Origin of the sequence: Wolbachia endosymbiont of Spodoptera picta, assembly GCF_018141665.1 — a bacterium.
Taxonomy (GTDB): domain Bacteria; phylum Pseudomonadota; class Alphaproteobacteria; order Rickettsiales; family Anaplasmataceae; genus Wolbachia.
This window is the reverse complement of record NZ_CP067976.1, coordinates 865074-1095759: the sequence shown is the minus strand read 5'-3', so window position 1 is coordinate 1095759 and position 230686 is coordinate 865074. Positions and strand designations below refer to the sequence as shown.

204 protein-coding genes, 9 tRNA genes, 1 rRNA gene, 2 other RNA genes and 9 pseudogenes (1 of these 225 running past the window's edge) are annotated in these 230686 nt (G+C 33.9%); 95 read left to right on the top strand and 130 right to left on the bottom strand.

The window, feature by feature from the left end; genetic code table 11:
* Positions 1-14: 14 nt before the first annotated feature.
* Positions 15-1340, bottom strand: coding sequence for a phosphomannomutase/phosphoglucomutase (locus JKF54_RS04935; RefSeq protein WP_211907803.1), 1326 nt, complete (start codon positions 1338-1340; stop codon positions 15-17).
* Between the two features lie 129 nt (positions 1341-1469).
* On the opposite strand from JKF54_RS04935, the gene JKF54_RS06515 reads away from it, so the two are divergent.
* The 5 genes from JKF54_RS06515 (at position 1470) to JKF54_RS04915 (ending at position 6890) form a co-directional block, all read left to right on the top strand.
* Positions 1470-2633, top strand: a complete 1164-nt coding sequence (locus JKF54_RS06515; RefSeq protein WP_246433135.1) for a hypothetical protein — start codon at positions 1470-1472, stop codon at positions 2631-2633.
* Between the two features lie 26 nt (positions 2634-2659).
* Positions 2660-3484, top strand: coding sequence for a coiled-coil domain-containing protein (locus JKF54_RS06510; RefSeq protein ID WP_246433134.1), 825 nt, complete (start codon positions 2660-2662; stop codon positions 3482-3484).
* A gap of 193 nt (positions 3485-3677) precedes the next feature.
* Positions 3678-5174, top strand: a complete 1497-nt coding sequence (locus JKF54_RS04925) for an actin-bundling T4SS effector WalE1 family protein (RefSeq protein ID WP_246433133.1) — start codon at positions 3678-3680, stop codon at positions 5172-5174.
* A gap of 226 nt (positions 5175-5400) precedes the next feature.
* The gene (locus JKF54_RS04920; protein ID WP_211907801.1) at positions 5401-6108 is read left to right on the top strand and encodes a uroporphyrinogen-III synthase; all 708 of its coding nucleotides are present in this window, start codon (positions 5401-5403) and stop codon (positions 6106-6108) included.
* Positions 6108-6890: an exodeoxyribonuclease III gene (locus tag JKF54_RS04915; protein WP_211907800.1), complete on the top strand. Its 783-nt coding sequence runs from the start codon at positions 6108-6110 to the stop codon at positions 6888-6890. The genes JKF54_RS04920 and JKF54_RS04915 overlap by 1 nt, the downstream gene beginning before the upstream one ends.
* A gap of 37 nt (positions 6891-6927) precedes the next feature.
* Here the strand turns inward: JKF54_RS04915 and JKF54_RS04910 are convergent, their stop codons facing one another.
* The 7 genes from JKF54_RS04910 to JKF54_RS04885 form a co-directional block, all read right to left on the bottom strand.
* Complete coding sequence (locus tag JKF54_RS04910; RefSeq protein WP_211907799.1) at positions 6928-7887, bottom strand: hypothetical protein; 960 nt, start codon at positions 7885-7887, stop codon at positions 6928-6930.
* Between the two features lie 658 nt (positions 7888-8545).
* The gene (gene polA / locus JKF54_RS04905) at positions 8546-11062 is read right to left on the bottom strand and encodes a DNA polymerase I (RefSeq protein WP_211907798.1); all 2517 of its coding nucleotides are present in this window, start codon (positions 11060-11062) and stop codon (positions 8546-8548) included.
* A gap of 111 nt (positions 11063-11173) precedes the next feature.
* A complete protein-coding gene (gatA, locus tag JKF54_RS04900; protein WP_211907797.1) occupies positions 11174-12640 on the bottom strand; it encodes an Asp-tRNA(Asn)/Glu-tRNA(Gln) amidotransferase subunit GatA in 1467 nt (488 codons plus the stop codon).
* 200 nt (positions 12641-12840) lie between these two features.
* Positions 12841-15213, bottom strand: a complete 2373-nt coding sequence (gene gyrB, locus JKF54_RS04895; RefSeq protein WP_211907796.1) for a DNA topoisomerase (ATP-hydrolyzing) subunit B — start codon at positions 15211-15213, stop codon at positions 12841-12843.
* A gap of 222 nt (positions 15214-15435) precedes the next feature.
* Entirely contained in the window at positions 15436-15579 is a 144-nt protein-coding gene (locus tag JKF54_RS06505) for a hypothetical protein (RefSeq protein WP_246433132.1), read from the bottom strand.
* A gap of 54 nt (positions 15580-15633) precedes the next feature.
* Positions 15634-16668: a hypothetical protein gene (locus JKF54_RS04890; protein ID WP_246433131.1), complete on the bottom strand. Its 1035-nt coding sequence runs from the start codon at positions 16666-16668 to the stop codon at positions 15634-15636.
* 77 nt (positions 16669-16745) lie between these two features.
* Positions 16746-17612 (bottom strand): ankyrin repeat domain-containing protein, encoded by an 867-nt coding sequence (locus JKF54_RS04885; RefSeq protein WP_211907795.1) that lies wholly within the window; start codon positions 17610-17612, stop codon positions 16746-16748.
* 234 nt (positions 17613-17846) lie between these two features.
* Here JKF54_RS04885 and JKF54_RS04880 point away from each other — a divergent pair, with 234 nt between their 5' ends.
* The 5 genes from JKF54_RS04880 to plsY all read left to right on the top strand — a co-directional run bounded on the left by JKF54_RS04880 (position 17847) and on the right by plsY (position 22937).
* A complete protein-coding gene (locus JKF54_RS04880; RefSeq protein WP_211907793.1) occupies positions 17847-18530 on the top strand; it encodes a phosphatidylserine decarboxylase in 684 nt (227 codons plus the stop codon).
* On the top strand, positions 18527-19312 hold the full coding sequence (locus JKF54_RS04875; protein ID WP_211907791.1) for a CDP-alcohol phosphatidyltransferase family protein: 786 nt from the start codon (positions 18527-18529) through the stop codon (positions 19310-19312). Before JKF54_RS04880 ends, JKF54_RS04875 begins: the two co-directional genes overlap by 4 nt.
* Positions 19313-19320: 8 nt before the next feature.
* Positions 19321-20655 carry an alanine/glycine:cation symporter family protein gene (locus JKF54_RS04870; RefSeq protein ID WP_211907789.1) on the top strand — a complete coding sequence of 445 codons (1335 nt, stop codon included), beginning with the start codon at positions 19321-19323 and terminating at the stop codon, positions 20653-20655.
* Between the two features lie 2 nt (positions 20656-20657).
* On the top strand, positions 20658-22124 hold the full coding sequence (locus JKF54_RS04865) for an alanine/glycine:cation symporter family protein (protein ID WP_211907787.1): 1467 nt from the start codon (positions 20658-20660) through the stop codon (positions 22122-22124).
* A 237-nt stretch (positions 22125-22361) separates the two neighbouring features.
* Entirely contained in the window at positions 22362-22937 is a 576-nt protein-coding gene (plsY, locus tag JKF54_RS04860; protein WP_211907784.1) for a glycerol-3-phosphate 1-O-acyltransferase PlsY, read from the top strand.
* On the opposite strand, the gene JKF54_RS04855 is transcribed toward plsY, so the two are convergent.
* The 3 genes from JKF54_RS04855 to JKF54_RS04845 form a co-directional block, all read right to left on the bottom strand.
* Complete coding sequence (locus tag JKF54_RS04855) at positions 22932-24812, bottom strand: hypothetical protein (RefSeq protein ID WP_211907777.1); 1881 nt, start codon at positions 24810-24812, stop codon at positions 22932-22934. The two genes, plsY and JKF54_RS04855, sit on opposite strands and share 6 nt — an antisense overlap.
* A gap of 55 nt (positions 24813-24867) precedes the next feature.
* A complete protein-coding gene (locus JKF54_RS04850) occupies positions 24868-25764 on the bottom strand; it encodes a cation diffusion facilitator family transporter (protein ID WP_211907775.1) in 897 nt (298 codons plus the stop codon).
* A gap of 28 nt (positions 25765-25792) precedes the next feature.
* A tRNA-Val gene (locus JKF54_RS04845) sits at positions 25793-25865 on the bottom strand.
* Positions 25866-26394: 529 nt separating this feature from the next.
* Here JKF54_RS04845 and JKF54_RS04840 point away from each other — a divergent pair.
* A pseudogene (locus tag JKF54_RS04840) lies at positions 26395-29748 on the top strand (peptidase M2).
* Positions 29749-30086: 338 nt separating this feature from the next.
* Positions 30087-30692: a hypothetical protein gene (locus JKF54_RS04835; protein WP_211907773.1), complete on the top strand. Its 606-nt coding sequence runs from the start codon at positions 30087-30089 to the stop codon at positions 30690-30692.
* A 101-nt stretch (positions 30693-30793) separates the two neighbouring features.
* Here the strand turns inward: JKF54_RS04835 and ltrA are convergent, their stop codons facing one another.
* Both ltrA and rlmB read right to left on the bottom strand, forming a co-directional pair.
* Positions 30794-32107 (bottom strand): group II intron reverse transcriptase/maturase, encoded by a 1314-nt coding sequence (ltrA, locus tag JKF54_RS04830; RefSeq protein WP_211907771.1) that lies wholly within the window; start codon positions 32105-32107, stop codon positions 30794-30796.
* A gap of 859 nt (positions 32108-32966) precedes the next feature.
* The gene (gene rlmB / locus JKF54_RS04825; protein WP_211907770.1) at positions 32967-33734 is read right to left on the bottom strand and encodes a 23S rRNA (guanosine(2251)-2'-O)-methyltransferase RlmB; all 768 of its coding nucleotides are present in this window, start codon (positions 33732-33734) and stop codon (positions 32967-32969) included.
* Positions 33735-33826: 92 nt separating this feature from the next.
* On the opposite strand from rlmB, the gene JKF54_RS04820 reads away from it, so the two are divergent.
* Positions 33827-34318, top strand: coding sequence for a Smr/MutS family protein (locus JKF54_RS04820; RefSeq protein WP_211907769.1), 492 nt, complete (start codon positions 33827-33829; stop codon positions 34316-34318).
* 11 nt (positions 34319-34329) lie between these two features.
* On the opposite strand, the gene uvrC is transcribed toward JKF54_RS04820, so the two are convergent.
* From uvrC to secB, 14 genes are all read right to left on the bottom strand, one after another.
* Positions 34330-36147 carry an excinuclease ABC subunit UvrC gene (gene uvrC / locus JKF54_RS04815; protein WP_211907768.1) on the bottom strand — a complete coding sequence of 606 codons (1818 nt, stop codon included), beginning with the start codon at positions 36145-36147 and terminating at the stop codon, positions 34330-34332.
* Positions 36131-38239, bottom strand: a complete 2109-nt coding sequence (gene glyS / locus JKF54_RS04810) for a glycine--tRNA ligase subunit beta (RefSeq protein WP_211907767.1) — start codon at positions 38237-38239, stop codon at positions 36131-36133. Before glyS ends, uvrC begins: the two co-directional genes overlap by 17 nt.
* Before the next feature lie 3 nt (positions 38240-38242).
* Entirely contained in the window at positions 38243-39082 is an 840-nt protein-coding gene (locus JKF54_RS04805) for a glycine--tRNA ligase subunit alpha (protein ID WP_211907766.1), read from the bottom strand.
* 44 nt (positions 39083-39126) lie between these two features.
* Positions 39127-39885, bottom strand: a complete 759-nt coding sequence (locus JKF54_RS04800) for a phosphatidylglycerophosphatase (RefSeq protein ID WP_211907765.1) — start codon at positions 39883-39885, stop codon at positions 39127-39129.
* 657 nt (positions 39886-40542) lie between these two features.
* The gene (gene hemB / locus JKF54_RS04795) at positions 40543-41541 is read right to left on the bottom strand and encodes a porphobilinogen synthase (RefSeq protein WP_211907761.1); all 999 of its coding nucleotides are present in this window, start codon (positions 41539-41541) and stop codon (positions 40543-40545) included.
* Positions 41534-42559, bottom strand: coding sequence for an NADH-quinone oxidoreductase subunit NuoH (nuoH, locus tag JKF54_RS04790; RefSeq protein WP_211907759.1), 1026 nt, complete (start codon positions 42557-42559; stop codon positions 41534-41536). The genes hemB and nuoH overlap by 8 nt, the downstream gene beginning before the upstream one ends.
* Positions 42543-42992: a hypothetical protein gene (locus JKF54_RS04785; protein ID WP_211907757.1), complete on the bottom strand. Its 450-nt coding sequence runs from the start codon at positions 42990-42992 to the stop codon at positions 42543-42545. Before JKF54_RS04785 ends, nuoH begins: the two co-directional genes overlap by 17 nt.
* On the bottom strand, positions 42976-45024 hold the full coding sequence (nuoG, locus tag JKF54_RS04780) for an NADH-quinone oxidoreductase subunit NuoG (protein WP_246433127.1): 2049 nt from the start codon (positions 45022-45024) through the stop codon (positions 42976-42978). Before nuoG ends, JKF54_RS04785 begins: the two co-directional genes overlap by 17 nt.
* Before the next feature lie 5 nt (positions 45025-45029).
* Entirely contained in the window at positions 45030-45242 is a 213-nt protein-coding gene (locus JKF54_RS04775; RefSeq protein WP_211907752.1) for a hypothetical protein, read from the bottom strand.
* Between the two features lie 257 nt (positions 45243-45499).
* Positions 45500-46996 (bottom strand): leucyl aminopeptidase, encoded by a 1497-nt coding sequence (locus tag JKF54_RS04770; protein ID WP_211907751.1) that lies wholly within the window; start codon positions 46994-46996, stop codon positions 45500-45502.
* A gap of 96 nt (positions 46997-47092) precedes the next feature.
* Positions 47093-47734: a protocatechuate 3,4-dioxygenase gene (locus tag JKF54_RS04765; RefSeq protein WP_211908757.1), complete on the bottom strand. Its 642-nt coding sequence runs from the start codon at positions 47732-47734 to the stop codon at positions 47093-47095.
* A gap of 166 nt (positions 47735-47900) precedes the next feature.
* Positions 47901-51041, bottom strand: coding sequence for a bifunctional proline dehydrogenase/L-glutamate gamma-semialdehyde dehydrogenase PutA (putA, locus tag JKF54_RS04760; RefSeq protein WP_211907750.1), 3141 nt, complete (start codon positions 51039-51041; stop codon positions 47901-47903).
* Positions 51042-51168: 127 nt separating this feature from the next.
* On the bottom strand, positions 51169-53772 hold the full coding sequence (gene acnA / locus JKF54_RS04755) for an aconitate hydratase AcnA (RefSeq protein ID WP_211907748.1): 2604 nt from the start codon (positions 53770-53772) through the stop codon (positions 51169-51171).
* A gap of 6 nt (positions 53773-53778) precedes the next feature.
* Positions 53779-54282: a protein-export chaperone SecB gene (gene secB, locus JKF54_RS04750; protein ID WP_007302467.1), complete on the bottom strand. Its 504-nt coding sequence runs from the start codon at positions 54280-54282 to the stop codon at positions 53779-53781.
* A 163-nt stretch (positions 54283-54445) separates the two neighbouring features.
* Between secB and JKF54_RS04745 the strand changes: the two genes are divergently transcribed.
* The 3 genes from JKF54_RS04745 to JKF54_RS04735 are packed head-to-tail and all read left to right on the top strand — an operon-like array spanning position 54446 to position 56444.
* On the top strand, positions 54446-55105 hold the full coding sequence (locus JKF54_RS04745) for a Tim44/TimA family putative adaptor protein (RefSeq protein WP_211907746.1): 660 nt from the start codon (positions 54446-54448) through the stop codon (positions 55103-55105).
* A complete protein-coding gene (gene dnaQ, locus JKF54_RS04740; RefSeq protein WP_211907745.1) occupies positions 55105-55809 on the top strand; it encodes a DNA polymerase III subunit epsilon in 705 nt (234 codons plus the stop codon). Before JKF54_RS04745 ends, dnaQ begins: the two co-directional genes overlap by 1 nt.
* Before the next feature lie 35 nt (positions 55810-55844).
* Complete coding sequence (locus JKF54_RS04735; protein ID WP_211907744.1) at positions 55845-56444, top strand: SCO family protein; 600 nt, start codon at positions 55845-55847, stop codon at positions 56442-56444.
* A 52-nt stretch (positions 56445-56496) separates the two neighbouring features.
* Here JKF54_RS04735 and rnc read toward each other — a convergent pair whose 3' ends face one another.
* The 18 genes and pseudogenes from rnc to JKF54_RS04645 form a co-directional block, all read right to left on the bottom strand.
* Positions 56497-57189 carry a ribonuclease III gene (rnc, locus tag JKF54_RS04730; RefSeq protein ID WP_211907743.1) on the bottom strand — a complete coding sequence of 231 codons (693 nt, stop codon included), beginning with the start codon at positions 57187-57189 and terminating at the stop codon, positions 56497-56499.
* A 92-nt stretch (positions 57190-57281) separates the two neighbouring features.
* Positions 57282-58358 carry a quinone-dependent dihydroorotate dehydrogenase gene (locus JKF54_RS04725; protein WP_211907742.1) on the bottom strand — a complete coding sequence of 359 codons (1077 nt, stop codon included), beginning with the start codon at positions 58356-58358 and terminating at the stop codon, positions 57282-57284.
* 214 nt (positions 58359-58572) lie between these two features.
* Positions 58573-58644, bottom strand: a tRNA-Cys gene (locus tag JKF54_RS04720).
* A 6-nt stretch (positions 58645-58650) separates the two neighbouring features.
* Positions 58651-59541, bottom strand: a complete 891-nt coding sequence (locus tag JKF54_RS04715; protein WP_211907741.1) for a class I fructose-bisphosphate aldolase — start codon at positions 59539-59541, stop codon at positions 58651-58653.
* A gap of 58 nt (positions 59542-59599) precedes the next feature.
* Entirely contained in the window at positions 59600-60607 is a 1008-nt protein-coding gene (locus JKF54_RS04710; protein ID WP_211907740.1) for a molecular chaperone DnaJ, read from the bottom strand.
* Between the two features lie 56 nt (positions 60608-60663).
* Positions 60664-62943, bottom strand: a complete 2280-nt coding sequence (locus JKF54_RS04705) for an AAA family ATPase (protein WP_211907739.1) — start codon at positions 62941-62943, stop codon at positions 60664-60666.
* Positions 62944-63240: 297 nt separating this feature from the next.
* Positions 63241-64467, bottom strand: coding sequence for a DEAD/DEAH box helicase (locus tag JKF54_RS04700; protein ID WP_211907738.1), 1227 nt, complete (start codon positions 64465-64467; stop codon positions 63241-63243).
* A gap of 34 nt (positions 64468-64501) precedes the next feature.
* Positions 64502-64753 (bottom strand): cold-shock protein, encoded by a 252-nt coding sequence (locus JKF54_RS04695; protein WP_006015726.1) that lies wholly within the window; start codon positions 64751-64753, stop codon positions 64502-64504.
* A 174-nt stretch (positions 64754-64927) separates the two neighbouring features.
* Positions 64928-66262 carry a TldD/PmbA family protein gene (locus tag JKF54_RS04690; protein ID WP_211907737.1) on the bottom strand — a complete coding sequence of 445 codons (1335 nt, stop codon included), beginning with the start codon at positions 66260-66262 and terminating at the stop codon, positions 64928-64930.
* Between the two features lie 18 nt (positions 66263-66280).
* Positions 66281-67153 (bottom strand): ATP synthase F1 subunit gamma, encoded by an 873-nt coding sequence (gene atpG, locus JKF54_RS04685; RefSeq protein WP_211907736.1) that lies wholly within the window; start codon positions 67151-67153, stop codon positions 66281-66283.
* 166 nt (positions 67154-67319) lie between these two features.
* Positions 67320-68540 carry a tetratricopeptide repeat protein gene (locus JKF54_RS04680; RefSeq protein WP_211907735.1) on the bottom strand — a complete coding sequence of 407 codons (1221 nt, stop codon included), beginning with the start codon at positions 68538-68540 and terminating at the stop codon, positions 67320-67322.
* Complete coding sequence (locus JKF54_RS04675) at positions 68537-69268, bottom strand: hypothetical protein (RefSeq protein ID WP_211907734.1); 732 nt, start codon at positions 69266-69268, stop codon at positions 68537-68539. Before JKF54_RS04675 ends, JKF54_RS04680 begins: the two co-directional genes overlap by 4 nt.
* A complete protein-coding gene (locus JKF54_RS04670; protein WP_211907733.1) occupies positions 69261-70490 on the bottom strand; it encodes a lipoprotein-releasing ABC transporter permease subunit in 1230 nt (409 codons plus the stop codon). The genes JKF54_RS04675 and JKF54_RS04670 overlap by 8 nt, the downstream gene beginning before the upstream one ends.
* A 116-nt stretch (positions 70491-70606) precedes the next feature.
* Positions 70607-71906, bottom strand: a pseudogene (locus JKF54_RS06900) (sugar phosphate nucleotidyltransferase).
* A gap of 118 nt (positions 71907-72024) precedes the next feature.
* A complete protein-coding gene (locus JKF54_RS04660) occupies positions 72025-73269 on the bottom strand; it encodes a hypothetical protein (RefSeq protein ID WP_211907732.1) in 1245 nt (414 codons plus the stop codon).
* A gap of 76 nt (positions 73270-73345) precedes the next feature.
* Complete coding sequence (gene sdhD, locus JKF54_RS04655; protein ID WP_211907731.1) at positions 73346-73711, bottom strand: succinate dehydrogenase, hydrophobic membrane anchor protein; 366 nt, start codon at positions 73709-73711, stop codon at positions 73346-73348.
* A complete protein-coding gene (sdhC, locus tag JKF54_RS04650) occupies positions 73708-74085 on the bottom strand; it encodes a succinate dehydrogenase, cytochrome b556 subunit (RefSeq protein WP_211907730.1) in 378 nt (125 codons plus the stop codon). The genes sdhD and sdhC overlap by 4 nt, the downstream gene beginning before the upstream one ends.
* A gap of 102 nt (positions 74086-74187) precedes the next feature.
* Positions 74188-75691: ribosomal RNA gene (locus tag JKF54_RS04645) — 16S ribosomal RNA — on the bottom strand.
* 153 nt (positions 75692-75844) lie between these two features.
* On the opposite strand from JKF54_RS04645, the gene JKF54_RS04640 reads away from it, so the two are divergent.
* Positions 75845-76462: a hypothetical protein gene (locus JKF54_RS04640; protein WP_211907729.1), complete on the top strand. Its 618-nt coding sequence runs from the start codon at positions 75845-75847 to the stop codon at positions 76460-76462.
* Positions 76463-76995: 533 nt separating this feature from the next.
* On the opposite strand, the gene JKF54_RS04635 is transcribed toward JKF54_RS04640, so the two are convergent.
* From JKF54_RS04635 to JKF54_RS04590, 10 genes are all read right to left on the bottom strand, one after another.
* Positions 76996-77160: a GDSL family lipase gene (locus JKF54_RS04635; protein WP_246433122.1), complete on the bottom strand. Its 165-nt coding sequence runs from the start codon at positions 77158-77160 to the stop codon at positions 76996-76998.
* Positions 77161-77172: 12 nt separating this feature from the next.
* A complete protein-coding gene (locus JKF54_RS04630; protein ID WP_068651816.1) occupies positions 77173-77316 on the bottom strand; it encodes a GDSL family lipase in 144 nt (47 codons plus the stop codon).
* 776 nt (positions 77317-78092) lie between these two features.
* Positions 78093-79988 carry an RNA polymerase sigma factor RpoD gene (rpoD, locus tag JKF54_RS04625; protein WP_211908756.1) on the bottom strand — a complete coding sequence of 632 codons (1896 nt, stop codon included), beginning with the start codon at positions 79986-79988 and terminating at the stop codon, positions 78093-78095.
* A gap of 140 nt (positions 79989-80128) precedes the next feature.
* Positions 80129-80431: a cation:proton antiporter subunit C gene (locus tag JKF54_RS04620; RefSeq protein ID WP_211907728.1), complete on the bottom strand. Its 303-nt coding sequence runs from the start codon at positions 80429-80431 to the stop codon at positions 80129-80131.
* Positions 80428-80847 carry a Na(+)/H(+) antiporter subunit B gene (locus tag JKF54_RS04615; RefSeq protein ID WP_010404274.1) on the bottom strand — a complete coding sequence of 140 codons (420 nt, stop codon included), beginning with the start codon at positions 80845-80847 and terminating at the stop codon, positions 80428-80430. The genes JKF54_RS04620 and JKF54_RS04615 overlap by 4 nt, the downstream gene beginning before the upstream one ends.
* Positions 80840-81364: a DUF4040 domain-containing protein gene (locus tag JKF54_RS04610; RefSeq protein WP_211907727.1), complete on the bottom strand. Its 525-nt coding sequence runs from the start codon at positions 81362-81364 to the stop codon at positions 80840-80842. The genes JKF54_RS04615 and JKF54_RS04610 overlap by 8 nt, the downstream gene beginning before the upstream one ends.
* 11 nt (positions 81365-81375) lie before the next feature.
* Positions 81376-81648: a monovalent cation/H(+) antiporter subunit G gene (gene mnhG / locus JKF54_RS04605; protein ID WP_012481981.1), complete on the bottom strand. Its 273-nt coding sequence runs from the start codon at positions 81646-81648 to the stop codon at positions 81376-81378.
* Between the two features lie 6 nt (positions 81649-81654).
* Entirely contained in the window at positions 81655-81900 is a 246-nt protein-coding gene (locus tag JKF54_RS04600) for a monovalent cation/H+ antiporter complex subunit F (RefSeq protein WP_012481980.1), read from the bottom strand.
* Positions 81901-81929: 29 nt separating this feature from the next.
* Positions 81930-82322, bottom strand: coding sequence for a DNA-directed RNA polymerase subunit omega (gene rpoZ / locus JKF54_RS04595; protein ID WP_007302435.1), 393 nt, complete (start codon positions 82320-82322; stop codon positions 81930-81932).
* 60 nt (positions 82323-82382) lie between these two features.
* The gene (locus JKF54_RS04590; RefSeq protein ID WP_211907726.1) at positions 82383-82679 is read right to left on the bottom strand and encodes a helix-turn-helix domain-containing protein; all 297 of its coding nucleotides are present in this window, start codon (positions 82677-82679) and stop codon (positions 82383-82385) included.
* A gap of 590 nt (positions 82680-83269) precedes the next feature.
* Here JKF54_RS04590 and JKF54_RS04585 point away from each other — a divergent pair.
* The 9 genes and pseudogenes from JKF54_RS04585 to JKF54_RS04545 all read left to right on the top strand — a co-directional run bounded on the left by JKF54_RS04585 (position 83270) and on the right by JKF54_RS04545 (position 98099).
* Positions 83270-84218: pseudogene (locus JKF54_RS04585) on the top strand (IS110 family RNA-guided transposase).
* A gap of 595 nt (positions 84219-84813) precedes the next feature.
* A complete protein-coding gene (purE, locus tag JKF54_RS04580) occupies positions 84814-85314 on the top strand; it encodes a 5-(carboxyamino)imidazole ribonucleotide mutase (RefSeq protein WP_211907725.1) in 501 nt (166 codons plus the stop codon).
* A complete protein-coding gene (mutL, locus tag JKF54_RS04575; protein WP_369800739.1) occupies positions 85266-87143 on the top strand; it encodes a DNA mismatch repair endonuclease MutL in 1878 nt (625 codons plus the stop codon). The genes purE and mutL overlap by 49 nt, the downstream gene beginning before the upstream one ends.
* Before the next feature lie 403 nt (positions 87144-87546).
* Positions 87547-88572, top strand: a complete 1026-nt coding sequence (gene hflK / locus JKF54_RS04570; RefSeq protein ID WP_211907723.1) for an FtsH protease activity modulator HflK — start codon at positions 87547-87549, stop codon at positions 88570-88572.
* 2 nt (positions 88573-88574) lie between these two features.
* Positions 88575-89447 (top strand): protease modulator HflC, encoded by an 873-nt coding sequence (gene hflC / locus JKF54_RS04565; RefSeq protein ID WP_211907722.1) that lies wholly within the window; start codon positions 88575-88577, stop codon positions 89445-89447.
* A gap of 3 nt (positions 89448-89450) precedes the next feature.
* Positions 89451-90914, top strand: a complete 1464-nt coding sequence (locus JKF54_RS04560; RefSeq protein WP_211907721.1) for a DegQ family serine endoprotease — start codon at positions 89451-89453, stop codon at positions 90912-90914.
* A gap of 372 nt (positions 90915-91286) precedes the next feature.
* Positions 91287-95537 (top strand): collagen-like protein, encoded by a 4251-nt coding sequence (locus JKF54_RS04555; protein WP_211907720.1) that lies wholly within the window; start codon positions 91287-91289, stop codon positions 95535-95537.
* A 4-nt stretch (positions 95538-95541) separates the two neighbouring features.
* A complete protein-coding gene (locus JKF54_RS04550) occupies positions 95542-96867 on the top strand; it encodes a hypothetical protein (RefSeq protein ID WP_211907719.1) in 1326 nt (441 codons plus the stop codon).
* Positions 96868-97001: 134 nt separating this feature from the next.
* On the top strand, positions 97002-98099 hold the full coding sequence (locus JKF54_RS04545; protein ID WP_211907718.1) for an AAA family ATPase: 1098 nt from the start codon (positions 97002-97004) through the stop codon (positions 98097-98099).
* Positions 98100-98721: 622 nt separating this feature from the next.
* On the opposite strand, the pseudogene JKF54_RS04540 reads toward JKF54_RS04545, so the two are convergent.
* Positions 98722-99865, bottom strand: a pseudogene (locus JKF54_RS04540) (alpha/beta hydrolase family protein).
* Between the two features lie 69 nt (positions 99866-99934).
* On the opposite strand from JKF54_RS04540, the gene terL reads away from it, so the two are divergent.
* Positions 99935-101332: a phage terminase large subunit gene (terL, locus tag JKF54_RS04535; protein ID WP_211907716.1), complete on the top strand. Its 1398-nt coding sequence runs from the start codon at positions 99935-99937 to the stop codon at positions 101330-101332.
* 130 nt (positions 101333-101462) lie between these two features.
* Positions 101463-101984 carry a pyrimidine dimer DNA glycosylase/endonuclease V gene (locus JKF54_RS04530; RefSeq protein ID WP_211907715.1) on the top strand — a complete coding sequence of 174 codons (522 nt, stop codon included), beginning with the start codon at positions 101463-101465 and terminating at the stop codon, positions 101982-101984.
* A 208-nt stretch (positions 101985-102192) separates the two neighbouring features.
* Here JKF54_RS04530 and trmB read toward each other — a convergent pair whose 3' ends face one another.
* Positions 102193-102837, bottom strand: a complete 645-nt coding sequence (gene trmB / locus JKF54_RS04525) for a tRNA (guanosine(46)-N7)-methyltransferase TrmB (RefSeq protein ID WP_211907714.1) — start codon at positions 102835-102837, stop codon at positions 102193-102195.
* Positions 102838-102940: 103 nt separating this feature from the next.
* On the opposite strand from trmB, the gene JKF54_RS04520 reads away from it, so the two are divergent.
* From JKF54_RS04520 to JKF54_RS04510, 3 genes are read left to right on the top strand one after another with little or no spacing between them, the layout of a single operon-like run.
* Complete coding sequence (locus JKF54_RS04520; protein WP_211907713.1) at positions 102941-104593, top strand: 30S ribosomal protein S1; 1653 nt, start codon at positions 102941-102943, stop codon at positions 104591-104593.
* 19 nt (positions 104594-104612) lie between these two features.
* Entirely contained in the window at positions 104613-104891 is a 279-nt protein-coding gene (locus JKF54_RS04515; protein WP_211907712.1) for an HU family DNA-binding protein, read from the top strand.
* A 43-nt stretch (positions 104892-104934) separates the two neighbouring features.
* Positions 104935-105252, top strand: a complete 318-nt coding sequence (locus JKF54_RS04510; RefSeq protein WP_211907711.1) for a cell division protein ZapA — start codon at positions 104935-104937, stop codon at positions 105250-105252.
* Here the strand turns inward: JKF54_RS04510 and JKF54_RS04505 are convergent.
* The gene (locus tag JKF54_RS04505; protein ID WP_211908755.1) at positions 105230-105496 is read right to left on the bottom strand and encodes an FAD assembly factor SdhE; all 267 of its coding nucleotides are present in this window, start codon (positions 105494-105496) and stop codon (positions 105230-105232) included. The two genes, JKF54_RS04510 and JKF54_RS04505, sit on opposite strands and share 23 nt — an antisense overlap.
* Positions 105497-105595: 99 nt before the next feature.
* On the opposite strand from JKF54_RS04505, the gene rseP reads away from it, so the two are divergent.
* The 8 genes from rseP to ffh all read left to right on the top strand — a co-directional run bounded on the left by rseP (position 105596) and on the right by ffh (position 117162).
* Complete coding sequence (gene rseP / locus JKF54_RS04500) at positions 105596-106711, top strand: RIP metalloprotease RseP (protein WP_211907710.1); 1116 nt, start codon at positions 105596-105598, stop codon at positions 106709-106711.
* Positions 106712-106718: 7 nt separating this feature from the next.
* A complete protein-coding gene (gene bamA, locus JKF54_RS04495; protein WP_211907709.1) occupies positions 106719-109055 on the top strand; it encodes an outer membrane protein assembly factor BamA in 2337 nt (778 codons plus the stop codon).
* A complete protein-coding gene (locus JKF54_RS04490) occupies positions 109056-109616 on the top strand; it encodes an OmpH family outer membrane protein (protein WP_211907708.1) in 561 nt (186 codons plus the stop codon).
* Between the two features lie 4 nt (positions 109617-109620).
* Positions 109621-110052, top strand: coding sequence for a 3-hydroxyacyl-ACP dehydratase FabZ (gene fabZ / locus JKF54_RS04485; RefSeq protein ID WP_211907707.1), 432 nt, complete (start codon positions 109621-109623; stop codon positions 110050-110052).
* 45 nt (positions 110053-110097) lie between these two features.
* A complete protein-coding gene (locus JKF54_RS04480) occupies positions 110098-113169 on the top strand; it encodes a WPE palindromic element domain-containing protein (RefSeq protein ID WP_211907706.1) in 3072 nt (1023 codons plus the stop codon).
* Between the two features lie 85 nt (positions 113170-113254).
* Complete coding sequence (locus JKF54_RS04475; protein WP_211907705.1) at positions 113255-113656, top strand: hypothetical protein; 402 nt, start codon at positions 113255-113257, stop codon at positions 113654-113656.
* Between the two features lie 618 nt (positions 113657-114274).
* A complete protein-coding gene (locus JKF54_RS04470) occupies positions 114275-115834 on the top strand; it encodes a proton-conducting transporter transmembrane domain-containing protein (RefSeq protein WP_211907704.1) in 1560 nt (519 codons plus the stop codon).
* On the top strand, positions 115819-117162 hold the full coding sequence (ffh, locus tag JKF54_RS04465; protein WP_211907703.1) for a signal recognition particle protein: 1344 nt from the start codon (positions 115819-115821) through the stop codon (positions 117160-117162). The genes JKF54_RS04470 and ffh overlap by 16 nt, the downstream gene beginning before the upstream one ends.
* 279 nt (positions 117163-117441) lie before the next feature.
* On the opposite strand, the gene JKF54_RS04460 is transcribed toward ffh, so the two are convergent.
* Positions 117442-118143 carry an ABC transporter ATP-binding protein gene (locus tag JKF54_RS04460; protein ID WP_211907702.1) on the bottom strand — a complete coding sequence of 234 codons (702 nt, stop codon included), beginning with the start codon at positions 118141-118143 and terminating at the stop codon, positions 117442-117444.
* A complete protein-coding gene (locus JKF54_RS04455) occupies positions 118136-118918 on the bottom strand; it encodes an MlaE family ABC transporter permease (RefSeq protein WP_211907701.1) in 783 nt (260 codons plus the stop codon). The genes JKF54_RS04460 and JKF54_RS04455 overlap by 8 nt, the downstream gene beginning before the upstream one ends.
* 231 nt (positions 118919-119149) lie before the next feature.
* Between JKF54_RS04455 and rpmF the strand changes: the two genes are divergently transcribed.
* The 4 genes from rpmF to JKF54_RS04435 all read left to right on the top strand — a co-directional run bounded on the left by rpmF (position 119150) and on the right by JKF54_RS04435 (position 121543).
* Positions 119150-119332 carry a 50S ribosomal protein L32 gene (gene rpmF, locus JKF54_RS04450; RefSeq protein ID WP_006014434.1) on the top strand — a complete coding sequence of 61 codons (183 nt, stop codon included), beginning with the start codon at positions 119150-119152 and terminating at the stop codon, positions 119330-119332.
* Positions 119333-119340: 8 nt separating this feature from the next.
* A complete protein-coding gene (plsX, locus tag JKF54_RS04445) occupies positions 119341-120378 on the top strand; it encodes a phosphate acyltransferase PlsX (protein ID WP_211907700.1) in 1038 nt (345 codons plus the stop codon).
* Positions 120368-121327 carry a beta-ketoacyl-ACP synthase III gene (locus tag JKF54_RS04440; RefSeq protein WP_211908754.1) on the top strand — a complete coding sequence of 320 codons (960 nt, stop codon included), beginning with the start codon at positions 120368-120370 and terminating at the stop codon, positions 121325-121327. Before plsX ends, JKF54_RS04440 begins: the two co-directional genes overlap by 11 nt.
* A gap of 142 nt (positions 121328-121469) precedes the next feature.
* A tRNA-Arg gene (locus tag JKF54_RS04435) sits at positions 121470-121543 on the top strand.
* A gap of 8 nt (positions 121544-121551) precedes the next feature.
* Here the strand turns inward: JKF54_RS04435 and JKF54_RS04430 are convergent.
* Both JKF54_RS04430 and JKF54_RS04425 read right to left on the bottom strand, forming a co-directional pair.
* On the bottom strand, positions 121552-122502 hold the full coding sequence (locus JKF54_RS04430; protein WP_211907699.1) for a complex I NDUFA9 subunit family protein: 951 nt from the start codon (positions 122500-122502) through the stop codon (positions 121552-121554).
* A 48-nt stretch (positions 122503-122550) separates the two neighbouring features.
* On the bottom strand, positions 122551-123927 hold the full coding sequence (locus JKF54_RS04425; protein ID WP_211907698.1) for a UDP-N-acetylmuramoyl-tripeptide--D-alanyl-D-alanine ligase: 1377 nt from the start codon (positions 123925-123927) through the stop codon (positions 122551-122553).
* 184 nt (positions 123928-124111) lie between these two features.
* Here JKF54_RS04425 and JKF54_RS04420 point away from each other — a divergent pair, with 184 nt between their 5' ends.
* Genes JKF54_RS04420 through mdh form a run of 7 tightly spaced genes read left to right on the top strand, consistent with a single transcriptional unit; the run spans position 124112 to position 127896 of the window.
* Positions 124112-124846: a hypothetical protein gene (locus JKF54_RS04420; protein ID WP_211907697.1), complete on the top strand. Its 735-nt coding sequence runs from the start codon at positions 124112-124114 to the stop codon at positions 124844-124846.
* 3 nt (positions 124847-124849) lie between these two features.
* Complete coding sequence (locus tag JKF54_RS04415) at positions 124850-125131, top strand: hypothetical protein (protein ID WP_211907696.1); 282 nt, start codon at positions 124850-124852, stop codon at positions 125129-125131.
* A gap of 6 nt (positions 125132-125137) precedes the next feature.
* Entirely contained in the window at positions 125138-125506 is a 369-nt protein-coding gene (locus tag JKF54_RS04410) for an HIT domain-containing protein (RefSeq protein ID WP_211907695.1), read from the top strand.
* A 17-nt stretch (positions 125507-125523) separates the two neighbouring features.
* Positions 125524-125877 carry an NADH-quinone oxidoreductase subunit A gene (ndhC, locus tag JKF54_RS04405; RefSeq protein WP_211907694.1) on the top strand — a complete coding sequence of 118 codons (354 nt, stop codon included), beginning with the start codon at positions 125524-125526 and terminating at the stop codon, positions 125875-125877.
* On the top strand, positions 125868-126371 hold the full coding sequence (locus JKF54_RS04400; protein WP_211907693.1) for a NuoB/complex I 20 kDa subunit family protein: 504 nt from the start codon (positions 125868-125870) through the stop codon (positions 126369-126371). Before ndhC ends, JKF54_RS04400 begins: the two co-directional genes overlap by 10 nt.
* A gap of 1 nt (position 126372) precedes the next feature.
* Positions 126373-126948 carry an NADH-quinone oxidoreductase subunit C gene (locus JKF54_RS04395; protein WP_211907692.1) on the top strand — a complete coding sequence of 192 codons (576 nt, stop codon included), beginning with the start codon at positions 126373-126375 and terminating at the stop codon, positions 126946-126948.
* A gap of 3 nt (positions 126949-126951) precedes the next feature.
* Entirely contained in the window at positions 126952-127896 is a 945-nt protein-coding gene (gene mdh, locus JKF54_RS04390) for a malate dehydrogenase (RefSeq protein WP_211907691.1), read from the top strand.
* A 5-nt stretch (positions 127897-127901) separates the two neighbouring features.
* Here mdh and JKF54_RS04385 read toward each other — a convergent pair whose 3' ends face one another.
* The 3 genes from JKF54_RS04385 to JKF54_RS04375 form a co-directional block, all read right to left on the bottom strand.
* Positions 127902-128690 carry a TatD family hydrolase gene (locus JKF54_RS04385; protein WP_211907690.1) on the bottom strand — a complete coding sequence of 263 codons (789 nt, stop codon included), beginning with the start codon at positions 128688-128690 and terminating at the stop codon, positions 127902-127904.
* Positions 128680-129168, bottom strand: a complete 489-nt coding sequence (locus JKF54_RS04380; protein ID WP_211907689.1) for an RNA pyrophosphohydrolase — start codon at positions 129166-129168, stop codon at positions 128680-128682. Before JKF54_RS04380 ends, JKF54_RS04385 begins: the two co-directional genes overlap by 11 nt.
* A 103-nt stretch (positions 129169-129271) precedes the next feature.
* Positions 129272-129760: an AAA family ATPase gene (locus tag JKF54_RS04375; RefSeq protein WP_211907688.1), complete on the bottom strand. Its 489-nt coding sequence runs from the start codon at positions 129758-129760 to the stop codon at positions 129272-129274.
* 128 nt (positions 129761-129888) lie between these two features.
* Between JKF54_RS04375 and rsfS the strand changes: the two genes are divergently transcribed.
* Together rsfS and tyrS are read left to right on the top strand one after the other, a co-directional pair.
* Positions 129889-130206, top strand: a complete 318-nt coding sequence (gene rsfS, locus JKF54_RS04370) for a ribosome silencing factor (RefSeq protein WP_007302263.1) — start codon at positions 129889-129891, stop codon at positions 130204-130206.
* Positions 130207-130436: 230 nt separating this feature from the next.
* Entirely contained in the window at positions 130437-131699 is a 1263-nt protein-coding gene (gene tyrS / locus JKF54_RS04365) for a tyrosine--tRNA ligase (RefSeq protein ID WP_211907687.1), read from the top strand.
* 102 nt (positions 131700-131801) lie between these two features.
* On the opposite strand, the gene JKF54_RS04360 is transcribed toward tyrS, so the two are convergent.
* The gene (locus tag JKF54_RS04360) at positions 131802-132554 is read right to left on the bottom strand and encodes an ankyrin repeat domain-containing protein (RefSeq protein WP_211907686.1); all 753 of its coding nucleotides are present in this window, start codon (positions 132552-132554) and stop codon (positions 131802-131804) included.
* Positions 132555-133053: 499 nt separating this feature from the next.
* On the opposite strand from JKF54_RS04360, the pseudogene JKF54_RS04355 reads away from it, so the two are divergent.
* Positions 133054-133436, top strand: a pseudogene (locus JKF54_RS04355) (IS4-like element ISWosp8 family transposase); the annotation flags it as partial.
* A gap of 202 nt (positions 133437-133638) precedes the next feature.
* Here the strand turns inward: JKF54_RS04355 and JKF54_RS04350 are convergent.
* On the bottom strand, positions 133639-134181 hold the full coding sequence (locus JKF54_RS04350) for a WD_0033/WD_0034 family tandem repeat-containing protein (protein ID WP_444875951.1): 543 nt from the start codon (positions 134179-134181) through the stop codon (positions 133639-133641).
* Between the two features lie 277 nt (positions 134182-134458).
* On the opposite strand from JKF54_RS04350, the gene JKF54_RS04345 reads away from it, so the two are divergent.
* Together JKF54_RS04345 and JKF54_RS06485 are read left to right on the top strand one after the other, a co-directional pair.
* Positions 134459-135478: an Mrp/NBP35 family ATP-binding protein gene (locus tag JKF54_RS04345; RefSeq protein WP_211907685.1), complete on the top strand. Its 1020-nt coding sequence runs from the start codon at positions 134459-134461 to the stop codon at positions 135476-135478.
* 149 nt (positions 135479-135627) lie between these two features.
* Positions 135628-135852 (top strand): annotated as a pseudogene (locus JKF54_RS06485) (helix-turn-helix domain-containing protein); the annotation flags it as partial.
* 215 nt (positions 135853-136067) lie between these two features.
* On the opposite strand, the gene JKF54_RS04335 reads toward JKF54_RS06485, so the two are convergent.
* Positions 136068-136619 (bottom strand): DNA-3-methyladenine glycosylase, encoded by a 552-nt coding sequence (locus JKF54_RS04335; RefSeq protein WP_012481934.1) that lies wholly within the window; start codon positions 136617-136619, stop codon positions 136068-136070.
* Between the two features lie 68 nt (positions 136620-136687).
* On the bottom strand, positions 136688-137665 hold the full coding sequence (locus JKF54_RS04330) for a hypothetical protein (RefSeq protein ID WP_211907684.1): 978 nt from the start codon (positions 137663-137665) through the stop codon (positions 136688-136690).
* A gap of 157 nt (positions 137666-137822) precedes the next feature.
* Here JKF54_RS04330 and mraY point away from each other — a divergent pair, with 157 nt between their 5' ends.
* Positions 137823-138803 carry a phospho-N-acetylmuramoyl-pentapeptide-transferase gene (gene mraY, locus JKF54_RS04325; protein WP_211907683.1) on the top strand — a complete coding sequence of 327 codons (981 nt, stop codon included), beginning with the start codon at positions 137823-137825 and terminating at the stop codon, positions 138801-138803.
* 5 nt (positions 138804-138808) lie between these two features.
* On the top strand, positions 138809-139402 hold the full coding sequence (locus tag JKF54_RS04320) for a ribonuclease HII (protein ID WP_211907682.1): 594 nt from the start codon (positions 138809-138811) through the stop codon (positions 139400-139402).
* A 7-nt stretch (positions 139403-139409) separates the two neighbouring features.
* Here the strand turns inward: JKF54_RS04320 and virB9 are convergent, their stop codons facing one another.
* The 3 genes from virB9 to JKF54_RS04305 all read right to left on the bottom strand — a co-directional run bounded on the left by virB9 (position 139410) and on the right by JKF54_RS04305 (position 141337).
* Positions 139410-140195 (bottom strand): P-type conjugative transfer protein VirB9, encoded by a 786-nt coding sequence (gene virB9, locus JKF54_RS04315; protein WP_211907681.1) that lies wholly within the window; start codon positions 140193-140195, stop codon positions 139410-139412.
* 516 nt (positions 140196-140711) lie between these two features.
* Positions 140712-141077 (bottom strand): histidine phosphotransferase family protein, encoded by a 366-nt coding sequence (locus JKF54_RS04310; RefSeq protein ID WP_125855783.1) that lies wholly within the window; start codon positions 141075-141077, stop codon positions 140712-140714.
* Complete coding sequence (locus tag JKF54_RS04305) at positions 141062-141337, bottom strand: hypothetical protein (protein ID WP_012481935.1); 276 nt, start codon at positions 141335-141337, stop codon at positions 141062-141064. Before JKF54_RS04305 ends, JKF54_RS04310 begins: the two co-directional genes overlap by 16 nt.
* Before the next feature lie 137 nt (positions 141338-141474).
* Between JKF54_RS04305 and purM the strand changes: the two genes are divergently transcribed.
* Positions 141475-142512: a phosphoribosylformylglycinamidine cyclo-ligase gene (gene purM, locus JKF54_RS04300; RefSeq protein WP_211907680.1), complete on the top strand. Its 1038-nt coding sequence runs from the start codon at positions 141475-141477 to the stop codon at positions 142510-142512.
* Here purM and purC read toward each other — a convergent pair.
* Positions 142509-143231, bottom strand: coding sequence for a phosphoribosylaminoimidazolesuccinocarboxamide synthase (purC, locus tag JKF54_RS04295; RefSeq protein ID WP_211907679.1), 723 nt, complete (start codon positions 143229-143231; stop codon positions 142509-142511). The two genes, purM and purC, sit on opposite strands and share 4 nt — an antisense overlap.
* Before the next feature lie 65 nt (positions 143232-143296).
* Between purC and trmD the strand changes: the two genes are divergently transcribed.
* From trmD to JKF54_RS04275, 4 genes are all read left to right on the top strand, one after another.
* Positions 143297-143995: a tRNA (guanosine(37)-N1)-methyltransferase TrmD gene (gene trmD / locus JKF54_RS04290; protein ID WP_211907678.1), complete on the top strand. Its 699-nt coding sequence runs from the start codon at positions 143297-143299 to the stop codon at positions 143993-143995.
* Entirely contained in the window at positions 143992-144369 is a 378-nt protein-coding gene (gene rplS / locus JKF54_RS04285) for a 50S ribosomal protein L19 (RefSeq protein WP_064085768.1), read from the top strand. The genes trmD and rplS overlap by 4 nt, the downstream gene beginning before the upstream one ends.
* 254 nt (positions 144370-144623) lie before the next feature.
* A complete protein-coding gene (pstA, locus tag JKF54_RS04280; protein ID WP_211907677.1) occupies positions 144624-145874 on the top strand; it encodes a phosphate ABC transporter permease PstA in 1251 nt (416 codons plus the stop codon).
* Positions 145871-146668 carry a phosphoribosylformylglycinamidine synthase subunit PurQ gene (locus JKF54_RS04275; RefSeq protein WP_211907676.1) on the top strand — a complete coding sequence of 266 codons (798 nt, stop codon included), beginning with the start codon at positions 145871-145873 and terminating at the stop codon, positions 146666-146668. The genes pstA and JKF54_RS04275 overlap by 4 nt, the downstream gene beginning before the upstream one ends.
* 113 nt (positions 146669-146781) lie before the next feature.
* Here JKF54_RS04275 and pdxH read toward each other — a convergent pair whose 3' ends face one another.
* The 3 genes from pdxH to JKF54_RS04260 are packed head-to-tail and all read right to left on the bottom strand — an operon-like array spanning position 146782 to position 148315.
* Complete coding sequence (pdxH, locus tag JKF54_RS04270; RefSeq protein WP_211907675.1) at positions 146782-147375, bottom strand: pyridoxamine 5'-phosphate oxidase; 594 nt, start codon at positions 147373-147375, stop codon at positions 146782-146784.
* 15 nt (positions 147376-147390) lie between these two features.
* Positions 147391-148206: a bifunctional DNA-formamidopyrimidine glycosylase/DNA-(apurinic or apyrimidinic site) lyase gene (gene mutM / locus JKF54_RS04265; protein ID WP_029237631.1), complete on the bottom strand. Its 816-nt coding sequence runs from the start codon at positions 148204-148206 to the stop codon at positions 147391-147393.
* Positions 148172-148315 carry a hypothetical protein gene (locus tag JKF54_RS04260; protein WP_164819321.1) on the bottom strand — a complete coding sequence of 48 codons (144 nt, stop codon included), beginning with the start codon at positions 148313-148315 and terminating at the stop codon, positions 148172-148174. Before JKF54_RS04260 ends, mutM begins: the two co-directional genes overlap by 35 nt.
* A gap of 19 nt (positions 148316-148334) precedes the next feature.
* Between JKF54_RS04260 and JKF54_RS04255 the strand changes: the two genes are divergently transcribed.
* Positions 148335-148407: transfer RNA gene (locus JKF54_RS04255), tRNA-Thr, on the top strand.
* A gap of 141 nt (positions 148408-148548) precedes the next feature.
* Here JKF54_RS04255 and JKF54_RS06480 read toward each other — a convergent pair.
* The 6 genes from JKF54_RS06480 to JKF54_RS04230 all read right to left on the bottom strand — a co-directional run bounded on the left by JKF54_RS06480 (position 148549) and on the right by JKF54_RS04230 (position 153648).
* Positions 148549-148722: a hypothetical protein gene (locus tag JKF54_RS06480; RefSeq protein ID WP_179943622.1), complete on the bottom strand. Its 174-nt coding sequence runs from the start codon at positions 148720-148722 to the stop codon at positions 148549-148551.
* A gap of 223 nt (positions 148723-148945) precedes the next feature.
* A complete protein-coding gene (locus JKF54_RS04245) occupies positions 148946-149200 on the bottom strand; it encodes a hypothetical protein (RefSeq protein ID WP_211907674.1) in 255 nt (84 codons plus the stop codon).
* A gap of 65 nt (positions 149201-149265) precedes the next feature.
* Entirely contained in the window at positions 149266-149790 is a 525-nt protein-coding gene (locus JKF54_RS04240) for a hypothetical protein (RefSeq protein ID WP_246433120.1), read from the bottom strand.
* A 67-nt stretch (positions 149791-149857) separates the two neighbouring features.
* The gene (locus tag JKF54_RS06475; RefSeq protein ID WP_246433119.1) at positions 149858-150493 is read right to left on the bottom strand and encodes a M61 family metallopeptidase; all 636 of its coding nucleotides are present in this window, start codon (positions 150491-150493) and stop codon (positions 149858-149860) included.
* A 679-nt stretch (positions 150494-151172) separates the two neighbouring features.
* Positions 151173-152699: an acyl-CoA carboxylase subunit beta gene (locus JKF54_RS04235; protein ID WP_211907673.1), complete on the bottom strand. Its 1527-nt coding sequence runs from the start codon at positions 152697-152699 to the stop codon at positions 151173-151175.
* A 124-nt stretch (positions 152700-152823) separates the two neighbouring features.
* Positions 152824-153648, bottom strand: a complete 825-nt coding sequence (locus JKF54_RS04230; RefSeq protein WP_211907672.1) for a hypothetical protein — start codon at positions 153646-153648, stop codon at positions 152824-152826.
* A gap of 135 nt (positions 153649-153783) precedes the next feature.
* On the opposite strand from JKF54_RS04230, the gene der reads away from it, so the two are divergent.
* From der to lpdA, 5 genes and pseudogenes are all read left to right on the top strand, one after another.
* Positions 153784-155109: a ribosome biogenesis GTPase Der gene (der, locus tag JKF54_RS04225; protein ID WP_211907671.1), complete on the top strand. Its 1326-nt coding sequence runs from the start codon at positions 153784-153786 to the stop codon at positions 155107-155109.
* A 108-nt stretch (positions 155110-155217) separates the two neighbouring features.
* A complete protein-coding gene (locus tag JKF54_RS06470; RefSeq protein WP_246433118.1) occupies positions 155218-156186 on the top strand; it encodes a hypothetical protein in 969 nt (322 codons plus the stop codon).
* A 206-nt stretch (positions 156187-156392) separates the two neighbouring features.
* Positions 156393-157341, top strand: a pseudogene (locus JKF54_RS04210) (IS110 family RNA-guided transposase).
* Positions 157342-157664: 323 nt separating this feature from the next.
* Positions 157665-158144: a disulfide bond formation protein B gene (locus JKF54_RS04205; RefSeq protein ID WP_211907670.1), complete on the top strand. Its 480-nt coding sequence runs from the start codon at positions 157665-157667 to the stop codon at positions 158142-158144.
* 679 nt (positions 158145-158823) lie between these two features.
* A complete protein-coding gene (lpdA, locus tag JKF54_RS04200) occupies positions 158824-160209 on the top strand; it encodes a dihydrolipoyl dehydrogenase (protein ID WP_211907669.1) in 1386 nt (461 codons plus the stop codon).
* Position 160210: 1 nt separating this feature from the next.
* Here lpdA and JKF54_RS04195 read toward each other — a convergent pair whose 3' ends face one another.
* Complete coding sequence (locus tag JKF54_RS04195; protein ID WP_211907668.1) at positions 160211-160576, bottom strand: hypothetical protein; 366 nt, start codon at positions 160574-160576, stop codon at positions 160211-160213.
* Positions 160577-160649: 73 nt separating this feature from the next.
* Between JKF54_RS04195 and JKF54_RS04190 the strand changes: the two genes are divergently transcribed.
* Positions 160650-161672, top strand: coding sequence for a UDP-N-acetylglucosamine--N-acetylmuramyl-(pentapeptide) pyrophosphoryl-undecaprenol N-acetylglucosamine transferase (locus JKF54_RS04190; protein WP_211908752.1), 1023 nt, complete (start codon positions 160650-160652; stop codon positions 161670-161672).
* Here JKF54_RS04190 and gshB read toward each other — a convergent pair.
* Positions 161657-162583, bottom strand: a complete 927-nt coding sequence (gene gshB, locus JKF54_RS04185; RefSeq protein ID WP_211907667.1) for a glutathione synthase — start codon at positions 162581-162583, stop codon at positions 161657-161659. The genes JKF54_RS04190 and gshB overlap by 16 nt on opposite strands.
* A 63-nt stretch (positions 162584-162646) precedes the next feature.
* Here gshB and bcp point away from each other — a divergent pair, with 63 nt between their 5' ends.
* Together bcp and recF are read left to right on the top strand one after the other, a co-directional pair.
* Entirely contained in the window at positions 162647-163114 is a 468-nt protein-coding gene (bcp, locus tag JKF54_RS04180) for a thioredoxin-dependent thiol peroxidase (protein ID WP_211907666.1), read from the top strand.
* Positions 163115-163122: 8 nt separating this feature from the next.
* A complete protein-coding gene (gene recF, locus JKF54_RS04175; protein WP_211907665.1) occupies positions 163123-164202 on the top strand; it encodes a DNA replication/repair protein RecF in 1080 nt (359 codons plus the stop codon).
* 15 nt (positions 164203-164217) lie between these two features.
* Here recF and JKF54_RS04170 read toward each other — a convergent pair whose 3' ends face one another.
* The 3 genes from JKF54_RS04170 to JKF54_RS04160 all read right to left on the bottom strand — a co-directional run bounded on the left by JKF54_RS04170 (position 164218) and on the right by JKF54_RS04160 (position 167764).
* Positions 164218-165378: an aspartate kinase gene (locus JKF54_RS04170; RefSeq protein ID WP_211907664.1), complete on the bottom strand. Its 1161-nt coding sequence runs from the start codon at positions 165376-165378 to the stop codon at positions 164218-164220.
* Positions 165379-165467: 89 nt separating this feature from the next.
* On the bottom strand, positions 165468-167186 hold the full coding sequence (locus tag JKF54_RS04165; protein ID WP_064085907.1) for a monovalent cation:proton antiporter-2 (CPA2) family protein: 1719 nt from the start codon (positions 167184-167186) through the stop codon (positions 165468-165470).
* A gap of 5 nt (positions 167187-167191) precedes the next feature.
* Complete coding sequence (locus JKF54_RS04160; RefSeq protein WP_211907663.1) at positions 167192-167764, bottom strand: thioredoxin family protein; 573 nt, start codon at positions 167762-167764, stop codon at positions 167192-167194.
* Between the two features lie 102 nt (positions 167765-167866).
* Here JKF54_RS04160 and tmk point away from each other — a divergent pair, with 102 nt between their 5' ends.
* Positions 167867-168484: a dTMP kinase gene (gene tmk / locus JKF54_RS04155; protein ID WP_211907662.1), complete on the top strand. Its 618-nt coding sequence runs from the start codon at positions 167867-167869 to the stop codon at positions 168482-168484.
* Between the two features lie 131 nt (positions 168485-168615).
* Here tmk and JKF54_RS04150 read toward each other — a convergent pair.
* Positions 168616-168692, bottom strand: a tRNA-Met gene (locus JKF54_RS04150).
* Between the two features lie 96 nt (positions 168693-168788).
* On the opposite strand from JKF54_RS04150, the gene JKF54_RS04145 reads away from it, so the two are divergent.
* From JKF54_RS04145 to JKF54_RS04135, 3 genes are read left to right on the top strand one after another with little or no spacing between them, the layout of a single operon-like run.
* On the top strand, positions 168789-170849 hold the full coding sequence (locus JKF54_RS04145; protein ID WP_444875947.1) for a ComEC/Rec2 family competence protein: 2061 nt from the start codon (positions 168789-168791) through the stop codon (positions 170847-170849).
* An 8-nt stretch (positions 170850-170857) separates the two neighbouring features.
* On the top strand, positions 170858-172666 hold the full coding sequence (locus JKF54_RS04140; RefSeq protein ID WP_211907661.1) for a coiled-coil domain-containing protein: 1809 nt from the start codon (positions 170858-170860) through the stop codon (positions 172664-172666).
* Positions 172666-173619, top strand: a complete 954-nt coding sequence (locus JKF54_RS04135; RefSeq protein WP_369800735.1) for an RluA family pseudouridine synthase — start codon at positions 172666-172668, stop codon at positions 173617-173619. The genes JKF54_RS04140 and JKF54_RS04135 overlap by 1 nt, the downstream gene beginning before the upstream one ends.
* A gap of 6 nt (positions 173620-173625) precedes the next feature.
* Here JKF54_RS04135 and JKF54_RS04130 read toward each other — a convergent pair whose 3' ends face one another.
* Positions 173626-173973 (bottom strand): diacylglycerol kinase, encoded by a 348-nt coding sequence (locus JKF54_RS04130; protein WP_211907660.1) that lies wholly within the window; start codon positions 173971-173973, stop codon positions 173626-173628.
* A gap of 271 nt (positions 173974-174244) precedes the next feature.
* Positions 174245-177472, bottom strand: coding sequence for a carbamoyl-phosphate synthase large subunit (gene carB / locus JKF54_RS04125; protein ID WP_211907659.1), 3228 nt, complete (start codon positions 177470-177472; stop codon positions 174245-174247).
* 138 nt (positions 177473-177610) lie between these two features.
* Here carB and JKF54_RS04120 point away from each other — a divergent pair, with 138 nt between their 5' ends.
* Positions 177611-177784 carry a hypothetical protein gene (locus JKF54_RS04120; protein ID WP_246433117.1) on the top strand — a complete coding sequence of 58 codons (174 nt, stop codon included), beginning with the start codon at positions 177611-177613 and terminating at the stop codon, positions 177782-177784.
* Between the two features lie 117 nt (positions 177785-177901).
* Here JKF54_RS04120 and JKF54_RS04115 read toward each other — a convergent pair whose 3' ends face one another.
* Positions 177902-178666 (bottom strand): SDR family NAD(P)-dependent oxidoreductase, encoded by a 765-nt coding sequence (locus JKF54_RS04115; protein ID WP_211907657.1) that lies wholly within the window; start codon positions 178664-178666, stop codon positions 177902-177904.
* A complete protein-coding gene (locus tag JKF54_RS04110; RefSeq protein WP_211907656.1) occupies positions 178653-179468 on the bottom strand; it encodes a YihY/virulence factor BrkB family protein in 816 nt (271 codons plus the stop codon). Before JKF54_RS04110 ends, JKF54_RS04115 begins: the two co-directional genes overlap by 14 nt.
* A 128-nt stretch (positions 179469-179596) precedes the next feature.
* Here JKF54_RS04110 and JKF54_RS04105 point away from each other — a divergent pair, with 128 nt between their 5' ends.
* Positions 179597-179950, top strand: a complete 354-nt coding sequence (locus JKF54_RS04105; RefSeq protein ID WP_211907655.1) for a TrbC/VirB2 family protein — start codon at positions 179597-179599, stop codon at positions 179948-179950.
* 749 nt (positions 179951-180699) lie between these two features.
* On the opposite strand, the gene purF is transcribed toward JKF54_RS04105, so the two are convergent.
* Positions 180700-182085, bottom strand: a complete 1386-nt coding sequence (gene purF, locus JKF54_RS04100) for an amidophosphoribosyltransferase (RefSeq protein WP_211907654.1) — start codon at positions 182083-182085, stop codon at positions 180700-180702.
* 249 nt (positions 182086-182334) lie between these two features.
* Between purF and JKF54_RS04095 the strand changes: the two genes are divergently transcribed.
* Positions 182335-183567, top strand: coding sequence for a hypothetical protein (locus tag JKF54_RS04095; RefSeq protein ID WP_211907653.1), 1233 nt, complete (start codon positions 182335-182337; stop codon positions 183565-183567).
* A gap of 131 nt (positions 183568-183698) precedes the next feature.
* Here JKF54_RS04095 and JKF54_RS04090 read toward each other — a convergent pair whose 3' ends face one another.
* From JKF54_RS04090 to def, 3 genes are all read right to left on the bottom strand, one after another.
* Positions 183699-184238: a demethoxyubiquinone hydroxylase family protein gene (locus JKF54_RS04090; protein ID WP_211907652.1), complete on the bottom strand. Its 540-nt coding sequence runs from the start codon at positions 184236-184238 to the stop codon at positions 183699-183701.
* 434 nt (positions 184239-184672) lie between these two features.
* Positions 184673-185455 (bottom strand): uracil-DNA glycosylase, encoded by a 783-nt coding sequence (locus tag JKF54_RS04085; RefSeq protein WP_211907651.1) that lies wholly within the window; start codon positions 185453-185455, stop codon positions 184673-184675.
* Positions 185448-185984 (bottom strand): peptide deformylase, encoded by a 537-nt coding sequence (gene def, locus JKF54_RS04080; protein ID WP_211907650.1) that lies wholly within the window; start codon positions 185982-185984, stop codon positions 185448-185450. The genes JKF54_RS04085 and def overlap by 8 nt, the downstream gene beginning before the upstream one ends.
* Positions 185985-186115: 131 nt before the next feature.
* Between def and ftsA the strand changes: the two genes are divergently transcribed.
* Complete coding sequence (ftsA, locus tag JKF54_RS04075; protein WP_211907649.1) at positions 186116-187354, top strand: cell division protein FtsA; 1239 nt, start codon at positions 186116-186118, stop codon at positions 187352-187354.
* Positions 187355-187466: 112 nt separating this feature from the next.
* A pseudogene (gene map, locus JKF54_RS04070) lies at positions 187467-188255 on the top strand (type I methionyl aminopeptidase); the annotation flags it as partial.
* A gap of 30 nt (positions 188256-188285) precedes the next feature.
* On the opposite strand, the gene JKF54_RS04065 reads toward map, so the two are convergent.
* Positions 188286-189497, bottom strand: a complete 1212-nt coding sequence (locus tag JKF54_RS04065; RefSeq protein ID WP_211907647.1) for an MFS transporter — start codon at positions 189495-189497, stop codon at positions 188286-188288.
* 205 nt (positions 189498-189702) lie between these two features.
* Here JKF54_RS04065 and rsmH point away from each other — a divergent pair, with 205 nt between their 5' ends.
* Positions 189703-190587 carry a 16S rRNA (cytosine(1402)-N(4))-methyltransferase RsmH gene (gene rsmH, locus JKF54_RS04060; protein WP_211907646.1) on the top strand — a complete coding sequence of 295 codons (885 nt, stop codon included), beginning with the start codon at positions 189703-189705 and terminating at the stop codon, positions 190585-190587.
* Positions 190588-191417: 830 nt separating this feature from the next.
* Here the strand turns inward: rsmH and JKF54_RS04055 are convergent.
* A complete protein-coding gene (locus tag JKF54_RS04055; RefSeq protein WP_211907645.1) occupies positions 191418-191717 on the bottom strand; it encodes an ETC complex I subunit in 300 nt (99 codons plus the stop codon).
* A gap of 142 nt (positions 191718-191859) precedes the next feature.
* On the opposite strand from JKF54_RS04055, the gene JKF54_RS04050 reads away from it, so the two are divergent.
* Together JKF54_RS04050 and pth are read left to right on the top strand one after the other, a co-directional pair.
* Positions 191860-192471 (top strand): 50S ribosomal protein L25/general stress protein Ctc, encoded by a 612-nt coding sequence (locus JKF54_RS04050; RefSeq protein ID WP_211907644.1) that lies wholly within the window; start codon positions 191860-191862, stop codon positions 192469-192471.
* On the top strand, positions 192471-193034 hold the full coding sequence (pth, locus tag JKF54_RS04045; RefSeq protein ID WP_211907643.1) for an aminoacyl-tRNA hydrolase: 564 nt from the start codon (positions 192471-192473) through the stop codon (positions 193032-193034). Before JKF54_RS04050 ends, pth begins: the two co-directional genes overlap by 1 nt.
* 34 nt (positions 193035-193068) lie before the next feature.
* On the opposite strand, the gene recA is transcribed toward pth, so the two are convergent.
* Entirely contained in the window at positions 193069-194136 is a 1068-nt protein-coding gene (gene recA, locus JKF54_RS04040; RefSeq protein WP_211907642.1) for a recombinase RecA, read from the bottom strand.
* A 114-nt stretch (positions 194137-194250) separates the two neighbouring features.
* On the opposite strand from recA, the gene truA reads away from it, so the two are divergent.
* Complete coding sequence (truA, locus tag JKF54_RS04035; protein ID WP_211907641.1) at positions 194251-194988, top strand: tRNA pseudouridine(38-40) synthase TruA; 738 nt, start codon at positions 194251-194253, stop codon at positions 194986-194988.
* A gap of 1 nt (position 194989) precedes the next feature.
* Here truA and dnaN read toward each other — a convergent pair whose 3' ends face one another.
* The 7 genes from dnaN to ffs all read right to left on the bottom strand — a co-directional run bounded on the left by dnaN (position 194990) and on the right by ffs (position 200974).
* On the bottom strand, positions 194990-196141 hold the full coding sequence (gene dnaN / locus JKF54_RS04030; RefSeq protein WP_211907640.1) for a DNA polymerase III subunit beta: 1152 nt from the start codon (positions 196139-196141) through the stop codon (positions 194990-194992).
* 111 nt (positions 196142-196252) lie between these two features.
* A complete protein-coding gene (locus JKF54_RS04025) occupies positions 196253-196750 on the bottom strand; it encodes an invasion associated locus B family protein (RefSeq protein WP_211907639.1) in 498 nt (165 codons plus the stop codon).
* Entirely contained in the window at positions 196743-197636 is an 894-nt protein-coding gene (locus JKF54_RS04020; RefSeq protein WP_211907638.1) for an RNA polymerase factor sigma-32, read from the bottom strand. Before JKF54_RS04020 ends, JKF54_RS04025 begins: the two co-directional genes overlap by 8 nt.
* A gap of 283 nt (positions 197637-197919) precedes the next feature.
* Positions 197920-198603 (bottom strand): P44/Msp2 family outer membrane protein, encoded by a 684-nt coding sequence (locus JKF54_RS04015; protein ID WP_211907637.1) that lies wholly within the window; start codon positions 198601-198603, stop codon positions 197920-197922.
* Between the two features lie 336 nt (positions 198604-198939).
* A complete protein-coding gene (locus tag JKF54_RS04010) occupies positions 198940-199254 on the bottom strand; it encodes a YbaB/EbfC family nucleoid-associated protein (RefSeq protein WP_211908748.1) in 315 nt (104 codons plus the stop codon).
* Positions 199255-199275: 21 nt separating this feature from the next.
* A complete protein-coding gene (dnaX, locus tag JKF54_RS04005; protein WP_211907636.1) occupies positions 199276-200859 on the bottom strand; it encodes a DNA polymerase III subunit gamma/tau in 1584 nt (527 codons plus the stop codon).
* A 16-nt stretch (positions 200860-200875) separates the two neighbouring features.
* An RNA gene (gene ffs / locus JKF54_RS04000) (signal recognition particle sRNA small type) lies at positions 200876-200974 on the bottom strand.
* Positions 200975-201083: 109 nt separating this feature from the next.
* Between ffs and JKF54_RS06780 the strand changes: the two are divergent.
* Together JKF54_RS06780 and JKF54_RS03990 are read left to right on the top strand one after the other, a co-directional pair.
* Positions 201084-201212: pseudogene (locus JKF54_RS06780) on the top strand (WPE palindromic element domain-containing protein); the annotation flags it as partial.
* Positions 201213-201409: 197 nt separating this feature from the next.
* Entirely contained in the window at positions 201410-202063 is a 654-nt protein-coding gene (locus JKF54_RS03990) for a glutathione S-transferase family protein (protein ID WP_211907634.1), read from the top strand.
* On the opposite strand, the gene JKF54_RS03985 is transcribed toward JKF54_RS03990, so the two are convergent.
* Complete coding sequence (locus JKF54_RS03985; protein ID WP_006013497.1) at positions 202035-202712, bottom strand: O-methyltransferase; 678 nt, start codon at positions 202710-202712, stop codon at positions 202035-202037. The genes JKF54_RS03990 and JKF54_RS03985 overlap by 29 nt on opposite strands.
* A gap of 250 nt (positions 202713-202962) precedes the next feature.
* Between JKF54_RS03985 and JKF54_RS03980 the strand changes: the two genes are divergently transcribed.
* Entirely contained in the window at positions 202963-203241 is a 279-nt protein-coding gene (locus tag JKF54_RS03980; protein WP_010403908.1) for a DUF2671 domain-containing protein, read from the top strand.
* A gap of 28 nt (positions 203242-203269) precedes the next feature.
* On the opposite strand, the gene JKF54_RS03975 is transcribed toward JKF54_RS03980, so the two are convergent.
* The 3 genes from JKF54_RS03975 to ssrS all read right to left on the bottom strand — a co-directional run bounded on the left by JKF54_RS03975 (position 203270) and on the right by ssrS (position 204656).
* Positions 203270-203962, bottom strand: coding sequence for a thioredoxin domain-containing protein (locus JKF54_RS03975; protein WP_211907633.1), 693 nt, complete (start codon positions 203960-203962; stop codon positions 203270-203272).
* A gap of 65 nt (positions 203963-204027) precedes the next feature.
* Positions 204028-204477: a type II toxin-antitoxin system RatA family toxin gene (locus tag JKF54_RS03970; RefSeq protein WP_211907632.1), complete on the bottom strand. Its 450-nt coding sequence runs from the start codon at positions 204475-204477 to the stop codon at positions 204028-204030.
* A gap of 17 nt (positions 204478-204494) precedes the next feature.
* Positions 204495-204656: non-coding RNA, 6S RNA (gene ssrS, locus JKF54_RS03965), on the bottom strand.
* Positions 204657-204771: 115 nt separating this feature from the next.
* Here ssrS and JKF54_RS03960 point away from each other — a divergent pair.
* A complete protein-coding gene (locus JKF54_RS03960; RefSeq protein ID WP_211907631.1) occupies positions 204772-205356 on the top strand; it encodes an MlaC/ttg2D family ABC transporter substrate-binding protein in 585 nt (194 codons plus the stop codon).
* On the top strand, positions 205353-206651 hold the full coding sequence (locus tag JKF54_RS03955; RefSeq protein ID WP_211907630.1) for a bifunctional folylpolyglutamate synthase/dihydrofolate synthase: 1299 nt from the start codon (positions 205353-205355) through the stop codon (positions 206649-206651). The genes JKF54_RS03960 and JKF54_RS03955 overlap by 4 nt, the downstream gene beginning before the upstream one ends.
* Here the strand turns inward: JKF54_RS03955 and JKF54_RS03950 are convergent.
* The 3 genes from JKF54_RS03950 to JKF54_RS03940 all read right to left on the bottom strand — a co-directional run bounded on the left by JKF54_RS03950 (position 206639) and on the right by JKF54_RS03940 (position 208942).
* On the bottom strand, positions 206639-207559 hold the full coding sequence (locus JKF54_RS03950) for a molecular chaperone DnaJ (protein ID WP_211907629.1): 921 nt from the start codon (positions 207557-207559) through the stop codon (positions 206639-206641). The two genes, JKF54_RS03955 and JKF54_RS03950, sit on opposite strands and share 13 nt — an antisense overlap.
* Before the next feature lie 729 nt (positions 207560-208288).
* A complete protein-coding gene (locus JKF54_RS03945) occupies positions 208289-208795 on the bottom strand; it encodes a hypothetical protein (protein ID WP_211908747.1) in 507 nt (168 codons plus the stop codon).
* Between the two features lie 62 nt (positions 208796-208857).
* Positions 208858-208942 (bottom strand) — tRNA-Leu (locus tag JKF54_RS03940).
* Positions 208943-209004: 62 nt separating this feature from the next.
* On the opposite strand from JKF54_RS03940, the gene tldD reads away from it, so the two are divergent.
* Positions 209005-210435: a metalloprotease TldD gene (gene tldD, locus JKF54_RS03935; RefSeq protein WP_211907628.1), complete on the top strand. Its 1431-nt coding sequence runs from the start codon at positions 209005-209007 to the stop codon at positions 210433-210435.
* A 288-nt stretch (positions 210436-210723) separates the two neighbouring features.
* Here tldD and JKF54_RS03930 read toward each other — a convergent pair whose 3' ends face one another.
* The 7 genes from JKF54_RS03930 to JKF54_RS03900 form a co-directional block, all read right to left on the bottom strand.
* Positions 210724-210927 (bottom strand): hypothetical protein, encoded by a 204-nt coding sequence (locus tag JKF54_RS03930; RefSeq protein WP_211907627.1) that lies wholly within the window; start codon positions 210925-210927, stop codon positions 210724-210726.
* Positions 210928-211408: 481 nt separating this feature from the next.
* Complete coding sequence (petA, locus tag JKF54_RS03925) at positions 211409-212008, bottom strand: ubiquinol-cytochrome c reductase iron-sulfur subunit (protein WP_211907626.1); 600 nt, start codon at positions 212006-212008, stop codon at positions 211409-211411.
* Between the two features lie 94 nt (positions 212009-212102).
* Positions 212103-214805, bottom strand: coding sequence for a DNA topoisomerase (ATP-hydrolyzing) subunit A (gene gyrA / locus JKF54_RS03920; protein WP_211907625.1), 2703 nt, complete (start codon positions 214803-214805; stop codon positions 212103-212105).
* 51 nt (positions 214806-214856) lie between these two features.
* Positions 214857-214929: transfer RNA gene (locus JKF54_RS03915), tRNA-Val, on the bottom strand.
* 64 nt (positions 214930-214993) lie between these two features.
* Positions 214994-215860, bottom strand: coding sequence for a tetratricopeptide repeat protein (locus tag JKF54_RS03910; protein ID WP_211907624.1), 867 nt, complete (start codon positions 215858-215860; stop codon positions 214994-214996).
* A gap of 68 nt (positions 215861-215928) precedes the next feature.
* Positions 215929-216327, bottom strand: coding sequence for a DUF1284 domain-containing protein (locus JKF54_RS03905; RefSeq protein WP_211907623.1), 399 nt, complete (start codon positions 216325-216327; stop codon positions 215929-215931).
* A complete protein-coding gene (locus tag JKF54_RS03900; RefSeq protein ID WP_211907622.1) occupies positions 216324-216851 on the bottom strand; it encodes a biotin transporter BioY in 528 nt (175 codons plus the stop codon). Before JKF54_RS03900 ends, JKF54_RS03905 begins: the two co-directional genes overlap by 4 nt.
* A gap of 96 nt (positions 216852-216947) precedes the next feature.
* Between JKF54_RS03900 and JKF54_RS03895 the strand changes: the two genes are divergently transcribed.
* The gene (locus JKF54_RS03895; protein ID WP_211907621.1) at positions 216948-217520 is read left to right on the top strand and encodes a nitroreductase family protein; all 573 of its coding nucleotides are present in this window, start codon (positions 216948-216950) and stop codon (positions 217518-217520) included.
* Here the strand turns inward: JKF54_RS03895 and JKF54_RS03890 are convergent.
* Positions 217496-218608: a glycoside hydrolase family 5 protein gene (locus JKF54_RS03890; RefSeq protein ID WP_211907620.1), complete on the bottom strand. Its 1113-nt coding sequence runs from the start codon at positions 218606-218608 to the stop codon at positions 217496-217498. The two genes, JKF54_RS03895 and JKF54_RS03890, sit on opposite strands and share 25 nt — an antisense overlap.
* Positions 218609-218713: 105 nt before the next feature.
* On the opposite strand from JKF54_RS03890, the gene dapF reads away from it, so the two are divergent.
* Positions 218714-219508 carry a diaminopimelate epimerase gene (dapF, locus tag JKF54_RS03885; RefSeq protein WP_010403976.1) on the top strand — a complete coding sequence of 265 codons (795 nt, stop codon included), beginning with the start codon at positions 218714-218716 and terminating at the stop codon, positions 219506-219508.
* A gap of 6 nt (positions 219509-219514) precedes the next feature.
* On the opposite strand, the gene sucD is transcribed toward dapF, so the two are convergent.
* The 8 genes from sucD to hemF all read right to left on the bottom strand — a co-directional run bounded on the left by sucD (position 219515) and on the right by hemF (position 225098).
* A complete protein-coding gene (sucD, locus tag JKF54_RS03880) occupies positions 219515-220396 on the bottom strand; it encodes a succinate--CoA ligase subunit alpha (protein WP_064085491.1) in 882 nt (293 codons plus the stop codon).
* A gap of 3 nt (positions 220397-220399) precedes the next feature.
* Positions 220400-221560: an ADP-forming succinate--CoA ligase subunit beta gene (gene sucC, locus JKF54_RS03875; RefSeq protein WP_211907619.1), complete on the bottom strand. Its 1161-nt coding sequence runs from the start codon at positions 221558-221560 to the stop codon at positions 220400-220402.
* A gap of 30 nt (positions 221561-221590) precedes the next feature.
* Positions 221591-221791, bottom strand: a complete 201-nt coding sequence (rpsU, locus tag JKF54_RS03870; RefSeq protein WP_211907618.1) for a 30S ribosomal protein S21 — start codon at positions 221789-221791, stop codon at positions 221591-221593.
* A 198-nt stretch (positions 221792-221989) separates the two neighbouring features.
* Positions 221990-222063 (bottom strand) — tRNA-Pro (locus JKF54_RS03865).
* Between the two features lie 120 nt (positions 222064-222183).
* Positions 222184-222879: a 16S rRNA (uracil(1498)-N(3))-methyltransferase gene (locus JKF54_RS03860; protein ID WP_211907617.1), complete on the bottom strand. Its 696-nt coding sequence runs from the start codon at positions 222877-222879 to the stop codon at positions 222184-222186.
* A gap of 32 nt (positions 222880-222911) precedes the next feature.
* Positions 222912-222983, bottom strand: a tRNA-Glu gene (locus JKF54_RS03855).
* 68 nt (positions 222984-223051) lie between these two features.
* Entirely contained in the window at positions 223052-224191 is a 1140-nt protein-coding gene (locus JKF54_RS03850) for a hypothetical protein (RefSeq protein ID WP_211907616.1), read from the bottom strand.
* A gap of 82 nt (positions 224192-224273) precedes the next feature.
* Positions 224274-225098, bottom strand: a complete 825-nt coding sequence (gene hemF / locus JKF54_RS03845; RefSeq protein WP_211907615.1) for an oxygen-dependent coproporphyrinogen oxidase — start codon at positions 225096-225098, stop codon at positions 224274-224276.
* A 159-nt stretch (positions 225099-225257) separates the two neighbouring features.
* Between hemF and JKF54_RS03840 the strand changes: the two genes are divergently transcribed.
* The 3 genes from JKF54_RS03840 to JKF54_RS03830 all read left to right on the top strand — a co-directional run bounded on the left by JKF54_RS03840 (position 225258) and on the right by JKF54_RS03830 (position 229530).
* Positions 225258-227738, top strand: coding sequence for a response regulator (locus tag JKF54_RS03840; RefSeq protein ID WP_211907614.1), 2481 nt, complete (start codon positions 225258-225260; stop codon positions 227736-227738).
* Positions 227739-227824: 86 nt separating this feature from the next.
* On the top strand, positions 227825-228667 hold the full coding sequence (locus JKF54_RS03835) for a ParA family protein (protein WP_211907613.1): 843 nt from the start codon (positions 227825-227827) through the stop codon (positions 228665-228667).
* On the top strand, positions 228664-229530 hold the full coding sequence (locus JKF54_RS03830; protein ID WP_211907612.1) for a ParB/RepB/Spo0J family partition protein: 867 nt from the start codon (positions 228664-228666) through the stop codon (positions 229528-229530). The genes JKF54_RS03835 and JKF54_RS03830 overlap by 4 nt, the downstream gene beginning before the upstream one ends.
* Before the next feature lie 84 nt (positions 229531-229614).
* Here the strand turns inward: JKF54_RS03830 and ispD are convergent, their stop codons facing one another.
* Positions 229615-230686, bottom strand: the 3' portion of a protein-coding gene (ispD, locus tag JKF54_RS03825; RefSeq protein WP_211907611.1) for a 2-C-methyl-D-erythritol 4-phosphate cytidylyltransferase. It continues 134 nt past the right edge of the window; the window shows 1072 of its 1206 coding nt (coding positions 135-1206); its start codon lies off the right edge, out of view; it ends in the stop codon at positions 229615-229617.

Sequence of the window (230686 nt, the reverse complement as noted above, 5' to 3'; positions counted from 1 at the left end):
ATCATCAAAAAAATTTAAATGTATAATTTTAGTTCATCAATGTAATACAACAAAACTTTTTTAGTGAATTCAAAATCTTCTAAGGTATTTCCTTCACATCTTGCTGTTATGCAGTTTTGCGTATTTGATACTCTAAGAAGCCACCAACCTTTATCATCAGTTACCTTAATTCCATCAAGCTCTGAAAATACAATGTTTTGCTGCTTTAGTGTCTCCTTTATTGATTCAATTATTTGAAATTTTTTCTCATCCTTCACTACAATTTTCACTTCATGAGTGATATATAACTTTGGTAAATCTTTAATCATCTCAGATAGGCTTTGGTTTTTCTTAAGTAAAATATCAATGGCTTTAATAGCAGAATATAGTCCATCATCAAAACCTAGCTCAGAAAAGAAAAAATGTCCACTCAGTTCACCGGCAAACTTTGCTCCTTCTTCTACCATCTTTTTCTTAACTAGTGAGTGTCCAGTTGCACAGATAATTATTTGCCCTCCTAATTTGCTAACGAAATCATGCACTTTCATACTCATTTTTACGTTGGCAATAACCTTGCTTTTTGGGTGTTCCGCCAATACTTCACGTGAAAAAATCATAAACAAGTGATCATTGGAAACAACATTACCTTTATTATCAATCAAGCGTACCCTATCACCATCACCATCAAGTGCAATACCAAGATCACATTTATCTTTCTTGACAATATCTATTAACTGAGCAAGATTTTTCTCTTCTATGGGATCTGGGTCATGCAGTGGAAACGTTCCATCTATAAAGCTATTGGTTACGATGTGTATATGATCTGGTAAAATCTTTTCAATATACCTTACAATTGTTGGGCTATTGCCAAAATCCCAGGCTATTTTTAGTTTTTGTGTAGTGTTATTCTTGAGCACATCTTTTAATATGTTAACGTACTCACTATATATATTCGTGTTAATTAAGCTTCCAATTTTCGTGCTGTTTTTAATTGTATTGCCTATAATTTCCTTCATTTCTTGATCTGAGTAAACTTTTTTACTACTGAAAAATTTAAAGCCGTTATATTCTCTGGGATTATGAGAAGCAGTGATCATAATCCCAAGATCTGCCTGCATTGTTGCAGCGTAGAGCATAGGTGAAGAACAGAGCCCAACGCGTATAACATTCGCACCGGATAAAATCAAGCCTCTGATTAATTCTTTTTCTATGCTTGGTGAATCTATCCTGCTGTCATAGCCTACACAAACGTTAGCTGCAGTTTGACCAAATTTTCTGCCTATTTCATACCCATCACTGATCTGCAGGTCTCTGCCTACCACACCTCTAATATCGTATTTTCTTATAATAGTATTGTCCATACTGCACTTCTTGGAGTGGTTAATATATAACATTCCCGCCAAATACTCAAGTTTATTTAACTATAAGATTAGTTGATTTTTTAAGAAAATATGCTAATATTATAATATAGTTCTCTAAAAATAGAAATTATGCTAAAAGAAAACTTATTTATAGCTGAAAATCAAGGTTTAGATGTAGATGAGCAAAAGAAAAATGATATTTTAAGTTTCATTAAATCTTGCAAAAATTTTCAGGATTTTATCAGAAAACTAGAAGAAGAAAATTTAATCTGGTACTTTATTGGTCCTTTACACAAAGATGAGAACATTAAAGAACAGGTAAGTTCAAAGTGGAAAGAGGAGTTTCAAAAGTTTGAGCAATCAATAAATGCAACACATAAAAAATTCGCAAAATCTCTACCAAGTGAAAATTTCTTAGTATATACAACACAAGATAATGAATTTAAAATTAGATTTGAAAATAAAGAAAAACCAATAGAGATTAGCACCCTTTTAAGAGCCAGTGACGAAGGCAAGGTTTATAACCTATCTTTAGGGAAAGATAGTCAAATAACTGCAACCAAAAAAGGCAGCGAAAGGCACTATGATTTTACTGGTTCAAGCTCATGTGAGATGACCATTAACTGGCAAGCTAAGGATTCTAAAGGCAATAGCATAGATTGTAGCATGACTGTAGAAGTAAGTTCTAAGGGCATAAAAAGAGTGATTGGTGAACCAAAATTTGGAGGAATAACGAGTTCAGAAGAAGCATTAAAATTAGTTGAGCAGAATAAAGAAGTTTTTATCAACAAAAAAACTCTGCATCAAGCTTTTACTGACATGGGCAAAAGTGTGAACGAGCAGCAAACGCTGGCAGAGGAAATATTTACAAAAGATCCACCACAGTCACCTATACCAAGTAGTAGTGGATATTCTTCTCCTGATTCGCGTAGAAGTTCTTTTTTCACTGAGAGCGAAATTGGTGATGAAGAGTCTGAAATCACTGATGAATACATTGACGACGGTTACGATCAACAAAAAATGCACAAAGATTATGACAGAAAGTATGAGCAAGAGGGATTAAAAGGTGTAGATGAGACTATAAATGAAATTAACAAACTTGCAAAGCAGCGTGATGATCTAATCTCGGAACGTGATTACCTGAGAAATGAAATTAACGAACAACAGGAAGCAATGCGTGAAAGAGATCAAAAAATCAAGGAACAAGATGCTTCTGTTAAGTCACTTATGGAGGAGCACAAAAAATTAAAAGAGCGTAACCAAAAGATAGAAAGGAAGGTGATACAGAAATAAGAACATTAAGTGAAGAAAAGCAAATTTTGGAAGGAGAAGTTAAAAGACTTAAAGCTGAATTGAAAAGAATAACGCAAGAAAAAGATCAAGGTATTGAACAACTAACACAAAAGATAAAGGCGTTAGAAAAAGAACTACAGGATAAAAATGATGTAATAAAGAGCTTAAATGATCAGTTGAAAGACAAAGAAGATGAAGTTCAATCAGTAAATGGGATAAACAAAGAACTACAGAAGAAATTGAAGCAAAGTGAAGCTAAGTTAAGTGCACTAGAAAAAAAGAATGCAAATTTGGAAAATAATCTAAAGAAAACATTGGAAGAAGGTTCACAAGATAATCATGAAAAGCAGTTTGTAGAACAATGGATGGAAGCAAAAAATGAAAACGAAAAATTGACTTATACAGCAAATCAATTAGCTGAAGAATTAAATCAACTGCAAAAAGAAAAAGAAGTTTTGGAGGAAAAAATTCGACAACTTGAACCCGGAAGATCACTTGCGGATGAGTTCAGTGAAGTAAATGCGAAAGTAGCTACTTCAACTCAAACTGAAGTTGAATATGAAAGTAGAGGAATCGAGGCAAGTGATCACGAAACTACAGTTCCTAAAACACAAGACCAAGGTACAAATGCAGGTATTGATGCATCATCTTCAACAGATCAAAAAAAGACCAAGGAAGAAGAAGCTCGAACAAACATACCACAAAACATTATGGATTGGCCTATTCCAATTCCGAATGATAAACCAGAAGAGCAGGAAACTCCATTAGAGCCAACTAAGGTAAATACAGAATTATCAGATCCAAAATCAACCCCTGCTGAGATTCCTAAAAAATCCACCCCTTCAAAATGATGAGTTTTTGCTTCAACTATAGCTAATCCAAACGAAACATCATACCGCAACAATCACTAATTTTCTGTGCTTTCAAAAAAACACATCAAGCAAAATCATTTGAGAGTAAGTGGACATTGTTAGATGAATTAACCCTAACTTAAGAATCAGATATATACAATATTAGTATGTTTAATTAATAGTGAGGTTTAAAATGTCACCTAGTGAAAAAAACTCTTCAAATTTTGTTGAAACTAAGCAAGATGATCTTAAAATGATTCAAGATTCTTCATTAAATTCAGATATCATTCACGATCCCAAGAAGCTAAAAGACAGAATTATGGATCTGTTAAAAGGAGATATAGCATTCTCTAAAATGAAGCAAGGAGATCAAGCTCTTGTAGTAGGTACAGCAAGTGGATTATTTTCAGCAGTGTTACCACTTTTGGCAGTTGGTGCAACACTTGCTATACCAAGTGCTATAGTTGGTCTTACTCTATTTTTCGCTGTGAAAGTTGCTGTAAAAGCAGTTCAATCTGGATATAAAGGACTCAAATGGTCAGCAGAAAAAACAGTTGAAGGGGCGAAGCATATTGGCGGAAAAATTAAGGATGGCTATGAGTATTCAGCAGATTCACTGAAGAGAGGTGCTAGTTTTGTAAGTGAAAAAACAAAGGAAAAGACAAGTAATGTGCTCACTGCAACAGCGAATAAATTATATCGTGCAGCTGGTAATGAGAATTATTCAGATAGAATAGATAATGAGCTTATTCCTGATTCACCACAAAAGAAGAGAGCTCAAGAAGTGAAAGAAGATCTTATAGCAATTTGTACTGATGGAAAAAATAATTCCACGTTAATAAAGAGCATACTTTCTGGAATATCAGAAAAAATAGAAGGAAAAATAGCAAAAGAAACATATCTTGATTGGAGAGATTATTTGCCAGACCAGCTAGTAGATAAATGGAGAGAGCAGAAAAAATTTATTGATAACTTGGACGCAGATGGTTTGCGTAACTTAGTTACAAAAAGACTATCAGATAAAGATAAATACTTTAAAGACAGTATTTTCTCTGAACATCATGATGAGATTAAGGAAGTTATTAAAGAATGCAAGGAAGAGCATACTCATTTTAATACTTTAGAAAGGCTTAATAAGTCAGCAAAAAGGCATAAAGCAAGTTCTATGAATTCACTGGAAAATAGCTTATCAGGTAGTAGTTCAACGAGTTCTATAAGTACTGTTAGCAGCAAAGCAGAATTATTAAATCCTAATGAGCATAAGGAAGTAAAAGCACCTACTTCACTTTGGAGCAAGTTGTCATCATCACTAAAAGGTGGCAAAAAGCCAGAGGAAGCTACTTATATAAGATATCAAGATTCTGAGTTGGATCAGATACAATCTGCGGAGATAGGAAATAGCCGTTTTTATGTTGCTCCGGAGAAACCGCCAAGAAGCAATTCAATGGGTTCTTTAAGCACTGACAGTACTGCTACAACTTCTAGCTTTGCCAGTTACCGTCGTAATTCTGATAGTGGGTTCAATTCACCAAGTTCTTCTACTCCACAAAGACACAGTCCTTCTCAAGAAACAAGATTTGGTCTAGGAGTTACGGAAGAGCTCACTGAGAAGTTGGCAAAACGACGTGCGATTGTAGATCAACCAAACGTAGAATCTGTTCAACAAAAAGCTGAGCCTAGTAAAGGATAAACAAAACCGCTTATCATTCTAAAAGGATGTTACTCATTGAGTAACATCCTTTTTCCATTTGATCAAAATGTTCGCTTATTTAAGATCAGTTTTCTAGCACTGGGCCAATTATTGAGTTTCTCTTGCCTTTTTTTCTAGGTTATGCAAGAAACTTAAAAAATAAAAGTTTTTATTCAATAATTTGTGTATAAGGGATATTATTTTACTGCTAGTGAAATAAACCAGAATGAAGTCTATTTTATTGACAAGGCCTTTATTAGATTCGTTGAGCACAAGAAGCACGCTAAAAAAATATGGATACAAAGTTTTTATAGAGCCAGTATTCACAATAAAGTACTTAAATCCTGATATATCTACGTATGAATTTGACGTTGTGATATCTACAAGTAAAAACAGTGTAAAGGCTTTCAGTCAAATATGCAAAGAGGATAACTTTTCGATTATTACAGTTGGTAATTCAACTATGCAGGCTGCAAAAAATTTGGGATTTTCCGATATAATCTCAGCAGACAGCAACGTTGATGGTCTGATATCATTCATAAAATCTCATTATTCAAATGCAATAAAGTTCTTATATATAAGGGGACAAGAAGTATCATGTGACCTAAAAAAAAGATTATCTGAAGAAGGTTTTAACATAAGAGAAGTTGTACTCTATAAAACAATTACTAAAAGGAGTCTAACTAATAGGTGTAAAAATTTACTATTGGACGGTAAAATTGATAGCGTTGCTTTTTTTTCCTCACAAACTGCAAGGGTATTTTGTTCATTAGTTCTAAAAAGTGGGCTATCTCCTGTGATGAATAATACAGTTGCATATACCATGAGTAAAAACATTGCTGATAGTTTAAAGTTAATCAAGTGGAAAAAAATTATAACATCGAGGTTTCCCACAGGGGAGAGTTTAATTGATATAATTAATAAGGATTGTTGATGCTAAAGATTGCAACTTGGAATGTAAACTCCATACGTAAAAGAATTAACCAACTTTGTAGTTTTATAGTTGATAGTCAGATAGATATAGTTTTGCTGCAAGAGATAAAATGTACAGAAGAGCAATTTCCTTATGCAGAGATAGAAAAGTTAGGATATGAATATGCTGTCTATGGACAGGTTGCAAGAAATGGTGTTTGTGTTTTATCTAAATATCCAATACTGGAAAAATTAAAAATTGATGTTGTAGAGAGTCATCAAGAAGCACGTTATATAGAGTGTGTGATAAAACACACCAATAATAAGGTAAGGGTAGGAAGTGTATACGTTCCAAACGGTCAAAGCCCAGACTCTCATACTTTTGAGTATAAACTCAAGTTTTTTGATAACCTATATGAAAGGATGGGCACTTTGTTGAAAAATGAAGAGTTAACTATTATAGCTGGCGATTATAATGTTGCACTGGATGAAATTGATGTTTTTGATTCAAATTTATTAAATGGCCAAGTGTGCTTTCATATAAAAGAGCGTGAGAAATCAAGAGCGATCTTGAATCTTGGTTTTAAAGATGCATTTAGAATATCTCACCTCAACTTACAACAATTCACTTGGTGGCATTATCAAGGTAATTCACTCAGAAACAATCAAGGAATGCGAATAGATCATATGCTGCTATCGCCACAAGCTGCAGATAAATTGGAAACATGTTACATAGATGATAGGTTGCGTAAACTAGAAAACCCATCTGATCATACTCCCGTTGTATGTGTTATAAAACAATAAAAGACCTATTACACAATTCACCTTTGGCAAATAGGTCTTACTTGACTGCTGTCTTTTCTGTGCTTTTGGCTGGCTGATCTATAGTAATTTTTCCATCAAGCATAGTAAGCTGCTCACCCCCTTTATTTCCTACCTGAGGAGCTTGTTCCGGAGTAGGTTGTTTTTTACTCCCGTCAGCAATTGTTTCAAGAGAGCTTTCAATTGGGGTTTTTAAAATATCATCAATACCCTTGTCAATTTTTTTATTCAATTTTGCTCTCTTTTCTGTATCATCTTTATCTTGTGAACTAGGATCATATAAAGTACCTTTTTTGTTATTTGAAAAAAGAACCTCAACTCCTCCCTTTACAGCAAATATTGTACCAATAACAGCAGCAACTATCGCAAGTGTAGTAGGACCAAAAATTAATATTGAAGCAATGGAAAAAAGAATAGGCAGAAAAACCTTACGTAAGCACTTTGTTACCATCTCTTGATCACTAAGTAGTGGTTCATCCTCTTCTTTTTTATCTCCACCTAAAAATGGTATTTTTTCTTTCACTCCATCCATAAAGGAGCCATAAATATTTTTCGGGTCTATTTTTATTCCCAATAGTAACCCAACAAGTTTTATTAGTGAATCCTTAGCTTCTATACCACGTATATCAGCTACACAATCATCTACTAATTTCTTTATTTCAACATTCTTGACATTCTCTTTGTTCGCTAATTTTTTCTCTCTAACTTCTTTAAATACAGAAAGTAAAAACTGACAAAAATTCTCCTCACTGAGTGATTTTATATCTTTTGGATTGACATTATTAAGTAGTATGTCCTTATAAGCTGATATAAAATAATCAGTTATTCCTTTGTCCTTCTTTAATTCGGCTTTAACTTCTAATACTTTTACAAAGTAATCGTAAATTTCCTTATGTTCCTTCTTGAAGAGTATCTCATTTTGCTCGGTCACCTGAGTAGATGACTCTAAAGGCTTATTTTTTGCTTTTGGAACCGTCATAATGACCTACTTGTACTAACCTATGTTTTAATTATAGCATATTTTTCACATTAGTTCAAATTTCTTAGAACCTATCTTGAAAGGGAAAAAAGAAAAGAATAAAGCAAAAAATAGAAGAGTAACAAATGATATAAGTGATAAGGGAATGTAAAAAATTGCTTCCATATATTTTAAATCTGATTATAATTACAGTTAGAGATATTTTAAGAGCTCAAAATCTATCTTTGTCTGCAGACTTTTCAGTCAAATTTTTAATCAAAAAGCGTAGCGTATCTTCTTTAGTGCATGTAAATATGCTTAATCTCTGTTGTATGTGCGCTGCACTTTTTTCTAACCTTTTTTTTACACAGGGGGATTTTATGTCCAGAATTCCAGATATTTGACCTTTACTTTAGCTAAAAACCAATAGGCGCCTATTGTTTAACGCTAATTAAAATAAAAATTTTTCTAGATCAGTAATATATAGAAAAATCACTGTTTACTGAAAACGGGATATGATTGCCAAGAAAGCTGCTAATGTCACAGAATTTTAGGTAAATGTTGTTTGCTTGACGTATGAGTGTACTCTCCTTACTTCAAGAAGTATTTAATATATGCTTAACCACTTAAGTCCTTTCAAGACAGGTTCTTAGGGTCTACGGTATAATTAAGAAAAGCCCTAGTTGTCGCTAATTTTTATTTCTACTTCAAGTGGTATAGAAATTTCTACTGCATTTTCCATTATATCTTTCATAAGTTTTGCTGTTTCTTGTACCTTGTCGTCCTCTACTTCAACTAGTAGCTCATCGTGGACTTGGAGGATTATTTTACCTGTTTTCAATTGATCAAAAAGCTGAATCATTGCACGTCTTATTATATCAGCGGCGGTTCCTTGCAGCGGTGCATTGATTGCTGCCCTTTCTGCAAATTGTCTTAGATAAGGAATTTTATTATTTATGTCTCTTACAAAACATCTTCTACCAAACAAAGTCTCTACATAACCATGATTTCTCGCGATAGATACTGCTTTTTCCATATAGACCTTTATTTCTGGGTAACAAGAAAAATAGTAATTAATGTATTCAGCAGCCTCTTGAAAGGTAATGCCAAGTCGCTTTGCAAGGCCAAATGGACTAATGCCATATATAATGCCAAAATTAATGGTTTTTGCTTTGCGTCTTAATTGCTCATCTATTTCTTGCACTCCAAAAACTTGTCTTGCGGTAATATCATGAATATCTTCCCTATTTGCAAAAGCTTCTTTAAATGCCGCAACATCTGCCACATGTGCCAGGAGTCTTAATTCTATTTGCGAATAGTCGGCAGAAATTATCTTGCACCCTTTTGGCACAATAAACGCTTGCCTGATAAGACTACCTTCTTCGCTTCTGATAGGAATATTTTGTAAATTAGGATTGCTAGAGCTCAGCCTTCCAGTTGCAGTCACAGTAATTGAAAAGCTTGTATGTATCCTACCATCAAGCGGATCAACCTGTTTTATTAACGCGTCAGTATAGGTACCCTTTAATTTACTTGAATGTCGCCAACTTAAAATTTTACCTGCGATTTCTGTCCCCTCCTCTTCAAGTGCCTCTAGAACTTCAGAGTTTGTGCTATAAGACCCAGATTTTGACTTTTTCTTTTTACTTAGCTCCATTTTATTAAACAAAACATCACTTAATTGTTTTGGCGATGCAATATTGAATTTTTCTCCTGCTAAATTATGTATATCGTTTTCAAGTACAGCAATTAGCTGCTCAAACTTATCAGACAATTCCTGTAGTTTTTCAATATTGAGCAGTATTCCATTTTGCTCCATATCAAATATTACTTTCATGAGAGGTCTATCAAAGCGCTCGTAAATCGTAAAAAGTTTTTCCTGAAATAATCTTTGTGTCAGTTTCTCATGGATCGCTATTAAAATTTTTGCCGAGAAAGTTTCTACATTTTTACTTAAATTGTGTGCAATTATGTTTGGAATGCTGTGATCATGCTTACCTGTGTCAAGGCTGTATGACATGATCATCAGGTCATCAATTGAGTCTAGCACTCTCTCTATTGTAGGAAATATTTCTCTGATCTTTCTAATATCATGTACTATTTTAAGCACCCCATTTGAAAATAAAGTTGAATTTATTATAGTAAGTGCATCTTGTAGGCAGCTTTGATCTATGTAGAAAATATTATCCTCACTACAAGATAAGGAAATTTTGTTCAATCTATTGTTTTCAAAGTGGCAATGAATTGCAATTTTACCTTCATATCTGCAATGCTCCAAAAATTTTTCTAATTCTTCACTACTATATTCTGTTTTCTCTTTTGTGCTAGATCCACTATAAGAAAAGAGCTTTTCTACTTTTCCTATCAATGAATTAAATTCATATTTCTTCAAAAAGGATAACAATTTTTCCATATTTGGAGGATGGACTTCATATTTTACAATATCATGTTGAAGATCTACTTTTTTGCATAGTGACAAAAGTTCTCTTGAAATTAGTGCTTTTTCCTTATGCTCAGTAAGAATATTACGAACTCTTGTTTGCTCAATGTTATTGATGTTTTCTATAATGTTATCCAATGAATCAAATTCATCTAGTAATTTAGCTGCAGTCTTTGGCCCTATTCCTGGAACGCCTGGAATGTTATCAGATGCATCTCCAGTTAGAGAAAATAAATCAAGAAGCTTATTTGAATTTACACCAAATTTTTCTATCACTTGTTTTTCATCTACGTATATATTTTTGATAGGATCAAATATTAGAATGTTGTAATTCAAAAGTTGAAATAAGTCTTTATCTGATGAGATTACTACTACTTTAAAGTCTTCGTGGTTGGCATATTTTGCAGCTAGTGTTGCAATTATGTCATCTGCTTCATAGCCTTCAATCTCTTCATAGCTAAAGTTAAAAGCTTCTACCGCTTCTCTCAGTATTGTAAATTGTGGAATTAGATCCTCAGGAGGTGTTACTCTGTTTGCTTTGTACTCAGAATATAAACTGTGCCTGAAATTTTTTTTGCCAGAATCAAGTGCTATAGTTAAGTAGTCCGAATGGGAAATATACTTCAGAACCATATTAAGAAAACCGTACACAGCACCTACTGGAATACCAGCTGTGGTAGTTAAATGATGTAAGACATAGTAAGCCCTGAAAAGAAAACCATAACCATCAATGATTGTGAAAGTTTTTTCTTTCATTGTAGATATTTATGTGTGCCTTTGATGGTCTGTTATTTAGCTATAAAAATCAAGCTCTTGTTTCCTATAGCCAAAATAATCATAATGCTATAGTTACTATAAGAAAACATATTACGTAAGGGAATTAACTATTCTGCCACAATTTTGCTCTATCACACTTGCCATATTTAATATTCCAGCTTCATCGTAATAATTTCCAATTACTTGCAAAGCAAGTGGTAAGCCTTCATTTGAGAGCCCAACAGGGACAGAAATAGCAGGTAACCCTGCTAAGCTTGCCGGCACGGTAAACACATCATTGATGCACATAATTAGCGGGTCTGGCTTTTCATTTAAGCCAAAAGCTTCTGTTGGAGCAGATGGTACAAGTATGTAATCTATTTTTTCAAACGCTTTTATAAAATCATTTCTAATTAATGCCCTAATGCACTGTGCTTTTTCATAATACTCATTGTAATGACCTGAAGAAAGCGCATAAGCACCAATTAAAATTCTCCTTTTCACTTCTTTACCAAAACCTTCTGCTCTTGTTAGCGAATACATTTCTTCAAGGGTATCAGCATCAACCCTGAATCCGTAACGTACACCATCATAGCGAGCAAGGTTAGATGAAGTTTCAGCAGAACAAATTAGATAGTAAACCGGTATCGCATATTTAGTATGAGGCAGAGTAATGTCAACAACTTCAGCACCATTTTCTTTTAAATTGGAAGAAACTTTTTCCCAATGATGAACGATTTCTTCTGAAATTCCATCCATTCTATATTCTTTTGGTATACCAATGCGCTTACCCTTGATATCACCATTTATAAGATTAGAGAATTTAGGAACTGGTCTTTCGCTCGATGTTGAATCTTTTTCATCATAGCCACAAATTGTTTCCAGCATTAACGCTGAATCAGAAACGGAACGAGTAATTACTCCTGCTTGATCAAGAGAGCTCGCAAATGCAATCATACCAAAACGCGAACACCTTCCATAAGTTGGCTTTATTCCCACTACTCCGCAATAAGCTGCTGGTTGACGTACAGACCCACCAGTATCGCTTCCTAATGCTCCAGCGCATAAAAACCCAGCAACTGATGCTGCAGATCCACCAGATGATCCACCAGGAACAACTTTTTCTCCGTCACTTTTTCTAATCCATACATTTTTAACAGGACCAAAATAGCTATTTGTGTTCGCAGAGCCCATAGCAAATTCATCCATGTTAAGTTTACCAAGCATGGCTGCTCCACTTTTTAAAAGCACATTAGATACCGTAGATTCATAAGTCGGGATGAAATTTTCCAGCATTTTTGAGCATGCTGTTGTTTTTATTCCTTGTGTACAGAATAAATCTTTAACACCAACTGGTATGCCCATAAGTGATGAAATATTATCTTTTTGTTTAAAAAAGTATTCATCTGCTATTTTAGCAGCTTTTATCGCGATTTCTGGGGTTTTTGTTACAAATGCATTCAGTTGCTCATTTTCGACTGCATTAACATGCGTCTCTACAAGCTCAACAGCAGAAAAATCCCCCCGCCTTAGTCCATCATGCATCTCTGTAATAGTGAGCCTTCTCAATTCATTCATTAATATTCAATTTTAGCGAGGTATTAATTATAACAATAGTAGGGCAGAAAATCTATATATTTATGATCGAAAATAGGAATACAATCGAGATCAATTCAGATTTCTGAAATAGACTGATTAGTAGTACGTTTTAAATGTTGTGTTGGCACACAATGCTGGAATCACAAGCCCTAAGGGCCTTCATATCTAGATTTCTAAAATCAAATATCAATATCATGCACGTTAAGTGCATTGTTATTTATAAAGTCACGACGTGGTTCAACTATATCACCCATTAGCACCGAGAATATGCTATCTGCTTCCTCACAATCTTTTATTTCAACTTTTAACAGAGTTCTAGTTTCTGGATTGAGTGTAGTTTCCCAAAGCTGATCAGCATTCATTTCACCAAGGCCTTTAAATCTCTGCAGAGTTAAACCTTTCTTACCATAATCCATCACTATTTTTGCGAGTGCACTTGGAGACTTTATTTTTATTTCAGTTTCTTGCGACTGTAAAAATGAATCACCATTAAATAAGTCAATTATGTTCTCAAGAGAACTCAATATATTCCGTATTTCTTTGCTTTCAAGCATACTAAGCGAGAATACATATTTGTCTGCTAACCCTTGAAACAATTTAGCAATGTGAATTTCCTCATCTTTTACTTCTACTTCCCAATTATATTCACTATACATCAATTTTAAATATTTTAATATCTCATCAGCAGACAATAGAGCATTCTTTTTGCTTAAAATTAGCAATGATTCTAAGAGATCTTTTGGTATTTCCCTATCATAATTTTTGCTAATGTTTGAAATACTGAGGCACTTATTCAAAACGAAACGCAAATCTTTGCCTACACCATTTAATGTTAATTTTTTAATCGCTGAATTTACTATATACTCTTCAAAAGTTTCATCATCTTTGATATAAGTATCTTTAGCATTTTTTGTAACTTTATAGAGCGGTGGCTGCGCTATGTATAAATATCCTTTTTCAATTACTTCACGCATATGTCTAAAAAAGAAAGTTAGAATCAAAGTTCTTATATGCGAGCCATCAACATCTGCGTCTGTCATAATGATAATTTTATGATACCTAGTTTTTTCAATATCGAAGTGCTCACTCCCTATTCCAGCTCCAATTGCCGTGATCAGAGAGCCAATTTCTGCAGATGAAAAAATACGATCCAGCCCTGCACGTTCTACGTTTAGAATTTTCCCTCTTAAAGCAAGTACCGCCTGTGTTTTACGATTACGTCCCTGCTTTGCAGTACCACCTGCGGAATTACCCTCTACTATAAACAATTCCGATAACTCAGGAACTTTTTCCTGACAATCAGCAAGCTTTCCAGGTAGAGTTGCAATATTAATATTGTTTTTATTTTTAACTAACTCTCGTGCTTTTCTTGCGGCTTCTCTTCCTTTTGCTGACCTAATCGCTCTTTCTACTATACTTGCTGCTAACTTGGGGTCAGTTTCAAGTATTGTACTCAACTTGTCAAAAACTATGCTCTCTACAACTGCCCGCGCTTCAGAACTGACCAATTTATCTTTTGTCTGTGAAGAAAATTTAGGATCAGGCATCTTGAGAGATAAAACACAAGTTAAGCCTTCTCTAACATCTTCTCCAGTCAAATTCACTTTTGCCTTCTTCAAAAAACCTTCATTGTTTGCATAGTTATTGATACATCTGGTTAGTGCAGATCTAAACCCCGCCAAATGCGTACCACCATCCCGTTGTCTTATATTATTTGTGAAGCATAGCATATTCTCATAGTAGGAATCATTCCACTCCATTGATATTTCTACACTGGTACCTAGATCTTTTACATTATCTCTAATGCTGGCAATTTTAGTAACATGTGTCTTATTCTTGTCTAAGTACCGTACAAAATTAGCTGTACCAAAATTATCTTCAGACTCTTTACTATCGTTAAAATGAGACTTTACATGTGGTTTATTACGGAGATCACACAAAATGATCTCAATATTTGAGTTTAAAAATGCCAATTCTCTGATGCGACTCTCAAGAGTGGAGTAACTAAAATCAATACTACTAAAAGTCCCCGTTGATGGCATAAACGTTACTCTAGTTCCTCTTTTATTTGTGTTTTCATTAATTACCTTTAAAGATTCAATAGACTCACCATCTTCAAAGCGCATAAAATGTTCTTTTTTATTGCGCCAGATGGTTAATTCCAGCCAACTAGATAACGCATTAACAACTGAAATTCCAACACCATGTAATCCTCCAGAAACCTTATAGGTATTGCTGTCAAATTTACCTCCTGCATGTAATTGGGTCATTATCACTTCTGCTGCTGATATCCCTTCCTCTGGGTGAATGTCTGTTGGAATGCCACGACCGTTGTCGGTTACAGAAACTGAACCATCTTCATTTATGCTAACTTCAATCTTACTGCAATACCCAGCCAAAGACTCATCTATCGCATTGTCAACAACCTCATACACCATATGGTGCAAGCCTGATCCATCATCAGTGTCACCAATATACATACCCGGACGCTTTCTCACAGCATCAAGACCTCTTAGGATTTTTATTGCGTCAGCGTTGTAGTTACTTTCCATGGAATTGCTTTATTTATAAATATTAATTAATATTACATTTGTATGTGCTGATTAGCAACATCTTTAAGTTGAGAGAAGGATCCTTGACATATAGATAAAACATAACATATCTACCTACACGAAGTGGTTTTACATGTTATTTCAATACATAAACTTAAGTTCAAATAATCATACAAAACTCTGCTTCATATTTCAAGATAAATGGCTACAATCAAATACAATTTACCTTCTCCTTTCAATTGGACTTTCTAGCTCAACACAGGATAAGTTGCTCATACACTCTTCTAATATTTCATTCTTTTCATCATTGTTTAATCTATTGCTGAACTCTTGACACCTTCTCTCAAGAGCTGAACGCGTAGTCATAATATACCTTACTGTTTCAGATGATAACTCTGGTAACTCGCTACGGATCCTTTCTTATTCTGTTCCAGAGAAATTGGTGAAATTGGCTCTGGCCATTTCAGGGAATTTTTGTGTGATCGTTTCTTTTATCATTACTCTAGCCTCTTCTCCATCGAGTGTAATAACCACTGATGGATGTAAGCCAGATAAAGACTCAAATAATTTATTGTATGTTCCACCTGCACAACTTTGACCTTGATTACCGTAAGTTGTTGCAGCGTCTACAAGACCTTTTAAAAACATACCTTTTCTGTTTTTTATGTCTTCATCATTCAAAGGAGTTCTTTGATTCTCTGTTCCTGTATTTCTATCATTGCAGGCTTTCCAACATAAAATAGCTGCTTGCTTTAGTGTTAACTTACTATGATTGTCTTTAAAATTATCTCCTGTTCTATTGATAAATCTTAAGCATTCAAGTGCATGAGATTTATCGCCTTCTGTAAATTCATTTGACTGTTTGATGTACTCTTCAATGTCGGTTGTGTTGCCTCTATTTAGCTGTACATAGAATTCATCTTTGCTTAAATTCTCTTTATACTTTTCTATGAGTCTATCAACACTCAAGTTTATACTAGCAACTGCACTTGGGTCATGAGTAGTTTGTGCCATAAAAGGAATGGCTGCTAAATCTTGAAAGAAAATAGGCCTTTCTTCCTCTGGAATTTGTTGTATTAAATCGTTAAACTGCTGTATTTCTTCAATGAGTGATTTGTTTAGCAACCATAAGCACAATATAGGCAGTACCAAAAGCACACAGGAATTAATAATGTGTATAATTAAAAAAATGCTTAATGTTATTCTAATAACATTTTTTGGCCACGCTGATAATCTTTTTTCATTTTCCCTTGGTTTGAAAAAATAATTTACTAATGATAAATACAAAGAGAGCTGTAAAAGAAGAAAAAATGAAGGAATCATACTTACTAATAAAACTATATTAATGAATCTTTTAATCTTATTAGTGTTGTTGTAAGCATTTTGCACTCTTTCTATTAAAGCCTGTACTCTATTTCTATTTTGCTGTTGATTATTATTTTGAACTGCAAACATAACACACACCCTATTTTAACATTAATATGTCATGCTATAGAAAGAATGTAAATAAAGCAAGGAATTTAGAGCTGCTTTTATTTTTGTTTGATTGGGGATACCACTTCTATACTTTCCGCTCCATCTAAGTTACTATTTGGTTTTTCTACAGTAATCTTGGGAGTTACTTTATTCTCGATATCTGCTCCATATGAGCTAAGTACTTCAATGGCCTTTTCATTTCTACTATTGAGTGCAATATCCAAGGCATCCATTCCAGCTTTATTTTTGTGGTTGATAAAATTCTTCAACCGATCTCTACCAAAGCTTTCTATATATTGTTTAATGATGAGTTCCACTACTTTTCCAGGACAATTATTAGCAGCAGGAAAAAGTATTGTGTTGTTATTATTATCTTTTTTCGTTATGTCTGCTTTGAGTTTATTTATCAAATACTCGATAACTTCTACTCTGCTATCATCCTTTGCTTCAGTGCATTGCCTAATAGCTAAAGATAAAGCTGTACGCCCATTATTATCAATATCTTCAATATTCTGTCCCTTGTCAACTAAGGCTTGTATTATACTTTTATTTCCATATAAAGTAGCAAGGTGAAAAGGTGTATGTCCTTCAGTGCTTTCTCTTTCATCAATTGACGCACCATTGCTAGCTAGCAATTCTATAAACTCTGGCGTGTTTGCAAAAATTGCAAGGTGCATTGGTGTTAAGTCATCTTTGCCATGATTTCCAGTTTTTGCGTTAAAGTTTGCTCCGTTATTTATCAGCAATTTCGCTATTTCAAACTGCTTATACCCGATAGCAATATGTAGTGGTGTACGATTACGTTCATAATTATCATTGACATTTGCACCAAACTTTATTAGCAGCTCTGTAGCTTCAATATCACCCATCCGAATTGCAGAGTATAAGGAAGGAGATTCATCTTTTTCTATTTCCCCTGTCATACGAAATTACGAACATAATAATTCATACATTATTAAGAATTATTATTAAGTTTCTATTAAAATAATATTAACAATAGCTAAAAATCTTTAATTTTTATTAAAAATTTAATACCCATCAATGATTATATAAGCATTTGCTTATATAATCATTCCAAAAGTGAAGCAGTGAAAAAAAGCTTTTCATGAGAAATTATAAATGATAAATTGTTAATAATGAATTATCGAGAATAAATTATGTGCTTTGGTTTACCTAACATAAACAGAGAAGGTTATTTATTTATAGTTGTTTCCTTTATCGTAACATGTATAGCATTCTCTATATCTTGGGGAGCTGGAATTACTTGCTTATTTCCAACGTTATTATGTACCTATTTTTTTCGTGATCCAGCAAGAGCTGTACCAAACAATAAGGACTTTATATTAAGTCCTGCTGATGGTGTAATTTCAAAGATAGAAGAAGTTAGTTACTCTTTATCAGAAGAGAATGAAGAAGAAAAGAAATTTACACTTGTCAGCATATTTCTAAGCGTTTTGAATGTCCATGTGAATCGTATACCAATATCTGGTACGATAAAGGAAATGAACTATAAAAAAGGCAAGTTTGTTTCTGCAATGAGTAATAGATCCAGTAATGAAAATGAAAAGCAGATTATTGTGATTGAATATGAAAAGGGAAAAGAAATCATTGTGGAACAAATAGCTGGATTTATTGCACGCCGCATTGTTTGTAATTTGAGGACATCTCAGAGCGTAAAAGCAGGTGAAAGATTTGGAATTATAAGATTTGGTAGCAGAGTAAATATTTATATTCCTATTGGTATAGAAGTAAGAGTTTCAGAAGGACAAACTGTTATTGGCGGTGAGACAGTTATAGCAGATTTTAATAAACAAGAGAAGCTTACTTTTGATGTTATATGAATAACGATGAAAGTAACAGTAAATTTTTACCTATTACCAAGTTATTCCCAAACTTTATAACTTTATTAGGTTTATGTGCTGGCCTTACTTCACTTAAATTCACATTTAATGAACAATGGGAATTTTCAGCAATTTTTATTATCATTGCAGCAATAATAGATGGAATGGACGGCAGGATAGCCAGAATTTTAAAATCAACTAGCGATTTTGGAGCACAACTCGATTCTTTTGCAGATTTTCTAAATTTTGGTTCAGCACCTGCTTTTCTTTTATATTTTTGGAAGTTAAATGAAATTAAAGTTGTAGGATGGATTTTAGTAATGATATATGTAATCTGCATATCAATAAGACTTGCAAGATTCAATGTTTCGCTACATTTAGAGCAATTATACTGGAAAAAATTTTTCTTTTCCGGTGTTCCAGCTCCTGTATGTGCTTTACTCGCTCTGTTACCAATAATTATTACCTTTCAATCTCATGAAAGTGAATATCTACTTCTTATAGAGCAATTTTTTAACGTAAAGAATACAGCTTGTTACTTTTTGACCATCTCATTTTTTTCGATAAGTCATATTCCAACTTTCTCTGCAAAATACATTTATGTCCCTAAAAGTTTATCCTATATATTTGTGTCATTTTTTGGAATATTGATCATATTTTTTATAAGTAAGCCCTGGATAACACTACCAATTTTAGGTGCAGTTTATATCTTGACTATTCCAATAAGTACCGGACTTTATATACATTACGCATATAAAACTAGCCAGCTATATAAAAAATAGTGAGCAGCATGATTATAAAAGTAACTGATCTATTAAACTCTTTTTTATATATAAAGATATTCAACATACCATTTATAATTATTTGGGTAATTGCAACTGGGGTTTTTTGTACGATTCGATTCAAATTCATTAACTTTAGGTTGTTCAAATATGGGATACAAACACTATTCAACCTAGAGAGCCATAATAATAACGGCATAATCACCCACATTCAGGCATTTGCAACGGTAATTTCAGGAACAGTTGGTCTTGGAACAATATCAGGAGTTGCAATAGCTATTACAATAGGGGAGCCAAGTGCAGTTTTTTGGATGATAATTACCGGGGTACTTGGCATGTCAATAAAATTTGCTGAAGTAGTGCTTGCATTTACTCATCGCTCTGAAAACACAACTGGTGGGGCTTTTTATTATATGGAACATGGATTTGCAAAGATTGGATTTATGAAGACTGGCAAATTCCTTGCATTTATCTACGCAGTTATGCTGCTTGTTGCAATGATTCTAGGCGGCATACCATTTCAGGCAAATCAAATTACAGCGTTGTCAAGTAACTTATTTGAATACAACACATCTGTTATTATCTCGCTATTTGTATTAATTGTAATACTGGGAGGAATAAAGCGAATTGCTTTAGTTGCAACAGGTTTAGGACCGATCATGATAATGTTATATATAGGCATGTGTATATATTTAATCTGTGTAAACGGAAATAATCTACTGAATGCTCTATCTATAATATTTCAAGATATCTTTAACAAATCAGCTATAGGAGGTGGAGTATTGAGTGGATTAATAGCAGGGGTAAGAAGGTCAGTGTTTGCTAATGAAGCAGGTACTGGAACAGCAGCTATAGCACATTCGATTGTAAAAGAGAAAGACCCAGTTAAAGTTGGAAGTGTTGCAATGATTGCACCATTTGTAGACACAATATTAGTCTCATTTTTGACTGGTATTGTGATAATTATTACCGATATGCATATCACTAATACCGTAGGTGATATTACGTTAGTTAGCTCAGCATTTTCAACAGCCTTACCTTTATTTAGCAAGCTAGCTCTTCCGCTGATAATGTTTTCCTTTGCATTTTCCACAATAATAGCTTACTATTACTACTGTGAAGTTGCCCTAGTGTACTTATTTGGTAACAAAAAAGTACTGATATTGTTTCAGTTTTTTATAGTGGGTTCAGTGTATATCAGCTGTATATCAAAAAATATAGAATTTATATCTTATTTAGGTGATAGCCTGTTTATGTGCCTTATGATTCCAAATGCTGTTGCGATATATCTACTGAGAAGGGAAGTCTTAAATACAATAGATTCTTATTACAAAAGGTATTAAACATGATTTATAGAATGCTTTATATAGTGTTATTTTGCCTACCATTTAATGATGTATACGCTGCTTCAGTTTTTCATAAAAGTTATGACACTGCATTAAATGGAGTAAGCAACTTCATGAATGAAGTGTTGTTTTTCAAGATCTTTCACGTACCATTTATAATTCTTTTATTGGCCTTTGGTTATATATTTCTAACACTACGTTTTAGATTTCTCAGCATAAGGATGTTTAAGCATGCGTTCGCTATTTTATGTGGAAAATATGACACAGATCATCATGATGGTCACATTACGCATTTTCAGGCATTTGTAACCGCGCTGTCAAGCACAGTAGGTCTTGGAACTGTTGCTGGTGTTGCAATCGCAATTTCAGTGGGAGGGCCAGGAGCGGTACCTTGGATGATGATTACAGGTTTTTTTGGTATGTCTGCAAAGTTTGCTGAAGTAACTTTAGCATTCAGACACAGAACAGAAGGCCAGGAGCAGTTATTCAGTGGTCCCTTTCAATATATAAGAAATGGACTAGAGAAATTTGGATTCAAGAAACTTGGTATTGTCCTAGCTGCAATATATGCAGTGTTTTTTGTATTATCAGGTCTTGGTGGAAGTGTGGCATTTCAGACTAACCAAATGGTTTCAATATTATCTGGCTATTCAAATTGGATAGATGGTCATCCTTGGTTTCTCTCTTCCATAATTTCTACATTACTTGCTCTAGTGATTATCGGTGGAATCAGGAGAATAGCTAAAGTCTCTTCTGCGCTGGTGCCTATTATGTCACTCATATATATTTTGAGTTGTTTCACGATTATTGCATTCAATATTCACAATTTTAGCAATACATTAAAAATATTGTTTTCAAGTATGATAGACTTCAATGCTGTTGGTGGAGGAGTAGTAGGAGCATTTGTTGCTGGAATTCAAAGAGCAATTTTTGCCAGTGAAGCAGGTGTTGGTTCTGCTGCAATCACTCACGCGGTAGCTAAAGATGAGGAGCCAGTTAGAACTGGGCTGGTTGCGATGATAGAACCATGCTTTGATACAATGTTAATTTGTTGCTTGACAGGAATAACAATAGTAATAACAGGTGCATACCAGACCGGCATTGGCGAGGGAATATTGATCACCCAAAAAGCATTTGAAACAGTTTCTTCTTGGTTTCCTATACTTTTAACCATCGCTGCTCCTTTGTTTGCCTTTTCCTCAGTAATTTCATTTGTATATTGTTGTGAAATGGGATGGCTGTATTTGTTTGGTGTAAAAAGTGTAGTAATATATCGTATAGCGGTGGTGGTAGTTGCATTTTTGTCAGGTTTGTCTAAAGATATAATGGCTATTGCTAATATTGGTGGGGCTTTATTCTCTTGTTTAGCACTCATCAATATGACAGCACTTATACTGTTTAGCAATCAGATTAACAATGAAGTCCAATGTTATCTAAAAAGGCTAAGGAATAATAAAATTAATTAAATTCTGGCATATGAAGGTACAACAACAGATGTCATTCCAGTACCATCTTCTTTTCATAGCAAAACTCCCTTTTGTCATCCCAGTGCGTGACACTGGGATCTATTTTGCATATAGTTCCACCGTAGTGTTATATTTTAATGTAAAATTTTATATTTATCTACTAAATTCGTTTGCGAATAAAGTTCGCTGGATCCCAGTGTCACGCACTGGGATGACAAGAGAGAGGATGCTAGAATAATGGAGAAATATATAATTCTTATATTATCCTACATACTAGGTTCAATACCGTTTAGCTTAATTATTGCAAAAATAAATGGTATAAATTTAAGAGAAGTAGGTTCAGGAAACATTGGTGCTACAAATGTTGCAAGAACAGGAAATAAGAGACTTGCTGTCCTCGCATTATTTTTAGACTCTTTGAAAGGATTTGTCGCGGTTTATACAGCACAACAATTTTGTGATAATAACGATTTTTATATATATGTATCTGCAATTTTAGCAGTTCTAGGGCATATGTTTCCTATTTGGCTAAGGTTCAATGGAGGAAAAGGGGTTGCAACAACTTTGGGAGCTTTGATAGCACTTAACATTTCTATAGCATTAGCATTTGTACTTGTATGGCTAATAGTATTTTTTATCTTTCGGTACTCCTCTCTTGCTTCCTTGGCTGCTACTGCAGCAGCTGTTATAGCATCTTTCTTTTTTCAAAAGGAGTTATTCCTTATACTACTCACTGTAGCGATATTAATTTTCTTGAAGCATTACAAAAATATTGCAAATCTTCTGCAAGGCAGAGAGCATAAGTTTTTATAAGCGATGAGATGTTAAATCACTGACACTTAAACTACGAGATAAACTGCTTGATGGTATTATTTTATCTTCTTTATTTAAGATTGTAATTTTTACTCTTGTTATACTCTCTAATTCTTGAGGTATTAAAAATTCATCTTCAATGAATCTTTGCTTCACTTCTTGTATTTGTTCATAAAGTGTGGTTACATTGCGCTTATTTTGATTATAAATATCTTCAATCTCTATCTCTAGCCTGTGTGAAGCTTCTTTTTTTAACATGTTATTTATCACTGCTTCTGTTATTGCTAGCTTTTCTTGTAGAATTTTCTTTATTTCTTCTTTATCGTCTCTGCTATTTTTACTCAGTTCTGTGTATACCCTATAACACCTTTTCTCTAGTGGTAACATTCTTAAACTATCTAACATTCTGTCCACTTGACCTTCAACCGTCTTCTCAGCTTTTAGCCTAAATTCCTTAATTTCTTTCTCTATTACCTTATCAGCTATTCTCTTAGCTTCATCCAAAGATGAATCCTGGAGAGAAAAATCTGTTTTAAGTAAATCACACTTTAAAAGCTTCAAAAAGACTTTTCCTTTGATATTTTCAATTTGATTATCTAAATCATGATCTTGTAATTTATTTCTTATGTATTGATTCAATTTAGAATGCTCTAATTTATTTAACTTTACAGAGTTAATATTTTTCATTAACGTCAGTACAATTTGTTCACTATATTGAGAAGTAAAACTCAGTAAATTTCTCATTAAGGGAATACTTACTTCTGCAATAAAATCATCAACTACTTTTTGACTTTTATCATCTTCATAATTATTTTGGGCGTTATGCCAAGCCCTAAGAATTTCTTTACTGTTTTTCTTATTTTTTAGCCTGTCTAACATAAACTTACGTGCTTGATTTTCTGCTTCTGTAAGGAGCATTTGTCTAGGTGGTGTAAACTTAATCTCTGGATCGGAATGAATACCCTCTAATGTACTTAACATTCTGTAGATAACACCAGTAAAACATGTGTTAGGAATTCGTTCTTTTCTAGAGAAAGTTTGGCTATCTAGTAAATTTGCAATCAACGCGTCTTTTTTATTTTTTACAGCTTCTCTATCTCCATCATTGCAGGCTCTAAGAACTAACAGAAGAATTTGTCCACCAGTGAAGCCAGAGCTATGTTTCTCATTACCTTTGCAAAAATCTTGCAAAAACATTACTAATTTTCCCTTATTCTCATTACTAAATGGTTGGCCATCAAGCATATGTAAGTGATTTATATATTCAATAAATTCTTTAAATCCCTCATTATTAATAGCGTCTTCTGGTACTGGATCATATTTGCGTATTAACTTACCAATATTATTACTAATATCGTCATTCAATTGATGGGGCAGTAAATGCTCATAAGTACCATCAAACTTATTTGTCATACTGCGAGTATTTTCTTTTATGCCTTCTAAAAAGAAACTTATAGCAGATTTGAGTAACGTAAATGGACTAAAATCCTTTGGCCTTAATTCACTTTGTAATAGAATTAAAACCATTGCAAGTGGTATTGTTGCAAGTAACGAAACAAGTAGAAAAGTAATCGTAAAAGTTAGATATGTTACAGAAGCAAAAAATAAAAGGAAAGATGCTATCTTAATTTTATTTTTCTCAAAAAATATTTCCCAATATTCCTTTTTACTTATTTTTTCCTGCTTTGCAGCTTTTATGTCTTTATAAACGTAAAAAGTTTTTATTTCAGATCTAAAAAACAATGTGGCAAAAGATAAAAAGACATTGGCAGGATTAACTAAAATGCTTAAAGAAACAAAAGCTGCGAAGTAACTTGCTGTCTTTAATCTGTAAGAATCCTTTCCAGGAAATTGTATTTGGGAAATACCTATCATAGCCTACTCTCTATAATATTATGATATTGTAGTAATAACAAATAGCCTATAGATGTCAATGCTTAAGTATTTTACTGTCTACGCACTCATCGTATTCAATTTCAACTGTAGAGTGCGCAATTTCGAACCTATTTAATAGTATTTTTTTTATCTCATACAAAATATTAGTGTGTTGTCCATTTTGCTTTATCTTGGCATGCATAGTAAGTATAAAATAATTATCAGATAGTGACCATGCATGTATATGATGCACATCTATCACTTCAGGTAACTTAGATACAATCTCACTTTTTATCTCCTCAGCAGATACACTCTCAGGTGTACCTTCAAGGAGTATATGGCAAGAATTCTTGAGAATTTTATAGCCACTGTTTAAGATTATTAAACTGACAAATACTGACAAAATAGGGTCCACTATTTGCCATCCGGTAAACATGATAATTATGGATGCAAGTATAGCAGCTACAGAACCTAAAATATCTCCGATAACATGCAATACAGCACTTTTTATGTTTATATTACTTTCGCATTTACTATGTAATATAAAAAAGACTATAATGTTAGAGATCAGGCCAAGTGTGGCAATTATTAGCATTACTTTCCATTCAACATTGACCGGACAAATGAATCTCTTTATTGATTCAATTATAATGACCGCTGCAATGAAAAATAGAGTTAAACCATTAACAAATGCTGCAATTATCTGCAATCTGTGATACCCATATGACCTCTGTAAATCAGATTTCTTAGCTGAAAATTTGTGCGCTACCCAGCTTAAAATCAAGGCAAAAAGATCAGTGAGCATATGCCCTGCATCTGATAACAGAGCAAGCGAGTGTGAAATTACTCCACCTACTATCTCCATAAGCATTGTTATTGCAACTATTATTATGGAATAAATTAAGCGCTTGGACTCTGCTATTGAGTGTTTGCCATTGTGCACTGCTGTCATATAAAATCTTTTTATGAGCAAAAAAACGTGGGTAACACTGGGCTCGAACCAGCGACCCCTTGCACGTCAAGCAAGTGCTCTACCAACTGAGCTAATTACCCATCTTAACCTTAGTATAGTGCTTCAGTGAAATGAAAGTCAATTTGCTTTTAGACTTCTTGCTGAATGAAACTCCTTGACAAACCTTCCCACTTTCCTTATCATATCAATAAGAGTATTTATCCTTGTTTTTAATCTCTGCAGATTTAACAACAAAAATTCAGTAAAAAACTCAGATATTTATTGGCAAATTACATAAAATTATAGCGGCTTTTTTTATTTTTCTACATTCAGCCAAATCGCGCTTGTTAGCACATTATCAATTTACATTATTAAAACTCACTACATAGGGATTTTTTTGCCTTTTTTAAAATTGATAAATTTCTTAATATTTATAATTCCGTTACTTGTTAGCAGCCACCTAAGGTTAGCTATAGAATTTTAGCCACATTCTAAATGTTACATATTAAGTTAACTATCTATACTTTTTTATTAAGATATAAATTATACCAATATGAGAATTTACGTTTTTTTCAGATGAGTCACTTTATGCTTGATATTGTAAAGGCTAATAAATTAGAGGTTAGAATTATGACAATCAATCAACAAATAAATAAAAATATAACTAAAGAAGAATACTTTAACAATAAGCATATCATAGAAGTTAAAGATTTAAATATTAAAGTAGAAGTTTATTCTCATAATTTAAGAGCAAGTAAAGTTGCTCACATTGAAAGTTAGATAAGAGAAACAGCTACTAATTTTAAAGATGCATTTAAGCTGGAGCCTGGTAGCTCAGAACAAACGTTCAAAATTTATGTGTTTGATGATAAGGCTGATTACACTCACCTTGGTGGAAGCGAACGTTTTGGTTCTTACCTTGGAGATGAAGGTGGTAAATGTTACTACAAAGGAGAAGCTGATATTTTTGCTGAGATGTATGTCTATCAGCAAGGTGGCGTTCATAACCTTCAGCATGAATTTGCACATGGTTTAACTTACTTGGCTACAGGAGGAAAATCTCTACCTACAGTATTAATGGAGGGAATTGCAGATTACTTTGAACATCATTCAGATCACAAGTTCAATGCTCAAGGGTCAAGCATTGATAAAACTGAAGCCGCAAATTTGGATCTAGGTGGAATTTTAAATTTACAATACTCAGCCAATGGTGAAGAAAACAGTTTAGTGTATAAAACTGGTCATGCGTTGATAATGTACTTACAGGAAAAAGATCCTAGTTTATTAAGAGACTACCTAGATGCTTTACGTCAAGGTAACTCAGATGAATCAAAAAGTTTCTTGAAAGACATAAAAGGACATGATGCTGACTTCAAAAGTTGGCTTGCTGAAAATGATACAGAAACTGCAATGGAACATCTCAACGCTTTGCAAGTTACAAAAGGAGATTTTATAGCAACTGGTCAAGAAATCGTGGGTGGAGAAATTAAAGATGTATCGTATTATAAAGCAAATATAGAAAAAATAGATGGAGAAAACGTTGGAAGTTTTTCTCCTGTAGAACATGTTGCATTTTATGATGTTGCTCGTGCTATTAATAGGGCAACAAATGATAACCTCGATATATCAAAGGAATATCATTTTTTAAAGGTAGTAAAAACTCCTGATGGACAGGATAAACTAACTTACTCTGACCAACAAGGTAATGAATATAAAAACAGTCAAGAGTATAAAAATCAGGCTTTTAGAATATTATCAAAATATGATACAAAAATTAAGAGTGAGGCAGATAAATTCGATAATTTGAATAAAGAACGTGGTGAAATGTATCAAAAATATCATAAAGGAGAGATTACTATTGAAGAGTTACGTAATGAGGAAAATACAAAATACAGACCAGCATTCTTAAAGTTTGATCAACTAAAAAACAAAACAGTTGATGAGATTGAAAATAATCCTCAGGCAGCAAAAATATTAGGAGAGCTGGTCAATATCGATCCAAACTTGATAAGAGGTACAAATCATATTGATCTACAAGAAGGCAAGATTTTTTCTATGCAAGCTCTTGGTCACGGAGATATGGGTGCACTATCTATATATGATGGGAATACAAAGCTTGGAGAGTTGTCGAGCGAATCGGGCTTTTTTAAGCAAGTTGAAGGTCAAACTAAAGAAACTTTTGTTTTTGAGGACATATTGCATAACTTGAATACTCAATATGATGGAGGTGCTTATATGGCAATTACAAAAGAAAACGGTCATTATAAAGCTTCTCTGATAGATGGCAGAACAGTTGAACGTGATGAATACTTTGATGAAGCACATTTACATGAAAATGAATTGTTGCATCCTAGCACTGGACACATTCAAAAAGATTTAGATTCTCTGCTTCTTAGAGGGACCAAAATTCTAAATCATCAGGATTCAAAGCATGCTCAATATTCTGATGAGCAAAGAGAAAGCGGCGTAATCGTAGAAAAAGGAACATTATTGGATGATAAAGGGACTGATAGAACAGACGACGATGTATACGAAGCGGTTGTAAAGCAAGGAGGCGAAAATCTACATGCATTCAAAAATATGGGCTTCTATATCACTGAAGAGATGAAAAATGAAAGAGGTGAAGTTATAAATGAAAGTAACTTGTTCATTCATGATCATGGAAAAAACGTAAGGTTTCAATTGCCAGGCAATGTTACTCACCTAAAATTGGTGGAAAAAGATGGACAATATAAATTAGCACCATCTGATTCTGAAGGAAGAGAATACAGTAGCATACCAGACGAATACAAATATATTGACCCAGTATTTGCACATGAATATGAAAAGAGAGATTATTCTCATAAACATATAAATGTGGGCCTTATAAACTTAGAAAAATATGCCCCTGGTAAACTTTTTACCATTAAACATGATCCAAATGATTATCAGATACAAAGAAACTCGAGTGGTGAAATAGTGAGAATCAACAATCAAAGATATTTCACTAAAGTAAAACTATTTGATGGTGATACTGATGAAGAAATTGGAATGTTATCTAATAATTTCCATAACTTCAAAGGAAAAATATTCTTTTCTGCTGATTATAACTACAGTTATAACGATTTCCTAGCATCTGTTTCTCCTCAAGTTGAAATTGAGGATATGGGAAGTGGAAGTAAAAAAATAACTTTTGATCAAGGCAGTGGCGATATCGGCGATACTAACAGAGACTACACGGACTATCAGAGAATATTCACAAAAGAGAAACAAACCGAAAGTCCAAAAGGGCAAGTAAGTGAAACTAAGACAGAGGTTAACATGAGCCATAGTACTACTAATGTTGTTGCTGAAGAGAGAACTGTATCAAACGACAATAGTGAAATACAGTCTGATCAACCACAAATTCCAACAAGGGCAAAAAGGTCAGCTTCAGTGAAGGAGAAAGAGCAGGTAGTGTTGAAAGACACAATCTTGAAAATAGAAAAGAGCTATGATAGAGATGTAGAAGAAAAGCATAAGGCAAATGTAATCATAGATTATAATGATGTGAAAGCCTTGTATAATAGAGCAGAAGGAGCAGATAAGCAATCTGTGTTAGATTTTTGGAACAAACTGCACACATCAGATTATAAGGTTGGCGCTTTGCCGGAAGACAAGTATTACTTTAAAGATGGCAAATTTCTAATTCACGATAGTGATACGAAAAAGCTTATAGTGTTACCTGAAGATAAGGTATCCATCAAAATAATGAAGGATGGTGATAGTTATAGTTTGGCTATATCAAATGGTAATGGCAAAATAATAAGCAGCATTAGTAAAATAGATAATCCAAATTACGAATTGCTATCAGATTCAAGTCACTTCAGCTTAGAAACACAAGATAACTTTGAGTTATTAGATCAACATCATGAATATAATCTCTATCTAGAGAATGGTTTTGTGAAAATGTTCGACTGCGCAAGCGATCACGTTTATCACGATCATAACTCAGCCTATATCTAATATACAAGGAGGGCCCTGCCCTCTTCTTGTCATTCAAGTAGCTGACACTGGTTCACCTTATGATGGTGTCATACCAGTGCTCAGACACTGGCATCCAGTTAAATTTGCAAGTATAAAAGTAATCAACGTTTCTTATGATGGAAAAATGGATTCCAGTGTCACGCACTGTAATGACACTAAAGGGGCTACTAGGATAACATCGTCTGCTACATACTTAGATCACAAGAGAAGAATTCTGAAGCGAAAAGCCTAAAGGGAATTTTATGCAAAATCTAGTATTTACGGAATTTATATTATTTTCATGCACATTATGGTTTTTATAATTAACAGAGGGTGATATGACTACTACAATAAAAGATGCAGCAGACGATGCTGGTTTTATAACAGCCCTAATGGCATTACAAGGATTTAATGACAAGGTATATATTAAAGCTGCTCCAGCTGATGAAGTTTACACTAAAATAGCTGCTGATACTGCATTTGTTAAAACTACAGATCTTGCAACAAAAGTTGCAGAACAAGCTGTTGTGGATATTCTAGTTCCTGCTCTTGCAACAGTTGGTACTGATGATACTAAGAAGGTTTACACTAAAGGCACAGTAGATACTAGTTTTGCTAAAATTGATGCTTCCAACCTTACAGAAGCAAATCAAAAAGCTTTTGCAAAAGCTATTCTTCCTGCTAAAGATGGCCAAAAATCAATCTTAATAAATGAACTTGGTGAAGCTTTGGATAGGGTTGCAGATGATAAAGCTACCGATAAAGTATATGGTGCTAAAGGTAGTGAAAAGATAGCAAAAGATTTCTTAGCTGATAAAGGATTAAAACCAACGCCTGAAGATGTAGCCACCGAGCTAGCAAAAAACGCAGTTTTTCAAGCTAATAACAAAATTCAAGTAAGTTCTCAAGACCCAGAATTTCAAGCAGCTGTAAAGGTCTGGTAGAGACTTATGACCTTGAAATCAGCGATTTGGTCTCATAACCATAGTCTCCCCAAAAGAACCGTGCTTGCGGATTTCCCGCACACGGCTCCACAATACAGCGTTCACACTAGTGCTCCTGTGTATAAAGAAACATATACCTTTGGTTTTGGTAATGGATTTACTTTTAAATAGTGTATAAATTGTTCCCAATCGATACTTTTCTTTTGACTACGTCGGTTTATCCACTTAAATGCTAACTTTGTTGCCAGTCGATTGAATTGAATCAAACACCGATAATTTCCGCTAACTCCGAAGTAGCTATAGTGTCCTGTTAGTTTGGCTTTAAGTTTCTGCCACCAATCTTTGAGGCAGATACGACTTCGTACCATCTTCAACCACTCTTTGATTTCTTTAATCTTTCTAGCTAGGCTTATTTTTGAAGTTTTCTGCTTCATCATAAGTTTACCATTACGACTTTTTCCACAATAATGTGTAAATCCTAGAAAGTTGAAGCTAGCCGTCCTACGTTTCTCTCTTTCTGCTTGATACCATTCTTTCTTACCAAACTTTACTATTTTTGTTTTATTTTCAGCTATTTCCAATCCAAATTTACTTAGTCTTTGTTTCAGTAATTCTAGAAATTCTTTTGCGTCTTCTTCCCTCTCGCAGCCAACTACAAAATCGTCGCAAAACCTTATTAGCTGTATATATCCTCTGGCTTTTGGCTTAAATTTCTTTTCAAACCATAAGTCCAGCACATAGTGTAAGTATATATTAGCTAATACAGGGCTTACTATACCACCTTGTGGTGTGCCTTGATCGGTTGCTTTATAACATCCAACTTCGACTATTCCTGCCTTTAGAAATCGTTTTATTAACCACAATAAATTTGGGTCAGCTATTCGTTCCCTTAGACAATTCATTAGCCATTTATGTTGAACATTATCAAAGAACTTCTTGATATCCACTTCTACAATATAGTTAATTGGTTTGTGCATAACTGCTTTATCTAGAACGTTTATCGCCTGATGACAATTTCTTCCTGGTCGAAATCCATACGAGCTGTCCATAAAGTTTGCTTCATAAATATTTTCTAATATCTTCTTTAGCATTACCTGTACCAACTTTTCTTCTGTTGATGGTATTCCGAGACCGCGTTTTTCCTTGCTTCCAATTTTGGGTATGTATACCCTTTTCACTGGTTGCGGTCGGTATTGCTTTCTCTTCATACTATCCACTAGCATTCTAAGTTTCTCTTCTAGATTTTCTCCATAAGCTTCCACTGTCACACGATCTATACCGCAAGCCTTGTTGCGTTTTAGTTCCTTGTAACACTCTGCAAGATTCTCTTCATTAATCAAATGAACTAGCGATGTAAATTTTACTCGCTTATCTTGCTTAGCCCTTACTGCTATCTGGTTTAGTTTTCCTTGCATACTCCTCCAATCTCTGTTGTATTGGTATAGCAATCCCTATACCAGTCACTATATTGCTAACCGCTTCCCCTTGTATGTGGCTTTCCCACACTCCGAGTACTATCAGTTAGTCCGACTTCCTTTGCATCTTCCTCCAGTCCTTGCCTTTATTGACTTGTTCCAGAGTACCCTTACAGGAATACAAAGGATCTCCCAAGTTCACGTAAGGTCCATCTCAACACATGACGCGGCCTTCGATCCCGATGGGGTGAGTAATATCTTTCCTTAGCGTTATTACCCATGTTGCCTTCCACCAAATGTAAAGTGTCGGCCCCCATGACGCGTGAATTACGGGACTCAATACCTTCACTTTCGTTGCACCCTATGTTGTCCATTCCATTAGCTTTACTACGCTCGTTACCTTACGCAGCATAATGGTTTGTTCCAGGTTGCTGGCTAAGCTTTACCCGTGTTGGATTTTCACCAACTGTTCCTTACGCACTTCTTGGCGCACACAGTAATGTCACAGCCATCCTTCGAGATTCCAATAGATCCAAGTGCACCATTTTCTTGGGATTGGTAATGTAAGTGCCAGTAGATGATATCTCGCTATGTCATTCACTGTTGTCATTCCAGCATGTGATACACAGCTGTACGAACATTATTCTGTAGGAAGATGTCATGCCAGTGCCCAGACACTGGAATCCATTTTTCCATCATAAGAAACGTTGATTACTTTTATACTCGTAAATTTAACTGGATCCCAGTGTCATGCACTGGGATGACATCTTCCAGCTGTGCATGTGAAGCTAAAATGGCATTCTTTTTTCTAGATTCCAACGGTCTTGATAGCAGGCAAGAAGTATATTTTTCATTGCAACTAATTTGCAGTGATTTTTATTTTAATGTAGATGGAATATAGTCCTATTGCTGCTGCATTTGAAACATTTAGGCTATCAATTACGTTTGACATTGGGATTTTTAAAAGATAATCACAACTTTCTTTCACTAATCTCCGCATTCCTTTCTCTTCAGAACCAAAAACAATTACTCTTTTTTGCCCAAAATTCTTTATTTTATCTATATTTTCCTTTGCATTGCAATCAAACCCATAACACCAGTAGCCTATCTTTTTTAAAGACTCCATCGTCTTTACTATGTTTGTAACGTATATTAGAGGAACAATGTCTAATGCGCCACTTGCTGTTTTTGCGATAGATGCATTTTCGCTTGGTGAATGGTGATACGGTAAAACCAATGCATCAATGTTGAAACAAGCTGAGGTTCTTAAAATCGACCCTATATTGTGTGTATCAGTAATTTGATCTAAAATGACTATAGTAGAGTTTTCACCTGATCTTTCAGCTATTTCTTCAATATTTAAGCTGTGAAAAATAGGAGTAACTTTTAAAGCAATTCCTTGGTGATTTACACCTTTGGGTAAAACATCATTGAACATTTTGTTCTCTACCAGTCGAGCTTTAATGCCCTTACTATCTGCACATTGTTTAATTTCTTTCTCAAATTCTCTGTAGAAATTTTCTGTTACTAACAGTTCTATACACCGCCTATTTTTGTTTCTTAATGCTGAAATACAAGTGTGCTTTCCATATATCCAACAGTTTTCATTAGCTTTTGATGATTTCATCTCATTATTAAAAATCAGATTTTTATAGAGTAAGCAATATTTTACTGTGTTTATATATTGTTGTAAAATTATGCAGTTCAATTAATGAATTTATGTCAGATGATGAGTTAGATTGGCAAAAAAATGTTAAGCCAATAGAATGTGGAAAAGTTACTTTGAAAGTTGATCACAAAGTAAATATAAAATCTATGATTGATAAAGGTGCCTCTAGTTTACAAGAAAATTTTCTTAATACTGATAATGGTGATTCATCATTTTGTCTTGACTACAATACAAAATTAAAGATCGATAGGGGCAAATATTTTATAAGCGATAAACTCGATTTGCACGGCTATAGTATAGATAATGCTTATTGTAAATTGATAGATTTTATTATCAAAAATTATCAAGCAGGGAATAGGTGCTTATTGGTAATTACGGGGCATGGTAATAGTACAGATAAAATAGACACTATAAAGAATAGCTTAAATAAGTGGTTGAATGACACAAAAGTTCGGAATATGATCTTATACTATCAGCAAGCAATAAAAAAACATGGTGGCAAAGGAGCTTTTTATGTCTTATTAAGAAGAAATAAAGGTTAATTTTAGAGTACCTATTTAGGAGTACCTTTCTTAGAATTCACGTTTTGAAGAATGATTTCTGCTAAACCTTTACTAATTCCAGGTACGTTTTGAATTTCAGCTAGAGAAGCTTTGCTTATATTTTCTACCGAACCAAAATGAGACATGAGTGCCTTTTTTCTTTTACTGCCAACACCGGATATTTTACTTAATTGTGAAGCAAAAAACTGTTTATCGCGTTTTTTTCTATGCGAAGTTATCGCAAAACGGTGAGCTTCATTACGCAGCAATTGTAAATAAAGCATGACCTTGCTGTCACTTGCTAGAGTAAATTCTTCTCTGTCCGGCACATAAAATCTTTCATTTCCTGCATTACGATCATGACCTTTCGCCATACAAGCAAAAGGAACTTTTATATTCAATATTTCCAATACATTCTGCACTATGGAAACATGTCCTGGACCGCCATCAATCAGTAAAAAATCAGGGATTATATCTTTTATATTGCCAGAGAAACGTCTAGTCAGCACTTCTCTCATCATTTTATAGTCATCACCTGAACTTTCTTCTTTTATAGTAAATTTTTTGTATTCACTTTTTAAAAAACCTTCCTGCCCTGCAACAATCATCACACCAACTTGTTGATTTCCAGATATATGGCTATTATCATAAACCTCGATACGCTTTGGAATATTTGGTAACAAGAAAATCTTCCTAAGCTCTTCGAGCTTTTCTAGGTTATTTCTATAATCAGTAAGCTTCTGCTCTAGGCTATGCTTAGAATTATTGTAAATAAAATTCAACAAATCACGCTCTTTACTATTTTTCGCATACAAAACTTTTATTGATTTTTGAGTAAGAGCATAAAGTGCTTGTTCTATAATTTCCTTATCCTTAATAAAATCGGGAACGTAAATTTGCGCTGGTGGTGTATTAACTGGATTATACAAATTGACCAAAAAGGTGGATAAAATTTCATCATTTGGATGATCACTACAATTCTCAATGAAGTAAGGAATGCTTCCATAGTTACCTTTATCTCTGAAAGATAGTACACCAATGCATGCTAAGTCTGCCTCACGTACAATGCTGAAGAAATCTGCATCTTCTTCAAAAGAAAAATCCATTGGCTGCATTTGAATTTGCTGAAGAAATTTCAATCGATCTCTATAGACAGCAGCAAGCTCGTAGTTCATCTCCCTACTGCACTTTTCCATTGTAGAAAATAGCTGTCTTTGCACTTCTTTATTCCTTCCTAGCAGAGTATCTTGTGCTTGTTTTACTGATTTGCAGTAATCATCTTTTGTAATTTTATCTACGCATGGTGCTGAACAGCGCTTAACTTGATACTCAAGACATGGTCTTTTTGTTGAAGAGAAATATTGATCTGAACATACTCTTAAGAGAAAAGCTTTTTGCAATGATAATATAGTGTTCTTAACAGCAGCGGCAGATGGAAAAGGGCCGTAGTAATGAAACTCATTCTTCTTAAACTTACCTCTATATTTCGCTATTCTTGGATAATCATGCTTAGAAATTGTTATATAAGGATAAGATTTTCCATCCCTAAGCAAAATATTATAAGATGGTTTTAACGATTTTATTAACTGTGCTTCAAGAAGCAATGCTTCGATTTCATTCTCAGTGATGAATATTTCAACCTTAATAACCTGTGAGATCATTACTCTGATTCGTTCAGAAAGGTTTTCGAATTGAAGGTAGTCGGATAATCTCGACTTCAAGTTTTTTGCTTTACCAATGTATAAAACCTTATTCTTATCTCCAACCATCTTATAAACGCCACAGGATTGTGGAGATGATTTGATTTGTTCCTTATATTGCCTGAGCATTTATCAATTGTTTAACCTGTATAAGGTTAAACTCTGCTACTAAATGAAAGGTAGAAACAACATTTGCAAGCAAAGACAACCTGTTTATTCTAAGCTCATTAGAATCACAGTTAATCTTTACACTGTCCATAAATTGATTGATAAATGGAGCAAAACGAGCAAGTTCATCAAGCGCTGTATTAAAGTCGTTATTTTCTATCGCTTGTTTGATGTTTTTACAAGCAGCTATAGCACAATTTGATAGCGCAATCTCCTCATCTTCAATCAAAAACTTCTTACTGTAAGATGCATTATAAGTAGTGCCATCACTTTTTCTCACTTTGCTCATCATGTTACTGGCTCTTTTATAAGTGCTTAGAACCTGTTCACCTTCTTTTGTACTAAGATAACGATCCAATATCACAGTTTGCTTTTCCGCTTTCAGCAGATCATTAATATCGACTTTATATAGTATTGAATCTACAACATCTTGCCTTATATTTCTATTTTTTAAAATAATCTTGAACCTTTCTAAGCAGAATTTAAATACTAGTTCTGAAATTTGTTTTTCACTTGGCTTATCAACTGGAGTTATATTTTTATTCAATAGAAGCCTTGAACATAAAGATACTGACTTATCTATCAGCAATCTAATTGGAATATGCAAATTATTTTCAAGTATTGTTCTAATTATACCAATTGTCATTCTCCGCAAACCAAACTGATCATACGAACCAGAGATTTTCTCACCTGCTGCAATTAAGCCAACCAAACTATCCATTTTGTCTGCAATAGCTACAGCAATCGCAGTAGGAGATTTAGGGCATTCTTGGTCCGATCCAATTGGCTTATAGTGCTCAGTTATAGCTTCCACTACTTCTTTATCCTCTTCAAAATAAGAAGCGTAGTATCCACTCATTACTCCTTGCAATCCCGGAAATTCTTTCACTATCAACGTTGCAAGATCTGCCTTTGCTAAATATGCAGCACGTTCAACTTTAATTAATGAAGCATGTGGAATAAATATCGCTATATAATTTGAAAGAGCGATAATACGCTTCACTTTTTCTTCTACGCTACCGAGCGAAGCATGAAATGAAATAGAGCTCAATTTTTTGACATAGTAATCTAGGTTTTCCTTCTTGTCTTGAGATATCAAAAACTGGGCATCAGCAAGACGTGCTTCTAATATTCTTTCATGGCCTTTAACAACTTCATTGTTGTTAACATTTACAACAGTAACAAAATGTGATATTTTCTGTCCATCACTTAAAGCAAGATACTTTTGCTGCGTATTAATTATACTAAGTATTACTTCCTTCGGTAATTCTGATGATTTTACTTTACCAAATAATACTATTGGCCACTCTATAAGCCCTGCCAATTCATTCAGTAAATAATCATTTTTTTCAAGTTGTAAGTTCTCCTCTTTTGTAAACTTATTAATCTGATCTAGTATAAATTGCTTTCTTTTGTCCAACTGGAGAATGACATTATTTTTTTCTAACAATTCCAAATAGTCTTTGGGTGTTTTAACAGTAAGTACTGCATCACCTGAAAGAAACCTATGACCATACGTCACGTTGCATGCTGTAACCCCTGCAAAAGATATAGGTATTATTTCGTCATTTAAAATACATAGAATATTTTTAATTGGCCTAACCCATCTCTCTTTTCTTTCACTCCATCTCATACTCTTTGGCCAAGAAAAGTTTTTTAGCATTTCCTCCAGTTGATTTTTGAGAAACCCGTTGATGTTAAATAAGCAGCTTTCTCTCTTAATGAAGTAAAAATCTTCATCGTTTACTTTGCGAATGAGTAAATCTTCTTCACCTTTCCGATTTTTTCTCAAAAAACCTTCGATAGCACTTTTCGGTGCATTAACTCTTGGTCCTTTAATCTCATTGTTAGAATCTTTTAGCTCCAAAGCACTTATGCCATCAATAAAAAGAGCAATGCGACGTGCAGTCACATAAACTTCTATAGATGCAAATTTCACATTATTTTTACTAAAAGCATTAGTGATATAGCTCTTAACCTGAGCTGCAGATGAATTCTGCATTCTTGATGGAATTTCTTCTGAAAGACATTCAAACAATAATTGTGACAACATATTCTACTTTGCTCTATATAATTCACAGCATTTTTTTGTTAACTCTCTCACTCTACCAATATAGGCTGTACGTTCATTCACACCAAGCACACCTCTTGCATCAAGTAGATTAAGTAGATGGCTCGTTTTAATACATTGGTCATAAGCTGCTATCGGCAATTCTTTTTCAACAAGGAATTTACACAGTTTTTCTGTATCCTCAAACTGCTGTTGTACTACTTTAGTATCATAATAATCAAGTGCCAGGTAAGAAAACTCTCGCTCTCTTTGTTTAAAAATATCTCCATAAGTTGCACCGCTACCGTTCCACATTATGTCGTAAACATTATCTACACCCTGTATGCACATTGCTAAACGCTCTAACCCATATGCTACTTCACCAGGAATTATTCTGCAGTCAATACCTCCCACTTGCTGTATATAAGTAAGTTGTGTTACTTCCATTCCGTTGCATGTAACCTCCCAACCAAGACCGGATGCACCAACACTTGGGTTTTCCCAATCATCTTCAATAAACTTAATATCATATTCTTTTGTCGATACACCAAGAGCTTTTAAGCTATTTAAGTAAATATCTTGCAAATTGCTGCCAGATGGTTTTATTATAACTTGGTATTGATGATGCTGATATAAACGATTAGGGTTGTCGCCATAGCGTCCATCTGCAGGTCTGATTACTGGTTGTAGATACGCAATTTTTGTTGATTTTTCGTCAATCGCTGACATGATTGTTGCGGGATGTAGTGTTCCAGCTCCAACTTCAGACGTATATGGATGAAGTATAGTACACCCTTCATCTACCCAAAAATCTTGTAATCCCTTTATTATATCTTGTAGATTCACGCAAACTGTATATCTTTTAAACTGAATACATAAGCAAATAAGTACTATTCTATACTTATTTTTTTAATAGTGCCATGAAAATAGTCACTCAAGGCTATTGAACTTTCTTTTACATACTCAAATATGCTTTTGTTTAAAACAATCGCATCATGCATAGTCAGATCGCAGAATATAAATGCAGTCAAGTACAATAAAATCACTGCATAAAACACATGAAAAATCCCTTCAAATGTGATTGATATTGCATTGTTATAACTAAGCTGTATCGTACTTATCGGCCATGGTTTTATTACTTCTACAATATTAAAAAATAAATAAGGTATTATAAAGAAAAAGAACAAATGCATAAGATCATTAAACCAAAATGGACATTGAAGTATTGCTTTACATATACTTAGATAGAATTTACTTACAGTATAATAAATTGACATTATTGCCGGCATCGAAAGCGCAACAGTCAGCACCTGTCCTGATGCTATTTGTATTACTATATTCTCATCACTGCTGGCTGAAGGATCTTGAATGTGAAAAATGGATATTGCAACTAATTGCAGCACTAACATAACTATTGCTAGCTTGGTAAAAATGGCAGCTACAACTATGCCTGTATTCGGCATTTTATATAGTATAAAATCACCTCCGTATGTAAGCATTAATATAATGTCGGTAATAAATAATATTAGAAAAGAAGACCAATAATGCTGCCAACCCGGTAAATACCCTACTCCTAAAAAAGAGCTTACTATTTTGGCAGGAAAAACCTTGCCTAGCACCTTACCCAAAAATTGAAAAAAAATCCCCATGTCCTAACTAACACTTGACTTATATTTTTCACAATACTGAATTGTAATGGACTTATCAATACACTTCTTGCATAGAAAAAAGGCAAATAGTTAAAAACGATCTAAGTTTAGCAATAACCGTTGCCCCTTCTATCGTCATCCCAGTGCCCAGGGATTGGCTCTTTTTTTCTAGATTCCAGTACTGGAATGAGATCTTCAATATTCTTACATCTGATCTCAAACTATGGAATAACACCGTTATACGCACTGGAATATGGGCATCATTCAAGCAGCTGATCTCTATGATGGCATCATCCCAGTACTGGGATCCAGAACAGGTAATAAGAACTGGTCACGCGCTGGCCTGAAGCTTTAACTATAAATATTAAAAAATTTACCAGGCGAAAAAAAAGGCAAAAAAATCCCTATGTAGTGAGTTTTAATAATGTAAATTGATAATGTGCTAACAAGCGCGATTTGGCTGAATGTAGAAAAATAAAAAAAGCCGCTATAATTTTATGTAATTTGCCAATAAATATCTGAGTTTTTTACTGAATTTTTGTTGTTAAATCTGCAGAGATTAAAAACAAGGATAAATACTCTTATTGATATGATAAGGAAAGTGGGAAGGTTTGTCAAGTCACTTCGGCTAGCTACCTACTTAGATGTTCCACACTGCTAAGTAGATACCAAATTTTTTGCAACATCAAGTGCAGCATAGGTAAATATTGCACTTGCACCTGCACGTTTAAAACCAATTAAGGACTCATAAATCACTCTGTTATAATCCAGCCAGCCATTATTTGCTGCAGCTTTTATCATTGCGTATTCACCGCTTACTTGGTAAGCAAAAATCGGAAAATTAAACTTTTCACTTGCTGTTTTTATTACATCTAAGTATGGCATACCCGGCTTTATCATAATAAAATCTGCACCTTCATCTATATCCATTTCGATTTCGCAGATTGCTTCACGTGCATTTCTATAATCCATTTGATAACCACTTTTGTCGATGAAATTTGATGATGCGCACGAACCGACAACTTGCCTGAACGGCGCATAGAAGCTAGAACAGTACTTTACTGCATAGGACAATATTGACACATTCTGAAAGTTATTATCATCCAATGTTTTTCTTATTTTTCCTATCCTGCCATCCATCATATCAGAAGGAGCAACTATATCGCATCCTGCTTTTGCTAAAACAAGTGCTTGCTTACATAATGCTGACACAGTCTCGTCATTTTCTACATCTATCCTACTGCTTTTTAAAATGCCATCATGACCGTGAGTAGTGTATGGGTCTAGTGCAATGTCTGCAATAATGCCAATATCCGGTACATTTGATTTTACAGCACAAATTGCTTTACAGATTAAATTGTCAGGATTGTACGCTTCCTCGGCGTTTTCAGATTTTAGTTTACTATCAACTACAGGAAAAATTGCAACAGCATTAATCCCCGAGTCCTTAGCTTTCTGAATTATAGAAATTAATCCATCTATTGAATAACATTTGATATCAGATAAGCCAGAAATTGGCTCAATTGTTTCTTCTCCGTCATGAACAAATAAGGGAAAAATCAAATCATTTACTGATAAAGTGCTTTCACTTGTTAAATTGCGAATCCACTTGCCTGAGCGCCTACGCCTTAACCTTGTATTTGGGAAATTAAACATTGGATCCAGGCAAATTCCCAGTAAAAAGCAACACTCCTGAAATGAGTATTACCCAAAGTACCGATATTGGCAAAAATACTTTCCAACCAAGACGCATTAATTGATCATAACGATAACGAGGTATTGTAGCTCTAATCCAAACAAATATAAACAAAAGTACAACTATCTTCAAAACAAACCAGATTAAACTAGGAATTTTATACAGCAAACTAAGCTCTAATGGAGGATACCACCCTCCTAGAAAGAATATTGTCATCATAGCGCTTGCTAAAATCATATTTGCATATTCTCCCAAGAAAAAGAGAGCAAAAGGCATTGATGAATACTCGACGTTATACCCAGAGACGAGCTCTGCTTCAGCTTCTGGTAAGTCAAATGGGTGACGATTAGTTTCGGCAAGCAAAGAAATAAAAAATATTATTCCTATAGGCATTAGTAATAAATCAATCCAAAATGGCATATTATGTTTCGCTACCACCATCTCTCCAAGATTTAATGTGCCAGTTGTAATAACAACTGTAGCAACTATTAGACCTATTGAAACTTCATATGAAATCATTTGAGCAGCTGACCTTATAGAGCCAAGAAATGCATAATTAGAATTACTAGACCAGCCTGCAATAATAATGCCATATATTCCCAAAGAGGATATAGCTAGCACATAAAGCACTCCAACATTAATATTTGCTATTACCTTAGGGATTATTACCTGCTGTCCATTTTCTGTAATTATTTCAGCTCCAAATGGTATAACTGCCCAGGAAATTAATGCTAAAATAAAGGTGAGCATTGGAGCCATAATAAACAGTATGGTGTTTGCTCTAAATGGTATTATCGGCTCTTTAATTATCAATTTGATAGCATCTGCAAATGGCTGTAGTAGCCCAAATGGCCCTACTACACTTGGACCATGCCTTAGTTGAATTGCACCAATAACTTTACGCTCAAAGTACACTAAATATGCTACTGAAAGCAAAAGTGGAATAAGAAGAAAAAGAATATCAAATATCAAGTACATGCAACCCTAAATCAAAAAAATAGTTCATAATTGTGGCAATAAAAAATACAGCAAATGCTCTAGACACAAAAGACAATGTCCCTATTGAAATCAATAGGACAACACTTTTCTGTACAGCATTTAGCTTAATAGAATAGTAAAATGATATGCATATGAATGACACTAGTGACATCATAATTAAGAGCATTGTGAGAGGCAAATAATTCCCTCTTCCCTCGCTAACTATAATAAATGTTATTGCCATCCATACATATCCTTCCGTAAATAATGCAATAATATCATTGATAAAATCAACTAGCTTATAAACGAACTGTTTTTCTAATGTATTTTGTTCTTTACACAAAAATATAGAGTTTAATTTTCGTTGAAAATATACCAGAGTTATTAGTAATAATGGTGTTAGAATAAATAAAATATTAAGTAGAGTGTTCATAAAAATCCTTAGTACAATCTGCCATTATTTTTGAAGCGCGACTTATTGAGTCTGTCATATAAAAATTACACTTTTTTAGAGTGAAAGAGATATTACTTAATTTTATTTCATCACAGGTAATTGGTACCCATTTGTTTTTCACCACTTGGTCAGCATCTCTAAACTGTGGACCAATAGTGTATAATTTCTTCCTCACATCAAATAAATTATCGTATAGTAAGGAAAGGCCCAAATATTGGGATAAATTTTTTATAATCAACCAATCTTCCTTTGCTTCACCAGGAGGAAAAACAGCTAAATTTGTTCTCTGTACTCGCCCTTCAGTATTTACATAAGTTGCATATTTCTCTGTGTAAGCAGCTCCAGGTAGAATAACATCTGCTATGTGTGCTCCACTATCACCATGATGGCCTTGATAAATTACAAATGTACTTTCTAACTTTGATATATCAATTTCATCTGCGCCAAGAAGATAAACTACTTCTATCTCACCACTTTCTGCCTGTTTTAGCATCTGATTAATGTCTTTTCCACCTTCGCTAGGAACAAATCCAATATCGAGTCCACCAACCCTTGCTGCAGCCTTATGCAGTACGTTAAAGCCATTCCAGTCATCTCTGATCATGTTAAATTTTTCTGCAATTTTGCCAGCTAGAGCTAAAACTGATTCAGAATCATCTCTTATTAATGCATCTTGACCGATAATTAGCATAGGGTTCTGAGCCGCACTCAGTAACTCGCAGAATTTGTGATTTCCCTCTTCTATTTCTTTTAGAACGTTTGGACCATCACCTAATCTTTCAACATTATATAGATATTCAAGATTAGGACCAATATTTGCAATAGTGAAATTACCTTGTAAATATCTCTTTCTCAATCTTGCGTTAATTATTGGTGCTTCTATTCTTGGATTTGTATTTATAAGCAGACATAAATCTGCATTTTCTATACCCTCAATAGTGGTGTTGAATACATATGACCCACGATTATTTGGTATAAGCTTTGCTCCATCTTGCCTACAATCTATATTCCCCGAGCCGAGCTTCTGCATCACTTCTTTGAGTAGAAGCATAGACTCACAATCTGCTAAATCACCTGCAATTGCAGCTATTTTATTTGATTTTGTATTCTTTAATTTCTTTGCAGCAACAGTTAGTGCTTCATTCCAATCAACTGGGGCTAATTTACCATCTTTTTTTACATAAGGTTGATCAAGACGCTGAACTTTTAGTCCATCATAGGCAAAACGCGTTTTATCTGATATCCATTCTTCATTTACCTCTTCGCTCAGCCTTGGTAATATTCGCATAACTTCCAGGCCACGATAATCAACTCTAATGCTACTTCCCACAGCATCTAGCACATCTATAGTCTCACAATGTGATAGCTCCCATGGACGCGCTGTAAAGGAGTAAGGCTTTGAAGTTAAAGCCCCTACCGGGCAGAGATCTATGATATTTCCAGATAATTCAGAACTAATATGCCTTTTTATGTAAGTGCTAATCTCTACATTTTCTCCCCTTCCGATTCCTCCAAGTTCATTTGTACCTGCAACATCAGACAAAAATCTAACACACCGAGTGCAATGAATGCATCGATTCATCGCAGTCTCAATCAGTGGTCCGAAGTGTTTTTTTGGCACAGCCCTCTTATGCCCATCAAGTCTGCTGGTTCCTTTCCCATAAGCCATCGTGATATCTTGCAAATCGCATTCACCACCTTGATCGCAAATTGGGCAATCAAGCGGGTGGTTAATTAGCAAAAACTCAAGCATACCTTCACGTGCTTTTTTAACCTTAGGGGTATCAGTGTGAATAACCATCCCTTCTGCAACTGGCATTGCACAAGAGGCTACTGGTTTTGGAGATCCACCCTCCACTTCAACCAAACACATTCTGCAGTTACCAGCAATTGCTAAACGCTCATGATAACAGAAACGTGGAATTTCAACGCCCACAACTTCACAAGCTTGAATTATAGTGAGCCCATGCTCTACTTCACATTCCTTAGAATTAATAGTAACTTTAACCACAACTATTATACAGCTTCCCACTTTATAGGATTGCAGCTTACCTCATCTTCAACCAGATTGCCGTTGTCATATTGAGCAGACATATAATTCATGCGCGAGTCACGATCTATATATCTAACAGGTTTTACCGGTTTATCTTTATACATTTTTTGCTCAGCTTTCTTACGCTGAGTAGGGTTATTTTTACTAGCTGTTTTCGCTTTCCCGCCTGCTGCCATATAAACTCCTAAAAACTTCTTATTTTATTTTAACACTTAAGTATACACCGTCAATGCTAAATAGCTTTAAAGTTTTAATAGTCCATTATTACAATCATCATTTGAACAAAATACTTTCTCTTGATGCTGCTCAAGTGTGTAACTTTAGAATCCCCAAAAAAGAAAATGTAAGTTACTTTGATGATATCATTTTCTACGTCTTATAAATAGACATTCATGTAGCCGTAAATTAAGCTATAAACTCAATACAAAGATCCTTAATTATCAATCTCATAATACTTCTCAACCAACTTATTTAGCAACCTTACACCGAAACCTACTGCCCCTCTTGGAGAAATATCAGTGCCTTTTTCGTGCCAAGCAGTGCCTGCAATGTCTAAATGTGCCCAACAAGTGTCGTTTACAAAACGCTGTAGAAACTGTGCAGCCATTATACTATCTCCACCAGAACCTGCAGGAGCTATATTTTGCACATCAGCAATCGGCGAATCAATAATTTTGTTATAAGTTTCATTCATAGGAAAGCGCCATAATTTTTCATTTACTTCATTTCCTGCATCAATCAGATGATTCGCTAATTCATCGTTATTTGAAAAAAGACCAGCATATTCATTATTTCCCAGTGCAACCACTATAGCACCAGTTAAAGTTGCAAGGTCGATCATAAATTTCGGTGCAAATCTATCTTGTGTATACCATAAAGCATCCGCAAGTATTAGTCTTCCCTCTGCATCGGTATTTAATATTTCTATTGTTTGTCCAGACATTGAAGTGACTACATCGCTCGGTCTTTGAGCATTACCATCCACTGCATTTTCTGCAAGTGCAACCACACCAATTGCATTTACTTTTGCTTTTCGCCCAGCTAGAGTACGCATCACTCCAACTACAGTAGCAGAACCTGCCATGTCATATTTCATTGACTCCATACCGCGTGAGGGTTTAAGTGACACTCCACCAGTGTCAAACGTTATACCCTTGCCTATAAAAGCTATTGGTTTTTGTTCTTGAGAAGCCCCATTCCATTTTATCACCACTAACTTTGGCTCTTTACTACTTCCTTGTGCTACTCCAAGCAGGGCTCCCATTTTTTTCTCTTCCATTTGCTTTTTATCAAGCACTTCAACCTCAAGACCAAGTTTAGTAAGTTCAGCTTTTATACGATTAGCGTAAGACTCTGGATATAAAATATTAGGTGGCTCAGTAGTAAAAGCACGTGCAAGAAAGATGCCTTCACCTTCGTGTTTTAAACGCTCAAATGATTTTTCAATGCTACTTAACTGTTCATCTTTTACTAATAATGTAATTTCCTCTACTTCTGTAATTTTTTCATCCTTTTTAGTTTTATACTTATTAAACTTGAAACTGCGCAGAAATGCTCCATATGCAACATTTGCTGTACTGCCCTCGATTGAAATAGCTGCTCGCTTGATTCTTAATCTGCTTAGCTCACAATATATTTTACCACCAATATTTAATCCTTTGCTTTCATCCCATTCATCTCTCATTCCAAGACCAGCAACTATAATATTTTTTCCCTCTGATGAAGTAACGGAGAAAAATTCACCAAAACCTCCATTAAAACCACTAAATTTCTTGATGTTATCTATAGCTTGCTTATCTTGTAGAACATTAGTTATGAGCTTATCACCCTCAAACAAACCTACCACTAGCGTCTCAAAATCGGGTAAAGCTTTAGAAATTGTTATCTTCATCGTTGACATCTCCGTTGCAAATAATTGTAAGCTGCACATAAAACATAGTAAAAACATTAGTAAGATATTTTTCATATACATTTTAAGTACAATAGCGCTTAAGACTACTATGAACTCCCCTGATATGCAAGGGCTTTATCTTTTATCAGAAAATTTGTTATGCCCACCTAGGGTTATATTAAATGTGTAGGTCTTCATGGCCTGATTGTTATAAGTAAATGGTGCTATCAGAAGGCTTGCAAGTCCACTCTCAATAAGATTACCAAAAAGAAGATCATCACAGTTATCGCAATTATGATCAGCAAAAAACATTTGTGTTGTGAATTCTGGAAAATCTGGATGTTGGACCAAAAAGTTGATGTGTGGAGCCCTATCACCAATTTTACCTGGTACTATTGTAATAAAATTATAATAGCCAAGGTTATTTACTACAAATCTTCCTGATCCAGCAAAATTTGGATCAAGCTCCACATTTTCATCATAATAGCTCATACCAAGTGAGTTTGCGTGCCATATAGAAACCACAGCATTTTGTATCGGTAAGCAATTTACATCAATAACTCTACCCACTACATTTATTAATTCTCCTGCTGCATTATTTGGAGAGCCAGGTTTTCTTCTTAAATTATTTGAAGAGTTAAAGCTTTTTGGCCTTGTTTCAAGATCATAAATCCCTGGAGTTTCAATACAATTAAGCAAAATAGGATCAGCTGCAAATAATGACAAATCGAATATAAATTGTACTAAAAACGCTAATAAGATATTTTTTAAATTCATTTTGTTTATAGTGCTTTTATCAGAATTATAGCAACCTTTTTCTTTTATTAAAGACAAGACTTCCTTTGAAGCCTCCTTAGAATCACAACTATCCTTTCAGTGTATGAGTTTTAGGTTTTAGTACTGCATACACAACTGCACGGACTTCCAATTTAGAAATTGCAAATCAATCCAAACACGCAAGTGTAATGTTACCTCCACATGCTGTAGTGTTGACACTTACAACCTTTTCTATAGAAAAACGTTGCAGATAATTAGGACCACCAGCTTTTGGTCCGGTACCTGACAGTCCTCTACCGCCAAATGGTTGTGTTCCAACTGCTGCACCTATTTGATTGCGATTGATGTATACATTTCCAACTGATATTTTCTTGCTTATTAAATCGATCTGACTTTGTACACGGCTTTGCAAAGAAAACGTAAGTCCATATCCTGTATTGTTTATATCACTTATAACTTCATTTAACTGCAACTTATTAAAACGTATGATATGTAAAATAGGCCCAAACACTTCTTGCTTTAATTGCGAAATTTTTTGTATCTCATAAATATACGGAGGAAAAAAATAACCATTATAAGAATTTGTATCCATGGGTACCTTGGACAAAAGGTTTGAATCTTCATCCCTTGATATTTTTTCCGTATGTTTAGTGAGCACATCAATAGATGCTTTGTCAATTATTGGACCAATATCTGTGCTCAGTTGTATTGGGTCACCTATCTTTAGTTCTTGAGCTGCATTGCATATCATTTTTATCTGTTTTTCTGCTATATCTTCTTGAATAAATAGCACTCTGAGAGCAGAACAACGTTGACCGCCACTGCGAAATGCAGAAATTAAAACATCCTTAGTTACCTGCTCTAAAAGAGCAGAACTATCAACAATCATAGCATTTAATCCACCAGTCTCAGCGATAAGTGGCACAATAGGACCATCTCTACTAGCAAGCATTCGATTAATTATTTGAGCAGTTTGTGTTGAACCAGTAAAAGCTACACCGGAAATTCTATTATCTGGTACTAATGTTTTACCTAAATACCAACCATCCCCTGGAATAAGGTGTAGCACATTTTTTGGTATTCCAGCTTCGTGTAGTATCTTAACGGCTTCATAGGCAATAATCGGCGTTTGCTCTGCCGGTTTTGCCAGCACTGCATTACCTGCTGCAAGTGCAGCTGAAACCTGTCCAATGAAGATAGCGAGTGGAAAATTCCACGGTGATATGCATAAGAAAACTCCTCTGCCTTCAAAAAAGATGAAGTTATCTTCACCTGTTGGACCTGGCAATTTTTTCCAGTCATTCAGTTCATTTTTTGCTATCATTGCATAATAGCGCAAAAAGTCGATTGCCTCTCTTACTTCTGCTATTGCATCGGATAAAATTTTTCCTGCTTCTACAATCAGAATATAAATTAACTCTTTCATCCTTTCCTCAAGCAAATCTGCAGCTTTTTCAAGGCATTTAGCGCGCTCTTCTGCTGAAACATTCTGCCACTTAGTAAAAGCACTATGTGCTATTTCAAGAGCATTTAAAGCCTGAGCACTTGTTGCACTTGACACTTCTCCAATTACATTTTCCAAATGTGCAGGATTCACTACTTCGGTAAATTTCGCACTGTCAAGAAACGACTCTCCATCAATTATTGGGCCAACTTGCCATTTCTTTTCACTAAATTCCCTTACATCATTTGCAAATTGTGAAACTGCAATTGAATCGCTAATATCCATTCCCAAGGAGTTTTTTCTTTCCTCTCCAAAAATATCTCGTGGCAACGGAATGCTTGGATGAGGCTCATACTCTAAGATTTTTACTTTTTCTAATGGATCTGAGACTAATTCTTCAATTTTAACGTCAGAATCATTTACTTGATTGACAAACGAGCTATTAGCTCCATTTTCAAGAAGGCGCCTAATAAGGTATGGCAATAAATCACTATGTTTACCAACTGGTGCATATATACGACAATTGATGCTTGTTGCAAGTTCTGAAATTGCATAATCATACAAACTTTTACCCATTCCATGTAAGCGCTGAAACTCAAAACCAGGATGATTTTTATCGGCAAGCTCTATTATAGTAGCAAAAGTATAAGCATTATGAGTTCCAAAACATGGATAAAAGTGATTCTCTTTGCTTAAAAGTTTCTGCGCACAGGCAAGATAGCATACATCTGTGTAGCTTTTTCTAGTAAACACCGGATAACCAATTAACCCTAATTCTTGTGTGCGCTTGATTTCTGAGTCCCAATATGCTCCTTTTACAAGCCTCACCATAATTTTATGCTTTGATCGAATGGCAACATCTTCAACAAAATCAAGAACAGATAAAGCACGTTTTTGATACGCTTGCACAGCCAAGCCAAGCCCCTCCCACTTAGAAAGTGAATCATCAAGACGCAATTGCTCAAATAAAACTAATGACATCTCAAGTCTTTCTGATTCTTCTGCATCTATACAAAGTGAAATGTTATATTTCTTCGCTTCATGACACAGTTCCAGCAACTTAGCTCTCAGCTCTTCAGCTATATTACCAAATTGGCTAAATTCATAACGTGAGTGCAGTGAAGACAATTTGATTGAAACCCCTTGAGATTTAAAGCAATCATTTATGTCAGCAGATTCACCTATGGCTTTTATTGCATGCATATATAAATTAAAATACTCTTCCGCATCCTCAACTGTGCAAGCAGATCCACCAAGCATATCAAAAGAGCATAAATACTTACTGTAGTCATCTGACTTCACACTTTCCAATGCTTTTTCTATAGTTTCTCCAACAATAAAATGCTTGCCAAGAATGGATATTGCTTGTTTCACCGCTTTGCGGATTATTGGCTCTCCTAAATTTTTCAATAACCTGGAAATTATGTGATAGAATTTTGAATCCTCTTCATTATTTCTCAATATACTGCTTCCTATAATTAAACTCCATGTAGAAGCATTAACAAACAATGAAGAGGAACGCCCCAGGTGTTTATTCCATTCTTGGTTGGCAATTTTATCTTTGATCAATTCATCTATTGTGTAATCGTCTGGTATTCTAAGTAATGATTCAGCAAGACACATTAGCGCTACTCCTTCGTCGTTAGAAAGTGAGTACTGTTGTATAAAAGAATCTATAATGCCTAATTTACTACCTCTAATCTTTTCGACAATTTGTTTTGCAATATTGTAAATTATGTTTTTTGAATCAGCCGAAAGTTCTGATTTTTCTACAAGATAGCGTACGTGACTTTTTTCATCAGCACGATAAAATGCCTGCAATCGTTTTCGTAATGCGTTAGGTTCTTGTATAGAACTGATCATAATTATCTACAAAACACCCTTTACCATATATAAGATAAGATTATATCATAACTTTACATCGAATAAATTATTATTTAAATAAAGAGCCAGAATCGATTCAAAAAACCTAGTTGATGAATGTGATAGCTCAAAAGGACTGCGCAAGTATATAGCTCAACACCCCACCACTCATCAAGTACTTAACCTCAGTTGCAGTTTGTACACAGCACTTGAGTTGAATGGATTGCTCTGAATCATCCTTTCTTTTAATGATACATTCTAGATTTCCATTTGGTACTACTTCACCTTTTATGCTCACTATCTCACTACCATCAAATATCTTTCTCGTTACTCCATCCTGAAATGCAAGTGGAAGAACACCCATACCGACCAAATTGGACCTATGTATGCGTTCAAAACTTTCTGCAATCAGAGCTTTAATTCCCAGCAATGCAGTACCCTTTGCTGCCCAATCCCTACTTGAACCCGTACCATATTCTTTTCCTGCAATGACAACTAATGGAACAGCTTCTCTTTTATATTGCATTGCTGCATCAAAAATTGACATAGTTTCTTGAGAAGGAATATGTTTTGTATAGCCACCCTCAGCACTCACCATTTTATTTCTTATTCTGATATTAGCAAAGGTTCCACGCATCATTACGTTGTGGTTACCGCGGCGAGATCCATATGAATTGAAATCTTGCGGTTCAACTCCAAGACCTTTTAAATATATGCCTGCAGGACTATTTGAGGCAATATTTCCAGCGGGAGAAATGTGGTCGGTAGTCACGCTATCGCCAAATATCGCGAGTATTCGTGCATCCTTTATATCAAAAATGTTGCTTTTATCATTGTCAGTCAATAAATTATCAAAATAAGGAGGGTTTTGTATATAAGTACTTTTCTCATTCCAGTTGTAGATTTCACTTTTCTCACACTTTATCTTTTGCCAATGCTCATCACCAGAGAAAACATCCTTATACTTTTGTATGAACATTTCACGTGTTACAACACTTTTAACACAGTTCTCAACTTCATCATTTTTTGGCCATATATCTTTGAGATAAACATCATTTCCATTCTTATCTCTGCATATAGGATCTTTTGTCAGGTCAATTTGTACAGTGCCTGCAAGTGCATAAACAACAACAAGTGGCGGAGAGGCCAAGTAATTAGCTTTGACTGAAGGATGGATTCTTCCTTCAAAGTTACGATTACCGGATAAAACTGCTGCAACAGTCAAGTTTTTATCCTTAATATCACTTTCTATATCTTCATTAAGCGGACCGGAGTTTCCAATACAAGTTGTACAGCCATACCCAACCAAATTAAAACCCAAAGCATTTAGATCTTCCTGTAACCCTGACTTTTCTAAATATTCTGTTACAACTTGTGACCCTGGAGCAAGAGAAGTTTTAACCCAAGGCTTTGATTTTAATCCAAGGTTGACTGCATTACGCGCTACAAGTCCAGCAGCAATCATTACGCTTGGGTTTGAAGTATTAGTGCAGCTTGTTATTGCTGCAATAACTACACTTCCATCTTGGAGTTTATCGCTTTCCTCTGACTCATTAACTGGAAATGATTTAGAAAAAGATTCTGCCACTTGCGAAAGAAAAACCTTATCTTGCGGTCTTTTTGGACCGGCCATTACTGGCTCTACGCTCGATAAATCAAGCTCCAGTGTGTCAAAGAACGCCAATTCGTCATTACTACGCCACAGCCCTTGTTCTTTTGCATAGACTTCAACCAATTTAACCAACTCTTTTGGCCTTCCGGTTAAGTTTAAATAATCTAGTGTCTTCTGATCAATTGGAAAGAATCCACAAGTTGCACCATATTCTGGAGCCATATTAGCTATGGTTGCTCTATCTGCCAAAGATAAATAATCTAATCCATCACCATAGAATTCCACAAATTTGCCAACAACGCCTTTTATTCTTAAAACATTGGTAATCGTCAGCACTAGATCGGTTGCAGTTACTCCTTCTGAAAGTTTTCCAATTAATTTAAATCCTACTACTTCTGGAATCACCATACTAATTGGCTGACCAAGCATCACAGATTCAGCTTCTATTCCACCAACACCCCAACCAAGAACCGATAAACCATTCACCATAGTAGTGTGGCTGTCCGTACCAACTAAGGTATCTGGATATAGAACTCCGCTATCGTTACATACAACTTGCGCTAAATATTCAAGATTCACTTGGTGGCAAATTCCAGTACCTGGTGGCACTACTCTAAAATTTGTGAAGGATGATTCTCCCCATTTTAAGAATTGATATCTCTCTAAATTTCTTTTCACTTCCAATTCAACGTTTTTACAAAATGCGGAAGTGCTTCCGTAACTGTCCACTTGAACAGAGTGGTCGATCACAAGATCAACAAGTACAGATGGATTTATTTTGCTTGGGTTGCCCCCGTTTTTCTTCACATAATTACGCATCGAAGCTAAGTCAACAATAGCAGGAACTCCCGTAAAATCTTGCATCAATACCCTTGCTGGTTTATAGCTAATTTCGTGATTGACATGTTTATTGACACAACTTGCTAGTGTTTTTATGTCACCCAATTTTACGCTCACTCCATCTTCGTTACGCAATAAATTTTCAAGCAATACCTTGAGTGAGCAAGGCAATTTTGTTAAATCTACTCCTAAGAATTTACCAGCGTTACTTAGGTTAAAGTAGTTATATAACCTTCCATCAATATTTAAAGTCGTCTTTGCATTTAAAGAATTGTTCATCCTGTATTAGTTAAAATTGGAATTACTAGCGCTACTTTTTTGTTGTTGACTTTGCTGCTGATACATAGTTTCAAAATCTATAGGATCTAGCATAAGTGGAGGAAACCCGCCACTACTTGTAGTTCTTGCAATTATTTCTCTTGCAAAAGGGAAAAGAAAAGTAGGTCCACCAATAAATAAAGCTTGTCTCACCTCTTCTTCACTTAGCTCTGTAAAGTTTTCTATTGAAAAAATACCGCAATACTTTACCTCGCAAATGAAAGCTATATCATCTTTTACATCTTCATCTTTTACCGTTGCTTTGGCTTCTATATGCAAAGTAATTTCATGAAAAGGCTTTTCTTCACTTATTCCTTTTTTATTTTCTGTTCCTTCTAATTTTGCTGAATTAATATTAACCATTACATTAATATCAGGAGCTTTACTAGAAGGAAGGAATGGCGAATTTGGATTCTCAAACGAAAAATCTTTGACATACTGACCATGAATTTTCATTTTGTGTTGTGACATTTCTTACGTCTCCTTTAATTAAGTTGAGATGTTTAATACTTTCTTATATAATATATCCATTTACAAATGAATAGTAAACCTAACTATAGGTTAATATGAAAAACATATTTTTATCAATAATTAATAATATTTAGATACTTTATATATCAAGGAGTAAGTTACCATGATAGAGCTTGTAATATATGCTTTACTAGCGGCGTTTATTTTTTCACGCTTATATAATTCTTTAGGAAGATCATCCAGTCTCAATCTAAAAAAGCTAACAGGTGTATTAGATGTAAGTCAAAGTAAAGAGGATGTGGTAGAAAATATCGAAGATTATACTTATAGCAATAACAAAAGTTCAATAGAAACTACTTATGAACAAATATTACAAAAAAACAGAGAGTTCTCTATTTCCAATTTTATAGAAGGTTCAAGCATAGCTTTTGAATTAATAATTAAATATTTCAACCAAGGAAATTTACCTCAATTAAAATCTCTTCTGGACAAAGATTTGTATAACAGCTTTGTGGATAAGATTAAACATCGTAAAGAGATACACGAGTCTATAATTGTTTCTATTGTTTCACAAAAAATCTTAGAAATAAAACTAGTAAAAAACGTAGTATTTATTGCAGTATACTTCCTTTCAGAGCAAATTAACTTCGTTAAGAATGGTGAAGGAGACATCATATCAGGTAGTATGTCTACTATTAACAAAGTCGAGGATGTATGGCAATTCAAAAAAAATATTAATTCATCAGACCCAACCTGGTTGCTTGTTTCTATTAACTATAAGAAGGCAAGTACTGATAAAAATTCAACAACAAATGACAACTGATGGAAAGCAAGCTACGAGAAATAGTACTTGATACTGAAACTACAGGTCTTGACACTGAGTCTGGCCATCGAATTATTGAGATAGGATGTGTAGAACTAATTAACCGTATTCCAACAGGTAAAACATTTCATCGATATCTTAATCCAGAGAGAGATATACCTTACCACTCATTTAAGATTCATGGTATTAGTGAGGAGTTTTTGGAAGATAAACCACTATTCTCAGATGTTGCACTTGAATTTTTTGACTTCATATCCAATGACATTTTGGTGATTCATAATGCTGAATTCGATGTTAAGTTCCTTAATATGGAGTTAGGCAAGTTAAATGCTGGGTTAATTTCCTCAGATAGAGTGCTAGATACATTACCACTTGCAAGAAAAAAGTTTGTAGGATCACCTGCTTCTTTAAATGCATTATGTAAACGTTTTGATATATCGTTGGAAGGTAGAGAATTGCATGGAGCATTAGTTGATGCTCAATTGCTTGCAAAGGTCTATGTTGAGCTTACAGGAGGATTGCAAACCTTTTTATTTAATAATGAATGTGCTCAGGACAATAACTCTACGTTTATTCAGCATAAAGTGCGTAATTTAGCTCGCAGAGAACACTCACCAAGTAGTGAAGAATTTGATGAGCATAAGAAACTGTTAGACAAAATTAACAATCCACTTTGGAAGGAATATGTTGAATCAGTCAACTAGTTAATATATGATTTAATTTTATTAGGAACGCTTTAATGGTAAAGTCTATAAGGTTATTGTCTAGTCTACTAATAGCATTAGCAGCTGTCTTCTTAGGTTATTGTTATTTTACTAAGAAAGGCATCTTTGTCCCATACAATACAGAAATTAAAATAGGTGGGGATTTTTCTTTAATTAACCAAGATGGACAAATAGTACGCAGTAGTGATTTTAAAGATAAGTATATGATGATTTTTTTCGGATTTTCCTCATGTAAAAGAATTTGCCCTATGAACCTCGGAATAATTTCAGAAACACTTGCAAAGTTAGATGAAAAAACTAACAACAAACTACAAACATTTTTTATTACAGTTGATCCCGAGCGTGATGACACAGAAAGTCTTAAAGAATTTCAGCAGCAATTTGACCATAGAATACAAATGCTAACTGGTGAAAGACAAAAAATAGATGAAGTAGTTGCAAAGTATAAAGTATATGCAAGCAAAGTAGGTGGAGAAGAGGAAATTAACCATTCTTCAATAATATACCTTATTGGCCCTGAAGGAAAATATGTCACACACTTTGTAGCTGATTTAAATTCAGATGAAAGTCAATCTGATAAGATTCTGGCTGAGATAAAAAAATATGTAAGCTGAACTAAAGAGCTTAGCTTACTTTAAATTTATGCTAACGGCTATTTTGATTAAACTAAGTCGTTTTTTCAATTTTTTCTAGGATCAGCTCAGCAGCTTTTTGTTCAGCAATTTTCTTACTAGGAGCACATGCAGAAACTTTGTCATAACTCTCTATGCAAACTGATATAGTAAATTCAGGATTGTGTGCTGGTCCAGTTTGTTTTACAAGCTCATACTTTGGTAAAGGTAATTTATTTCTCTGAGTCCATTCTTGCAGTGAAGTTTTAGGATCTTGAGGAGGATCGAGGATGTCCTTAGCTAGCTTTTCCCAATGTCGGATAATAAATTTCTCAACACTCTCAAGTCCGCCGTCAATATAAATTGCACCTATTAGTGCTTCAAGCGAATTTTCTAAATTTTTTAAGTTACATTTTCCTCCGTTACAACGTTCACTATTATTCATGATAATAAAGTTACCTAACTCTATTTCTTTAGCAACATTAGCAATGGTACTGCCACAAACTAAATCCGTTTTTCTTTTTGCCAATGCTCCTTCTTTTTCTTCAGGAAATAGTTTAAACAGTATGGCAGATACGACCATATTCAAAACACTATCGCCCAAAAACTCTAGTCTTTCGTAGCTTACAATCTGGTTTTTGCTATTCCTTTTATTTACGCTTGGGTGAGTTAGTGCCTCTTCTAATATTGCATAATTTGTAAATTTATAATCAATGATCTTAGATATTGCATCATTCAAACTCTTCATACCCATTATTTAAAAGAAAAGCACTTCCTACCACACCTTTATACTAAAAAATTAGTATTATTTTACTAAAATAATACCACCAACTTCCAAAATTAATGTATACAACCCACCACCTCACTAATGTTACTAAATCCATCTCTCCTTATTAGTTCTGCAAGTTCTAGATTAATTTTGTTTACAACTTGAGGTCCGTGGTATATGAGAGCAGTGTACAACTGTACCAAAGAGGCTCCTGCCTTTATTTTTTTATATGCATCAGCACCACTTGAGATTCCTCCGCATCCTATCAACAATATTTTGCCCTTAGTAAGTTTGTACATATCGCTCAATAACTCAGTTGAAAGTTTGAACAGTGGTTTACCACTCAATCCGCCACTTTCGTTGTGGTGGAAATGCAGATTATCTCTACTTACCGTAGTGTTGCTTACTGTTAATCCGTCAATCTTATATTCCAACACAAGCTCAGCGATATTTTCTTTCGTTTGCTGATCTATATCTGGAGAAATTTTTAATATTATCGGTATTGATTCAGAGCTATCAATTGATTTTTTGGTTAGAGTAATAGACTTCAACAACTTGGATAATTCTTGTTTGTTGTGTAAATCACGCAAGTTAGGTGTATTTGGGGATGAGATGTTCAGTACTATATAATTGCTCTTTCCATATACTATCTTTATTAAGTCAACATAATCGCTGATTTGGTCCTTTGATGTACTGTTTTTTCCTATATTGATGCCAAAAATGCAATTATCAAGCTTAGTTTCACTTATCTGCTTAAGAAAATAGTCCACCCCTTTATTATTGAATCCCAATCTATTAATTATTCCTTCATCTTTAATTAACCGAAAAATTCTCGGTTTTTTGTTTCCATATTGGGGATATTTAGTTACAGTACCAGCCTCAATAAATCCAAAACCAAATGAGAGCATGGGCCTTAGAACTTCCGCATTCTTATCAAAGCCTGCGGCAAGACCCACAGGACTTCTAAGTTTATTACCAAAAAAGTTTACATTTAAAGACTCTGGTAGCTCTATAGGTTTCTTAAAGGGCATTTTTTTTAACGCCATTATTAACAAGAAGTGAGCAATTTCAGGTGGTAGCAAAAATAGTAAATTACGCAATATCATTTTGTAAAACACTTTGCTCATTTTTAGTTTATTTTTTACCATGCAACAAGAATAACTTAGAAAGATTGAGGTTTATCGAAATAGTAAGTATATAGTTTCTATGCAGAGAAAAAACTAATTTTTCTGAAGGGAAACAACAACTTGATTAGTATTTTTATCTAGTAATTCTAGGTAGCCAAATTTGTTAATTTGAGATTTTATTAGTATAGGAATCTTATTTCGATTTAAATAAAATCAATGATCTAATTGGAGTAAGAGGCCGGGACCGGAATTGAACCGGTATAAAAGGATTTGCAGTCCTCCGCATAAGCCATTCTGCCACCCAGCCATTTTTTTATGCGTAGATATTAATTATATCTTTTAGCATAGATAAAGCTTCTTCTCTTTTGCGTTGAAAAGTATTACGCCCAATTATTGAGCCATTACCACCGCCTTGCTTAATTTCTTTTACCTCACTACTTATATCACCCACTGACTTTGACTCACCACCAGAGAAAACTACTATTCTTTTTCCTGCAAAGCAAGACTTTTTAATATATTCAATTCTTTTGAATAATGATTCAATATTTTCTATTTTTTCTCTTTCCATATGGTTGGTTGGAAGTTTTACTTTTATTATGTTGGCACCGAGCAAAGCCGCTATATGCGCAGCATAAGCAATGACATCAACTGCTGTTTCACCTTCTTTGGAAATCCCTTCACCACGTGGATAAGACCATAGCACTACAGCAAGGCCACAAGATTTAGCCTCAGCTATAATTTTGCGAGCTTCTTCCATCATATCAAAACACTTAGCAGAACCAGGATATATAGTAAACCCAACAGCCACGCAGCCCAAACGTAGAGCATCTTTTACAGAGGAAGTTATTGCTTGATCTGAAGTTAAGCTTTTTGAGTGCAAAGAGTTAGCGCTATTAAGCTTCAAAATAAGTGGTAGCATTCCAGCATAAGTTGAAGCACCAGCTTCGATCATACCAAGCGGAGCAGCGTATGCACTTACTCCTGAATCAACTGCAAGCTGAAAATGATAATGTGGATCGTAAGCATCAGGGTTAACTTCAAAACTTTTTATTGGTCCGTGCTCAAATCCCTGGTCTACAGGGAGAATTACTAACTTGCCAGTTCCACCAAGTTTCCCATGCATAAGAATGCGAGTAAGATTCGCTTTTACTCCAGGGTTTTCACTTTCGTAGTAACTTAGGATTTGTTTTACTTCTTCACTCATTAATATCTTCAAATTTACTCAAAGTGTAGCAAAAACTATAGTTGAAGCAAAGACCTTTTTATGCTCTTGTTCCTACGCCTATATTTAAAGGTGTAACTTTAGGATCAGTAGTATGCTGTTGTGGTTTTTCTTGAACTAAATCTTCAAAATACATTTTAACAATAGGAAGAACGAGCGGCATAAGTACTAATTTGTAGTCATACCATGCAAATTTTTCTTTATAACTAAATTCCGCATCTTCTTCATATAAACACTGGATACAGTATTCACCATATAGTTCAAAAGCTTTTATAAAAGTTCTAAGTAAAGCAATAAGTAATAAATCTAATAGTAAATTAGCCATAAGCACCATTCCATATTGAACAGGCCAGCCATTTTGTGCAATTTCCGATACTAAACTGCACACAGCAAACGCTGCTGCTATACATAGCACATAATTATCAGCAGCAATAAGTAGATTGTATCTTCTATTTAACCTATCTAGATTTTCTTCTTGTGAGCCTCTTTGTTTACTTGCTGCATAGATAATACTACAAAAGGATATAATAAATAACCATGGCCAAACTCCGATGCTGAATGCATAAAATTTATAAGCAATATTTTGCACTTTGCCACTGTTAGCAAGTTGTGATAAGCAATATTTGACTTGAGGCGACGGACCAAGTACCACATTTGCTAATATAAAAAATAAACATGCTCTATTCACAGCTTTCTCTCTACGCAATAGAATCTCATTGATTCTCCTTTGTTTTTCCTGCACTTCTCGCTGTAATGTTATAGATATGCCAGGAGTTCTTCCTGCTTTTAAGTCGTTAAGATATTTCTCTAGCTTATCTTTATCTGCACTAAGTTTTTTAAACTTTTCTTCAGCTATTTTTTTCTCTTTCTCTCCTACTACTTTATCAGGGTGACATTTTAATGAAGCTCTTCTAAAGCGCCGCTCAACTAACTTAAGTACATCATCAAACTCCTGGCTTATTACTTCTTCTGCTTTTATTCCCAGCCTTGAAAATAAGTTCTGTAAATCTTGATTACTGTAATATTGATTTCTGGTTAAACTTGCCACTATAGCCTCATTAAAAAATAGTGACTATACTACAAATTTAATACTCAAGCAAGAATTTAAACTATATCAAAAGCAATTCCGTGTTTACCAATATAAATCCTTAATTTCTTTCCTTTAATTAATCGACGATTCAGTATTTCTTCAGCCAAATGACTTTTTATCTCTTTTTCAATCAGCCTCTCTATTGGGCGTGCTCCCATTTCTTTGCTATAACCTGTTTGAGCAAGATAAGACTTTACTTCTTCTTCCACTGAGCAGCTTATACCCTTTTGCACAAGTTGTTTTTTTAATTCCTGAATAAATTTATCCACAATGTGCAAAATGACATCCGCATCCAAATCAGAAAAGGAAATGACTGCATCAAGACGATTACGAAATTCAGGGCTAAAAACCCGTTCCATTGCTTTTTCGCTGTCACTGATGTTAAAGTTTTTATACCCAAAGCCAATAGAACTTTTGTTACGTTCAAATGCCCCTGCATTGGTTGTCATAATTAAAATCGTATTGGAAAAATTAACCTTACGTCCGTAAGTGTCTGTAACACAACCATAATCCATGATTTGTAGTAATATATTATAAATATCACTATGAGCTTTCTCAATTTCATCAAGAAGTACTACGCTATATTGATTATTAGATACAGATTCTGTAAGCAATCCACCTTGATCGTAACCCACATATCCAGGAGGGGAACCAATCATTCTAGATATTGTGTGAGGTTCCATATACTCAGACATATCAAACCGAATAAGGTTCATACCCATATTTTGTGCTAGTTGCTTCGCAAGCTCAGTCTTACCTACACCAGTTGGCCCTGCAAAAAGATACTTTGCCAAGGGTTTATTGTAACTTCTCAGACCAGATTTAGCAATTTTAATAGAATTAACGAGAAACTCTATCGCTTGCTCTTGACCAAAAATGGCCCTATTGAGATTTTCTTTCAAAGATTTTACTCTTTGCATATCATCAAACCCGCAAGGTACGTTTGTAATCCTAGCGATAGTACTCTTAATGTCTCTACTGTTTATAATTTTTCGCCTGCTTTTTTGTAACTTACAATATGCCCCTGCTTCATCTATAACATCAACTGCTTTATCAGGTAATATTCGCCCAGTAATATACTTGTGTGAAAGTTCAGCTGCAGATTTAATGGCATGTTTCGTGTAATATACTCCATGATACCTTTCATAGTAATGCTTTATACCATCTAGTATCTTTACTGTATCATTAATAGAAGACTCTTTTACATTAATTTTTTGAAACCTCCTTGCTAATGCTTTATCCTTTTCAAAGCTATTGCTATATTCTCTATATGTAGTTGCACCTATACAACGCAACGCACCTCTTGCAAGTGCAGGTTTGAGCAGATTGCCAGCATCAAGAAAGCTGCCACTTGTTGAACCTGCTCCAATAATAGTGTGTATTTCATCAATGAAAAGAATAGCGCCAGGTTTTGCCTCAATTACTTTTATTATAGATTTTATTCTCTCTTCAAAGTCACCTCTATAGCGTGTTCCTGCAAGAAGTGATCCTAAATCCAAAGCATAAATTATGCTGGATCTCAGTGCACTCGGAACACTACCTTCAATAATTTTCAATACCAAGCCTTCAACTATTGTTGTTTTACCAACACCTGGTTCTCCGACATATAAAGGGTTATTTTTTCTGCGTCTTAGCAAGATTTCTATAGTGCGATTTAATTCATAATCACGACCAATGACATAATCTATTTTTTTGCTTCTTGCATAATCATTTAAATTTCTACAATAATTTTGTAGAACTTCTTCATCTTTTAATAATTCACCTTTATTTGCTACAGTAGAGATATCGTTATTCTTATCAAGTTTTATCTTGCGATTAGTTACATATTCTTCTATATCACCTGAATATTTTATATTGGATATGTTATAAATCAAATTAGAATCCTTTGCATTCTGTTTGCGTAATAGCTCTTCAATGTATAAATCTTGCTCAGACAGAATCTCTAATAGAATACTTGCTCCATTTATTTCTTTTCTTCCCAGACGATGAGCTCGTATCATGGCTTTATGTATTATGCGTTGAAATAGCACATCAGGCTCAACTTTATTGACAGTTAATTCGGAGTTGTCTTGTAAAAAACCTTTTGTATTATTACCATGATCATTCCTTAATATAATATTATCTATATTTATAATTTCACCAGCTTTGATGTTACATCTTGATAAAACATAATTTACATCCACATCTTTGGTTAATGCTAGCAACAAATGTTCCACTTTTGCATATTTAAGCTTACAATCAGAAGCAATCTGTAACGCTCTATTTAAACTTGCCTCTAAATTTTTAGAAATCATCTATTCTCTTCAAAAGTGTAAATTTATATATAATTAGTAGCACACAATTATTAAAAAAACTGAAATCTAGCAGCTCGTTGTAGCCAAATTGAATGAAGCTACAGATTATAGCCCACACAGCCTAACATTATACCGTTGTGATAATCTCAAAACATTATAAGCAGCAGAATTAAGATTATCAAATTGTAGGTAAATCTAATTTGGGCTAGCTATATATTCTTTCTACCATCCTCCAATCACTTCACTTTGCAGCAAGCTTACTGGAGCTTTTAAAGAATAGAAGAATAGTTAAGTACATTAATACGCTTTTTCTAGTACTCTGCTTTTCTTCTTAAATACATTGATCTTTTTTCTACCGTATTTAGCCTTTAACGTACTTGGCCTTTTAAAGATCTTTTTGCCGTTACGTTTTTGAGATTGCATACTACAATCAAAATTTGGCTCTCCTTCTTTATCTGCTAGTGCAGGCAGTCTTCTCTGATCTTGAGGTGTAACAAAAGATAATGCAAATCCTTCATCTCCCGCACGTGCAGTTCTACCTATACGATGAACATAATCAGCTTGCGATTGTGGTACATCATAATTGATAACATGTTGAATGTGCGGAATATCAAGGCCGCGAGAAGCAACATCTGTTGCAACCATGATTCGATTGCGGCCACGACGAAAAGAATTAATGACTCTTTCACGCTTGTGCTGCCTTAAATCACCATGAATTGCCAAAGCGCTATAGTCATCTTTGTGCAATTTGTCAGCTAGCTGATCCGCTCCTCGCTTTGTTTTGACAAAAATAATGATCGATCCTTTGCGCTGACATAATTGTGTAACAAGTTTTCCATATTTTTCTGATTCTGACGCATAAACAATTTCTTGCTTAATTTTTGCAGAAGTTGTAGCCTGACAATCAACAGAAACACGCTCTGGCTGATTAAGGTACTTCTCAGTAAGTTTAACTATATCACTAGGAAGAGTTGCAGAAAACATAAGAGTCTGACGTATTTTTGGCAGATATTTCATGATCCCTTCAATTTGAATTCCAAAGCCCATATCAAACATACGATCCGTTTCATCAAGCACAAGAGTGCTGACATTGCGAGTAATCAAAGCTTTACGCTCAATATGATCTATAATACGACCAGGAGTACCTATTATGATTTGTGGTTTTTTCTGAAGCTGATTTAGCTGCCTAAAAATAGGCTCACCTCCAATCAACAAAGCGACTCTTAGTACAGAATTTTGAGATAAGAGTTTTCTTATCTCATTTGTTACTTGATGAGCAAGCTCTCTGGTTGGCACGATGACTAAAGCTGAACCAATGCTTGGCTCATTCAGTAATTTAGCAACCAGTGGAATAGCAAATGCCAAAGTCTTTCCAGTTCCCGTTTGAGCAGATCCAAGGATATCTTTGCCCTGGAGAGCTAGAGGAATCGCTTGCATTTGAATCGGGGTTGGAATACAAAGATTATTTTTACTTAGAGCTTGCCTAAGCAAAGTTGGAAGCCCCATTTCATGAAAGTTACTCACAATACATTACCCTATTAAAAAGCTTCACGATAGACTAATCTTCTAATCTTAAATTTATTGCAGACTTTTTATCTTCCCCGTTCCTACCACGCTCCTCTTTAAGCTCATAACTTACTCTTTCCCCTTTCATTCCTTTCTTTTTATCCTCTCCTCGAAGTGCATCAGGTCTTATTCCTGAACGTTCTAATGTACTAACATGTACAAAAACGTCCTCACCTTTACCTTCTGGCTTGATGAAACCATAGCCTTTTTCAACATTAAACCATTTTATATTACCAAATTCCATATGGATAACTCCTAAACTACTAACTAATATTATTAATGTGATGAAAAACTTTGAAATTACGATTTAGAATGCTTTAAGCTTAGTTACTGCAACTAAACTTCTATACTCCATAGTCTATTCTTAACATTACATAGTAATAGTACACAATTATTGTACTTAATGCAACTAAAATTTTTAATCACTAAGTGAACCTGCTACTGTCATTTCGCTAACTTTAATCGTTGGTAAATTAAACTGCCCACAGAAAGTTAGGTCATTTGCAACAACTAAATTGCTAAACATATTTTTCAAATTGTCGGCAACAGTGATCTCGTGTATTGGATACGTTATTTTACCATTTTCTATAAAAAATCCGCATGCACCTTGACTATAATCGCCATTGATTAAATTAACACCAAAACCAAATAAATCAGTTACATATATTCCTTCTTTTACTTCCTCAATTAATTCCTTAAACGATCTATTACCATTTTTGAAATAGAAATTACTAGCTGAAGGAATAATTGCAGCATTACTTGCACGAGTTGCATTTGCGGTCGTTTCCAAGTTTAATTTCCTAGCCGAATATAGATCTAAAATCCAGTTTTGCAGTACTCCATTTTTTACAAATTCATTTCTTCTGCTCATTATTCCTTCCCCGTCAAACGGTCTTGATGTTATACCCCTTGGTAACAATGGGTCATCAATAATGCTAATCTCAGTATTAAAAATTTGAGTATTTAAACTATTTCTCAAAAAAGAGCTATTATTTACAATATTGCTACCATTTATGGCAGAAGCAAAGCTCTTTACTAGCTCTTTTGCTGCTCTTTTTTCAAAAACAACCGGAAATTTGCCTGTCCTGATTGTACATGAATCCAATTGATCTATTGCTCTTTTTGCTGCTTCTTTCCCTATTGACTCCGGTGTTTTTAAATCACTGAAGTTGCATGCTACATCGTAATCGTAGCCTATTTTCATTTCACTCTTTTCTCCAGCAACAACAGAAACCTGATTAACAAAAGTTGACTTACTAAATGAACCAACAAAACCAGAAACGGTTGATAATACTGTATTTACTGAAGTATGTGAAGATGAAGCTCCTTCGGAATTAATAATATTTTTATGTGCAAGAGCTGAATTTTCTGTAGCTTCAGTAATTTCTTTTAATTTATTAATTGTTACAACATTATTATCTGAGATATTTAAATCTGCAGAAGAGATATAATTACTGCCATCTACAGCAAAACTAATATAAGGATCTTCCTGGGCATTCTTTGCCATTTCCACCACTTGGCTCACTGCACTACTAAGATTATTCAAATCGTTTGTGGAAATATACGCAGCTTTGTTCTTACCTGCTATAGCTCTAATTCCGACAGTACAGTTTTTAGATTGTAATATTTGTTCAATTTTTGATAGACGCTGAGAAACCGAGGTCTTATTAGTTTCATATATTGTAACTTCTGCGTCTTGATTCTGCTTTTTTATTAGTTTAGTGATATCTGCTGCAATATTTAATATATTCATTTTTCATTCCTTGAGTTTCTATAAAGATTCTGCACCACCTATAACTTCAATCAAATCAGTTGTAATTGCTGCTTGACGAGAACGATTATAAAGTAATGCTAGTTTATTTAGCATTTCTTTTGTATTTCTGTTTGCTGATTCCATAGCAACCATCCTAGCACTATTTTCACTTGCTGCACTTTCAAGTAAAGCAGAATAAAGAGCAGCTGTAACATAATCTTGAGTCAAAGATTTTAAAATAAACTCAATATTTTGTGGTTCATACTCATAGCTGTAATCTGTTAGAGGACTAACTACAGAATTATCAATTAATAATGAGTCTTTACTCCATGGTTTTATTGTTTCTAATATTGGCTTTTGCATGAAGGTATTATAGAATTTATTGTAAAAAACCTTAACTTTATTGTATTTACTTAGATCTATATCACTAACCAAGGCTTCCACACGCTTTAGTGTGATTCCCTTACTATTTTCAACCTTCAAGATATTTTTAGAATTAAATCTATTTTTGCCTGTCTCAAAAGCTTTCTTACCAAAAAAAACAATGTCTACTTTCTTATCATTTGCAATTAATTTGTTTATATGCTCCTGACTGAATTTAACAACAGAGGAGTTGAAGCTGCCACATAAACCACGATCAGATGCAATAATAAATACTAGGAAAGAATCTTCATTATTGATATTTAGAATTCTTGCTAGTAACTCTTGATCCGCTGATAGCGCTAGTGAAGAAATAATGCTATGCAGCTTAGATATATGCAATTTTGAATTTGATAATTTCTTTTGGCTTTGTAATAATTTTGCTGCAGAAACCATTTGCATTATTTTCGTGATTTTCTGCACAGACTTAATATTTTTAATTCTTAAGGATAATTCCTTTAAGCTCTTCATTTTATATATAATTCTAATTTATTAAAATATATAACTGATAATGTCTAAAAACAAGTTTTTTTGACATTGGAGTCAAACCTAACTAAGAAACTCACAGATTTACTGTTTTGAGATAAAGATTATATTAAAGCAATCTCGATGTAAAAGTATCACACCTTATGGAGTCTTATAATATAAGGTAAATACAATTAAGACTATTGCAACTTGAGCACTTATAATCCCATTGCTTTAGCTCTTTATTACAATCAACACATTTCCAATCTGGATCAGGCACAGCTTCTGAGTCCATCTTATTTAGCCAGTAAATTGCTTGATCATACTCTTGTAGCATAATCTTGAGCTGTACCATCACAAGGTAGATTGATATGTAATTAGCTTTTTTCATAGCAATATCTAAATGCTGACTTGCAAGATCATATTTCCCTAAGCTAATTGAAGACAAAGCAAGCAAGCAATAACTAAAATAATAATCAGGGCGTAAGTTATATAGTCTTTCAGCGCCTTTATTATTTAACTTGATATACATTCTAGCTGATTGAGGAGTAGGATTTACTCTATACTCTTCCTCTAATACTGTAGAAGCTTTTCTGATTTTTTCAAGCTTGATATATAATTCTGCCTTTAAATAATTGATGGGCTGAAAAGTTGCATAATAACTTTGTGCTTTAGCTAAATAATCTATAGCTTTGTAAAAACTTCCTTTACTTTCGTATTGCTTTGCTAAAGCGCAATAAAAAACCGCTAACATCTTTTTACGATCAAAGGGAAGAAAAATATTGAATTTGATAGCTTCCTTTAACTTTGAAATTGCATTTATCCAATCTTCTTGCAATATACAATGCTCTATTTGAAAGGGAATAGACAAAATTTTATCATTAATTGAACTAGAGCAATATTCTATAAATTTTTGAAAGACTAACCTTTCTTGCTTTAGGTAAATAATCAGTTTATTGATCAGAAGTAGAGCTAAGTTGCGATTTTTACTTGCAATACTCGTTAAATTATGGCTGAAAAAGCTGTAATTTCCCGTTTTACCTGAATTAAAGAGCTTTACTAAAGATAATTTATCACTTTCTTCATTTAGATTTTTAATTAGCTTATTGGTGTTCTCTATATTACCTAAGTCTAAGCTAAAGAAAGCTTCAAAGAGAAGCAATTCTTCCCTACTTCTTCTTCTATTTTTTATGTTAGCAAATGTTGATGAAATAGAAGAACAAAAACGTGCAACTGCAATCAATAAAAATAATAAGACTACGCAAGCAAGAATAACGAAATATAGATCAATACTTATAGTGTAATTGCCTAATTCCAATTTTATTACTTCACCACTTACCTTGATCCATATGCCAAATAAAAAAGAAAAAGCAAAAATTATAAAATAAATCATGAGATGTATTGTAATAAGTGACGATATATTATTGAAGTATTCTTGAAAGCTACAATAAAATCATTCAATTTATTAAGCCATGGTTTGAATTCTGGGTATGTTAAGTCACTTATTGCGGTGGCTATGCTCTGCCAATCATTATCGCTTATTAATTCTTCAATTTCCGCAAGCTTTAACCTGAGTGGATCACTACGATCATCTATCTTTATCCAATTTGAAATGATTTTTTTAAACAAGTTACTTTTATTGTAGTTAATAACAGTCATGTTCTTCTCAAAAGACAATTTCAACCCGCGTAAAGTATCTACCTCTTTCAAATTTTCCAATTCATTTACTGCATTTTCTATTTCTGGATCGTCAAGCTCTGATATCAAAGGCTTTATTGAATTTATATGATTATCAAACTTGGCTCCTCGCAATAACGAATTCTTCATCTTAATCACAAGTAGCAGCAACTTTGCGAGGTTCTTATGCCTTAAACTACCATCACCCTGCTCACATTGAGTGTGAAGATTTCTCTTTAAGTCAAATATCCTTTTTTCTACCCTAGATTGATTAATTTCAAGCAACATTCTAAGTTCATCTATCTTTTCCGTTAAAACACTTATACTGTCTTCACTTTCTTGCTGATTTATTTTAAAAAATATTATGTTATTTATTGTAATATAGCTGGCAAATAACAATACAATTAAGAACCAACCTATGCATTTTTTTCGAGTATCATTCATAACGTAATATCTCCGCTGGGTCTTGTGCAGCTGCCTGCAATGCAGGAGGAATTGTTGCTAAAAATGACAAGAACAATGCAAGTGCAGAAATGTTCACTACATCTTGAGAAACTAATATCACTGGCAAACTTGAAAAAAAGTATATCATAGGATCAAATAGCTTGATGTTGGTAATGTTTTCTAAAAACACTCTAATATTTTCAATATTGAGAGAAAAAACAACCCCTATAATAGAGCCAAGACAAGTTCCTGTAAAACCAATGAGCAATCCACAAGCACAAAATATGCGCATAATGCTTCCGCTTGTTGCACCAAATGTACGCATAATTGCAATTGCAGATTTCTTTTCTTGCACTATCATCATCAAACTTGAAACAATATTGAATGCTGCTACAACTATAATTAAAGTGAGAATTAAAAACATCACATTTCTTTCAGTCTTTAAAGCATTAACATAATGGCTTTGCTGAGATTGCCAACTTTCAGCTCTCATTCCTGTTTCTTTTGCTATAACGTTTGCTAGCTTATTAGCCATAGCAATATCATCTACAAACACTTCTATACTTCTCACATTATCTTTATAATTAAAAAAAGCTTGAGCTGACTTTATGGGCATATACACCAAAGTATTATCATACTCAAACATACCCATATCAAATATTGCTACAACTTTATATTCTTTCATTTTTGGTATTTCACCAGACAATGCGTCAAATCCTTCAGGTGATATAAGCATAATGTTATCACCATAATCAATATTCAAAGCTTCTGCTAATCTTGCCCCTATTATGATACCTTCATCGAATTTTTCCACGTTACCCATAATTACATTATTCTTAACGGTAGTATTATTAAGTAAGTCTTTAGTTGACACACCACGGACTACGCTACCCACAATTCCACCATTTGCTGCAACGATCACTTGATCATTGGTCATAGAAGTAGCTTTTAATACACCTGGGATTTTCTCAATAGATTTTAACACTACGTGGTAATCTGAATTTATGCTTCTATCAAAGTAAACATTAATATGGCCATTAATGCCAAGTACAGAGTCGAGCAGCTTTGCTCTGAACCCATTCATTACAGACATTACTACTATTAGCGTTGCAACTCCAAGAGCAATACCAATAATAGAAAACAAGGCCATTATAGAGCAAAATCTAGAATTCTTTGCTCGCAAATAGCGAATAGCCATAGTAAATTCAAAGGCAATAGACATTATACTAAGATTTAAATATCATACTTTTTATGCTTCATATAACTGTAATTTTTCCTTTACCTCAAATTAGGTTGTCTAAATTTAGCAAGCTTATAGAATATATTCAATATTCTATATTAAGACCTTCCATATATATCGTCCAATCTTACTATATCATTATCAGATAAAAACTTTCCTACCTGAAACTCAACTATCTCAAGAGGAAATCTTGTACTTTTATTCTCAATTTTATGAAACACCTTCCTTGGAATCTCTATTACATGATTTTTCGTTATAGCATATGTTTTGTCATCTAAACTAACATATCCAACTCCTGATAGTATTATATGGTACTCATCTCTATAGTGGTGAAATTGCTTAGAAGTGCAGCTTAGTGGATTTATAAAAAGATATTTTATAAGAAAATCCTTGCCCATTAAAACTACACTATAAAATCCCCATGGCTTAATCTCTTTCCTTATTGGCTTTACTTCCTTAACTTTATTAATGAACAACATTAGGCTCTTACTTGGCTGTTTATAAACTCTACCTAGTAAATTTTTTGCATCATTTTCTGTCATCAAAACTGGCTCTCTTCCGTTGGTTACAGCTTGAAACGACTCAAAATTCTTATTAAATCTCTTACTTAACTCTAAAACTGAACCCCAAGTGCCAACATCCATCCAATCGAAATTGGCTTCTATCATTACAATATTTTCTGCTTTTTCTATCACTAGGTGATCAATAGATGTATCACCCATTCCTGCACAATTTTGCTGTTCTAAATACAGAAATCTCTCTCGTGGTACAAAATGCTTCATACTTTTACAACATAAATTATAGAGAGTCGGAGCAATTTTTTTTATCTCATATATAGCGTTTTGCTCTAAACACAAATATTCCAGAGTTCCAATAATGATCGTTACTTACCTTACGCTCGGGTTTTTCTGTAAAATCTTTTACTATATGACATTTTTCTTTCTGACCATATACTGCATTTATATAGCCGTATTCAGAATTGAATTCATGAGGCTTTACCCCAAAAGTGACTATAGAGTCAGTTTCAGAGGCTAGCTTAGACGCTTTCTCAATAGAAACATAAAAACTATTCAAATCACCTATAAAATGGTCTGAAGGAAGAACTAAGATTGTCTCGTTCCTATCGCAGAGAAGCACAGCAATTAGTATTGCTGCCGCTGTCCCAATTTTAACTGGTTCAAAAACTACTTTACATTCCTGTAATGCATGTAATTCCTGCATCAATAATGACTCATATTGTATATTTGTGGTAATGATGGGTGGCATATAATCGCTTTTTAGCCTCAACAAAGTGTTGTGAAACATAGTATTCTGACTAAATATTTTCTGAAATTGCTTTGGCTTAGATAGAAGCCAAAGTCTGCTGCCACTACCACCACACAGTATTACAGGGCGCATTTAATTAAGATATTAACTATTTGATTAATATCTTATACTAACGGCAAAATGCATGCAAGTTTTTATTGTGAGATGATTAAAGTAAAAAGTAATTTAAAGTGATGGTTGACTACGAGCATTATGGAATCCCTACATTTCGTGATGAGTCTTGTCTTCTTTCTATCTCTCTATCAATATGAGGAATGCTGCTTTTTTGATTAACGGCTGCAGCTATTTTTTTATCAGTTTTGTTTTGCGGCTTCTCCTTTAAGCTTTCTCCAACACCTGGTTCTCTGGATTTATCTATACTTTCACTACTTTTATTCAGCGCCTTTTCCAAGTCTCTTTCAATACCTGGACTTCTAGCATCAAGCTCATCCCATGTACCCACTATACTGAGTGGCTTATGATCCTTCTGCTCCGGCTTTAGCCCTTCTTCACCTTTAATAATATTAAAGTCACTTTTTGCCTCTTTCCAACATTCTTTCAATTGGTGTTTCAACATAGTAAGATAAGCATCACCATACTTTTTCTCATTTTCTACAAATAATAAAATTGGAACCTTAAGTATTGTAGCTCCCATATTTACTAAATTTTTTACTACCACTGCAGGAGTGAAAAAAAGATAACCAAAAGATTTTGCAACTCGATTTTTTCTAGCTATCAAATTCTCTCCTAATTTCATAGGAATAAAAGTCAGCATTCTAGCACAAATCTTAGCTAAACCCGCAACAAAAACAATAGGAACAGATATCAGACTTTTATCTAGCTCTAGACTACCATTTTGATCTCTAATTTCTGAAAAATTAGTGCTTAATTTTTTATAATTACTAGTGTATAGTAATTCTCCATTTCTTCCCTTTTCATCAACAAATCCCTGAACTTTACCCTCTCCATTTTTTACCTTTTTCATTAGCACAGAAGAGTGAGTTAATTTAAACGGATATTTAGGATCATTAGTTTTTTTAGCTTCAAAAATTGGAATATGTTTTTCAAGATCGATTTTTGAAAACTCAAATGGTTTATAGTAGCCATCATAATGCTTAACATCCTTGTTTTTTTCCCGATTAACTAAAAAGTCAATAGTAAAATAAGACCTATCGTCCGTTTCCTTGACAAAAGTTAATTCAAAACTTGACCGCTTTCGATCTCTCTCGCCATATGAAAGTTTATATATAGTCTCACCATCACTATTCTTACTTTCTATAACTTTCCCAGATTCTACAATCTGATCGTAATTCTTTGGATATTTGCATTTTCTTCCATCTGTATAGGTCATTACCTTTCTAAGATCCTTGACATAAACTTGAGATTCAGATGAAGCAAATAAACCTTTTGCTTTAAGTGTAAAATCTGTTACTGCTTTTTTTAACACTCCGAACATGTTGTCAAACCAAAATCGCTATAGTTCAATAATAAAATTAGTAAACTAATAATATATTAACACAAAACTAACAATTTTACAAGAAAATATGCCTATAAAAGAAAAAAGTCGTAAAAGCAAGGACTATATAAGTAATGCTTGATAAGTATTTTATGCATGTAATTGTAAAAATCCTTAGAGGTACGCTGTCTATATAATCTTCACACACTACCTGCATTCCAAGAACTGCATGCCAAAAAATGCAAAACACCAGTATAACAAAAAACAAAAGCTCTAGTGGATGATTAATAGCCTGAAATAATTTTTCATTAAAAGATAGAGGGCCATCAACATAAAATGTGCAAGAAAATGAGTAAATAAACCAAGGAAATAAAAATAACAAAATCACCGCAGAAACACGCTGGATCCACCAATGATGTACTGAATTTACAGATTGACTCATATAAATATAAATAAAAAAGCCATAGTAGAAAGAAATAGCATTATTGTTAGTAACATAGCACTTTTTAAAACACTAGCAATTTCTAAATTAAGCCCAGCATCCCACAATAAATGACGAATACCATTAAGAAAATGATACATAAAGCTTACAAAGCACAAGATATAAGCTAATTTAGCAACAGGAGTGAACAATAATGCATTTAAGCACCTTACTATAATTAACTTAGGGGAGTAAACATATAATATAAAATACCAAGAAAGTATGATTAATAAAAGAAATAGCAAGATACCAGTCAATCTATGCATAATAGAAAAAAAACTAGTAACTTGTACTTTATATATTTGTAAATGTGGGGAAAGAGGCCTATTACTCATAAAATTTCGTTATCGAGAAATTAAAAAATAAAGTAGAAGTAAAGACAGCAGTATAGTACATAATGACACTATTATTTGAAATGGTGAATTACGTACAAAGCCTAAGGAGGTAATCCAGCTGCAGATTCCCCTACTGCTACCTTGTTACGACTTCACCCCAGTCACTGATCCCACTTTAAATAACTCCTTCCTTGCGGTTAGGCCATTAGCTTCGAGTGAAACCAATTCCCATGGCGTGACGGGCAGTGTGTACAAGACCCGAGAACGTATTCACCGTGGCATGCTGATCCACGATTACTAGCGATTCCAACTTCATGTACTCGAGTTGCAGAGTACAATCCGAACTGAGATGTCTTTTAGGGATTAGCTTAGGCTTGCGCACCTTGCAACCCATTGTAGACACCATTGTAGCACGTGTGTAGCCCACTCCATAAAGGCCATGATGACTTGACATCATCCCCACCTTCCTCCAGCTTATCACTGGCAGTTTCCTTAAAGTACTCAGCATTACCTGATGGCAACTAAGGATGAGGGTTGCGCTCGTTGCGGGACTTAACCCAACATCTCACGACACGAGCTGACGACAGCCATGCAACACTTGTGTAAAATCCGGCCGAACCGACCCTATCCCTTCGAATAGGTATGATTTCCATGTCAAGAAGTGGTAAGGTTTTTCGCGTTGCATCGAATTAAACCACATGCTCCACCGCTTGTGCGGGTCCCCGTCAATTCCTTTGAGTTTTAATCTTGCGACCGTAGTCCCCAGGCGGAATGTTTAACGCGTTAGCTGTAATACAGAAAGTAAACTTCCCATATTTAACATTCATCGTTTACAGCGTGGACTACCAGGGTATCTAATCCTGTTTGCTCCCCACGCCTTCGCGCTTCAGCGTCAGATTTGAACCAGATAGACGCCTTCGCCACTGGTGTTCCTCCTAATATTTACGAATTTTACCTCTACATCAGGAATTCCTCTATCCTCTTTCAATCTCTAGGTTAATAGTTTTAAAAGCAATTCCAAGGTTAAGCCTCGGGATTTCACTTTTAACTTATTAACCAGCCTACGCGCCCTTTACGCCCAATAATTCCGAATAACGCTAGCCCTCTCCGTATTACCGCGGCTGCTGGCACGGAGTTAGCCAGGACTTCTTCTGTGAGTACCGTCATTATCTTCCTCACTAAAAGAGCTTTACAACCCAAAGGCCTTCTTCACTCATGCGGCATGGCTGGATCAGGCTTTCGCCCATTGTCCAATATTCCCCACTGCTGCCTCCCGTAGGAGTCTGGACCGTATCTCAGTTCCAGTGTGGCTGATCATCCTCTCAGATCAGCTATAGATCATTGCCTTGGTAGGCTATTACTCCACCAACTAGCTAATCTAATATAGGCTCATCTAATAGCAATAAATTTTTCCCCCGTAGGACGTATACGGTGTTAGTTGCCGTTTCCAACAATTATTCCGTACTACTAGGTAGATTCCTATACATTACTCACCCGTCTGCCACTAAGTTATACCATAGCAAGCTACAATATAACTCCGTTCGACTTGCATGTGTTAGGCCTGCCGCCAGCGTTCATTCTGAGCCAGGATCAAACTCTCAAATTTAGACTTCAACCTATAAAAGGTTGAGGGTACATCGGATAAATCCGACAAAAAATAATTTAGCTTAATACTGCTGTCTTTATTTCTACTTTAGAAATATTTTAATCTCCAACTATTCAAACAACTCTAAGAATATTATTATGTGATATAATCACTATGTCAATATGTTTTTGCAAATCAAAAGCATTAATGTATAAATATATAACTATTTGGAATATTACCATGAAAAAATACATCTTTCTGCTTGCACTCGCGCCAATGTTAGTTGGCATCACATTATACTTATTGCGTAACATTGATAACACAAAACAATCTATAACTGCAGGTGACAAGTTTTACGAAGTATTATTCTTAAAAAAAGATAATAAGTCACTGCTAGAAGAAATAGATTCAAATTGGGAATATTTAGCAAATTTTGAACGCGCATTCAATCATATCTCAGATTCAATGCCAACAGACACGGCATCTATTATTTATAATGATTTGGCAGACGATAAAGATGCTCCTGATGTTTTGCGTGAGTTAGCACAATACTTAGAAGTAATGAGCTTACTTCACTCCAGCGATGAAAAAACAAATAGAGATAAAATTAGTAATTTAGAATCAAATGCAGTGTACCCTTATTCAAGCCAAGAAGCTATCGCTATAGTAAAGATACACAGTAACGACATTAAAGGTGCAATTGAAATATTGCATTCATTATTAAATGATAGAGAATGTCCGACTCTAATCAAGGCCAATGCACAAGAATTACTTCGGATATACGAAAACTAAAAAACTTGCTTGCATAACAATTTGGCAGCGCATCTGATGAAATAAAGAACTTTACTTGACAAACCTACCTATTTTATTATGGCACTAAAAGTATTTATGACTCAAAATTTGTTTTTGACTGTAGGATCAATCACAAAATCCAGTAAAAACTTAGGTGTTTATTGGTAAATTACGTAAAATTATAGCGGTTTTTTAAATTTTTTCTATACTCAGCCAAGTCGCGCTTGTTAGAACATTATTACAGCACCACTTACAGTAATATAGAGTCAAAATTTCACTACTCAGAGGTTCCTTTTACCTTTTTATTTAGTAAGACTTCTCTATATTTATAGTTAATATATCAAAGAATAAACTTCACTAGCAGAATGTCATTCTAGCACTAAAATGACAAAAAGAGGATAAAATCGCAATAGCTATTGTATCAAGCACCGTTGTATTTTCTCTATATTTTAGATTACTTTGTTTACCCCCCTCCCTTTACCATTCAGCTACGCAGATAGTTACTATAAACCGTAAAGATGTTTAAAAGAAATCTAATTTTTTATCAACTCATACATTTCATTACCAACTTCACAATAAGGTTCTGCAGTTGGATAAAAATAATCAAAAAAGAAATAATCCTTTAGTATTTCTGTGCTGCATCCAGAATTATAGTAAGTATCAAGCCTTCCTTTAAATATCAACAAGAGTATCTTCATACTTTTTCCAAATCACCCTACCCCAAACTGGTCTACGATGTTTGATAGGTATGCATCTCGATCATTTAACCCTTTGCTCTTATATTTAACAAGCATACTTTTCATTTTAGAGTTAAGATCGAATGCTTTTATTTCAAGATCTGCACCTTTCTTCATATAATCTAAATCATTAGCTAATTTTGTATTGAAACTCTGTGTAAGCTTTGCAGCCAGCTCTCTTGCTTTTCGTCTTTATTAAAGCTAGTATCAAACCAACCTCAGTCACATTTGCAACAATCACATGCTTTACACCATATTAATTTAGAACCAAATGCATTACATATTTCACTAACCGCTTTATTTCAATACTTTTTCTGCTTTAACATTGTTATAAGCAGTGGCACCCATAATATTATTTCCTCGATTATAATGAAAAATAAAATCTCCTTTACCTACGTCTGGATGATGTTTAATTACTGCGTTTAGCTGATTAACTAAACGAAATTTATTGAGGAAATAAGAAAAAATAGGGTTAAGAATTTCAGATGCTGTTGCATATAAAATCGCATAGTTATGATCTTGCTGTTCATAGTATCGATCAAAAAATGAGCATCTCCATGATGACTCAAATTCTTCTAAACCTAAATACTTTGCTACATATTCAACAACAGTAAGGCCATTGCTAAAAATCCTCCTTAATAAAAAGGGGCATTAAGTTTCACGTTTCTTACAAAGGATAAGTTATTAAAATTTCAATAATTACACCATTATCAGATAAACTATCACCCAGAACACAAAAATTTTTACACTTTGAATTAGAGTTATTATTTTTATTTGCCATAACATTCAATATCTAATCATACTGCTCTATAAAGCCTATAAAAAAAGAAAAATAGGGTAAAATTATAGAACTTTGGCTGAATTTTACCTATTTTTTGAGCAGCCCTTCTGCCTTAAAAGAAACCTCTAAGTTTTTTAGCACGGCTTGGATGTTTCAACTTACGTAGTGCTTTTGCCTCTATTTGCCTAATTCTTTCACGTGTAACATTAAAAATTTTTCCTACTTCTTCTAAGGTATGCTCCTTTCCATCTTTACCAAGGCCAAAGCGCATCCTTAAAATTCTTTCTTCTTTTGGTGTTAAAGTTGCAAGAACATTGGTCGTAATGCCACGCAAGTCGGCAAGTATTGCAGCATCCTCTGGTTTAGAAACTCGCTTATCTTCTATACAATCACCGAAGGTACTACTATCATCCTTTCCTGTTGGAGCTTCAAGACTTACCGGATCTCTTGCTATCTTCATAACTTTGCGTATTCTTTCTAGCGGCATCGCCAATTCTATACTCAATTCCTCTAATGTAGGCTCTCTACCCATTTCATGAGTCATCTTTCTTAATGCTTTGTTGATTTTACTGATAATTTCCACCATATGTACTGGTATTCTAACTACTTTAGACTGTTCAGGTATTGCCCTAGTGATTGATTGTTTTACCCACCAAGTACCATAAGTCGAAAATTTATACCCACGTTTGTAATCAAACTTATCCACAGCCTTCATAAGACCAATATTACCTTCTTGTATCAAATCAAGCAGATCAAGTCCTCTTTTTGAATACTTTTTAGCAATCGAAACCACCAGCCTTAAATTAGCCTTAATCATTTCTTGCTTTGCTTGAGAGACTTCTTGTTCATGTTTCTGTATTCTCTTGATTACCTTCTTAAACTCCTGAACTTTATCTCCTTGTACATAACTCTTAATATTGCTTAAGGCACTAGCTATATACTCATAGCTATCGTTTATAAACCTTAAGAATTTATTTTTTAATTCACCTGTAAAAAGAGATTGATTTTCATTAATCTTGAGAAAACTTATTTCACTCAACTCGTGCTCTAAAAGCACATCATCATAAACATTATACAAACTTTCTCTATCAATACCGTACTTTCTAGCTTCAGTAATAAGATTAGCTTCTTCAAACGTGATTAGTCTACTTATTTCGTAAAGTTTTTGTGTAATTCTGGTAATAGCAGCATCACTAAACTGAATTTGTAATGCTACAGACCATATTTGATTATATAAATTTTCTAGCTCATTAGAGAAATCTTTAGAATTTTTTTTCAATACCAATGCTTCATTTGTTAAAGCAATGATCTCATCCAATGCCGTGATAACCTTTGGCAATAAATCACTTTCCATTTCAAGAACAGAAATATTTAAGTTAGCTGAACTTATGTCTTCACTCTCATTTCCCTTTTCATCATTACCTTTTTCCTCATCATTAACACAATCTCTAACATCTTCAACTTCACTTTCTTCTTTGTCTACCATATTAAAATCAGAGTTATAAATTGCATCCAGATTTATAATTTCTCTCAGTAAAAAAGTTCCACCACTTAAATCATCACGCCATGTTTTGATTATTTTGAATGCCACTGATGTTTCAATTATTGCACGTAACATGTTATGCTTTTCAGATTCAATTTTTTTTGCTATCTTAATTTCATCTGCTCGTGACAAAAGCTTTACAGAGCTCATATCCTGTAAATAAATCCTTACTGGATCATCATTTTGCACTAAAGTTGTAGTAGTATTCAACGATGTCTCATCATCAAGCTTATTACCATCATCATTAGAAGGAGCTTCTTCCTCATCTTCACTACTTTCGAGTATGTTAATTCCAGAGTCTTGCAATAAAGCTATAGTATCATCTATAAAATCAGTTGAAAAATTTTCATCTGATAACTTATCATTTATATCATCAAAAGTGATAAAACCGCCCTTTCTTATACTTTTGGTTACAAGATCTTTGATGATCTTTTTCCTATCTTCCGTACCATTAATAGTTGACATCATTACCTTTACAGTTTATAATTTTATTTCTTATTTATCAAATAAACTTACAATTAGCAAGCTTATAGTTTTATTCTTAATTTATAGTTACTTGCTACTTCATATAGTTTAAGATACTATCAATTTATTCACACTCTTTATTAATCAACTAATCTCTCTATTCTTACTACTATGGACAATCCAACTGAAAATGTTGCAATTCCAACCACTATAGCAGTAAGCATTAAGACGTGAGGTATAGGATTGGTATATAAGTGAAAATTTGAAGTCAATATAGGAGGTAAAGAACTTTTTACATACCCTAAAGATATGTAAAACAACAAAACAGATGCTTGTAAGACACTTAATCCCATCATTTTTTTGATTAAGTTTTTATCATTTACAATGATATAGAAACCTAGCACCATTAATATAGTAATGCCTACATAATTATATAGAGTCATTGTTTTTTCTTGCGAGCAAAATTTATATATATGATTAACATGGAAGAAGAAACGGTAAGCAATACACCCAGCTCCACTAAGAAAATACCCAATTTTTGACCTGTTCTACTATCAGCTGACAATATACTATAGGATAAAAAATTTTGGCCAAATAAAACTGTTATAATACCAGCTCCTCCATAGGTTAAAATACCTAGTACGTTAGTAAATTTGATAATAGAGTAAGGTATTGCTTTTAAAGTTGTAGGTATATCAAATAACATAGAATATAATATTATCCCAGAAGCAATAATTATTCCCGCCTGAAAACCTCCACCTGGAGTATAGTCACCATGAAACTGTATATATAAACCAAACAAAATGATAAAAGGTATCATCAAAAATGTTACTGCACTTAATACCGGATCTTTAATCACTTTCTTTCTCTTCTAATATTAACATTATACAAAGTGCAGCAGTAAAAACTACTATAGTTTCTCCAAATGTGTCATAGCCACGAAAGCTTGCTAAAACAGCTGTCACTATATTAGGAATACCAATAGCTTTTTCAGTACTTTCTACATAATAAGGAGCAACGTGCAAGTGAACTGGAGCATTATGACTGCCAAAATCTGGTAATTGAATCATAAAGTATGATAAACATGCAGTCAAAAATAACATAAAAAAAAGTGTTGTGGGGCTATGAGATAAATTTGCTTTGTAATTCTTTACCAAAGAGAGTGCTGCAAACGTAAAGACTGTGCTCAATCCTGCACCAACAGAAGCTTCAGTAATTGCAACATCTGGCGCATTCATAATCAAGTACATAAGTGCAATAAGTGCACTAAATACACACATTAGAACAGCACTTACAACCAAATGTTTCGAAAGAACTATAAAAACTGTAACCGTGAGTAACAGCAAAAGTAATATTAGATTCAGTGTTTCTAGCATCTTAACCTTCTTTAATAGTCTTTACTTTTATAATAAGTACGCGCTAAAATATAACTGTTAGTTGAATTGGCTATCCATATTATAAAAATTAATAATATAACTTTAATAGTATTGATTGAAAATTCATTTTGCCAAGCAAAACCAATCAACAACAACATTGCGCCACTAGAATCTGCAATACCTGCAGCATGTAGTCTAGTATAGAAATCAGGAAATACTACTACTCCTACGCTTGAAATGACTATTAAACAAACACCTAAAAATATGAGAATGGATGCTACCATAAATTATCAAAACAACATTAATCTCATTAGCGCTATAGTTGATATAAAGCTAATGCTAGCATATAGTAATGCTATATCAATTAAAAAAAAATCATTCAGAACAATCGATATTGCTGTTATGAGTAAAACTAATTGTGTTGATAAATTATTGAATGCTAAAATCTTATTGTAAACATCACTTGACCTAAATACTATACAACATAACATTACACTCATACAGAACAAAAGCACATAGATAGCAATACTAATCATTTATAAACTATTATAACCTCTGCAGATTTCTAAATCGGTACTTCTTCACCACTATCTTGATCATCTATTTCATCATCATGGCTTTCTTGACTTACATCCAGACTTGTGTTAAGTTGATGATCAGAAAAATTTAACAAATTTGCTAGCTTACTTGGACTATTAATATAAGTATTATCTGTGTTTCCTTTCATGTGCTCCTTGCACCTTTTGACCAAAAGGTTAAACAACTCATGAGTATTCACCTTCTTTTCCGCTATTTCATATAAAGAAACTATCGTATCCTTATGATCTTTAAACTTAACCATTTCAACGGGATCGCTTGCCCCTGTACTCAAATCATGCGTTCTTTGACTTGCTAGCAGAACCAATTTAAAACGGTTGTGTACCTGTTCTACACACTTTTCTACAATAGACTCAACCATAAAATACTACCTTGATAAGCTTTATACTATATCACAAAAAATAAGATGTCAACTTCAGATCTATTGAGATCCAATTCTACATTCTACTTTTTCTTCTTTAGCTTTTACTGATTGATTTTCTGTTATTGTAATTGTTATTTCATGATCAAGCTTTTTCAAAAAACCTAACAGTCTCTCTAAAGAAAAACCACTTATCTTACCACTTTTAATTTGTGACACCTTTGGTTGATCAATACCAAGTTTCTCAGCCGCACAAGCTTGAGTCCAAGTATTTTTTCCTATAATTTTACTTATTATGCCAAGCAATTTTTTTTTTATTGCTTCACTATCCAGATTGTTTAATGATATTGTTTCCATAATTTTTACTCTCACATACCAACTAGCTTTATTAAATATTATATCATAATATTTAATATACCAATATATTAATAGTATATAACTTGTCAATAATTATCTGATACTCAAAGTTTTAAATTGACTATAATTTTTATCAAAATACTAGTAATTTCAAACTATTATTTTGTAAAAAACTTACTATTAAAGAGAATAAGTTGAAATTGCAAAGTTTAAAATACAGAAATAATCATTTTACAAACTCGTTTTAGAGACTGTACATGATCTCAAGAAAGGAATAAAGCCGGAGATAGAGTATGTAAATTATGAAAACAGAGCAAGATGAGTAGGAGAAAAACTGAGTAGAGTTCTGTAGAAAGAAACAAAATCAAGAATATTGTAAGTTGAAAATGTGATATAAAAGAGGATAAGATAGCCCTACTCACTATAGGAATAGGACTATCATGGGCGTGTGCGACCGGAAGAATATTGGTACTACAACCGTTTAAATCAAGGTACACTAGCCCATCTCTCGATACGTTTGAATAGTTGCTTGGGACATATATATGCACCCGTTTACAATCTTAAATTAACTAAAACTATCGAGGTTTGTTATGGTTACATCTTATCAAAATTTTATTGGCATTGATATCGGAAAATTTAAAAATGTCGTTGCAATTCACAAACAGAAGAACGCTGTCAAATTTGACAATGATTCTGATGTTTGGCAACAATTATTTCAAAAGTTTTCAGATATTCTACCTAATTCTTTAGTAACTTTGGAAAACACAGGAAAATATGAGCTTGGTTTGTCACATTTTCTTATTGACAAGAATATTGCAGTACATCGAGCTAATACTCGTAAAGTAAAAAGCTTTATCTTGTCTCACGGAACTGTAGCAAAGTCTGATAAATCAGATGCGAGGGCTCTTGCTCAATATGGATTTGAACGCCATAGAACTCTCTCTCTATTTGTACCTACAATCAAAAGAACAATCAACCCTGGTTGCACTTTGTCAACGTCGTGATGACATTACGCAAATGAGAGCTCAGGAAAAGTGTAGACTGGAAGCTCCTGAAAATGACCATATAAAGGAAAGTTGCCAGAAGACCATTGAATTTTTCAATAATCAAATAAACGAACTCAATGACACTATACAAAAAATTATTGATGAAAGCCATGAGCTACAACAACGTCAAAAAATCCTTAAAACAGTTCCTGGAATAGGCAAAAAGTTATCACAAGATTTTTTGTGTTTAATGCCAGAGCTTGGCTACTTAAGTAGAAAAGAAGTAGCAAGTCTTGCCGGAGTAGCACCTCATCCTAGGGAAAGTGGTAAAACTGTTGGTTACCGAAGGATTATAGGAGGTAGAAGTAATGTTCGTTCAAAGCTCTTTACATCTGCCATGTCTGCTGCAAGGTCCAAATCTGCACTTGGCACCTTTTATTCTAAGCTTGTTGAAAGTGGTAAGAAGAAGATGGTAGCTATAACAGCTCTAATGCGTAAAATTATAGTAATTGCTAATGCAAGGCTTAAAGAGGCAATTAATTTGAATGTTTAAAATTTACATAGCAGTAATTGAAATGAATATTGTGCGTCCACACAAACTTAAAGTGCTTGTTCACATATTCATTGGCTTAAGCAGGCAATAGCTGTTTGATATAGAATTCTGTTTCTATGACAAACGGGTTTTTATTATCTATATGGTTGGGTAAAGTTGCAAAATTATACAAATGAAAAATTAAAAAAAACATAGTTGATTTAGGATGTATTTTACATAGTGTTACAGGTCCTAAAAAGTGGCTTCAGTGAATCAACAATGTTTTCAAAATGGCAAGATTATTTTAATAAATGAAGTAAAAAACATAGCGGAAGTAAAGAAAGTGTTTTGAAACATATATAAAAAAGTAGTTGCAAAGAAACAAATAAAAGGATTTAACTGTAGAGATCTTTGCCCTATTGTCAAAAGGTAAGTCTCTAATACTCTTATAGATATGAATAGACCCTTAATATCCGAAATTTATACCTCTATATTTTAATATAGGGATTCATTTCAATTTTTAAAGTTTCTATTTAATGAGAATGCTATATCATATTCGTAATTTAATTTAAATATCTGTTGCTTCTGAAATACTATTTGGTTAGTAAATAAAATCATGTCTAATACAGAAAAAATGAAAAAGGATATTGCTGTAATTATGGGAAGCGAGTCGGATTATGGCACTATGGTGCATGCTATTAACCTATTAAAAGAATTGGAAATTTCACATGATGTATTTATAATATCCGCACACAGAACACCAGAGAGACTCTTTAATTTTACTAAGTCTGCTCAAGAAAAAGGCTTTAAGGTTATTATAGCTGGTGCAGGAGGAGCGGCTCATTTACCTGGTATGACTGCATCGCTTACTTATTTACCTGTTATCGGTATTCCTGTGCATAGCAAACAATTAAATGGGCTAGATAGTCTATTATCTATAGTGCAGATGCCAAAAGGTGTTCCAGTTGCAACAATGTCTATAGGAGAGAGTGGAGCATGCAATGCCGCTATTACTGCTGCATCTATATTGTCGATTTCTAATAGTGAAATTGCAGATAGATTAAAAAAATGGAGAGAGGAGCAAACTCAAGCAGTAAAAGAAAAACCAACATTATAATGGCAATAGTTCTTTTAGATACAAAAACCATAAATCGTATAGCAGCAGGAGAAGTAATAGAAAGGCCTGCAAGTGTGGTAAAGGAATTAGTGGAAAATGCAATAGATGCCAGAAGCTCAGAGATAGAAATTAAGATAGAAAGTGGTGGGCGTAACCTCATTACTGTAATCGATGATGGTAGCGGAGTAAAAAAGGATGATTTAGAACTTGCGTTTATGCGCCATGCTACTTCAAAATTGAGTGACAGTGAATTGATAGAGATCAAGCATCTTGGCTTTAGAGGAGAAGCTTTGCCTTCAATTGCAGCAGTAAGCAGAATAAAATTATCATCTAAGGCAAGCAAAGCAGATCAAGCATGGTCTATAAGGTATGAGGGGGGAGAAAAAATAGGAGAGCTTGTTCCTTATCCTTTATCGATAGGAACATATATTGAAGTACGAGATTTATTTTTTGCCACACCAAATAGACTAAAATTTCTCAAAACCGAAAGGGCAGAAACACAAAGCATTGTTGATATTGTAAACAACTTAGCAATGATCAATTATGGAATTGAGTTTACTCTTATCTCCGATAATAAGAAGCTTCTTAAGTATGCTAAGCAGACCTCATTATTTAGCAGGCTATGCGAAGTAGAAGAAGAATTTCATGAAAACTCTTTGCAAATTAGTGAAGAAGAAGATGGCATTAGGCTTACAGGATACATCTGTAAACCTACTGTCAATCGTAGCAATTCAACTCAGATCTATACATTTGTTAATGGTAGACCAATTAAAGATAATCTACTTATTGGTGCAATTCGTTATGCGTATCACGACCTTATTCCAAACAATAGATATCCTTTTGCAGCGCTGCACTTAGAGATACCGTATGATCAAGTTGATGTAAATGTTCATCCAAATAAATCAGAGGTAAGGTTTCAGAACAAGAGGCTAATATATGAAATAGTGAGAAGGGGGCTAATAAAAGTGCTATCAAAGAGAATAGATCTTGTAGAAACTGTATTGGCCCAGACTGGAACAACAACGAATCATCTATCATCAGATCCTTTTAGTAGGTCTAGTCTTAAAAATGAATTTTATGGAAGAAGGTCGGATCCTTTTGAAAACCAGTTAATGAGAGAATTTACTTCTCCAAATATAGAGACAAAAAGCTTATCAGAACATTCAAAATCGTTTGATTATACTGGTATGCAAAAATCTCCTACACGAGCAGAAACTACAATTTTGGAAAGGAAACAAACCGATCTAATAAGGGACTATCCACTTGGGTTTGCACACTGTCAAATCTACAATACTTATATTATTGCTGAGGTAAGAGACAAACTAATTATAGTAGATCAGCATGCAGCCCATGAAAGACTAGTATACGAGTGCTTAAAGGAGAAATCAAGTATAAAAAGACAAAAACTTCTTTTGCCTGAAATGGTTGAAATCAAAAATCAAGCTGGAATGGAGATGATTAAAACTTATAAAGATAAACTTTTTGAGATGGGTTTTGAGATTGAAATTAAATCAGAAAATAAGATCATAGTAAAAGAAGTTCCTGCAATCTTAGGAGCAGTAGACACAAAGAGAATGCTCATTGATATAGTGGATAGACTAACAGAAATAGAAGATACATTACCTATAGAGGATAAGGTGAATAAAATACTAGCCACAATTGCTTGTTATGGATCAATAAGAGCAGGCAGAAAGATGAAATTGGAGGAGATGAATGAATTATTGAGGCAAATGGAAAAGACACCTTATTCTGGACAATGTAATCACGGAAGGCCAACCTATATAGAAATGAAATTAAGCGACATTGAAAAGTTATTTGAGCGAAGGTGAGAAGTTATCACAAATATGTATAGATTATACAACTCTAGTTTCGTCATCTCAAAACTCAGATACACAATTGTTTGAACATTGTAATTTGCATAGTAGATAATGTCATTCCATCACTTGACAATGATTTATTATGCAGCTACTTGATTAAAATTAAGTTTCCTAAATCCCAGGCATTGTCTTTTATGTTAATAATTAATATACAACTAACGATACTTATCAAAAACGACAATAAAGAATTCAAAAAAAGCTAGAAATTCTGTAGAATTGACCATAACATATAGAAAAAAAGGAAGTGTATGATCACATCCTTCAATCTGATCATTAATTTGTAAACAAAATAGTTTTGCATTTTTTGATAAGATTAAGTAATATCAGCGTATTAGTTATACAATTAATAATTTTTATGGATGAGCGTAATCCTTGGAATCTTGGAAAGAAACCGTCAGGTCCAGGTAATGAAGATATTTTAAGTAAAGCTGTGTCTGATATAAGATGCTTTTTTAATGGCTTAACCAGAAATAGAGGGAAAAAACTTTATTTCATCATTTTCATTGTTTTGTTGTTTTATTTTTGTACTGGTTTCTATATTGTCCATCCGAGTGAGGAAGGTATAGAACTTACTTTTGGCAAATATTCCAATACAGAAACATCTGGTTTGCGTTATCACTTCCCCTACCCTATTGGCAAGGTTTTTAAAGTGAACGTTAAAGAAGTAAATCGTGAAGAAATTGGGATAAGCAGCTCTTATGGGCGAGATACAGATCGTGGTGAAGGAGTGATGCTTACCGGAGATGAGAACATAGTCAACGTTAACTTTGAGGTCCAATGGAGAGTCAGGGATGCTAAAGATTATTTATTCAAAGTACGGGATTATAAACCTGGTTTTAGCGTTAAAAATGCTGCTGAAAGTGCTATGAGAGAAATAATAGGTAAGAATACGATCTCTTTTGCACTCGAAGGTCAAGGCAGGGCTGAAATTTCCAGAGATACTAGAATTTTATTGCAACAGATTCTTGATGGATATCAAATGGGTATAGAGATTTTATCCGTTCAAATGAAAAAAATTGATCCACCAGAAAAGGTGATTAGCTCATTTAGGGATGTACAAAGTGCTCGCGCAGATAAGGAGCGTACCATAAACGAAGCATACGCTTACAGTAATGATATTATACCTCGTGCAAAAGGTGAAGCAATAAAGATAAAATTAGATGCAGAAGCATACGAGAATGAAATAATAAATGAAGCAAAAGGTAATGCAAATCGCTTTTTATCTCTTCATGAAGAATATAGACAAAATCCTTCTCTTGTTAAGAACCGTATCTATCTTGAAACTATGGAAAATATTTTTAGCAAGGTAGATAAGTTTGTTATAACAGACGATCTGAAAGGTATGTTCTCTTATTTACCCCTTACAAATCTAGGAAAATAGTCATGAGTAGTAATATTAAAATTGTTTTTGCTTTTGTATTTGTTGTGTTATTGATTGCATTATCTAATTCAATCTTCGTTGTTCAAGAAACAAAACAAGCAATAGTTATACAACTCGGTAAAGTCGTAAAAGATGTTAGGGACAGTGGTTTATATTTTAAATTGCCATTTATAAATAACGTAGAATTTCTTGATAAGAGAATTTTAGATTTAAGTCCTGATAAAACTCCAAGGGAAGTGATAACTGCAGATCAAAAGCGTATTATAGTAGATGCTTATGCAAAATATAAAATAATAGATCCTATTACTTTTTATCAAACTGTGAAAAATGAATCAGGGCTAGTTAGAAGATTATATCCTGTCATAGAAGCTCACATAAGGGAGAATATAGGAAGATTTTCATTAATTAGTTTGTTGAATGAAAAGAGATCAGAAGTGATGCAATTAATTCAACGTGGAGTTTATTCTGAAGCTGGAAAATTTGGCATAGAGATAATAGATGTAAGAATTAAGAGAGCAGATCTACCAGAAGAAAATAGTTCTGCAATATTCCGCCGCATGCAAACTGAAAGAGAAAAGGAAGCAAAAGAAATTAGAGCAGAAGGAGAACAAGCTGGACAAGAAATTAGATCAAAAGCTGATAAATTAAAAAGGGGAATTGTCTCTAGTGCAGTAAAAGAATCACATGAAATAAGAGGCCGTGGTTATGCTGAAGCAACTAGAATCTATAATGAGGCATTCAAGGTTGATGAAGAGTTTTTTAACTTTTATCGCTCTATGAAAGCTTACAGTAAATCATTTGCTGAGGGTAATACTAAATTTGTGCTTTCACCAAATAATAATTTCTTAGATATTTTGAACAAGGGATGGAAATAGTTTATGAAAAGTAAAGCATTTATTTTATCTATATTTGCATATTTTTTAATTTCATTTTCTTCATATGCTAATCTGTTTGCAAAAACAGTTGCAGATCCTGTATGTAGTTGTAATAAAGGGCTTGCTGATATAGTGGAAGAACTTATTCCCGCAGTTGTAAATATTTCAAGTGAGCAAATAGTTAAGCAAGAAAATAACAGTAGAACTAAAATTCCCTTTACGCCAAGAAATAATTTCTTTGATGACTTTAGAGAATTTTTCGAGCATTTTGATCAATTTTTCGATAGAGCTCCTAGCATTAATAGAGAAGTGACGTTACTTGGGTCTGGATTTATTATAGATAAAAGTGGAACCATAGTAACCAACTATCACGTTATTAAAAATGCCCAAGATATTACAGTTACTATGAACGATAATACTTATTTCAAAGCAGAAGTTTTAGGCTATGATGCAAAAACTGATCTTGCTGTGCTTAAGATTAATTCTGATAAAGATCTTCCTTGTGTTGAATTTGGTAATTCTGACAAAGCAAGAGTTGGTGATACAGTTATTGCAATAGGCAACCCTTTTGGTTTGGGTGGCTCTGTAAGTACAGGGATTGTGTCTGCAAGATCTAGAGACATTAGTATTGGTACTATGAATGAATTTATTCAAACTGATGCTGCAATTAATAGAGGTAACTCAGGGGGACCACTATTTCATCTAAATGGAAAAGTTATAGGTATTAATACTGCTATTTATTCCCCATCTGAGTCTGGCGGTAACGTGGGTATAGGCTTTGCTATACCATCTAATCTAGCTATTTCAATTATTGACACATTAAAAAGTGGTAAAAAAATAAAACATGGTTGGCTTGGCGTGCAAGTTCAGCCTATAACAAAAGAATTTGCTGAATCCTTGAGTTTAAAAGATATCAAAGGTGCATTAGTTGCAAGCGTAGTAAAGGGCAGTCCTGCAGAGAAAGGAGGAATCAAAGTAGGTGATATACTATTAGAGTTTGACGGCAAAAAAATTGATAGAATGACGCAATTACCTCATATGGTTTCACGAACTGAGCCCGGAAAGAAAGTACAGGTTAAGTTACTTAGAAAAGGTAAAGAAGTCAATATCAAGGTTGCAATCGAGGAATCTGCAAACGATGATTCAGGTAATAATCAAGAAGAAAATAAATCAACATCTAGTTATATAAGTGGTTTAACCGTTTCAAATTTGCCAAAAGAACTAAAAAACAATGCACCCACAAAGGGTGTAGTAGTTACTAGTGTAGATAGTAGTAGTAATTCTACACTACGTGTTATTAAGAAAGGTGATATAATTATTCAACTAGATGGAATCGATATTGAAAATACTAATGATTTTCAAAAACAAATTGATTCAGCAGTAAAGAAAGACGGCAAAGATTCAGTAATGTTGCTTATTTACCGCAATGGAAACCAGTTTTTTACTTCAATCAAATTGAAGAAGTAGCTATTTATCTAGCTGGTCATGAAAAAATTGCTTGACAAATTTAACTAGCTTCTTTATCCTAAAGGTGAGGGCTTTTATGTAGATTAATAAAATTTATCCCTATACTGAAAACGTTTCCAACGAGATTATGGAAGAACTAGATTTCAGTATCAAGCACTGGAACAACATCATCTATAAGATGAAAGAGCTGGAGTGGTAAGAAATTCGATAATATAAAGCATTTTTACGCTCAGTTGTAAAAAAATAACTTTCTTTCACAAGTTAATTTATAATTAAATTAGTGTAAAATATAATTATATTTACTGATCATCATTATTAATCAATAATTAATATCCATAAATTAATTATATCTAATCGCAAAGGGAGGTGGAGATGCGTTTTAAACTAGAAAAGGAAGGTATCCTACAAAAAGATTGTAATAATAGAACTGGTCGTAGGATACCTGCACAAATAAGATTAAATAACAAAACAACATTTAGCCTGCCTAGTGTATCTTACATTATCATCGACACCAATATTGATCTGAGTTTTCACATTTGGGATTTGAAGCATGACGTGGCAAGTATACTAAACGACTTATCTGAATGGCCACAATTAAAGCTAGAAAGGGTAGGAAATGATTACAAATTCGCTTTAGTTACTACCTCTGATAAACCTTATTATTATTACTATGATGGCAAAGCTAATATCATCGCTACTATTGATCTTATACCTCAGAATTACACATATGGTTTCTATGTTAACACATATAATCGTGAAAGCTGTAGTATTTATTATGAACGGCTAGAAAACAGGAAAGTTTTAATAGATCCAAAAGACATAATTAGTAGCAAAAATGTCAGTTTTATTTTGGAAGATCTTAAAAGTTCACCTGATAAAAGACTCGAAATAAAAATAGGAGACTATTTGTTTAAAGAATCAAGAAATATATACAAATTATATAGGAGCGCTCAGGTATATGATTCAATTGGTAGAAAAGTTGGCATATTGAATGATATCAATTCAGCATTTACTCGTATAAGCAATACATTCGAGTTATTCCCTTTTCATGAAATGGAGAGCTTGAAAGCACAAGATACCTATTTCGCAGTAAAAAAGTTAGGCAATAATTATGTTGGTTGCATATCGTATGAAAATAGCACATGCAAAAATTTTTATAATTTTAACCCTAATTCTTTTGGGTATGAGCACGACAATAGACCAGGTCCATATCCTTATTATTATAACTTAGAAAATTTTGATAACTTTTTGGAGGTTGATGTGAATATTCAAGAACATATAAATTTAGAAACAGAAATTAAACTTTTAAAACGCAAAATTGAAAGATTAGAACGTACTGGTGTACAAGGTCCTAAAGGTGAGCCAGGTGAAAGGGGACAAAAAGGTGATAGAGGCTTCGATGGAGCGCCTGGTCCTCAAGGTAACAAGGGAGATACTGGATCGTCAGGTGCGCATGGATCAAAAGGCGATCAAGGACCTAAAGGAGAAAAAGGAAATCAAGGCACTAATGGAATAACTCCAAGTATTAATCAAGTTGTTACCGAATTTTCTTCTAACAGAGCCCATCTATATCCTTTAGCAGCAGCTATAATGGAAGAAGATAAGCTTAATTCCATGGGATTTTCAGAAAGAATAGCACATTTTTTTGGTGAGCGTGTAAAGCGAGAAGATTCTTTAAAAGCGTTAGTTAAAGGCGTACAAGGTCCTCCAGGCCAAAAGGGCGAACCAGGTCGTAACGGTGAACGGGGGTTAAAGGGCGAACAAGGTTCCAAAGGTAATGAGGGTGACCGAGGTTTTCCTGGTCCAGAAGGTTCTAAAGGAGATACTGGCTCAAAAGGTGAGAAGGGAGATGCCTCAAGTGCTATAGAAATTGCAACTGAATTAGTTACCAGTAAAAAAGCTGAGCTAGGAGAAGCAGTTCTTAACGCAAATGGTATCAAAGGTGAAAATCTTGCAACTCAGATTGCCGGTAAAATTAATCTTAATTCGCAGGAACTTGTGAATAAAATTGATGTAGCAAAACTTACTGAAGGAGTAGTAAGTAAACTTTCTTTAGAGGAAGCAAAAAACATTATAAAAGATACTGTGAGTAAGATAACAAGCGATGCCACAAAGAAAAATAATCCCGATCCTATAGCCTTCCAAAAATATGAAAAATTTGCAGAAAAGCTTGCTAAACTACTTGTTGATAGAAGCAGTATGAGCGAGATAGAAGCTCACAATCTTATAAAAGGTAAGGTGAGCGATTGGGCACTTGCTAAGTATCTTCTGCTTCATAGTGATTTAAATAAGCAGCCAAAGGCTCTAGAAATCGTGAAGCAAGAAATAGACAAGGAAAAATTAGTTGAGTATTTGCTTGAGTATGCCAAATTAAAAGGCGATGTGAATGCAGCAAAAACAATAGTTGAAAATATTGTTCATCAGTTCTTTGACACTCAAAAAGTAGGTGAATTAGGAAGAGCAGTACTAGAAGCAAAAGATGATCAAGATAAAAAAGTGCTGGTAAATGATCCAGTCTTACGTGAAGGAATAGCAGAAGAGTTGAGACAAAATCCAGGAAAGATAAAAGGTCCCAAAGGAGATACTGGTTCTAAAGGTGATAAAGGAGATACTGGAACAGATGGATTGCCAGGTGCACAAGGTCCTAAGGGAGAGCCAGGCATAAAAGGTGAGCCAGGTATAAATGGAACAAAGGGAGATATTGGTCCTAAAGGATTAGACGGAGCCATGGGAATAAAAGGTGATATGGGTGAGAAAGGAAAGATAGGTTCTAAAGGTGACAAAGGAGATACTGGGTCTAAAGGTGATAAAGGTAGAGATGCAAGTCCTGAAGAAGTTGCACAAAAATTAATTAATAATGGCACTATTGCTAATCAGGTGCTTGAATATCGTGACCAAGGCGGAGATTTAGTATTAGAGAAGCAAGTTGCAGGAAGAATTATTAGTAATCAAGATATTCAAACAGGAATAGCCATTGCATTAGCTGATAACAGAATGGAAGAGCTAGCAGATGTGTTACTAAGTGATGCTAATCATACATTAGTAGAAAACCTTGCAAATAATACCGAGCTAACACAAAGCATTGCAGAAGAACTAAGGAAAAATCCAGGAGAAGTCCAAGGTCCAAAGGGAGAAAAAGGAGATATTGGTCCTAAAGGCATAAAAGGTGAGCCAGGTATAAATGGAACAAAGGGAGATATTGGTCCTAAAGGATTAGACGGAGCCATGGGAATAAAAGGTGATATGGGTGAGAAAGAAGAGATCGGAGCTCCAGGTGCAAATGGATTGCAAGGTCCAGAAGGTCCTAAGGGAGAGCCAGGTCTGAGGGGCTTCAATGGTACGCAAGGTCTTACAGGTAACAAGGGTGAGCCCGGTATAGACGGATTAAAAGGAGATATTGGTCCTAAAGGATTAGACGGAGCTATGGGAATAAAAGGTGATATGGGTGAGAAAGGAGAGATAGGTTCTAAAGGTGAAAAAGGAGAACCAGGTGCGAATGGGTTGCAAGGTCCAGAAGGTCCTAAAGGATCAGATGGGTTGCCAGGTTCAAAAGGAGAGCCAGGTCTGAGGGGCTTCAATGGTACACAAGGTCTTACAGGCAACAAGGGTGAGCCAGGTATAAATGGAACAAAGGGAGATATTGGTCCTAAAGGATTAGACGGAGCCATGGGAATAAAAGGTGATATGGGTGAGAAAGGAGAGATAGGTTCTAAAGGTGAAAAAGGAGAACCAGGTGCGAATGGATTGCCAGGTTCCAAGGGAGAAGATGGAATAGGTGCTACATTAGCTGATCAGTTTTTACGTGAGATAAGAAAAGCAAAAAATGAAACTCTGGATGCTAAAAAAGCAGCAGAGGCAGCTAAAAATGCTTCAGAAGGTTTTGCCAAACAAGCTAAAGATACGGAAGATAAGGTTAAAATACTACACAATCAAACAGTGAATCTTACAGGAGAAGCTGAAGATTCTGCTGATCAAGCACTTCAATCCGCAGAAAATGCGGAAGCATTGCATAGTAGCGTAAGAGATATGTTTTGTACAACAAATCCTGCAGATCAAGTTTGTAGTGTACACAGAAGAAGGAGGGAAACTAAAAAATCATCAGTGACGAGCGGAGCAAGCAGACCAACTTCATTTATATCTCAAGTAATAAATTTCTTTTACCCTGCGGTAGGACAGGACGAATATAAAGTAAAAAATGAAATACAGGAAGTGGCAAAAATAATAGATGCAGCAGATGTTGTAACAAAATTTGAAGAAGTATTGGGAGCAACAGCTGTGAAATGTGGCATTTCAAAGAAAAGTCTAAATTTTGATCCAGTGGAACTGCAGTCAACCATTATCAATAAGTCATTACTTAATGATGAAAATCATAATGAGTTGTTGAAGTTCTTGTGTATAACTGCAAAAAAATCACTCCCTAATTACAAACAAACTAGTAAATGTTTGTTTACTTTTAAAGATCATATGGAAAAAAGATTAAAAGACAATGAGCAGCAAAGAGCTTTCGTTAATACTGAAAAAATAGTGGCAAATAATGAGCAGCCAAGGAGTTTTATGAGTTATGTCTCTCCTCCTAGTAGCCTCAGTGCTATTAATCAGCAAGTTGTCGGTTATTTAAGGTAATATCATGGAAAAACATATATTTAAAATAGAGGATAAAAACCCGCTCTATAAAAAATTGATTAAACTTCCTGCTGAATATTATATATTAAACAAAAATAGTAAGGTTATCCATTCACATATTGGTACAATTAAAGTAGAGGATATTAATGGTTTAAAGTTAAAGAAGCAGGGAGATAAAATATCTTTATATGAAGGAAACTTACCCCTGCAGGCAGAAAGATCTGATGAAAGTGGAAACTCTATTAAAGAGGATCTTATTGTAGAACAAGAAGCTATAATAAGTACAAATAGAAACAATATTATAGAAAAGCTTGAATCAAAACCTATCTTGATTTCGCTTTACAACATAAAAGATAGTCCTAACTTTGGCCTCAAATTGTCTGGTAGAGATATAACTGGAGTACTCAATTTTATCAATTTTAACGATGAAAATGACCCAGTACTACAAAAAATTCAAGAAGAAAAAGGTGGACTTTATTTTACAATAGAAGGTGATTATATCTATATATCAGATGAAGAAGGAAAATGTCTTCCAGTATGTGAAGATGGTAGTTGCTATAAGTATCAATACACAAAGAATGAACATGATATATTAGAAATTAGTGAGATATCAACAATAATAAAAAACTTAACTAAAACTGAGCAATGCAGTGCACCAGCTAAGGCAGAGCAGAATTTTACTTTGCAGCAAGGAGAGAAGTTATCGGATAATATCTATCAAGCAGATATCATGTTAAACGGTAAGCTCGTAGCTACTTTACCGAAAATAGGTTACTGCATGCTTGATGACCAATTGGTCATACATAATCACGTTACAGAAGAAGAGATAAAAATTCCTAGAGACTTTCATTACCTTAAAGTCGTTAAGTCTAGTAATAATGATGATTATAAATTAACGTTTTGTAATTTCTTAGGTAATAAGTTTTTTGAACATAAAAAGTACGATTCTCAATACTCAAATGTTCCAAATAAATATCAATATATAAGTTTAAACTGTATGAAAAAGGAATATAAGCCAGATTTCTGCAAGTTACTTAACGATAAACCATCGTTTTTTATTGTGAAAGGAACTACTAATCAAGATTCTTCAGGCCACTGCCCAGCTGATGTATTTGAATTAACAAAAAGTGGAAAAGGTAAGAAAATGGCTACATTAATTGATCAATTTGGCTCTTTCAATAAAGAGGGTAAGTTTCAATATTGTGATTACCATACAAAAGCAGATTACGATGTTTATGATTCTTATAAAATTAATAAAGAGTACACAGCAACAGATGAGTTTCTCTTCAATGATGACATAGTTCTTTATACTATTCCAGAGCTATCTTAACCACGCACAAAGTATATTATAATTGCTTTTTAAAAGTGAATTTAGTAGAATTCAAAGAAGTGTAAGGGTATATTTTTTTAGTATTTAATCTAAATAAAATTGTTCTCAGTTTAAAATCGATATAAGACAGTAAGATGAAAAAAATTGAAATCTCAGAATTACTCAAAAGAATTGCTATCTGTTTACTATGCATAGCAATTATGGTCTCTATTGCTCTTTTGTTTGCCTATATGCATACAATGTTTCTCAGTAAAGGATATGAGCTGGCTGCACATTATATTAGCGAAGCTATGCCTTTTGTGTTACTCACTGTTTTCTTTTTTATCGCTTGGTTTATATATGATCAAATATTTAGTAAAATGAAGGAAGTAGAGCTGCCTATAGAAATAGAATTAGCTAATTCAGATAATAAAACAACATTTGCTAATGTTATAATTGACGATTCCTTAAAACAACGATTGCAGATTATTTGCTGTAACCAAATGACAGAAGAAATGCGTGAGATGTTTGGAAGTGAAAGTATTAACTCACTAAAAGGTTATATACTGCACGGCCCTCCTGGAAATGGTAAAACACTTATCGCCCGCGCAATTGCAGGTGAATCCAATATGAATTTTATAAGTATCTCAGGTCCAGAACTTATTGGAGTATATATTGGTCATGGTGCACATGCTGTACGCGAGCTTTTTAAAGTAGCGAGAAAATATTCTCCTTGTATAGTATTCATAGATGAAATAGATGCAGTTGCCCAAAAAAGAAGTACCGCTAATAACTCAGCTTACAACTGTCGAGAGAGCTTAACACAGTTACTAACTGAAATAGATGGATTTAAGAGCAGAAAAGATATAATAGTAATTGGTGCAACTAACCTGGTCAATGAGATAGATCCAGCACTTATTAGGCCTGGACGCTTAGGTCAAAGGGTTCATATACCTAATCCAAATGTGGAAACGAGACAAAAGATATCGGAGCTTTATACCAAAAATACAAAAACTGATGGAAGGCTAAATATTCAAGATATTGCAAAAAAAACAGAAGGCTATTCTGGAGCTGAGTTAGAACAATTAGTTAATGAAGCAAAAATATACGCTGCTCTTGAAAGAAAGTCCAAGGTAGTGAGTAAGGAAGATTTCAACCACGCGTTTCACAAGCTAAATCCAGTACAAGGAAGAGGGAGAATAACATTAGCTTCATGTCAGACACAGACGACAGAAGCCCCTTTTGTACAATAAAAACTGGAAGTGTAGCAAGATGTGCCAAATTTCGTTATTGAAAATAAAATTTAAAACTTGCTATCATTTTGCCACTCGTTAGTACCACAGTGGTTTTGTAATAGAACACAAGCTGCAAAAACTTAAGGAAAAAATGGGTCAGTGCTTGACACTGGCATCTAGTTCTTTCCATCAAAAATGCTGTAAAGTGTTCACCAATTTAGTTGGATCCCAGTACTGGGATGACATTATGAAGACCTAGCAGTTTATGACGGTGTCATTCCAGCGCGTAGCGCTGGAATCTAGTTCTTATTACCTGAGTCTTCTGGGTCCCAGTACTCGTATGACAAGAAAAGGGAGTATTGGTTTCAGCATTAGCCATGCATCTGGATCCCAGTATCAAGTACTGGGATGAAATTATGAAGGCCGGGATAAACACTATGAGGACTGGAATGACATTATGAAGACCTCTAGCAGTTTATGACGGTGTCATTCCAGTGTGGAATCCAGCTTTTTTGTAATTTTATTGAAAATATCGTATAGCTATTTGTTCACAATTAATTCTTCTGGATCCCAGTACTCGGATGATAAGAAAAGAAACACTGGTTTCAATATTTGCATGCATCTGAACAGATACAGATGGCTAAAATATTGAAGAAAGCATACGCGTCAAGTTAAGAGCAACTAGCCTTCTTTGACTTGTTAAGAAAGGTCTTTTTTTCCTCAGATTATATTGTCACATGCTGAAATGATATCGAAGGATGCTCTTGCTTCTTCATGTAATTATGCAAAAAGTCCTTTGGATTTTTGCAGCTTGAAAAATCTTTATAAAATTTACTTTCTTTAAATGCTTTAATCTTCTCTTCATTATTTAATGAGCCATATTTAGAAAAATATTCATCTGTAATATAAATATATAAACTAATCAACTCAGGAAAAGTGTAATCAGTTTTGTTGGAAGACTTTAAACACGTAATTGGCAATTTATGTATATCTTTATCAGCTTTTTTCGAATCAATACACTCATCATTTTTTCTTAATATTATATGCTGCTTGAAAAATTCTTCATATTCCTCAAATCCTTCAAATACTTCTTTTTTTTGGTAATCTTTTCTTCTACCGCTTTGATCTATTTTTTCTATTTCTGTTGCAAGTTGCGCTGGCTGTTTTATCGCTTTATCTCCCTCTCGATTAAAGTACATTGTATAAGGAGTAATTGAATTTACGATTTTATATGTCTTCCAGTGGCAGCCAAAAATCTTTAGTACCAATTTGATTATCGGAGCAAGAAAAATTTTTAATTTTGCCATAAAACCAAAGTAATAAAGAGACGCTTGTTTAAGTGAACTAGCGGCATTGCTAACGATACATCTTAAATGTATATCCTTACCCTTAAAATTTTTATGAACCTCTGCAGCCACATGTCCACCTAGGCAGTCTCCAAACAATATGATATCATCTGGCTTTATACCTTTTTCCAATAAGTTAGTTACAACTGCTACACCAGATTTAACTCTATTGCTACGTATCAATGAGTTATTTTTACTTAAACCAAGTCCAGGATAATTAAAAAGATGTACAGTTATCCCTTGCTCTGTGGCCCAATTCCAATTTGGGGAATAATCTTTACCAGGGCTTAACGCTCTATTTCCACCAATAAAGTATATCAGATGTTTTTCACCTTGATTATTGTTTTGATTTTTACCAAGAAGCGTAATTGTCTCTATTTTCATCCCGTTTTGAGTTTTTATAAATTCTCTCTCAGTTTGCTCTCTTATTTCTTTCATATTTTAACTCTCACTATGCTGGTTTAATTATACAACAAAATCTTAAAAAAATCAACAAACCTTAATTTTATGAACAATATAAACCTTCTCAAATTCATTGAATTATGCTTTCAAACGGTAGTGCCGGGGTGTGAGTATAATGATTATCAATATATAAAAATCATAGCAGACAGGCTTGAAGCAGCAAGCGCTGGTGAAGCAAGAAGAAGAATATTCAATATGCCGCCGCGTTCAATGAAGTCCATTTGTGTAAGTGTTGCATGGCCCGCATGGATACTTGGAAATCAGCCAACTGCAAGAATAATAGTTGCAAGTTATTCTCGGTTGCTTAGCGAAAAGCACTCACTCGATACAAGGTGCATAATGCAATCTGATTGGTATAGAGAGCTATTTCCGAAAGTAGAATTATGCAAAGATCAAAACACTAAATATAAATTTCAAACAGTGCAAAGAGGATGTAGGATTGCAACATCAGTTGAGGGAACATTAACCGGTGAAGGTGGAGATTTCATTATCGTGGATGATCCACTAAGTCCCGCACAAGCTTTGAGCGAAACATTTAGAAAGCGTGCTGCAAACTGGTTTGATCAGGCTTTAGTAACCAGGCTCAACGACAGAAAAAAAGGAGTTATCGTTCTTGTGATGCACAGACTCCATTTAGAAGATTTAACTGGTCACCTCCTCTGTAAACCAAGAAACATATGGCATCATGTCTGTTTACCAATAATAGCTGAAGATAAGGAGATTATTTATTCAGTTAATAATCATATTCCAGAGCATGAACAGGAAATATACTCAAGAAAAGAAGGTCAATTGTTGTATTCCCTAACTGAAGGAAAAGAAGAAATTGAGATGATAAAAGCTGAACTTGGGAGTTATGGTTTTGCTGCTCAATACCAACAAAACCCTCTACCACTTTCAAGTGCTATAATTAAACGAGAGTGGTTGAAGCGCTATAAAAATTTTCCTGATAGCCTCTTGCATGTAACACAAAGTTGGGATACTGCAATTTCAACAAACAATACAAGTGACTTTAGTGTCTGCACTACCTGGACAAAAGTAGATAATACATTCTATTTACTCGATGTATATCGCGCAAAACTTGAATATCCAAAACTTAAAGAGAAAGTTCTGTCGCTGGCTGCAAGGTGGAAGCCACACGCAATTTTAATCGAAGCAAAAGCAAGCGGTCAGCAATTGGTTCAGGAGCTCAGGAAAAACAGTGATTTACCTATTATTCAAATAGTACCACATGATGACAAATTAACTCGATTTCACCGAATTGTCCCAATTATAGAATCTGAGCGGGTTTTTCTCCCTAACCAAGCAGTATGGCTTAGCGACTTTGAGTATGAGATTTTAATGTTTCCAGAAATCCGTCACGACGATCAAGTAGACAGTACCGTGCAATATCTTCAGTGGGTGAGAAATAATATTGCTAGAGTGGTAGCTATACGTTCATTGTAGCTTGAAAAGGTTCCTCGGAATTGTGTATAATTTTTTTAACTGAGCTTATTTAACTTATCCATTTTCTGAATGATATTTTAGGGTTTATTGAAATAAATACTACGCAAAAATTCTATCTCTGGGTGCTTAGATGAATATCTTTATATTAGACGAAAATCCTGTAACTGCAGCACAAATGTTATGCGATAAGCACATAGTAAAAATGCCGCTAGAAACTGCTCAATTGCTTAGCAGTGTTTTTTCAATAGCATTAAAAGAGCCAAATCCTTTAGTCAGCATTACAAACCAGAATATAGAAGTTCCATATAAACTTACTCACAAAAACCATCCTTGTTCTTTATGGGCTAGACAATCAAAAGGAAACTTTGATTGGTTAATAAAACATGGAAAAGAATTGTGTATAGAATATAGCTTGCGATACAAAAGAACGCATAAATCCGAAGAAGTTATAGATTGGTGCGATAATAACAAGGATTTGCTAATATTTCGATCAGCTGATATACAAGCTTTTACACAAGCGTTACCTAATCGATATAAATGTAGTAACCCAATAGAAGCATATAGAGAATATTACCTAAAAGAAAAGATGAGATTTGCTAAGTGGGAAAAAGGTAGAGAAGCACCAGATTGGTTGCTAGACAAAATGCTATAGGTTATAAAATTATCCAAACCGATCATAAAAAAGGTAGAATTGAAGTTGCAAAAGCAATGCTGGCTGATAATGTTGATGTTTATCAAGTTTATTGATCTTTCTATTTGTGAGATTAAAGAATTCAGTAAACTGTTATTCCCAGTATATGGTAGGCTACTTGCACTATAGAGTGTCATGTACACATCTGTACTAACAAGCAGAGGTAAATCTAAGTCAGTTTAGATATAACATTTACTTTAAAAAACTTTATTTTACGCTGATATTCTAGCGCTTTTCTGTGGTATTTTGTTGGGGTATAATTTGCAAAACTATCTTCCTTATAGGTTAAAAAATTACACTGCTTTATATGTAACTCTATCCACTCTGCATAATCCTGATGATCAGTTGCAATAAATATTTCACCTGTGACAAGTATTTTTTTTGCTAATAAATTTAAAAATTCCGTATTAATTAACCGTCTTTTGTTGTGACTTCTTTTTGGCCATGGATCTGGAAAGAGAATAAAGAATTTTTCAACACTGTGGTCAGGAAAATTGACAATTAATTCTCTTGCATCTTCTGTCCATATTAAAATATTTTTTATGCTGTGTGCTTCTATGCTTTTTAGCAAGGAAGAGACCCCCTTTAAATAAGGCTCACATCCTATAAATAATAGATCAGATTCATTGAATGCCTGATGGAGCATATTTTTACCATTACCGAAACCTATTTCTACTCGTATTCTTTTTTGTAAGTCTACGATCTTTTTTATAGATTCCTTGCTGTTTTTAATAGAATACTTCTCCAAAACATTCAACTTCAACCTAGATCTTCTGGAAAATGACCTAATCCAATTATTATTCCTAGATAACATATCTTACATAACTTAATCTTTTATAGCTTAAACAATTCTCGAAATGAATTAATGAGAATTTACTTGTCACTAATTATTAATATTATATAATATATGAGTTCTAATGAAGTTAAAATTAAAAGGTATGGAAAGTACAGTTGCTATCAAGAGGCTATCATCAAATAGATTCATAGAAGAGATATTTCAAGATCAATTTGATAATCAAGACAATGACTTTTGTGAAGATTCTTTTGCTAACAAAATCAAAGAAGGAGATGTGGTAGAAGGTATAATCACAAGAAGAAATTCTAATGATATTGTGGTTGATGTTGGTTTAAAGTCAGACGGAAGAATTCTGATTAAGGAGCTCAGTTGTAATGATGATATCACTGTTGGCTCGAAAATTAGAGTTTATGTTGAAAGAATTGAAGATTACCATGGTAATGTTGTTCTTAGTCGTGAGAAAGCAATCAGAGACGAAAAATGGAATAAATTGGAAGAAAGCGCAGTTACAAAAGATGAAGTAACAGGAATCATTAAACGCTCAATTAAATGCGGTTTTATTGTTGATCTTGGTGATGGAATAAGTGCGTTTTTACCGCTGAGTCATGTGGATTTGAAGCAAATAAAAGATGCTAATCACCTTATTGAAACTGAACAAAAATTCATCGTGCTTAAAATGGATAAGAAGCAGGGGAATATTGTAGTATCAAGAAAGCTGGTATTAGAGAACTTGCATGCTGGTGAAAAAATTAAGTTTTTAGAATCTTTTAATGAAGGTGATGTAGTAGAAGGCAAAATAAAAAGCATCACTCACTACGGTGCATTTGTTGGCATTCATGAATCAGATACAGTGGGAGTTATAGATGGACTGCTACATATTACAGATATCTCTTGGAGTAATGTAAGTCATCCATCTGCAATTTTTTCTTGTGGTCAGCATATAAAAACTAAAATTATAAAAATAGATAGAGAAAATGGAAAAATCTCCCTTGGTGTAAAACAATTAGGAGATAATCCTTGGCAAGATCTAGAGTCAAAATGTCCAATTAACAGCGTACACAAAGGATGTGTAACGGGTATAAAAGATTGTGGATTCATTGTTGAGATTAAACCTGGGATTGCGGGTTTGGTACACTCATCAGAAATAACTTGGAGCAAGAGTAATTTACCAATCAGTAGTTTTGTAACAATAGGACAAGAAGTGGATGTAAAAATTCTCGGTATTGACATTATTAAAAATAAGATGAGTTTAAGCACAAAAAGGTGCGTAGAGAATCCTTGGCAAGTATTTATTGATAAATATCCTCTTGGTTCTATTGTTTCTGGTAAAGTTAAAAGCAACAATGGTTCGCAAATATCTGTGACTTTTGATAATTCTGAGATATCTGAGGACGTAGAAGGAACAATTTATATGCAAAATCTAAGTTGGTCGAAAAACAATTCAGATGAGATAAAAAAGTATAATGTAGGTGATGAAATAGAAGCAAAAGTGATAAGGGCTAACGTAGATCGGACAAGAATTTATCTTGGAGTAAAGCAAATAGAGTATGATCCTCTTGAAGAACTGATAGAGAAAGTTAAAGTAGGGGATAAAATTCAGGTTACTGTAAGTAAGAGAGAGGAAAATGGTCTAATCGTTGAGGTTGAGAACAATGTAACCCTTTTAGTAGATCAAGAGCATTTACCAGAAAATAAAAAGTTTTCTATATCAGAAAAAATACAAGTTGAAGTAGTAGGTGTTGAAAAATATAATATAATATTATCTGCCAAATAACTTCTTGTGCTTCATATAAATGGCAACAAAATCTGATATAATAGCAAAAGTGGCAAAAAAACACCTTTTGTTAGATAAGGTCATTATAGCAGACATAGTTGATAGTTTCTTTCGAGTGTTTTCAAACACGTTGAAATATCATAATAGAATTGAAATCAGGGGGTTTGGTTCTTTTTCAATTAGAAGCTATAACTTGAAAGAAGCAAGTAATTTGACGTCACAGAAGGTTGCAAAACATCAATACTTTAAAACTTATTTTCGTAGCAGTAAAAAGTTATCCCTCTTGATAAATGAATGAAAATCTATATTGTAAATTTGAAAGTTGTACAATATAGCATCATATGCAAGTAGTAGAAATAGTTATATGTAATAACACATATAAAATATCTTGCGAAAGTAAAAAGAAGGACCATTTATTACAACTTGCTAATAGCTTCAACAAGCTAGTTAGCTCCATATCTCAAAGAACTGGAGGTAAGGGCTCAGATGCATTAAATTTCTTACTTGCAGCATTGACTCTCGAAGACAAAATTTTAGAATTAACAAAGCGATTAGACGAAATAAATCAAGAATGCAAAAAGTATAGGGAGGAAAAAAGAGTAGAATATGCTGAAGTATTAGATAGGGTAAACAAGATTATTGGGTGCATAAGTGATTAAAGCAAGCAATCAAATCGACTACCTCACTACTCAAATCAGGGGGGAGAAGTTTCTTACGAGTTATGTAACAATATAATTCGTAATCATCAAGATCAACTATTTTTTCGTATTCAATTAGTTCACTTAAGGAAAATTTATCAAGATATTTCAATGCAAAATGCCCTAAAAGTATATCAGTTTCTTTACAACCCCTATGCCAACTCCTATACATCAGTTTTCTTCTTAATAAGGAGATATCTATCATTGTCATTAAACTTTTTTTTAATTTAAAGACTAAACTAAATACTTGTCAAGCAAGGCGCATTTTAATATACTCAATGTTTGATTAAGATTTAAAACATAGGTGGAATTAATTTCTCATCAACTTAGCGCTGGAATATATTATTTTTTATCGTTTTCTTTAATAATTTCTATCATAGTATTCGTGCATGAATGTGGGCATTATATTGTCGCTAAAGCATGCAAGGTTAAAGTTGAATCTTTTTCTATAGGCTTTGGTCCTGAAATTTTTGGTTTTAACGACAAGTCTGGAACTAGATGGAAATTAAGTGCCTTTCCATTGGGTGGCTACGTTAAAATGTTAGGGGATACTAATGCAGCAAGCGTTCCTGTTGATCAACAAAAATTAACTGAAGAAGAAAAATTATACTCATTCCATACAAAACCTCGATATCAAAAAGCAGCAATAGTTTTTGCAGGGCCTTTTGCAAACATGATATTTACCGTTATAGCTTTCACAATATTTTTCAGCTTGGCAGGTTATTATCGTACTCCACCAGTAATTGGTAATGTAATTGAAGAAAGTGCAGCAAAGCAAGCTGGCCTATTACCAGGTGACACTATTACACAGATCAATGAGTACAAAATAAAATACTTTGAAGATATTTCACGCGTGATAATGTCCAACCCTGAAACAAGAATAGAAATTAAGTATAGCAGAAATAACAAAGAGTACAGAACTATTCTAACTCCGTTTACAGTTGAGGATAGAGATGTCTTTGGTAACATAATAGAAAGAAAAACTATAGGAATTACCTCAATTAATATGATAGGGTTAAAACAGTCATCTTTTCTTGGAGCTGCTAGCCTATCAGTGAATGAAACCTACCACACTATGTGTTTAACAATCAAAGCACTCTTTCAAATTGTTGTTGGTAAAAGGAGTATAAATGAAATAGGTGGGCCAATAAAAATTGCAAAATATTCAGGGCAATCAGCTAAAAAGGGACTTATGATGGTTCTATATTTTATGGCAATTATTTCAGCTAATTTAGCTGCAATTAACTTGCTGCCAATACCACTACTAGATGGTGGGCATTTATTTCATTATATTATAGAAGCAGTTATACGTAGAGATTTGAGTTTGAAATATCAAAAATATGCAGTCACTTTCGGTGCTACCATATTGTTTTTGTTGATGGCAGTTGCAATCACAAATGATATTAGGCATCTTTTTTAAGATACATATGAAAAAGTTATTTCACATACTAATAATAATACTTATTTCTTTTCCCACTCTACTTGTTGCTCTAGAAAATAAAGAAAAAGTACAGATAAAAAATATTAAGTATATTGGCAATGAGCGAGTAAGTGATCAAACAATAAGGTTTTATACAAAATTAGAACCAGGTAGTCATATAAATGATGATGATGATGTAGATTCAGTTATAAAAGATTTATACAAAACAAAGTTATTTGCTAGTATTAACGCCTATATCGATGATGAAAAAAACTTAGTAGTAAAAATTCATGAGAACCCATTGATTAACAAAGTAATATTGAAAGGCAATAAGTTATTTAACAGTAAAGAGTTGCTAAATAACGTTATCCAGTCAAAATCACTAACTATTTTCACTGAAACAAAATTACAAAACGATTTAATAAATCTAGCTACTCTTTATAGGAACAGTGGTAAAATTGGTGTTAAAATTGCATATGAGCTAGATAAACTTGGTAGCAATAGGATAAACCTAATTTTTAAGATAAAAGAAGGAAGAACGTCTAAAATTAAGGGTTTACGATTCATAGGTAATAAAAACTTTTCAGCAAATGAGCTAGAGCAAGTTATCAAAAGGCATAGCAATGATATATTTAGTAAGTTATTTAGAGCCATTTTTAAAAGCGGAACTCATTATTCACCTCAATATCTACTGATTAACACAGAACTGCTTGATCGCTTCTATTCATCTAAGGGGTATATTCAAAATAATATCCAACCAATTGTTGAGGTTGATAATAACAACCAAATAGAGTTAACTTTTTTGATTGATGAAAAGCAGCAATACTTATTTGGAAATAATGAAGTTGATATTGAAACTGAGATTCAGGATTTAAGTTTAAGGGAAGAAATATTAGAATTTATCAAAGAGGAAAATAATCAAATATTTAATAGAGTTAAAATTAACAATACAGCAGAAAAAATAAGTAAACATTTAAACGAAAAAGGATATATATTTGCAAAAGTTAATCCAGAATATACACAACATAACAATATTGTGGATGTAACTTACAAAGTGCTACCAGGTAAAAAGATTTATATAAACCAAATTACTATTGATGGTAATGACCGCACTTTAGATAAAGTAATTAGAAGAAAACTTAGCATAGCAGAAGGCGACGCATATAACACATCTGACATTCAAAAATCACGTAGAAAACTTATATATAGCGATTTTTTTGAAACAGTAAAAATAAATAGTTATATAGTGGATGAAAATGCAGTAAATCTTGATTTAAATGTCAAAGAAAAAAGAACTGCCTCGTTATCTTTAACAGGTGGCATGTCCCTTCCTGGTGGAGTATTTGTTAAAACCGATTTCACAGATCGTAATTTATTTGGTAGTGGTAAAGAGGTATCTTTTGCTCTTGAAAAAAGTCAATATGTTCTTTCTACTAGTATAGACGCTGTTGAAAATAATTTTAACGATTCTGATACTTCACTAGGCATGAGTATTTTTTATGAAAAACAAGACAAACCAAACACTACTTTCGATACCTGCAACTGGGGAGGAATAGCAAAAGTATCATATAAAATCTCAGAAAATCTAACCAATTCCTTTCAATATTCTTATAAGTATAATCACATACACATGGACAATAAGGGTGGAAAAGATGAGGATATCTCTGAGATAATAAGAGATCAAGAAGGTGAGTATCAGGTTTCATCAGTGGGATACACGTTAGCGTACAATAAACTGGATAACCTCTATACTCCTAAAGAGGGATATTTATTGCGTTTAAGTCAGGATATTTCAGGATTATGGGGAAATGTAAATTTCCTAAAATCTGAATTCTTATCTTTTTATACACACCCTATATTAAGCAAAATTGATGATGATATAACATTGCGCTTTAAAGTAGCAGCAGGTCATATTTTTTCCTATACTAATAAAGAGCTCAACATTGGCCAGCACTTCTTTAAAGGTGGCAATGAGATTAGAGGATTTGACCTTTCCGGCATTGGACCAAGAGCAGAAGACAAAAATAAAAGCTCATTGGGAGGCAAAACTTATTTTAATTTAACACAGCAAGTAGATTTTCCACTATCTAAATTATACGACTATGCTGGTATCAAAGGCTCACTATTTGTTGACTATGCAACACTTTTTGGTTTAGATGAAAAGAAGGGATATAGTGGGAAATATTACGATAGTAAGCTTATAAGAGTATCACCAGGTTTTGGCTTTTCAATGCCTTCTCCTTTTGGTAGGCTGAGATTAGATTTTGGATTTCCTTTAGTAAAGGAAGCTTATGACATAATACCATCGACAAACGTTAAAATTTCTATTGAAGCGGGGATTTAAATGAAATATATACAGTTATTTACATCAGTTATTGCCTTAATTATTTCCTTATTTGTGGGGTATAAGTTTGTAGGGTATCAACCTCAGAGCGCGATTAATACAAAGGCTGCCATTATTGATAGTGACAAAGTTATCAATGAATCTCTGGCTCTGCAAAATATACAACAACAAATAAAGGAGCAGAATTCTAGATTACAGCAAGAATTTGAAAATGAGTTGGAAAAATTTAAGCCATCGAAAGAAGAATTTGACCTTTTGTCAGAAGAAGCAAAAAAAGAAAAGACGGAACAATTTAGTAAGCATACTGTAAGCGTTAGGGATAATTACGCCAAGAAAATGTCACATTTAGAAGAAAATTATCGAGAAGCAGTAGAAAGTGTCTTTAACAAGATAAAAGAAGTTGCTAAAAGAACGGCAGAAAAAAACAATATAGATTTAGTACTATTTATTTCAAAAAAGAATCAAGTTTTATACTCCATGGATGAAGTCGATTTATCGGATGTGGTATTAAAAAATGTAAACAAGGAAATACCTGAATTTGCTTTGCAAAGCATTGAGTAGGCTTATGCAATGTAATATCAATAATATTATAAAAATACTACCACATTCTTATCCTTTTCTCTTAGTAGATAGGGTTATAGAATGCGAACCTGGTAAAAGTATAAAAGCAATCAAAAATGTTACTTTCAACGAGCAATTTTTTATTGGTCATTTTCCTGGCCATCCGATAATGCCAGGAGTTTTGATAATTGAGTCTTTAGCTCAGGCATCTGCTATATGTGTTCTCGGTAAAAAAATAGTAGAAAATAAAGTTGTATACTTTATGTCCATTGAAAACGCAAAATTCAGAAAGCCAGTCACTCCAGGAGATACCTTAATTCTTCAATCTAACTTTGAAGGTTTGCGTTTAGGTGTATACAAATTTAAGTGTGTTGCATCTGTTGGAAAAGAAGAGGTTGCAGGAGCAACAATCTTAGCAAAACTGCAAGATAAATAAAATCTTCATCTATAAGAAACAGTATGTACACTGTATAGTATAAAGATGCAACTGAATTTCAAAATCTCATTTTCAAACTTATACACTCGTAGTGAATTAATAAAGTTAGATAAGGCGTTTTTGGATTACATAAAATCGTGCGATGAAAGCTTGTTTTATTCATTAGTTGAAGCAAGAGAAAAAGCAGCTTCTTCTTCGATGTCATCCCAGTGTTCATCCCAGTGCTTGACACTGGGATCCAGAAAACAAAAAGGATGGATTCCAGCTTGGATGAAAGATGGTTGTAATAGCCAGTTAATAATGGATCTCTCACATTTACTTGATGAATTTATTGCAAAATTTTTCAATATTGAAAAAGAAGTAGAAGAGTTAAAGGAAAAACACAATGACTTTGCTGTAATATACAGATGCAAAAGATTATTTGTTCAGCGTTATGCATTGAAGAAATACACTGATGTAGCAAATATTGATTATGTCACTAACAAATTAAATAGTTTCATTACTTTACCGACAACAGAAAAAAACTTTTCTGAGCAGGTAATGAGTTGGCTTGAAAATAAAGAGGATCACAAAGAAGAAATAGAACTTGCGGCTCAATATGCAGTTTGGAGAGTGAAAAATAAACAGAGTATACTATTTAGCATACATAAGAAAATTGATTACGAAAATCTCGTATCATTCTTGAAAAAAGAAGTAGATGAGGTTGAGGTTCTGTATTCAAATGAGGTGAAAAGAAGATATGGTTTTGATCTAACAAGCAAAAAGGTGAGTTTGAATAAAGCACTAGATAATGCTCACTACTGCATATTTTGTCATAAGCAAAGTAAGGACAGCTGCTCAAAGGGGCTAATCAATGATGACAACACTTTCAAAAAGTCTCCACTTAGAGTTGAGCTGCACGGCTGCCCACTAGAGCAGAAAATATCAGAAATGAATCTGGTAAAAAGCGAAGGATATAGCATAGCAAGTCTTGCAATTGTGATGATAGATAACCCATTATGTGCGGCTACTGGACACAGAATATGCAATGACTGCATGAATTCGTGCATATATCAAAAACAAGAACCCGTAAATGTGCCAGCAATTGAAACAAGGATTCTAGATGATGTGCTTAGTTTACCGTATGGATTTGAAATATATTCTCTGCTTAGCCGTTGGAATCCTTTAAATTTTAAGCGTCCATTGCCAAAAGGAAACACTGGAAAAAACGTCCTAGTTGTAGGCCTTGGTCCTGCGGGTTTTAATTTAGCTCATCATTTATTAAACGATGGGCATAACGTTATCGCCATTGACGGACTAAAGATTGAAACTTTGATCGATAATTTACAGCTAATTAAAGGTTTTGAACACGAAAAATTGAGTGAACGCACGGCAGATGGGTTTGGTGGAGTGTCAGAATACGGCATTACTTCTAGGTGGGATAAAAATTACTTAAAGATTATTAGATTACTGCTGGAAAGACGTGAGAATTTTGCACTTTATGGAGGCATTCGTTTTGGCAGCACGATAACTGTTGATGACGCATTTAACTTGGGTTTTGATCACATTGCCTTGGCACTTGGCTCTGGTAAGCCACGAATGATCAAAATAAAAAACATACTAGCCCGTGGAGTGCGCATGGCATCTGACTTTCTTATGTCGTTACAACTGACTGGCGCTCTTAAATTTGATTCTATAGCAAATCTGCAAGTTCGTATGCCGATAGTTGTCATAGGTGCAGGACTCACTGCAATTGATACTGCTACTGAAGTTTTAGCTTACTATCCGATTCAAGTAGAAAAATTTCTTCTTCGTTATGAAATATTGGTTGATAAGTATGGAAAGAAATATGTCGAAAAAGATTGGAAAGAAGAGGAATATGAACTTGCAAATGAGCTGATATCGCATGCACAATTGATCCGAAAAGAGCAAGAATCAGCAAAAAAAGAGAATAGAGAAGCAAAAATATTGGAACTAATGCAAAGTCTAGGGGGAGTGAAAATTGTATATAGAAAAGAGCTAAAAGATTCACCAAGTTATCGATTAAATAGCGAAGAGGTGCAAAATGCACTATCAGAAGGGATTTACTTTATTGAAAACTTAGAGCCGATTGAAGTTGTAATAGATAAATATAACCACGCTGAATCAATAAAACTAATAGACACAAAATCTGATGAAATCAAGCATATAAAAGCACGTTCTATTTTTATAGCAGCAGGTACTGAACCAAATACAGTTATTGCAACAGAAGATAAAAAGCATTTTAAATTAAATAACGGATATTTTACTCATTTGAATTCATCGGGAAAAGAAATAGATCCTATCTTTTCTCCTAAGATGCGAGATAAAGATAGAATATTAGTATATAAGGAAGGCAATAAAACAATTAGCTTTTTTGGTGATCTTCATCCCTCGTATAGCGGCAGTGTAGTCAAAGCTATGGCAAGCGCTAAGAATGGTTACCCTATCATTTCTCAGCTTTTGAATAGAGTTAATAGCTTCATTTATGTCACTCCGGCTAGAATCTCGGAGTCACATGCACAATTGTATGAATGTTGTAATATAAGAGTAACTTTCACCAAAAAAGATGTCATTCCAGTGCCCAGACACTGGAATCCAGAAAACTTAATTTTGAATGAGTACACCAGATGGTTGTATAGTCAGAACTGGATTCCAGTGTCAGCTATTTGCACGACACCACCTGCTATGCGAATTACCTACAAATTGCAGCATTTGCACGCTAAAGCGTCACGCGCTGGAATAATATCAGAACACCTAGCTAACAAAGAATTTTTCAATAAAATCAAAGAGCAATTCACTGCAAAGGTTATAAAAGTTCAATATTTAACAAACAAAGTTGTGGAAATAGTGATCAAAGCACCACTTGCGGCAAAGAATTTTAAACCTGGACAATTCTTTAGGTTGCAAAATTTTGAAACCAATAGTAGAAAAGCCAATAATACAAACCTTGCTATGGAAGGTATAGCAGTAACCGGCACTGAAGTAGACAAAAAAAAAGGATTTATTTCCACTATTGTGCTTGAAACTGGCGGTTCCACTAATTTATGTAAATGTTTTAAAAAAGGTGAACAAATAATTCTTATGGGTCCAACTGGCAGTCCTACTGAGATTGGTTAAACCTATTTTGTACTAATTATACCATAATGTATATTATTTATTAATAAATCTATACTACAATAATGATTTTTATTAAGGTAGTATTATGACACATCAGTTAATATTCACACTTCCAAAAGAAAGCTACTCTATAGCTATAGGACCATGTTCTGCAAAAAGTAGAAAGTGTAAGGAGTTTATAGCAAAAAACGAAGACGTAGGTATGAAATTTCTTATTTCTACTAAAGATGATACTGGCAAAACAGGAAAAATGTCCCTTTGTAAAGATAATAACGGTCAAGATGAGTGTACAACATCCTACACAGTTCAATTTCCAGTAATTTATAATGATCTTTTTAATGATAGCTTGAGCTACGTAAGTGTTCTTTTGGATCATGATAAAGGACATTTAACTAGGATGCGCAATGAATTCGATAAATATAATATTGATTACACAGTTATGGACAATGATATAACACAGAATATGTTGTCAGAGGTTTTTATATAATCTAATTTTCATTATACAGCTACTCAGAGCTCTCTTGGTTCCATTATCTCTACTCGAATGCCGTCATTACAGTGCTTGATACAGGGATCTATAGATAAACAATTTAATATTCCACTACGTGTTAGCGGAACCTATCTATATCATTATCCAAAAAACATAAAAAACTAAATTAACGAAGAATTCTTTAATAGAATCAGATATTGCGAAGAGCATAAAAGTCGAATGAGTGCATTAAAAACTGGCAGATCCATTATATTTATGCAAATACTGAAGAGAAAGCGAGTAAATAACTCTCAACTGACAGACTTAATGAAGTTCTAGATATTAAAGTGATGCCAAACTTTATTTCAAAAAGTAAATAATTTACTAACGCTCGTGCACAAATTAAAAATAAATTATGCACGAGTGTAGCACTGTGAATTAGGAGTGCTATATTAAAGCTTACCTCACTATTAAAGCTATCGGTCAGATTAGATTAAAAACCTAATCTGACCGGTTTCTCTATAACCTTCTAAACCCTGATATAATTATATGGTAATTAGCTTAACTAGTGGTTAATATGCAAATTGATTTTATTTGTATGTTGAGGTAGCATAAACCATACTGTTTTACATCATTGTGCAACTTTATAAATTTTTATTGCTATTTCTATTGACTACATTAATAGTGATAGTCCTAATATTACCTGAAAATTTAGGTACTACACTGAATTGTTCTCATCCAGTTCTAAATTTTGATTTATCTTTTCGTATCGTACTAATATCTTTTTTATCAGTTGCATTTTTAGCTGTTCTACCAGTACAAAATTTGACTTTTTCAGAGATGCTATCTTTTGCTGCTTACACTATTAGTTCACTTTATGCAGTTTTATCTGAACATATGATATTGGTTATAATATTCTGTGAATTAATGACTGTCAGTGCATTTTTTACTATCGCATCTGGCTGTAGAGATAGTGGACCTGCAATAAGGTACGCTTGTGTACACTTTTTCGTTGGAGTTATATTAATAGTAGGATTGGCACTTCAAAGCACTAACCTGATAATTTTGGGTTTATTGATAAACTGCGCTTGTTTTCCTTTTTCGTTTTGGATTGTTGATGCATATCCTGCTGCATCGCTACATGGCACCACATATCTCTCTTTATTTACCACTAAAGTCTCTTTTTTAGTGATGCTTTTACACACTTATAACCTATGGCAAGATTGTACTGAAATATTAGCGCTTGTAGGCGCCATCACTGCAATTTACAGCATTATATTTGCTTCTCTTGAGCAAAATATTCGCAGATTTTTATGCTATAATGTTGTAGGACAAATGGGCTTGCTGATTATTGCAGGAAGTTTGCTCAGTCCTTCGGAAAAAGCAATACCAATTTTGATACTGCATATAATCTTCTCTCTTGTTTATCAATCATTATTGTTTGTGGTCAGTAATTCGATTATTTTACAAACAAAAACAATTAGTTTTAATGGAGTGGGTAAACTGATGTCAGTGGAAGGCATGTGTGCTATAATCGCAATACTTACAATGGCTGCATTTCCTGGAACCGTTGGATTTATCAGTAAATCATATATCACAGCTGAAATTGAAATGAACACTGTTGCCTTAAAAGGGTATAAAAATTTATATAAGCTTCTAAATTTGCTGCTTCATTTAAGCTTGGGGCTAAAGTTTCTTTATTACTTATTTATTGCAAAAAGTAAGTCAAAACCTTTAGCAGAGAGGGGAAGCAAAATGACTATGATTATTTTAGCATTTATATGCGTAATCGCTGGCAATCCTTACTTACCTATTTACAATAAACCTTCGATTTTCGATTTTGTGTACAACACAAAAAATGTTTTGTCGCAATTTAATTTATTACTATGTACCACTTTATTGTTTATTCCTTTACGCAAGTTATTTTACCCGAGAGTAAATTTTAAAATGGATGTTGATTGGATTTTTAGAATTTTCATATCCTATATTATCTTGTTGTTCAATCAATTGGTCTTTAAAGTGAGAGAAATGTCTGCCAACGTACTGCAAAACTTGACTAATTCACTTACTAATTTATACTTTAATAATATTACTAAACTTAAAGAAGTGCTAAGTTATAACTCAGTAAGTTTTGTTTCAGCTTCTTCTCTCTTTTTAATGAGTATTCTACTAATGCTATTATGTTTAAATCGTTAACTGAAAGTTTAAATTCTGTATTTAGTAAACTGAGAGGAAAGTCGATCATTTCTGAAGATGATTTTAATCTTGCCATGCGTGAAATACGTATAGCTTTAATTGAAGCTGACGTTTCACTTGAAGTTGCAAAAAAATTCATCAACGACATTAAAGATAAAGTGATTGGGGAAAAAGTCATAAAAAGTGTTTCTCCAGCACAAATGATAATTAAAATTGTGCAGGATAATTTAGTTGCAGTTCTCGGATCAGAGAAAAGTGACTTAAATCTAGCAGTTAAACCCCCTGCTGTGATTATGATGGTGGGCTTACAAGGTGCAGGTAAAACAACTACCTCAGGAAAGCTTGCTTTAAAGCTAAAAAAGCAAAAGAAAAAAGTGATGCTTGCCTCTTTAGACATTTATAGGCCGGCTGCCCAGAAACAACTTGAGGTGCTGGGTAAACAGATAGACGTACAAACTTTATCTATAGTAATAAATGAGGAGCCTATTGCAATTACAAAAAGGGCACTGGCAGCAGCAAAGAACGATAATTATGATGTATTAATACTAGACACCGCAGGCAGGCTTCATATTGACAATAATATGATGAATGAGTTGAAAGCCGTAAAGGAAATAGCTTCACCTGCAGAAGTTATTTTAGTAGCCGACGCAATGATAGGCCAGGATGCGGTCAACATTGCCAAATCATTCAATGAGGTAATAGGTGTAACCGGCATTATTCTCACCCGTGTTGATGGTGATGCACGTGGTGGTGCTGCTCTTTCTATGAAAATGATCACCGATTGTCCAATTAAATTTATTGCTTGTGGTGAAAAATTAAGTGACCTCGATGATTTTTATCCCGATAGAATTGCAAAAAGGATACTTAGCATGGGTGATGTTGTATCATTGGTTGAAAAAGCTGCTGAGATTGTTGGTCAGGAAGAAATTGATAAGTTACAAAAGAAAGTAAAAAAGGGTAAATTCGACCTAAACGACCTAGTGGGAATGTTAAAAACTCTGAGTAAAATGGATGGCATTAGCAACATAATGAAATTCATCCCTAGTTCATTCACAAAAAAGCTAAGTAGCAGTGTGCCAGACGACAATAAAGTGAAAAAATATATAGCCATCATAAACTCAATGACCGAAAAAGAAAGGCAAAATCCAGATATTTTAAATGGCAAAAGAAGACTTAGAATTTCTAAGGGGTCCGGAACAAGTGTAACTGACGTTAATCTTCTAATTAAGCAGTATAATCAAATGAGCTCTATGGTGAATAAGTTCAGTAAAGTTGACCATAGTAAACTCAAAGAATCTGATTTGATGGATATGCTAAGCAGAAAGTAAGTCAGCAGGTAGTGGAATGAAATAAAATCATCAGTTGTAATTGCTGTTGAATAGTAAAGTATATTATTTTAGCGTGAAGTAATAAATTCAATAAATTTCTTCAGTTGGAATTGGCATGATAATAAAAATTGATACAAGTTACTTTATCTATATTTAATGCGCTGTTTTATAGCTAACACACTATACCACCGTAGCACTACACTAGTAACAGACCGAAGGTTGTCGATATCTCAAGTTAGGCTAGTTACAGCATCCACAATATCGTTTGTAAACCTGTAGCTATATACAATAAATGAACTTTTTTATATATTCGTTGTTAGTATTTTGTATTTCCTGAACAGTTCCGTGAAAAATGATCTCCCCTTCATATAATACTGCTATTTTGTCAGCTATTTTAAATGCACTATGAATATCATGTGTAATCGTGATAATTGTAGGACGAAGATCTTGAGATAATTTTATTATTATCTCGTTTACTACATCTGACATGATTGGGTCTAATCCTGAAGTTGGCTCATCCAATACAATAATTTCTGGGTTGTGTGCAATTGCTCTTGCAAGTGCCACTCTTTTCTTCATTCCACCTGATAGTTCTACTGGAAACATTTCTGCTATGTTTTCTTCCAGTCCAACGTCATTTAACTTCTCGATTGCTAGGCGTTTTGCCTCCTTTATGCTGATATTAAAGCGTTTTTTATAATTAAAAGATATATTTTCCCACACTGTAACGTAGTCAAACAAAGCGGAATTTTGAAATAAGACTCCAAATTTATTTTTGCTTTTACTATTTATTTTAATAGACCCTGAGTCTGGTGTCAGTAATCCAATAATTATTTTTGTTAATACAGATTTACCACTTCCTGAGCCGCCAAGTATGACTAATGATTCTCCTTTCGATATATTGAAAGTTATGTTGTTTAATATCGTTCTATCATCAAAGGATAAGCTTAGATTCAATATTGATATTATGGGGCTATGCATGTATTAAAGTAATTAAGTAATTTGCTAAAATTATCAATATAGAGGATATAACAACAGTTGATGTTGTTGCAATACCTACTCCTCGTGCACCTTCCCTACAATGGTAACCGTAATAGCAACTTGAAACAGAAATTATGGCACCAAAAGCAGTCGCTTTCATTAGCCCAACAATAAAATCGTACATATTAAAGAATTGAGCTGTATATTTTATGTATATATTTAAATTGTGGTTAAATTCAAAGACTGCGGTGACATACCCTCCAAATATTCCTATTAGATCTGCACATACTGTAAGTATTGGAAATACTATAACTGACGCTAGAATTCTTGGTACAATTAAATATTTGAAAGGATTGATGTCCAAAGTTGTAAGTGCATCTATTTGTTCAGTGATGCGCATCGTGCCAATTTCTGCTGCAATTGAGGACCCAACCTTTCCTACCATTATTAAGCTGATCAAAACTGGCCCTAACTCTTTAATGATAGTAACCGTAACAAGTTTAGGTACTACTTGTTCTTGATTAATCAATATACCACTTAAGCTACTCTGTAAAACTATCACTGCTCCTATAAAAACTCCAGTGAGCCCAACAATTGGCAAAGAGAAAAAGCCTATCTCTATAATTTGTCTTGCCACATTGCTAAAATAATATGGAGGAATAAAGCAGTGGTATAGAGATTGAATAAAAAATACAAATGCGTTACCAATCCTCAACAGAAAGTTGATAAAGCATCTACCGATTATTCTAACACTGTCTATATTAAAGGAACTCACTTTACATTTATCTTAGCTAAAATTAGTTTTACTGATTTTATTAAAATTTTTATTAACTTCGCCAGAGTATAGTCAAGATATGTCTTAAGTTCAATATACTTTGATCAAAATGCTTGAGTTTAAGTTTATAAGAGTGAATTGTATAAGAAAACCTTACTTATTTCGCTATTTACTTCTTGTAAAAAACATGCTACTAATAAATTGTGTTATATAATTGAATTGGAGTAAGTTTTGGCAGTTCCGAAGAGAAAAAAGTCAAAATCAAGGCGTAATATGCATCGTTCTCATCATGCTATTAAGCCTAAGAATATTGTGGTATGTGCAACAACTGGAGAATTCATGTTGCCTCACAACATAGCAGTTGACAATAGTTACAAAGGAAAACGTGTTTTCATTAAACAAAAGGCGGAGTAACTCATGATATGTTACCCACGGTCAACAACAACATAGTTATCGCACTTGATGCTATGGGAGGGGATTTTGCACCTTTTTCCGTAATTCAGGGTGCTAGTTTTTTCTTGGATAATCTTGTTGACCCAGGTGTTGAAGTTTTTTTTCATATTTATGGAGATCAGAAAGAAATATCTCCTTTGCTTTCAAAATACAAAAAAGTAAGCGATAGCTCCGAATTTACCCATTGCTCTGATAATGTTCTTCCAAATGATAAACCCTCTTTTGCACTTAGACATCGCAAAGATTCAAGTATGAAGGCAGCTGTTGAAGCAGTGAAAAAAGGTAAAGCTTTTGGGATGGTGTCTTCAGGCAACACTGGAGCATTGATGGCTATCTCCAGATTTATTTTAGGAACATTACCCAATATCTATCGTCCTGCTATTGCATCTGTCTGTCCAACTAAGACAAAAAGCTTTGCATTGCTTGATCTTGGTGCAAATGTTGACTGTAATACTGACTCATTATTTCAATTTGCATTAATGGGGAGTATATTTGCAAAAATAGCATTAAAAGTTGAAAATCCTGAAGTCGCTTTGCTAAACATTGGTACAGAGGAAGTGAAAGGTACTGACTCAGTAAGAGGAGCTTTTGAGTTACTCAAAAATGCTCCAAGTATTAACTTCAAAGGATATATAGAGGCAAGTGAATTTTTAGATGGTAATATAGACGTAATTGTTGCTGATGGTTTTGTTGGTAATGTAATGCTCAAGACAGCTGAGGCAACTGCTGGTACTTTTATCAGTCTAATAAAACAGGAAGTATTTAATTCATGGATGACAAAAATGCTTGTCGGCATATTGTTGAAACCCAAGCTAAATAAAGCATTAGAGCGTTTTAATCCTAAAATTAGAAGTGGAGCTATGTTTTTAGGGCTAAATGGTATCATTATAAAGAGCCACGGAAATTCTGATGCTATTTCTTTTGCTCACGCTATAAAATTTGCAGTAAATGCAATCAGTGAAAATTTGAACCAGAAGATAATTAACGGGGTAAGTCATATTAAATAAAAGTTTCATATTGAGCACTGGTTCTTACCTACCAAAAAAAATTTTGAGTAATAACGAAATTGCATCGATAGTTGAAACAAACGATGAATGGATAAGGCAAAGAACAGGAATAGTTCAAAGACATATAGCAGATGAAGGAGAATTAACGTCAGATTTAGCTGTTAATGCAGCGAAAAATGCTATAGAAAAAGCGAAAATTTCAATAGATGAAATTGGTTTGATCATAGTTGCAACAACAACACCTGACAAAACTTTTCCTAGCTGTGCAACGATTATACAAAGTAAATTAAAGTGTAAAAACGCATTTGCTTTTGATGTACAGGCAGCATGCTCTGGTTTTATATATGCAGTTACAGTTGCTGATTCACTTATAAAGTCTAACGATAGAATTAAATACGCGCTTGTTATTGGTGCTGAAATAATGTCTAGGATTGTTGATTGGGAAGATAGGTCAACTTGTGTACTCTTTGGTGATGGTGCTGGTGCAGTGATAATGAAATCAGAAATGAGTAGCAGTAGCATTATATCAACAAACTTACACTCTGATGGCAATGTGGACTTATTATGTACAAACGGAGGAATATCCTCTACTCGTGATTCTGGAAAGATACTTATGAATGGAAGAGAAGTGTTTAAACATGCAGTAGAGAAATTAACAGCCTCAGTAGAGGAAACTCTAAAATGCAATAGTTTGAAGATTACTGATATTGACTGGTTAATTCCCCATCAAGCAAACATTCGCATTATTGAAGCAGTAGTAAAGAAATTAGATTTTCCTATAGAAAAAGTAATTAATACAGTTGATAAGCATGCAAACACCTCAGCAGCGTCAATTCCACTAGCCTTAGACTATGCAGTACAAGAATCAAAAATAAAGTCAGGAAATCTGATATTGCTGATTTCAATAGGTGCAGGCCTGACCTGGGGTTCTGTGTTACTGCGCTATTAGACTTCCTATTACCCACGCTTCTTTTTTCTCAGTTTTATCGTTACATGCTGTACTGACAAAGTTTTGAGATATTATCACAAACATTATATTCACAAGAAATACTTGACTTCACGTGTACTAAGAAGCATTTTATACATGATGTGTGCCCGTAGCTCAGTTGGATAGAGCAACAGCCTTCTAAGCTGTGGGTCGTAGGTTCGAATCCTACCGGGCACATTCTTCTATCAACGCTTTCTATAAATTTTCAAGTATTCTGGTACCACATTTTCAATTGCTAGTGGTCTAATTTTCATTGTTCCGAGATCATCTGACTTTTCGATTGAACTATTCATCATAACTTTCACCTGATCTCGAGTAAGTATAGGGCTTGCATCTCCGGTTATAGGTTTTAACAGCACAGAAACAACTTTACTTTCTAAGAAAAAGGCTATCAATCTTGCCATTGGAAAAGGTACATTGATCAGTAGACACTTTCTGTTAGTCACATTCAGAATAAACTTTAATAAGCTTTTAAAAGAGTAAACTTTTGGTCCACCTATATTATAAATTTTTTTATCTTGCTTATTAAAGCTGATAATACGATATACCACTTCAGCTAAGTTTGTTACACATATCGGCTGAAATTGCGTTATTCCACTACCGATTAACGGCAAAAAAGGAAGAATTGTTGCTAATCTTGCAAATTTATTGAAGAAACTATCTTCTTTACCGAATACAAGACTTGGCTTAATTATTATTGCTCCCTGAAATGCTGAAGTTACAGCTTTTTCACCTTCTAATTTACTTTGGGCGTATCTTGACAGCTTACTATTTTCTATTCCCATGGCAGAAAAATGTATCATCATGTATACACTTTTTATTTGCGCAGCTTTTGCTATTCTTTCAGCTACTCCAACATGAACGTCATAGAAATCGTGCTTTCTTGTCTCATATAGTATTCCTACTAAATTTATAACAACATCACATCCCTCCATACTTTCTAAAATTGATTTTTCATTAAAAAAATCTCCTTCAATTATTGATATTTGTCCTAAATTTCCACATAACTTCAGACAAGCAGCTTTTTCCTGATCACGAGTAAATATTCTTATTAAATACCCCGCCGCTGCCAAGCGTCTTACGATGTGTTTTCCTATAAATCCCGTTCCACCAAAAATAACTATACGTTTTATCACAGTTAAAACTTCCAATAACTTAACTTTAAATTAATACAATAGTTTTATTTAATATTCTATTGTGAATTCCTGCATTATAAGGTCCATTCTCATTCCATGAGAACCTTTAACTAAAATTACATCATTACCTTGAACAATATTAGCTAAATTACTTTTCAATTTGTTAGAATCATCGAAATGCATGCCTTTTATATTCTCCGGTAAAAGTTTATTCAATTCTAACATAAATTTACCAACCGTATGAACTTTATTCACATTTTGTTCTACTATAGAGTCAAGCAATTCTGTATGAAATACTATGCTTTCATTACCAAGTTCTAACATATCGCCAAGTAGTGCCACTTTTCTTAAATTAGAATATGTACCTAAAGTTCTTATTGCAGCCTTCATTGAAGTAGGGTTAGCATTATAGGAGTCGTTAATCAAATGTACTAATTTTCCATTGTATTTAGCTTGATGAACATTACCTCTACCTTCTGTTACAGTAAAATTCTCAAGTGCTAGTGGTAATTTAGATAAATCAAGTTCGAGACTTTGCAAAACTGCTGTAACAACTAATGCAGAGTATGCAAAATGTTCGCCTTTTACAGGTAAATTACAGTTCATAATTTGACCACTGTTCAGTTTGATTTTTAAATTTAGACCGTTATCGTCTCTTATTAGGTCTAACAAACAAACAGTAGCACTTTCATTCTTACCAAAGCTTACTACATTTCTGTTAGCATTTGATAAGAGATAATCATAATGTTCATTATCCTTATTCAAAACCAAAGTACCATTATTTTTCATACCATGTAGAATTTCTAATTTCGCTTGCGCAATATCAAGTAGAGATGAAAAATTTTCAACATGCGCAGGTTCAATGTTGGTAATAACTGCAATATCCGGATTGCTAATCTCCGATAACTCTTTTATTTCACCAGCTCTACTCATTCCTATTTCAAGGATTAAGTACTGGCAGTCTTCTGGCGCTTTTAGAATCGTAAAAGGCAATCCTATATTATTATTCAAGTTACCTTCATTTACATGAGATACTCCATAATGCAACAAAACAGTGTTAAGCATATCTTTTGTAGTGGTTTTCCCAACACTACCTGTAATTGTGATAACTTTAGCATTAACAAGAATATTTCTAATGTAATATGATGCCATATTATGCAAAGCTTTTAGAGTATCTTGCACAATAATTAGAGGAAAATTTCTATATTTATCTTCGCTTACTACCGCAGCAACAGCTCCTTTTAAAAATGCTTCATGTAGAAAATCATGCCCATCAAATTTCTTTCCCTTGAGAGCAATAAATAAATCACCTTTTTTTATGCTTCTTGTATCCGTTGAAATATTTGAGCTATATACCGAATTACAAACACCCTCCCCTCTTCCGCCAGTAGCATCGATAATATTATTTGCGTTCCATTTTAACATAATTTATCTTTAAAGGTAATTTGAACAAGAAAAGCAGCAAAAATACTACATACTTTGGTAATGTACAAATAATGATTGCTATTTCTATAATTTCATCTTATAATAGATATACAAGCTTAAATATTTTCGTCTATAATTGGGTGTATTTTACTATCTGATTGTAGAAAGTGACTTGGAGGTATGTATGGCAAAAGATGAGTCAAATAAAAAGTCTATTTTGGCTAAGATAAAAGGTGTGTTTTTTCTTGTGCCTAAAGCACTTATTTATCCTATAAAGAAACCGTTTGCTTCAATTGATGAAATGAAGCATGATGCTAAAGTTTCATTAAAAAACGCTGTGAGTGATGTACCTAAAGAAGAAGAGAAATATGACCCACCTATAAAAACCACAGAAGCTAGTAAGTACCTTGGCATACAAATAACAAAACAAGAAAAAGGTAAGGTAAGTTTTTTAGCGTCAAGAACTTTAACGGGGAATATACCTTACTTGAGTCCAGAGAAATTAGATGAAATAAGGGAAGATCTGCCCAATATAACTATTTTTAGAGAAGAAAACAAAATTGTAATTGAAGTTGATGTTGAAAAGATTATCCAAGAAATAAAAGATAAAAATCTAGGTATGGATGAAAAAGTAATGAAAAAGTACGCTCTTGAAGGAATTTATAATAAGATTGATTGTGATCTTAAAAATTTGGCAAAAATTACTGGTGGAGAGTTTAAAGTTCACACAGATCGGAAATTGCTGTATGGTATTGCAGAAAAGTTGTATAGTGGATATGATAGTAAAAAGCAGAAGTCACAGGAAGTTGTAAGGCTTATGGATAAAGAAAAGTCATCAGAGAAAATTTTAAATAATTGGCAAAAAGCTATTAAACAAGATTTTGAAAGTTGCGAAAGCATAAGAGGTAGGGGGAAATAAATTATGGAGAGTGTTACGAAAGAAGTTCAAATAGAGGAAAGGTATCATAGCCTAACTGTTCCTGGAGATATGTATCATTTACAACCAGAAGTTATTGCTGCAAGAAGGGCAAATAGAATAGAAACGTTTTCAAAAAGACACCAAATGGACTATGGGTCAGTTTTGCGTGGACAAGATATACAGCTAAAAGACGTTTCAAGTCTTGAAGATGCTTCTAGCGAAGCAGCAATAAGCCCACCTTCTACACCAAATCATAAGCAAAATAGAAGAGGACCAGGAATTTAATAAAGTATGGGTAGTACAGCTTATGATGACACTAATATCTTTGCTAAGATATTAAGAGGTGAGTTGTCTTATGAGGAAATACATAAAAATGAAAATGTGCTAGCTTTTCGTGATAAGTATCCTGATGCACCAGTTTATATTCTAGTTATACCAAAAGCTCAATACGTTTCATACGATGATTTTGTTCTGAAAGCTTCCGAAGAGGAAATAGTAAGTTTTTTTAAAACTGTTAGAGAAATAGCACATAAATATAACTTAGAAAAAACAGGATATAGATTAGTTACTAATCACGGTAAAGATGGAGAGCAAGTTATACCGCACTTTCACATACATATTTTAGGTGGTAAAAGATTAGGAAAGCATGTAAATTCATAGTGTTATATGTTTTTTAAATGAGTGAATATTTAACCATATTAATTTTTATCTGTGTATCAATTGTAGTATCCTTTACTTTAGGTGTATTACCTATGTTTCTTGCAGTCAGTAACCCAGATGGTGAAAAGCTTTCTACATATGAGTGTGGCTTTAATCCTTTATCAAGAGCCAGAAAAAGTTTCGACATAAAATTTTACTTAGTTGCAATATTGTTCATAATATTTGATTTAGAAATTGCTTTTCTTTTTCCTTGGGCCGTTTCTTTATCTAAAATAAGCTATTACGGATTTTGTTCTATGATGATATTCCTTGCAATACTTACTATAGGCTTTATTTATGAGTGGTGTAAAGGTGCGTTGGAATGGGAGTAAATTTATCTAATAGCGATTGGAATCGTTACAAAAAAGAAGGTTTTCTTATCACTAAATTTGGCGATTTAATAGATTATATAATGAACTGGGCAAGGTCTGGTTCATTGTGGCCAATGACATTTGGTCTTGCATGTTGCGCAGTAGAGATGATGCACACTGCATCCAGTCGTTATGATCTTGATAGATATGGCATAATCTTTCGTGCAAGCCCAAGGCAAGCAGATGTTATGATTGTTGCTGGCACGTTAACTAATAAAATGGCAGCAGCATTGCGTAAAGTTTATGATCAAATGGCGGACCCCAAATACGTCGTTTCTATGGGAAGTTGTGCAAATGGCGGTGGCTATTATCATTATTCTTACTCAGTAGTCCGTGGTTGCGATAGAATTGTGCCAGTTGATGTATATGTTCCTGGATGCCCTCCAACTGCTGAGGCGTTACTATATGGAATGCTATGTCTACAAAATAAAATAAAACGAACTAAGAATATATAGCATGGATAAAACTGCAAAATACATACAAAAAAAGACTAAATGTGAATGTATTCAGAAAAATGATGGCACTATTGTAATATATTCAGCTTTGAATGACATTGAAAATCACTTACTCTTTCTACGTAATGATGAAAAGTGTAGGCTTGAATTATTAGTTGACGTTTTTGGAGTTGATTACCCAGATAGAAAAAAACGTTTCGAGCTAATATACAATTTGCTCAGCCTTGTGCACAATATCAGAGTGCACATAAAGCTTCAGTTATGTGAAGATGATATACCTCTAAGTGCAGCAAAGATATTTAACGCAGCTTCGTGGTTTGAGCGTGAAGTATTTGATATGTATGGAATAGAGTTTTCTAATCACCCAGATTTACGTAGGATTTTAACGGATTATGGATTCAAAGGTCATCCAATGTTAAAAGATTTTCCTCTCACTGGCTACGAGGAAGTAAGATACGATATAGAGGCAAAAAAGGTTGTATATAATCCTATAGACTTACCGCAAGATTTTCGTATGTTTGACAGCTTATCCCCTTGGGAAGGTAGTAAAGCCACAAAAGTAAATATAAAGGAGTAGAAAATGACAGCACAAAGAAAAAAAATATCTTTGATTGGTGCAGGAAATATCGGTGGGACTCTTGCCCATATGATTGCACTAAGAGAACTAGGAGATGTTATTTTGCTTGATGTAAGCGATGGAATACCACAAGGTAAAGCACTTGACATTACAGAATCATCTCCTATTGATCGATCTAATGTCAATATTACTGGTACAAATAGGTATGAAGATATAAAAAACTCTGACGCAATTATAATAACTGCTGGCATTGCCAGAAAACCTGGAATGAGCAGAGATGACCTTCTGCAAACTAATGCTGCAGTAATGAAAGAGGTTGGGGAAAATATTAAAAAACATTCTCCAAACGCATTTGTAATAGTGGTTACCAATCCTTTAGATGCTATGGTTTCAGTAGTATACAAATCTTCAAGCCTGCCAACTAATATGATTGTTGGTATGGCAGGAGTGCTTGACTCTGCTCGTTTTCGTTATTTTCTTGCAAGTGAGTTAAATATTTCTGTCGAAGATGTATCTGCTTTTGTGCTTGGAGGACATGGTGACACTATGGTACCACTAATCAATTATGCTTCAATTGCTGGCATTCCACTTACCCAAATCATTGAGATGGGTTTGATTACGCGAGGAAAAGTTGATGAAATAGTTGAGCGCACTCGTAATGGTGGAAAAGAAATAGTTGATCTACTTAAATCTGGATCTGCATACTATGCTCCTGCATCTTCAGCCATAAGCATGCTAGAATCATACTTAAAAGATAAAAGGCGTATATTACCATGCGCTGCTTATCTTAATGGTGAATATGGTGTGAAAGACTTATTCATTGGTGTTCCTACTATTATTGGCAAAAATGGAGTTGAGAAAGTTCTAGAAGTTAAAATGAACGATAGTGAACAAGAGATGTTTTATAAATCTGTAAGTGCAGTAAAAGAGCTCTGTCAGCTAAATTAATTGCCCTATAGAATTTCTTTGAGCTCAAGCTTCGAAAACAGTCTAAAAAAATTATTTGTAGTTATTTTTGCTACTTGTTCCGACGATTCATTCCATAATTCTGCTAAACAATTCACAACATATTTCACCATTGCCGGTTCATTTTTTCTTCCTCTGTAAGGCTCAGGAGATAGATAAGGTGCATCAGTTTCAACTAAAACACGCTCACGTGGCACATTTTGTGCAATTTCTCTTAGTAAGTTCGCATTTTTAAAAGTAATAATTCCAGAAAATGAAATGTATAATCCCAAGTCCATAGCCTTATAAGCAAGCTCTTTAGAAGAAGCAAAGCAATGCATTACTCCACTAAAAGCGTCCTTCTTCATTTCTGAATTTAACATATCAATCATCTCACTATCAGCATTTCTAGTGTGAATAACTAAAGGTAATCCTGTTACTTTTGCCGCTTCTATATGTGATGCAAAACTTTTTTTTTGATTGCTTTTGTTATCAGATTTATAAAAATCTAATCCAGTTTCACCGATACTAATTACCTTTTTGCCCTTAGTAAATTCAATCAATTCATCAGCATTTATACACTCACCTTTTTCCACATTAGTATCAAGCGGATGTATACCAACGGAGCAGTAGACTTGATCATAGGATGAAGAGATTTTTAATAATTTAGGGATATCATTAATGCTTATACATATGTTATGCAAAATTCTCACACCATTTTGCTCTGCTCTTGAAATTACCTTTGGTATTTCATCATCAGAAAAATAAATTAGATGACAATGAGAATCAACTATCATAAATAGATCCTTTTATGATAGAAGAAAACTCTTCTATCACTTTTTTATAAACTTCTTTTTTGAACGGTATGGCACTGGCTACCAAATCATCCACATTTTGCCAACGCCACTCTTTGAACTCTGGATGATCAGTATAGTTAATATTAATATCCTTATCCTTCCCACAAAATTTCATTAAGAACCACCTTTGCTTTTGGCCAGAATATCTCCCATTCCAGCATATCGGTATAACTTCCTTGGGTAAGTTGTAATATATCCACTCTTTATTTTGAGCCACAACTTCTGCTTCATCAGTACCAACTTCCTCCAATAGCTCACGTAGCGCTGCCTGCTCTAGCTCTTCACCTTCATCAACTCCTCCTTGTGGCATCTGCCAATAAGAGTCACTATCAAAACGTTTTCCAATAAAAATATTTCCCTGTTTGTTAAATAACATTATGCCAACACAAGGGCGATACTCTTTCTCCTCACTAATCACAAATACTCTCTATTGCTAAATTATCTATCATAGAAGTTCCAACTACTTTTTTACTATTCATTTTTTCAACAATTTTTTTTGCAACTTCTTTTGCGCTTAAGTTTTAGTTATCAATTTCAAGTGAACCTTGAGGCATAAATAGTTTCTTTCCTTTAATTCTTCTCATAGCAAAATCTGAATCAGTAATTTTTCTCTCCTGCTCTCTTTCCTTTAATTGAACGCGCTTTACTAGTTCTCCACTATTACAATATAACACCACAGGGAGAATCTCCACGTTCATTTTTTTACTTAAATTCACCACTGAGTTATATACTTTTTGATCATAGGAATCACCTTTTATCAATTCGTTTGTAAATATATAATGCTTTGATTCTATATGGTATTTTTCCAATATTGCTAACATATTCTCTCTAATCACAAAAATTTCTTCCCATATTTCACTTGTAACCTCAGCGTTTCTGAAATCAATCATATCAAATATGATATTATTAAACAGGTTATTGTCTACTATCACCCCATCAATAATATTACACAGCTCTTTTGCAATCGTAAGTTTGCCACTACCCGGAAATCCGATTAAGTAAATGATCATACCATCAGAAAACTATCATATATTACAAATATATGTATTATAAACGTTACACTAGAAACATATCAAAAATAGTTCATATTCAGAAATTTTGAGTGTATCATTACAGATAAATTATATAATTTAGAATAATGAATGGTGATACAGAATCAATAAAAAATACAATTGTAGATGTAATAGATCAAAACAAAGGTCAAGATATAGTTACTTTTGATGTACAGAATAAAACTGTCATTGCAAAATATATGATCATTGCATCCGGTGATTCGAGCCGCCATGTAAAAGCATTAGCTGAGCACGTGATGAAAAATCTCAAGCAATATGATAAAATAGATGTAGAAGGTATGGATGAAGGTAACTGGGTGATTGTGAATTTTCAAGGTATAATGGTTCACCTATTCAGGCCAGAAGTAAGAGAATATTATAAGATAGAAGAGTTATGGAATTGATTATCCAGGTAGCTGGTATACACTTGCTCAAATGTTGTAATTTTGAAGGCAACCCTTATGAAGTTGGTGGTGTCATTCCAGTGCTTGACACTGGAATCTAGAAAACTTAATCATAAACGAGCACACTATACAACATTTTTGATGAAATTTCATAATAAACTGGATTCCAGTGTCAAGCACTGGAATGACGCCATCGTTAACAACACCGTTTACACACAAAATAACATATTATGAAACATAAATCCGAGTTTTTAAACTTCATTCAAGAAAGAGGATACCTATATCAATGTACAAACATTGATAGGTTAGACCAGCTATTATCACAAGATAATTATATAATTGCATACATTGGGTTTGATTGTACGGCACCAAGTTTGCATATTGGCAGTCTCATTCAAATCATGATGCTCCGTCACCTACAAAAATTCGGTTATAAGCCAATAGTTCTACTTGGAGGTGGCACAACAAAAATTGGTGACCCATCTGGTAAAGACAAAGCAAGAAGCGTCTTGCCGATAGAAGATATCAATCAAAATATACTTGGTATAAAGAAAACCCTCGAGAAGATGATATCTTTCGATTATGGAAAAACTGGTGCAATCATAGTAAACAACGCAGATTGGTTAGATAACATAAAATATATAGACTTTTTGCGTGATATAGGGACACATTTTTCTGTAAATCGCATGTTAGGCTTTGATAGTGTGAAAATTAGGCTAGATAGGGAGCAAAATCTAAGCTTTCTCGAGTTTAATTACATGTTGTTACAAGCCTATGATTTTGTCGAGTTGAATAAAAAGTATGGCTGTCGTCTCCAGATTGGAGGGTCAGACCAATGGGGAAATATAGTAAACGGAATTGAACTTAGCAAAAAGTTAAATTTACCTGAGCTGTTTGGTCTTACCACACCTCTTTTATTAAACGCACAAGGAAAAAAGATGGGCAAAACTGAAAGTGGGGCAGTATGGCTTGATGGCAGCATGCTAAATTCCTATGACTATTGGCAATATTTTCGCAATGTTGATGATCAAGATGTTGGTCGTTTCTTGAGACTTTTCACTGATTTACCAACTGATGAAATTAAAAAACTAGAGTTCTTGAAGGATCAAGAAATAAATGAAGCAAAAAAGGTCTTGGCAACAGAAGTGACAAAAATATGTCATGGTTGCAAAGAAGCTGAACTTGCACGATCTGCTGCAATCTCTGCTTTTGAAAATGAAGATAGTTCATTGCTTTCTGGTTACACTATCACAAGAGAACAAGTTGCAAATGGCATACTCCTGATAGACTTGCTTCATGACACCGGTTTTGAACCTTCAAAAGGTGCGGCAAAGCGTTTAATACAGGGAAATGGATGTAAAGTTAATGATAATACTATAAACGATGTTAACTATACAATAAACTCTGAAAGCTTTGAAGGTCAGCCATTTATCAAATTATCTGCAGGAAAGAAACGCCATATTAAAATTTTAGTGAGTGAAGTAAGAAAGTAAATTTGTCTCTGTTCAGAAGAATAGCAAAATAAGGTAGCCAAGAAAAGACAATTATAGGGACAAATGGATATCATTGAAGCAGCTGACACTGTGGCAGAATCGCTAGATAACCCTACTATCGCTAGCAGTTTCTTGCTGTCGATTTGCTGAGATTGGTTTATCAACTTGAGTGTCAGGCTTTGACAATTTATATATAGCATTGCCAACTATTAATGCTGTTGCTGTAATTGCAACTACTACTATAACTATAGGTATTAACTCAGCTGTAATTTCTCCGGCTGTAAAAAGTGCTATAGATATAGCAGTACCTAATAATGCAGTTACTCCACCGGCAATCCACCCTTTCTTAATTGCTGGACAATTAAGATAGTATAAAGGAGTCTCTCCCCACATATCTACTGCATTAACATTGACACCTCTTTCTACAAGAGCATCTATTATGGCCATACTGCGAAATAAAGCAGCATAGTGTAAAGGAGTCCTTCTCCATATATTTATTGCATTAACATTTGCACCTTGTTCTATGAGAGCGTTTGCTATGTTTATACTATCAAGATAAGTAGTATTATGTAAAGGAGTATCTCCTTTTACATCTTTTTCATTAACATTTGCCCTTTTTTCCATGAGAGCCTTCGCTATATTTTCTAGGTTAAAGGAAGCCACCAAGTGCAAAAGAGTCGCTTTTTCACCATCTTTAAACACATAATTTATATCAAAGCCAGACTTTTCCCACTCTTCATATTCCTTTGAATATCTTTTCAGCTCATTTTGTATTTTTTCAATTACGTTATCTTTGCTTAAATCTTTGTCAACATTAACTAAATTCAATAATTCGTGCCAATTTGAAATTTCCATTGCTATAACCTTACCTTTAATTTTCAATAATGTATTTAATTATATGATAAGAAGTCAATTTAAATAAATTACACATATATGGAACTTATCAGATAAATATATAATATGAACTAGATTCCGGCGGGCTTTGTTGCATCACTATCTATGAAAGGCTAACTATACAAGCAGCTTATTGAAAATCTTATTTTTTGCAATCAATCTGATTAAATTTAAGAATAGTAATTTATTGTTTGTACTAGTAAATTTAATTCTACTTAAAATAGCTAAAGCATTGAAATTCTTGAATTCTAGCTAGATTAGTGAATGATAGTAAAACTTCTTTTACTTAAATTTAGATATTTACTGACTGTCCTTACTATAAATGCTAGAATAATAAGCTATTGATATTCTACATTTTTATCTTTTATCCATCGTAGATAGAGCCCAATGGCGTCAACTTAAGGAAAGATGTTAAGGAGTAAAATACTGTAAAAAATAGGACCTTTGGTTTCTATTTTATTTCAATAAAGAAGATATCAGTAAAGCTTATCTGTTAAGGTGTCACATAGAGGAGTGCTATAAACGACTCAAAGTAGAAGGAGAATTAGAGAATTTTTCTGGGATAAATTTAGAAACAAGAATTTTGTGCAAACTTGGTCATGTGCAATACTTCATATGTGTGATGCACAAGAGCCTTGGAACCCAGATCAAATTGCTGAGTATCGTTTAAATTTTTCAGTTTTATTTGGTGTAATGAGACAGAAACTTTATCAGGTGCTTGTTGGAACCAAAAAATTTCCAAGCCCTTTTTAAGTATACGCACTAAAGTTAACGTGAAGATTGTATAGCTGCAATAAAGTAGATAAGCCTAAACGCCATCATGCCTTTAGGAGAGCTTGCTAATTTATTCTCTTAAGTTAACGCCATTGTCTGAACAGATACATAAAAAAGTAGTACTTGCAAGAAAGAGTTACTTAAGAAATTAACTAACTTTGCTATTTTCTCTAACATACCTAGAAGAAATAGATACATTATCTAATGCAGTTCTAATACTAGCATTGTTCTCATTAACAACTACAGCTAGCTTAAAAGCATTCAAAGTATATTAACCATATAGAAACAGTACAGTACTTACTGCAGTAAGTGTATCTTGTAGCATAGCACTATTTTGAACTCGTGTTAAAATAGAATCGACACATTTATTATTACCTTTATACATAGCAAAGGCAAGTGGTTTAATGACATACGTCACTCCTGTAAGCTGCACAATATCTTTAGAAGTAAGGATATTTCGCAGTGTATCACTATTTTGAGCTCGTATAAAAATAGAATTGATACACTTGTTATTGCCTTTATATATAGCAAAGTTAAGTGGCGTTAAAGTATACGCTATAATATTTAAATACTGTACAATATTTCTAGAAGCAAGGATATCTTGTAATATACCATTTTCCTGGGCTTTTGTTAAAATAACATCAACATATCTTTCCTTGTTGTAATGTATGGCAAAGCCAAGCGATGTTAAGTTGTACATCAAACCATCTTGATAATTTATAATATTTGGAGCAGTAAGAATATCTTGTAGTATACCACTGTTTTGAGCTTGTTCTAAAATAGAATTAACACATTCATTATTGTCTCTATGTATAGCTAGGCTAAGCAGTGTTAAAGTGCGTCCTCCACCTGTTGGAAATCGTGTAGTATATCAAGTGATAAGAACTTTTAGTAAATCATTTCCTGAAACTGCTTCCAAGATATCGCTGATGCTCCTTCCATTCCATATGGATCTTTTTAGCTGAAAATACAAATCTTTTTGTTTTCGTGTTAAATTTTGATGATTTAGCATATTCTTGTAACCTCGTTTTAAAGTCAGTGCAGTTTAATTATTCTATGTTAGTATACACCAATAGAAAAAATTTCATCATATGTTCTGGAAAAAATTTACACAGGTTAATGAGGAAACCGTAAGAGAGAGCCTAAAAAAGGTTATAGAGAAGAAAAGTGGTAAGAATGTTGGTGTAGTATCCTCAATTATTATTAAAGGTAAAGATGTTGCTTTTGCTCTTGAAGTTACTGAGCCAAATGAAGAATTAAGAAAAAATTGTGAGCAAGCTGTTAAGGCGATACCGGGAGTAGGAAAGGTTACTGTAGTTGCTACTGGTCAAAAACAAGCTAGGCAACAAAAAGCTAAACTTCATATCGAAGGAGTGAAAAATATAATTGTCGTTGCTTCTGGTAAGGGAGGTGTGGGTAAGTCGACAGTTGCACTAAATCTAGCTCTTTCGTTAGCAGAATCAAAACATAAAGTTGCGCTAGTTGATGCAGATATATATGGTCCTTCGATTCCTAAAATGTTGGGCACTGAGAAATTGAAACCAGAAATACAGAGTGGTAAAGCAATGCCTATAGAGAAACATGGTCTCTATACTATTTCAATTGGCTATTTTATTGATAAGGACCGCGCAGCAATATGGCGTGGACCTATGATCACAAAAGCACTTTACAATTTGCTAATGGGAACAAGGTGGTCTGATATAGAATATTTAATCATTGATACACCACCTGGCACTGGCGATGTACATTTAAGTCTGATGGAGAATTTTAGTTTAACTGGAGCAATAATAGTTTCAACTCCACAGGAGCTTGCTTTAGTCGATGCACAAAAAATTTATGATATGTTCACAAAGCTCAGCGTGCCAATTATCGGCATTGTGGAAAATATGAGCTATTTTGTTCAAGATAATTCAAAAATACACATATTTGGAAAAGGTGGTGCAAAAAAAATGTCTGAAGAGCTGGGAGTCAAACTCTTGAGCAGAGTTCCTCTAGATCCGCAAATATGTAGTGCTTCTGATTGTGGAAATCCTTCAATACTAAGTGAGGATTTAGTAAGGATTTATGAAGGCATTGCTAAAGATGTTAGGTCTTTTGTATGCAGTCTATAAAGTTTTTTTAAACTACTTTTAAAATAGGTAGAATGTAATTTTAGGTGAATAAAATATTTCAAATGGCAGCAGCTACCTCGTATCTGAGCAGACAATAGACTTCTTGGATAACTTAAGAAACAAGTAGTAGAAGCAATATTAGGGAAGGTATAAATTTTGAGCAGGTAAGTAAACTTGATGAAGAGAAGCTTCGAAGACTAAGAGGAGTAAAAAGAAAAACATTGGAAAAATAATAGAAATTTTAATAGAGGAAGAGGCCAAGAAAAAGGCAAGAGGAGGAAAAACAAATATATTTATTAATAGCACTCGAATATTTGTGTAAATACCGTACATATTTCCATATAGCGCAAAGCTATGGAATAAGTGAAAGTTCTTGCTAACGGCTGAATAGAAGATGCATTGATAAAACATTGAGATTTCAGGAAGATAAAGAGCTATTAAAGTTAAATAGGAGTATGCAAAAGTTTTATAAAAGGGAATGTTCAACTCCCCCATAGAAGATCAAAAAATATCCTTAGGTTATCCAAGAAGTCTATTGTTGGTAAACATAAAAGGCTATTTGCCTTTTTATCTAGTTTATGCAGGAGGTCTAATATTTATTGTTGAGTGTGATTTTAGGCATGTCTGCTAAAACGCAACTTTTAAATCGCCAAAATTTCTCCTTGCCTTTACTAATTCCGATTCTTGGAGTGCACACATAATCTGGTTTGAGGTGATATTCATAGAGACAAAATTCATGACTTATAGTAAGGTCTTGTTTATTATGTTCTTTTGTAATGTTTAATTTTTTGCACAGTATGCCTGGCCCGCCTAAATTTGCTTCAAGCGGTTCAGTGAGCTTTAATCCTCGTATTAACACTGCTGCTGGGAATCCTTCTGCTTCTGTTACAATATTTAGACAATAGTACATTCCATATATAAAATATACGTACGAAAACCCTGGCGTACCAAACATTACTGAGGTTCGATTAGTATAGCCTCTTGCTGCATGACAAGCTGGGTCATCCATTCCTATATACGCTTCAACTTCAGTTATTATTCCACTAAAATTAGAAAATTTCAGCATCTTCCCTAGCAGCTCCCCAGCTACGGTTAAAGTTGGCCGTTCATAGAAATTTCTTGGTAATATTGTGTTATTCATCATAGAAGTACAAGTTACTTACATTTGTAAGCAAGTTATACTATTTTTGCTTTTTCTTATTTATTTAGTCAAGAGCATCTCTGAGAAGTAGAAGTTGGTGTTGTTGTCACATTTGTTACATCTGTTGAAGGCTGCTGTAAAACCTTGACTGATTCAGAGCTCTTTTGTTGCAATTGCGGTACTAACTCTTCATATAAAGATTTTGGCTCACGTCTCTTACCTATTTTGACTTCTTTATTTGCACGCAACTGCTCTGCAGTAACACCGTCGCCTTCAAGGAGAGTTACACCATTCTTACCATCAATGTTAACTTTAATTTTGCATTCTCTTTCATCAACATACCACTTTAAAGTCATTTCATATAACCCACTAATTATTTCATAAACTCTTTCCTCATTATCACTATCATTATTAATATAGCAACATGCCCCTCTCTTTTTTTCTTGATTAGGATGACAAAATGTAATTGTTCTTACACCATACTCTTTACATATACTACCGCCTAGAAGTTTAGCTATATCTACTCCTTCTTTATTGGCATGTAGCACAACTCTCACGGTGGGGTAAACAATATTACCTTCCCTTTTGCCTTCTTTTATCATTATGGACTCTATGGTATATACCTTCGATATCTCTGCCTTAATTTGGTCAGCAATCTTGCCTACAATCTCTTTACCATGATAGTGAGATTCTCCTTTCTTCGGAGAAAAAGGTTCTTTGTTTGTAGTATTAGTGAAAGGATCATTCTGTAAATCAAAGAATTTATCCCATTCTTCATCACTGTCTAATTTGATATATCCACGCTTGTTCTTGCCTGATACTGCATTCTGAATACTAGACGATCCTTCTGTTACAGTTGTACCAGAGCTATTGCTTTTACCTTTTAGAAGAACAAGATGCTCTTCTGACCTTTCTTCCTTACTCAACTTTGAAGCTGCATCACCAAAAGAAGGTTTCTCTACTATATGCGTGTAAGAATTTTTAACTCTACTCTCATTATCAGGTACTGTAGTAGCCCACAAAAGCTTTTTAATATAATCTAACATATGCCACCTCTTACCATTAACTAAATGTCAGTATGCAAACTTTGCTATAACTAATCAATAACTAAATTTACTCCAAATAAAATGAGCTGATAAAAAGGTATAAATTGAGATTAGGTAAAGCTTTTGGTATAATATCTAGTTAATTTTGAATAGGCAGGTGACCTCAGCTACAAAGACGTTTTTTATCTCATTTATTTTTGGGTTTATTCTCTTTCCCTATTTTATAAAACTTCTAAAAAAGATAAGTAAAGATGGACAACCAATCAGATCATATGGACCAGAAAGTCATTTAATAACAAAAAAGAATATACCACCTATGGGTGGAGTAATAATACTAACTTCTGCTTTATTACCAATCCTGCTTTGGACTCAATTAACACCAGAAATTTCATTGCTGGTATTTATAACTCTATTTTTTGCTCTACTTGGATTTATTGATGACTATTTAAAATTGAAGACAAATCACCACCGAGGTTTAAGTGCAAAAACCAAAATACTTATTCAGTTTGTCGTTACTCTGGTCTGTATGTTTATACTTAAGCTACAATCTGCTGAAGGTTTTACAAAAATTTCTCTATTTAGAGAAGTAGCAATCGACCTTGGCTATCTATATCTTCCGTTTGCTGCATTTGTAATTGTCGGCTCTTCTAATGCTGTGAATCTTACAGATGGCCTAGATGGCCTTGCTGCAACTCAAGCCATTACTTCCTTTGCTTTTTTGGGGCTAATTGCATACATAACTCAGGCAGATGTAAACATTACTTTATTCTGCATTGCATTTATAGGAGCTATTTTAAGTTTCTTGTGGTTTAACACACATCCAGCAAAAATATTTATGGGTGATGTTGGAAGCCTATCAATCGGTGCAGCTTTAGGACTCACTAGTGTTCTAATTAAAAAAGAAATGCTTTTTGCCGTTATTGGAATAATCTTTGTAATAGAGACTTTATCTGTGATTATTCAGATATCATATTTTAAATATACAAAATTTAGATATGGAGCAGGAAGAAGAATTTTCCTTATGACACCAATACATCATCACTTTGAAAAGAAAGGGTGGTCAGAAAATACAATAGTTATAAAATTTTGGATAATTTCTATCGTTTGTTCGATTTTTGCTTTAACTTTCTTATTATAGGAACTATGAAATATCCAGATTTCACATTAGAAAATACATTATCAGGAATTATAGCAGGAGTAGATGAAGTTGGAAGAGGTCCGCTTGCCGGTCCAGTGATATCTGCAGCTGTAATATTTACTGATAGAGATACGGTTATTGATGGAATAAACGACTCAAAAAAGCTAACCCCTAAGTGTAGGCAAGTTCTATACGAAAAAATAACGTCTGTTGCAAAATTTGGTATAGGAATGGCAAGTGTAGAGGAAATAGACTCATACAATATCTTGCAAGCAACAAAGCTTTCAATGAAACGTGCGCTGGTAAATTTAGATTTAGAACTAGATTATGTGTTAGTTGATGGTAACCAACCACTTGAAGTGAAATGGCAAACAAAGTCTGTAGTGAATGGTGATAGTTTAAGTATATCAATTGCAGCCGCTTCAATCGTTGCAAAAGTTACAAGAGATCGACTTATGGAAGAATTGCATAATAAACATCCTCAATATAATTGGTATAAAAATAAAGGATATGGAACAAAAGAACACCTCAGCGCTATTGGCCTTCATGGAATTACGAAGCACCATAGAAAGAATTTTGCACCTATAAGAATACTATAGCCTTTAATCACTTACCTTTTTTGAAAGGTATGTTTTCATTAAACAGGCAGACTGTACTTGATCCGTTTCTTAAGGTAAATACCGAGTTTACTCTTTCAATTATCAGATAGTCATCAACTGTACGAAAATTTATCAAGGACTCATATCCTGCAGAATCAACCATAAAAACTGCCGGGAAATCAGAGTTTATTTTATTAAATTGTAGATATGTAAATTTTCCGTCATCAAAAACCTTAATTGGTATTATTGATTGACTGCCTTTAACGTGCGATATGGAATAGTTAAAATTCAAGCCTTTCTTTATAACCTCAATATCACTTATATCAGGGATAGTGGTATAACTAGCTTGCTCTAGAATATCACCGTTACTCGTTGAATAAATTTCATCACTGTTGAACAGTGGATAAAGAAACCTTACTTCATATGCTAACCTTGGATCATCTAGCCCGTTTGCTTCTTCAGCATGAAATTCGAAATAATAAACTCTTTTATTGGTAATTATAGTTGCATTAGTATCGGCAATATCATCTATAGGCTTAATAAATAATCTATTACCTTGAGGAAGGAGTTGCCAACCGGTTGCATCACCCATTGAAAGACTCTCTATTACCTCCCCTGGCTCAAACAATATGCTGGATTGATAACCATAAAAGCCCGTGTACTTATGTATAGCCTGTGGATTATAATTCATTACCTTTATGTGATTATCACCAGCTATTGGTCTTGGTTCCTGTTTTGCAAGTGCATAACCACTACAAAAAAATAATAGTGCAACAAAGAGTACCCTAATCATAGTATCAAAATAAACTGATCTTTATTTTATCATTGATAGACATGTACTGCAACTATCAAACTATCCCAGTAGTAAGCGACAGAAAATGCAAGCTTCATAATAATTCATTACTGCAGGAAAAAATTCTTTAAACATTATTTTCATATATGTTAAAATGAGTTGTGAGGTAAATTAGGGAGTGTTAAATAAACCATACGCGTCAAGTTAAGGAAAAGTGGTATAAGGAAGAAAGGAAACGAAAAAAAACTATTTTATATATTAAGTAATAAAGTTATTAATTTATAGATTATTCTAGATAAGAACTCCCTAAAAAAATAAATGTAACAAATAAAATGCCCATCTCAAATGTTGCTATATTTCACGATATTTCCTTAACTTGACGCGTATGGTTTATTTAACACTTCCTGCAAATTAACTACAGATTTTATGTCTAAGTTACTCCACAAAATTTTTCCTTTCCTTATCCAAGATTCAAATTTATAGTATCGATTCCTTTTTATGAAATATGAAGCCATCTCAAGTTATAGTTAAGCCTATATTCAGTGAATTACTTTCACAAGTGCAATTGATTTTAGTGTTATACTGTTCTAACAGTAAAGAAGTCATATAGATAATAATGTCTTTTGTATCCAAACGAATATCATTTTTTTTTGTTAATTTGCTCACTAATAATGTACTTATTGATTTATGTTCATTTACTACTTTTATAGTGAGTAGTGTTTTATCTTCTGTTTTAGTCAGTAAAATAGACACTAATTCAATTTGTGCCACTGCACTGATTATAGTTATCACCATATTGGAAATTATCTTATTTATTTTTTCAATTAAGTTTTCTGTAGGACATTCACTTACTCTCCACTGAAGCTTTACTTTTTTTTTAATAAATAATTTTCTATATTGGATTTAGTCTTAACAAAGCTGCAATTATCTGATGAATGAGAATACGCTTGCTTCATAACTTTGTATTTATATATTAAATCATCGGAGCTTTCTTTAAGCAATGACAATGCTTCGTTTTGCATATTAGGGTTGTTTTCTTCAAGCTCTTCCAATCCACCCACTATTCCTTGCATAGAACTAGCAAAATCATGAAGAATTCGTCCTGATAGGCATTCTGTTATTAACATTATGTTTTTATTCATTGGATAAAAGTATAAATGATTTAAGTTAACCCTATATTGGTAGGCACGTAGTAGTCAATTTAAGAGAAAGTTTCGTTGCGCTTTTTGTGTCACAGCATTAATGTAGTATTAATAATTATAAGATTTATGAAGGCGTTATGAATACTTATGCTAAATCTGGAATAGACCTTAAACTATATAACGAACTAATAAAAAAAGTTAAACCTATTATTGAAAAGACTAAAGGAGAAGAAGTAATTAGTGAAGTAGGATCATTTTCCGCATTGTTTGACTTTTCTTCGCTGAGTAAGAAATACGACCATCCAGTACTTGTTTCCTCAACTGATGGAGTGGGCACAAAACTATTAATAGCTCAAGAGGTGAATAAGCATGATACTATAGGTATAGACTTAGTTGCAATGTGTGTAAATGATTTACTTGCACAAGGAGCAACACCTTTATTTTTCCTTGATTACTTTGCAACAGGCGTTTTAAACAAAAACGTTTTATTGTCTGTAATCCAGGGCATTGCAGAAGGGTGCAAGGAATCTAAAATAGCATTAGTTGGTGGAGAAACTGCAGAAATGCCTGGAATGTATGGTAACAATCACTATGACCTTGCAGGGTTTGTGGTTGGTGTTGTTGATCGAAAGCAAATTCTTCCAAACTGTAGTATAATGAAAGCAGGTGACTGTGTAGTTGGTTTAGAATCAAATGGAATTCACTCAAATGGATTTTCTTTGGTGCGCCATATTTTTAAAAGCTTAGGTATAAATTATAATGATATATCTCCATGGAATAATAAATCTTGGGGTGAAATATTACTTAAGCCAACAAAGATATATGTTGATTCTTTGTTGCCTATTATGCTAAAGGTAAAAGGCATTGCGCATATAACAGGTGGCGGGTTAATAGACAATATTCCAAGAATTCTCTCAGGAAATTTATTTGTAGACATAAATATTAATTCTTGGAAATGGCCAGATATATTTTTATGGCTGAAAGAAGAAGGCAAAATAGAAAAGAGAGAAATGTTAAAAACATTTAATTGCGGCATAGGTATAGTACTGATTGTAGATCCCGAGAATATGAAGGATGTGGAAAGTCATTTCCAAAAGCGTGGAGAAAAAATTGAGATTATTGGAAAACTTGATGAGGCATGTAACCCTCCACTTGATAGAGTAGTATTTAGTTAGTCTAACTTTACTGACAGTCTTTTTGCAACTTCTGAGTATGCTTCCTTTAAGTTTCCTAGATTTAAACGGAAAACATCTTTGTCTAGCTTTTTATGCGTATTTTTATCCCATAGCCTACAATTATCAGGGCTGATTTCATCGGCTAAAATGATTTTAGTGCTGTTGTTTATCAATTTACCAAATTCTAACTTGAGATCAACTAAATATATATTTGCATTTGAAAATAGGTCGACTAAGATTTTGTTGATCTTTAAAGTTGTAGTTTTAACTTCTTCCATTTCTTTATGGGATAACCAACCAAAATATAGTATGTGATTTTCATTCACCATTGGGTCGGCTAGGTCATCATTTTTGTAAAAAAACTCGATTATAGGAGATGTAAGTGTCTCACCTTCTTTGATATTAAAACGTTTGCAAAAGCTGCCAGCTGCAATGTTTCTAACCACTATCTCAAGAGGTATTATCTTGAGTTTTTTGACTAGCTGTTCTCTTTCGTTTAGAGTGTTTATAAAGTGCGTGCTAATTCCTGCTTCTTCAAGCTTTTCCATGATAAAAGCACTAACATGATTATTAATTATTCCTTTGCCCTCAATAATTTCATATTTTTCCTTGTTGAACGCTGTAACATCATCTTTAAAGTGCTGTATGACATTTAACGAGTCTTCAGTTGCTATAATGGATTTTGCTTTACCTTCGTAAATGATTTTATTCGGTAACATGATTAATTTAGCTGTATACTATAAGATAATATCAAATTGCTGCTTAGTTTACTACAAATTTGCTAATGACGTTTAGTGTTACAGTGTTAACCATATTTCCAGAAATGTTCCCCGGGTTTTTGAACTATTCTCTTGCCGGAAAAGCGTTAGAAAAAAAAATATGGAACCTTGAAGTAATAAATATTCGTTCTTTTGCAAAAGATAAACATTCAACTGTGGATGATGTTCCATATGGAGGTGGAGCAGGGATGGTTATGCGCCCAGATGTGATTGGTAATGCAGTTGATAATGTGCTTTCTGCTCATAAAAATACTAGATTTATTTATATGACTCCATCTGGTACAAAATTTAATCAGAGCATTGCAAAGGAGCTAACAGAAATTCCTCATGTAACAATATTGTGTGGTCGATTTGAAGGTGTTGACCAAAGAGTAATTGATGTGTATACTCCTTATGAGTTAAGTATTGGAGATTATATACTTTCGGGAGGTGAGCCAGCTGCAATGGTGGTTCTTGATGCATGTATTAGGCTTCTTCCAGGTGTAGTAAATAATTTCGATAGCGTTGCTGAAGAAAGTTTTAGTTATAGTGGTGGTATGCTTGAATATCCTCAATATACTAGGCCTGAGCAGTGGAGTAGGTACAAAGTTCCTGAGGTTCTGTTGTCTGGCAATCACAGAAAAATAAGTGATTGGAGAAGGGAACAGTCATATGTTAGAACAAAGGAACGTCGACCTGAATTGTTGAATGGAGATGATAAATGACAAACTTACTTGAAAAATTTAACGAACAACAAATACAAAGATTAGCCAAAGAGATGCCAGCTTTTTGTCCTGGCGATGATTTGAAGGTCACTTTTAAGGTAGTTGATAGTACGGGTGAGCGTATACAGATATTTGAGGGCGTATGTATATCAAAAAGAAATCGTGGATTACACTCTTCTTTTTCAGTTAGAAAAGTAAGTCATGGAGAAAGTATAGTATCACAATTTTTTGTTTACTCTCCTGCATTAATTTCAGTACAAGTGATAAGAAAGGGAAAGGTCCGTAGAGCAAAATTATATTATCTGTGCAAGCTATTTGGAAAAGCTGCAAGGATCAAAGAACGTACTACTTATGTTAAAAAAAAATCTAAGTAGATACAATAGGGAGTGATGTCAATTGTATCATCTCAAAACTCTCTCTTATTATCCCAGTGTGTGACGCACAACTGTACGTTTGCCTCCCGCTGTGGTGTCATCCCAATGTTTGACACTGGGATCCAGATTCTCCTTTTGGTTTGTGCTTTCATGAGAAATATAAAAATTATTTGCAGGCAAAGCCTGCTAGATCTCAGTGTCAAGCACTGGAAAAAGGGGAAAGTTTTTTCAAATCCTCATATAAAGAAAAGTAAATGAGTATAAAGAAAAACTTCCTTAAGTTACTTCAATCTAAGCGCGTACATGCTCGTGTAAAAAGAAAAAATAAAAAGAACAGCATTTTATGCTTTTGCTCTTTTACATCACTGATTGTCTCAGTTGGGTGTCCTATATGTATATTACTAAGTATATTAGTTAACTCTTATAGTGCTTTAACAGTAACGAAAATTTTATTGCCAGTTGAAATAAATGCTGATCTTACTTTAACAAATAATCCTAGTGATTTGCGGTATAAGTCCATTGGCTTACTCAACGATTCTTTACGTAAGGTGTTTAAAGAAACTGATTTTAAAGACAGTGACGAAATTTTAAGTCGTAATTCTTACAAAGAACTAGAGAAATTTTTTCGTAAGAAAGTGAAAGATAGTGGTGAATATGAGATCTGGTTTACCGCATCGAGTGTGATCAATTCACTATATAAAAATAAATGTTTGAATGATCATTATGCTAAATTACTTGATTGGTTAAAAGAGAAGGGAAGAGTAAGAAAATTTTTTAATAAGTCTCTGTTTCTTAAGTCTGATTCTCGTGAGCCTGAGAATGCAGGGATTTTAGGGGCATTTATCGGTTCATTAATGACAATTATAGTATGTTTAGCGTTGGCATTGCCAATAGGAATTATGTCAGGTATCTGTCTTTATGAATTTATGCCTAGAAATAGGCTAATAACCAGTATTGTAGAAATTAGCATGAATAACCTTGCTGCAGTGCCTTCGATAATATTTGGTGTGGTAGGACTGACTCTCTACTTGGGCATATTTGGTTTACCCCGTTCTTCACCGCTTGTTGGCGGGATGACTCTTTCATTTATGATGCTGCCTAATATTATTATTGCAACAAAAAATGCCTTTACAAACGTTCCTATTACAATAAAAGATGCAGCGTTTGCGCTAGGTGCACCTCACATCAAGGTGATATTGGATCACTCTTTACCGATTGCGTTGCCACGGATAATACATGGTGCAGTGCTTGCAATTGCAAGGATTTTAGGCGAATCCTCCCCTTTACTTATGATAGGCATGGTAGCATTTATTGCTGATACACCTACATCCTTCTTCGATCCGGCAACTGTTTTACCTGTACAAATATACATATGGTCAAGTAGTCCTGAAATTGCATTTATTGAGCTTGCTGCCATTGCAATTATAGCTTTATTGTTAATGCTATTTGCTTTGAATTTAATAGCAAATTTTGTAAAAAGAAAGTTCGAGTTTTTTGATTCATGAAAATTACAATCCTATCTGGTTATGGCTTAAATTGCGAAAAAGAAACTGCATTTGCATTTATGGAATGCAGCAGAAAGCTTGGTATTAATAATATTGAAGTAAAAATCGTTCACATTAATGATATTATAGATAATCCAAGTGAACTGAAATTAAGTAATATACTTGCAATTCCAGGAGGTTTTTCCTATGGTGATGATACTGGCGCTGGTAATGCATTTGCTTTGCGTATAAAAAACAACTTGTTAGACGAATTTCAAAATTTCTTATCTCAGGATAAGCTTATTATAGGGATATGTAATGGTTGCCAGATATTAGTAAAATTAGTTCCAGAATTCTCTAATCTAGCTTTAACCTCTAATGATATAGGTAATTACCAATGTCGTTGGATTAGAGTGAGAGTTAATCCGCAGAGTAGTTCTGTTTGGCTACGGGGCCTGAGTGAGCTATATCTTCCTGTTGCTCATGGAGAAGGCAGGTTTTTTATGGATCAAGATATTTTAAATCAATTGATTGAAAATAATTCCGTTGCACTGCGTTACGTTGATGAAAATGGTGACTATGCAAATTTACAATTTCCTTACAATCCAAACGGATCTATATACGACCTGGCAGCTTTGTCAGACAAAAGTGGTAGAGTTTTAGCTTTAATGCCTCACCCAGAGAGAGGAATATTTTTTACTCAGCAGGATAACTGGCCTCTTGAAAAAGAAAAATGTAAACGTTCAGGAGTGGCTATGCCAAAATATGGTAATGGAATGCTCATATTTGAGAATGCACTAAAATATTTTGCGTAAGTATTACAATACGTTACATACAACAAGTTTTTAAGCCATAAAAAGTTACTTGATCAGGTCCTGTTATGACAATAAATCCTTATCTTTGATCTGCAGAGTAGCTTTCTCTAACGTTAGGGATATAATTGCTCCACTTTCCAAGTGCTTTTCTCAACAAGAGTATATCTAAATCTAGTGTGTCTCCTATATTCACCTTCTTGCCAAAATTCAATTACCTTTGGGATTACGCAAAATCCCACCCAAAAGTCAGGACGAGAAACTTGTGTATTGTGAAATTCTTTCTCTTTCAATTCTATAGCCTGCTCAAAATCTTGCCAATTTTTCAGAACTCTTGATTGTTTTGAGCACCACGCGCTAATTTGACTATCACGTGCTCGAGAAGAGAAATATTCGTCAGCCTTTTTGCCGCTTAGAAGCATAACTTCTCCTTCAATTCGTACTTGTCTAGAAAATTCTGTCCAATGAAATACGAGTGCAGCTTTGGGGTTCTCAGTCAATTCTTTTCCTTTTCTACTGTTTACGTTAGTAAAGAACACAAAACCTTCTTTACTATATTCCTTTAGTAATACCACTCTTGCAGATGGAATGCAGTCTTTGCTACACGTTGCTAGCGTCATTGCAGTTGGCTCTTTACACGGAGAATTAAGTACTTCTTGATACCACTTTGAAAACAAATCAAAAGGATCTTTTTCAGGTGAGAGTGTCATATGCAAAAATAAAATTTAATTCTGACATGCATTGCAAAAATAAGTGCTACGACCATTTTGTCGTATAAGTGTTATGATATTGTTGCAGATTCTGCAAGGTTTTTGCACTTTACCATATACGTAAAAGTTATTTTGAAAGTATCCAGCAGATCCAGATGGTTGTGCATAATCTTTCAGTGTTGAACCACCAGCAGCAATTGCATCACTCAGAGTATTTTTTATTTCGATAGCAAGTTTTTCGCACTCTATATATGTTAAATCTTGTGCTAGCCTAAGTGGTGATATGCGAGCTCTAAATAAGCTCTCAGAAGCATATATGTTACCTACGCCAACTATTAGCTTATTATTCATTAATACTGATTTGATATTTGCTTTTCTGTTCTTTAGCAACTTCTGTAAATAATGTCCGTCAAATTCATCTGTGAGGGGTTCTATTCCTAGGTTATTAAAAAAATTTAGTTCTTGCTCTCTGTTTAAAACAATCACTAATCCAAACCTTCTTGGGTCATTAAAGATTAGTGAAGTGTTGTCAGAAAATAAGAATATCACATGATCATGTTTGTTCTGTGCTTGATTGTCTTCAGCATATATAAGCTTTCCGCTCATGCCAAGGTGTATGATTACAGCCATACTAGCATCTATATTCGAGATTATATATTTACCTCTACGCTTGATATCATTTATAACTTTGCCCTTTAGCAAATCATCAATATTCTTCGTTATTGGTACACGCAAATTACAATTATTGACTGTCACATTGCTTATTTTCTTATTTTTGATTTTATCAAATAAGAAGTTAGAGATTACTTCCACTTCTGGGAGTTCTGGCATCTTGTCTACTCTGCTGCTGTTTTTTTCTTTTTAGAATATTTTGCTTTAAAGCTTTTGCCAATCTTTTTCTCTCTTCTTCTTTTTCCTTATTTTTTTTCATGTTATTCATTATCATAATACGTGAACTTGCCGTTGTAGCTCAGGTGGTAGAGTACGTCATTGGTAATGACGAGGTCCCAAGTTCGAATCTTGGTAACGGCAGTTTAGAGGACGATATTCATAAAGTCAATCCTCTAGATGCTAATTAGATTATAGAAAAACATCTAGTAAATACCTTTTATACACTACCATTAAGCTGCTTTTTCAGTATTACTATTCAATAATACCTGCCGTAATTTTTCTTTAGAAAATCCATGCATTAAAAGAAATTGTATAATCCTTTGCCAAAAATCCCTCACAATATACTGAAGGATTATTAAAACTTACGTTGGCAGGGTTAAACCTGTTACCATAACTTCCCCCACCACAAATATTTTCATAACAACACTGCTTACAATCGTCAGGCCTGTTTTCCATATCACTCAAAAAGTTATTAAAAAATTTATCTGATAAGAACTTAGCCCAACTAGTATTGCTTATGTTATATTCAACAAACTTATGAGGGACACATGTTCTCAAATCATCTAGTGGGCCGAGATTACCATTATTGGAAACACATATTAACGGTAATACAAAAGGGCTTCTCTTGCCAAATCCCTCAACTCTTGAATAATTACCGTAAAATAGCTCTAATGAAAAGTTATATAGAAATTTCTCTATCCTTTTTATGATAGTTCTCAGTCAGGTCTTCTTTTATCTTATCTGCCCAGCATATATTACCATGCCCTCCACCATCTCTATCAAACTGACAATGGCTACTGTGATTATTTCTACCATGAAAATTATCTGAAAGCTTCTCTATTCTTTTAAGTATAATACTACTACTAACTTGACCAATATTAACGCTAAGACGCTCTAATAATAAATCCACTTGTTTTTCTTTGTCATTTACCATAATTACTTTGCTTTAAAATAGCAAAGTTTAGGTTTACTATAGCTTTTGTCAAGAGTTTATTTGAGCTATTTATATATTGGAATGCTACTCGTCATTTTATTTGCTTTCAAATGTATAACTTTCGGTATCTTGTTTTCAAGGACTTTTAACTTAATATTACCACTATTAAGATCAATACTATAGCATTTTAGTTCTTGACCATCCTTGAGTCTCATATTATGGCAATCACTACCTAATTTAACCCCACGTATCTTTTGTAGCTCTAGACTTCTGGTTAAGTTAAAGCATATATCACTATACTTATCAGTATCTTGGAAAGTTAAATTTTTATTCAGTAATCTACTGGGTAATAAACTGAGAAGTATGCTAGAATCTCCTATAGAGGCTATGATATCTTTTATAAAGGACTCTGATAAGTAATGTTTTAAATGACTTGCAAATAAGTCAACATTAAAATTAACTTGCTTTGAAGTCGCTTCATTTATTATTCTATTTATAACATTTAATAAGTTATATTCTCCATTACTAATCTCATTTAATTTCTCATCAATTATCATTGCAAGAATAAAACCTCTGTTATAGCTCAACATGCTTATGTTTTTATCAAGTAAATGTTTTTTGCCTACCTTTTCAAAATTAATATCAAGTACTAAGGAGTTAAAATATTTTTTTTAAAATAGTATTAATTATTTCTAAATATTCATCTTTATTAATAAGTTTCGTGTCAAGTAAGGTTTTCACTCCATAAAATTCCGTAAATCCTTCAAAAAACCACTTATATTTTATTTCATTTTTCTTATCGTTATCTTGCTCTATTATATGTCCTATATATCTGTGAATTAATTCATGTGATATCACTCTAGTATAATCTTTGATATTTTTTTTTAAGCTTCCCTCAATAATTACATAGTCCTTTCCTGCAGCACCTGTAGTTCTACTAAGATTGGGATTATCAACAAGTACTATATTATACGGCTTACTTTCTAGTATGAATAAGTTATCTTGAGCTAAGATAATTTTATTAATAATATTTACAAGACTGATACTATTATGAGCATTGGTATAAAGCTTATTTCTTTTATCAAGATCAAAACTTCTAAAATTGTCAGTTCTAATAATTTTTTCTATATTATCAAAAGGTTTTCTAAAAGGTAAAAAATCAGGTAAGTTTTTTAAATGTGATGAAGAGTTATCTAAAGCAATAGCAGAATGCATATACTGAACGTATATAAGGAAAAAACAAATAATATAATTTAATAGACTGTGTACATTTTTAAGCTTAATGTTTGCCATAAATAAAACAGGACATTGAAGAAGTGTAAGTAATTACGATTAAGCAAATATAATTTATTGCTAAGTAGGTGATAAGGATAATTTTAATTATCTCTTTAAAACTTTACTCTTCCCATATTATTGAACACCTTATAATAAAGACTGAGAAGAAAGTTATAAAGGATTCCATATTCTTATCATCATAGCGCTGTTACTATAGTAATAACACTAAGAATAACTATAAGTTTCTTTGAATGATAGTTGAATTTTGATTGAAATTTTGAGGCTATAAAAACCGCAGGTACCAGTTGGTTTTTATTAGCTAAAGTAAAGGTCAAGTATCTGGAATTCTGAACATAAAATCCCCCTATGAAAAAAAGATTAGAAAAAAATGCAGTGCACATACGACAGAAATTAAGTATGTGTGTATGCACCCACATACGCTGAAGAGGATACGCTACATTTTTGTATGAGTTCGATTGTTTAATAAAAAAAGTCTGCAGACAAAGATAAATTTTTGAGCTCTAAAAATATCTCTAATTGTAATTATAATCAGATTTAAAACACGCGGAAGTAAATTTTAGCTAAGGTAAGAATATATTGTAGAAAAAAGAACCCAAAAGTTAGCGTTATTGGTAATCCAAGCGCTAGTCTTGGTGTAACGGCACTGTAGACCTTACAATAAAGACTGAGAGGAAAGTTACAAAGGAAGATTATCATGCTTCTTCCATATTCTTTCTACTTTCTTGTTTTTAAGTAGCTCTAATGCTTTGTGAAAGTGATGCCTTGTTTTACTTGGCACTATAATGTCATCAATGTATCCATGTGATGCAGCAAAAAATGGATTAGCAAATTTCTCTTTATATTCTTTGATTAACGTTTGCTGGTCTTTTTCATGCCTAAATATAATTTCAACTGCACTTTCAGGGCCCATTACAGCTATCTCAGCGGTTGGCCAAGCATAATTTATATCACCTTTTAAATGCTTTGAGTTCATAACAATATATGCACCACCATACGCTTTTCTAGTGATAAGGCTAATTTTCGGCACGGTCGCTTCAGCGTAAGCGTAAAGCAGTTTCGCTCCGTGTTGTATTATATTATTGTATTCTTGATTCGTGCCAGGTAAAAACCCTGGAACATCAATAAGTGTGATGATGGGAATGTTAAATGCGTCACAAAATCTTACAAACCTTGCAGCTTTTCTTGAAGAGTCAATATCCAAGCATCCTGCAAGGTGCATAGGTTGATTTGCAACAACACCAATAGTATTTCCTCCAATTCTGCCAAAGCCAATTATGATGTTACGAGCAAAATCGGGTTTTAGTTCAAAAAATTTCCTTTCATCACACACCTTTTCAATGAGTTCATACATATCATAAGGAGTATTAGGATTACTAGGAACTAGAGTGTTCAAAGATTCATCAACATCATCAATTAAGTCGCAGATCGGTACAGTTTTTGGCAACTCTTGATTATTTGCTGGCAAAAAGGTGAAGAATTTTCGCATTTCTAGTAGCATTTCAACTTCATTATTGAATGCAAAATCTGTTACTCCTGTTTTGCTCGTATGAATTTTTGCTCCACCGAGATCTTCGTGGCTTACGTTTTCGTATGTAACCTTTTTTACTACATCTGGTCCGGTTATAAACATGTATGAGCTATTTTTTACCATGAAAATAAAATCGGTTAGCGCTGGAGAGTAAACTGCACCGCCAGCACATGGGCCCATGATTAGAGAGATTTGTGGTATAACGCCTGATGCATTTACATTCCTTTGAAAAATTTCTCCGTAACCAGCAAGGGAATTTACTCCTTCTTGGATTCTGGCTCCACCAGAATCGTTTAGTCCGATAATTGGAATCCTGGCATTAATTGCCATATCCATAATTTTGCATATTTTTTTTGCATGTGATGCACCAAGTGATCCACCAAAGACAGTGAAATCCTGAGAATAAACAAAAACTTTTCTGCCATAAATAGTACCATGGCCAATTACAACTCCATCACCTAAAAAATCAGCATTTTGCATGCCAAAATCAGTTGCGTGATGCTTCACAAACTTATCATACTCTTGAAATGAATTTTCATCGAGCAATATACTCAACCTTTCTCTAGCGGTTAGCTTTCCTTTTTCATGTTGCTTGTTAACTCTATCAGGACCTCCTCCTTTTTCGGCTTCTAATGTTTTGATCTTTAGAGTTTCTAGTATTTCAGAGTCTTGCATGTAGTAAAATAACTTTCAAATTGGTTGTAAACTTTATTGAGCTTACAAATCCTATTGATTATACACATACACCGTTGCTGCATGCAACGGTGTATGTGTACGATAATTAATGCGCTAGCAATTTCTATTTAATATTCTGAGAATGCTGAGACTCACTAACATTCTGTACACTTGCACTTGTTACACCTGTTGATGGATTAATTGTTATAACTTCTCTTTCAATTCCTTGTAAGTTTGAAGCCAATGAGACCAATTTTGCTAGAGTCATGTCATTATATTTATCCATCTTCTTATTCTCATAATAGCCAATTTTTATTTTTACAGCTTTGTTTTCCTCGAAGTCCTCAGGACTTATATTATCACTTAAATCAGTACAAAATACGTTACCATTTTCACTAATATTTAAAGCAATACTGCAATCTCTATCACCCACTTTCCAGTTAAATTTAATTATACAAGACTCATTTAGTATTTGATAAAGCCTTACACCATCATCACTTTGTGAAACACGCACCAACCTTTTATCTTCTGGAGATACCAATGTAAAAGCTCCAATTTTTGGATTACTATCCTTTAAGGCTTTACCAGAAAATGAGTTATCAAATTTTAACTCACCTCTGCCTTCTTTTAACGATACCCATGCAGTAAATGATTTATCTTCTTTTCCTCTCAACCTCACATCTATAGAATCATTACCTGTATATTCAGCAATTCCTTTTCGAATTACACTCAGAAATTTCTTAGTTTCTTCATCATTGTCACTCAAAAAAAGCTCCTTATTTGCATGTGACCGGGATGGATCATTGAGATTCTCCAATGCTTTAGCTAAAATTATATAGTTATATATACGTGTCCTGTTGTTATAAGGTGTCCCTAATTTATAAATTTGAGGAGTTAATTGAGCAACTTGATCGAAATTCATTATTAAAGTTTCATTTGCATTATGCATAGCGCCTCCAATTCTACATAATAAACTTAAGATAAAATATCCTAATTTTAGGATAGGTATATAATCTATCAAGTCAATAGTTAAACTAAAAAATTTTGATTATAATTTACTATGTATAAAATACGCTCTTAAACTATGCTGAAAATAGTCATAATAGGCCTTCCAAATGCAGGCAAGTCAACTCTATTTAATAGGCTAGTAAGAAGAAAAGCAGCGGTAGTTAGTGACATTCCAGGAGTAACGAGAGATAGGCGTGAAGGAATTGGAAGAATTAGTGATTTAGAGTTTAAAGTTATAGATACAGGAGGATGGAATGACCAAACCAGTTTTTCACTACAAGTTATTGAACAAATAGAGTTTTCTTTATTAAGCGCAGATGTAATTTTTTTTCTTGTTGATGCAAAAGTGCAAAATGAGCAGAACAAAGAGTTTGCAAAGTGGCTGAAGAGAAAAACGAACAAACCTGTAATACTAATAGCAAACAAATGCGAAAGTCATAAATCGGAAAATGTTGATCATTTGCAGTTCTTCAACTTCATAGGTCCGGTGTACATCTCAGCCGAACATAATCTTGGTATGATTGATCTTTATGATGTATTAGCTGGTGTTATTGAAGATTTTAACAAAAAAACTGAGCTGCCTGAAAGTGAGTCCATTAGACTGAGGATTGCAATCATCGGTCGCCCAAACGTTGGAAAATCAACTTTTTTAAACAGTTTACTTGCAGAAAATAGACTAATAGTAAGCTCAAAACCTGGTACCACGCGTGACTCTGTGGATATTTCATACGACCATAATGGGAAATTAATCACTCTCATCGATACTGCGGGAATCCGCAGAAAGGCAAATGTTGTTGATAACTTAGAATCAAGATTTGTTGAAAAAAGTATAGAGTCAATAAAGCGCTCTCATGTAGTGATTTTAATGCTAGATTCCTTGCTTGGCGTTGAGCAGCAGGATTTATCAATTGCTGAAGCTGCAATTAAAGGGGGGAAGGGAATTATCATCGTTTTAAATAAGTGGGATTTAATAGGTAAGGATGACAGAAGTAAGTTAATAAAATTTGTCAAACAACAGGAAGTGACTCGGTTATTTTTGGAAGTGCCAACTGTAACAATTTCTGCATTGAAAGGTATGCGCTGTGGTGATGTGATAGATAAGTGTCTTGAAGTGAGTGAATCCTTAAACAAGAAGATCAGCACTGCAAAACTGAATAATTGGCTAATAGATGCTGTGGAAAAACATTCTCACCCACTTATAAAAGGTAGAGCAATTAAAATGAAGTATATTGTTCAAATTGGCACCAAACCTCCAGCTTTTTCTTTGGTATGCAACGTCCCGGAAAGTGTTGATGAGAGTTATAAACGTTATTTGACTAATGGTCTTAGAAAAAACTTCTTTGTTGAAGGCGTACCAGTCAGATTACTTTTGAAAAAGAACAAAAATCCCTATGTAAAGTAGGTAATCTTATTTAAGTAATATTTTTAATAAATAAATAATATTACTTAAATAAGTAGTTGATAAATTAATATTATATAGCAAAGTATTAACTTATTTAGTACTTTTGCTATGAATTATAAAGGACAAGATTTAAGGCCTGGATCTCCACATACTTTCACGGTTGATACACCCTTAGTGTTTCAGTGGCTTCCCCGAAAATATGGATATCTAATCCCAGAAAAATACGTGGAGAGATTGAGCGAATGGGCAAAGAGGGAAAGTACACGTGTAGTGAAATTAGTAATAAATGGATCTGGTTTTACTCCTATGCAACGTAAAGAGTTGGAGAATAAAATATCAAACAGAAAATTTAACACAAACAAAAATATAGAACTTATAGATTTTAATGAGCTGGATTTAGGGGAATATGAGTTTAGCTTTCATTTACAAAAAATGTGGCAAATTGAAAAATCTAAATGTCCTTTATACAAGGTGTCTCAATATTTTAGAGATCTATACTCTATTCCAGAAGATGAAAGATTATCTTTTGGTGTTGAGATAGACAGCATGCGTATATTTATGTTGTTGGCACTGAAGTCTCCTATGATTTATTTTGATTTTGATATCTTACCTACAGAAGACAAGAAAATTGGTGAGATTCATGCTAAACAGGGCTTTCTACTTGCTGAAAATGAAGGAACAGGCCACAGCTACAGCGGTATGATAGATATTGAGAACGCTATCATTGCTGTAAGTGATGCTGGTAGAATAAAGATTACGGAAATTTATAATGAAGTTAAGAGAAGATTTAAAACATATTATCCTATGCTTAGATCAGCACCATCTTATGTTTACACAATTACAGATGTTATAATATGTCACAGTCTTTCTAATGAATACTCATTTGACAAAAAATCAGTTATAGAAGAAATATTCGGCTTCAAAACCAATGGAGGAGAAGTTGATATTCAATATGACAATAGCTGGACGAAAAACAAGGATGAATTGTATACCAAAGAAGAAATTGCAAAAATAGATAGTGATACTAGAGTTGCAACTGATATGAAAGGGCTGATTACTGAACCAATTGTAAGTTGAAAATGTGATATAAAAGAGGATAAGATAGCCCTACTCACTATAGGAATAGGACTATCATGGGCGTGTGCGACCGGAAGAATATTGGTACTACAACCGTTTAAATCAAGGTACACTAGCCCATCTCTCGATACGTTTGAATAGTTGCTTGGGACATATATATGCACCCGTTTACAATCTTAAATTAACTAAAACTATCGAGGTTTGTTATGGTTACATCTTATCAAAATTTTATTGGCATTGATATCGGAAAATTTAAAAATGTCGTTGCAATTCACAAACAGAAGAACGCTGTCAAATTTGACAATGATTCTGATGTTTGGCAACAATTATTTCAAAAGTTTTCAGATATTCTACCTAATTCTTTAGTAACTTTGGAAAACACAGGAAAATATGAGCTTGGTTTGTCACATTTTCTTATTGACAAGAATATTGCAGTACATCGAGCTAATACTCGTAAAGTAAAAAGCTTTATCTTGTCTCACGGAACTGTAGCAAAGTCTGATAAATCAGATGCGAGGGCTCTTGCTCAATATGGATTTGAACGCCATAGAACTCTCTCTCTATTTGTACCTACAATCAAAAGAACAATCAACCCTGGTTGCACTTTGTCAACGTCGTGATGACATTACGCAAATGAGAGCTCAGGAAAAGTGTAGACTGGAAGCTCCTGAAAATGACCATATAAAGGAAAGTTGCCAGAAGACCATTGAATTTTTCAATAATCAAATAAACGAACTCAATGACACTATACAAAAAATTATTGATGAAAGCCATGAGCTACAACAACGTCAAAAAATCCTTAAAACAGTTCCTGGAATAGGCAAAAAGTTATCACAAGATTTTTTGTGTTTAATGCCAGAGCTTGGCTACTTAAGTAGAAAAGAAGTAGCAAGTCTTGCCGGAGTAGCACCTCATCCTAGGGAAAGTGGTAAAACTGTTGGTTACCGAAGGATTATAGGAGGTAGAAGTAATGTTCGTTCAAAGCTCTTTACATCTGCCATGTCTGCTGCAAGGTCCAAATCTGCACTTGGCACCTTTTATTCTAAGCTTGTTGAAAGTGGTAAGAAGAAGATGGTAGCTATAACAGCTCTAATGCGTAAAATTATAGTAATTGCTAATGCAAGGCTTAAAGAGGCAATTAATTTGAATGTTTAAAATTTACATAGCAGTAATTGAAATGAATATTGTGCGTCCACACAAACTTAAAGTGCTTGTTCACATATTCATTGGCTTAAGCAGGCAATAGCTGTTTGACATAAAATTCTATTCCTATGACGAATGGATTTTTATTACCTACATGATTGGATCAAGTTGCAAAATTACACAATAAAAAATTTTTTAAAAAACATAGTTGATACAACGGCGAACATATGTATAGGGTGTAAAAGTGGTAACATAGTACTTAGTGTTCTATCGTTACATGAAACGTTGTCAAACAAGAGTTGACTCTTCACAGATATTGTAGTAATTCATTAACTATGTCAGATGTAAATAACAGTTCTATAATTTTTCTCTTATCAAGCGCTGTCGCTTTAATTTTTGCATATGTGCTAGACTATTTTTTCAATATGATACCGTGTAAGTTATGTATATACGAGCGAGTAGCTTACTATGTTACAGGTCTACTTGCAGTTGCGTACATGTTCAAAGAAAACAAAATCCTAATCTATGCGATGTTTTGCAGCTATCTCATTGGTGCAATAATATCTTTTTATCATGTAGGTCTTGAACTCCACTTATTTCATGATGTTTTAGGCTGTACAGAGCAAGCAAGTGGTAACGTTAGCATAGAAGAGCTAAGAAATAATCTATTAAACCCTAACTACTCTCCGTCTTGTGACAGACCTCATTATATCTTTGGTGTTTCGTTAGCAACATGGAATCTTATTTATCTTATAGTAGCTCTATTCTTATCAGGTAAAATGTATTGTGGAGAAAGAAATAAGGTACAACAATAATTGGTATAGACGCTGTACTTGTGCGTTACTTGGTGCTGTCCGTAATTTAAAAATTTGGCAAGTCACACCCACTGATTCTTGCACAGCTGTACGAACATTATGGTTCAGCATGTCAGTGCCCTCTTTCTTGTCATCCGAGTAGCTGACACTGGAAGTGTAGCTATCATCCAAATAACCTTTCGTTGTTATTCAAGCAGCCTATTTCTTGTCATCCCAGTGCCCAGATACTGGGATTCAGTTTGTCCATAGTCTCACCAAAAACGTTGTGTTTTAGCATAATTTTGTGCTCAATATGCTTATTTGTAGTAAAGATTTCAGCATCAAGTGCTGGCCTGAAGCTTTAGCTATAAATATTAATAAATTTACTAAGTAAAAAAAAGGCAAAAGAATCCCTATATAGCGAGTTTTAATAATGTAAATTGATAATGTGCTAACAAGCGTGTTTTGGCTGAAGTAGAAAAAATTTAAAAAACATGCAGCCGCTATAATTTTTATGTAATCTGCCAATAAATATCTGAGTTTTGTTGTTAAACCCGCGGAGATTAAAAATAAGGATAAATACTCTTATTTGTATAAGAAGAAAAGTGGGAAGATTTGTCAAGCCGCTTCTATGCACCTGAGCATTGATCATACGGGTTCCATCTGTTATATATAATCTTTTTGAATACGAAGAAAGCTGATGAATGAGTATGATATTACAGTTATAGGCAGCGGTCCTGGTGGTTATATAGCAGCAATTAGAGCGGCACAGTTTGGATTTAAAACTGCAATTGTTGAAAAGGAAGAAAATTTGGGTGGTATATGCTTAAATTGGGGGTGTATACCAACAAAATCGCTACTTAGAGCATCTGAAATTTATAGGTTAATAACAAGATCAGAAGAATTTGGCATAAAAGTAAAGGATGCAAGTTTTAATATACAATCAATAGTGAAATACTCAAGAAACGTTGTTGATAAATTGTCAAGCGGTGTTGCATATTTGATGAAAAAAAATAACATCAAAGTTCATCAAGGCTTTGGTAAACTTGCAGGTAATCGTACTGTAAAAATTCTTAATGACAAAAAGGAGGAGGAAATTTCTTCCAATCATATCATTTTAGCAACAGGTGTTAGAGCGCGAAATCTACCTGGAATAGAGGCGGATGGAGATTTAATATGGAATGCGCAGCACGCTATGACTCCAAAGAAGTTACCAAAATCGCTACTAATCATAGGTTCTGGTGCGATAGGAATAGAATTTGCAAGTTTTTATAGTACTTTGGGGGTTGATGTAACAATTATAGAAGTAAAAGACACTATTTTGCCGCTGGAAGATAAAGACATTTCAAATTTAGTACAAGAGATATTTACAAAACAAGGAATAAAAATATATACGAGCAATAGTGTAAAAACTTTCACTAAAAATAAAGACTCTGTTCAAGTGCAGCTAAGTAGTGGTGATAATAAAGAATTCGATAGAGTAATTGTTGCAGTTGGCGTTCAAGCAAACACTGAAAATATAGGTTTAGAAAATACAAAAATTAAGTTGAGTCCTTCTGGTTTCATTGAAACGAATGAGTGGTATGAAACAAGTGAATCAAGTGTGTATGCAATAGGTGATGTAGCTGGTCCCCCATGTTTAGCGCATAAAGCAAGTCATGAAGCTGTAATCTGTGTTGAGAAAATTGCTGGTAAAAATGCTCATAAGTTAAAAAAAGAGTGCATACCAAATTGCACTTACTCTCATCAGCAAGTAGCAAGCGTTGGCCTTACTGAGGAACAGGCAATAAAAAGTGGATACGATATAAAAGTAGGAAAATTTCACTCCAACTTTAATGGTAAATCTATTGCACTAAGTGAAACTGAAGGTTTAGTGAAAACAATTATAGACAAAAAAACAGGCGAACTTCTTGGAGCTCACATGATAGGAGCGGAAGTAACAGAGTTAATTAGCAATTTCGCTCTTGCAAAGCAACTAGAGGGAACAGACTGCGACATAAAATCTACGATTTTTCCTCATCCAACTATTTCGGAAATTATACACGAATCAGTACTTGCTGCAGATGATGAATCGTTAAATAGTTAAGCTAACGATTCATTGTTTTAGAGCTACAATTATCCTGATTAGGCGATTCAATTCTAATAGATTGATTACCAATATCAGATTTTTCTAACTTTTCTTTTAACCCTTCAGCTGCTTCTTTCACTTCAAGCTTTTTTTCCTGATTAAGATCCTCTGGGCTTTTTCTTTTACTGTCTAAACCTTGTTGTCTATCAATATTTTTATTGAGTTGTTCTTGCTGAGGTAGATCAACAACTGAGTTAAAAAGAGCTTTTGTTATGCTTTTTAATAATCCTATAAAACCTCCGCTTCCGCCTTCTCTTTGCTCTTGAGGCTTGTTTTTCACGTTTTTGCTGTTGCTACTTTCAGGCATTTTTAACTCAACTATCATAAAGCTTAATAAAATTTAACATGCAGATTATTAAAAAATGATTAATAATCTATTATCAAATTGCTATTTACAGATGGATATTATTCTAGCAACAGGCGGTACAGGTGGGCATGTTTTTCCAGCTATAACCTTAGCAAAAGCACTAAAGGTACAAGGGCACAATTGTATATTATTCACTGATCAAAAAACCATCAATATAGAAAGTTATATTTTACCATTGTGCAAGCCAAGTGGCAACAAATTGAAGTTTCTCTTTTTGTTAATGTATAGTTGTGTATTAGCACTGTATCAAACAAGAAAATTAAAACCAAAGCTAATCATTGGTTTTGGTAGCTACGCTTCTTTTCCAACTCTTTTTGCAGCAAAGATTTTTTCTATACCTATAATTTTACATGAACAAAATATAGTTTTAGGGAGAGTAAATAGATTCTTTTTCAAGAGTGCAAAATTAATTGCAACTAGCTTTCCAGAGACTAAGTATGCAGAAGGTAGTAAATGCGTTTTTACAGGAAATTTTGTCGATATAGAAGCACAAGGCTATTCTAGAGCTGAAACAGTTTTAAACGTGTTAATAATAGCAGGCAGTCAGGGTGCAAATTTTTTTGATGATGTAGTGAGCAGCGTAATTTGTGATCTACCTGTTGAAGTAAAAGAGAGGATTAGAGTAACGCAGCAATGTACGAAGAAAAATATAAACAAGGTCAAGAGTCTATACAAAAGTGAAGGAATTGATTGTGAGTTAAGTGAGTTTCTCGATGATATGGAAAATAAACTGGCCAATGCTCATTTGGTAATTAGCAGAGCGGGGGCAACTTCAATAGCAGAGATTACTCTTGCTGAGCGTCCTGCTGTATATATTCCTTATCCTCACTCAAAAGATAACCATCAATTTTATAATGCAAAACATATTGAAGATTCGGGAGCAGCTGTAATGGTTGAGCAAAATAGTAACGCGAAAAAGAATCTAGGAGAGTTGCTAGTTGATTTATTGCAAAATTGTCAAAAATTGCTTGATATGGCTAATAATACTAAGAAAACAAGAATAAGGAATGGAGTTACTGAATTTATTAAGGCAATAGCTCAAGAACTTAGTTGACGAATTGCTTTTTCTTCAAATGCATCCCATAGTTCTTTTTCTAGTGATTTACTATACAACTTATTGATATAAACTACTCCCGTAGGCGAAGTTGTGTTAATTTCAAGAAGGAAGTCATCTATAATATCAATGCCAACGAATATTAGCCCTCTTTTCTTTAGCTCAGGACCAATTTTATTACATATTTCGTTGTCTCTATCATTCATTTGGACAGGCTCAAAACTTGCTCCGAGTCTCAAATTTGTTCTGATTTCTCCGCTAGACTTTGGAACTCGCTTCATTACTCCTATTGGCTTTCCATCCAGTAGCAGTATTCTTTTATCTGTATTTATCTTTTTACAAAACGCTTGTGCAATTACAGGACATTCATATTTTGCAATCATGAGATCAACTACCACTTGAATGCTATTTTGGTCTTGTATTCTTATTACGTCATTTCCTCCATAGCTATATAGTGGTTTCAAGATGATATCTTGATAGTCGTGACAAAAATTTCTAATCATCGATATATTTTCAGTGATCAAAGTTGGAGGAATTAGCTCTGGAAACAGTGAAGTAATTAATTTTTCAGGGCAGTTTCTTATTTCTGTTGGATTATTTATTACTAACGCAGTAGTCTTTTCTAAGATATAGGTTGTTGTAATGTACCGCATATCAAATGGTGGATTCTGTCTGATAAATATGATATCCATTTCATTTAGGTTGATTACTACATCCTCTTTTGAAATGAAGCTACAATCATCAACGCTGACTTTCTGAGCAAGGGCAATTGGCTGATTTAACTTGAGTGCTAAATTATTAGGTACATAAACAAAAATTTCGTACCTTCTTCTTTGCGCTTCTTTTATTAATGAAAATGTAGTATCAGCTTCAAAATTTATACTTTCATCCATCTGAAAAGCTACTTTCATTTATCCTCCCTTCCTATTACAATATAATATAGTACCATAAAAGTGTTAATAATGGAGCAAAGTATGGAATTAACAATAGGAAATAATGCACCTGATTTTAGCTTGCCAACAGATTCTGGTGAGATTTTATCACTGAGTGAATTTTTTGATAAAAAAAATGTAGTTCTTTATTTTTATCCTAAAGACGATACTCCGGGCTGCACAATGGAGGCAAAAGGCTTTAGAGACAATATAGAAAATTTTTCTTCTCTTGACACAGTGATAATTGGTGTATCAAAAGATAGCGTTAAGTGCCACGCTAACTTCAAAGCAAAATATTCTCTGCCATTTTCTTTAGTTTCTGATGAAAATGCTGAAATGTTGGAAAAGTATGGTGTTTGGGTAGAGAAAAGTATGTTTAGCAAAAAGTATATGGGAGTAGAGCGTACTACTTTTTTAATAGATAAAAAAGGTAAAGTAGTGAAGATTTGGAAAAATGTAAAAGTGAGTGGACATGTTGATGAGGTTTTAGAGGAAGTAAGCAGAATATAAATTAAAGAATGGCTACCCATTGCTATATAAAAAAATTGAAATTACATAATTTCCGTAGTCATTCAAATTTCGAACTGGATTTAGACGATAGATCGGTTGTAATAACTGGTCAAAATGGTGTTGGTAAAACTAATATACTTGAAGCAATCTCATTGCTTGCTAAAAGTAATGGCATGAAAAAAGTAAAAATTAGTGAGATGCAAAATAGACTCAGTAATGAAGATTGGGCAGTGCATTATGACTTTTTTAATGGAACATACTTTAACTCAATTGGTATAGGAAAGAATCTTAATAATAAACTAATACAAATTGATGGAAAAACACAATCAAGTTATTCATCTCTGTATAGAATATCCAATGTAATATGGCTCATTCCACAAATGGACTATATTCTTCTTAATTCTCCGAGTGACAGATTAAAATTTTTAGACCGTATCGTCTCACTGTTTGAAGAAAATTACACTTATTGCTATATGAAATACAGGAAAGCTAAACATGAGCGAAGTAAACTGCTTAGAGAGAATATTTTAGACGAAAATTGGCTCTCTAGCCTTGAAAACGTCATGGCTACCAATGCAGTTGATATTTTACGTATGCGTTTGTCTGTTTTAAAAATACTACAGGGCACAATTGATAACCATTCTTGTGAGTTTTTTCCAAAGGCAAGTTTGAAATTTAGCAGTCAGCTAACTTTGAACGATACTGCAGAATATTTTCAGAATCGTCTAAAGGAAAATAGAGAAAAAGACTCATTAACTGGTAGAGTAACCTTTTCTGTACATAATGATAATTTTCGGGTTTTTTGCCAAAAAGGGGACATGCCAATAAATCTTTGTTCTACTGGAGAGCAAAAGCTATTACTGCTTTCTATCATCTTATCTAGTGTAAAAGCAAGGTGTATTCATTACAATAAAGCACCTCTTCTTCTGCTTGACGATATAATGTCTCATCTGGATAAAGATTACAGAAAGGTGTTAATTGAGGAGGTGTTAAGCATTCAATGTCAAACTTGGATAACCGATGTAAATCAAGATAATTTCAATAACTATCTTTGCTCTTTCAAGTTTTTTGAATTATCAAGTAAATAAATTTCAAGCGTGCTGTCATACATCAAGCTCATATTCGGTATGTAAATCTCTAATTAAAGCCTCAGCGTGTTTTTTTTGAACAACTATACTGATCTTGATTTCGGACATTGTGACAGCAAGTATTTCTATCTTTTTTTCGCTTAAAACCTTGAGTGTGCGGTACATCACTTCAGTGTTAGACATAACACCAATACCAATTATTGAAATTTTAGCTATATTATTGTTTACGACATAATTTTCATTTTTGTTCAATAACTTTGTCATTAAATCAACATCAAATTTAGAAATCAAAAAGCTTGACCCATGTATCATGTCAACTTTAACGTTTGCTCCTGCTATATCTCTTAAAGTATCCAGAGTATTTGCAAAGTTAGTAAAAGTTACAAGAGCTTCGTGAGTGCTATAAGTTATTCCAGTAATTAAGTATCTTTCCAGTACATCTTTTTCGTGTAGTACTGTAGTGCCTTCTACTTCCTCAAAAGTGGATAACACTTGCACCTTAATATTATGCTTCATTGCAAGTTGTACTGAACGATTATGCAATATTTTAGCACCAGATGACGACATCTCCAATATTTCATTGTAAGAGATAGATTTAAGCTTGCGTGCCCTTGGAACAATTTTTGGGTCTGCTGTATATATTCCGTCAATATCAGTAAAAATTTCACAAGTCCTAATACCAAAGACTACAGCAAAGGCAATTGCTGAGATGTCAGATCCTCCTCTACCAAAAGTAGTGATTCTATCATCGTATATACCCTGAAAACCAGCAATGATTGCAGCAGTATAACCCTCAGCAAAAGATCTTTTTACATGGTCAATTTTTATCTTTTTTATTTTAGACTCAGAATAAAAATTATCCGTTAGAATTGGTAACTGCCAGGCGAGCCATGATTTAGCATTAACTCCAACAGACAGAAGAGTGATAGCTAATAACCCGCAAGAGACTTGTTCTCCTGCTGAAAGCAGGACATCATACTCTGATAACTCTTGTCTACAATTTAAATTTGAAATTTGCCTGGCTTGAAAAGCCATTTGGTCAGTGAATCCTGCAGCAGCGGATACAACAGCAATTACATTATAACCTTTTTCAATATCGTTTTTTATTAGATTTGCAACTCGATTTAAGTCAGTTAGCGAAGTACCACCAAATTTTTTTATTATTATTTTGTTCATAGTTACAATAAGGTCAATTTCACCTTTCTAGAGAGTATAGTTGCTTAATTAAATGTGTTTTTCTGGTCACTAATTAAAGTGATAGAGGATTATTCATCTTTATCACTACCAAGGTCTTTTAACATACTGTAGTTGCCTTTTCTAAATTTACCTTTTAAAGATGTAACTCCGCTCTCGCTAATACCACTTAAACTTAATGCTGCTCCACCTAGCTGCAATCCAATTTCAGACGTTTCGGGAATAACTTTACTAGCCCCTAGATCTTTATAAACCTCCACATTATTCAAATCTGGTAAACGTATTATAATATTTACATGCGGGAAGTTTGTTGCAACTAGAGAAACTATTTTCTTTATAGTGACTTCGTTCTTTATTGAAACCACAAGAGCTTGAGCTCTTTCTATTCCTACTGATTTTAAAATTTCATATCTTGTAGCATCTCCAAGATATATAGGGAAACTGTCATTTTTTCCTTCTTTCACTATTTTTGATTGAATATCTACAACAACATAACTTAAATGCTCCGCAGTAAGCATTTTCGTTACCATATATCCCACTCTACCAAACCCGGCAACTATTACGTGGTTATAAAGATCTTGTGTGTCTGTTTCGATTGCTTCATCGTCTAGTATTATTTTTTCAGTGCTAAATGAATTTGCTATCCAGTCTCCAATTCCCGATAAAAGAGGAGTAAAAGCCATAGTTACTGTAGTTACCATCATAAGCACTTGAGCGATTTCACTTGATAGTACATCTAATTCATCTGCTAAACGGAATAAAATAAATGCAAATTCACCGCCTTGTGCAAGCAGTAATCCAGCTTGTATTGCAGGTGCACTTCTAAATCCAAAAAATCTACACAATGTATATATAATGGAAGTCTTTAAAACGATAAGGATAATTGATAATAAAGTAACGAGTGGTAACTTATTGAGTAAAAGGTCAATATCAATAGACATGCCAACAGTCATAAAGAATAAACCAAGAAATAAGTCTTTAAATGGCAATACTGCATGTTCTACCGAATTCCTGTGTTCTGTTTCTGCAACTAGTAACCCAGCAACAAATGCGCCTAATGCCATTGATAAATGAAATTGTTCAGTAATAAATGCTGATCCTAATATTATCAGAAGTGTTGTTGATATAAAGATTTCATTACTCTCCATTTTGGCAATAACCGAAAACAATGGCCTCAGTAATAACCTACCAGTTACAAATATCAACACCAATGCAATAGCTGCTTGCACTAATGAGCCTGCCAACGAGCTTATTAAGCTGTGTTCAGAATTGCCAGTAAGCAGGGGCACTAGTACTATTAGAGGTACCACTGCAAAGTCCTGCATTAGTAGCACTGCTATTGACAATCTACCAACTTGGCTTGCTTGAGAACCCTTTTCTTGCAGAACCTGCAACACTATTGCTGTTGAGGATAGTGCAAGTCCACCACCGATAACTGCTGCCATGTTTGTATTTACTCCAAAGGCAAGAGCAATGCACCATATTGCTATCATGGTAACTATAACTTGAAGGGAACCAAACCCAAACACATGCCTACGCATAGCGATAAGGCGTTCAAATGTCAATTCAAGACCTATAATGAACAATAGGAAAACTACGCCAAACTCTGCAAAGTTATCCATTACTTCAACTGAATGTATCAGATTAAATCCATGAGAACCAATCAATGCACCTGCAACAAAGTAACCAAGTACTGGGCTAATATTCATTTTCCAAAACGCTATGACTATAAACACAGCAGCAGAGAGTAAAATTATAATATCAAACAAATGCTGAGAGCCGCTGTGCATAATATTTAACCTGTAGAATTAGACCATTTTATTGAACAACCAATGCTTGATTTTTGGTCAACTGGAGGATTGCTAGTTTCTGCAATAAATTTCATGGCTTGAAATAAATCACTACTTCCTACTTCGTAATTTTGAACTTTCTCTTTTTTTGTGTTGTTAAAACGCCCGCGATAGCAGAGGGCTAGTTTGGAATTAAAGCCAAAAAAATCAGGGGTACAAACAGCACCATACTCTTTAGCTACTTCTTGGTTATTGTCAATCAAATATGGAAATGTAAACTTATTGTCCTTCGCAAAATTAATCATGTTTTCAAAGGAGTCTTCTGGGTACTCATTTACATCATTTGGCATGATTGCAACGGTGTTTACCTGATAATCTTTTTTCAACAAATTAACATCGCTTACTAGATTGCTAATAATTGATTGAACGTAAGGACAGTGATTGCATATAAACATTACAATGAGACCATTTTCCCCATAGCAGTCACTTAATGTATAATATTTGTTATCCACTCCCAGGAAATTAAAATTCTTTGCATTAAAGTCTAAATCTATCTTAGGAGTGTCTAGCGTAACCATAGCTCATAGAGAATTGTATACCATAATTTATGATCTTATTGCTTAAATGTCAAATGGTTTCTATGTACACTGTTTGCATTTAGCATTGTAACTATAAAATTTATGTTCATAACCTTCGAAGGAATAGATGGTTCTGGTAAAACAACACAGTCTGAGTTACTTGCAAATTATTTCAAGCAAATTCACGGTGAAAATAATGTCGTATTGACTAGAGAACCAGGTGGTACTGATTTTGCAGAAAAAATAAGAGGATTACTACTTAAGGATAATATTGATCCTATTTCTGAACTCTTGCTGCTTATCTCGATGAGGCACGAACATATGAAAAAATTAATATTGCCAGCTCTTAAAGAGGGAAAGACAGTTATTTGTGATCGATTTATCGATTCAACTATTGCGTATCAAGGGTATGGACTAGGTGTTGACTTGAGTCTAATAAGAGACTTACACAAATTAGTGGAAATTAAATATCCAGATATCACATTTATTTTAGATATTGATGTTCAAGTTGGACTCAGCAGAGCAAAGGATAAAAATAAGTATGAAGAAATGAGCATTGATTCCTATCATAAAATTCGAAAAGGATTTCAAGAAATAGCTGTAAAAGAATCTAATAGATGTAATGTTATTACTGTAATTGCAGATAAAGACAACAATAAAGCGTATAGTGAAATTATTGATGTAATAAGAAAAAAGAAAAAAGGCATGCAGCCGCTATAATTTTGTCAATAAATACCCTGAGTTTTTTACTGAATGTTACGATTGAGCCTACAGGTCAAAAACAAGCTTTGAGTTAGAAATACCATTGCTATTATAATAAGAGAAATCGCAATGTTTGTACAATTGAAAGATGGTTGCGGGAGTAGGATTTGAACCTACGACCTTCAGGTTATGAGCCTGACGAGCTACCGAGCTGCTCCATCCCGCGTCGTTGCTTATTTATTATTATATGCGTAATAATAATAAATAAAAGAATAAAATCACACTATTACATATATTTATATATCTATTAACCTTTCTTAACATGATAGTAAATTATATACATAACAATCTGTGCAATGAAAAATATAACTTGATATTGTGGTTCCCGGTTTTTCAGTGTGCAGGAATTTTAACCTATTTCTCATTAAATTTTGAACCAAGCTGTGCTTTCACTATATCTATTTTTCTCTTGCTTTCACCTATACTAATTCTGATTGCAATATTATACAGGAAATACGCAATATTATGCATTTCTTTAATTGCAGTGCTCATAGGATTTACAGCCAGCAAATTCAGAACAGATTCAGTTAATACTCACATTCTTGATAAGGAAAGGTATGTGAAAGATATTGTTGCTACAGTGAAGGATATTAATAACAAGGGCTCGTATGAGCAATTTTTGCTTTATGAAATAAAAAACACGAAGTTCAAGCTGGATAACATCAGAATATCAATTAGAACCAAAGCGGAAGAAGGCATTAAAATAGGGGATCAAGTAAAATTATCAGCAAAACTCTTTCCTCCAAAAATTGCGCCTTCGGAATATGCATATGATTTTGCAAGAATAGCATATTATCAGAAAATAAGTGCAACAGGCTTTGCAACAAGCAAAATAGTCCTGTACAAAAAGGCTGAAGCAAGAAAATTTCAAGAGTATATAGAATCTTTCCGTCAATATATCTATGAAAACCTACAGCAAAATACCAAAAAGCCACACGCGGACATAATCTCTGCATTATTAATTGGCAAAAAAGACGGGATAGATCAAAAAACTATGAATGCGATACGAGATTCAGGTATAGCACATTTATTCGCTATATCTGGTTTACATTTATCGTTTGTTGCTGGTCTATTTTTTATAGTATTCCGTAATTTATTTGCAATATCTGAAACTTTGACTCTTAAATATAACACTAAAAAAATATCTGCATTCTTTACTATCTTGCCAACTACCTTTTATTTGTTGATTACCGGTATGCAAATTTCTGCTCAGCGTGCCTACATCATGGTGATCTTGGTACTTGTTGCAATAATCATAGAAAGGAAATATCGAGGATTAATAGCAATTGCGTTTGCTGCTTCGGTGATACTCATAGTGGAGCCAGAAGCAATCTTAAAGCCAGGTTTTCAAATGTCATTTTCTGCTGTTTTGGCACTAGTTGCCAGCTATCAGATCAATGCTAATAAGTTATTCAAAATAAAAATAATAAAATATTTTGTGTCGATAATGATCAGCTCAATAATAGCAAGTTTAGCAACTGTTCCGTACACAATATACAATTTTAACTATTTTTCAATCAGTGGCATTATCACAAATTTGATTGCTATACCAATAGTTACACTCATTATTATTCCACTTGGAATAATCTATGTTTTATTGATTCCTTTAGGTACTCAGTGGATTATAACGCCTCTCATGGAAAGCCCAATTGACAGCGTTTTATATATAACAAACGCAATTGCCAGTCTTCAGTATTTGGTTATTCCTATTCGCACTTTTCCTGCCTCATTAATTATTATAATAACGCTTGGGCTATTATGGTTATGCTTGTGGGAAAGGAATTGGCGTTTCTTTGGAATTTTCTTTATTGTGCTAGGTATTTTCTCTAGGGCTATGTATACAACTCCTGATATTCTAGTCAGTGCTGATAATCTTGCTGTAAAAGAAGATGACAATTTACTATATTCCCTTACTAGAAAAAACAGAAATTTTGTTGTCAAAACGTGGGCAAAGCAAAACGGGCAGAATCAAATTGTGAATCATACTAAATTCAGTAATTCAAATAAAAGGCTAAAATGTAATGATTATGACTGCATATATAATAAAGGAAATAATAAGTCAGTGTTGCTAGCTCACAAAAGAGAAGATATTTTAGAAAATTGTAACAATGTCGATCTAGTAATTCAGTTAAGCAAGTTTAACTATCCAGCTTGCAATACTAAAATCATCAAATATGCTGACTTAGAGGCATATGGCACACACTCTGTTTGGCTAACAGATAGTGGTATAAAGTTAGTAAAGTGCGTTCTAATCGTCCTTGGCATAAGCCAAAAACTTGTTTTTAAAGTATCATTTATATATAATTACTTAATTAGGATGTAAGGAAATTTATGCCTTTAGATACAACAAATCCTTTCAATGTTAAAGTAGATCATAATTTTGCCAAAATAGATGATGCTATTGGTTTTTTTCCTAGGTTATGGCGTGCAACAAAGAAATATTCTGTAAGTAACACTTTACCTATAGCAGCTGTAAATACTTGGCTTCAATTTTCTTTGGCTTATGTAGCTGCAATAATAATAACTAGTAATAATTTAAGCTTTATTACAGATATTTTTAACCCAACATTCATGCCAATTTACACTTTGGTTTCTGTTATTCTTTTAACAACTTTTGTAGCCTCTTCTGCTATGAGATATATGCATAAGCAGAAGATAAAAGAAGGAAAAAAGCCGATAGAGGAATTAATAAATGATAAAATTAGAGGTGGCAAAGACAACGAGATAAGTGAAATCGCTGAAAATGCTCTGAAAATAGAGATAAAACCAAATTTAAGTTTTATAAGTCACAAAAAAGCAAGCTTTTCAATAATTTTGCCAATCTCTGAAAATCAAAAAAAAATATTAGATGATCAAAGACAAGAGAATAAGAATAAGGACATTTTTCTTGCCATACCATATGTAGTTAGTGCTGCAATCATAGTTGGTGCGTTAATACAAAATAGATTTAGCTTTGCCAATGTTCAGGATTTGGAATGGGCCATAGTTGCACTGGCTAGTATCATTGCTATTGTTGGGATATGTATAACATTCAGCAAGCTAAAAAACAATGAGATAAACAATAATCATAATATTGTTAAAAAGTTTAATAATTTGGATATTCTCTTTCCATTCAGAAGAGGTGGGGTTGTATCAGTAATGGAAAAAAAGACAAAAGATGAGGAAGTAAATGATTCTACATCTCGATTGATAAAATTACTTGATAAGCACTTGACTGATTTTACAGATAAAATTGTTGACTCACTTGATAAGCAGTTAGATGAAGTTAAAGGTCTACTCGATAATAAGCTTCTAAAGCCTGCAAATGATGAAATTAAAGAAACACTTGTTCATCTACGAAGAGTCAGAGAAGACATCAAAGAAGATTTGGATGAGTTGCACAAGGAAATCTCGCCCATTTTAAGTGAAGCTAAAGGGCTGGTAAAAAGAGCAAGTTCACTAAACATTGAAAGTATTTTTTCTAGTTTAGATAATGCTATTAAAATCGCTGAAGATAAGGTTGAGCGATTTGAACCAAGCAGATTTGTTGGCTTTTTTAAATCTGGGGAAAGCACAGTTAGTGATGATCCTTTGTTTATAGATATGTTGGAAAAGCAAAAAGAAGAGGCGGAAAAGATAAGGAAGAAATTAGAGGAAGAGCTAAAAAAAGTAAAAGATGAACTAGAAGAATTAAAGAATAAACAAACTCAATCAACCGAACCTAATAGCAGTGAAGGCAGTATTACTGCTACTTCTCTTGAAAAACAGCGAGATGAAGAGAAAAAAGCAATAGAAAAACATAGATTATTAAAATCAAAAAAAAGGATGAAAGAGCTGGAGCAAGAAAATGCAAAATTGGAAAAAGAATTATCTGAACAAGAAAAAATGGATGAATGGAGAAAAAAAGTTAACGGTAAAGCAAGTGGCTTTCTATATTATTTATTAGAGTCTATTAAGCTAGAAGAAAAAGATAAAAAAGAAGAAAAGAGGGAGTTAACGCTACGGGATTTTGATAATAAAATAATAATTTACTGGAAAGATGGCTCTCAAACAATTTGCCATATTAAAAAACAAGACGGCCTTCAAATTCAACCTAGTACAAAAGTTGATTTTGTGAATCCAGATGTTCATGCAGCATTCAAAGTAGCTTGCGCAGGGTAGTGACCATAGATATAACCTTAAATGTTAATAGTGACGAAAAAAAATTAAGGCTAGATACTTACATAGCTAAAAAGTGTAACATATCACGCAGTAAAGCACAAAGATTGATACAAGATGAGCGGGTAACATTACTTGGCACGCCAATAATTAATAATGACCACATAGTAAAACCAGGTGAAGAGTATATAGTACATCTCGTTCAACCTGACATATCCACATCAATTGAACCTAACTATAATATAAAGCTTGATATCATCTACGAAGATGGGGACATTATAGTTCTGAGTAAACAAAGTAGATTAACAGTACACCCAGGTGCTGGAACAAACAATGATACACTCCTGAATGCAGTGATCGCTCACCTTGGCAAAATTCCATATACAAATACAAGACCAGGAATTGTTCACAGGCTTGATAAAGATACTAGTGGACTCATGGTAATTGCAAAAAATGAACAATCCCACAGCTTCTTGTCTGAACTGCTATCAAATCGTAAAATAAAACGGGAATACTTAGCAGTAATTTGGGGAGCATTACCTAATCTGCAAGGAACAGTAAAAACCCATATTGCTCCAAAACGCAGTAATAAAGAAATGATGTGTGTCACAAAAACAGCAGGTAAATTAGCAATCACTCATTATTCAGTGAAGAAAATTATAGGGCAAGCAAGCCTGGTTAAATGTACTTTAGAGACAGGCAGAACACACCAAATTCGAGTACACATGAGCCACATAGGACATTCTGTAGTTGGTGATCAAGTTTACGGAAAAAATAGTAGTAAAAGTGAAAAACATGCTAAAAACTCTGACTTTATCCGTAATTTCAATAGACAGGCACTACATGCTCACACGCTAGGCTTATATCATCCAAAAAGTAAAGAATATATAGAATTTGTTTCTGATTTACCACAAGACATGCAAGTCTTAATCGGTGAATTTGAAAATATATCTTAACAACATTCATATCAATATTATCATCCATGTTATCAAGAAGTTAATTAATGAGAGAAAAACTGCTGCACTACCTAGATCTTTCACTTTTTTTGAAAGTATATGTTGTTCACTTAAAATACGCTCAATTGTTGTTTCAAAAGCAGTGTTAATAATTTCTACAATTAACACCAAAAATAGGCTACTTACCATTACTGCACGTTCTAAATTACTTACATCTAAAACAAACAAAGTTGAAACACATACTATAAAAAGTAGTAACTCCTGTCTGAACGCAATTTCTGATATAAAAGCTGATTTTATTCCTTCACAGGAGTATTGAATTGCTTTTATTAGACGAGTAATGCTTTTCTTCATTATCAATTTTGGAAACTCAATGAATTACACTTATTGCACTCAGGTAAAAAATGCATGAAAACACCTTTCAGTCGTGATCACTTACAAAGATTTTTAAGTTAAAGTCTAGCATATTGTTTGAATCAAGAAAATTAGTACAAAGCCTTTCAACAAACGCTCAAGGCAGTTATATATTGATACTGACACAAAAATCCTTTAATTAAATTTCTCTCGCCTTAGCTTACACGATCCTCATTTTGAAATAAGTAATAATTTATTATAGTCTTGATATTTAAACATTTTGTATCTGCTGTAATGATTTCACTTCCAATTTGCTATTCTTTACATATTGAATTGCAAGCGCTAACGCTTTACTCCCAGAAGCTGTGGTGCTATAAGCTATATTTTGCAAAATAGCAGTTCTCCTGATATCTTTGCTATCTGAGACTGATTTCACACCTTTTGAAGTATTGATTACTAGATTTATTTTTCCATCTTTGAGCATATCAACTATGTGGGGTCTGCCTTCTCTCACTTTATTTACAGCTTTTGCAGCAATGCCGTTATTGTTCAGATGCAAAGCTGTGCCTTTGGTGGCATATATTTCAAAACTCAGTTCTTTCAACATTCGTACAACAGGCAATATATACTCTTTATCATCATCTTTTACTGAAACCAGAGCTGTTCCTTCTGTTGGTAACTTGTATCCTGCAGCCATGTGCACTTTTGCAAGTGCAGCTCCGAAAGATAAGTCAATTCCCATCACTTCTCCTGTTGATTTCATTTCAGGACCAAGTAAAGTGTCAATTCCCGAAAAACGCGTAAATGGAAAAACAGCAGCTTTAACTGCAAAATGATTGAAAGGCTTGTTTTCCTGATTCAATTTTTTACCCAAAATAACCTGAGTGGCAAGCTTTGCAATAGGAATATTGATTACCTTGGAAATAAAAGGAACTGTACGGCTAGCCCTTAAATTCACTTCAAGTATGTATACATCACTCTCTTGAACAGCAAACTGAATGTTTATCAGACCTTTCACTTCTAGTGCAAGAGCTATTCTTTCAGTTTGGAGCTCGATCTCTTTTATTACTTCGTCACTCAATGTATTTGTCGGTATTGAGCATGTTGAATCGCCAGAGTGGATACCAGCTTCTTCAATGTGCTCCATGACCGCTGCAATGAAAACTTTTTTCCCATCACATACAGCATCAACGTCAACCTCAACTGCATTGACTAAAAATTTATCAAGAAGCAGTGACCCGTGTTCAAAAATTTTGGTTTGATTCAAGACATACTCTTTAAAGCTCTGAGTATCGTGTCTAATCGACATAGACTGACCGCCGAGGACATATGATGGCCTAACTACTAGTGGAAACCCCACCTTTTCTGCGTTGATTAACGCTTCTTTTACTGAATGACAGATAGAATTTTCAGGTTGTTTTAAATTAAGTTGCAAAGCAAGATTTTTAAATCTCATGCGATCTTCTGCAAGGTCAATAGAATCAAACGAAGTTCCCAGAATTTTGAAACCTCTCTCGTTAAGCACTTTGGCTAACTTTAAAGGTGTTTGACCACCTATTTGAACTATTACACCAACCAGTGTGCCATTTTCTTGCTCTTTGCTTAGTATTTCAAGCACATCCTCTGCAATCAGTGGGGCAAAATATAAACGATCAGCGGTATCATAATCAGTTGAAATGGTTTCCGGATTACAGTTAATCATTATTGTTTCATACCCCATTTCTTTGGCGGCAGAAGCTGCATGTACGCATGCATAATCAAACTCAATACCTTGACCAATGCGATTTGGACCACTTCCTAAAATGACAACTTTTTTTCGATCCGAAATATTCGCCTCACATTCCGTTTTATTTTCAACATCACCCTCATAGCAGCCATACATATAAGCAGTGCTCGATTCAAATTCAGCTGCACAAGTATCTACACGTTTATAAACTGGATTAACACCAAATTTTTTTCTCATTGCTTCAATCTGTTCTACTTTCTTATTGCTTAATTTTGCCAATCTTGCATCTGAAAACCCCATTTTTTTCAGCTCTAACATTTCATATGCAGTCTCAGGAAGGCCGTTTTCCTTGATTTTTTGTTCAGCTAATATAATTTGTTGTATATTCTGCAAAGACCATAAGTCATATCCTGTAATCGAATTTATTTCTTCTATGCTAATTCCGTGACGCATTGCGTCAGCAGCAATCAGTAATCTGTTTGGTAGCAATTTTGCTAATTGAGATTTTACGTGATCAATATCAATGTTCTCAGGAAATACTTCATTAAGTCCTGTAAGACCAGTTTCAAGTGAACGAAAAGCTTTCTGCAGTGACTCATTAAAAGTGCGGCCTATAGACATCACTTCCCCCACTGATTTCATGGAAGTTGATAGTTCACAATTCGTCCCCTTAAACTTCTCAAATTCAAAACGAGGAATTTTAGTGACGATATAATCAATCACTGGTTCAAATGCAGCAGGTATAACTGGAGCGCAATCATTACGTATCTCATCGAGTGAATAGCCGATAGCAAGTTTAGTTACAACTTTTGCAATAGGATAACCTGTTGCTTTTGAAGCAAGCGCAGAAGAGCGAGAAACCCTTGGATTCATTTCAATTACAACGAGGCTTCCATCTTCTTTAGGATTCACTGCAAACTGAACATTTGCACCACCGGCACTAACATCAATTTCTCTTAGCACTGCTATAGATGCATTTCTCATCTGTTGGTATTCTACGTCACGCAGAGTCAAAGCAGGAGCAACCGTGATACTATCTCCGGTGTGCACTCCCATTGGATCAATATTTTCTATCGAACAGACTATTATGCAGTTATCTTTACAATCACGGATAACTTCCATTTCATATTCTTTCCAGCCGATAATTGATTCATCTATCTGAACTTCATTTATTGGCGAAATTTTGAGAGCACTTTCTGCAATATTGAAAAACTCCTCTTTACTGTATGCTATGCCGCTACCTGCACCACCAAGGGTGAATGATGAGCGGATGATTGCTGGTAATCCAATGTAGTCCAAAGCCTCTTTTATTTGTTCTTGATTTTTTATAATGATACTTTTGGGATATTTCAGTCCTATTCTATCCATGGACTTACGGAATAACTCTCTATCCTCTGCTTTTTTTATTGCTTCTCTATTTACCCCTATTAATTCTACGTTGTATTTGTCTAACACTCCATCATCTGCAAGTTTTATTGCGCAATTGAGTGCTGTTTGCCCGCCCATTGTTGGCAATATTGCATCTGGCATCTCCTTGATTATAATTTTCTCTATGATTTCAGGCAGTACCGGCTCAATATAAGTTGCATCAGAGAATTCAGGATCTGTCATTATAGTTGCAGGATTGGAGTTAACTAAAATGACTTTATAACCTTCACTTTTTAATACTTTACAGCTTTGCGTTCCAGAATAATCAAACTCGCATGCCTGACCTATAACTATTGGGCCTGCTCCTATTACTAACATAGATTCTATATCTGTGCGTTTCGGCATAATTACAATAACGGTCTCTATTCAAGTAATGTTACCAATCTTTCCTGTATATGTGAATTTTTATTAAACCTATTAGCTAACTACTTTTAGGCTTGACGCATAACTGTACGAACATTGCAATTTGCGTGGAAGATTCCAGTGCTTGACACACAGCTGTACAAACATTCATTTTTGAAGGTAAATTGCACAGCAAATGATGTCATTCAAGTAGCTGACACTGGTTCCTTTATGACGGCAGTGACCAGAGGTGTCATCCCAGTCTGGGATCCAGAAAACTTAACTTTAAATAAGTGGCCGCACAATAAAGACTAGATTCCAGACTGGAATGACACCATAGAGGCACTGGGATGACATCCTTCCTAGTGGACTCAAATCACAATGTTCATACAGTTGTGGGCTTAACGGTATCTTTGCAGATACTATGGTAATTTACTCGGTAGATTTGCTAAGTGGCAAGATTTGTCCTGATATACTGCAGTCATCAGAAGCCAACTCTACGAATTTATTTGTTAACTTCTCAGGCGATACTAATTCAGATATATCTTTTCCCGAAAATGCTTGCTTATACATTTCACTATCGATAGGATCTTCCGAATACACGGCATTTATGCATAAGTTCGTATGCTTTGTCTCAGATGCATATATCTTCACCATTACTTCTAGTGCAGCCTTACTTGCAGCATATGGTACCCAATATGGATAAGAGGAAGGAGAAAGTGTTATCTCTGAGGTCATGAATATCGCTCTTCCAGCATTAGACTTTTTTAGTATTGGACCCAAATTTTTTAGCAAGTACCAACTGGCAATAAAATTTGTATTCATTACGTTCTGTAGATCTTCAAGCTCACAATCATGAACAGAGCTCAACTTACCTAAAATTTCAGTGCATGTAATCAGTATATCAAGTGTTCCAGATTCTGATAATTTTGGGCTTTCTATCATATTTGCCAGTTTTTCTACGTTTTCAAAGTCTAAAAGATCAAGCTGAATTAGTTTCACAGAGCCTTCTTTAAGCTCTTCAATTTCGTTATACAATGGCTTGAGATTATCAAGAGATCTGGAAATCAGAATCACACATGCACCTTCTTTTACAAATCTTTTTGCAACAGAAGAGCCTATTCCACCTGAAGCCCCGGTAACTAAAGCTATTTTACCTTCTAACTTACCCATTTCTTTCTCTTTAGCAAGATTCATTGAAATATTTTAGCTGAAAATTAAATTTTGCTCCATATATAAAAATCAAACTTAGCACATAAAAAAATAGCAACGACATCACCACACCACCTAAACTTCCATATATCAAATTCAGTTGATCAAAGGAAGCTTTTAAATATTGCTTGAAAGCTGAAGCAGAGATCGTCCAAAGAATAACAGCCATACAAGATCCGGGAAATACGTCTGATAAGTTTTGCTTTATGTTTGGCAATGTAAAATATAGCCAAGATACTATAGTAAAAAGCACAAACTCAATAAGTAAATATCTAGTATAACTTAGCCCTTGGTAAGAAAAATCAATTAACATTGGCACTAATGTAAAAAATACTATAGTCAGAGTTGTAACAAGCGTAATTACTAAAAATTGTAATATACTGAGCACCCTTCTCCATATATAAGGCGATGAAACCGGAACTTTATAGGCCTTATTCAATATCGTTCTAAATCCTTCAATTGTTGATGAGGCAGTCCAAACAGCGCCTACAATTGCCAAGGTTAATAAGCTTTGCGGAGGGCCTGATATTATCTCCCTAATACGTGGCATCAAAGATGATAAAATATCCTGTGGCATGTTATCAATAATAAATGCCCAGCCGACATTGTATTGATCTAAGAAATTTGCGAACGTTGATGCCATGGCTATTAAAACAATAAGAAAAGGAAATATTGATAACAGGATTAAAAATGATAGATACCCTACATGCTCCACTCCATCATTATAAATTGTGTCAATTAAAGCACGATAAAGGCAATAAACGATACTATAAAATTTCTGTAGCACTTGTAATATAAATAAACTAAGAAAAATATTCTAAATGAAATAAAGCATACTTTTAAGCAAAAAATCCTCACCGTTTACTTAAATTTAATCAAAATGATAGATAATCCAGCGTTAAATACGGAGGCATAATGAAAAACTTTCTTCTACTTGTAGCTTTAATTCTTTCCTTTGCATTTGATAATGCTTTTGCTGCTGCTGTTACTGATGATGCAACAACCAATACAATATGCAAAATAGTAGGCTATACTCACGGTATAGGCGGACCTATGATTACAATAGTGATAATAGGTGCAGCTTTGCTGGCAATATTTGGCAGAATGCCATGGCCAGCGCTTTTTGCACTTGGTGCATTTACTGCTGTGTTTTTTGGTGCACCTGTAGTTGTTTCAAAAATAGTACCAGGTGGTGTGATTTGTAAAGATGGTGCAACTGCTTGCCCTGATGGTAAAAGATGGGATGCAACAAAAAATACATGCTTATAATAAGCATTAAAGCTTCAAAACATTAGCAAATGGTGCTTCTTTAAGGAGCACCATCATTGCACGAACTTGTGACTTAAGCCACCATAAAGGTGTTATTCGAGTAGTCCCTCCCTTGTCATCCCAGTGCGTGACACTGGAATCCAGGAAATTTGATTGGATATTAAGTTTATGAGCATAGAAGCAGTTAATTTTATGTTAAAACACAACATTTTTGATGAGGCTGTATTAAGAGATGGATCCCAGTGTCAGCTACTTGAATGACACCTTTGCTATCTTCAAAAATGAATGCTCGTACAGCTGTGTGTCAGCTACTTACATAACGCCTCTCTAAAATTACTTTAGTTACAAATATTAAGAAATTTACTAAACGAAGAAAAAAGGCAAAAAAGTCCCCGTGTAACGAGTTTTGACCCTATAATAATTTAAATTGGCATTGTAATAATGTGCTAACGCTTAAAATAAGCGCGATTTGGCTGAATGTAGAAAAAATTTAAAAGACATGCAGCCGCTATAATTTGTGTGTAATTTGCCAATAAATATTTGAGTTTTTTTACTGAATTTTGTGATTGAGCCTGCAGGTCAAAAACAAGGATAAATACTCTTAGTATCATAGTAAAGGGAATGACGAAATTTGTAAAGTAGTTTTCACTCAAATGACGCCCAGGCAAAAACTATATGGTTATGCAAAAAATCTATTTTTAAAACTGTTAATATAACATAGAAAAAACCTCACCTTCATTAATAATAGATTACTTACCAATTGGGTAGTCACCAGTGAAGCAAGCATCACAATATTGCGGTGTAGCGTTGTTACGTTTTTCTTCTTTAACAGCCCTGTATAGTCCATCAATACTCAAGAAGGCTAGGCTATTTACTCCTATAATTTCCTTAATTTCCTCTACAGATTTATTTGCAGCAATTAAATCTTTGCACTCTGGAGTATCTATTCCATAAAAACAAGAATGCTTAATTGGTGGGCTTGAAATTTTGAGGTGAATCTCTTTTACTTCCGCATCCTTTAGCATAACTATTATATTTCTGAGCGTACTACCACGCACTACACTATCATCTATTAAAATTATGTTTTTGCCTTTCAAAGTGTGCTTATTAGCATTGAATTTTAATTTTATTCTAACTTTACGTACTTCAGCGGTGGGTTGTATAAAAGTTCGTCCTATGTAATGATTACGAATTATCCCCAGTTCCATAGGTAATCCTGAATGCTTTGCATATCCAATAGCTGCAGGTATTCCAGAATCAGGTATTGGTACAACCATATCTACATTGTTTTTTGGTGGGCTCTCTTCTGCAAGTATTCTTCCTATTTCTTTTCTTATATCATATATGGACCTCTTCTCCATTATGCTGTCTGGTCTCGAGAAGTAAACGTATTCAAAAATACAAAAACTTGATTTTTGCTGTGGGAAAGGAAACATTGAGTCTAGCTTACTATCCGAACTGATGGTAACTAATTCGCCTGGTTCTATTTCTCTAATAAACTCTGCATTTATTATATCAAGAGCACAAGTTTCAGATGCAAGAACGTAAGAACCGTTTAACTTTCCTAAAACAAGAGGCCTGATTCCAGATGGATCACGTACTCCAATAACTACTTCTTGATTGATTGCCACAAAAGAATAAGCACCTTGTATTTGCTTTAATGCATATATAAAACTCTCTAAAAAGCTATCTTTTTCACTGCTTGCTGTCAGATGCACTACTACTTCTGTATCAATATCTGACTGAAAAACGCACTCTTGTTTAATTAATTGTTCGCGTATCGGAGAAATATTAATTAAATTACCATTATGTGCTATGGCAAAATCCCCAAATTTGCCACTTTTGCCAAACATGGGTTGCACTCCAAATTTACTACCACTTGTTGAGTATCGAACATGACCTATTGCACAATCCCCAGGTAAGGATTTCTTTATTTCATCTATATCATCAAATACACTGCTCACTTGGCCTTGAAAGTGATAAGAGTGCAGCTTATCGTTGTTACTGGTTACTACGCCAAAAGACTCTTGACCTCTATGCTGCAAAGCGTGGAGAGCAAGTATAGAGTTAAAAGCAGCACTTTGGTTGTAACTTATGCCAAATACCCCACACTCCTCACGTACTTCATCAAGCATGAAAAATATTAAATAAAGCCTGATTGTACTTTAGTAGAGGCAAAGTACAAGAATTTTATTTGTTAATCCCTTTCAAATTTGAAGCTTGCTACGGTAGTTTTGATGTATACCAGAAAGTAGGTTATATGCAATTAACCAATTTTGAGATTTTTGACAATTTTTTAGCACTGAAGAGAAAAAGATATTTTTATTGACTTATCTATGTATTGAAGTAATCACTAAAAAGTTTTAGTGGTTATGGTATATAATATGTCTAAGAAAGTAGGTAAACAAGGTGAAAGTAATCTTATTTTAGAGCCTGAACAGTTCTCTAACAGGTTCTTCAATAGTCAACAGAGTAGTTCATCAAATCCAAAATTACCGACTATAAGTCGTAAAGATAGGCATATGGATTTAACCAAGAAAAGGTACGCAAAAAACAAAGATGTTGCAGAATATCTAAGGAGTTATGACTTTATTAAAAGAGCAGAGGAATTGTCAATAATTTATCTTTTTGAGCGAGACCCATCTTCTACGAAATTGCAAATACCATTGACTACAGATGAACAAATTCTAGTTAAAAAATTTTGTGATGAGATGATAAAAGGTATAACAGAACACGATGAGCAAGAAAGCGTTTTAAAGTACATGGAACGCATAATAGAGGATTATTTAAATCAAGGAATAAGATTAAACTCATATTACGGTAAGGACAATAAGACTGTAACAAATTTTATATTTGAAAAAATGGAAGAATTAATTAATCGCTTTCATGCAAATCCACACAATTCAACTACAAAAAATATCATACAAAAGATCACTCGTAATTTAGTGTTAAAAGGTGGGGTAGAAAAAGGATTATCTTTTTATAGCGATATTGAAGGCGGATATTACGGATCTAATTATTTAAATGATCTTAACGAACAATGTAAGAGTAAGAAAAAAATGCTAGAGGGTCTAGCATATGAAGGTATTGTGAAAGAAAATAACAAGCAAATTGATAAATATGATCTTGAAGTAGAAGTAGATAATAAATATTTTTATATTAAGTATCCACAAGGTAGTATTGTTGAAACTGCAAGAACTTTAAATAATGAAAAAGCTAAGGATTTAGAAGTTGGCATATTTCAGATTGAGGAAAGTATAGTAAAAGTTGAAATTACACAAGATGGAAAAAGAAATTACACAGATATCTTAAAAGGTGGTATTGAAATATTTTTTACTACTAAAATAGGAGAGATTAGTATTTATCTACGGAAAGATGGTAATAAAATGGTAGTAGAAATTGATGAGAAAAGCAAAATAAGATTTAGCAAGTTAGAAAACAAATCAAGCTTTGGAGGGAATTGTCTTATACAGGGGAAAAGTGTTTTAGAAGTTATGGGCAAGAGTTTTGAAAATATTCCTGAGGAGTTAACTCAGACTATTAAAAACGTTCCATCTACTAGTCTTATGCAAACATGTTTACAACAACAAGAAAACTCTAATAGGGAATTAAATTAATGTATTTTTAGGATAATAATTAAGAAATTAATTATAAACATTCATACGCATTCGATTGGAGTAGAGGATATGGGGCAGCAATTAGCACAAGAACTAAAGGCAAATGTGGTTGGTTGTCAAATAGTGATTGATTAAATCAATTTAGAGAGATAAATAGCAGCTTTGCAGCTTGTTTTTATGAACAAAGATAAAACGTTGTAGCCAAGTGCGCTTTCGGCATTGTGCTGAATTGCAATATCTCTGTGTTCTAACTCCTCATCACGAAACTTACTTATGGTTTCTCTTAATTCCCCATCTTCTAAATGTAAGACTTGCTCCTTGTAGTGCTCTCCGATCACTTCTTCAACTGCAGCAGTGCAAGCCATAGCGGCTTTTTTACCCATCATAGCAGTTACAACACCAAGTGTCACCCCTAAAGCACGCCAAATTGGCAACAAAACAGTAGGACGAACTCTTTGCTCCTTGATTTTCTCATTAAAATAGTGGAAATGTTTTTTTTCCTGCTCCTCCATTTCAATTATTTTGTCAATTATGGAAGATTTTTTAAGAATAAATTTTTGACCAGAATAAATACAAATGGCTCCATATTCGCCAGCATGATTTACTCTAATTGCTTGTTCTAAAAAATTTCCTTTCAATTTTTTTATATTGCTTTCCAATGTCTCCTCCATTTATTTCTGCATTAGTACTACTATAAACCAACATATTATAGAGTAAATAAAATTCCATGCGTGCATTGGACCAACATTGTGATTATAGGAACTCAAGCAGCTATAGCAACGGCAAGAGTTACTTGACGGACTCCGCCATTCTCCTTAAAATAAGGGTGAAGATATATTATTTATCTTCAGTCTGTGCAGATAAAGCAACAAAAAGCTCAATATACTTGATGTTTAATTTTTTGCACTATGTGCACTCTATGTCTTTATAAAACTTTTACCCACATAAGCTAAAATGCGCTTATCAAAGGATTTAACACAATGAAAAACGCCAATTAAAAAAATAGGTAGTAGCTGATAGATTTTCTTTTGCCTTTTTCTCTATTTAGTAGATTTTTCAATATTTAATTCAATTAGCCGGTACTAAGACGATAACGAGTAGTAAGCTAAACATCCGTGTAGTTATTGGTATTATCAAGATATTCCCTAATCTTCTTCAAATCTTCCCAAGCTAAGCGTTTTTGTGCTGGTTGACGAAGTAGATAGGCTGGATGAAATATAGCGGCTGTAGTAATTGAATGAGATAAATATTGGTTAGTATAAGTATGAAATCTGCCACGCAAGTTCGATATAGTCTTTGTGTTATCAAGAAGGCTATAACATGCAATTCCTCCGACAAAAATCAGAATTTGCGGTAAAATAAGAGCAATGTGCTTCTCAACAAATGGTCTGCACATATCAAGCTCTAGGTCAGTTGGTTTTCTATTACCTGGTGGACGCCAAAACACCGCGTTGCTTATATACACCTTAGTGCGGTCCAGACTAATTGCACCGAGCATCTTATCGAGCAGCATTCCGCTTGCACCACAAAATGGTATGCCTTTCAGGTCTTCATTTGCTCCTGGTGCTTCACCAATAAGCATGATTTTTGCATTCGGATTACCATCAGAAAAAACAGTATTAGTTGCAGTTTTTTTTATTTCACAACCCTCAAATGACTTAACTGCACTTCTTAGTTCATCTACACTACTACATTGACTTGCAAGCTTCCTTGCTTCAATGATCCAGTCACTTGGGAACATGGTTTGTTGTTCTTTTTTCTGCTCGATGACAGAAGATTGTGCAGCTCTCTCATTTTCCATTTTTTTTTCCTCTTCACTTTCAGTTAGTGTGCAATCAACTCCCACTTCATGATAGAACTTCAACAATTCTAGATCTTCATTACTCATAGTGCCTCTTAACCTTTTGTGCTTTTTTCATAGCCAAATCATACTTCAACCTAGATAAATGTCTAATGTATAATATACCATTTAAGTGATCCAATTCATGCTGAATACACCTTGCAAGCCAACCACTAGCTTTTAGCGTCTGTTCTTCGTTATTTAAGTTTTTATATTTTACAGTTAAATATTTTGGACGCTTGATTTCATGGCTTTGCTCCGGAATTGAAAGACATCCTTCACTCATAATGACTTGTTCATCAGATAATTCCTTAATTTCAGGGTTAATCATACAAAACTTGCCAACTGAGTCATACCCTGCTAGCTCATCTTCTTCCTTCCCTGGACTAACGTCCATGACAAAAATTCTCTTCAGCACTCCAACTTGTACTGCAGCAAGACCAAGACCTTCTGCATCGTACATAGTTTCAAACATGTCGTTTACTAATTCTTTAATTTTATCGGTTATATCTATTACTTCACTGGCGCGTGTAGTTAATCTTTCGTCAGGAGCAATTACAATTGGTAACTTAGACATAAAAATTGTAATTCTGTGTTTTATTTTTCTTTTTGTCTAGGTATATTAAAATGTTGCTACATTTATGATAGAAATATAAATTCATTCAGGGAAGCTACAATTTAAATGGAATCGCATCATAAGGTCAACTAATGTACTCTGCAGTAATAACAAAACCAAAGCAGAATGTTTTTGCTGTTTTAGACGTAGGTACAACAAAAATTATCTGCCTCATCGTTAAGATCAATAGCAATTTCAGCTATAAAATAATAGGAACGGGTTATAAAAGTGCAGAAGGTATAAGTGGCGGATCAATAACTGACGCAAAGCATGCAAGTTACTCTATTTCATCAACTGTAGGTTTAGCTGAACAAGTATCAGAAGAGACTATAGACCAGATATATGTGAATGTAGCCGGATGTGGAATCTCATCTTTTTACGTACATAACGAAATAATTGCAGCTAATCACGAAATTTCAGACCGAGACATAAAACGTGTAGTCTTTCAGACATTTGAGAAATATATCGAAGAAAATGTCATCATTCACAATATACCACTGAAATATCACTTAGATGATATGACTGACATAAAGGAAGTCAGTGGATTATATGGAAAAAGATTATCTGCTGATGTTAATGTTGTCACTGCTTCGCGTCCAGCGCTTACCAATATCGAAAATTGTATAACTAATAATAGTGGGATAAGTATGGCTGGTTGTGTTGCTTCTGCATATTCTGCAGGCCTTGCTTGTCTAAGTAAAGATGAAAAAGAGCTAGGAACTGCCGTTGTTGACATAGGAGGTGGATGCACTGCAATTGGAATTTTTAAGAGAGGAAAACTTGTGTACACAAGCAGCATTCCAATTGGTGGCATTCACATTACCCGAGATATAGCTTATGGACTATGCACAAGTATAGAGCATGCTGAACGCATAAAAATACTATACGGTAGCACTATTGTAACTTCAATAGATGAGAATGAATGTATTGCAGTGCAAAGTAATGAAAGCGATGAACCAACTCAAGTGTTTAAGTCTGAACTTGTTAACATCATAAGACCAAGGATTGAGGAAATACTTGAGCTGATAAGAGAACAATTTCAAGAACAGAAAGATCCAATTAATAAAGTAGTGATCACAGGTGGAACCAGTCAACTCACAAGCATGAAAGAAATTGCAAGCTATATATTCAATAAACAAGTCCGTATCGGATGCCCTGAATCTTGTAGCGGTCTTGATGGCGAATACGACAAAAATCCTGTATTTTCTGCTGCTTTAGGCTCTATAAAGCTAATAGTTGACACCTTTTATAGAAATAATTCTGGAATGCTTGGTCACGATGGCAAAATAAGTAAGTTATACCATTGGGTTAAATCAAAAGTCACAGTCTAGATTTTTGTCTTTATCTCTTAATATACAAATGGCTTGATCTAGGAGCTTATTTTTATAGTATTATTAAACTGATGTATCCGTAAGAAAAGCAGAAAATTACAATAAAAACGTAAGAAACATGAACATAACTATACATTCACAAGAAGATTTTGACTTTATGCGTAAAGCTGGCAGGCTTGCAGCTGAAACCCTTGATTTTATTGCACCATACGTCAAAGTAGGCGTAACAACTAATGAATTAAATGATCTATGTCACGATTTTATAATCAATGCAGGTGCAATTCCAGCACCACTGAATTATAAGGGATATCCGAAATCAATTTGTACTTCGAAAAATGCTGTTGTATGTCATGGTATTCCCGATGATAAACCTCTTAAAGATGGAGATATTTTAAATATTGACGTTACAGTGATTTTAAATGGCTGGTATGGTGATACAAGTCGCATGTTTTGGACTGGTAAACCCTCAATAAAAGCAAAGCGTTTGTGTAATGCTGCCTACAATGCGCTAATGGAAGCGATAAAACAAGTTAAGCCCGGCAATAAGTTAAATGAAATAGGATTTGCTATAGAAAAATATATTGAAGATTTTGGATATTCTATCGTACGCAATTATTGTGGACATGGCATAGGAAAGGTTTTTCATGCTCCACCAAATGTTGTACATTTTTATGATGAAGGTGAGGATCTTATCTTAAAAGAAGGCATGTTTTTTACGATAGAACCAATGATCAATGCTGGAAAACATGAAACTCTTCTCAGCAAGCTAGATGGCTGGACAGTGACAACACGTGATCTTTCACTTTCTGCACAGTTTGAGCATACGCTTGGAGTCACAAAAGATGGAGTTGAAATATTTACACTATCACCTAAAAATTGGCATTTTCCACCTTATGATTAGATTTTTTAAACACTTGGTTTTTGAAAAAATCTAACTCTTAACTTGTGATATAGCAACTAACCCAATTAGTGCACAGAAAATCATGTAAAAACTTGCTAAAGTTCCTTGTCCTGTAACTTTGATAATAGTTGTGCATATAAATGGTGCAAGACCACCAAAAAATCCCGAAGCTATATTTCTTGATAAACCAAATCCACTATATCGTACCTTTATTGGGAATAATTCGCACATAAAGGCGCTAACAGGACCAAGAGAAGCAGCTATTGGGATTATAAAAAGAACGTGCGCCATTATGGTGAGCAAATTATTACCACTTAGTATCATTGAAAAAACTGGATAACTTACTACTATAAAAGTCACAAATGCAAATTTCATGACTCTTTCTCTCCCTACCTTATCAGAAAGTATTGCAAATAGTATAGTCAATCCTCCAAGTGCAACCTGATTCAATATTTCTACTGCGTGATTAAAGTGAGTGTTTATTGTTGATGCAAGTAGATTAAAAAACACTAAATATATGTAAAGAGATGCATTCTCAACTATGTCAACTCCAATTGATATTAGAAAAGGTTTTTTATAGCCATTTAACAGTTCTTTTAACGGTAATTCATGTGGCTTTTCCTGCTTTTTATATTCTGGGCTTTCATCGAGTATATATCTCATATATATACTGATTAATCCTATTACAAAACTGAAAATAAAAGGCAATCTCCATCCCCAAGATTCAAAATCGGATACTTTTTTGCATATAAGCACCACTATAAGACTTAATATTGAGCCAAGAATTGCGCTCAATACTTCAATACTGCTAAAGAATCCTCTTTTATTTTTAGGAGCATGCTCTATTAAAAATGGGGCATTTCCTGCCTCTCCTCCAAGAGATATACCCTGCAATAATCTTAAACATACCACCAGTACTGATGCGAGTACCCCAATGTTCTGATACCCTGGAACAAATGCAATAAGTACGGTTGATAGAGTCATCAATATGATAGAGAGAAATAGAGCAATCCTTCTTCCATATTTATCGCCAATGTGGCCAAATATAGCAGCACCAATTGGTCTTATTAAGAAACCCACTGCAAACACTCCAAAAGCTTTAAGTATGCTGACTAATTTGTCGTCTGATGGAAAAAACACATCTCCGATTATGCTTATTAGATGGCTGAAAAGCATGTGATCATACCACAACAAAGTGTTACAAATTAAACTTGATAGTATTACTTTTGTTATTTGTTGCACGAAATCTTCCGTAATTTGTTTGATATTATAGTAATATTACTTACTTTTTCAAACGTGAATTATGTAAATGTTATATTAATAATATTATCTTATTAAATTTTTATATCGTTGATTATATTTAAATATTCTTATACTATACCTATATATTTCCATATATTTTTTGGCAAGAAAGTTATTTTAATTTAAGTGCACAAAGTCTCTTGATATGACACATATTCCAGTTTTGTTAAAAGAGATGATACTGCAATTGTCACCACACAGTGGTGGTATATATGTGGATGCCACGTTTGGAGCTGGAGGATATAGCAAAGCAATATTGGAATCCGCTGATTGCAAAGTGTATGCAATTGATAGGGATGAAACAGTTACCAAATTTTATGATGATCTGAACGTTAAATACCCTGATAGAATAAATCTATTTATTGAGAAATTTAGTAATATTAAAAATTTATTAGATAGTAATAATATTAAAGGTATCAATGGAATAGTTTTCGACGTTGGAGTTTCATCTATGCAGCTTGATAATGGAGATAGAGGATTCTCATTTCTACGTGATGGCCCACTTAACATGAGAATGGATAACTATTCTCATATGAATGCTTCGACGTTTGTTAACGCTTTACGTGAAGAAGAGATTGCGAACACTATATATAATTATGGGGGTGAGCGTCATTCTCGTAAAATCGCAAGAGCGATAGTAAATGCGCGGAAGAAGAAAATTATCAAAACTACATTTGAACTTGTGGATATTGTACGTTCTGTAGTGTTTCGTGGAAAAAGCAAGATTGACCCTGCAACTAGAACATTTCAGGCAATCAGAATATGGGTAAATGATGAGCTAGGAGAGCTTGAAAAGGGTATTAAAGCTGCATCTGAGATTTTAAGTGAAAACGGCAAATTAATTGTAGTTACCTTTCATTCTCTAGAAGATCGTATAGTTAAAACCCTTTTTAAAGATTTGTGTGAACCAGGACCTACCAAGATATTCTCCCTTTTAAACAAAAAAGTGATTAAAGCAAGTGCGGAAGAAATAAATGCAAATCCGCGTGCGCGTTCAGCAAAATTAAGAGCTATACAGAGGTTGTCATAAGAACCTTCTGTATTATTTCAATAACTATGTTTTTATTATAGGGTCATTTAAGGTAAAATTACATGTCCACTCACTAAATAAATAGCTAACACAAATAGAACGTGAAATTAATTTAGTGCAAAGCAACATAAAAGTTCTTCAAGCAGAATGAAGTTATTTGAGTAATCCAAAAGGGGCTTGTAAAGCTTATGGAGAAATATATAAAAAAATAACTCTTTGATACTAGCTAGCCAGGTTCAACTCTCTAAATAGCCGCAGTGCGTTAGCACAATTTAAAACCTAGAGTAACAATTAGAACCTATCTTGCAAGGGAAATTTGAAATATTAACGTAAAAAATTGCTTCCATATATTTTAAATCTGATTATCATTACAGTTAGAGATATTTTAAGAGCTCAAAATCTATCTTCGTCTGCAGACTTTTCAGTCAAATTTTTAATCAAAAAGCGTAGCGTATCTTCTTCAGAGCATGTAAGTGTGCTTAATTTCTGTCATATGTGCGCTGCACTTTTTTCTAATCTTTTTTACACAGGAGGATTTTATGTCCAGAATTCCAGATACTTGACCTTTACTTTAGCTAAAAACCAATAGGCGCCTATGGCTAATTAAAATAAAAATTTTTCTAATATATAGAAGAATTACAAAATCACTGTTACTGAAAACGGGGCAAGAAAGCTGCTAATGTCAAAGAATTTTAGGTAAACATTGTTTGCTTGACGTATGAGCGTGCTCTCCTTACTTCAAGAACTCTTTAATATATGCTTAACCACTTAAGTCCTTTCAAGATATGTTCTTAAATTTAGGCTTTTAGATAAACACACTACGATAAAACTTACTTTGATACGAAATTATTCGCATAAGATTTTGGCAGTCTTTTAACATCTTTTGGCATTTCAATTGTGTACTTTGTGTTGTGTTTCTTTGCGTAAGATACTGCTTTTTCAAGAGAATCAAACTTTAATACAATCTGTTTTTGGGGATCTTTTGATCCAAACCACCCCATCAAAGGTTCAATATAGTAAGAACAAGGCTCAATTTTTAGGTGCCAGAATTTTGTATTACCTAAACCAGATTGTGTTGCAGTTTTTGTTGGCTTATAAATCTTAAAAACTACTTGATCGTCAATACTCATAGTCCTTACTACGTAATCTTCAGTATATATCTAAATAAATTTTTCCACAAAGAATTAGTGTGAAAGAATGAAGTTTGAAATAAATATTTTTATGTTATATTATTAAATTATATAAAAAGGATTAGCTGAATAGGAGTAATCGATGGCACAGCAAGAAATGGTAACAATTAATGCAGAGTTACGTGATGTAAAAAAAAAGAAAGCGATGCAGGCTCTGAGGGAGAAGGGAAGTATACCTGCAGTTATATATGGCAAAGGGCATGATAACGTAAATTTGACATTGTCTGCAAAGGAATTTACTAAACAATATAAATCAGGTGCTCTTTCTGCACATTTAATAGAACTAGATATTTCAGGGAAAAAAGAATATGCTCTTGTTCGTGATATTCAATGGCATGTAGTAAAGGATACTGTGCAACATGTTGATTTTCAGTTTGTTGATAAAGGTAGTGAAATTAAAATAGATATACCTTTATCATTCATCAATGAAAGTAAATCACCAGGAATCAAATTAGGTGGAGTGCTTAATGTTTTGTGTCGTTCTATTACTGTCAAATGCTCTCCTGAGAAAATACCTCAAGTCATAGAAATTGATTTGTCTGGCAAAATGATTGGTCAGTCTATACATATCAATGATGTAAAATTGCCAGAAGGTGTTAAATTTGTAGCTCATGAAGAAGAAAATTTCACCATTGTAACAATCTCTGCTGCTGATAGTGATGTTGAAGAGCCTCAAACAAAAACAGAGGAGTAGTGCATTTAATAGCTGGGCTTGGTAATCCTGGTAGTAAATATGAATTAACTCACCATAATATTGGCTTCATAGTTATTGACGCAATTCACAAATATTGGAATTTTCAGTCATTTTCTAATAAAGCTGATTACTTGATAACCTCTGGCATAATTAATAATAATAAAATCATGCTGATAAAACCTTATTCATTTATGAATAATTCAGGTATTCCTATTGCAAAAATAAAAAATTTTTACAAATTATCGCTAGACAATATTGTTGTCATACATGATGATGCTGACTTAAAATTCGGAAGAATAAAAGTAAAAAAAGGCGGTAGCTCTGCTGGACACAATGGACTTAAGTCTATAGATAGCTTTATTGGTAACGATTATTGGCGTTTGAGATTTGGAGTAGGTAGGCCTGAAAATCGGAAAAGCTTAGCAGATTATGTATTATCAAAATTTGAAAATTTTGATAACGCTATCCTCTTAGTGGAAAAAATAGCAAAGAATATACACCTAATGCTGCAAGGAGATAACGCAGCTTTCATCAACTCGGTTGAGAGTGAAACTTTAGTATAGCAAACGAATACTGCCCAATACAAACTAATTTAGATTAGAATACTGATTCTTCTAGAAGTTGTTCGCGTTCCTCTTCTATTGTAATAGAATTATCATGATTTTTAAATAAATCTCTGATTTTTGTTTCTATTTCATTTGCAATTTCTTTATTCGCCTTGAGGTAGCTTTTTACATTTTCTCTTCCTTGCCCAAGACGCGTATTGTTATATGAATAATAAGCGCCTGCCTTTTCAAGGACACCAAGTTTTGCTCCTATATCTATTATTTCCCCAAGTTTTGATATGCCTTCATTATACATTATATCAAATTTTGCCTCTCTAAATGGAGGAGCGACTTTATTTTTTACAACTTTAACTCTCGTTTCATTACCCGTAATATTCTCTTTATCCTTTATCGCACCAACTTTTCTTATATCAAGTCTTATAGAAGTATAGAATTTTAACGCATTTCCACCAGTGGTAGTTTCAGGATTTCCATATACTACTCCTATTTTCATACGAATTTGGTTGATAAATATCAATATACAGTTTGCTTTTGAAACTACAGAAGTTAGTTTCCTGAGTCCATGGCTTAGAAGCCTTGCTTGCAATCCCATGTGCTGATCGCCCATATCCCCTTCAATTTCAGCTCTTGGAGTTAGTGCTGCAACAGAATCAATAACTATTACATCAACTGCACTAGAACACACTAAATACTCAACAATATGCAACGCCTGCTCTCCAGTGTCTGGTTGTGAAATTACCAAATCATCAGTTTTCACTCCAAGTTTACGAGCATATATAACATCCAGTGCGTGTTCCGCATCGATAAATGCACATAAACCTCCTTTTTTCTGTGCTTCAGCAATTACATGCAAAGCAAGGGTAGTTTTACCAGAACTCTCAGGGCCAAATATCTCAATTATACGTCCTTTTGGCAATCCCCCAACACCCAGAGCTGAATCAAGTGCAATCGACCCTGTAGATATCGTGTCTATTTTTTCTACAGGGTTTTGCTTTAGCTTCATTATTGCACCTTTACCGAATGCTTTTTCAATTTGACTTATTGCATTATCTAGTGCTTTTTGCTTATCATTATTTCTTTCTTCTGGATTATGTGCCATGGATCATTTATTAACTTGTATAGTCTCCATGGTAATTGAACGCAACCAATCTGCCAAGGGTTTTTTAATAACGAAGAACGTTAGTTACCTAAAATTAGATAGATAGACTTTGTAGTGCGATACAAAATAACGATAGAATACAATGGTAGTGGTTTCTCTGGCTGGCAAAAGCAACAACACTCTGCTAACTCAATTCAGGAAACCATAGAAAACGCTATATTTAATTTCAGTGGCGAGAGAGTCTCTTTGCATTGTGGTGGCAGAACTGACACAGGGGTTCATGCTTTAGGGCAAGTTGCTCATTTCAATATGGAAAGGCAATTTGAGCTTTACAGAATAAGAAATGGAATAAACTATCACTTAAAAGCGATTCCTATAGTTGTGCTTAGTGCAGAAGCTGTAGATGATGCATTTCATGCACGATTTTCAGCAAAAAAAAGATATTATGAATATAGAATAATTAATCGCTACGCTCCTGCAGCTCTGGAAATCGGTTATGTGTGGCAAGTATTGCACCCACTTGACGTAAACATCATGCGTGAAGCTGCTAGACACCTGCTTGGAAAACATAATCTTTCAAGCTTCCGCTCAAAAGATTGTCAAGCTACAAATCCGGTCAGAACAATCGATGATATTGATATAGTACAAAACGGAAGTCACATATACATCAAAATATCTGCGATTTCCTTTTTACATAACCAGGTGAGGATTATTGTTGGTACTTTAGTTGAATTTGGAAAAAATAGAACTAATCCACAAGAAATGCTAAATATATTAAGTCAATGCAAAAGAAACGCCGCTGGAATCACAGCACCGCCTCACGGCTTATACTTAGTAAAGATAGATTACTAGCTTAAGTCCTCATTGGCATTACTATATATAATGCACTTGGATCATCTTCATCAGTGATAATTGTAGCGCTATTACCATCTGATAGGCTGACCTTACATTTGTTTTTTATACAAGATAAAGCATCAAGCAAATAACGAGAATTAAATCCTACTTCCATAAGAGCTCCATCGTAATCCACCTCTATAGACTCAGTCGCATCACTGCACTCTTGGGAATTTGAATGTAGAGTTAATAAATTCTCTTGCAATGAAAATTTAATTGATTTTATTTTATCGGACACAACAACAGAAACCCGATCTATAACGCTAGCAAGCTTACTACTCTCAACAATCATTTGTTTATCTTGAGACGTTGGAATGACAGCTTTGTAATCTGGAAAAGTCCCATCTATCAATTTTGATATTAGAATATACTCACCACATGTAAATTTGATTTTTCTATCTGAAAGTTTTATATTTATCTCATTACAATCACCCAATACTTTCAACAATTCCATGATAGTTTTACGTGGAATGATCACCCCAAATTCTCCGTTGATATCTTCAGGTTTAGGCCTTTTTATACATGATAAACGGTGGCCATCAGTTGCAACGCAGTACAGAAATTGCTCATCTGTATGCAGATATATCCCGTTTAAATTATACCTTGTATCATCCAGCGACACAGCAAACTTCGTTTTAGTCAACAAGTCTACCAAATCTGCACTTAGTAGAGTGAAATCGTATTGATGATCACCTTCTTCAAGAACAGGGAAGTTATTTGAAACTACGTTCGGTAAAGAAAAATTTGCATTTCCACAGGATATCAATAATTTTCCTTGATTATTCATTTCGAAATTGACATCCAAATTAGTTGGCAATTTTTTCACTATGTCATGTAAAGTATGTGCTGAGATTTTCACTTCTCCTTCTGCTGATACATTTGCAGTAAGTGAGGCAAATATTGAAATGTCAAGATCAGTAGCCTTCAATTTTATGCTACCATATTGTGCTTTGATATTTATACACGCTAAAACATCTATCGCGTTGCGCCTTTCAACCACTCCACTTACCCTGGATAGCGTATTTAAAAGGCTTGCACGACTTACACTAAAACGCATTTGTTCACACACAGAACTTTGTTCTTTGATTCCTATATCTACAATTTTTGACATATTAATTCTCAAAAATATATTTTAAATGATATTCATATTCTATGTAAAGTGATATCCATATTTTTGTCTGAGAGACAAAACAGCCTATCTTATACTTTAGTGATCAATAATTTACTTTGTATGGCATAAGTCATGCATTTTTTGGTACGCTTTTTGAAAGCCAAGCAAGGAATAAGTATCATCAACATTTGCTGTTTTTACTTTTCCATTAACTACCATTGATAATCCCTGCTTCATTTTTAGAATCAAATCTTGGTCCATTTTTGTATCATCTGTCCACGCAAGACTTCCCTGTATTATTGGCAATTGATATTTAATTTTTTTATCGATATTGAGAACTACAGGCTCATTATTATACTGAAAGCCAGAAGTGACGCTCACCTCATCTGCTTTTTTATCAACGTAACTGACCATTACATACGGCTTGCGGTCAGCTGTATAATGTTCACTTTTTTTCTTAGGATGAGATACAATGTAACACACTTTTTCACCATCTTCCAATGCAGTGTACACAAGCCAATCTTTATATTTTTCCTTCAGTTGTACGTTACTAACCGATGCAAGAGTGTCTATTGAAAAAAATATTAGAAATACAAAAAGACTACGCATGTAAACCAAGTTTCAAACTCTCTGATTTTACATGTTGTTTTACCTTACTCATTGCTTGCTCAGCCAACTGTCTTATTCTTTCTCTTGAAACACAATATTTTTTGCTAAGCTCATCCAAAGTCTGAGTATTCTCAGATAAATATCTGCTAATGAAAATGTCTCTTGATCTTTCATTAAGACTTGCCAGCGCATTGCTTAAAATTGTTTCTTTTAATGCCTTTTCTTCATGATTCTGGTAAGCTACTTCTTGACTAACTAAATTACACGGAATCATATCTTGTAACTCCTTTTTAGAGTCATCACCTATTTTTATACAATTATTTAACGACTGATCCTTACAAGCCAGACGATAGCTCATCTGTACAACATCTTCTTCAGATACAGAAAGCTCATTTGATATTGCTTTTATTTCTTCTTTACTCAAAGTTTCTCTGTTTGTGTATTGTAAAATTCTTTTTTTTATTTTACGTAAACTAAAAAACAATCTCCTTTGTGCTTGCGTTGTACCTATTTTTACAAGTGACCAAGATTTTAATATAAAGTCTTTCATTGAAGCTTCAATCCACCATACTGCATAAGTTGAAAAACGAAATCCCAAGTTAGGATTGAACTTTTTCACTGCATGCATTAAACCCATATTTCCTTCCATGACCAGGTCCATCAACAATAGACCGTAATTCTTAAATTTCATTGCAATTTTTACTACCAAATTCAAATGGCTAGTAATCAACCTGTGAGCAGAAGAAATATCCTGGTATTCTTGCCAATTTCTTGCTAATCGCACTTCCTCTTCTGGGGAAAGCATAGGAAATTTTCGCACTTCAGCAATATATTGCATGAGATTAGTGCTACTATTAACACATAAATTTGCTACTGGGGTCAACATAATAACTTAAATTAAAACTCTATACATATAATATATTGATTTTCAGTGAAAAATTCAAGCTTTAATTAAAAAAGCACAATTTTACATCTAATTGAGATCTTAACAACAGCTACCTAAATGTATCATTAAAATTGCTAGCGTGTAACTATAAAAACTACATTAAATAAATAATGTGTTATTCCAGTGCTCAAACACTGGAATTCACATTTCTTTTTTCTAGATCCCAGTGTCATGCTACTTGAATGACAAGAAAAACCCACTGGGATAATAAGACAAAGATAGACTAGAAATTAAACGCTACTCCAGCTTCTGCACCAACAGTGCTGTAAAGAACATTTTTGATATCATTATCATCCTTATTTGTCTTATCAAAACTAGCACCATAAGAACCGAAGTAACGAGCTCCAGCAAAGAGTTTGATTTCTGGGGTTACATCATAACTAACACCAGCTTTTGCTTGATAAGCAAAACCAAATCCTTTTTGATCTTTAACTGTATCAGCTTTTGAAGGATTGCTGATATATGCTGCACCAACACCAACACCAACGTATGGAGTGATAGGCATATCTTCAATCGCTATATCGTAATAAACGTTAACCAATCCTGAAAATGCTGTTAAACTGTCTGCAACATTTGTTTCAGAAGTATTTACTACAGCTGTGTCTTTAGCCAATTGTGAGTAAAGCCCTTCAACATCAACTCTAATGTCATCCATTTTATAACCAAATGCACCACCACCAGCTATAAAAGATCTTGTAAAGGGACTATCCTTTTGTTTACCTGTTGCATTTGTAATACCATCAACTTTTGTATAAAAAGGTAAAATTTCACCGTTGTATTGTAAACGAACGTAGTAGCTAGTTTCTTCATCACTTATTGGACCAATAGGGTCTGATGAAAAAGCAGAGTTTGATAGGCTTAGCAACGTCACTAAAGCAGCTGCCGAAAAAAACTTTTTATAATGCATAATTGCCCTCGTTAAAAAAATTAAAATTCCACTTTAGCAGTCTAAATAATAACTAAAGTTAAGTCAAGTGCTAACTTAATAACACAAAACCTTCTGTATCTTAACTAACTTTTAGGAAAATACAAAGATTTTATTAATTAATAAATAGAGTTACTCTACTTTTTTTACTCTTGATCTTCTGACACCTATTTCACTAATGTCTTTTTATCTTCTGATCTGCATTCATCATTGTGAATTGCTTCATATTCATGCAGTAATATGAATGTACTTCATGGAAGTACTAGTATAAAAGGAAAACACTTAGTTACTGCATTAAGGCAAACTTCAGTAGTAAATTTAAAAAGGAAGTTTAAGTCCAGGCGGTAAACCCATCATACCTGCAAGATCAGAAGTTGCATTTGCCATATCTTCTTCTGCTTTTTTGATGGCATCATTGAATGCTGCTGTCACTAAATCTTCTACTATATCTTTTTCTTCATTTCTCATAAGTTCTAAGTCTATATTTACCTTTTTAGCTTTATAGCTACCTATTTTTATCACTTCCACTAATACAGAAACTTTACCACCACCAGAAATACCTTGAAACTCTTTTCCAATATACTTTTCTTGAGCTTCCGCAAGCTTTTTTTGCATTTCTTGCGCTTGCTTCATTATTTGACTGAAATCCACAACCTACTCCTTATTTTCTATATTAACTACCTTTGCACCTTTAAACGTATTTAATATATCCTTAACTGCAGGTGCATAATTTAAATTACTCACTTCCCTATTCATATAACTTGTATCAACTATAATAACCCACTCCTGATTAGTAGCTTGATTTAAGTAACTTTTCAAGTCATTACAAAAATTACTGTTCAAGTTAGATACAGCTTTTAATTTTAAATACCCAAATTTACAATCTATTAATTGTAGATTACTACACAGTTGTTTGTAAAGATAAATTTGGTTACTCCGCCTTAATAGTTGCAAAATCTTATCAAAATCGTAATTTTGTTGTTTATTTTTCACATGGATCCCAGTGTCACGCACTGGGATGACAGAGTGGGGTTTTTCCACATATTTTTTTGGATCCGAGTAGTCAGCTACTTGGATGACAGGGGGGGAAGGTGCAACAGGTCTGCCCTGTCTATTTCCTTGCTCTACATTCTGTGAAAGAATTTTTTTGATCACCTGTTCCGGAGAAGGCAAATCAGAAAGATAACAAAGGCTAATTAATATCATTTCAGCGGCAATTTCATTGCATGTTGAAACCTTTATATCTTGAATACCCTTAAGCAGCACCTTCCACAATCTCGAAAAAAATATTAAAGACTTTTTTGCACTCAAATCTTTTACTCTGCTCTTCTCATATTCTGTATCAATCTCTTTTGTAATTAAAAAACGGCATATTAACTGGATTGTTTGCAGTAGATCTTCAAAAATATTGAGCGGATTTGCTGTTTTTACCACATTGTCGAATACTAACAAAGCCTTCTGTAAATCACTGTCTAATACTGCTTCCAGTAGATCAAATATAACGTTTCTATCTACTAGACCAAGTATGTCTGTAACACTTTGAGTGGATATTGTACCATCTTTGCTATATAGCACTGCTTGATTCATCAAAAATAAAGCGTTACGCATTGAATTGCTACAGTGGTGCGCAATTAATTCCGATGCTTCTTTTTCAATAAAATAATTTTCTTTTTGTGCAATATCATTTAAACGCTCCATTATCTTAGCTGAAGGAATGTTATGTAAGTCAAACCTTTGACAACGTGCAATAACAGTTATTGGTATCTTTTTTATTTCTGTAGTTGCTAGAATAAACTTTACGCTAGATGGTGGTTCTTCTAGAGTTTTAAGTAATGCATTAAATGCATTACTGGATAACATGTGTACTTCATCTATAATGTAAACTTTAAACTTAGAACTTATTGGTAAATAGCAAATATCTCCCAAGATGGCTCTAACATCCTCAACACTAGTGTGACTTGCCGCATCGATTTCAACTACATCTGGATGGCTTGAATTTTTTATTGCCAGACAACTTGTACATGATCCACAAGGTTCAAAAATTGGCCCCAATGAGCAGTTCAAACATAAAGCTATTATTCTTGCAGTGGTGGTTTTACCAATTCCACTGCTACCAGAAAGCAGTATAGATTGTGGAATTTTGTTGAGAGTAAAAGCATTTTCTAGTATACGCACCAATATATCTTGACCTACTAAATCTTTAAAGCTACTAGGACGATATTTTAATGCTATGTTCATAGCCTAGAATAAAACAAATAGTACAAATAGGTATGCAACCCAAAAAGATTCTGATATGGTTGCTTCATTTCTGACCTGACCAAGTTACAGAATTTTTGCCTGCATACCTTATAAAAGGTTATACTTTTTTTTTTTTTTAGCAAGGTATATTCTATATTAGTCTTATAATTTATATGTTAGACCTTTTGCAACATTACTTTGGAGTAAACAGCTGTTACCTAAAATACTCTTCTTCTGTCATCCCAGTGCCCAGACACTGGGATCCAGAAAACTTAATTTTAAATGAATACATTAGGCTGTTGTATAATAAGAACTGGATTCAAGTGTCAATCACTGAAATGACACCCTTCCGGTGGGGATTGCTCTCAAACTACAATGTTCGTACAGTTGTACTGGGATCCAAGTATAAAAATATTTGGAAATTATACAATGGACAATGGATTCTAGGAGTATATGTTAAAAGTAATGTCCATAATGAAATAAGCTGGATTCCAATGTCACGTACTGGAATGACAACATATAGGTATTGGAATAACAAAAGAGGAATATTATGATTTTATATCATTTTCCTCTTTGTCCGTTTTCACGAAAAGTTAGAGCTCTTCTCAAGGAAAAAAAGCTGAGTTGTGATTTTGTATATGAAAATCCATGGGAAAAGCGGAATGAATTCATGGAGATCAATCCAATCGGACAAGTACCAGTATTAATAGATAATAACTTTGTAATAGCGGATAGTAATGCCATTTGTGAATATATAGAAGAGACTTACAATAGCGACGTCAAATTACTTGGTTCATCCACTATTATTAAGTCTAAAATACGCGCTTTAATCAATTGGTTCGATAGCAAATTTTACAATGAAGTTACTAAGTATATTATGAATGAAAAAGTAATTACTAACCGCAGCCCTGACTCTAGATTTCTTCATGCAGCTCAGCATAACCTGCCTTGCCATATGGAATACATCGAACACTTAATTAACAAGAACGTTTGGCTTGCAACCGATAAGTTCACTTTAGCCGATATTACTTTAGCATCACATATTTCTATAATAGACTACGTAAATAGTTTCCCATGGGAAAAAAGTAAGATTTTAAAAGAATGGTACTCCATTGTTAAATCAAGGCCTTGTTTTCGCGAAATATTATTAGAGAGAGTTTTTGGGTTAACTCCCCCTAGACATTACGCTGACCTTGATTTTTAACTTGCGTTAGTTTTAAAGCTACAGTCATTCCTTCGTCAGTAGGAATCAATATGGAGAAATATTTTTTTTCATCTGACAATCTATCGTTAAACTCTCTCATAGCATGCCATGACTTTTCTGATACTTCTTTTGGAGGCGATTCTAAAAATACTGTATCAAATAATAGAGTGTTATCTGCAACGATTAGCCCATCTTGTTTAATGTATGACTCTGCCCAATCTAAATACTTAGGATAACTACTTTTGTCAGCATCGATGAATATCATGTCAAATGGTGCCTTTGCTGATAATTCATTAATTTTTTCCAGTGCATCACCTTCTATTAGAGTAATTTTATCACTTAGATTAAAAGCACTAAAATTTTTTTTTGCTATTCTTGAGTGTTGAGGATTATTTTCTATTGTATATATATGACCATCTTTCGGTAAAGCTTTTACCATACAAATTGACGAATAACCATATAACGTGCCAATTTCAACTATGCTTTTAACTTTATGGATTTTGATAAATAAATTTAATAATTTTCCTTCTTCAGGAGTGATTTGAATACGTTGTTTCTTATCAAGAGTACAATGTTCTTCTATTTTTTTATACTCTTTTGCAAATAAGCTTCTTATGTACAACGATTTTCTGCTAAAGTTATGACGCATTAAGTTTTATAATATAAACTAAGGAGGTTTAATCTATATAAGATTTATAAAGATAACAATAGAGTTAAGAATAATAAAATTTTTTATTTTAAGTTGTTATTTTATAAAGTAAAATTTTAAGTGACAAAGATTATTATATATTTTACTATGGTTCACTAGTATAACAATCAATTGTTATACTAGAATTAAGGGATCGTTTATTTACATCTCTCTTAAAATGTAATTTTTATAATCAATTAGAGGGGGTTATATGTCTTATAACATTGCTAACGAAGTTGAAACGTTAAGCAAGAAATCTAATAATAATGAAGGAGTGAAATTACTGCACAATCCAGCTTATCGCGAGAAGTACAAAGAACGCTTTAACGAAGCTCAGAAAAAAGTTATGGATATGGTCCAATTTTATGATGGAACGATAGTATTAATAGAGAATAAAATTGCTATGTATTATTATGCTTGGCACAGTAAAAAAAGAGAGTTTGAGCGTAAAAAGCAACAAACAGTATCAAAAAATACTGATTCAGCATAGGGTTTTTATATGGTAAGCTACAGTGTTATTACTTCACTATAGCTTTTTCATATAACTCATCTATTACATTAGTGAAGTATTCCAGGTCTCTATATCCTTCATGTTTGATTTTACCATTCCCTACGTATGATTTGTCATCGTTAAGCTTGATGATGAATACAGGAGTAGCTGTGATATCAAGTTTATTAATTGCAAGTGATTTATCATTTATAATTTTGTCCATCATCTTTCTATCATTAATGCATTGGTTAAATACATCTTGCTTCAAATTGCTTAGTGCAGCAATTTTTTGTAGTATAGTTAAATCACTAAAATTATAGTAGTTCCACGAGTCTATTGCATTAAACACAGCTTTGTTAAAATTAAAATAGTCTTCTTCTTTTTCATAGCAATAACTTAGCATTGCAGCTTTTAATCCTCTGTAATCTAGAGGAAAATGACGGAATATGTATAACATCTTACCTGCATCTATGTACTTCTCTTTGATTTTAGGAAAAACTTTCTTATGAAAAAGAGAACAATGATAACAAGTGAGCGAGGCGTATTCTATCATTAAAATTGGTGCTTTTCGATCTCCTAATAATTTATCATCAGGCAATAGGGACAGTAGTTCTTTTGGTGTTATTTCATCAGTTTTTTGAGTGTTGGGTAAGTTTTGTTCAATAGCTGCATAAGAACTAACACTTATAAAAATAAGTAAGAACAATAATCTAAAAATCATTACAATGGAAATACTGAACTTATTAAAAAATTTATGCATTTATACAAACAATGTCAAGATAACTTTTACTCAGCAAGGCTTTCTAGTCTGTCTTTGAATGCAGTAATTATTTTATTTTGTGCATATTTATACACCGAGTTTAATAAAGTAGAAAACAAATTGGATTTAAACTCAAACTCTATATAGAACTCTACCATAGTTTTATTTTTGCTCATAGGAGTGAATTTCCATTCGTTGTATAAATGTTTAAATATTCCATTTGAGGACACAGCTTTTATCCAACTTTCATTTATTCCATTTGGAGCAAGGTAGGTCACTTCTGATGTATAACTTCCTTTAATGCCATGAAAAGCTGCAAGGAGATCCACAATCATCTGGCTATCAGTTTTTTCTTTTATATAAACAGCTTTGCACCAAGGAACAAAATCAGGATACTTCTCAACGTCAATTACAACTTGAAACACCCTATGAGATGAACAGAAAAAAACACCTTGTTCTTTATATTGGTTTAACATAAACCTGAATAATAAAAATGGGATCCATATCTACCGTCAGTCTTAGTAGATTCCTGAGACCTAAAGTTAAGGTGGGTATCACATACTAATTTCAATGAAATTAACAGAGGCAATCCCCTTGATCAGAGATTATCGCTCGGGAAATTTAACTTAACTCATAACGTATAGCACAGACCCCTATTAATTATAGATTATTTATATAGAGTATGTCTATAGGTATGTTAGAGCTAGCGACTATTATTTTGCCTTTGTTAAATTTTGCATTTTAAGTATCATAGCTAATAAATATATCTTATGAATGTTATTAAGCTCTTAACCGTTTTTATTTTAATATCCTCAAGTGCTTACGCGAGTTGTATAGGTCACAAAACTTTTGTGCTTGCCATGAAGCAGCAAATAGACAACACGTCTATGAAAGGAAACAGAAAAAATCTAGAACATATACATGAAGAACTTCAGAAGATCATTCAGAATAATGTTAACCTCAAAGAAATATCTCGATTTGTAATAGGGAAATATTGGAATTTATCTACTCAGAAAGAAAAAGAAGAGTTTCTAAAAGAATATGAAGTATATCTCGCGCGTTTGTGCGCTAAAATTTTGTATAAATACATAAATAATAGTGAAATGATCATAATGAGTACAAAAGCAGTTGACGATGAAACTTGTCTGATAGGAACAAGATTTTCTTATGGTGATGAGGAATTTACAAATATTGACTTTAAAGTTACTAAAAGTGACAGTTCTTTCTTAATAAACGATGTTGTAATGAGTGGAATAAGTATTGCTGTTAATCAACGTTCTCAATTTAGTGAAAAGATCGATACGAATGGCATGGCAAGTGTAATAGATGAATTAAAATGTAACAATAATTTATGATATACATGCCTCATTGGCCTAAGCCGATTGGCAGTAGGCCAAAGGATTTTTCTCTTGATCGCATAAAAAGCTTTCTAAATAAATTGGGTAATCCCGAGAAAAAAATACCGCCAATAATTCACATAGCTGGCACTAATGGCAAAGGATCAACGCTATCGTTTATAAGATATATAATGCAAGCAGCAGGGTATAAAGTTCATACGTACACCTCTCCACATTTAGTGAATTTTAATGAGAGAATAGTTGTTGCAGGCACTGATGTCGATGATAGTGAATTACACAACTCACTGGAAGAATGCCGTATAGCAGTTGCGGAACAACCTACCACTCTATTTGAGGCCACAACAATTGCAGCTTTCTTAGCTTTTGCTCGTCATAAAGCGGATATTACTTTAGTTGAGGTGGGTATGGGTGGAAGGCTTGATGCAACAAATGTTATAGATAATCCGATCCTAACGATCATCACTTCCATTGCACTTGACCATACAGAATATCTTGGTCCTACCGTAGAAACCATAGCAGGTGAAAAGGCTGGAATAATGAAACCTAATGTTCCTTGCGTAATAGCACCACAAGAAAAATCTATAATGAACACATTAGAACATCATGCAATAAATAAGAAATCTCCTCTGTATAGAGGAGGACTTGAATGGAATTGCGAAAAACAGAATAACAGGATGGTCTTTCAATCGACTATTCAATCAATAGAATTTTCTTTGCCATCTTTAAAAGGAGATCATCAAATAATCAATGCAGGAAACGCAATTGCAGCATGTAGCATTTTGAGTGGGAAGTATGGATTTAATATTGGAGAAGAGGACATTGCTTCAGGTTTACAGAGCACTTATTGGCCTGCGCGGCTAGAGTCTATAAAAGAAGGTAATTTAATTTCTTTATTACCAAAAGATTGGCAATTATTTCTAGATGGCGCGCACAACAATGATGGTGCCAGAGTGTTAGCTAAGTGGGTAAGAGACAATTTTACTGAAGGTGTCTATATGATCTTTGGTGTTACTCGTAACAGAAACTTCGCAGAGTTCTTAGAGCACTTAAAGCCATACATCAAACTACTATGCGCAGTTTGTGTTAAATCTGAACCTAAAGCAACAAGTACAGATTTAATTAGAGAAGGAGCTCATAATATAGGAATCAATGCTATCGAATGTGAATCAATTAGTGATGCAATATCAAATTACATATTGAAAGCCTCTATTCAAAATGTCAAAACCATACTAATTTGTGGCTCGTTATTTTTAGCCAGAGATTTGAGTATGGAGAATAATCAACCTACTTGATGAGCCGAGACGTTAAAAGCACCATCAGGATTTACAATGCTGCTTGGCTTTTTGGTTGATGCTCCTATAGGTACATTTTGTTCATCACCTATTCCTTCAGTTTTTACAAGATTTACAACTTTTCTCTCGTAGATTTCACTTGCTAAGTGTAGTAATAAACTACAACCTAGTAATGCAGCAAATCCGATGAGTATTTTACTGTTTAAGCAACTAGATTGGTACTGTAACACCAAACCTGCTACTAATAAAATAGGAGGAAGATAATTTGAAATTTGGGAAGTAAGAATTAGATATTTAAATGCTTTACTTTTGGATATCTCATCTCTTAGCTCTTCTTGATCTAAATTTTCACCTTGTTCCCGTTGAGGATTTTGCAAATCCACAGCTTTTTTAAATAAAGAAGATATCAAATAAACAGATAAGAAAAAAGTTGTAACAGATGTTATTAGAGTCGCACTAAACAAAATGCCAGGTGCATCAGTAAAATTAGCAGCCTTATATAGCTTAAACCCCAAGTAAATATACGACACTAATGACGAGATGAGCAGTAGGATATTTACCCGAGTAAAAACAGCATAATACTCTGCACGCTTATCATTCTGACCTTGCTGGATTGATTGTAAATACCTTTTCAATTCCTCAGGAATGATTAATCCCTGATTCTTTCCACTTAGTGGTTTAATATATTGCAAAAGTGCTGCTTTATTTCTGTTAAGGGCCTGTATTTTTTCATCGCTACCTCCTGGTTTATCTGGGTGACACTTTATTGATAACCTTCTATAATTTTTTGCTATTATGTTAGATATTTCTAAGAAGTTACAACCTTCTACTTCTTGTACTTGAATGCCTATCTCTTTAAATAGACTTTCATTATAATCATATTCTCTTTTTCTTAACTTATATCCCATATCTCCACCTAATAAATTAACTAACTATTAATACTTTATAATATATAAATTTCCAAATCATGTCAATTATTTCATTCATGCTTATTGTATGAATTATTTCTTTCACGACTACCATGACAAGTGTATGAAAGTTATTATTTAGTGCATAATAGTGCTTCAATGTTTAGGTTACAGTTTTCATTGGTCATTTGAGTAACTCAAATCCGATTAATGCCAGTTCTATCTATCTTGTCACTTAAGTAGCCTCTATTTCAGCACAGGAATCTACTTTATAGTGATGTCATTCAAGTATCTGACATTGATTCCTTTATGATGCTGTCATCCCAGTGCTAGACACTGGGATCTAGTTAAATTTACGAGTATAAAAGTAATGTTAAAATACAATGTTTCCGATGATTATGAAAAAGCTGGATTCCAGCGTCACGCGCTGGAATGACACCTTTTTTAAATTACTTTAGCAATAAATATTAAGAAATTTACCAAGCAAAAAAAAAGACAAAAGAACCCCCGTATAGCAAGTTTTAATAATGTAAATTGATAATGTGCTAACAAGCGCGATTTGGCTGAATGTAGAAAAATAAAAAAAGCCGCTATAATTTTATGTAATTTGCCAATAAATATCTGAGTTTTTTACTGAATTTTGTCGTTGAGCCTAAAAACAAGGATAAATACTCTTACTTTCATAGTAAGGGGGATGGCGTAATTTGTCAAGTTAAATAAGCTAACTTATTAACATGTAATAATGCAGGGAGCTATTGCAGATTGAATGTTCACTAGCTTTGAGGTTTTGGTTTCATCTATTTGCGGCTGACTAATCATAGTTCGAATGAAATTTGTTGCCATAAAGGTACAACCTAGAATAAAAAAAGCAACGGAAATAAAGGGGATAATAGGAAATTCAAGAGGTAATATAGATGTAATTCCTCCTATTAAAAATGAAACATTAGATGTAACGTCGAGGCAGATCTTCATTAATTTATCTTGCCAAGAGGTATCGAGTTGCTTATTAAGGCCACACTGCCTAAGATGATCAGTTAATGACCATATATTTAAAGCAAGCGAAAGTGCACTTAGCATAGTGCTGACAATAGTACAGTACAAGCTTAAGGAAGAAATATTTAGGGCTAATGCTGCTGTATACCCCATCAAAGAAGCAATAGATAGTGCAGTAACTAAGCGTTTTGAATAAGTTCGTACTTTCTTTCTGTAAACAAGACTCTCTTTCTCACAACCCATAAACTTAAGTATAGTAAATACGTTATATTGTATCATTAATTAACTCAAGAATCAATATAGAGTGCCCGAGAGAAGACTTGAACTTCCACAACTTGAAAAGTTACTAGCACCTGAAGCTAGCGCGTCTACCAATTCCGCCACCCGGGCTTTTTGTGATTTACTATGTTAAAATTAAACAATATACTTAAACAATTTTCAGCTCAAAGGTAATGCCAAATCTAGATCAAATATTTTTTGCTCAAAACAATGTTAATATTAATAACGTGTATAAAATAGTCAATAACGCTTTGAGCAACAGTGATGGTGGTGAGTTATTTTTAGAGTTTTGCCAATCAGAGTCTCTAGTTTTTGATGATAATGTATTGAAACACATGGATTTAAATACTAGAAGGGGGTTTAGTTTAAGGTCTTTTTGTGAAGATAGTACATCTTTTGTTTGTTCTTCTGAGATTAGCGAAAAAGAAATTAGTAACGCTGCTTCTATGGTAAAAAGTTCAGCATCTTTAAGCAAAACAAATTCAATAAACTTAAATGAGGAGACAAAAAGCCTGTACTCAACGATTAATCCCATAAATGAAATGGATCTGAACTCAAAAATTAAACTACTCAATGAGGTTAATGAGTATGTAAGGTCGAAGAATAACTGCGTGAAGCAGGTAAAAATAACTCTAAGTGGAGAATGGCAAGTTGTACAAATAATAAAAGATGATCACAGGTTAAGCGATATTAGGCCTTTGGTACGTTTTAATGTACTAGTCATCGTAGAGAAAAATGGCCGAGCTGAGAGAGGTTCTGCAGGGCACGGTGGAAGAGACTCTTATAGTAAATTTGTTTCTGAGAAGAAGTGGAAAGAAGTTGCAAACCAAGCGTTAGAGCAAGCGCTAGTAAATCTTGAGGCAATTCCAGCTCCGGCTGGAGAGATGACAGTTGTTTTAGGTTCAGGTTGGCCAGGAATATTATTGCATGAAGCTGTAGGTCATGGACTTGAAGGTGATTTTAACCGTAAAGGAATCTCGGCATTTTCAAATTCTATGGGTAAACAAGTGGCAGCCAGTAACATTACTGTAATTGATGATGGAACTCTACCTAATTTGCGTGGTTCTATTAGCATAGACGATGAGGGTACTTTACCTGGCTATAATGTGCTTATAGAAGATGGAATTCTAAAAGGATATATGCAAGATCATATGAACGCTAAACTTATGGGTGTAAATCCAACTGGTAATGGTAGAAGAGAAAGTTACAAAGAAGTTACTATGCCACGCATGACAAACACCTATATGTTGCCAGGAAAATATACACCAGAAGAAATAATATCCAGTGTAAAGAGAGGCCTATATGCAGTAAATTTTGGTGGTGGACAAGTTGATATAACATCAGGAAAATTTGTTTTCTCATCTTCGGAAGCTTACCTAATAAAAAATGGTAAAATTACACAACCAGTCAAAGGAGCAACGCTAATTGGTGATGGGCCAACAGTGCTAAAAAAAGTATCAATGATTGGTAATGATCTAAAGTTAGATCCTGGTGTTGGTACGTGCTCAAAAGACGGGCAAAATGTACCTGTTGGAGTTGGTCAGCCAACACTCAAGGTCGATGCAATAACTGTTGGTGGAACTGAATATGTAGATAAGGGCTAAGCGAACTCAGCTCATGCTGTACAATTGTACAAATATTGTAACCATTATTCAAGTAGCTCATATAGATGCAAAAACTACTTAACAAATTTCTCTGCCTTCCTTGCCATAACGTGTATAACAATCTCACAAAAAATAATATCATAGAATTCAATAGGTGGTCTTTCAAAATCCTTAAGGAAAGTAAAATACTGTTTAAATAGGCCGATATAGATGGTTTTACGATATAATAAAATTATTATAAACAAGAACTTATAAACTCTAGCAAATGAATTTGTGAGTTTAGTGGTGTTAGGAATACCTGGCTCTTTTATGTGGATTGACATTCTCAATAACCTGCTCTAGAGAGATTATATAATTTTGACAAGGTTCTTGGCATGTGATATTTTTCTCAAATATAGGGAATGGTATAAATGACTTTATATCTATATCCAGCTCTAGGGGAAGATCTTCAATGTTTACGTCCATCCCTGATAAAGGATATTCTATGTCCATGTGCAGCTTTGGGGGATAGTTCTACTTTGAAGATTTCTTTCACTTTTACTATTGCGACTCCCGATTCCACTGAAATCACTCTTTCCCTTAATTCATATTGATATGGTGACTCCATTTATTCCCTCACTTTCAACTTTTTCTTGCTTTACCATATCTCTTCCCCTCTTGTCTCTATCTTTATGTATTAAGCTATATAACTCAAAATCTTGATAAAATGCAGAAAAGTTTTTTTAATTTCAGCTCCATCCTCGAAGAGTTAGAAAATAACTTTAAGCAAGTTAGTCAGCATTTTTCTGACGCAAAGGAACAAGTTTTAAATTTAGCTATCAACTCTGAAGATTTGGCAGGCAAGTTTCTTAATTATCACCCGAATATGTGCATAGTATAAAATTAGCTTGATAGACTTCAAGAGCTTTGCCTATGAAGTCAGTGTGCTTCTTGAAATGGAATACACTTTTATTACTTTAATTATAAAAATCCGTTAAGCCTTCTTGCCAATTACTACAATATTTTCACTTGGAAAAAAGTAGTCAGGTATAGCCATGTTTTTTGGTGCAGGACCGCCAATTACTCGGCCTGATGTGTCATAATATGAACCGTGACAAGGGCAGAACCAACCGTTGCCGTCTTTTGTAGCGTGATCAACTGGTACACATCCAAGATGGGTGCATATTCCAATCATAATTAACCATTCATCTTTCCCTTTGTATACTCTTTTTTCATCTGATTCAGGATCTCTCAAATTTTCTGCATTTATGGCTCTTGCAGCCTCAATCTCTTGTTTTGTGCGCTTGCGGATAAATACTGGCTTACCTTGCCATTTTACCTTTTTTCCTTGTCCTTCTTGAATATCAGATAGATTAACCTCAACCGTAGACATCGCTAAAACCTCAGCAGAAGGACTCATAGACTTAACCAATGGCCAAAGACCGCTTGCAGCTCCTATACCTGCCATGGCACACGTAGTTAATGTGATAAAATCTCTTCTACTCTTATTTTTGGCAAAATCTTTAACAAGAGATGTTTTTTTATTCTTCTCATTCGTCAATGATTTTTTATTTTTAGTTAACTTCTTATCCATCAATCTCTACTTGAACATAGACATATATTTTAATTTAAATACTATAGATTAATCAATAGAAATTTGCACTATTTGCTTAACCTTTGCTATACAGTTAAGAAGAAACAGAGTTTTCAATTTCGGAAATACTATCTTCAGTGGAATCAGGATCCTCAATTTTCGCTACTGACACCACCTTTTCTCTACTCTCTGTTTTAAACAGAGTGACTCCTTGAGTGCTACGTCCTGCAATTCTGATATCATTTACTGAAATACGAATTAACTTTCCTTTATCTGTAATAAGCATGATATTATCACCCTGTTCAACTGGAAAGCTAGCAACAACATTACCGTTTCTATCGGTAGTAAGGATATTTGTAATACCAACACCACCTCTATTTGTTACCCTATACTCATACGCAGAAGTTCTTTTACCAAAGCCATTTTCGGTAATAGTTAATATAAACTCCTCATTCACTGCAAGTTTTAAGAATAATTTGTTATCTATTCCTAAACCATTCAAAGTCTTTTCCAATTTAGAATCAATGGAGTTATTAATCGCAGCCCCCAGTCTTTTTGCAAGTGGAACTTTTAAGTAAAGTTCTTTTGTTTCTGTTGCTACACCTATCCCATTTAATATGGTCATGGATATCACGCCGTCATTCTTTGCAAGTTTGATACCTCTTACGCCATCTGAATTGCGACTTTTAAATTGACGCACATCACTTACAACAAATCTGATACTTTTGCCGAATCTTGTTGAAAGAAAAACATGATCAATTTCATTGCATACTTTAACTGATATTAACTTATCTCCTTCATCGAGCTTGATTGCTATTTTTCCATTGCTTGGAATATAGTGAAAATCCGCTAAAGAATTGCGCCTTATGTTCCCATGAGCAGTAGCAAAAACTATGTTTTGATTTTCGTCATTTTCACTTGGTAATGGCATTATATTAGTTATAGTTTCACCATCGCTAAGCGGGAATATATTAACAAGTGCTCTTCCACGTGCAGTTGGCTCTGCAAAAGGTAACTTATAAACTTTTAATCTATAAACTCGGCCAATATTAGAAAAGAATAAAAGGCTAGTATGGGTATTCCCAACAAATAATTTTGTGGTTACATCCTCTTCTTTTAATCCTTGTCCTAGCTTTCCTTTTCCACCACGACGCTGAGTTCTATAATGAGAAAGCTTCACACGCTTAATATAACCATTCATAGTTACGGTTATCACCATATCCTCTTGTGGAATTAGATCTTCAGCTTCAATGTCCGTATCTGATTCCTCTATTGAAGTTTTTCGCGGCACAGCAAATCTGTTCTTTATTTCTTGTAGATTGTTTTTTATTTCTTTCATCAACTTCTCTCCTGAGCCAAGAAAAGCGATATATTCTTTTATCAGGTTGATCATTGAACTTAGCTCAGCTTCTAATTTGTCTTTTTCAAGGCCTGTTAAACGTTGCAATTTCATGTCAAGAATAGCTTTCGTTTGCAGCTCAGTTAATCTATACACTCCGTCTTTCAAAAAGCTCATGCTGTCTGAGATTAATCCAATAATTGTGTTTATCTCAGCTGAAGTTTTCCATTCTTTATTTAAAAGTTCTCTACTTGCTTCCGCAGGATCTTTTGCACCACGGATGATTTTTATCACTTCATCTATGCTCAAGACCGCAATGTAGAGCCCTATATATATATGAGCTTTTTCCCTCGTTTTTCTTAGACGAAATTCTGTTCTCCTGATTAATACTTCTTTTCTAAAATCAACAAAAGCAGCTATGATTTCTTTTAATGACATCAAAGCAGGCCTGTTATTGTTGAGGACTAGAGTGTTAACACTAAAACTACTTCTTAGTGGAGTTAGTCCCAATATTTGATTAAGTATAAAACTTGCTTCAGCATTTCTTCTGAGGTCAATTACTACCCTAATACCAGACTTATCAGACTCATCCCTAATTTCTGTTATGCCATCAATTCTTTTTTCTTTTACAAGCTCACCTATCTTCTCAATTAATTTTACTTTATTTACCTGGTAAGGTATTTCATCAATCACTATTGCTTGCCTATCTTGTGGCAGGTCTTCCATGTGAGTCTTGCCTTGCACAACAATTGATCCACGACCCGTTGCAAATGCTGATCTTATTCCAGACCTTCCAAGAATCGTTCCCCCAGTTGGAAAATCCGGCCCTGGCATCACTTCAAGTAACTCATCCAAAGTAACTTCAGGATTATCTATATATAACATACAAGCATCTATTATTTCTCCAAGGTTGTGAGAAGGAATATTGGTTGCCATACCAACTGCAACACCGCTTGCACCATTTACCAATAGATTCGGAAATTCTGCAGGCAGTACAACAGGCTCTGTTTCATTTCCATCATAGTTTGGCCTAAAATCAACTGTATCTTCGTCAATATCATTTAGTAAAAAATGCGACACTCTGTGGAGCCTTGCTTCTGTATATCGCATTGAAGCTGGCGGATCTCCATCTATCGAACCAAAGTTACCTTGCCCATCAATCAGTGGTAAAAGAAGAGAAAAATCTTGAGCCATCCTGACCAAGGAGTCATAGATAGCCATGTCACCATGTGGGTGATATTTTCCCATTACATCCCCGACTATACGAGCTGCTTTTTTATACGGTTTACCGGCATCGAACCCAGCCCTCGACATTGCGTATAATATGCGCCTATGAACAGGTTTAAATCCATCTCGCACATCAGGTATAGCTCGACTTATGATCACACTCATTGCGTAGGAGAGATAAGAATCCTCTAGCTCTTTCACTATTGAAACTGATACTATGTTGTCTTGCATTTTCTATACTTTGATTGAAATAATTGTAATATTAATATTCAACTAGGCTAATGGGCAATGACAGACTTGAACTGCCGACCTCCTCGGTGTAAACGAGATGCTCTACCAGCTGAGCTAATTGCCCCTCTAGATATAATTCTATAGTTCAATGTTGTTGTTGTAAACAAAAATAGCGATACAAGCAACTCTTATGGAATCGCTGGGTGCTCACTATGGAGTTGTATAAATTTTAGTCTTGCTGCTACCTTGTATAAAGGTATTCTTTCACTTGCATTTTTTGACATGTTCAACAACTTTGAATAACATGCTGTGGCATTTTTAAAATCTGAGAGCTTATCTAGAATAACAGCTAAATTATAGGTATAAAAAATATTGTTTTGATCTAAAGACATTGCTGCTTTCATATATTCTTTAGCTTTTACGTAATCCCCTTTTTTCATATAGATCAAACCTAAATTTGCTGATAAAGGGGCGCTATTTCTGAGTGTATCATACAATTTCAACATTTCACTCAATGCTAAATTAGGATCATATTGTGAGATTATCGTCAGAAAATTCTTTAATACATAAGGGTTGCTAGGATATTCTTTTAACAGTCTTGTGTAAATCTCTACAGCTTTTTTAAATTCTTTGTTAGCGTAATAGATATTCCCTAGTCCAATTAAAGCACTTTCATGATAAGGAAATCTTGCGATAATCTGATTGAGGAGAGAAGTAGCTGTTTCACTATCTCCTAACTCAAAGGAATCTTTTGCTTTTTTTAAAATAGAGTATATGTCAAAATTCTTGCCAGAATTCTGCGAAATTTTGATATTAAATTTGTCACTTTTTCTCTCGAGAACATCAAGATCTTTATATTTTTTATCAGCTTTTATATGCTTGACAACACTATCAAAGACCTTCTGTATCTCCAAATTTTCACTAGCATAGGTAACAGAAGACCTCCATAAAATCACAACGCAAATTAACATGCAGACAAACATAGATCCTAGTGTTGTGGCATTGGCTGCAGCGCGTAACCAGTAAATCTTATTTCTTTGAACTATACGCAACACATTACAAATTCATAAATGCTAAATTACTTATCTAATATAATAATAAAGATATTATTAATTGGCAGATACTATTTAGAATGAGTTAAAAGAGCACTTCTACACATTCCATATGGTTGCCAATTACACTCCTCACATGCGTAGTCAAATTTCTCTAAAGACATTTTCTTTCTAATTCTTTTGACTGCTTCACTCCAGGTCAAAATCTCGCCAATTTTTATTCCTAAAATTTCCATATGCCTTCTATCTAGCTCTAAAACTTTAGCTTGTGTGGTACATTTACCTTGTTTAGTCTGGTTTGGGCAAACACTGCAAATAGTGTCAAGATTATCAACTACTTCGATTTTAGTATTAGGATCACTAATTACTTTACTTGCTATCTTTTTGTAATTTTCTACAAAGCTCTGAGAATATCCATACCCTTGAAATGCAAGAGTGCACATAAAATGATGAGGACGAAACCTTATCACTTTTTCAAATACTGCAAAGCTGCTACAAGTAGAAAAATTTTTACCAAACCAGGAAGGATGAATGGTAAAACACCTACCATTATTGCTTGTTTCAGACCCACGTAAATAGTAAGCCAACTAATACCACAAATAAAGATTACGACTGTACCCGCCAGACAACTTAAAGAATTACACATAAATGATTTATATTTAGAGTTCAGTAATTCATTTACTCTGCTCATTACTACAACAGCAACTAAACAGCCAATCAAATATCCACCTGTTGGCCCGAGAAAAATGTGATGACCACCAGAAAAATTCGCAAAAACAGGAAATCCTGCTGCACCAAGTGATAGATATGTAAGCACAGAATAGAATGCTGTTCTGCGGTTAAATTTAAGCCCAACAAGCATTAATCCTAAAGTTTGCAATGTGATAGGCACAGGCTGCAATGGTATGCTTATTTGAGCCATCAAGAATAAAAGTAAAACACAAGACAATATTTCAGCCAGTGTTGACCTACTGCTTGATTGTGTTATAAACATATCTTCCCAATAAAAATAACTTACTAAATGTAATATATGTGTATAAGAGGTTTTGCAATTTAAATTTTGCTTATATTGCGCTACAATGAATTATTTATGCACTATTTAAAAATGATGAGTAAACAAGATCTATTATCGTTGATGAAAGAAAGACACAGCGGACGTTCATACGATCCTACAAGAGCAATATCTCAGAAAGAAATGGATATTTTAATAGAAGCTGTAAGGCTCACACCCTCGTGTTTTGGTGATGAACCTTGGCGATATGTGATATGCAACAAACAGAACAATCAAAGCGCATGGAAAAAATTGCTCGGTTGCCTTGATGAATCTAATCAAAAGTGGGCAAAAGATGCACAAATACTAATTATATCTCTAAGCGCTAAGAACTTCCGTAAACAAGGTAAAGGAGAAAATTTTTGGGCTAAGCATGATACTGGTGCAGCAAATTATGCACTTATGCTGCAGGCTGCAGCTATGAACTTAATGGCTCATCAAATGGGTGGATTTGATAGAGATAAAATAGTTAAGAGATTCAATATACCTGATGATTTTAATGTAATGTCAGTGATAGCAGTTGGTTACGAAAAAGAGGGTGCTGAAGTCAAAGAAAAACAAAGAAGATCAATAAAAGAAATATTCTTTTATGACGAATGGCCAGCGAGCTGACTTGACCATTCTTCTCTTAATATCTTAAAAATTGAATTATTTGGCAAATAATTTTTTTTCATCCTACCCTCTTCAATTGCTTGCCAATCTTTCCACGATAATTTCTTACTTCCAAGTTCATAGTCCATACCATCCCATATATCTTCTCGAAAGCCATAAACAGCAAAATGCCAATTATATTCATTAAAAATAGAAGTAAGATCTCGAAAATAGTGCTCTAATCCTTTTGAGCAGCGGTGCCCGCCAAACTCTCCAGCAAGGATCTTATAATCTGGTATATTATACCTCTTTTGGAAAATTTTTACAGGTTCTATATATGATTTTAACTTATCTTTATTCCAATACTCTACTTTTTTTGCATCAAAAGATTGAACATGTCCAGGGTAGGCGAAGTTACCTTGGTTTAATTTTAAGTTTGTATAAGCAAAGGGCTCATATATATGAAATGAATAAAGAACATTTTTATCACTAACTGGTTCAAATTTGTTAAAAGTATTAGAGTCAGCATAACTGCTGCTATCAAATATTATTGGGGTCTCTGAGTCAACTTGGCGGATACTGTTTACCACGCTGCTATAAAAGCCAAATAGATTCTTCTGAACTTTGCTTTGTTCTACGTTATAAATAGCCGAGTCTGCAGTATTATAAAGCCTTTCTGGATGTGGTTCATTTAAGATATTATATCCAACAATAGCAGGATGATCTTTAAGCTCTTTCGCAAGATCTTGCCAAAATTTTGCTGCTTGTTTTTGAAAAGCTTGATCTGACCATAAACGTAAATCATCTTTATCGTTATTATTTTGCTTCCATCTAGATCCAGGTAAGCTAAGCATCGTTAACATTACTGGTATTTTTTGTTGATGAAAAGCATCTAAAACATCTTTCAGAACTTTCAGGTCTTTGGAAATCAGGCCCAGATAATTGTCTGCATTGCCTAAGAGGAAGTCACGTTGCGTAGTTTCAAATTTGTCAGGAGCAAGACGAATAAAACCAATTTTGTATTCCTTTGCTGCTTTGATTAAGTCACTATCAACTTTTCTATTGAAAACATTTGCTCCCTTTCTAACTCCAGTTTGCCAAAAGAGCATTTTGCTGTTCTCCGGTATTGACTTAGCACTCACATTACAGAAAACTATAGAATACAAAACAGCTGTAATTAGAAGAAAAATTTTCACTTATATAATTTTGCTATAATGGTAAGTAACCTAACAGACAAGATCCCGTTTGTAAAGATGCATGGTACTGGCAATAGTTTTGTTATCATAGACTCACGTTCAGCAAATAATTTAGACTGGAATTATAGACAAATTGCTGATCAAGGCAGTTGTGATCAAGTGATAATTATAACAATGTCTAATGCTGCAAACTGCTTTATGCATATCTACAATGCTGACGGTAGTCGAGCTGAAATGTGTGGAAACGCAGCACGCTGTGTTGGATATTTGATAATGTTAGAAAAAGGTACTGAATATATCACTATTGAGCTGATAAATAATCGTATCTTAGAATGTTTTAAAGTAGGTGATAAATCAATAAAGGTCAATATGGGTAAACCACTGCTTAAATGGAATGAAATTCCTCTTTCTTGTGAATGCGATCCCCTTTATCTACCTATAGAGCTTGAAATGCTGAAAGAGCCAGTTGCAGTAAATATTGGTAACCCTCATATAGTTTTTTTTGTTGATAACATAAGCGAAATACCATTGCAGAATTTAGGACCAAAGCTAGAAAATCACGAATTATTTCCTCAGAAAACAAATGTTAGTATTGCACAAATAGAAAAATCTGGAGAAATAAACTTAAGAGTTTGGGAAAGAGGAACAGGTATTACTGCTTCATGTGGTAGTGCGGCTTGTGCAGCATTTGTTGCATCTATACTTCGTAAGTGTTTGGCTACTAAACAAACTTCAGTGCATTTACCAGGAGGTCAGTTACTGATTGAGTGGTCAAAAAATATACTGATGACTGGGGATATAGGGTTTTTATGACCTAGGCTAGGCACTGACACTCATTACTTCTAACACCTTTTTACCAATCACAGCAGGGGTTTCTGCAATCGCAATCCCAGCACTGCGCATAACCTCTAACTTTGCACCAGCACTTCCGCCACTAGAGGAGATAATAGCCCCAGCGTGCCCCATACGTCTTCCTGGAGGTGCTGTTTGACCTGCTACAAAACCAACGATTGGCTTTTTAGTTTTTTCTGTTTTCACAAAATGTGATACATCCTCTTCTTCGTTTCCACCTATTTCACCAATAACTACAATACCATGAGTATCATCATCTTTTAAAAACAACTCCATACAATCAACAAACGTCATACCATGAACAGGATCCCCTCCAATTCCTATACATGTTGACTGACCAAGACCAACAGCGGTTGTTTGTGCTACCGCTTCATAAGTTAAAGTTCCAGAGCGAGACATAATTCCTATATGTCCACGTCTGTGAATATGTCCTGGCATAATTCCTATTTTGCATTCTTCGGGTGTAATAACCCCTGGACAGTTTGGGCCAATCAATCGACTGTTTGAACCAGCGAGAGCGTGCTTTACCTTTACCATGTCAAGTATAGGAATGCCCTCTGTGATGCAAACTATTAATTCTATCTCTGCATCTATTGCCTCAAGTATTGCATCAGCTGCAAATTTAGCAGGTACATATATCACAGTAGCATTCACGTCAGTTTTTTCTTTAGCTTCTGCTACGGTATTAAAAACTGGTAAATTAAGGTGAGTGCTTCCACCCTTGCTAGGAGTTACACCGCCAACCATTTTGGTTCCATAGCTAATTGCTTGTTCTGAATGAAATGTACCTTGTGCACCAGTAAAGCCCTGACATATTAATCTTGTATCTTTATTTACTAAAACAGACATACTCTACTTCACCTCTTGTACTATTTTCTGTGCAGCCTCGTCAAGTTCGTCTGCAGCAATAATATTTAGCCCTGACTCTTCTAAAATTCTTTTTCCTTCTTTGAAGTTAGTGCCTGATAATCTAACCACTAAAGGGACCTTAATATCTATTTCTTTTGCAGCTTCAACTACTCCATTTGCAATGATATCACAACGCATTATACCGCCAAATATATTAACCAAAATTCCTTTTACATTACTATCAGATAATATAATTTTAAATGCTTCAGTGACAGTTTCCTTACTTGCTCCACCACCAACATCTAGAAAGTTAGCAGGCTCTGCTCCATAGTACTTTATTATATCCATTGTTGCCATAGCAAGACCTGCACCGTTCACCATGCAACCAATATTGCCATCCATTTTTATATAACTGAGACCATGCTTTGAAGCTTCTATTTCTTCTTTGACTTCTTCATCGTAATCACGTAGGCTCACGATTTCTGAATGACGGTATAGAGCATTGTCATCAAAATTAATTTTAGCATCAAGTGCAATAAAATCTCCAGCATTCGTTTCAACTAGTGGATTAATTTCTATCTGGCTCGCATCAGTTGTAATAAACGCATCATATATATTTTTTGCAATATTCGTTACCTTTCCTATTTGTTCTGAACTCAGATTAAAGCTATTGCAAAGCTTATTGTTATCAAAACTTGTAAAACCAGTAGCAGGGTCAATATTAAAATTCACAATCTTTGTAGGAGAATTTTTTGCCACTTCTTCGATATCCATTCCACCTTCTGAAGAAAATATAAATACTAGCCTGCTAAGCTTTGGATCGACTACTAGACTCAAATAGTACTCTTTTTTAATGCTTGAACCTTCTTCAATGTATACTCTCTTTACCTGCTGTCCGCTTGGCCCTGTTTGATGAGTAACTAAAGTTATGCCAAGCATGTCCTTTACAAGTTGTTGAGCTTCTTTAGTTGACTTTGCTAGCTTTACACCACCAGCCTTACCCCTACCACCTGCATGAATCTGAGCTTTAACCACAAACACGTCAGATTTTAGTTGATTTATTTGAGTTTCTACTTCTTCTGCAGATGTAGCAACAAAACCCTTTGGTACCGGGACATTAAACTTGTGTAAAATTTCCTTTGCCTGATATTCGTGAATATTCATAAGATAACTAATTATTAACCTTAGTAAAAGCTACCAACCATAACGCTGTCTTCTGCATTCTTGCTGATACCTCTTTTTTCTTGCTTCAGCTTTTTTTTTAGCTGTTTTCTCTGATTTCTTTTCGTGATATTTTTTTTTCATTTTGATCCCTCTTCCTTCCTTTTGAATTATTTTTTTCAACACTGGAAGAGCTCTATCTACATCACCATAATGGACTGATACTTCAATCAAACTCTATACCTCCTTCGGTAATCACTTCAAAATCCATTTATAAATTAGAAAATTAACATTGTCAATTATTTTATAAACTTGAGCGATAGAATATGATATGCAGTGATTTATATGAAAAAAGCTTCATTCTGTTGTCAATCATTTACTTGCTGATAAAAATTGCTCTTAGGTTACAGTGCTCTTGTAATTTTTCTAATCTCGGGGCGGAGAGATTTGAACTCCCGACCCTTTGGTCCCAAACCAAATGCGCTACCAGGCTGCGCTACGCCCCGACTTCCTTACTAAGAGTATCGATAGTTCGGAAAAATGCAAGTTTCATTTATTTCTTTTAGGAAAAATATAATGCAGATCTTTATATAGAGTGTCAAGTTGCACTAGCCATATTAAAAAATCTAGCTATACCAATTGGTGAAGGTTAATGCAGCAACTACAGCAGTATCAACTCTCAAAATTCTTTTTCCTAGACTCAGTTTCTGACAAAATTTATTGGCAGAATCAAGTTCGCAAGATGAAAAACCACCTTCGGGGCCAACAATAATAGCAACGTTTTTCTTGCCTTTTAGAACTTTATTAGGAGGTTGTCCTTCACCTTTTTCATCACACAAAACAAAATTTTTATTCTGAGAATCGGATAATTCACAAAAATTAATAGGAAGAAAAATCTGTGGTATACTTGTCCTACCGGATTGTTCCGCAGCTTCAATTGCCTGTAATTTCGCTCTACTTAGGTTAATGTTTTTTACTACTGTACGTTCTGTTGAAATAAATTGAATGCAGGTTACTCCCATTTCAGTTGCTTGTCTTACTATGTTGCTTAAGGCGCCGCTTTTTACCAGAGCACAATACAAATATAGATTTTTTTCATGTTGTTGTTGTTTAGTGCGTTCTTTTATTATAATTTTTGTCGATTTACTTGATATATTCACTACTTCTCCTAACCATTCTCCATCCTTTCCATTAAAAAGATAGATGTTATCATGCTTCTTAAGCCGCATTACATTGTAAATATAGTGACTTTGTCGTGGATGAAGCACCAAACTTACATTTTGTGATAAAGCTTCTTCAACATAAAGCCTAATTTTTTTCATTCAAAACTTTAGTTATTTGCATTCTGTTTGAGTGACTCTTACGGGATTTGAACCCGTGTTACCACCGTGAAAGGGTGGTGTCCTAACCACTAGACGAAAGAGTCGACTTGAATCTAACTGAGTTATATCGATTATACATATAAAGTCAATTCAATTATTTTGAATCACACAGTTAGAGTGATATATCAGTGATTTTATATCGACAGCCTCCTATTACCCCATGTTCAATGCTTACTGAACCTATCTCAGATTTAGGAGCTTTAGATCCTAATTCTAATTTTTGTTCAACTTTTGTATCTGAATCATAGCCAGAATCGTATCCAGAATCTCTACGCTCAAAATTTTGCCTTATTTCTTTTACGTTAAAGCCAGCCTTGGTCTTGATTTGCTGACTCGCTGGCTTATTAGCACTTTGCTCATTTAGTTTTACTTGCAAATTATTCACTTTATCCTGCACTAATCCATGATAAGTCCCAGAATTATCTTTTATATGTTTTGCTTGTCTTTCTGATCTCTTTTTCGATAAATCTACCTTAGCATAAATAGGCTCTGATTGCTCTTTATGATTTAAGCTAGTAGGCTTTTTTTGCTCTGAGAAATCATCTACATCTTCATAAATAGGTTCTCCTGATATACTAGAACAACCACTATCTTTCAATAATAAATTTTCAGCAGATCTTTTATGCAAATCATATACTTCAGCATAAATGGATTCTTCCGATACTCTCAACTCTTCTAATGAGTTACTAACCTTAGCGTCATATACCTCATCATAAATGGGCTCTTTTAAAAGTAAAATATCATCATGCTCAAAAATTCTAGGAGGTTTTTTAGGTGAGTTGGCCTTAAATTTTAGCTCTACTTCCTCTTTAAGCTTGTCACAACTTTCCGTTTGTTTCAAAATCTCCAATATTTCTTTTCTTTCTTTTTTTATTAGCTCACCAAGCACTAAACAACATTTTTCTTTACGATCTTTGAGACTGTCCTTATCTCCGTACTGCATAGCTTCTGATGCTATTTTGTATTGAAGGATTACATTTCCTATACTATTATTTATTTCATTAATATTTGCTCCAGCACTAATAAGTAACGTCATTACATTATGATCAAGATTTGTTACTGCATACTCTAAAGCTCGATTTAAAGTTTGATCATTATTCAAGTCAAATGACCCCTTGTTCCTAAAAGGATTAATTTTAGAAAAGAGTTTTTCAAAGCTGTTTACTATATTATGAAGACTTAAAGCTAGCCTCACGCCTATTATATTGCTATTTCTAGCGGATTTAATTAAAAAACTATCTACTATACCCATGATTGTACCCCTCTATACAAAAGCTCACCATTCTGGTACAATTTTAAACTATAACGATTTATTTTATATTAATAACCGCTTTTCACACCCACTTAACAAGAGGCGGCATCGACATCATAATTGCATCGGGGTTACCATTAGTCATTAAACCAAACCTTGTACCACGATCATAAAGAAGATTGAACTCCACATATCTGCCACGTTTTATCAATTGTTCTTCTCGTTGTTCTTTTGTCCAAGATTTTCGCATATGTTTGTGTATGATGTGTAAGTAAATTTCTAAAAAGGCTTCACCTACTGCTTTTGTGAACTCAAAATCATTTTTCCAGTTGCCAGAAGTTAGATTGTCATAAAAAATTCCACCAATACCACGTGGCTCTTTTCTATGTTGTAAAAAAAAGTAATCATCACATTGCTTTTTAAATTTCGGATAATATTCGATGTTGAACTCATCGCAAGTTGCTTTAATTGATTCGTGAATATACTTGCAATCTCCCTCATCTTTATAAATTGGAGTAAAGTCCATTCCTCCACCAAACCATTGTTTTGAGGTATATATCAGCCTTGTGTTCATATGTGCTGCAGGGATAAGGGGAGATTGCATGTGAGACACTAAAGATATACCGCTTGCCCAAAACTCTCCATTGCTTTCACTTGCACCAGGAATTTCATTAATGGCTGAGTCTTCGAGCTTTCCGTATACTCTTGAAACGTTTACTCCAACTTTTTCAAAAATATTACCAAAGATAATTGTAGATTCACCACTTCCTCCACCTGGTCGGCTCCACTTTCTTTTTTCGATTTTTGGTTGTGTGAATGACCGTACCTCAATTGATAAGAAAGATTCGGTGATCTTGTTTCTCAGTGCGCAGAACCATTCAAATGCTTGTGTCTTTTGTTTTTCCATAATGCCTTCTGTTGGCTTATTAATATTATTGTACTCTATATTTACAGGACTTAATTAGATTGGGATAGTAACTACCCATCAAGGATGTTAATAAATCTATAATAATTAAATCAATATAGTAGAATATTTTTATATGTGCAAGGATGCCAAGCAATAATAATGAGTAAAAGATACATAGATAACAAAAAAGAGAACAGAGTTGACTTCATACTAAGAAATTATGGGATGTCAATTATTGTGATGGCAGTCATTATGTTCTTACCTCCAATAGCAATATCAGTACTCTATTTTTCTAATGTATATAGTCAGCATGTTAATATAGAGATTAATTTATTAATTAGCATTCTAATGACTCTCTTTGTGGTATATAATATAAAACGTTACAAGTATCTACTTAATATCATAGAGTTTCAAAATGCAATATTTGCAAATGCGCTGAATCATAATACAGAGTTTTGTCTCATTTTACATAAAGATGAGGGTATTATTTATGCTGATGCGAGGTTCTACGAAAGGTTTAAAGATCACATAAACGATGATGTTACGCTAGATAAAATTCTTGAAGCAGGAGATGTGTCAGAAAAAGACAGAAAATCACTCTATCATGCGTTAAGAAATAACACTTCTGTAAAAGTATGCATTTCCTTAAGCAAGAAGAGTAGAATATCTAACTTTCTTTTGCTCTCTGAACCAATACCGGATAATCCACAAATTGCTATAAATAGTAATAAGACTTTAAATTTATCATTAGCCCCAATAGCAAGACCGAATGGGTATTTTGTACTGAAGGCAACACAGGTAAACAAAGAGCAGGTATATGAAGAGTTGATAGAGAAACACAATATAGCAACTTACGTTGCAAATACAAAAGGAGGTATCTTATCTGTAAATAAAAGATTTTTAGACATGTTTGAACTAAAAAAATTGGAAAAAGGTAGCTCAATCAATGATTTTATATCTCAATCTAAGTATGACGATACAATAACCAAAAATGAAATTATGTTTTTTACTATAAGCGGTGCTCCATTTAAGGCTTATATGAGTACTGCTATATTTTGTGATAAATACAATCATAGCTATATACACGGCTTTATAACACCAACTGAATCAAATATTGTTGATTATCAACTACACCCTTGTTTTACAAATTCGTCAATTGCTATTGCACAATGCGACATAAATGGCAATTTTATAAAGAAAAATATAGCATTAGTAAAACTTGCGGGGTCAAATAATGGTTCTATCTTTGCATTGATATCAGATGGTTATCATATGAAAGTGCGTGAATATTTTTCAAGTAATAGGATAAATAATGCGTCCTTTGATGTGCAGCTCAATGGCGGTAATAACATGAAAATATATTTTAATAAGTTTCTTCATAATAAAGTGATGTTCATACTTTGTTATTTTATTGATAATACTGAACGTAAAAAACTAGAGATAAAACTTGAGCATTATCAAAAGGTGCAAGCTATAGGGCAATTAGCAGGTGGTATTGCACATGATTTCAATAATATATTAACCGGAATAATAGGATTTTGTGATTTGCTTTTACTCCAGCACTCAGCTAGCGATCCATCTTTTGGAGATATAATACAGATACAGCAAAATGCAAAACGTGGGTCAAATTTAGTAAGACAACTGCTTGCTTTTTCAAGAAGACAGACTTTGCAGCCAAAGATTATTAATGTAAATGGTACGATAGCTAATCTTTATGAAATGATCAAAAGATTAATAGGTGAAAATATAAAATTTAATATTTATTATGGTAGCGATTTGGGTGCTGTTAGGGCTGACCAAGGACAATTAGAGCAAGTTATGCTTAACTTAGCAGTTAATGCTGGTGCTGCTATGGAAAAGGGGGGAGAGTTAACTATACGAACCTTTAATCAAAAGGTTGATTCATTAAATTCTACACCTCAGGATATGTTTTCTCCAGATAAGGAAACGATTGAACATGGGAATTATGTTGTGATTGAAGTGATTGATACTGGATGTGGAATGACGAGTGATATAATTGAAAAGGCATTTGATCCATTTTTTTCTACCAAAGATATTACTTCTGGTACAGGTCTTGGCCTCTCTACTGTATATGGCATTATTAAACAAACCGAAGGATACATCTATGTTGCTAGCAAAGTGAATCATGGAACTAAATTTAGCATATTTTTGCCCATAGTTTACATATCGGATGAAAATGATAAAGAGGAAGATAGTAAAGAAATAGAGAAACCGGTAGAGATTAAAGGTAATGGTATAATTTTATTAATTGAAGATGAAGATTCAGTAAGGGAATTTACTGCTAAGGCTCTTACAAGAAAAGGATTTAATGTAATAGAAGCGAGTATAGGCAGCGAGGCACTAGAGATCATTAGAAAAAAAAATCAACACATAGATCTAATAATCACTGATGTAATCATGCCAGAGGTGAGTGGTCCAGAAATAGTTAAAGAAACATTGATACATAGGCCAAACATCAAAGTTATTTTTATTTCTGGGTATGCAGAGGATGCTTTTTTAAAGAGCGATGAAATCAATATAGAAGACTTCCATTTTTTACCCAAACCATTTACTCTGAATGAGTTAGGAAATAAGGTTCAAAGTGTGTTACACAAGACAAAAAAAGGCAGTTTACTTTGAGCATGATTGGCAACAAAAAAATTTTTCTAATGCAAAAATTTCTTGCATATATACAATAGAGTTATTTTATACATAAGATAAAAGGTGTGAGCAAGATCATTGCAGTAGTAAATCAAAAGGGTGGAGTTGGTAAAACTACAACTAGTATAAATTTATCAACAGCCTTTGCTGCTGTGGGAAAAAGTACTTTACTGGTAGATCTTGACCCTCAAGGAAATGCTAGTACAGGACTTGGGATTTCTTATCGTAGCAGGGAAGAAAAAAATATATATAAAATACTGCTGAGCAGCGAAAGTGAATTGGTGGAATCGGCAATTTTCAATATAAAGGAAATTCCAAATCTATCGCTGATTTCATCAGTGGTTGACTTATCAGCTGCAGAAATTGAGCTATCACAACTTGAGCAGGGAAAATTCGTACTAAAAGATACGCTAGAGAAAGTACGTAATAATTATGAGTACATAATTATCGATTGTCCTCCATCACTTGGTCTGCTTACTATCAATGCTCTGACCGCTGCTGACTCGATTATTGTTCCTCTTCAGTGTGAATTTTTCGCTCTGGAAGGATTGAGCCATTTAGTTAAGACTGTAGAGCTGATAAAAAGAAACAACCTAAACCCTTTCCTGTTAATAGAAGGAATATTGCTCACAATGTATGACAGACGCAACAAACTTAGTGAGCAGATTAAAAATGATATTTGCCAATATTTAAATGATAAAGTATATAAAACTATTATCCCCTTGTATGAGACCATTATTCCACGTAATGTACGGTTATCAGAAGCGCCTTCTCATGGAAAACCTGCTATTGTATATGATCTTAAGTGTCCTGGTGCACAAGCATATATAAGTTTGGCAAAAGAAATTTTAAAGAAACACATGAGCATCTGTAAAGAGAAAAAGCTGATAAGTGAGGGTGCAGCGTGAAGGACAATAGGCGCTTAGGTAGAGGTCTTGCTGGCCTCATAGGCGATAATTATGGTAATAAAGAAGATCGGTTACCTATTTCATTACTACACCCGAGCAAATTTCAGCCGAGAAAATATTTTGATGAGGAGTCATTAAAAGAACTTGCAGGTTCGATAGAGAAAAATGGTATAATACAACCTGTTGTGGTGCGCAAAGATCCAAATAATGAAGGTTATGAAATAGTAGCAGGGGAACGTCGTTGGCGAGCAAGTAAGGTCATAAATCTTGATAGTGTGCCGGTTATCATAAAAGATTTAAATGACAAGGAATGCTTAGAAGTATCGATAATTGAAAACATACAGAGGCAAGATATTAATCCAATAGAAGAAGGTGAGGCGTACAGAAAACTAATAGATGAATTCTCCTATACACACGAAGAATTAGCCTTAACTTTAGGTAAAAGCCGCAGTCACATAACCAATATGATACGAATGCTGTCACTCCCTAATGGAGTAAAAACAATGATCAACGAGAAAAAATTGTCTATGGGTCATGCAAGAGCATTGATTAATGTTGAAAATGCGGAAAGTATTGCAGAAAGAATAGTTTCTCAGGGCCTGAGCGTTAGACGAACTGAAAAATTGATAAAAGACTTACAACAAAATAACGACCGAAAAGAGCATAAGTGTACTAAAAATCAAGATATGGCAGCATTAGAAGGAGCTATATCTTCTCAGCTTGGTTTAAAGATCAAAATTAATGAAAGTAATTCTAAGGGTAAAGTCATGATACGTTATAACAACTCAAATGAATTGGATTTTATATTGAAAATTTTGAATAGAAGACTTGAATCAGCTATTAATGTCGAAAGTAGCTCATAGAAATTTCTTGACAAACCTTCCCACTTTCCTTGCAATGGAAGTGAAATGGTGGAGTTTGTCAAGTAAGTTATTTCGTTTCTACCTTCAATAAAAATTTGCACGCAATAGCACAGAAGCATACGTTGCTATTCCCTCATTTCTGCCAATAGAACCTAATTTTTCCGCTGTGGTTGCTTTGATACTTACGAATTCACCATTAATTTCTAATATTTTTGATATGAATTCCTTCATTCCTGCTTTGTAAGGCGATATTTTAGGCTCTTCACAAACTATAGTAATATCTAAATTAGACACGCTATATCCTTTTTCCTGTGCTTTTTTAGCAGCAAAGTCAAGAAAATGAGATGAATTGCAATCCTTCCATTTAGAGGAATTAGGAGGAAAATGTTCTCCTATATCGCCACATCCTAGTGCTCCGAGTATTGCATCAACGATTGCATGTATTGCAACATCACCATCGGAATGTGCCTCTATTGCCATATTATGCTCAATTTCCACACCGCAAATTTTTATAAAGCTCTTAGCATCATTTTGAATTTTAACAAATTTATGTATATCATAACCGGTTCCGACACGGAATTTTGGCTCTCCAAAGAGAAGTTTTGCCATATTGATATCCTCTTTTGTAGTTAACTTAAAATTCTTTTTCTCACCTTCAATAATCGCAACATGTTTTTTATGCTCCACCATTAGTGATGAATCATCAGTAAATTCTTTGACTGATTGATGGCACGATAATAATTCTCTGAAATTAAAAATTTGAGGAGTTTGCATGGCTCTAAGTTTTTCTCTTGAAATCGTAGATTCAATGAAATTATTACTCACCAACGATATAGTATCCTCGACTTCTATTGCTGGAACTACTCCTGTATATTGACCATTAATCATAGATTCAATCAAGTTGTTTATTAGAATATTTGATACAAAAGGCCTACAAGCGTCATGTATAATAACAAAATCTGGATTGATCTTTTGCAAACTCTCCAGTCCAAGTTTAACTGAACTCTGCCTGCTTTTTCCTCCACATACTGGACTCAGCAATTTAGTATCTATAGTTGATGACGTAACTTCTTTATAGAAATCTTTTTGACTTTCATTCACTACCACTCTTATGTAACTTATGTACTGATTAGCTAAGAATTTCCTAATTGTGTGA

Excerpts from the sequence above, each read along its gene's own strand:
- JKF54_RS04935 (WP_211907803.1), bottom strand. The coding sequence starts at position 1,340 with ATGGACAATACTATTATAAGAAAATACGATATTAGAGGTGTGGTAGGC.
- JKF54_RS06515 (WP_246433135.1), top strand. The coding sequence starts at position 1,470 with ATGCTAAAAGAAAACTTATTTATAGCTGAAAATCAAGGTTTAGATGTA.
- JKF54_RS04925 (WP_246433133.1), top strand. The coding sequence starts at position 3,678 with ATGTCACCTAGTGAAAAAAACTCTTCAAATTTTGTTGAAACTAAGCAA.
- JKF54_RS04920 (WP_211907801.1), top strand. The coding sequence starts at position 5,401 with ATGAAGTCTATTTTATTGACAAGGCCTTTATTAGATTCGTTGAGCACA.
- JKF54_RS04915 (WP_211907800.1), top strand. The coding sequence starts at position 6,108 with ATGCTAAAGATTGCAACTTGGAATGTAAACTCCATACGTAAAAGAATT.
- JKF54_RS04910 (WP_211907799.1), bottom strand. The coding sequence starts at position 7,887 with ATGACGGTTCCAAAAGCAAAAAATAAGCCTTTAGAGTCATCTACTCAG.
- polA (WP_211907798.1), bottom strand. The coding sequence starts at position 11,062 with ATGAAAGAAAAAACTTTCACAATCATTGATGGTTATGGTTTTCTTTTC.
- gatA (WP_211907797.1), bottom strand. The coding sequence starts at position 12,640 with ATGAATGAATTGAGAAGGCTCACTATTACAGAGATGCATGATGGACTA.
- gyrB (WP_211907796.1), bottom strand. The coding sequence starts at position 15,213 with ATGGAAAGTAACTACAACGCTGACGCAATAAAAATCCTAAGAGGTCTT.
- JKF54_RS06505 (WP_246433132.1), bottom strand. The coding sequence starts at position 15,579 with ATGACTACGCGTTCAGCTCTTGAGAGAAGGTGTCAAGAGTTCAGCAAT.
- JKF54_RS04890 (WP_246433131.1), bottom strand. The coding sequence starts at position 16,668 with ATGTTTGCAGTTCAAAATAATAATCAACAGCAAAATAGAAATAGAGTA.
- JKF54_RS04885 (WP_211907795.1), bottom strand. The coding sequence starts at position 17,612 with ATGACAGGGGAAATAGAAAAAGATGAATCTCCTTCCTTATACTCTGCA.
- JKF54_RS04880 (WP_211907793.1), top strand. The coding sequence starts at position 17,847 with ATGTGCTTTGGTTTACCTAACATAAACAGAGAAGGTTATTTATTTATA.
- JKF54_RS04875 (WP_211907791.1), top strand. The coding sequence starts at position 18,527 with ATGAATAACGATGAAAGTAACAGTAAATTTTTACCTATTACCAAGTTA.
- JKF54_RS04870 (WP_211907789.1), top strand. The coding sequence starts at position 19,321 with ATGATTATAAAAGTAACTGATCTATTAAACTCTTTTTTATATATAAAG.
- JKF54_RS04865 (WP_211907787.1), top strand. The coding sequence starts at position 20,658 with ATGATTTATAGAATGCTTTATATAGTGTTATTTTGCCTACCATTTAAT.
- plsY (WP_211907784.1), top strand. The coding sequence starts at position 22,362 with ATGGAGAAATATATAATTCTTATATTATCCTACATACTAGGTTCAATA.
- JKF54_RS04855 (WP_211907777.1), bottom strand. The coding sequence starts at position 24,812 with ATGATAGGTATTTCCCAAATACAATTTCCTGGAAAGGATTCTTACAGA.
- JKF54_RS04850 (WP_211907775.1), bottom strand. The coding sequence starts at position 25,764 with ATGACAGCAGTGCACAATGGCAAACACTCAATAGCAGAGTCCAAGCGC.
- JKF54_RS04835 (WP_211907773.1), top strand. The coding sequence starts at position 30,087 with ATGACTACTACAATAAAAGATGCAGCAGACGATGCTGGTTTTATAACA.
- ltrA (WP_211907771.1), bottom strand. The coding sequence starts at position 32,107 with ATGCAAGGAAAACTAAACCAGATAGCAGTAAGGGCTAAGCAAGATAAG.
- rlmB (WP_211907770.1), bottom strand. The coding sequence starts at position 33,734 with ATGAAATCATCAAAAGCTAATGAAAACTGTTGGATATATGGAAAGCAC.
- JKF54_RS04820 (WP_211907769.1), top strand. The coding sequence starts at position 33,827 with ATGTCAGATGATGAGTTAGATTGGCAAAAAAATGTTAAGCCAATAGAA.
- uvrC (WP_211907768.1), bottom strand. The coding sequence starts at position 36,147 with ATGCTCAGGCAATATAAGGAACAAATCAAATCATCTCCACAATCCTGT.
- glyS (WP_211907767.1), bottom strand. The coding sequence starts at position 38,239 with ATGTTGTCACAATTATTGTTTGAATGTCTTTCAGAAGAAATTCCATCA.
- JKF54_RS04800 (WP_211907765.1), bottom strand. The coding sequence starts at position 39,885 with ATGGGGATTTTTTTTCAATTTTTGGGTAAGGTGCTAGGCAAGGTTTTT.
- hemB (WP_211907761.1), bottom strand. The coding sequence starts at position 41,541 with ATGTTTAATTTCCCAAATACAAGGTTAAGGCGTAGGCGCTCAGGCAAG.
- nuoH (WP_211907759.1), bottom strand. The coding sequence starts at position 42,559 with ATGTACTTGATATTTGATATTCTTTTTCTTCTTATTCCACTTTTGCTT.
- JKF54_RS04785 (WP_211907757.1), bottom strand. The coding sequence starts at position 42,992 with ATGAACACTCTACTTAATATTTTATTTATTCTAACACCATTATTACTA.
- JKF54_RS04775 (WP_211907752.1), bottom strand. The coding sequence starts at position 45,242 with ATGGCAGCAGGCGGGAAAGCGAAAACAGCTAGTAAAAATAACCCTACT.
- JKF54_RS04770 (WP_211907751.1), bottom strand. The coding sequence starts at position 46,996 with ATGTGCAGCTTACAATTATTTGCAACGGAGATGTCAACGATGAAGATA.
- JKF54_RS04765 (WP_211908757.1), bottom strand. The coding sequence starts at position 47,734 with ATGAATTTAAAAAATATCTTATTAGCGTTTTTAGTACAATTTATATTC.
- putA (WP_211907750.1), bottom strand. The coding sequence starts at position 51,041 with ATGATCAGTTCTATACAAGAACCTAACGCATTACGAAAACGATTGCAG.
- acnA (WP_211907748.1), bottom strand. The coding sequence starts at position 53,772 with ATGAACAATTCTTTAAATGCAAAGACGACTTTAAATATTGATGGAAGG.
- secB (WP_007302467.1), bottom strand. The coding sequence starts at position 54,282 with ATGTCACAACACAAAATGAAAATTCATGGTCAGTATGTCAAAGATTTT.
- JKF54_RS04745 (WP_211907746.1), top strand. The coding sequence starts at position 54,446 with ATGATAGAGCTTGTAATATATGCTTTACTAGCGGCGTTTATTTTTTCA.
- dnaQ (WP_211907745.1), top strand. The coding sequence starts at position 55,105 with ATGGAAAGCAAGCTACGAGAAATAGTACTTGATACTGAAACTACAGGT.
- JKF54_RS04735 (WP_211907744.1), top strand. The coding sequence starts at position 55,845 with ATGGTAAAGTCTATAAGGTTATTGTCTAGTCTACTAATAGCATTAGCA.
- rnc (WP_211907743.1), bottom strand. The coding sequence starts at position 57,189 with ATGAAGAGTTTGAATGATGCAATATCTAAGATCATTGATTATAAATTT.
- JKF54_RS04725 (WP_211907742.1), bottom strand. The coding sequence starts at position 58,358 with ATGGTAAAAAATAAACTAAAAATGAGCAAAGTGTTTTACAAAATGATA.
- JKF54_RS04715 (WP_211907741.1), bottom strand. The coding sequence starts at position 59,541 with ATGAGTGAAGAAGTAAAACAAATCCTAAGTTACTACGAAAGTGAAAAC.
- JKF54_RS04705 (WP_211907739.1), bottom strand. The coding sequence starts at position 62,943 with ATGATTTCTAAAAATTTAGAGGCAAGTTTAAATAGAGCGTTACAGATT.
- JKF54_RS04695 (WP_006015726.1), bottom strand. The coding sequence starts at position 64,753 with ATGGAATTTGGTAATATAAAATGGTTTAATGTTGAAAAAGGCTATGGT.
- JKF54_RS04690 (WP_211907737.1), bottom strand. The coding sequence starts at position 66,262 with ATGAATATATTAAATATTGCAGCAGATATCACTAAACTAATAAAAAAG.
- atpG (WP_211907736.1), bottom strand. The coding sequence starts at position 67,153 with ATGAAGAGCTTAAAGGAATTATCCTTAAGAATTAAAAATATTAAGTCT.
- JKF54_RS04680 (WP_211907735.1), bottom strand. The coding sequence starts at position 68,540 with ATGATTTATTTTATAATTTTTGCTTTTTCTTTTTTATTTGGCATATGG.
- JKF54_RS04675 (WP_211907734.1), bottom strand. The coding sequence starts at position 69,268 with ATGAATGATACTCGAAAAAAATGCATAGGTTGGTTCTTAATTGTATTG.
- JKF54_RS04670 (WP_211907733.1), bottom strand. The coding sequence starts at position 70,490 with ATGTCTATTGCCTTTGAATTTACTATGGCTATTCGCTATTTGCGAGCA.
- JKF54_RS04660 (WP_211907732.1), bottom strand. The coding sequence starts at position 73,269 with ATGTTCGGAGTGTTAAAAAAAGCAGTAACAGATTTTACACTTAAAGCA.
- sdhD (WP_211907731.1), bottom strand. The coding sequence starts at position 73,711 with ATGAGTCAATCTGTAAATTCAGTACATCATTGGTGGATCCAGCGTGTT.
- sdhC (WP_211907730.1), bottom strand. The coding sequence starts at position 74,085 with ATGAGTAATAGGCCTCTTTCCCCACATTTACAAATATATAAAGTACAA.
- JKF54_RS04640 (WP_211907729.1), top strand. The coding sequence starts at position 75,845 with ATGTCAATATGTTTTTGCAAATCAAAAGCATTAATGTATAAATATATA.
- JKF54_RS04635 (WP_246433122.1), bottom strand. The coding sequence starts at position 77,160 with ATGAAGATACTCTTGTTGATATTTAAAGGAAGGCTTGATACTTACTAT.
- JKF54_RS04630 (WP_068651816.1), bottom strand. The coding sequence starts at position 77,316 with ATGAAGAAAGGTGCAGATCTTGAAATAAAAGCATTCGATCTTAACTCT.
- rpoD (WP_211908756.1), bottom strand. The coding sequence starts at position 79,988 with ATGTCAACTATTAATGGTACGGAAGATAGGAAAAAGATCATCAAAGAT.
- JKF54_RS04620 (WP_211907728.1), bottom strand. The coding sequence starts at position 80,431 with ATGACTCTATATAATTATGTAGGCATTACTATATTAATGGTGCTAGGT.
- JKF54_RS04610 (WP_211907727.1), bottom strand. The coding sequence starts at position 81,364 with ATGCTAGAAACACTGAATCTAATATTACTTTTGCTGTTACTCACGGTT.
- mnhG (WP_012481981.1), bottom strand. The coding sequence starts at position 81,648 with ATGGTAGCATCCATTCTCATATTTTTAGGTGTTTGTTTAATAGTCATT.
- JKF54_RS04600 (WP_012481980.1), bottom strand. The coding sequence starts at position 81,900 with ATGATTAGTATTGCTATCTATGTGCTTTTGTTCTGTATGAGTGTAATG.
- rpoZ (WP_007302435.1), bottom strand. The coding sequence starts at position 82,322 with ATGGTTGAGTCTATTGTAGAAAAGTGTGTAGAACAGGTACACAACCGT.
- JKF54_RS04590 (WP_211907726.1), bottom strand. The coding sequence starts at position 82,679 with ATGGAAACAATATCATTAAACAATCTGGATAGTGAAGCAATAAAAAAA.
- purE (WP_211907725.1), top strand. The coding sequence starts at position 84,814 with ATGTCTAATACAGAAAAAATGAAAAAGGATATTGCTGTAATTATGGGA.
- mutL (WP_369800739.1), top strand. The coding sequence starts at position 85,266 with ATGGAGAGAGGAGCAAACTCAAGCAGTAAAAGAAAAACCAACATTATA.
- hflK (WP_211907723.1), top strand. The coding sequence starts at position 87,547 with ATGGATGAGCGTAATCCTTGGAATCTTGGAAAGAAACCGTCAGGTCCA.
- hflC (WP_211907722.1), top strand. The coding sequence starts at position 88,575 with ATGAGTAGTAATATTAAAATTGTTTTTGCTTTTGTATTTGTTGTGTTA.
- JKF54_RS04560 (WP_211907721.1), top strand. The coding sequence starts at position 89,451 with ATGAAAAGTAAAGCATTTATTTTATCTATATTTGCATATTTTTTAATT.
- JKF54_RS04555 (WP_211907720.1), top strand. The coding sequence starts at position 91,287 with ATGCGTTTTAAACTAGAAAAGGAAGGTATCCTACAAAAAGATTGTAAT.
- JKF54_RS04550 (WP_211907719.1), top strand. The coding sequence starts at position 95,542 with ATGGAAAAACATATATTTAAAATAGAGGATAAAAACCCGCTCTATAAA.
- JKF54_RS04545 (WP_211907718.1), top strand. The coding sequence starts at position 97,002 with ATGAAAAAAATTGAAATCTCAGAATTACTCAAAAGAATTGCTATCTGT.
- terL (WP_211907716.1), top strand. The coding sequence starts at position 99,935 with ATGAACAATATAAACCTTCTCAAATTCATTGAATTATGCTTTCAAACG.
- JKF54_RS04530 (WP_211907715.1), top strand. The coding sequence starts at position 101,463 with ATGAATATCTTTATATTAGACGAAAATCCTGTAACTGCAGCACAAATG.
- trmB (WP_211907714.1), bottom strand. The coding sequence starts at position 102,837 with ATGTTATCTAGGAATAATAATTGGATTAGGTCATTTTCCAGAAGATCT.
- JKF54_RS04520 (WP_211907713.1), top strand. The coding sequence starts at position 102,941 with ATGAAGTTAAAATTAAAAGGTATGGAAAGTACAGTTGCTATCAAGAGG.
- JKF54_RS04515 (WP_211907712.1), top strand. The coding sequence starts at position 104,613 with ATGGCAACAAAATCTGATATAATAGCAAAAGTGGCAAAAAAACACCTT.
- JKF54_RS04510 (WP_211907711.1), top strand. The coding sequence starts at position 104,935 with ATGCAAGTAGTAGAAATAGTTATATGTAATAACACATATAAAATATCT.
- JKF54_RS04505 (WP_211908755.1), bottom strand. The coding sequence starts at position 105,496 with ATGATAGATATCTCCTTATTAAGAAGAAAACTGATGTATAGGAGTTGG.
- bamA (WP_211907709.1), top strand. The coding sequence starts at position 106,719 with ATGAAAAAGTTATTTCACATACTAATAATAATACTTATTTCTTTTCCC.
- JKF54_RS04490 (WP_211907708.1), top strand. The coding sequence starts at position 109,056 with ATGAAATATATACAGTTATTTACATCAGTTATTGCCTTAATTATTTCC.
- fabZ (WP_211907707.1), top strand. The coding sequence starts at position 109,621 with ATGCAATGTAATATCAATAATATTATAAAAATACTACCACATTCTTAT.
- JKF54_RS04480 (WP_211907706.1), top strand. The coding sequence starts at position 110,098 with ATGCAACTGAATTTCAAAATCTCATTTTCAAACTTATACACTCGTAGT.
- JKF54_RS04475 (WP_211907705.1), top strand. The coding sequence starts at position 113,255 with ATGACACATCAGTTAATATTCACACTTCCAAAAGAAAGCTACTCTATA.
- ffh (WP_211907703.1), top strand. The coding sequence starts at position 115,819 with ATGTTTAAATCGTTAACTGAAAGTTTAAATTCTGTATTTAGTAAACTG.
- JKF54_RS04460 (WP_211907702.1), bottom strand. The coding sequence starts at position 118,143 with ATGCATAGCCCCATAATATCAATATTGAATCTAAGCTTATCCTTTGAT.
- plsX (WP_211907700.1), top strand. The coding sequence starts at position 119,341 with ATGTTACCCACGGTCAACAACAACATAGTTATCGCACTTGATGCTATG.
- JKF54_RS04425 (WP_211907698.1), bottom strand. The coding sequence starts at position 123,927 with ATGTTAAAATGGAACGCAAATAATATTATCGATGCTACTGGCGGAAGA.
- JKF54_RS04420 (WP_211907697.1), top strand. The coding sequence starts at position 124,112 with ATGGCAAAAGATGAGTCAAATAAAAAGTCTATTTTGGCTAAGATAAAA.
- JKF54_RS04415 (WP_211907696.1), top strand. The coding sequence starts at position 124,850 with ATGGAGAGTGTTACGAAAGAAGTTCAAATAGAGGAAAGGTATCATAGC.
- JKF54_RS04410 (WP_211907695.1), top strand. The coding sequence starts at position 125,138 with ATGGGTAGTACAGCTTATGATGACACTAATATCTTTGCTAAGATATTA.
- ndhC (WP_211907694.1), top strand. The coding sequence starts at position 125,524 with ATGAGTGAATATTTAACCATATTAATTTTTATCTGTGTATCAATTGTA.
- JKF54_RS04400 (WP_211907693.1), top strand. The coding sequence starts at position 125,868 with ATGGGAGTAAATTTATCTAATAGCGATTGGAATCGTTACAAAAAAGAA.
- JKF54_RS04395 (WP_211907692.1), top strand. The coding sequence starts at position 126,373 with ATGGATAAAACTGCAAAATACATACAAAAAAAGACTAAATGTGAATGT.
- mdh (WP_211907691.1), top strand. The coding sequence starts at position 126,952 with ATGACAGCACAAAGAAAAAAAATATCTTTGATTGGTGCAGGAAATATC.
- JKF54_RS04385 (WP_211907690.1), bottom strand. The coding sequence starts at position 128,690 with ATGATAGTTGATTCTCATTGTCATCTAATTTATTTTTCTGATGATGAA.
- JKF54_RS04375 (WP_211907688.1), bottom strand. The coding sequence starts at position 129,760 with ATGATCATTTACTTAATCGGATTTCCGGGTAGTGGCAAACTTACGATT.
- rsfS (WP_007302263.1), top strand. The coding sequence starts at position 129,889 with ATGAATGGTGATACAGAATCAATAAAAAATACAATTGTAGATGTAATA.
- tyrS (WP_211907687.1), top strand. The coding sequence starts at position 130,437 with ATGAAACATAAATCCGAGTTTTTAAACTTCATTCAAGAAAGAGGATAC.
- JKF54_RS04360 (WP_211907686.1), bottom strand. The coding sequence starts at position 132,554 with ATGGAAATTTCAAATTGGCACGAATTATTGAATTTAGTTAATGTTGAC.
- JKF54_RS04345 (WP_211907685.1), top strand. The coding sequence starts at position 134,459 with ATGTTCTGGAAAAAATTTACACAGGTTAATGAGGAAACCGTAAGAGAG.
- JKF54_RS04335 (WP_012481934.1), bottom strand. The coding sequence starts at position 136,619 with ATGAATAACACAATATTACCAAGAAATTTCTATGAACGGCCAACTTTA.
- JKF54_RS04330 (WP_211907684.1), bottom strand. The coding sequence starts at position 137,665 with ATGTTAGATTATATTAAAAAGCTTTTGTGGGCTACTACAGTACCTGAT.
- JKF54_RS04320 (WP_211907682.1), top strand. The coding sequence starts at position 138,809 with ATGAAATATCCAGATTTCACATTAGAAAATACATTATCAGGAATTATA.
- virB9 (WP_211907681.1), bottom strand. The coding sequence starts at position 140,195 with ATGATTAGGGTACTCTTTGTTGCACTATTATTTTTTTGTAGTGGTTAT.
- JKF54_RS04305 (WP_012481935.1), bottom strand. The coding sequence starts at position 141,337 with ATGAATAAAAACATAATGTTAATAACAGAATGCCTATCAGGACGAATT.
- purM (WP_211907680.1), top strand. The coding sequence starts at position 141,475 with ATGAATACTTATGCTAAATCTGGAATAGACCTTAAACTATATAACGAA.
- purC (WP_211907679.1), bottom strand. The coding sequence starts at position 143,231 with ATGTTACCGAATAAAATCATTTACGAAGGTAAAGCAAAATCCATTATA.
- trmD (WP_211907678.1), top strand. The coding sequence starts at position 143,297 with ATGACGTTTAGTGTTACAGTGTTAACCATATTTCCAGAAATGTTCCCC.
- rplS (WP_064085768.1), top strand. The coding sequence starts at position 143,992 with ATGACAAACTTACTTGAAAAATTTAACGAACAACAAATACAAAGATTA.
- pstA (WP_211907677.1), top strand. The coding sequence starts at position 144,624 with ATGAGTATAAAGAAAAACTTCCTTAAGTTACTTCAATCTAAGCGCGTA.
- JKF54_RS04275 (WP_211907676.1), top strand. The coding sequence starts at position 145,871 with ATGAAAATTACAATCCTATCTGGTTATGGCTTAAATTGCGAAAAAGAA.
- pdxH (WP_211907675.1), bottom strand. The coding sequence starts at position 147,375 with ATGACACTCTCACCTGAAAAAGATCCTTTTGATTTGTTTTCAAAGTGG.
- mutM (WP_029237631.1), bottom strand. The coding sequence starts at position 148,206 with ATGCCAGAACTCCCAGAAGTGGAAGTAATCTCTAACTTCTTATTTGAT.
- JKF54_RS04260 (WP_164819321.1), bottom strand. The coding sequence starts at position 148,315 with ATGAATAACATGAAAAAAAATAAGGAAAAAGAAGAAGAGAGAAAAAGA.
- JKF54_RS06480 (WP_179943622.1), bottom strand. The coding sequence starts at position 148,722 with ATGGAAAACAGGCCTGACGATTGTAAGCAGTGTTGTTATGAAAATATT.
- JKF54_RS04245 (WP_211907674.1), bottom strand. The coding sequence starts at position 149,200 with ATGGTAAATGACAAAGAAAAACAAGTGGATTTATTATTAGAGCGTCTT.
- JKF54_RS04240 (WP_246433120.1), bottom strand. The coding sequence starts at position 149,790 with ATGTTGAGCTATAACAGAGGTTTTATTCTTGCAATGATAATTGATGAG.
- JKF54_RS06475 (WP_246433119.1), bottom strand. The coding sequence starts at position 150,493 with ATGGCAAACATTAAGCTTAAAAATGTACACAGTCTATTAAATTATATT.
- JKF54_RS04235 (WP_211907673.1), bottom strand. The coding sequence starts at position 152,699 with ATGCAAGACTCTGAAATACTAGAAACTCTAAAGATCAAAACATTAGAA.
- JKF54_RS04230 (WP_211907672.1), bottom strand. The coding sequence starts at position 153,648 with ATGCATAATGCAAATGAAACTTTAATAATGAATTTCGATCAAGTTGCT.
- der (WP_211907671.1), top strand. The coding sequence starts at position 153,784 with ATGCTGAAAATAGTCATAATAGGCCTTCCAAATGCAGGCAAGTCAACT.
- JKF54_RS06470 (WP_246433118.1), top strand. The coding sequence starts at position 155,218 with ATGAATTATAAAGGACAAGATTTAAGGCCTGGATCTCCACATACTTTC.
- JKF54_RS04205 (WP_211907670.1), top strand. The coding sequence starts at position 157,665 with ATGTCAGATGTAAATAACAGTTCTATAATTTTTCTCTTATCAAGCGCT.
- lpdA (WP_211907669.1), top strand. The coding sequence starts at position 158,824 with ATGAATGAGTATGATATTACAGTTATAGGCAGCGGTCCTGGTGGTTAT.
- JKF54_RS04195 (WP_211907668.1), bottom strand. The coding sequence starts at position 160,576 with ATGATAGTTGAGTTAAAAATGCCTGAAAGTAGCAACAGCAAAAACGTG.
- JKF54_RS04190 (WP_211908752.1), top strand. The coding sequence starts at position 160,650 with ATGGATATTATTCTAGCAACAGGCGGTACAGGTGGGCATGTTTTTCCA.
- gshB (WP_211907667.1), bottom strand. The coding sequence starts at position 162,583 with ATGAAAGTAGCTTTTCAGATGGATGAAAGTATAAATTTTGAAGCTGAT.
- bcp (WP_211907666.1), top strand. The coding sequence starts at position 162,647 with ATGGAATTAACAATAGGAAATAATGCACCTGATTTTAGCTTGCCAACA.
- recF (WP_211907665.1), top strand. The coding sequence starts at position 163,123 with ATGGCTACCCATTGCTATATAAAAAAATTGAAATTACATAATTTCCGT.
- JKF54_RS04170 (WP_211907664.1), bottom strand. The coding sequence starts at position 165,378 with ATGAACAAAATAATAATAAAAAAATTTGGTGGTACTTCGCTAACTGAC.
- JKF54_RS04165 (WP_064085907.1), bottom strand. The coding sequence starts at position 167,186 with ATGCACAGCGGCTCTCAGCATTTGTTTGATATTATAATTTTACTCTCT.
- JKF54_RS04160 (WP_211907663.1), bottom strand. The coding sequence starts at position 167,764 with ATGGTTACGCTAGACACTCCTAAGATAGATTTAGACTTTAATGCAAAG.
- tmk (WP_211907662.1), top strand. The coding sequence starts at position 167,867 with ATGTTCATAACCTTCGAAGGAATAGATGGTTCTGGTAAAACAACACAG.
- JKF54_RS04145 (WP_444875947.1), top strand. The coding sequence starts at position 168,789 with ATGATAGTAAATTATATACATAACAATCTGTGCAATGAAAAATATAAC.
- JKF54_RS04140 (WP_211907661.1), top strand. The coding sequence starts at position 170,858 with ATGCCTTTAGATACAACAAATCCTTTCAATGTTAAAGTAGATCATAAT.
- JKF54_RS04130 (WP_211907660.1), bottom strand. The coding sequence starts at position 173,973 with ATGAAGAAAAGCATTACTCGTCTAATAAAAGCAATTCAATACTCCTGT.
- carB (WP_211907659.1), bottom strand. The coding sequence starts at position 177,472 with ATGCCGAAACGCACAGATATAGAATCTATGTTAGTAATAGGAGCAGGC.
- JKF54_RS04115 (WP_211907657.1), bottom strand. The coding sequence starts at position 178,666 with ATGAATCTTGCTAAAGAGAAAGAAATGGGTAAGTTAGAAGGTAAAATA.
- JKF54_RS04105 (WP_211907655.1), top strand. The coding sequence starts at position 179,597 with ATGAAAAACTTTCTTCTACTTGTAGCTTTAATTCTTTCCTTTGCATTT.
- purF (WP_211907654.1), bottom strand. The coding sequence starts at position 182,085 with ATGCTTGATGAAGTACGTGAGGAGTGTGGGGTATTTGGCATAAGTTAC.
- JKF54_RS04095 (WP_211907653.1), top strand. The coding sequence starts at position 182,335 with ATGTCTAAGAAAGTAGGTAAACAAGGTGAAAGTAATCTTATTTTAGAG.
- JKF54_RS04090 (WP_211907652.1), bottom strand. The coding sequence starts at position 184,238 with ATGGAGGAGACATTGGAAAGCAATATAAAAAAATTGAAAGGAAATTTT.
- JKF54_RS04085 (WP_211907651.1), bottom strand. The coding sequence starts at position 185,455 with ATGAGTAATGAAGATCTAGAATTGTTGAAGTTCTATCATGAAGTGGGA.
- def (WP_211907650.1), bottom strand. The coding sequence starts at position 185,984 with ATGTCTAAGTTACCAATTGTAATTGCTCCTGACGAAAGATTAACTACA.
- ftsA (WP_211907649.1), top strand. The coding sequence starts at position 186,116 with ATGTACTCTGCAGTAATAACAAAACCAAAGCAGAATGTTTTTGCTGTT.
- rsmH (WP_211907646.1), top strand. The coding sequence starts at position 189,703 with ATGACACATATTCCAGTTTTGTTAAAAGAGATGATACTGCAATTGTCA.
- JKF54_RS04055 (WP_211907645.1), bottom strand. The coding sequence starts at position 191,717 with ATGAGTATTGACGATCAAGTAGTTTTTAAGATTTATAAGCCAACAAAA.
- JKF54_RS04050 (WP_211907644.1), top strand. The coding sequence starts at position 191,860 with ATGGCACAGCAAGAAATGGTAACAATTAATGCAGAGTTACGTGATGTA.
- recA (WP_211907642.1), bottom strand. The coding sequence starts at position 194,136 with ATGGCACATAATCCAGAAGAAAGAAATAATGATAAGCAAAAAGCACTA.
- dnaN (WP_211907640.1), bottom strand. The coding sequence starts at position 196,141 with ATGTCAAAAATTGTAGATATAGGAATCAAAGAACAAAGTTCTGTGTGT.
- JKF54_RS04025 (WP_211907639.1), bottom strand. The coding sequence starts at position 196,750 with ATGCGTAGTCTTTTTGTATTTCTAATATTTTTTTCAATAGACACTCTT.
- JKF54_RS04020 (WP_211907638.1), bottom strand. The coding sequence starts at position 197,636 with ATGTTGACCCCAGTAGCAAATTTATGTGTTAATAGTAGCACTAATCTC.
- JKF54_RS04015 (WP_211907637.1), bottom strand. The coding sequence starts at position 198,603 with ATGCATTATAAAAAGTTTTTTTCGGCAGCTGCTTTAGTGACGTTGCTA.
- JKF54_RS04010 (WP_211908748.1), bottom strand. The coding sequence starts at position 199,254 with ATGAAGCAAGCGCAAGAAATGCAAAAAAAGCTTGCGGAAGCTCAAGAA.
- dnaX (WP_211907636.1), bottom strand. The coding sequence starts at position 200,859 with ATGAACATAGCATTAAAATATCGTCCTAGTAGCTTTAAAGATTTAGTA.
- JKF54_RS03990 (WP_211907634.1), top strand. The coding sequence starts at position 201,410 with ATGATTTTATATCATTTTCCTCTTTGTCCGTTTTCACGAAAAGTTAGA.
- JKF54_RS03985 (WP_006013497.1), bottom strand. The coding sequence starts at position 202,712 with ATGCGTCATAACTTTAGCAGAAAATCGTTGTACATAAGAAGCTTATTT.
- JKF54_RS03980 (WP_010403908.1), top strand. The coding sequence starts at position 202,963 with ATGTCTTATAACATTGCTAACGAAGTTGAAACGTTAAGCAAGAAATCT.
- JKF54_RS03975 (WP_211907633.1), bottom strand. The coding sequence starts at position 203,962 with ATGATTTTTAGATTATTGTTCTTACTTATTTTTATAAGTGTTAGTTCT.
- JKF54_RS03970 (WP_211907632.1), bottom strand. The coding sequence starts at position 204,477 with ATGTTAAACCAATATAAAGAACAAGGTGTTTTTTTCTGTTCATCTCAT.
- JKF54_RS03960 (WP_211907631.1), top strand. The coding sequence starts at position 204,772 with ATGAATGTTATTAAGCTCTTAACCGTTTTTATTTTAATATCCTCAAGT.
- JKF54_RS03955 (WP_211907630.1), top strand. The coding sequence starts at position 205,353 with ATGATATACATGCCTCATTGGCCTAAGCCGATTGGCAGTAGGCCAAAG.
- JKF54_RS03950 (WP_211907629.1), bottom strand. The coding sequence starts at position 207,559 with ATGGGATATAAGTTAAGAAAAAGAGAATATGATTATAATGAAAGTCTA.
- JKF54_RS03945 (WP_211908747.1), bottom strand. The coding sequence starts at position 208,795 with ATGGGTTGTGAGAAAGAGAGTCTTGTTTACAGAAAGAAAGTACGAACT.
- tldD (WP_211907628.1), top strand. The coding sequence starts at position 209,005 with ATGCCAAATCTAGATCAAATATTTTTTGCTCAAAACAATGTTAATATT.
- JKF54_RS03930 (WP_211907627.1), bottom strand. The coding sequence starts at position 210,927 with ATGGACATAGAATATCCTTTATCAGGGATGGACGTAAACATTGAAGAT.
- petA (WP_211907626.1), bottom strand. The coding sequence starts at position 212,008 with ATGGATAAGAAGTTAACTAAAAATAAAAAATCATTGACGAATGAGAAG.
- gyrA (WP_211907625.1), bottom strand. The coding sequence starts at position 214,805 with ATGCAAGACAACATAGTATCAGTTTCAATAGTGAAAGAGCTAGAGGAT.
- JKF54_RS03900 (WP_211907622.1), bottom strand. The coding sequence starts at position 216,851 with ATGTTTATAACACAATCAAGCAGTAGGTCAACACTGGCTGAAATATTG.
- JKF54_RS03895 (WP_211907621.1), top strand. The coding sequence starts at position 216,948 with ATGCACTATTTAAAAATGATGAGTAAACAAGATCTATTATCGTTGATG.
- JKF54_RS03890 (WP_211907620.1), bottom strand. The coding sequence starts at position 218,608 with ATGCTCTTTTGGCAAACTGGAGTTAGAAAGGGAGCAAATGTTTTCAAT.
- dapF (WP_010403976.1), top strand. The coding sequence starts at position 218,714 with ATGGTAAGTAACCTAACAGACAAGATCCCGTTTGTAAAGATGCATGGT.
- sucD (WP_064085491.1), bottom strand. The coding sequence starts at position 220,396 with ATGTCTGTTTTAGTAAATAAAGATACAAGATTAATATGTCAGGGCTTT.
- sucC (WP_211907619.1), bottom strand. The coding sequence starts at position 221,560 with ATGAATATTCACGAATATCAGGCAAAGGAAATTTTACACAAGTTTAAT.
- JKF54_RS03860 (WP_211907617.1), bottom strand. The coding sequence starts at position 222,879 with ATGAAAAAAATTAGGCTTTATGTTGAAGAAGCTTTATCACAAAATGTA.
- JKF54_RS03850 (WP_211907616.1), bottom strand. The coding sequence starts at position 224,191 with ATGGGTATAGTAGATAGTTTTTTAATTAAATCCGCTAGAAATAGCAAT.
- hemF (WP_211907615.1), bottom strand. The coding sequence starts at position 225,098 with ATGGAAAAACAAAAGACACAAGCATTTGAATGGTTCTGCGCACTGAGA.
- JKF54_RS03840 (WP_211907614.1), top strand. The coding sequence starts at position 225,258 with ATGAGTAAAAGATACATAGATAACAAAAAAGAGAACAGAGTTGACTTC.